The sequence below is a fragment of the Psychrobacter sp. H26 genome (assembly GCF_059073035.1).
Window position 1 is genome coordinate 807,401 of the sequence record NZ_JCACRW010000001.1, and the last position, 230,686, is coordinate 1,038,086.

179 protein-coding genes, 1 tRNA gene, 1 other RNA gene and 1 riboswitch (2 of these 182 cut by a window edge) are annotated in these 230,686 nt (G+C 43.7%); of the genes, 81 read left to right on the top strand and 100 right to left on the bottom strand.

Translation table 11 applies throughout. From position 1 onward, the window contains the following. Positions 1-201, top strand: the final stretch of a protein-coding gene (locus tag AC5JPT_RS03335; RefSeq protein WP_493857104.1) for an aspartate aminotransferase family protein. The gene continues 981 nt to the left of window position 1, outside the view; 201 of the gene's 1,182 nt are visible here — the last part of the coding sequence; its start codon lies off the left edge, out of view; the stop codon is at positions 199-201. Between the two features lie 104 nt (positions 202-305). Here the strand turns inward: AC5JPT_RS03335 and AC5JPT_RS03340 are convergent, their stop codons facing one another. The 5 genes from AC5JPT_RS03340 to AC5JPT_RS03360 all read right to left on the bottom strand — a co-directional run bounded on the left by AC5JPT_RS03340 (position 306) and on the right by AC5JPT_RS03360 (position 7,892). Then, positions 306-1,205 (bottom strand): LysR family transcriptional regulator, encoded by a 900-nt coding sequence (locus tag AC5JPT_RS03340; protein ID WP_493857105.1) that lies wholly within the window; start codon positions 1,203-1,205, stop codon positions 306-308. Positions 1,206-1,434: 229 nt separating this feature from the next. Beyond that, positions 1,435-3,552 carry a DNA polymerase III subunit gamma/tau gene (dnaX, locus tag AC5JPT_RS03345; protein ID WP_493857106.1) on the bottom strand — a complete coding sequence of 706 codons (2,118 nt, stop codon included), beginning with the start codon at positions 3,550-3,552 and terminating at the stop codon, positions 1,435-1,437. 158 nt (positions 3,553-3,710) lie between these two features. Beyond that, a complete protein-coding gene (gene lysS, locus AC5JPT_RS03350) occupies positions 3,711-5,246 on the bottom strand; it encodes a lysine--tRNA ligase (protein ID WP_443527089.1) in 1,536 nt (511 codons plus the stop codon). Positions 5,247-5,370: 124 nt separating this feature from the next. After that, positions 5,371-6,462: a peptide chain release factor 1 gene (prfA, locus tag AC5JPT_RS03355; RefSeq protein WP_443527088.1), complete on the bottom strand. Its 1,092-nt coding sequence runs from the start codon at positions 6,460-6,462 to the stop codon at positions 5,371-5,373. Positions 6,463-6,746: 284 nt separating this feature from the next. Then, on the bottom strand, positions 6,747-7,892 hold the full coding sequence (locus AC5JPT_RS03360) for a beta-ketoacyl-ACP synthase III (protein ID WP_443527087.1): 1,146 nt from the start codon (positions 7,890-7,892) through the stop codon (positions 6,747-6,749). Between the two features lie 275 nt (positions 7,893-8,167). Between AC5JPT_RS03360 and pnuC the strand changes: the two genes are divergently transcribed. The 3 genes from pnuC (at position 8,168) to AC5JPT_RS03375 (ending at position 10,059) form a co-directional block, all read left to right on the top strand. Continuing rightward, a complete protein-coding gene (pnuC, locus tag AC5JPT_RS03365) occupies positions 8,168-8,878 on the top strand; it encodes a nicotinamide riboside transporter PnuC (protein ID WP_493857107.1) in 711 nt (236 codons plus the stop codon). Continuing rightward, positions 8,829-9,425, top strand: coding sequence for an AAA family ATPase (locus tag AC5JPT_RS03370; RefSeq protein ID WP_493857108.1), 597 nt, complete (start codon positions 8,829-8,831; stop codon positions 9,423-9,425). Before pnuC ends, AC5JPT_RS03370 begins: the two co-directional genes overlap by 50 nt. A gap of 109 nt (positions 9,426-9,534) precedes the next feature. After that, positions 9,535-10,059 (top strand): TIGR00645 family protein, encoded by a 525-nt coding sequence (locus tag AC5JPT_RS03375; protein WP_319052285.1) that lies wholly within the window; start codon positions 9,535-9,537, stop codon positions 10,057-10,059. Positions 10,060-10,168: 109 nt separating this feature from the next. On the opposite strand, the gene AC5JPT_RS03380 is transcribed toward AC5JPT_RS03375, so the two are convergent. After that, on the bottom strand, positions 10,169-10,852 hold the full coding sequence (locus tag AC5JPT_RS03380; protein ID WP_443527084.1) for a DUF421 domain-containing protein: 684 nt from the start codon (positions 10,850-10,852) through the stop codon (positions 10,169-10,171). Between the two features lie 381 nt (positions 10,853-11,233). On the opposite strand from AC5JPT_RS03380, the gene AC5JPT_RS03385 reads away from it, so the two are divergent. Continuing rightward, the gene (locus AC5JPT_RS03385) at positions 11,234-12,160 is read left to right on the top strand and encodes a DMT family transporter (RefSeq protein ID WP_493857109.1); all 927 of its coding nucleotides are present in this window, start codon (positions 11,234-11,236) and stop codon (positions 12,158-12,160) included. Between the two features lie 176 nt (positions 12,161-12,336). On the opposite strand, the gene AC5JPT_RS03390 is transcribed toward AC5JPT_RS03385, so the two are convergent. After that, on the bottom strand, positions 12,337-12,750 hold the full coding sequence (locus tag AC5JPT_RS03390; RefSeq protein ID WP_443527081.1) for an organic hydroperoxide resistance protein: 414 nt from the start codon (positions 12,748-12,750) through the stop codon (positions 12,337-12,339). A gap of 166 nt (positions 12,751-12,916) precedes the next feature. Here AC5JPT_RS03390 and AC5JPT_RS03395 point away from each other — a divergent pair, with 166 nt between their 5' ends. After that, positions 12,917-13,768 carry an AraC family transcriptional regulator gene (locus AC5JPT_RS03395; protein ID WP_493857110.1) on the top strand — a complete coding sequence of 284 codons (852 nt, stop codon included), beginning with the start codon at positions 12,917-12,919 and terminating at the stop codon, positions 13,766-13,768. A gap of 249 nt (positions 13,769-14,017) precedes the next feature. After that, complete coding sequence (locus tag AC5JPT_RS03400) at positions 14,018-14,347, top strand: hypothetical protein (protein WP_319052290.1); 330 nt, start codon at positions 14,018-14,020, stop codon at positions 14,345-14,347. 80 nt (positions 14,348-14,427) lie between these two features. Here AC5JPT_RS03400 and hrpA read toward each other — a convergent pair whose 3' ends face one another. The 6 genes from hrpA to AC5JPT_RS03430 all read right to left on the bottom strand — a co-directional run bounded on the left by hrpA (position 14,428) and on the right by AC5JPT_RS03430 (position 23,401). After that, a complete protein-coding gene (gene hrpA / locus AC5JPT_RS03405) occupies positions 14,428-18,570 on the bottom strand; it encodes an ATP-dependent RNA helicase HrpA (RefSeq protein ID WP_493858420.1) in 4,143 nt (1,380 codons plus the stop codon). A gap of 303 nt (positions 18,571-18,873) precedes the next feature. Beyond that, complete coding sequence (locus AC5JPT_RS03410) at positions 18,874-19,203, bottom strand: hypothetical protein (RefSeq protein ID WP_493857111.1); 330 nt, start codon at positions 19,201-19,203, stop codon at positions 18,874-18,876. 1 nt (position 19,204) lies between these two features. Beyond that, positions 19,205-19,798: a DUF1543 domain-containing protein gene (locus tag AC5JPT_RS03415; RefSeq protein WP_493857112.1), complete on the bottom strand. Its 594-nt coding sequence runs from the start codon at positions 19,796-19,798 to the stop codon at positions 19,205-19,207. Positions 19,799-19,885: 87 nt separating this feature from the next. Next, positions 19,886-20,668, bottom strand: coding sequence for a metallophosphoesterase family protein (locus AC5JPT_RS03420; protein WP_493857113.1), 783 nt, complete (start codon positions 20,666-20,668; stop codon positions 19,886-19,888). Between the two features lie 4 nt (positions 20,669-20,672). Beyond that, entirely contained in the window at positions 20,673-21,686 is a 1,014-nt protein-coding gene (locus tag AC5JPT_RS03425; protein WP_493857114.1) for an alpha/beta fold hydrolase, read from the bottom strand. 293 nt (positions 21,687-21,979) lie between these two features. Further along, positions 21,980-23,401: an SLC13 family permease gene (locus AC5JPT_RS03430; protein ID WP_319052296.1), complete on the bottom strand. Its 1,422-nt coding sequence runs from the start codon at positions 23,399-23,401 to the stop codon at positions 21,980-21,982. Positions 23,402-23,786: 385 nt separating this feature from the next. Here AC5JPT_RS03430 and AC5JPT_RS03435 point away from each other — a divergent pair, with 385 nt between their 5' ends. Further along, positions 23,787-23,939, top strand: coding sequence for a hypothetical protein (locus AC5JPT_RS03435; protein ID WP_319052297.1), 153 nt, complete (start codon positions 23,787-23,789; stop codon positions 23,937-23,939). Positions 23,940-24,422: 483 nt separating this feature from the next. Here the strand turns inward: AC5JPT_RS03435 and AC5JPT_RS03440 are convergent, their stop codons facing one another. Beyond that, positions 24,423-25,232, bottom strand: coding sequence for an enoyl-ACP reductase FabI (locus AC5JPT_RS03440; protein WP_319052298.1), 810 nt, complete (start codon positions 25,230-25,232; stop codon positions 24,423-24,425). Positions 25,233-25,772: 540 nt separating this feature from the next. Between AC5JPT_RS03440 and folE the strand changes: the two genes are divergently transcribed. Next, complete coding sequence (folE, locus tag AC5JPT_RS03445; RefSeq protein ID WP_493857115.1) at positions 25,773-26,369, top strand: GTP cyclohydrolase I FolE; 597 nt, start codon at positions 25,773-25,775, stop codon at positions 26,367-26,369. Between the two features lie 117 nt (positions 26,370-26,486). On the opposite strand, the gene AC5JPT_RS03450 is transcribed toward folE, so the two are convergent. The 14 genes from AC5JPT_RS03450 to AC5JPT_RS03515 all read right to left on the bottom strand — a co-directional run bounded on the left by AC5JPT_RS03450 (position 26,487) and on the right by AC5JPT_RS03515 (position 46,300). Next, positions 26,487-28,565 (bottom strand): YadA-like family protein, encoded by a 2,079-nt coding sequence (locus AC5JPT_RS03450; protein ID WP_493857116.1) that lies wholly within the window; start codon positions 28,563-28,565, stop codon positions 26,487-26,489. A gap of 209 nt (positions 28,566-28,774) precedes the next feature. Beyond that, entirely contained in the window at positions 28,775-29,989 is a 1,215-nt protein-coding gene (gene msrB, locus AC5JPT_RS03455) for a peptide-methionine (R)-S-oxide reductase MsrB (protein WP_493857117.1), read from the bottom strand. Between the two features lie 317 nt (positions 29,990-30,306). Then, the gene (locus tag AC5JPT_RS03460; RefSeq protein WP_493857118.1) at positions 30,307-31,611 is read right to left on the bottom strand and encodes an iron-containing alcohol dehydrogenase; all 1,305 of its coding nucleotides are present in this window, start codon (positions 31,609-31,611) and stop codon (positions 30,307-30,309) included. A gap of 309 nt (positions 31,612-31,920) precedes the next feature. Then, positions 31,921-33,615, bottom strand: a complete 1,695-nt coding sequence (locus tag AC5JPT_RS03465; protein WP_493857119.1) for an ABC transporter ATP-binding protein — start codon at positions 33,613-33,615, stop codon at positions 31,921-31,923. Between the two features lies 1 nt (position 33,616). Beyond that, positions 33,617-34,729, bottom strand: a complete 1,113-nt coding sequence (locus tag AC5JPT_RS03470) for an ABC transporter permease (RefSeq protein ID WP_493857120.1) — start codon at positions 34,727-34,729, stop codon at positions 33,617-33,619. Then, positions 34,729-35,799, bottom strand: a complete 1,071-nt coding sequence (gene yejB / locus AC5JPT_RS03475; RefSeq protein WP_493843090.1) for a microcin C ABC transporter permease YejB — start codon at positions 35,797-35,799, stop codon at positions 34,729-34,731. The genes AC5JPT_RS03470 and yejB overlap by 1 nt, the downstream gene beginning before the upstream one ends. A 107-nt stretch (positions 35,800-35,906) precedes the next feature. Then, positions 35,907-36,686 (bottom strand): hydroxyacylglutathione hydrolase, encoded by a 780-nt coding sequence (gloB, locus tag AC5JPT_RS03480; protein WP_443527068.1) that lies wholly within the window; start codon positions 36,684-36,686, stop codon positions 35,907-35,909. Positions 36,687-36,838: 152 nt separating this feature from the next. Continuing rightward, the gene (locus AC5JPT_RS03485) at positions 36,839-38,671 is read right to left on the bottom strand and encodes an extracellular solute-binding protein (protein WP_493858421.1); all 1,833 of its coding nucleotides are present in this window, start codon (positions 38,669-38,671) and stop codon (positions 36,839-36,841) included. Positions 38,672-38,995: 324 nt separating this feature from the next. Then, positions 38,996-40,165, bottom strand: a complete 1,170-nt coding sequence (gene serC / locus AC5JPT_RS03490) for a 3-phosphoserine/phosphohydroxythreonine transaminase (RefSeq protein ID WP_493857121.1) — start codon at positions 40,163-40,165, stop codon at positions 38,996-38,998. A gap of 91 nt (positions 40,166-40,256) precedes the next feature. Then, positions 40,257-41,186 (bottom strand): DNA polymerase III subunit psi, encoded by a 930-nt coding sequence (locus AC5JPT_RS03495; RefSeq protein ID WP_493851904.1) that lies wholly within the window; start codon positions 41,184-41,186, stop codon positions 40,257-40,259. A 132-nt stretch (positions 41,187-41,318) separates the two neighbouring features. Beyond that, positions 41,319-44,285 carry a M48 family metalloprotease gene (locus AC5JPT_RS03500; RefSeq protein ID WP_493857122.1) on the bottom strand — a complete coding sequence of 989 codons (2,967 nt, stop codon included), beginning with the start codon at positions 44,283-44,285 and terminating at the stop codon, positions 41,319-41,321. Between the two features lie 40 nt (positions 44,286-44,325). Further along, positions 44,326-44,922, bottom strand: coding sequence for a LemA family protein (locus tag AC5JPT_RS03505; RefSeq protein ID WP_493857123.1), 597 nt, complete (start codon positions 44,920-44,922; stop codon positions 44,326-44,328). A 257-nt stretch (positions 44,923-45,179) separates the two neighbouring features. Continuing rightward, an RNA gene (gene ffs, locus AC5JPT_RS03510) (signal recognition particle sRNA small type) lies at positions 45,180-45,276 on the bottom strand. 76 nt (positions 45,277-45,352) lie between these two features. After that, positions 45,353-46,300: an SDR family oxidoreductase gene (locus AC5JPT_RS03515; protein WP_493857124.1), complete on the bottom strand. Its 948-nt coding sequence runs from the start codon at positions 46,298-46,300 to the stop codon at positions 45,353-45,355. A 162-nt stretch (positions 46,301-46,462) separates the two neighbouring features. Here AC5JPT_RS03515 and AC5JPT_RS03520 point away from each other — a divergent pair, with 162 nt between their 5' ends. Then, positions 46,463-47,365, top strand: a complete 903-nt coding sequence (locus AC5JPT_RS03520; RefSeq protein ID WP_493857125.1) for an AraC family transcriptional regulator — start codon at positions 46,463-46,465, stop codon at positions 47,363-47,365. A 286-nt stretch (positions 47,366-47,651) separates the two neighbouring features. Further along, positions 47,652-48,368, top strand: a complete 717-nt coding sequence (locus tag AC5JPT_RS03525; protein ID WP_493858422.1) for an SIMPL domain-containing protein — start codon at positions 47,652-47,654, stop codon at positions 48,366-48,368. 102 nt (positions 48,369-48,470) lie between these two features. Here AC5JPT_RS03525 and AC5JPT_RS03530 read toward each other — a convergent pair whose 3' ends face one another. Both AC5JPT_RS03530 and glnA read right to left on the bottom strand, forming a co-directional pair. Further along, positions 48,471-49,214 (bottom strand): DUF4124 domain-containing protein, encoded by a 744-nt coding sequence (locus tag AC5JPT_RS03530; RefSeq protein ID WP_493857126.1) that lies wholly within the window; start codon positions 49,212-49,214, stop codon positions 48,471-48,473. Positions 49,215-49,437: 223 nt separating this feature from the next. Beyond that, positions 49,438-50,847 carry a type I glutamate--ammonia ligase gene (glnA, locus tag AC5JPT_RS03535; RefSeq protein WP_319051963.1) on the bottom strand — a complete coding sequence of 470 codons (1,410 nt, stop codon included), beginning with the start codon at positions 50,845-50,847 and terminating at the stop codon, positions 49,438-49,440. Between the two features lie 824 nt (positions 50,848-51,671). On the opposite strand from glnA, the gene AC5JPT_RS03540 reads away from it, so the two are divergent. The 5 genes from AC5JPT_RS03540 (at position 51,672) to AC5JPT_RS03560 (ending at position 56,141) form a co-directional block, all read left to right on the top strand. Next, on the top strand, positions 51,672-52,295 hold the full coding sequence (locus AC5JPT_RS03540; protein ID WP_493857127.1) for an anthranilate synthase component II: 624 nt from the start codon (positions 51,672-51,674) through the stop codon (positions 52,293-52,295). 99 nt (positions 52,296-52,394) lie between these two features. Further along, on the top strand, positions 52,395-53,516 hold the full coding sequence (trpD, locus tag AC5JPT_RS03545) for an anthranilate phosphoribosyltransferase (RefSeq protein WP_493857128.1): 1,122 nt from the start codon (positions 52,395-52,397) through the stop codon (positions 53,514-53,516). A 71-nt stretch (positions 53,517-53,587) separates the two neighbouring features. Then, complete coding sequence (gene trpC / locus AC5JPT_RS03550; protein ID WP_493857129.1) at positions 53,588-54,469, top strand: indole-3-glycerol phosphate synthase TrpC; 882 nt, start codon at positions 53,588-53,590, stop codon at positions 54,467-54,469. A 103-nt stretch (positions 54,470-54,572) separates the two neighbouring features. Further along, entirely contained in the window at positions 54,573-55,304 is a 732-nt protein-coding gene (locus tag AC5JPT_RS03555) for a Smr/MutS family protein (protein WP_319051959.1), read from the top strand. Between the two features lie 204 nt (positions 55,305-55,508). Then, positions 55,509-56,141, top strand: a complete 633-nt coding sequence (locus AC5JPT_RS03560; RefSeq protein ID WP_493857130.1) for a DNA-3-methyladenine glycosylase family protein — start codon at positions 55,509-55,511, stop codon at positions 56,139-56,141. A gap of 70 nt (positions 56,142-56,211) precedes the next feature. Here AC5JPT_RS03560 and AC5JPT_RS03565 read toward each other — a convergent pair whose 3' ends face one another. Beyond that, positions 56,212-58,083: a mechanosensitive ion channel family protein gene (locus tag AC5JPT_RS03565; RefSeq protein WP_493858423.1), complete on the bottom strand. Its 1,872-nt coding sequence runs from the start codon at positions 58,081-58,083 to the stop codon at positions 56,212-56,214. 474 nt (positions 58,084-58,557) lie between these two features. Here AC5JPT_RS03565 and AC5JPT_RS03570 point away from each other — a divergent pair, with 474 nt between their 5' ends. The 10 genes from AC5JPT_RS03570 (at position 58,558) to AC5JPT_RS03615 (ending at position 75,266) form a co-directional block, all read left to right on the top strand. Continuing rightward, on the top strand, positions 58,558-60,459 hold the full coding sequence (locus AC5JPT_RS03570; protein WP_493857131.1) for a TonB-dependent receptor plug domain-containing protein: 1,902 nt from the start codon (positions 58,558-58,560) through the stop codon (positions 60,457-60,459). A 346-nt stretch (positions 60,460-60,805) separates the two neighbouring features. Further along, the gene (ahcY, locus tag AC5JPT_RS03575; RefSeq protein ID WP_493857132.1) at positions 60,806-62,230 is read left to right on the top strand and encodes an adenosylhomocysteinase; all 1,425 of its coding nucleotides are present in this window, start codon (positions 60,806-60,808) and stop codon (positions 62,228-62,230) included. Next, on the top strand, positions 62,214-63,095 hold the full coding sequence (locus tag AC5JPT_RS03580) for a methylenetetrahydrofolate reductase (RefSeq protein ID WP_493857133.1): 882 nt from the start codon (positions 62,214-62,216) through the stop codon (positions 63,093-63,095). Before ahcY ends, AC5JPT_RS03580 begins: the two co-directional genes overlap by 17 nt. Before the next feature lie 301 nt (positions 63,096-63,396). Then, a complete protein-coding gene (locus tag AC5JPT_RS03585) occupies positions 63,397-64,266 on the top strand; it encodes a 16S rRNA (uracil(1498)-N(3))-methyltransferase (protein ID WP_493857134.1) in 870 nt (289 codons plus the stop codon). A 155-nt stretch (positions 64,267-64,421) separates the two neighbouring features. Beyond that, positions 64,422-66,134 (top strand): putative bifunctional diguanylate cyclase/phosphodiesterase, encoded by a 1,713-nt coding sequence (locus AC5JPT_RS03590; RefSeq protein WP_493857135.1) that lies wholly within the window; start codon positions 64,422-64,424, stop codon positions 66,132-66,134. Between the two features lie 460 nt (positions 66,135-66,594). Continuing rightward, positions 66,595-68,388 (top strand): acyl-CoA dehydrogenase C-terminal domain-containing protein, encoded by a 1,794-nt coding sequence (locus AC5JPT_RS03595; protein WP_493843072.1) that lies wholly within the window; start codon positions 66,595-66,597, stop codon positions 68,386-68,388. 375 nt (positions 68,389-68,763) lie between these two features. Then, positions 68,764-70,548 (top strand): acyl-CoA dehydrogenase C-terminal domain-containing protein, encoded by a 1,785-nt coding sequence (locus tag AC5JPT_RS03600; protein ID WP_493857136.1) that lies wholly within the window; start codon positions 68,764-68,766, stop codon positions 70,546-70,548. A gap of 259 nt (positions 70,549-70,807) precedes the next feature. Beyond that, the gene (locus AC5JPT_RS03605) at positions 70,808-73,249 is read left to right on the top strand and encodes a site-specific recombinase (RefSeq protein ID WP_493857137.1); all 2,442 of its coding nucleotides are present in this window, start codon (positions 70,808-70,810) and stop codon (positions 73,247-73,249) included. Between the two features lie 499 nt (positions 73,250-73,748). Beyond that, positions 73,749-74,528 (top strand): transglutaminase-like domain-containing protein, encoded by a 780-nt coding sequence (locus AC5JPT_RS03610; RefSeq protein WP_493857138.1) that lies wholly within the window; start codon positions 73,749-73,751, stop codon positions 74,526-74,528. A gap of 294 nt (positions 74,529-74,822) precedes the next feature. Further along, the gene (locus AC5JPT_RS03615) at positions 74,823-75,266 is read left to right on the top strand and encodes a hypothetical protein (protein WP_493857139.1); all 444 of its coding nucleotides are present in this window, start codon (positions 74,823-74,825) and stop codon (positions 75,264-75,266) included. Positions 75,267-75,381: 115 nt separating this feature from the next. On the opposite strand, the gene AC5JPT_RS03620 is transcribed toward AC5JPT_RS03615, so the two are convergent. Further along, positions 75,382-76,209: a symmetrical bis(5'-nucleosyl)-tetraphosphatase gene (locus AC5JPT_RS03620; RefSeq protein ID WP_493857140.1), complete on the bottom strand. Its 828-nt coding sequence runs from the start codon at positions 76,207-76,209 to the stop codon at positions 75,382-75,384. A 76-nt stretch (positions 76,210-76,285) separates the two neighbouring features. Further along, on the bottom strand, positions 76,286-77,149 hold the full coding sequence (gene rsmA / locus AC5JPT_RS03625; protein WP_493857141.1) for a 16S rRNA (adenine(1518)-N(6)/adenine(1519)-N(6))-dimethyltransferase RsmA: 864 nt from the start codon (positions 77,147-77,149) through the stop codon (positions 76,286-76,288). 430 nt (positions 77,150-77,579) lie between these two features. On the opposite strand from rsmA, the gene AC5JPT_RS03630 reads away from it, so the two are divergent. Both AC5JPT_RS03630 and AC5JPT_RS03635 read left to right on the top strand, forming a co-directional pair. Beyond that, positions 77,580-77,888, top strand: coding sequence for an ArsR/SmtB family transcription factor (locus AC5JPT_RS03630; RefSeq protein WP_493857142.1), 309 nt, complete (start codon positions 77,580-77,582; stop codon positions 77,886-77,888). A 97-nt stretch (positions 77,889-77,985) separates the two neighbouring features. Further along, the gene (locus AC5JPT_RS03635) at positions 77,986-79,212 is read left to right on the top strand and encodes an NADH:flavin oxidoreductase/NADH oxidase family protein (protein WP_493857143.1); all 1,227 of its coding nucleotides are present in this window, start codon (positions 77,986-77,988) and stop codon (positions 79,210-79,212) included. 188 nt (positions 79,213-79,400) lie between these two features. Here AC5JPT_RS03635 and pdxA read toward each other — a convergent pair whose 3' ends face one another. Next, positions 79,401-80,483 (bottom strand): 4-hydroxythreonine-4-phosphate dehydrogenase PdxA, encoded by a 1,083-nt coding sequence (pdxA, locus tag AC5JPT_RS03640; RefSeq protein ID WP_493858424.1) that lies wholly within the window; start codon positions 80,481-80,483, stop codon positions 79,401-79,403. 297 nt (positions 80,484-80,780) lie between these two features. On the opposite strand from pdxA, the gene dnaB reads away from it, so the two are divergent. From dnaB to argF, 3 genes are all read left to right on the top strand, one after another. Further along, positions 80,781-82,184 (top strand): replicative DNA helicase, encoded by a 1,404-nt coding sequence (gene dnaB / locus AC5JPT_RS03645; protein ID WP_319051943.1) that lies wholly within the window; start codon positions 80,781-80,783, stop codon positions 82,182-82,184. Positions 82,185-82,375: 191 nt separating this feature from the next. After that, a complete protein-coding gene (gene alr / locus AC5JPT_RS03650) occupies positions 82,376-83,482 on the top strand; it encodes an alanine racemase (RefSeq protein ID WP_493857144.1) in 1,107 nt (368 codons plus the stop codon). Positions 83,483-83,695: 213 nt separating this feature from the next. After that, positions 83,696-84,619 (top strand): ornithine carbamoyltransferase, encoded by a 924-nt coding sequence (argF, locus tag AC5JPT_RS03655; RefSeq protein ID WP_493843063.1) that lies wholly within the window; start codon positions 83,696-83,698, stop codon positions 84,617-84,619. Positions 84,620-84,756: 137 nt separating this feature from the next. Here argF and rpiA read toward each other — a convergent pair whose 3' ends face one another. Continuing rightward, the gene (gene rpiA / locus AC5JPT_RS03660) at positions 84,757-85,416 is read right to left on the bottom strand and encodes a ribose-5-phosphate isomerase RpiA (protein ID WP_493857145.1); all 660 of its coding nucleotides are present in this window, start codon (positions 85,414-85,416) and stop codon (positions 84,757-84,759) included. 285 nt (positions 85,417-85,701) lie between these two features. Between rpiA and ilvA the strand changes: the two genes are divergently transcribed. The 7 genes from ilvA (at position 85,702) to AC5JPT_RS03695 (ending at position 92,023) form a co-directional block, all read left to right on the top strand. Beyond that, positions 85,702-87,255: a threonine ammonia-lyase, biosynthetic gene (gene ilvA / locus AC5JPT_RS03665; RefSeq protein ID WP_493857146.1), complete on the top strand. Its 1,554-nt coding sequence runs from the start codon at positions 85,702-85,704 to the stop codon at positions 87,253-87,255. A gap of 259 nt (positions 87,256-87,514) precedes the next feature. Continuing rightward, entirely contained in the window at positions 87,515-87,937 is a 423-nt protein-coding gene (locus tag AC5JPT_RS03670; protein WP_319051937.1) for an RNA-binding S4 domain-containing protein, read from the top strand. 205 nt (positions 87,938-88,142) lie between these two features. Further along, positions 88,143-88,640, top strand: coding sequence for a low molecular weight protein-tyrosine-phosphatase (locus AC5JPT_RS03675; RefSeq protein ID WP_443527147.1), 498 nt, complete (start codon positions 88,143-88,145; stop codon positions 88,638-88,640). A gap of 201 nt (positions 88,641-88,841) precedes the next feature. Continuing rightward, positions 88,842-89,882, top strand: coding sequence for a UDP-N-acetylmuramate dehydrogenase (murB, locus tag AC5JPT_RS03680; protein ID WP_493858425.1), 1,041 nt, complete (start codon positions 88,842-88,844; stop codon positions 89,880-89,882). Further along, a complete protein-coding gene (locus AC5JPT_RS03685) occupies positions 89,872-90,660 on the top strand; it encodes a YdcF family protein (protein ID WP_493857147.1) in 789 nt (262 codons plus the stop codon). The genes murB and AC5JPT_RS03685 overlap by 11 nt, the downstream gene beginning before the upstream one ends. Positions 90,661-90,785: 125 nt before the next feature. Beyond that, entirely contained in the window at positions 90,786-91,058 is a 273-nt protein-coding gene (gene ccoS, locus AC5JPT_RS03690) for a cbb3-type cytochrome oxidase assembly protein CcoS (RefSeq protein WP_493857148.1), read from the top strand. Positions 91,059-91,144: 86 nt separating this feature from the next. Continuing rightward, on the top strand, positions 91,145-92,023 hold the full coding sequence (locus AC5JPT_RS03695) for a sulfite exporter TauE/SafE family protein (RefSeq protein WP_493857149.1): 879 nt from the start codon (positions 91,145-91,147) through the stop codon (positions 92,021-92,023). 209 nt (positions 92,024-92,232) lie between these two features. Here the strand turns inward: AC5JPT_RS03695 and AC5JPT_RS03700 are convergent, their stop codons facing one another. Then, on the bottom strand, positions 92,233-93,387 hold the full coding sequence (locus AC5JPT_RS03700; protein ID WP_493857150.1) for a DEAD/DEAH box helicase: 1,155 nt from the start codon (positions 93,385-93,387) through the stop codon (positions 92,233-92,235). A 278-nt stretch (positions 93,388-93,665) separates the two neighbouring features. Continuing rightward, a complete protein-coding gene (locus AC5JPT_RS03705; RefSeq protein ID WP_057760416.1) occupies positions 93,666-93,881 on the bottom strand; it encodes a cold-shock protein in 216 nt (71 codons plus the stop codon). 406 nt (positions 93,882-94,287) lie between these two features. Here AC5JPT_RS03705 and aroQ point away from each other — a divergent pair, with 406 nt between their 5' ends. Beyond that, complete coding sequence (aroQ, locus tag AC5JPT_RS03710; protein ID WP_493857151.1) at positions 94,288-94,824, top strand: type II 3-dehydroquinate dehydratase; 537 nt, start codon at positions 94,288-94,290, stop codon at positions 94,822-94,824. Between the two features lie 139 nt (positions 94,825-94,963). Further along, a complete protein-coding gene (locus AC5JPT_RS03715; RefSeq protein ID WP_493843055.1) occupies positions 94,964-96,265 on the top strand; it encodes an ABC1 kinase family protein in 1,302 nt (433 codons plus the stop codon). A gap of 52 nt (positions 96,266-96,317) precedes the next feature. On the opposite strand, the gene AC5JPT_RS03720 is transcribed toward AC5JPT_RS03715, so the two are convergent. Continuing rightward, entirely contained in the window at positions 96,318-97,148 is an 831-nt protein-coding gene (locus AC5JPT_RS03720) for an ion transporter (RefSeq protein WP_319051928.1), read from the bottom strand. 317 nt (positions 97,149-97,465) lie between these two features. On the opposite strand from AC5JPT_RS03720, the gene AC5JPT_RS03725 reads away from it, so the two are divergent. Beyond that, positions 97,466-98,215 (top strand): YebC/PmpR family DNA-binding transcriptional regulator, encoded by a 750-nt coding sequence (locus AC5JPT_RS03725; protein WP_493857152.1) that lies wholly within the window; start codon positions 97,466-97,468, stop codon positions 98,213-98,215. Positions 98,216-98,289: 74 nt separating this feature from the next. On the opposite strand, the gene AC5JPT_RS03730 is transcribed toward AC5JPT_RS03725, so the two are convergent. Together AC5JPT_RS03730 and ftsY are read right to left on the bottom strand one after the other, a co-directional pair. Then, on the bottom strand, positions 98,290-98,862 hold the full coding sequence (locus AC5JPT_RS03730; RefSeq protein WP_493857153.1) for a methylated-DNA--[protein]-cysteine S-methyltransferase: 573 nt from the start codon (positions 98,860-98,862) through the stop codon (positions 98,290-98,292). A gap of 53 nt (positions 98,863-98,915) precedes the next feature. After that, the gene (gene ftsY / locus AC5JPT_RS03735) at positions 98,916-99,827 is read right to left on the bottom strand and encodes a signal recognition particle-docking protein FtsY (protein ID WP_319051979.1); all 912 of its coding nucleotides are present in this window, start codon (positions 99,825-99,827) and stop codon (positions 98,916-98,918) included. Between the two features lie 760 nt (positions 99,828-100,587). Here ftsY and AC5JPT_RS03740 point away from each other — a divergent pair. The 3 genes from AC5JPT_RS03740 (at position 100,588) to AC5JPT_RS03750 (ending at position 103,934) form a co-directional block, all read left to right on the top strand. After that, the gene (locus AC5JPT_RS03740) at positions 100,588-100,740 is read left to right on the top strand and encodes a hypothetical protein (protein ID WP_319051570.1); all 153 of its coding nucleotides are present in this window, start codon (positions 100,588-100,590) and stop codon (positions 100,738-100,740) included. 97 nt (positions 100,741-100,837) lie between these two features. Further along, the gene (locus tag AC5JPT_RS03745; protein ID WP_493857154.1) at positions 100,838-102,328 is read left to right on the top strand and encodes a M16 family metallopeptidase; all 1,491 of its coding nucleotides are present in this window, start codon (positions 100,838-100,840) and stop codon (positions 102,326-102,328) included. A 67-nt stretch (positions 102,329-102,395) separates the two neighbouring features. Continuing rightward, positions 102,396-103,934 (top strand): M16 family metallopeptidase, encoded by a 1,539-nt coding sequence (locus tag AC5JPT_RS03750; RefSeq protein ID WP_493857155.1) that lies wholly within the window; start codon positions 102,396-102,398, stop codon positions 103,932-103,934. Positions 103,935-104,052: 118 nt separating this feature from the next. Here the strand turns inward: AC5JPT_RS03750 and AC5JPT_RS03755 are convergent, their stop codons facing one another. Both AC5JPT_RS03755 and AC5JPT_RS03760 read right to left on the bottom strand, forming a co-directional pair. Beyond that, positions 104,053-104,640 (bottom strand): hypothetical protein, encoded by a 588-nt coding sequence (locus tag AC5JPT_RS03755; RefSeq protein ID WP_443527158.1) that lies wholly within the window; start codon positions 104,638-104,640, stop codon positions 104,053-104,055. Between the two features lie 239 nt (positions 104,641-104,879). Next, positions 104,880-105,863 (bottom strand): D-Ala-D-Ala carboxypeptidase family metallohydrolase, encoded by a 984-nt coding sequence (locus AC5JPT_RS03760; protein WP_493857156.1) that lies wholly within the window; start codon positions 105,861-105,863, stop codon positions 104,880-104,882. A gap of 265 nt (positions 105,864-106,128) precedes the next feature. Here AC5JPT_RS03760 and rodA point away from each other — a divergent pair, with 265 nt between their 5' ends. Together rodA and AC5JPT_RS03770 are read left to right on the top strand one after the other, a co-directional pair. Next, positions 106,129-107,271 (top strand): rod shape-determining protein RodA, encoded by a 1,143-nt coding sequence (rodA, locus tag AC5JPT_RS03765; RefSeq protein WP_493843048.1) that lies wholly within the window; start codon positions 106,129-106,131, stop codon positions 107,269-107,271. Positions 107,272-108,166: 895 nt separating this feature from the next. After that, a complete protein-coding gene (locus AC5JPT_RS03770) occupies positions 108,167-108,781 on the top strand; it encodes a septal ring lytic transglycosylase RlpA family protein (protein ID WP_319051564.1) in 615 nt (204 codons plus the stop codon). 143 nt (positions 108,782-108,924) lie between these two features. On the opposite strand, the gene radA is transcribed toward AC5JPT_RS03770, so the two are convergent. From radA to AC5JPT_RS03825, 11 genes are all read right to left on the bottom strand, one after another. After that, positions 108,925-110,361 (bottom strand): DNA repair protein RadA, encoded by a 1,437-nt coding sequence (radA, locus tag AC5JPT_RS03775; protein ID WP_443527161.1) that lies wholly within the window; start codon positions 110,359-110,361, stop codon positions 108,925-108,927. A gap of 266 nt (positions 110,362-110,627) precedes the next feature. Next, on the bottom strand, positions 110,628-111,407 hold the full coding sequence (gene lptB, locus AC5JPT_RS03780; RefSeq protein WP_493857157.1) for an LPS export ABC transporter ATP-binding protein: 780 nt from the start codon (positions 111,405-111,407) through the stop codon (positions 110,628-110,630). Positions 111,408-111,501: 94 nt separating this feature from the next. Next, a complete protein-coding gene (gene lptA / locus AC5JPT_RS03785; RefSeq protein WP_319051574.1) occupies positions 111,502-111,984 on the bottom strand; it encodes a lipopolysaccharide transport periplasmic protein LptA in 483 nt (160 codons plus the stop codon). Positions 111,985-112,145: 161 nt separating this feature from the next. After that, complete coding sequence (gene lptC / locus AC5JPT_RS03790) at positions 112,146-112,730, bottom strand: LPS export ABC transporter periplasmic protein LptC (RefSeq protein ID WP_443527163.1); 585 nt, start codon at positions 112,728-112,730, stop codon at positions 112,146-112,148. Beyond that, on the bottom strand, positions 112,727-113,293 hold the full coding sequence (locus AC5JPT_RS03795; protein ID WP_493857158.1) for a KdsC family phosphatase: 567 nt from the start codon (positions 113,291-113,293) through the stop codon (positions 112,727-112,729). Before AC5JPT_RS03795 ends, lptC begins: the two co-directional genes overlap by 4 nt. Before the next feature lie 69 nt (positions 113,294-113,362). Beyond that, positions 113,363-114,355: a KpsF/GutQ family sugar-phosphate isomerase gene (locus AC5JPT_RS03800; RefSeq protein ID WP_493843045.1), complete on the bottom strand. Its 993-nt coding sequence runs from the start codon at positions 114,353-114,355 to the stop codon at positions 113,363-113,365. Positions 114,356-114,578: 223 nt separating this feature from the next. Then, positions 114,579-115,103, bottom strand: coding sequence for an RNA chaperone Hfq (gene hfq / locus AC5JPT_RS03805; protein ID WP_443527165.1), 525 nt, complete (start codon positions 115,101-115,103; stop codon positions 114,579-114,581). A gap of 439 nt (positions 115,104-115,542) precedes the next feature. Then, positions 115,543-116,715 (bottom strand): tRNA (adenosine(37)-N6)-dimethylallyltransferase MiaA, encoded by a 1,173-nt coding sequence (gene miaA, locus AC5JPT_RS03810; RefSeq protein WP_493857159.1) that lies wholly within the window; start codon positions 116,713-116,715, stop codon positions 115,543-115,545. A 52-nt stretch (positions 116,716-116,767) separates the two neighbouring features. Beyond that, complete coding sequence (gene mutL / locus AC5JPT_RS03815) at positions 116,768-118,549, bottom strand: DNA mismatch repair endonuclease MutL (RefSeq protein ID WP_493857160.1); 1,782 nt, start codon at positions 118,547-118,549, stop codon at positions 116,768-116,770. A gap of 49 nt (positions 118,550-118,598) precedes the next feature. Next, complete coding sequence (gene tsaE, locus AC5JPT_RS03820) at positions 118,599-119,129, bottom strand: tRNA (adenosine(37)-N6)-threonylcarbamoyltransferase complex ATPase subunit type 1 TsaE (RefSeq protein WP_493857161.1); 531 nt, start codon at positions 119,127-119,129, stop codon at positions 118,599-118,601. Continuing rightward, on the bottom strand, positions 119,129-119,734 hold the full coding sequence (locus tag AC5JPT_RS03825; protein ID WP_319051554.1) for a 6-pyruvoyl trahydropterin synthase family protein: 606 nt from the start codon (positions 119,732-119,734) through the stop codon (positions 119,129-119,131). The genes tsaE and AC5JPT_RS03825 overlap by 1 nt, the downstream gene beginning before the upstream one ends. A 357-nt stretch (positions 119,735-120,091) precedes the next feature. On the opposite strand from AC5JPT_RS03825, the gene AC5JPT_RS03830 reads away from it, so the two are divergent. Further along, positions 120,092-120,214, top strand: a complete 123-nt coding sequence (locus tag AC5JPT_RS03830; RefSeq protein WP_021815223.1) for a hypothetical protein — start codon at positions 120,092-120,094, stop codon at positions 120,212-120,214. Positions 120,215-120,288: 74 nt separating this feature from the next. Here the strand turns inward: AC5JPT_RS03830 and AC5JPT_RS03835 are convergent, their stop codons facing one another. Both AC5JPT_RS03835 and AC5JPT_RS03840 read right to left on the bottom strand, forming a co-directional pair. Beyond that, positions 120,289-120,621 carry a YnfA family protein gene (locus AC5JPT_RS03835; protein ID WP_493857162.1) on the bottom strand — a complete coding sequence of 111 codons (333 nt, stop codon included), beginning with the start codon at positions 120,619-120,621 and terminating at the stop codon, positions 120,289-120,291. A gap of 6 nt (positions 120,622-120,627) precedes the next feature. Then, a complete protein-coding gene (locus tag AC5JPT_RS03840; RefSeq protein WP_493857163.1) occupies positions 120,628-121,440 on the bottom strand; it encodes a PhzF family phenazine biosynthesis protein in 813 nt (270 codons plus the stop codon). A gap of 350 nt (positions 121,441-121,790) precedes the next feature. Between AC5JPT_RS03840 and htpX the strand changes: the two genes are divergently transcribed. Beyond that, positions 121,791-122,705, top strand: coding sequence for a protease HtpX (gene htpX / locus AC5JPT_RS03845; protein WP_493857164.1), 915 nt, complete (start codon positions 121,791-121,793; stop codon positions 122,703-122,705). Positions 122,706-122,822: 117 nt separating this feature from the next. Here htpX and AC5JPT_RS03850 read toward each other — a convergent pair whose 3' ends face one another. From AC5JPT_RS03850 to AC5JPT_RS03860, 3 genes are all read right to left on the bottom strand, one after another. Continuing rightward, on the bottom strand, positions 122,823-123,617 hold the full coding sequence (locus AC5JPT_RS03850; protein WP_493857165.1) for a hypothetical protein: 795 nt from the start codon (positions 123,615-123,617) through the stop codon (positions 122,823-122,825). A gap of 233 nt (positions 123,618-123,850) precedes the next feature. Beyond that, on the bottom strand, positions 123,851-125,125 hold the full coding sequence (locus tag AC5JPT_RS03855) for a saccharopine dehydrogenase family protein (RefSeq protein ID WP_493857166.1): 1,275 nt from the start codon (positions 125,123-125,125) through the stop codon (positions 123,851-123,853). A gap of 298 nt (positions 125,126-125,423) precedes the next feature. Then, entirely contained in the window at positions 125,424-126,665 is a 1,242-nt protein-coding gene (locus AC5JPT_RS03860) for a carboxynorspermidine decarboxylase (RefSeq protein ID WP_493857167.1), read from the bottom strand. 99 nt (positions 126,666-126,764) lie between these two features. On the opposite strand from AC5JPT_RS03860, the gene AC5JPT_RS03865 reads away from it, so the two are divergent. Beyond that, positions 126,765-127,430 carry a DUF924 family protein gene (locus AC5JPT_RS03865; protein ID WP_493857168.1) on the top strand — a complete coding sequence of 222 codons (666 nt, stop codon included), beginning with the start codon at positions 126,765-126,767 and terminating at the stop codon, positions 127,428-127,430. Between the two features lie 145 nt (positions 127,431-127,575). On the opposite strand, the gene AC5JPT_RS03870 is transcribed toward AC5JPT_RS03865, so the two are convergent. The 3 genes from AC5JPT_RS03870 to lpxB form a co-directional block, all read right to left on the bottom strand. Continuing rightward, positions 127,576-128,823 carry a CAP domain-containing protein gene (locus AC5JPT_RS03870; RefSeq protein WP_493857169.1) on the bottom strand — a complete coding sequence of 416 codons (1,248 nt, stop codon included), beginning with the start codon at positions 128,821-128,823 and terminating at the stop codon, positions 127,576-127,578. 234 nt (positions 128,824-129,057) lie between these two features. Further along, complete coding sequence (gene rnhB / locus AC5JPT_RS03875) at positions 129,058-129,966, bottom strand: ribonuclease HII (protein ID WP_493857170.1); 909 nt, start codon at positions 129,964-129,966, stop codon at positions 129,058-129,060. Between the two features lie 19 nt (positions 129,967-129,985). Continuing rightward, positions 129,986-131,302, bottom strand: coding sequence for a lipid-A-disaccharide synthase (gene lpxB / locus AC5JPT_RS03880; protein ID WP_493857171.1), 1,317 nt, complete (start codon positions 131,300-131,302; stop codon positions 129,986-129,988). 509 nt (positions 131,303-131,811) lie between these two features. On the opposite strand from lpxB, the gene AC5JPT_RS03885 reads away from it, so the two are divergent. Beyond that, the gene (locus AC5JPT_RS03885; RefSeq protein WP_319051542.1) at positions 131,812-132,894 is read left to right on the top strand and encodes a 3-deoxy-7-phosphoheptulonate synthase; all 1,083 of its coding nucleotides are present in this window, start codon (positions 131,812-131,814) and stop codon (positions 132,892-132,894) included. A gap of 407 nt (positions 132,895-133,301) precedes the next feature. Here the strand turns inward: AC5JPT_RS03885 and pepN are convergent, their stop codons facing one another. After that, the gene (pepN, locus tag AC5JPT_RS03890; RefSeq protein WP_493858426.1) at positions 133,302-135,902 is read right to left on the bottom strand and encodes an aminopeptidase N; all 2,601 of its coding nucleotides are present in this window, start codon (positions 135,900-135,902) and stop codon (positions 133,302-133,304) included. A 536-nt stretch (positions 135,903-136,438) separates the two neighbouring features. Between pepN and AC5JPT_RS03895 the strand changes: the two genes are divergently transcribed. The 3 genes from AC5JPT_RS03895 (at position 136,439) to AC5JPT_RS03905 (ending at position 138,705) form a co-directional block, all read left to right on the top strand. Then, entirely contained in the window at positions 136,439-137,062 is a 624-nt protein-coding gene (locus AC5JPT_RS03895; RefSeq protein WP_493857172.1) for a DUF6231 family protein, read from the top strand. Positions 137,063-137,199: 137 nt separating this feature from the next. Beyond that, positions 137,200-137,718: a peptidoglycan-associated lipoprotein Pal gene (pal, locus tag AC5JPT_RS03900; protein ID WP_493857173.1), complete on the top strand. Its 519-nt coding sequence runs from the start codon at positions 137,200-137,202 to the stop codon at positions 137,716-137,718. Positions 137,719-138,150: 432 nt separating this feature from the next. Then, positions 138,151-138,705 (top strand): 4'-phosphopantetheinyl transferase family protein, encoded by a 555-nt coding sequence (locus AC5JPT_RS03905; RefSeq protein WP_493857174.1) that lies wholly within the window; start codon positions 138,151-138,153, stop codon positions 138,703-138,705. Positions 138,706-138,803: 98 nt separating this feature from the next. Here the strand turns inward: AC5JPT_RS03905 and AC5JPT_RS03910 are convergent, their stop codons facing one another. Then, positions 138,804-139,631: a hypothetical protein gene (locus AC5JPT_RS03910; protein WP_493857175.1), complete on the bottom strand. Its 828-nt coding sequence runs from the start codon at positions 139,629-139,631 to the stop codon at positions 138,804-138,806. A 593-nt stretch (positions 139,632-140,224) separates the two neighbouring features. Here AC5JPT_RS03910 and AC5JPT_RS03915 point away from each other — a divergent pair. After that, on the top strand, positions 140,225-140,983 hold the full coding sequence (locus AC5JPT_RS03915) for an IclR family transcriptional regulator (protein ID WP_493851950.1): 759 nt from the start codon (positions 140,225-140,227) through the stop codon (positions 140,981-140,983). A 177-nt stretch (positions 140,984-141,160) separates the two neighbouring features. Here the strand turns inward: AC5JPT_RS03915 and mmsB are convergent, their stop codons facing one another. From mmsB to AC5JPT_RS03955, 8 genes are all read right to left on the bottom strand, one after another. Next, positions 141,161-142,105, bottom strand: a complete 945-nt coding sequence (gene mmsB / locus AC5JPT_RS03920) for a 3-hydroxyisobutyrate dehydrogenase (RefSeq protein WP_493858427.1) — start codon at positions 142,103-142,105, stop codon at positions 141,161-141,163. Between the two features lie 222 nt (positions 142,106-142,327). Further along, on the bottom strand, positions 142,328-143,587 hold the full coding sequence (locus AC5JPT_RS03925; RefSeq protein ID WP_493857176.1) for an enoyl-CoA hydratase/isomerase family protein: 1,260 nt from the start codon (positions 143,585-143,587) through the stop codon (positions 142,328-142,330). Positions 143,588-143,658: 71 nt separating this feature from the next. After that, positions 143,659-144,441 carry an enoyl-CoA hydratase gene (locus AC5JPT_RS03930; RefSeq protein WP_493843025.1) on the bottom strand — a complete coding sequence of 261 codons (783 nt, stop codon included), beginning with the start codon at positions 144,439-144,441 and terminating at the stop codon, positions 143,659-143,661. A gap of 66 nt (positions 144,442-144,507) precedes the next feature. Next, positions 144,508-145,668 (bottom strand): acyl-CoA dehydrogenase family protein, encoded by a 1,161-nt coding sequence (locus AC5JPT_RS03935; RefSeq protein WP_493857177.1) that lies wholly within the window; start codon positions 145,666-145,668, stop codon positions 144,508-144,510. Between the two features lie 183 nt (positions 145,669-145,851). Then, a complete protein-coding gene (locus AC5JPT_RS03940) occupies positions 145,852-147,336 on the bottom strand; it encodes a CoA-acylating methylmalonate-semialdehyde dehydrogenase (protein WP_493857178.1) in 1,485 nt (494 codons plus the stop codon). A gap of 506 nt (positions 147,337-147,842) precedes the next feature. Continuing rightward, on the bottom strand, positions 147,843-149,864 hold the full coding sequence (locus tag AC5JPT_RS03945; RefSeq protein WP_493857179.1) for a propionate--CoA ligase: 2,022 nt from the start codon (positions 149,862-149,864) through the stop codon (positions 147,843-147,845). A gap of 302 nt (positions 149,865-150,166) precedes the next feature. Next, positions 150,167-151,837 carry a fatty acid--CoA ligase gene (locus AC5JPT_RS03950; protein WP_493857180.1) on the bottom strand — a complete coding sequence of 557 codons (1,671 nt, stop codon included), beginning with the start codon at positions 151,835-151,837 and terminating at the stop codon, positions 150,167-150,169. Between the two features lie 345 nt (positions 151,838-152,182). After that, the gene (locus AC5JPT_RS03955; RefSeq protein ID WP_493857181.1) at positions 152,183-153,412 is read right to left on the bottom strand and encodes an MFS transporter; all 1,230 of its coding nucleotides are present in this window, start codon (positions 153,410-153,412) and stop codon (positions 152,183-152,185) included. 571 nt (positions 153,413-153,983) lie between these two features. On the opposite strand from AC5JPT_RS03955, the gene AC5JPT_RS03960 reads away from it, so the two are divergent. Beyond that, positions 153,984-154,730 carry a hypothetical protein gene (locus AC5JPT_RS03960; RefSeq protein WP_493857182.1) on the top strand — a complete coding sequence of 249 codons (747 nt, stop codon included), beginning with the start codon at positions 153,984-153,986 and terminating at the stop codon, positions 154,728-154,730. Between the two features lie 170 nt (positions 154,731-154,900). Continuing rightward, on the top strand, positions 154,901-155,647 hold the full coding sequence (locus tag AC5JPT_RS03965) for a hypothetical protein (RefSeq protein WP_493857183.1): 747 nt from the start codon (positions 154,901-154,903) through the stop codon (positions 155,645-155,647). A gap of 134 nt (positions 155,648-155,781) precedes the next feature. On the opposite strand, the gene AC5JPT_RS03970 is transcribed toward AC5JPT_RS03965, so the two are convergent. After that, positions 155,782-156,219, bottom strand: a complete 438-nt coding sequence (locus tag AC5JPT_RS03970; protein WP_493857184.1) for a DUF3429 domain-containing protein — start codon at positions 156,217-156,219, stop codon at positions 155,782-155,784. A 72-nt stretch (positions 156,220-156,291) separates the two neighbouring features. Beyond that, entirely contained in the window at positions 156,292-157,644 is a 1,353-nt protein-coding gene (locus AC5JPT_RS03975) for a DASH family cryptochrome (protein WP_493857185.1), read from the bottom strand. Positions 157,645-158,005: 361 nt separating this feature from the next. Between AC5JPT_RS03975 and AC5JPT_RS03980 the strand changes: the two genes are divergently transcribed. After that, positions 158,006-158,251, top strand: a complete 246-nt coding sequence (locus AC5JPT_RS03980) for a hypothetical protein (RefSeq protein ID WP_443526955.1) — start codon at positions 158,006-158,008, stop codon at positions 158,249-158,251. A 148-nt stretch (positions 158,252-158,399) separates the two neighbouring features. On the opposite strand, the gene AC5JPT_RS03985 is transcribed toward AC5JPT_RS03980, so the two are convergent. Then, a complete protein-coding gene (locus tag AC5JPT_RS03985) occupies positions 158,400-159,878 on the bottom strand; it encodes an aldehyde dehydrogenase family protein (protein WP_493857186.1) in 1,479 nt (492 codons plus the stop codon). 289 nt (positions 159,879-160,167) lie between these two features. On the opposite strand from AC5JPT_RS03985, the gene AC5JPT_RS03990 reads away from it, so the two are divergent. The 7 genes from AC5JPT_RS03990 to AC5JPT_RS04020 all read left to right on the top strand — a co-directional run bounded on the left by AC5JPT_RS03990 (position 160,168) and on the right by AC5JPT_RS04020 (position 168,492). Next, entirely contained in the window at positions 160,168-160,773 is a 606-nt protein-coding gene (locus tag AC5JPT_RS03990) for a TetR/AcrR family transcriptional regulator (protein WP_493857187.1), read from the top strand. A 401-nt stretch (positions 160,774-161,174) separates the two neighbouring features. After that, positions 161,175-162,386 (top strand): iron-containing alcohol dehydrogenase, encoded by a 1,212-nt coding sequence (locus AC5JPT_RS03995; protein WP_493857188.1) that lies wholly within the window; start codon positions 161,175-161,177, stop codon positions 162,384-162,386. 134 nt (positions 162,387-162,520) lie between these two features. Beyond that, positions 162,521-163,570 (top strand): NADPH-dependent curcumin/dihydrocurcumin reductase, encoded by a 1,050-nt coding sequence (gene curA / locus AC5JPT_RS04000; RefSeq protein ID WP_493857189.1) that lies wholly within the window; start codon positions 162,521-162,523, stop codon positions 163,568-163,570. Between the two features lie 157 nt (positions 163,571-163,727). After that, a complete protein-coding gene (locus AC5JPT_RS04005; RefSeq protein ID WP_493857190.1) occupies positions 163,728-164,405 on the top strand; it encodes a type 1 glutamine amidotransferase domain-containing protein in 678 nt (225 codons plus the stop codon). Between the two features lie 44 nt (positions 164,406-164,449). Continuing rightward, entirely contained in the window at positions 164,450-165,079 is a 630-nt protein-coding gene (locus tag AC5JPT_RS04010; protein WP_493857191.1) for a glutathione S-transferase family protein, read from the top strand. A 409-nt stretch (positions 165,080-165,488) separates the two neighbouring features. Then, a complete protein-coding gene (locus AC5JPT_RS04015) occupies positions 165,489-167,177 on the top strand; it encodes an efflux MFS transporter permease (RefSeq protein WP_493857192.1) in 1,689 nt (562 codons plus the stop codon). A gap of 70 nt (positions 167,178-167,247) precedes the next feature. Then, positions 167,248-168,492, top strand: a complete 1,245-nt coding sequence (locus AC5JPT_RS04020) for an HlyD family secretion protein (protein ID WP_493857193.1) — start codon at positions 167,248-167,250, stop codon at positions 168,490-168,492. 130 nt (positions 168,493-168,622) lie between these two features. Here AC5JPT_RS04020 and pdxH read toward each other — a convergent pair whose 3' ends face one another. From pdxH to cysS, 5 genes are all read right to left on the bottom strand, one after another. Beyond that, positions 168,623-169,282 carry a pyridoxamine 5'-phosphate oxidase gene (gene pdxH / locus AC5JPT_RS04025; RefSeq protein WP_493858428.1) on the bottom strand — a complete coding sequence of 220 codons (660 nt, stop codon included), beginning with the start codon at positions 169,280-169,282 and terminating at the stop codon, positions 168,623-168,625. Between the two features lie 69 nt (positions 169,283-169,351). Further along, positions 169,352-170,719 carry a phosphoglucosamine mutase gene (gene glmM / locus AC5JPT_RS04030; protein WP_493857194.1) on the bottom strand — a complete coding sequence of 456 codons (1,368 nt, stop codon included), beginning with the start codon at positions 170,717-170,719 and terminating at the stop codon, positions 169,352-169,354. A 195-nt stretch (positions 170,720-170,914) separates the two neighbouring features. Next, on the bottom strand, positions 170,915-172,387 hold the full coding sequence (gene guaB, locus AC5JPT_RS04035) for an IMP dehydrogenase (RefSeq protein ID WP_319051514.1): 1,473 nt from the start codon (positions 172,385-172,387) through the stop codon (positions 170,915-170,917). A 268-nt stretch (positions 172,388-172,655) separates the two neighbouring features. Further along, positions 172,656-174,671, bottom strand: coding sequence for a mechanosensitive ion channel family protein (locus tag AC5JPT_RS04040; RefSeq protein ID WP_493857195.1), 2,016 nt, complete (start codon positions 174,669-174,671; stop codon positions 172,656-172,658). Between the two features lie 154 nt (positions 174,672-174,825). Then, on the bottom strand, positions 174,826-176,286 hold the full coding sequence (gene cysS, locus AC5JPT_RS04045; RefSeq protein WP_493857196.1) for a cysteine--tRNA ligase: 1,461 nt from the start codon (positions 176,284-176,286) through the stop codon (positions 174,826-174,828). A 225-nt stretch (positions 176,287-176,511) separates the two neighbouring features. Between cysS and AC5JPT_RS04050 the strand changes: the two genes are divergently transcribed. Then, on the top strand, positions 176,512-177,105 hold the full coding sequence (locus AC5JPT_RS04050; protein ID WP_493857197.1) for a cob(I)yrinic acid a,c-diamide adenosyltransferase: 594 nt from the start codon (positions 176,512-176,514) through the stop codon (positions 177,103-177,105). A gap of 175 nt (positions 177,106-177,280) precedes the next feature. On the opposite strand, the gene AC5JPT_RS04055 is transcribed toward AC5JPT_RS04050, so the two are convergent. Continuing rightward, entirely contained in the window at positions 177,281-178,228 is a 948-nt protein-coding gene (locus tag AC5JPT_RS04055; RefSeq protein WP_493857198.1) for a hypothetical protein, read from the bottom strand. Positions 178,229-178,573: 345 nt separating this feature from the next. On the opposite strand from AC5JPT_RS04055, the gene AC5JPT_RS04060 reads away from it, so the two are divergent. The 7 genes from AC5JPT_RS04060 (at position 178,574) to AC5JPT_RS04090 (ending at position 187,829) form a co-directional block, all read left to right on the top strand. Further along, positions 178,574-179,302: a glycerophosphodiester phosphodiesterase gene (locus AC5JPT_RS04060; RefSeq protein WP_493851971.1), complete on the top strand. Its 729-nt coding sequence runs from the start codon at positions 178,574-178,576 to the stop codon at positions 179,300-179,302. Between the two features lie 472 nt (positions 179,303-179,774). After that, entirely contained in the window at positions 179,775-180,953 is a 1,179-nt protein-coding gene (locus tag AC5JPT_RS04065) for an acyl-CoA desaturase (RefSeq protein WP_319051571.1), read from the top strand. Between the two features lie 348 nt (positions 180,954-181,301). After that, positions 181,302-182,768, top strand: coding sequence for a protein adenylyltransferase SelO (locus tag AC5JPT_RS04070; RefSeq protein ID WP_493857199.1), 1,467 nt, complete (start codon positions 181,302-181,304; stop codon positions 182,766-182,768). A 348-nt stretch (positions 182,769-183,116) separates the two neighbouring features. Continuing rightward, positions 183,117-185,435: an NADP-dependent malic enzyme gene (locus AC5JPT_RS04075; protein ID WP_493857200.1), complete on the top strand. Its 2,319-nt coding sequence runs from the start codon at positions 183,117-183,119 to the stop codon at positions 185,433-185,435. Positions 185,436-185,623: 188 nt separating this feature from the next. After that, positions 185,624-186,805, top strand: coding sequence for a tRNA nucleotidyltransferase (locus tag AC5JPT_RS04080; RefSeq protein WP_493857201.1), 1,182 nt, complete (start codon positions 185,624-185,626; stop codon positions 186,803-186,805). Positions 186,806-186,882: 77 nt separating this feature from the next. Then, entirely contained in the window at positions 186,883-187,659 is a 777-nt protein-coding gene (locus AC5JPT_RS04085) for a pteridine reductase (RefSeq protein ID WP_493857202.1), read from the top strand. Positions 187,660-187,752: 93 nt separating this feature from the next. Continuing rightward, a tRNA-Ile gene (locus AC5JPT_RS04090) sits at positions 187,753-187,829 on the top strand. Positions 187,830-188,405: 576 nt separating this feature from the next. Here AC5JPT_RS04090 and AC5JPT_RS04095 read toward each other — a convergent pair. The 14 genes from AC5JPT_RS04095 to AC5JPT_RS04160 all read right to left on the bottom strand — a co-directional run bounded on the left by AC5JPT_RS04095 (position 188,406) and on the right by AC5JPT_RS04160 (position 209,755). Further along, a complete protein-coding gene (locus AC5JPT_RS04095; protein ID WP_493851994.1) occupies positions 188,406-189,017 on the bottom strand; it encodes a manganese efflux pump MntP in 612 nt (203 codons plus the stop codon). After that, positions 188,988-189,156: riboswitch (yybP-ykoY riboswitch) on the bottom strand. Its footprint overlaps the gene before it by 30 nt. Positions 189,157-189,374: 218 nt before the next feature. Beyond that, complete coding sequence (locus AC5JPT_RS04100; protein WP_493857203.1) at positions 189,375-191,774, bottom strand: TonB-dependent receptor; 2,400 nt, start codon at positions 191,772-191,774, stop codon at positions 189,375-189,377. A gap of 194 nt (positions 191,775-191,968) precedes the next feature. Further along, complete coding sequence (locus AC5JPT_RS04105; protein ID WP_493857204.1) at positions 191,969-192,622, bottom strand: RraA family protein; 654 nt, start codon at positions 192,620-192,622, stop codon at positions 191,969-191,971. Positions 192,623-192,699: 77 nt separating this feature from the next. After that, positions 192,700-194,838, bottom strand: a complete 2,139-nt coding sequence (locus tag AC5JPT_RS04110; RefSeq protein ID WP_493857205.1) for an IucA/IucC family protein — start codon at positions 194,836-194,838, stop codon at positions 192,700-192,702. 4 nt (positions 194,839-194,842) lie between these two features. Beyond that, a complete protein-coding gene (locus AC5JPT_RS04115; RefSeq protein ID WP_493857206.1) occupies positions 194,843-196,801 on the bottom strand; it encodes an IucA/IucC family protein in 1,959 nt (652 codons plus the stop codon). 110 nt (positions 196,802-196,911) lie between these two features. Continuing rightward, on the bottom strand, positions 196,912-198,396 hold the full coding sequence (locus AC5JPT_RS04120) for an MFS transporter (protein WP_493857207.1): 1,485 nt from the start codon (positions 198,394-198,396) through the stop codon (positions 196,912-196,914). Further along, positions 198,396-198,998, bottom strand: a complete 603-nt coding sequence (locus tag AC5JPT_RS04125) for a GNAT family N-acetyltransferase (protein ID WP_443526932.1) — start codon at positions 198,996-198,998, stop codon at positions 198,396-198,398. The genes AC5JPT_RS04120 and AC5JPT_RS04125 overlap by 1 nt, the downstream gene beginning before the upstream one ends. Positions 198,999-199,078: 80 nt before the next feature. Further along, a complete protein-coding gene (locus AC5JPT_RS04130) occupies positions 199,079-200,473 on the bottom strand; it encodes a lysine N(6)-hydroxylase/L-ornithine N(5)-oxygenase family protein (protein WP_493857208.1) in 1,395 nt (464 codons plus the stop codon). 117 nt (positions 200,474-200,590) lie between these two features. After that, positions 200,591-202,399, bottom strand: coding sequence for an IucA/IucC family protein (locus AC5JPT_RS04135; RefSeq protein ID WP_493857209.1), 1,809 nt, complete (start codon positions 202,397-202,399; stop codon positions 200,591-200,593). A gap of 1 nt (position 202,400) precedes the next feature. Beyond that, positions 202,401-203,906, bottom strand: a complete 1,506-nt coding sequence (locus AC5JPT_RS04140; protein ID WP_493857210.1) for a pyridoxal phosphate-dependent decarboxylase family protein — start codon at positions 203,904-203,906, stop codon at positions 202,401-202,403. Positions 203,907-204,023: 117 nt separating this feature from the next. After that, positions 204,024-205,373: a diaminobutyrate--2-oxoglutarate transaminase family protein gene (locus AC5JPT_RS04145; protein WP_493857211.1), complete on the bottom strand. Its 1,350-nt coding sequence runs from the start codon at positions 205,371-205,373 to the stop codon at positions 204,024-204,026. A 358-nt stretch (positions 205,374-205,731) separates the two neighbouring features. Next, positions 205,732-207,900, bottom strand: a complete 2,169-nt coding sequence (fhuB, locus tag AC5JPT_RS04150; protein ID WP_493857212.1) for a Fe(3+)-hydroxamate ABC transporter permease FhuB — start codon at positions 207,898-207,900, stop codon at positions 205,732-205,734. Next, on the bottom strand, positions 207,897-208,838 hold the full coding sequence (locus AC5JPT_RS04155; protein ID WP_493857213.1) for an ABC transporter substrate-binding protein: 942 nt from the start codon (positions 208,836-208,838) through the stop codon (positions 207,897-207,899). Before AC5JPT_RS04155 ends, fhuB begins: the two co-directional genes overlap by 4 nt. A gap of 152 nt (positions 208,839-208,990) precedes the next feature. Further along, complete coding sequence (locus AC5JPT_RS04160) at positions 208,991-209,755, bottom strand: ABC transporter ATP-binding protein (protein ID WP_493852007.1); 765 nt, start codon at positions 209,753-209,755, stop codon at positions 208,991-208,993. A 172-nt stretch (positions 209,756-209,927) separates the two neighbouring features. Between AC5JPT_RS04160 and AC5JPT_RS04165 the strand changes: the two genes are divergently transcribed. Next, positions 209,928-211,193 carry a siderophore-interacting protein gene (locus AC5JPT_RS04165; RefSeq protein WP_493857214.1) on the top strand — a complete coding sequence of 422 codons (1,266 nt, stop codon included), beginning with the start codon at positions 209,928-209,930 and terminating at the stop codon, positions 211,191-211,193. 262 nt (positions 211,194-211,455) lie between these two features. Continuing rightward, positions 211,456-212,385: a haloalkane dehalogenase gene (locus AC5JPT_RS04170; protein ID WP_493857215.1), complete on the top strand. Its 930-nt coding sequence runs from the start codon at positions 211,456-211,458 to the stop codon at positions 212,383-212,385. 108 nt (positions 212,386-212,493) lie between these two features. Here the strand turns inward: AC5JPT_RS04170 and AC5JPT_RS04175 are convergent, their stop codons facing one another. Both AC5JPT_RS04175 and AC5JPT_RS04180 read right to left on the bottom strand, forming a co-directional pair. Then, positions 212,494-213,078: a TetR/AcrR family transcriptional regulator gene (locus AC5JPT_RS04175; protein ID WP_443526922.1), complete on the bottom strand. Its 585-nt coding sequence runs from the start codon at positions 213,076-213,078 to the stop codon at positions 212,494-212,496. Positions 213,079-213,200: 122 nt separating this feature from the next. Further along, entirely contained in the window at positions 213,201-213,881 is a 681-nt protein-coding gene (locus AC5JPT_RS04180; RefSeq protein WP_443526921.1) for a glutathione S-transferase family protein, read from the bottom strand. A 240-nt stretch (positions 213,882-214,121) separates the two neighbouring features. Here AC5JPT_RS04180 and AC5JPT_RS04185 point away from each other — a divergent pair, with 240 nt between their 5' ends. From AC5JPT_RS04185 to AC5JPT_RS04215, 7 genes are all read left to right on the top strand, one after another. Then, positions 214,122-214,412 carry a putative quinol monooxygenase gene (locus tag AC5JPT_RS04185; protein WP_493857216.1) on the top strand — a complete coding sequence of 97 codons (291 nt, stop codon included), beginning with the start codon at positions 214,122-214,124 and terminating at the stop codon, positions 214,410-214,412. A 506-nt stretch (positions 214,413-214,918) separates the two neighbouring features. Further along, positions 214,919-215,473 carry a carboxymuconolactone decarboxylase family protein gene (locus tag AC5JPT_RS04190; RefSeq protein WP_319051493.1) on the top strand — a complete coding sequence of 185 codons (555 nt, stop codon included), beginning with the start codon at positions 214,919-214,921 and terminating at the stop codon, positions 215,471-215,473. Between the two features lie 111 nt (positions 215,474-215,584). After that, the gene (locus AC5JPT_RS04195) at positions 215,585-216,238 is read left to right on the top strand and encodes a DsbA family oxidoreductase (RefSeq protein WP_493857217.1); all 654 of its coding nucleotides are present in this window, start codon (positions 215,585-215,587) and stop codon (positions 216,236-216,238) included. 81 nt (positions 216,239-216,319) lie between these two features. Then, entirely contained in the window at positions 216,320-217,219 is a 900-nt protein-coding gene (gene yghU / locus AC5JPT_RS04200) for a glutathione-dependent disulfide-bond oxidoreductase (protein ID WP_493857218.1), read from the top strand. 186 nt (positions 217,220-217,405) lie between these two features. Then, positions 217,406-217,948, top strand: a complete 543-nt coding sequence (locus tag AC5JPT_RS04205; RefSeq protein WP_493857219.1) for a peroxiredoxin-like family protein — start codon at positions 217,406-217,408, stop codon at positions 217,946-217,948. 246 nt (positions 217,949-218,194) lie between these two features. After that, on the top strand, positions 218,195-219,157 hold the full coding sequence (gene yihG, locus AC5JPT_RS04210) for a 1-acylglycerol-3-phosphate O-acyltransferase, YihG family (RefSeq protein ID WP_493857220.1): 963 nt from the start codon (positions 218,195-218,197) through the stop codon (positions 219,155-219,157). Positions 219,158-219,289: 132 nt separating this feature from the next. Beyond that, positions 219,290-220,114 carry a hypothetical protein gene (locus AC5JPT_RS04215; RefSeq protein ID WP_493857221.1) on the top strand — a complete coding sequence of 275 codons (825 nt, stop codon included), beginning with the start codon at positions 219,290-219,292 and terminating at the stop codon, positions 220,112-220,114. A gap of 111 nt (positions 220,115-220,225) precedes the next feature. Here the strand turns inward: AC5JPT_RS04215 and AC5JPT_RS04220 are convergent, their stop codons facing one another. From AC5JPT_RS04220 to AC5JPT_RS04235, 4 genes are all read right to left on the bottom strand, one after another. After that, entirely contained in the window at positions 220,226-221,395 is a 1,170-nt protein-coding gene (locus AC5JPT_RS04220; protein ID WP_319051487.1) for a beta-barrel domain-containing protein, read from the bottom strand. Positions 221,396-221,397: 2 nt separating this feature from the next. After that, on the bottom strand, positions 221,398-223,722 hold the full coding sequence (locus AC5JPT_RS04225; RefSeq protein ID WP_493857222.1) for a type I secretion system permease/ATPase: 2,325 nt from the start codon (positions 223,720-223,722) through the stop codon (positions 221,398-221,400). A 67-nt stretch (positions 223,723-223,789) separates the two neighbouring features. Next, complete coding sequence (locus AC5JPT_RS04230) at positions 223,790-225,331, bottom strand: TolC family protein (protein WP_493857223.1); 1,542 nt, start codon at positions 225,329-225,331, stop codon at positions 223,790-223,792. 570 nt (positions 225,332-225,901) lie between these two features. Beyond that, on the bottom strand, positions 225,902-230,686 hold the final stretch of the coding sequence (locus AC5JPT_RS04235) for an Ig-like domain-containing protein (RefSeq protein WP_493857224.1). Its footprint extends 5,466 nt past the window's final position; the window shows 4,785 of its 10,251 coding nt (coding positions 5,467-10,251); the start codon falls outside the window, past its right edge; its stop codon occupies positions 225,902-225,904.

Genomic DNA, 230,686 nt, shown 5'->3' on the forward strand with positions numbered 1-230,686 from the left:
GCTGGTATGATGATCGGTATTGCGCTACCAGAAGATATGGACTGTAGCCAGTTGGTAGATCGTGCGCGTGATGAGCAAAACCTAATCCTCAATGTAACGGGGGGTCATGTCGTCCGTTTGCTACCTCCACTTAATATGAGCCGTGATGAGAGCACACAAGTTGCTGAACGCTTGATTGACCTACTAAGACCCTCATTCTAAGGAATGCTTGAATATATATAATCAAAAAAGCCTATAGATATCATTATCTATAGGCTTTTTTCTAGCTATTTATTTGATAATACGACTGTCTAAAACAAACCGCTCTAATGTGCATGGAAATATTTTTTTAACACTTCTAGACAACGAGTGATTTTGGCAGGTTGTTGGTCACGGTTTAGAGTGACCGCATAGAGAACAAAGCTTGGCAGTTGATAGCCAGTTAACACTTCTACTAGCTCTCCACTCTCAAGCTCTTTTTTGATGTCCATTTCCATCATTCTAATCAAGCCATGACCTTCTTTTGCCAGAGTCGTGGCCATAAAGACGTTATTGGTATAAATACGCGAGTTCATTTTGATACGTGTTTTCTTACCAGTCTCTGTTTGAATCATATCAACCTGATTGGCCTCTTTCATAATTTCAATAGATATCAGTTGATGGTCGGCCAAGTCTTTTGGTGTATTGAGCTTAGGGTGGTGACGTAGATATTGAGGCGACGCTACGAGCAACTGACGTACATCGGTGAGCGGATGACTACTTAGGCTTGCATCATTGATCGATGGACTCATACGAATCGCAATATCGATACGCTCATCAATCATATCGATATAGTGATTGTCTGCCAGATAGGTGACACTAAGATCATCGTGTGCAGCCATCCATGTGGATAGCGCCGGCAGTATATGGTTTACACCAAGCTCAGGCGTCGTCGATATACGTAAACTGCCTGCAAGCTCATCACGCAACTGGTTGACTTTGATTCGACCTTGTTCAGCAGCATTGACCACATCTTTTGCAGACTCATAAAAGCTCTCACCCGCTTCTGTTAAGCTTAGCTTACGAGTTGAGCGGTGTAATAGTACAACACCTAGCTCATTCTCTAGTGAACGAATCTGCTGACTGACTGCACTGGTGGTAATACCAAGCTCACGAGCTGAGCCACTAAAAGAACCATGTCCGACCACACTGGCGAACACAGCCATACCGCGTAAATTATCCAACATATTCTCACCTAAACTTCATTTCAGTTTTTAATATAACTTAATCATTATAACGACTTTTGATTTATCTTATCGTTACTAAATATTTTCTCTTATATAAGAGCGCCCATTTGTGCTGCGGTAAAAACAAAAATATCAAGGCGATAGCGTATCATCACCTTGATATCTTATATAAAACCGTATTTAAAACATATTCATATTTGAAATAGTTTTAATAACCGTTTTTTAGAACTTAATACAGTTGGACCTTGCCCATTTTGCCCTCGCCCCGCTCCGTCAAATACTGCATCACTGGTGTGTTCAGCAATTTTGTCTCAGCAACCGTTTTTGCTTGCTCTAAGCGTTTTTGTTGACGACGCTCTGGTGTTTTATCATCACTTTGCATGATGCTATTATCGATTTTTAAATCAATCTGTGCCTGTGTGAATTGCTGTTGCAACTTTGCAGCCAGTTGCTGAAAAGTCGCTTGTAAATGCTTGCTGTCCACACTAGTCAAGAACGTTGCATTGCCATTACATTGACCTGTCATTGTGCCTTGACGAGCAAGTGCCAACTCATCTTGAGCTAACACTTCTGCTTCACGAGCAGTCTGCAGCCAGTAATCCCATTTTTCCGAGCTCCACTCCCCTGTCAACTCTTGGGGCGCACAGCGTAACAAAGAGCGCGGGTCTTCATCAGATGGTAATAGTAACTGAGAATTATTTGCGTCAGGCTCAACAACAGGTTCAGGCTCAACAACAGGTTCAGGCTCAACAACAGGTTCAGGCTCAACAACAGGTTCAGGCTCAACAACAGGTTCAGGCTCAACAACAGGTTCAGGCTCAACAACAGGTTCAGGCTCAACAACAGGTTCAGGCTCAACAACAGGTTCAGGCTCAACAACAGGTTCAGGCTCAACAACAGGTTCAGGCTCAACAACAGGTTCAGGCTCAACAACAGGTTCAGGCTCAACAACAGGTTCAGGCTCAACAACAGGTTCAGGCTCAGTACTGACAGCTGACTGTACTAAGTTGTACTCTTGGTCACTAATATACTCAGAGCGAAAATTCTCGTTATCATGAGTGCTACTTTGCTGCTCATCATAACTGTGCCCTTGATCATCAATCTCGTAAGGCTGTAATGGTTCTGATGCGCCATGCGTCATGGCATCCGAAGATGTTATTTCTGAAGACGACGTTGAATCAGGCGACTCTGTAACTGGTATGCTGGTAGTAGATACCTCACCATCATAGGTGTTACTTAGTACTTCATCGACCGGCAAAGGACGAAACGCTAGTAAGCGCAAAATGCACATCTCAAGCGCTTGCATAGGGGTACTAGCAAGCTTGACGCCTTCACGTGCTTGCACAACAATCTCATAGTACAGCTGCAAGACATCAGGACTGATATGCTGGGCGAGCCTACAAATATCTTTTGCTTGCGCCTCATTAACATTGAGAGCGACCTCAGGCAACAGCTGAGTCAATGCCAACTGATGTAGCAGCTCAGCCAACCCATCAAACATGCTGGTCGCATCTACCATCTGCGCGCGCATTTGCTCGATATGTGCGGCAACGGCTGATTTATCATGATTATAAATATCTGTGATCAAGCTGATGAGGTCAGCCGCATCAATGAGACCGAGCATGGCATTGACAGTCGCATCATCCAGTGACCCTTGACCAAAAGCAATCGCCTGATCTGTCAGTGACAAAGCATCGCGCACAGAGCCTTTGGCAGCGCTTGCTAATTGCCAAATGGCCGGCTGCGTGTAGTCAACCTGCTCTTTGGTCAAAATATTTGCCAAATGTTCGCTAAGTAATACCTGCGGTAGTGGGCGTAGCACAAACTGTAAGCAGCGCGAGATAATCGTAATCGGCAGTTTTTGTGGATCAGTCGTCGCCAGCAAGAACTTTACGTGTTCAGGTGGCTCTTCCAACGTTTTGAGAAGCGCATTGAAACTATGCGTCGACAGCATATGCACTTCATCAATCAGATAGACTTTATAACGCCCTTGGCTTGGCGCGTAAGGCACGTTGTCTAACAGCTCACGCGTGTCCTCGACCTTGGTACGGGAAGCTGCGTCAATCTCAATAAGATCAATAAAACGCCCCTGATCGATAGCGACGCAGTTGTCGCATACCCCGCACGGTGTGCTCGTAATACCAGTATCACAGTTCAAGCATTTAGATAAAATACGCGCAATCGTCGTCTTACCCACACCGCGCGTACCAGTAAATAAATAAGCATGATGCAGACGATTATAATCAATTGCATTAATCAGCGCCTGCGAGACATGCGTCTGCCCAATCAACTCATGAAAGTTCTTGGGTCGATATTTGCGAGCTAAAACTTGATATTGCTGCGACATAGCTATCCATTGTGCCAAGTGGTTAAAATTCTTATTTTAGATGCTGTTTTTCGATATTTATTATAGCAAAAAGCCAGCGCATTCGTCTGGCTTCTCACAAGTTTGATTATGACTGAGCCGCATTCAATAAGCGACTTTGGTTAACGACTAATTAAACATTAATCATTTTTGCGGCGCATATGCGGGAACAAGATCACATCACGGATACTGGCTGAGTCAGTAAACAGCATTACTAAGCGGTCGATACCAATACCTTCACCTGCTGTCGGCGGCAAACCGTATGACAATGCTTCGATGTACTCTTCGTCAAAATGCATGGCTTCGTCATCGCCTGCGTCTTTTTCGGCAACTTGACCACGGAAACGCTCGGCTTGGTCTGCTGGATCATTGAGCTCACTAAAACCATTAGCGAGCTCACGACCACCAACAAACAGCTCAAAACGATCAGTAATCTCAGGATTGTCATCACTACGGCGCGCGAGTGGTGAGGTCTCAGCTGGATACTCAGTAATAAAGGTTGGTTGACGCAGTTGATGCTCAGCCGTTTCTTCAAAAATAATCGTTTGTAGTTTACCCACACCAAACACATCTTTTACTTGCTGTTTCAGCGTCGTTGATGCGTACTCTGCTAGGTATTCACGATCATTGATACGTGCCATGTCGAAGTTTTCTGCATACTTTGCAATCGCATCAGACATAGATAGACGAGCAAATGGTGCTTTTAGGCTAATGGCCTCTTCTTGATAAGTCAGCTCTGTTGTGCCCAACACATCATTTGCTAACTGATTAAACATACGCTCAGTCAAATCCATCAGATCATGATAGTCAGCGTAGGCTTGATAAAACTCAATCATGGTAAATTCAGGGTTGTGACGGGTTGAGACCCCTTCATTACGGAAACTGCGGTTGATCTCAAATACACGCTCAAAGCCACCAACGACCAAGCGCTTGAGATAAAGCTCAGGCGCAATACGCAAATACAAAGGCATATCTAGAGCATTGTGGTGCGTCTCAAAAGGACGAGCTACCGCGCCACCTGGAATCGGATGCATCATTGGCGTTTCAACTTCCATAAAACGCTCATTCAGCATAAATTGACGAATACCGCTAACGATTTGACTGCGAATCATAAAGGTATCACGAGTGGTCTCGTTGGTCATCAAGTCAAGATGACGATTGCGATAGCGCGCTTCTACGTCAGCTAAACCATGGAATTTGTTTGGCATCGGACGTAGCGATTTGGTCAGTAACGTAATCTCTTCGATGTGCACATACAGATCACCCTTACCTGAACGACCGATATAGCCTGACACCCCAACGATGTCACCCAAATCTAGAGACTTAATGCTTGCACGCGTTTCTTCATCAAGCTCTTTACGTGCCACATATAGCTGAATACGACCTGACATATCTTGAATCACGATAAATGAGCCACGGTTGAGCATGACTCGACCTGCTACATTTACCTGTGTCTTTTCGCCATTCGCAGCTTTCTCTTCGATCTCTTGCTTTGACACACCATCAAAAGCGGCTTGTAAGTCTTGCGCATAATCAGTGCGTTTGAATGTATTCGGATACGGCTGTTTTCCTGAAGCACTGATATCGTCTAGCTTGGCTTGCAGTTGTGCGATTAGCTCGTTAGTATCTTCTACAGTTGGGGTTTGGTCTTGGTTCTGATTATTGTGCTTTGACATGACACTCTCAATATTATTAGATAATTAAATGGATAAACGAAAACAGAAATCAATACTTATTATTATAAAAGCAGGCACTATTATACAAGGGTATAATAGTGCCAATATTACATAGAATTGGCTACTATTCACCGCCGCCAATACTGGCCATCAAATCAGCCTGATGCTCACGCAACAACGCATCTAGAGTCTCATCCAAGTCGCCTTCCATAATAGAGTCGAGCTTGTATAAGGTCAGGTTGATACGGTGATCGGTCATGCGCCCTTGTGGAAAGTTATAAGTACGAATACGCTCTGAGCGGTCGCCACTACCGACCAAGTCACGACGTATGGAGTCCGCCACATCGACCTGTGCTTGTACTTTGGCTTGCTGGATTTTAGAGACTAGCATTTTCATAGCATGCGCACGGTTTTTGTGCTGGCTACGCTCTTGCTGACACTCTACCACGGTACCGGTTGGAATATGCGTCAAACGTACGGCTGAGTCAGTGGTGTTCACGTGCTGACCACCCGCCCCACTTGAGCGAAAAGTATCCATCTTGATATCAGCAGGATTGATATCAACGGTATCATCAATCTCAACCTCTGGCATGACGGCAACCGTACAAGCTGAGGTATGCACGCGACCTTGGCTCTCAGTTTCAGGAACACGCTGTACGCGGTGAGCACCCGATTCAAACTTTAGGCGACCATATACACTATTGCCAGATACACGAGTGATAATCTCTTTATAACCACCATGCTCACCTTCGTTTGCAGAGAGCACTTCTAGTGTCCAGCCTTGAGTCTGTGCGTATTTTTGGTACATGCGGAACAGATCACCAGAGAAGATCGCTGCCTCATCGCCGCCAGTCCCTGCACGAATCTCCAAGAATGCAGGTACTTTATCATTTGGATCTTTTGGTAGCATCATCACATTGAGGGCTTCTTCCATCTCTACGATGGTATCACGTGCCGTCTCAATTTCATCTTGCATCATCTCTTTCATGTCAGGATCTGTCGCATCGGCCAGCATTGCTTCTGCATCAGCCTGATCCGTTTCTGCACCTAGATAGTTCTGCCATAACGTCGTGATGTCCATCAAGTCGCTATGTTCGACAGACAATTCACGGAATTTATTATTATCACTAATGACACTAGGATCTGATAACAAGGCGGTGACCTCTTCATAACGGTCTACCATCTGGTCTAAACGCAGGCGTAAGGATTCTTTCATAAAAGGACTTTTATTTAAATGAGGGGAATAAGAGCGTGATTATAGCAAATTTTTTGGGTTAAATTAAAACCTCTGGTCATTCTTGTCGATATTCTCAGTAATCTTGATGTTATCTTTCTAAACATCTCTCTTTATATTTAGATGTCAGGACCTAATTTCAATGGCAAAAATGATAGCCAAAAAAATAGCCAAGAACATTCTTGGCTATTTTTTTGGCTAGTTGCTAGTTGCTTAGTACTAATTACTGGTCACTTAGTATTAAACCTTAGTAATAAACTAAGGTATTAAACTTTACGCACTAGTACTGACCCGATAGAGTAACCTGCACCGAATGAGCAGATAACACCCAGATCACCTGATGATAGATCATCTTTGTGGCGATGGAATACAATCATAGGGCTCGCTGAGCTGGTATTGGCAAATTCAGCAATCACACTTGGTGCAATTGATTTATCTGCATCTTTACCGACGACAGTACGTAAGATCAAATCCAACATATTGGCATTGGCTTGATGTAACCACATCATCTTAACATCAGATGTTGGGATATCATTTTCTTGCAAGTGCTCAGTGATAATTTCAGAAACTTTCGGGCAAACTTCACGGAATACTTTGCGACCGTTTTGCAAAAATAGCTTGTCAGTGACCGGTGCTTTGATATCTGGATACATCTCTGTCTGTGCCGCTAGGTATTCTGAGCGATCCATAAAGCCATATTCGTTTTTGATGTTGGTCGAAAACTGCGTAAATAGCTTAGAGTTTAGAATCTCGTACCCTTTTGGCGTATCGAGCTCTTCTACGATAGAGGCAGTCGCCACATCGCCAAAGATAAAGTGGCTGTCACGGTTACGCCAGTTTAGATGCGCTGAGGTAATCTCAACGTTGACCACAGCAATACGCTTGGCCAAACCTGAGATAATAGAGCCGTGGGCTTGTGATAGACCAAAAGTCGCCGCACTACACGCAACGTTCATATCGTATGCAAAACCACCAACCATGCCGATCTCATTCTGAATTTCGATAGCAACCGCAGGATAAGTACGCTGGAAGTTTGAGCAAGCAAGGATGATACCATCTAAGTCATTGGCTTCAAGTCCTGCATCAGCCAAAGCGTCTCTGAGCGCTGCTGCACCCATTTCAGCCATTACTGACAACTCTTCGCCCAAATTACGGTATGGAATAACTGGTGCCATGATTTCAGTATTTAAGATACCGTCTTTTTCCATCACATAACGTGATTTGATACCAGATACTTTTTCAATAAACGCGGCTGAAGAAGGCTCAAGTGCGGTCACAGTCTCTGCTGCTATCTCGTCAGCATGTTCGGTATTATAGTTTTCAACATACTGGTTGAATGACTCTACTAGCTCTTCGTTACTAATGCTATAAGGTGGGATATACAGGCCTGTGCCTGTGATACAAGTCGTCATGATAAGCTTCCTTGTCTACTACTATAGTGCTTGGAATAAGCATAAAAGTGAAAAAATAATAGCCATTCAAATTCAGTGAATAACTGTAAACTTAAAATCAGTGTGTTTATTATGCCTGAATATTATAATTTTTCTAATACTTTGTTACAAATAATCTGTTTCTTGCCATAAATAAGCAAAGACTGACTTCATTTCGTAATAGCTACGTTATAATTAGCGCCATTCTATTCTAAACAACCATACATATCGCTATACACTCATATCTAGGAATGCTAATGGTAGAACTTTTCAACTGGTTATTTGGTCAATACGCCGACTACTCTACAACGTTTATTGTGCTTGAATTGATTGCCGTTGTCTTTGGTGTAGCTAGTGTCTTACTTGCCAGCAAAACCAATATCCTTGTCTTTCCTATTGGATTGGTTAGCACTGCTATATTCGTGTACCTACTGTGGAAATGGCAATTGTTTGGCGATATGTTCATCAATGCTTACTATACGGTAATGAGCTTGTATGGCTGGATCAACTGGTCAAAGAACAAGAAAAACCAGTCTATTGAACACAAGCAATCAGACGCCAATCGCGTCCGTATTGAGCATTTGCACGCAAAGGATATTCCTATACTTACCGCTTTGGCAGCGGGAACGATAGCTTTTGTAGGATTGGTTTATTATTTCCGCCCAGTGATCAATAACGGTTTTAGCTTCGACGGTGCAGTACTTGGCATGCATCTATTTACTTGGGTCGACTATACTGACATGCTCACTACAGCTTTGTTTCTTATGGCGATGTGGCTCATGGCACGGCGCAAAATTGAGCATTGGATACTATGGATTATCGCGGATGCGATATCGGTACCGCTATACTTTTATAAAGGCTTCACTTTTACCGCACTACAGTATGTAGTCTTCACTCTCATCGCAATCTGGGCATATTATGAATGGCAACGGCGCTACCGCATACAACCTCGAGCAGCATACGCCTAAATCTGTCATTAACGTCGCTGTACTAGGCGCAGAAAGCACAGGTAAGACGACCCTATGTCGTGATTTGGCAGCGCATTTCGACAGTGTATGGGTATCAGAATACATGCGCACCTACTTACAAGCAAAATGGGATAATGAGCAGCTGACATGTACGTGGGAGGATCTACTGCCTATCGCACAAGGACAGATAAAACGGGAGAACACCTTAGCCAAACAAGTCGCCCAAACCCCTAATAAAAACCGTTACTTGTTTTGCGATACCAGCCTGTTTGAGCTGATGACTTATTCTTATTGGTACTATGGCGACTGCCCTACGGCCCTTGAGCAAGCAGCATTAGCCCATCATTACGATTTGATACTATTGACTGATGTAGATATACCGTGGGTCGCTGATGACTTACGTGACAGCCCGCACCAACGTGATGAGATAAATGCCTACTTTGCCAGTCAACTCAACAAGTATAAAAAGCCATTCCAGCGCGTTGGCGGGAATAGGGAGCAGCGCGTTCAGCAAGTAGTAGCGCAGCTTACTCACATAGATACATAGACACATAGAGTAGGCACTACGTGTCATGACTAAAAATTACACGACTAAAAACAGGTTGTATTTTACCCACCATTAATATCATTTGTTTTTTAAAACTTAAGAGATATCCATGCTAAAGAAGTTTGAGCTGTACTTAGAAAAAACAATATTCAACAGCCGCTGGATACTGGCACCTTTTTATCTGGGATTGGTACTAGGCATCGTTTTACTATTTGTTAAGTTTGTTCAAAAACTGTGGCATATGTTTGCCGATATACTTATAGCCTCCGAAGCCAGTGTGATTGTAGATATATTGATATTAGTTGATATCTCGTTAGTCGCCAGTTTATTACTCATCATTATATTTAGTGGCTACGAGATTTTTGTCTCAAAAATTGACACTGGCGCTCATGACGATCGTCCTAGCTGGATGGGGAAAGTAGATTTTTCTGGTTTAAAGCTCAAAGTCATCGGAGCTATCGTCGCGATCTCAGCAATCGATCTTCTGAAATCTTTTATGGATATCTCTAGCGGAATGAGTGAGCTCGATGCTGATAAGCTGATGTGGAAAGTGATCATTCACATGACCTTTGTATTGTCAGGCTTATTATTTGCTGTTATGGATAAAGTGGTCGGCGATACCAAAAAGCACTGATACTTAGAACACTTACAGGAGCAACTTAGTTTCTCAGTAATCTGGTTTCAAAGTCATAATCTATTGTGCTGTCTTACATCATGATATAGAAGACAGCACGGTATACTCATTATTTGACGATTTTGTTGTTTAATGCTTTAGCCCAGTTTCTACAATTGTCTTCGCATCGCGGGCAACAATGATCAGGGTCAGGTATCTTATTGACATAACCGCAATACATACAGGCATAGTAAGTATTTACCTCTGTTTCTTCGACTGCCTGATACTGCTTAGGGAACAACGGCATACCGTAATCTGTTTTTTCAGCGGTGTGCAATAAAATACTAAAATTGCCGTCAGCTTCGAGCAGACCAACACGAACTTGCCCTAAATGCTCAACCCCTTGCTGGCGCATCTCAGCAAAAAACTCATCATGTGACATCTCACCTTGCTTAATTTTATCAAGTACCAACATGCCATTTTCTACAATATAAAGTGATCTTCCCTCCAACAGGTCTTCAAAAGGCTGGAACTTCATCATCGCCCAGGTGCAAAACCTGTAGAGGGAGATGACCGTACCCATGATCAATACCGCCTGAATAATAGGCAGATCTTCGGTGAACATGGGATCGCCTGCAATAGAGCCTAGCGATAGAATAATGGTCAGCTCAAAGATAGAGAGCTGACGAACGCCGCGCTTGCCTGTGAATCGCAAGAACGTAATAATCAATACAAACATGACAGTGACACGTATTAAAATTTCAACGGCAAACAACCAAGTGGTGTCATGAATAAAAATACTTGCCCAATCCATACTACTGCTTCCTATTTATTTATCTGGTTTATTGTGTTTAATGGTTGTCTTGCTAATGGTTCATTTGATGCGAAATAGATTACCTCTATACTCCAAACCTTATCGTTAATACAACTATCGTTATTCTCATTTAACAAAGATTTTTTGTCACAAGTACGACAAAATATCTAACCTTATAAAACCACTGTCGCTCTAATTTTTATCTTTTTCATTATTACTTCTACTAATAAATAAGCTATCGTTATAGCGACATACCTAAGAAATCAAAGCTAGAAGTTAAAACCAAAAACTAGAAATCAAGACTATAGGCCAAAAATTAAGATAAAAACAAAACACAATGCTTGTCTATTTAGACACACTTACTCATTTTAGGAATCATCTTTGAAAGCCACTATTTATACCATCATTGCGTTAATTGCCTTTGCCGCAAACTCTCTTTTTTGCCGAATGGCATTGGCAGAGGGTTATATCGACGCTTGGAGCTTTACGATTATTCGCTTACTAAGTGCGGCTGTGTGCTTAGTTTTTATTATGGCGATTCACGCTTACCGTCTAAAGCGTCAATCTCGCACGACTGACAGCGCCGCCACTGATGCAATTTTGAATGATAAAGGCAGCTGGTTCAGTAGCATCAGCTTGGTTGTTTATGCATTGTGCTTCTCGATTGCCTATGTAGAGCTTGATACAGGCACTGGAGCATTGATTTTGTTTTCAGCAGTACAGCTTACGATGATTGGCTGGGGTATCTACCAAAAAGAGACGCTAAGTACATTGCAGTGGCTAGCATTTATCATTGCCGTAGCAGGGTTTGTCTATCTGATGCTGCCATCAGCCGCTATCCCCTCACCCTTGGCTGCATCACTGATGGCGATGAGCGGTGTAGCTTGGGGAGTATACAGCATACGCGGCAAATCGTGTGTCTCACCACTGCGAGCGACAGGATTTAACTTTGTACGAAGTTTGGTAGCCGTTCCCATATTACTGTTGGTGGGCATGATGTATTTGGACGATATGGGTTTATCGAATATTGAGATGCAAAGCATCACGAGTGAAGGAATACTGCTGGCCTGTGCCTCAGGAGCGATCGCTTCTGGTCTGGGTTACAGTATTTGGTATAGCGCGATGCCATTATTGAAGAATACACAAGCGGCTATTGTTCAGCTGTGTGTACCTGTGATTGCAGCGGTGCTAGGTGTGGTATTTTTGTCTGAGCAGCTCACTATGCCATTTATTATTGCAAGCGTCGTGATTTTGGGCGCCGTCTTAGTATTTATTTTGAATAAAAAAAGCCCCAACCTAGTAAGGTGAGTACTTATGATAATCTTTCACTAGCTTGGCTTGTGACAAAAGGTTCATGCTACTATTCTGTTCTACTAGATAGTATAAAACCGCCCCGATTTGTATAAATCGGGGCGGTTTTTATATGAGCTATTACTTTTGCCAAATGGCTACTATAGGCCAATTAGAGCCAACATAGAACACCGTTAGACAACAGTAACTTCTAAGCGAGTCTCAACGTTGCCGCGCGTTGCATTAGAGTATGGACATACCTGATGCGTGGCTTCAATCAGCTGCTGCGCCTGCGCTTCGTCGATACCTGACACTTCAACATACAACTCTACGTCCAAGTTGTAACTACCATCTGCTTTCATACCGATACCTACTTGCGCAGAAGTCTTCGAAGAGGTAATAGGCAGTTTCATATGCTGCGCAGTCATGCTCAAAGCGCTATCAAAACAAGCTGCATAACCCATAGCAAAAAGCTGTTCTGGGTTGACGCCTTCTTTGTCTTGCTCTTGAAAAGAAACCAAATCAAAACCCAATGAGCCATCGTCTAGCCCAGTATGACCAGAACGTCCACCAGTCGCTGTCGCGCGAGTTTTATAAAATATTTTCATAATCAATAACTCCTTGTTTCATATTATTAGAGATCGTGCTTACGCTGTTGCGATAAGACTATTATAGTGACGTCTGCTTATAGGCGTTAGAACAGACCTCTATAACTCTTGCCTAATCCTATAAATTTTCATACTATCAGGCAACAACCTAAAACAAGCAATGATGATGAATCAGACAACGATAGATCAACTACTCAGAGTACTACCCAAAAACAAAACCATCGAATCAGCCGTGGCAGGATTGTTCTTCTATTGTGCTGATAGGTCAAGCAAAGCTGTCAGCTATATACAAGAGCCAAGTATATGTATTGTCTTACAAGGCGAGCGAGAGATTTACTTAGGAGCAGACTGCCAAAGGTTTGATAATAGCAATCTGATGTTTTGCCCAGTCAATATCCCGCTTAGCATGCATATCAAACACGCTTCTATCGAAAACCCTGTCATTGTCTTATCCATGAAACTAGACCTAGCGATGATTAGAGATATTTTAGCGCGAATACCTGCTAACCAAACAATAGTAAGCGGTCACTCAGGCATAAAATGGCAGTTAGACGATACGATAATGGCGGCGTTTGAACGGTTGATAAACTTGCTTGATTATCCAAATGGTATTGGGTTTTTGGCATCTTTGATTCAGCAGGAGATATACTATCGCCTACTCTCAGCAGAACAAGGAATCAAGCTTAGGCAATTGGTCGTCGATGGCAGTCATACACATCGCATCGCCCAAGCTACTGACTGGATAAAGGCACATTTAAATCAACCTATCATGGTCGAGCACCTTGCCAGTCGATGCGGTATGAGCATCTCAGGGTTTCACCAGCACTTCAAGGAAATCACCCAATTAAGCCCATTGCAATATCAAAAAAACCTGCGGTTGATGGAGGCAAGGCGTCTGATTAAGAGGCACGGAGCACAAATATCACAGATCGCCATGCAAGTAGGTTATGAAAGCCCTAGCCAGTTTAGCCGAGAATATAAGCGACTGTTCGGTGTGAATCCGAGCAGTGATTTGTAGTTATTATTTTACTCTTTAACAGTATAAGTTTTTTCGCTTAGGCTATTTTATATCGTATCGTTCAAACCCCTTCTTCAGAAATGATCGTTTTTAAATTAAATAATTTATGGCGTATTTTAAATATATGGAAAAATTGTTTGACTTGCCTTTATATTCGTATTATAACATATAGTATATATTCAAATAAAAGAATATATAGACGTAGATAAATCTACGTTCATTAATAGATATGCTGGGGAGGAGATTGACATGATTCGTTTAAGCTACACTCTCAAATGCTGGGCACTAGGTATCACTTATTTTTCAGTGTTTTACTTCTTGGTTGTCATGAGTGACCCCGGCTTTAGTAAATATCTATACATGTTAGCCCTAAGCACACTACTCTTCCCCATTGCCAAACGTGCAGTGGATGTAATGACAGATTTTTTTACCCCAGATATCGAGCTATTTAATGGTTTACTCCCATCCATCCTGATCAATGTGGTGATTTGGATACTGACACCATTTATCGTGGCATTTACCGCCATTGCGTTTATGCTCTATAGCATGGGAGTACTGACAGAAAGAATCAGTCATTAACTACCAATAAAAAAGAGGGCTAGATTAGTAATGACTAATCTAGCCCTCTTTTTGGGTTTAATATATAAAGATACTCTATGCTAGCTTACCTTATCCCACATTTTGCTAAGACGTTTGGGTGATACCGCCATACGGGTTTTCATCGGCTGAGCAAATAGCTGGATCCGATACTCTTCCACCATCCAGCGATACTCACTGATGGCTTCCTTGTCCGCACGTCCTGCTAATCTTTCCATATGCAAGTCTAGCGCGTAGACACCATCAAGATCGGCGTCTAAATTGTGCTCTAAACGCTCAAGGCGAATCTCTAGCGCTTCAAGATAACGCGGATACTGTTGCCAATGGCTATAATCCATACGGTAAACAAAATTAGCCAAATGTAAATCTTCTAATTGATCTTCAATGTCATCGATAGACTCTCCAAATATCTCACGGTCTAACATCAGTAGCCCCTGGCGAATACGTTGCCAGCGCGTATAGACATTTTTGAGCGTTTTGATAACGCTTTGACCTGTCAATAAGAAATTACTCAGCACAACTTCGAGCGTCTGTGCATATTCTTCAGGGGTAAATGGTAGCTCCTCACTCAGACCCACTGCGATATCATCAGCGCTCTCTGGTAGGTTTTCGCTATGGTCAAACAGGACATAGTGCTCTTCGAGTGCGGCATCCAATGTGGTATCAATAACGATTGTTTTTAGTTTTTCCATATCACCCAGCGGTGCAAATGCCAGTTTGAATATTTTATCTACTTGACTGGTCAGCTGTTTTTTCTTCGCACCAAGCTTCCCTTTGATCAAGGTTAATACGCCGATACGATGCGCTTGTAGTGCTGCATTGACATCGGTGTACTGGTGAATGGATACTGCCTCTCCTGCCTCATCAGCAACGAGCGCAGCAAACTGCTTCATGACCACGCCTGCGCTATGATGGTTTTTGCTAAAGGCAAAATGTTCAGGGAAGTCAGTATGCGCACCTTGTTGCTCATTAACCGCTTGGCTAGTCTCGGAAGCATGGCGAATCTGCAACGTTTGCAGATCACGACCTTTTTCGATGATACGGTTTTTGTCATCAACCACACAGATTTGTGGTTGCAAATAACGATCAATCGTAGAGGGGCTAAAACTCTCCGGCGTCACAGACATAATACCGCGGCGATTGAGCGCTTGGCACAGTTGTTTTAATAACCCTTGTCCGCCTTGTTGCTGCAACTCGTCAAATAGCCTATCTGCGGTATCAGGTATCGGGACGATCTGGCGACGGATATCTTTTGGTAATGATTTGAGCAACTGTAGCACCAACTCATAGCGCCATCCTGGCACACCCCATAGCAATTCAATCGCATCGAGCTGTGGTAATGCGGCAAGCGGTACGCGTATGGTCACGCCATCATCATCGCTTGCTGGATCAAAGATATAACGCAGCGGCAGTTTTAGATCACCCAGCTTCCATACTTCTGGGAAGTCGCCCGTGGTTGGTGCTTGGCTAGTGAGTACATCCTCGTCAGTAAAAAACAGATACTTGTTGTCGTTTTTCTCTACCTCTGCCCGCCAGTCTTCAAATGTTTTGCGGCTGGCAACATACTCAGGAATCTTTTTGTCATAGAACTGATAGAGCGTTTCTTCATCAACCAATAAATCACGGCGACGTAGCTTGTCTTCGATGCGCTCAACATGAGCAACTTTGTCCATATTATGCTGCAAAAATGGCGCATTGCGACCGAAATTACCAGTCACAAGACCATCACGAATGAATATCTCTCGTGACTCGACCAAGTTTACTTGCTCGTAATTGGTGAGCTGCTTACTGATAATAATCAAGCCAAATAAACTAATCTGCGCGTACGCTTTGACTCGTCCTGTCTTTTTGGACCAATGCGGCTCAAAGTAATGATATTTGAGTAGGTCTCCTGCCGCCGAGGTAATCCATTCGGGTTCAATTTTGGCAACGGTACGCATAAACACTTGGGAGGTTTCGACCATCTCAAATGCCATAACCCAAGGCGGTATCTGTTTAAATACCGTACTGGCTGGGAATATCTTGGCTTTTTGCTGGCGCGCCGCCAAATACTCACCGCGACTTTCAGTTTTGTGCGCGATAATAGACAACAAACCTGTCAATAAGGCTCTATGCAAATTGGCATATTTGACAGCTTTTAACGCTTCGTCTTCGATCGCTGTTGGGTCATTCTTGGCAACATTTTTATCCGATATTTGTGAGTCATTGACATCGGTTAACTTAAGCTCAGTGACCATTTGTACCAATTGACGATGCGTCTGGTGCCATTCGCGTACACGCGGGAAACTTAGATAGTTCTTTTTTGCAAACTGCTTACGCTGATTACCGGACAGTTTATTGCCGTCTTCGTCCTTTTCAAACAGTGCCTTCCACAGACTTAGATAGAATAAAAAGTCAGAGTCGTCTTGACGAAATACCGCATGTTTTTGATCAGCTTGTGTGCGCTTATTGGCAGGACGCTCACGTGGATCTTGTACCGCAAGCGCTGCCACCACGATGAGCATCTCACGAATACAATCAAAGTCAGAACCAGCCACTAGCATACGTGCCAGCCTTGGATCGATTGGCATACGTGCCATTTTCTGACCTGTTGCTGTTAGGCGAAGATGATCGAGCCCTTTTTGACGCTTTGATGATTTGTTTTTATCTTGCGTAGTATCTTGTTTGGATGTGATGGCGCCCAGTTCATCAAGCAGCTTGTGACCATCAGTGACTAATCGACTATCAGGTGGCTCAATAAAATCAAAGTTGTCTACACTACCTAAACGTAGGTTTGCCATCTGCAATATCACAGAAGCTAGATTGGTACGTAAAATCTCAGGCTCAGTAAATTCAGGACGACCGCTAAAGTCCTCTTCAGAATAAAGACGAATACAAACCCCTGGCGCGACACGGCCACAACGACCTTTACGCTGGTTGGCTGCCGCTTGCGAAATTGCTTCAATCGGCAGACGTTGTACGCGTGAGCGATATGAGTAACGCGAAATACGCGCAAATCCCAAGTCGATTACATAGCGAATACCCGGTACTGTCAACGCCGTCTCAGCGACATTGGTCGCAATGACAATACGTCGACCTCGACCTGACGGCTGAAAGATACGCTGCTGTTCTTCATAGGTCTGCCGTGCAAACAGTGGCAACACTTCGGTATGACGTGGACCGTGGCGCTCAAGTACTTCTTGCGTTTCGCGAATCTCTGCCTCAGTCGCGGCAAATATCAGGATATCGGCTTGATCGGCATGACCTTTACTCTGCGCGTCGCTAAAACACTCCTCAACAGCGGCAACCACCGCACGCGGTAAATTCTCTTCAAAATCATCATAGCTGTCGTCTTCTGAGCTATTTACTGGCTCATCAGTCAGTGGACGATAGCGCACCTCTACTGGAAAGCTGCGTCCTTCCACATTGAAGATAGGCGCAGGGACTTGCCGTTTGAGCTTGGCATCATAACGGCTAAAGTATTCACTAAAACGCTTGGTATCGAGTGTTGCTGAGGTAATAATTACCTTTAAATCTGGACGTTTGGGTAGCATCTTTTTGAGATAACCCATGATAAAGTCGATATTTAAGCTACGCTCATGTGCTTCATCAATGATAATCGTATCGTATTTACTCAAAAAACGATCATGACCCAGCTCAGCGAGCAAAATACCATCAGTCATTAGCTTGACTACAGATTGCGCTGATCCTTGCTCGTTGAAGCGAATCTTGAAACTGACCGTATTGCCTAGCTGCTCTCCGAGCTCTTCTGCAATACGGTTTGCGACGCTACGCGCGGCCAAGCGTCTTGGCTGCGTGTGCCCTATCTGTCCAGTAATACCGCGTCCTGCCAGCATGGCAAGCTTAGGTAATTGCGTTGTTTTACCAGAACCTGTCTCACCCGCCACGATAATGACTTGATTGTCGATGATGGCTTGTACCAGATCTTCTGCACGTTGACTTACTGGCAGATCAAGATTTAACTTAGCGGGCAAATCGCTTGGAATACTGTCGATGCGGGCTTGTACTGCTGCTTGAGAGCGCGTTTTTATCTTATCGTATTGGGCACGCTTCTTAGTCAGCACATCGTCTTGATTGTTTTTTTGCTCAGAATCATGATTGGATTTTTTATTTTTAGACACGGCGGCACGCGTCAGCTCCCGTTCAAGACGGTTTAAATAGTAGCTGTCTTTAGCAAGTACAGGTAGGTCGGCTAATGGTTCCACCGCTCTTTTTGTATCTTCAATTTCATTTGTACTAGGAGTGCTTAAATTGTTTTTCTCGGAAGTATCTGGCATATTTGCTTAGGCTATTTATTATTAATAAGTGATTAGATTATGGAGGCAAATAGCAGGCGATTCAAGTGAGTCCTGTATTGATTACACACCTGAAATTCACACTATAACTATGCGCGATAGAACGCCTGTCTTAGCTGTGATAAAAGTATCGACGCACGTAGCTGAGATAGCATGGATATAAACATTAGATTGCACATACTTAAAGCCGCAGAGAAGGCTCAGCTAGTAACATTAATCACTATTGGGATAGGCTTTGGTATAAATAATCTGTTGACTGGCAGCAGCACCCTCAAAAAAGGCATGTATTTTTTGTAATGATAGTCTAGGAAAAGGCAGATGTAGCGACAGTATTAATTTTTCGAACCCCAACATCTCATTAGCCAACTCTCTCGCTACGTCAGGACAAATCTGCGGGTTTTCATAAAGGTTGTCAATTAGCCACGTCAATCGTGGAAATTTTGCGTTATTATGAATTTGATAAAGTATGGGCAGTAGGTCATCAGATATCTGGCAGCGCATTTTGCGAATTAGACCACTTTTGTAATACATATTTAGAGCCATATTATGATAACTTCCTTAGGTTCTTGATACTTAAGTATCCCACATACTCTTTATCTTCTCCAATCTCAATATTGTTCTTCCCTATCTCAACGATAGGCTCAATCAACAGCTGAACATTTGAGAGCAAATCATTTACGTTATAGATATCATCTATATCAACCTCAAACTTATCATCGATATGAGAGGCGGCATCGAGAAGTGAATCGATATCTGTAAAGGTGAACTGTTTATAAAAGTCGCTTTGCTTTGCTTGCTTAATGGCCTCGGCCTGACTGGTGGCGACAATAAGCAATTTATAATGAAACTCTTCGAAACTGCCCTGCTGATAGCCGCCCAAATTGATAAAGAACAGCTTTAAGTCAGCATCTTTGCCTACTTGCTTACCTGACTCAATCAGTTTAATCGTGTAACCATCAACCTTAGTAATCGCTCGATACGAGTCGATATGCCATTTGTTTTTGACCTCTGACCAATGCTGATTGATGTCTTCTATCAGCTCACTGACCTGATTGGCGACACCAAAAAACATGTCGTGCTGCTCTATCAGACGCCCTTTGGGACGACCACCAAGTTGAACCATATATAGAGTGAGCATGTAACACCGTCCTTATAATAATTTAATGGTAGATCATGGTTGGTGGCTTTAGTCATTTCGGCTAGCAATAATGCTGAGTCTTCCACACTACAATACTCGCCCAGTATTTAAAGCAAACGCCCAGTCTTCGCGTCCATTTTTGGAGGCCAGTGTAGCTGCTTTTTTATGATCATAAGCCACCTTGATATGCTCAGTTTGCCAACGTTTACCTTGTTGAGTATCAATGCATGTTATAAGAGAATAGTTAGCATAAGGTGAATAGGTCTGCATTTTATGGATGATAGGCAAATCATCTTCGTAAGCGGGGTAACCAACGCTACCACAATTAATAACTGTTTGACCTGATGATAATACTACTGTTCGCGGAATATGGGTATGACCACAGACAATGACCGCACTATCGACACCATCAAGCAGTGATGAAATAGAGGCATCATCACGTACTACTGGCTGCCCTGTTTTAATATCTTCTAGTAAATACGTCATGTCATCGGTTGGTGAGCCGTGGCATAGGTAGACATCCTTACTTAAATGATAATCGAACGGCAAAAACCGCATCCATTCAATCGCATCTTTAGATAATTCTGTGACAATAAAACTCAACGTTGAATTGCTAACAATTTCTGCTGTCGTTGCTTCATAAATCTGCCTATCCTGATTACCTCGTATGGTAATAATGTCTTCTTGATGTTCCATTAACAGCTCATAGGTAGCCTGAGGCGCTATTGGCCCATATAAAATATCACCAAGATTTACGATCTGATCAGCACCGCGTTGTTTGATATCAGCAAGCACTGCCTCCAAAGCAAAGACATTACTATGAATGTCTGAAATCGCAGCGATGGTTGTTGTTTTTATTATCTTGTTCATGTCTCTACTCATTCATCAAAAATTGCTTCACAACATCAACAGTTGCTATCGGATTTTCTTCATGCGGTACATGACCCAAATCATCAAACACCACAAGCTGACTGTTACGTATATCCCTGTGAAATAATGCCGCGTTTTCTACAGGTATGAGGTTATCTTTTGCACCCCATAATATCAATGTCGGTATATCCAACTGCTTGATTTGTTCTTGATGACTATCACTATCGGTTTCTTTTAGACGACGAGTCAAGGCTTGCCGATTGCCTTGGCGTAGTGTCAATTCATAGTATCTATCAACTAAGTCATCGTCGACCTTACTCTCATCTGCATACACGCTCACGACGCTTTTTTCGACGACACTTCTGGGCAAGATATAATTTAAAATAGGCGCTATTGCAGGATAGCCTGCAACCTTAAAGCCAATAGGAATATGTTTGGGTACTGCTGGATAACCCACTGAATCCACTAATATAAGCTGTTCTATGCGATCAGGATACAAGGCTGCGGTACGCCAAGCAATTTTACCGCCCAACGAATTGCCTGCTAGAATGACACGATCTATATCCAAGCTATCGAGCACTTGAATGACAAATTCAGCATAACGCTCACTGCTATATTGTATGCTTTGGTCAATATAAGGACCTGTTAGACCAAATCCTGGTAAATCCATACTCACAACACAGTATTGATCAGAAAGCGCCTCTGTCCAGCCACTCCACGTATGCAAGCTTGCTGATGTTCCATGCAACAAAACAATGGTGCTAGTAGAAGTGGTATCAGGAGAGGTATCAGCCCCTGCGTCTATTGATGCTGTTCTACGGTTTGCATGACATATACCGGATTGCGTCACATGTGCCTGCGTACCTTGTATGTCTATAAATTCACTATTAGGTAGCTGCCAATGCTTTAGCTCAGTGACAGTACGGTCTGGTGCCCAATACAATGCTATGAGTGCCACTAGCACAACAACTATAGCCAAGATAAGAAAGATCGTTATTTTTAATAAATACTGTGTCATGTGATCAAGTCCATTTAATAGTATGACATTAGGATATGCTGTTTTTTCTAAGTATTATTTTTAGGTATAGCCCTAGAAGTTGATTGACGATTGGTCGCGAGCAGCAGCGACAACAACTGACGTACATCATCATGTTTATCCAACTGCTACTCACTATGGGTATAAGAGCAAATTATAAGTAGTTTATTTTTATGAAGCATAACAAGTCATAAAAAAACCCGATGCTTAAGTCGGCCTTAAACATCGGGTTTGATTTCTCACCAGTACGTATGACTGGGTTTTTGACTACTTAACTATAGCAAGAAAAAATACGCCCAGAAGCCAATGATAACAGTCGCGATAATATTCAATATAATACCAGTGCGCACCATCTCTGTCTGCTTAATTAAACCAGTACCGAATACAATAGCATTTGGCGGCGTGGCAACTGGCAGCATAAAGGCGCACGACGCACCGATACCAATGACCAATACCAGCACTTCATGTGGCAAGCCCATTTGCTCTGCAATCGCTGCAAATACAGGTACTAGGAGCGCCGCCGATGCCGTATTGGAAGCAAACTCCGTCAAGAAAATAATGAATGCAGATACCGCTATCATAACAACCAACAGCGGTGCAGCAGACAGTGCACTTGCCACAGTCTCACCCAGCACCAATGACGCACCTGATACTTTTAAGATAGTCGATAGCGCAATACCGCCACCGAACAACATGAGCACACCCCAATCGGTATTGTCTGATACTTGCTTCCAAGACACCAGTCCTAAACTCACCACTGCCACCGCGGCTGCCAGTGCAATAATGGCATCCGTATCAGTAATATCGAAAGCGGCCCCAATTTTCTTAGAAAAAATCCAGCTCAGTGCCGTGATAATAAAGACAATAATAGTTGCGATACGTGGCTTATTCCAAGCAATGGGCTCATCTTCGGCGAGCACGACTTTGCGATTGAGATTGGGTTTTAAGAATACATACATGGCACCCAGTAATAGCGGTAGCAGTACCAGCATCATAGGGATACCAAACTTCATCCAATCAACAAATGCAATATCTAGCGCTTTTGCCGCAATTGCATTCGGCGGGGAGCCGACAATTGTACCCAGTCCACCAAGGCTGGCTGAGTAAGCAATACCTAACAATACAAAGACAAACGTTCCTCGGTCTTTTTCACGATCGACCTGTGTCAAAATACCTAAAGCTAGCGGTAGCATCATCGCTGCTGTAGCTGTGTTCGATATCCACATGGATAAGAACGCAGTCACACCAAATATCAAAAATACAGCGGTACTGAGCTTGCCACCGGACATCGATAAAATCTTGAGGGCTATTTTTTTGTCTAGCTGCTGTACGTGTAACGCGGCTGCCAATGCAAAGCCACCAAAAAACAGATAAATAGTGGGACTAGCAAAGCTCTGCAACCCAATCTCAGCATCGAAATCTGGTATACCAACCAATGCGCCTACTACGACTACTAGCAGCGCTGTAATAGTGACGTGCACAGCTTCTGTGAGCCATAACGCTCCAATAAAAAACAGTACGGCAAGACCCTTATTGGCATTGATATCGAATGGCAATACGTTATAGATGACCATTGCAATAATCGCCGCAATGGCGACAACGATCAACCCCTTACCCGTACCCTTTGGAAAACTATCGGTAAATAAATATTCATTGCCATCATTAGGCAGATGGCTGTCCAGTTTTTGCTCTGACATAAAATGTCCTTATTGAATCAAAGACGGTATAAAAAACCCAATATAAAGACGCATTTTTCTTACTAGCGACTCTCTTCTCATTACCTTAAATGCAAACTTTAATTAAGGTAAAAATCTCTACACATGCTACTAATATATATTTTTAATTATTATCTATATCTAATATAGATATGATTAAAGCGGTTACCTCTAGTAACGTATTCTGTCTAAAATTGGCACTAATGGTTGGTTACACATCGTCACTAAACAAGCGCATATTTTATATGTACAACGTAGCATCGGTCTTTCATACTAGATGAGTTAAACATTACCTACGTCATAACTGGTACAGGCTTGGCGTAAGTTTTCCTATTGGAAACCAAATAAAAATAAACTGGAGCACTTTATGACAGACTCAAATAAAACCGATGCAACGACTAAAATGGCACCAAAGGACATCAACCAAGATGGCTTAGCCAAAGAAGATCAGCAACGTACTGATGATTCTATGCTCGATATGATGCAAGGTATGCATGAACACGAAGATCACAAAGAGTAAGACAAAGAATAGTGTTTTAGGGCAGGCCAATTCTCAATATAGTCGCTTGCTTATGTAACACAAACAGTAAACATAATAAGCGTTTATCATTTTGATAAGCGCTTTTTTAATGTTGACCGTTTTTTAACAGAGATATAAAAACTGATTTTTGCACAGGCTTTGTTGTCCTACGACTGTGGTCAGAACGACCAGAGGATCACAGTCAACATTAGTAAATCACACCCTACTAGACTAGCACCAAAAAAACAATACCCGATAATAGTATAAGAATCCGATGCTACCTTAATAATAAGATGGTGCGGGAGTCAGTCGACAATACAACTGCGTGGCCTAGCGAACAACAATGATAGTATAAGCAAAAAAGACAACCTATCGGCTGTCTTTTTATATCACTGAACGAATTATTTTAACAACCGTTATGCATGCTAGTCACGCTGCTGAGTGAACAGACATGACTCTCACTCACAAACAGTGTGTAACCCATTACTTTGCTGGTTCATCAAGCATCATCAGCTGTTCGCTGATAGCAACGGTATTAAACCCTGCATCTACAAACATAATCTCGCCCGTGATACCAGATGCCCACGGCGATAGTAAGAATAATGCTGCATTACCTACTTCGGTCTGGGTGATATTGCGTTGCAGTGGTGCAATCTTTTCGCTGACATCAAGCATTTTGCGGAATGACTTGATACCGCTAGCCGCAAGCGTACGGATAGGACCAGCTGATATTGCATTCACACGAATACCTTCACCGCCCATAGACGTCGCTAAGTAACGCACGCTAGCTTCGAGACTGGCTTTTGCCATACCCATGACATTATAGTTTGGCAACACTGAAATACTGCCTTCGTAAGTCAAGGTCAACATAGAGCCATGGCGCATTGCTAACAACTCACGAGCGGCCTTTGCCAATGCAACAAAGCTATAGCTTGAGATATCATGCGCAATATGGCTGCCTTCACGTGTGGTAGCACTGACAAAATCGCCATCTAGCTGATCCATCGGCGCAAAACCAATCGCATGTACGACGCCATCGATACCATCACCCCAGTGGGCAGTCACTTGCTCAAAACAAGCAGCGATTGAGTCATCAGAAGCAACATCACACTCTAGCACCAAATCTGCTTCGAACTTTTCGGCAGCCATATCGACGCGTTTTTTAATTTTGTCGTTTGGATAAGTCAAAATCAAAGATGCACCTTCGCGGTGCAACGCTTCTGCGATAGCCCAAGCGATAGAGAGTTTACTTGCGATGCCAGTTACGACAAATCGTTGTCCTTGCAGTAGCATAAGATTTCCTTTTGAATCAATCGAGATGATTTAGAATAAGAATTTATTTAGAGTAATGAGAAGATTGAGACTACTAAATAGTACAAATGAAAAGATGAGTTATTATACACGAATTAATTTAAGTAAACAGTCGTAAACTGTATTTGATTCTTGTCTGTAGGTTCGCTAATACAACCAGCTAATCAAATAAAAATGCCTAACAACGATGTATTAATTCAAGCAATGCCAACAACGAACGCTGTTTGCAAGTCATTGAAGTGCATTTTAGCATTGGCGCCTCACAATAAAACGTGTGAACGTTAATATTTCGCTTATTGTTTGTCAAAATCCTACTTCAAATACTAACGCTGCACTGTTGCGATTAAGTACCAAACACTTCCTTATAGATTAAAGACTCAACCGCTCGCCACAGCAGTATGAAGTTCAGTAGATTTCGAGTATAATCACAGCCCTTCCCAGCTTGCACAATTTTTATAAGAGTCCTCACATGATAGGATTCAGCGTTAAGCTACACCCACATTTTGGATGGCTGCCAAACTTATGAGTAACACCCCAATAACAACTCCAGATTATAAAGAAAGTACCGAATCTTATCGCCAACTGATTGGATCGACTGGCGAGGACTTGGATCGTCCGGGTTTGCTAGATACGCCTGTACGTGCTGCAAAAGCTTTTGCTCACTTGACTCAAGGCTATCATCAAAGCATCGAAGAAGTGGTCAATGACGCTGTTTTTCCATCGACCAATCGTGAGCTGGTACTGGTGCAGAACATTGAGTTCTATTCATTGTGTGAGCATCATATGCTGCCGTTCCATGGTGTCGCTCATATCGGCTACCTACCTGATGGTCAGGTATTAGGGTTGTCAAAGTTTGCCCGTATTGTCGATATGTTTGCTCGCCGTCTACAAATACAAGAAAACCTGAGTGAGCAGATTGCACAAACTATCATGGATGTCACTGGCTGCCGCGGTGTGGCGGTCGTTATGGACGCATCACATATGTGCATGATGATGCGCGGCGTCAGCAAACAGCATTCGACTACGCGTAGTACTGCGATGCTTGGCGAGTACAGTCACAACATCCAAGCTCGTAACGAGTTTTTGGGCGCTGTCCCTAAGCGTCAGCCTGCTTTCTAAATGCTGTGAATGATTTCACCTATTATAAATAGCAAAAAGGACGCATTTAGCGTCCTTTTTATTTGGTTAAAGATTTAGGCTCAGACTATGACTACGACTAATCAATATAAAAGGTATTTATTGACCGAATATATAAGACACACCAACTCGTCCACCAAACCTTGAATCAGCAAAGCCAAATGCGCCACTAACTGACGTGCGACCATTATCTAGCATAGTAGCAGCACCAATAGCCACAGCACTCTCTCCCTCATAATGACCCATCCCGCCAAACACAGCGACGTTACCTGGTCTGAGATTGGGGATAGCTTGTTGTGTCGCTAAAGAAATCGCGACACCACTGTTTGCTGTTTTTTCTACATCATCAACTCGGCGGTTTACGTCATTAGAGTAGCTCTGAAAACGACTATTTAAAACGTCATACTGGTTGTCAGTATAAGTGTTGGCGTCATTTACTGCATTAAGCCTTGCTGTATCCAACTGCCTGAGGTTGACTGCATCTGTACTCTGTACCCCATCAGCCACATTGATTACTTGACGTTCATTGCCTACTGAGCCAACTGATACTGTATTATCACGGTTTGCTGTAGAGTCGCTTCCGAGAACAACTGCATTGTTTACTGACGTGCTGATGCTGTTTCCTAAGACGACTGTGTTATTACCAGTGACTGTATTATTATTGCCCAAGCTATAACTGCCTGTGCCACTTACTGTGCTTGGATCACCAATTGCACCAGAGTTTTTACCAGTTACCAAGTTACCTACACCAATACTAATAGATTGGCTCCCTTCAGCTACTGCACCATTACCTATTGCAATAGCATCTTTACCAGTGGCTTGGGCTGGTGTCGCTGTACTATTAGAAGTCTGTACAGCAACATTGATATTAGCATCCTTACCTGCCTCACCTTTAGCACCGGTCAAACCTTGAATACCTTGTTCGCCTTGGGCTCCCGTCTCACCTTTAGCACCGGTCAAACCTTGAATACCTTGTTCGCCTTGAGCGCCAGTAGCGCCAGTCAGACCTTGGATACCTTGTTCGCCTTGAGCGCCGGTTTCACCTTTAGCGCCTGTCAGACCTTGGATACCCTGTTCGCCTTGGGCTCCCATCTCACCTTTAGCACCGGTCAGACCTTGAATACCTTGTTCGCCTTGGGCTCCAGTTTCACCTTTAGCACCAGTCAGACCTTGGATACCTTGTTCGCCTTGAGCGCCAGTTTCACCTTTAGCGCCAGTCAGACCTTGGATACCCTGTTCGCCTTGAGCGCCAGTTTCACCTTTAGCGCCAGTCAGACCTTGAATACCTTGTTCGCCTTGAGCGCCAGTTTCACCTTTGGCACCGGTCAGACCTTGGATACCCTGTTCGCCTTGAGCGCCAGTAGCGCCAGTCAGACCTTGAATACCTTGTTCGCCTTGGGCGCCAGTAGCGCCAGTCAGACCTTGGATACCTTGTTCGCCTTGAGCGCCAGTTTCACCTTTAGCGCCAGTCAGACCTTGGATACCCTGTTCGCCTTGAGCGCCAGTTTCACCTTTGGCGCCAGTCAGACCTTGAATACCTTGTTCGCCTTGAGCGCCAGTTTCACCTTTGGCACCGGTCAGACCTTGGATACCCTGTTCGCCTTGAGCGCCAGTAGCGCCAGTCAGACCTTGAATACCTTGAATACCTTGTTCGCCTTGGGCTCCCGTCTCACCTTTGGCACCAGTCAGACCGATGTCGCCTTGGTCGCCTTTTGCACCAGTTAGTCCAGTATCACCTTTCACGCCCTGAGCACCAGTGTCGCCTTTGGCACCAGTCAGACCGATGTCGCCTTTTGCACCAGTCAGACCGATGTCGCCTTTGTCTCCTTTTGGACCTGTCTCGCCTTGTATGCCTTGTATGCCTTGTATGCCTTGTATGCCTTGAGCGCCCGTCAGACCAGTATCGCCCTTATCTCCTTTGTCACCCTTATCGCCCTTGGGTCCTGTCTCACCTTGTATGCCTTGACCACCATTTTCTACACAAAGTTCTGGAATACCAATTCTCAGACACTCTTCGTAGGTTGCAGCTAATGCAGATTCTACTGTTACACAGACGCCACTAATAGCTAACATACTGATTGCTAAATACGATGCCTTCTTACTTGTTTTATGACCTTCTTTATGAGTAGAAATATCTGTTGTTGCAGAAGCAACCGTACCTTGTGATTTTTTCAACATAGCTTGCGTCCTCTGAAGTGGTTTCGCGGTTTAATAGCAGTAGGATTGATTACAAAACTAACTAAAAGTATACATTTTAGCAATTATATTACACAAAACGTTTCAGAAGAACAAATATCAGTGACTGGATAGCAAAATCAATGCATAAAAAAAGCGCTCACTATGCCGTTTAAACACTAGTGAACGCTTTTGAATTTAATAAATAAGTACTAGCTGATTGGTCTGACTTCATCTATCCATTGACCGTAACCAGCGGCTTCCATATCTGCGAGTGGAATAAAGCGTAATGCTGCTGAGTTCATGCAATAGCGCTTACCTGTCGGTGCTGGACCATCATCGAATACATGACCGACGTGCGAGTCCGCATAGCGGCTACGAATCTCAGTACGTGTTGAAAATATACCGCGATCTTCTTTTTCAACGACCAAATCAGTATTTAATGGACGAGTAAAACTTGGCCAGCCCGTACCAGATTTGTATTTATCGCGTGAAGAGAACAATGGCTCACCAGATATCACATCGACATACAGTCCAGGTTCTTTATTGTCCCAATATTCATTGTCAAAGGCGCGCTCAGTACCATCTTTTTGAGTGACTTTATATTGAATATCAGTGAGCGATTTTTTTAACTCGTCTTGTGCTGGTTTTACAAAGGTATTTGGATTGAACCCTGTGCTGACTGTACTGCTAATCGTCTGACTAGATATCATTGGCTCTGCACTACTTGCAGTAGGCGCAAACTGGCTAAAATCTAGCTCATAGTCTTTACCGTATACGCTTTCAATAAACTGATAGCGACCAGAATTGAACGTGTAGGCTTTATAGCGTATCGGGTTCTTTTTGTAATAATCTTGATGATACTCTTCAGCAGGATAAAACGTGCTCGTAGGTACAATCTCAATCACGACTGGTTTTTCGTATATCCCAGAATCTTGCAATGCTTGCTTAGCAGATTCTGCTATTTGCTTTTCTTGAGCATTGTTATAAAAAATCGCTGGACGATACTGTGTACCACGATCGACATACTGTCCTTGATCGTCAGTTGGATCAGCAATTCTCCATAGTGCTTGCACTATACCGTTATACGTGATTTTCTTGGGATCATAGTATACTTGCGCCGCTTCTGTATGACCCGTACCCCCTGCCGATACTTCTTTGTAGGTTGGGTTTTCGGTATTGCCGCCCGTGTATCCAGATACCACTTCAACTACGCCTGGGATTTTTTCATAACCTGCTTCAACACACCAAAAACACCCGCCAGCTACTGTGGCTACTGCCAGTCCTGGAGTAGTCGGTGCATAGGGATTAGCGCCTGCTGTGTTTTTTACAGTGGTGCTGTTTTCAGTAGATGCACAGCCTGCATAAAGCGCACTGCTCGCAATGACAATCAGTCCCATAATTTTAGAGGGTGATATGCGATTCATAAAAATCTCCTAAACGTAATGTTATTTAACTATCCTAACGCCTATGTGTCACCATAACATTCCTGTATTGTTACATATTACAATTTATTAAGTTAATTTTTATCAAATTCGTATGAGTGGAAGATAAATTAAACAATGATATGATGATCATTCTGTATTTTGGTCAATACAGTATATAAACATTATGATCGATGTATAAAGAAAAATCAGATATTTAACAGATATTTTAGGCATGTTATTGTCTCAAACGTATTAAAAAAGCCTATCCTCAAAAGAAGAATAGGCTCTTTATTTATCATAAGCGTGTTAGTAAAAAACTATGACACCTTTTGGATGTCTTCTTTTGCTTCATTGTCACTTGCCTGCTTAATTTTCGTTAATATCTCTTTGATTTCAGATGCTGAGAGATACGTCGGTACCGCATAGGTATCGCTGACTTCTTTTGCAGCAGCTTTTGCAATGTCATCAAAATCACTGGTTTGCATACCACTAACGGTTGGGTCGATATTCAAGTCGGCAATCAACTCTCTGACTTGTGCAATGAGATGGTTTGCTATTTCACTATCACCATTGCCTGCTTGACCGTCTTGTACCATACCAGTTCTTTTTGCCAGTGCTGCCAGTCTCTTTTTACTTGCTTTGCGATTGACGTCAAGTACATAAGGCAACACGATGGCATTAGCGCGACCATGAGGAATGCTATAATAAGCGCCTAACTGATGCGCGATAGCATGAACATAACCCAAACCTGCTTTGTTAAAAGCGATTCCACCATAATGGGCAGCGATCCCCATCTCCTCTCTAGCCTTTAGATTTCCCCCATCTTTATACACCAGTGGCAGGTAATTCATGACAGATTTGACGGCAGAGGCGGCATAGTAGTCTGTCTCTACGCTTGCATTAGCGCTCATCCATGCTTCTAATGCATGTGTCAGTACATCAATGCCTGTATCTGCTGTGATATGGGCTGGCATTCCTTTCATGATAACAGGATCAATCGCTGCGGCGAGTGGCACCATTCTTGGATCGATAGACAGGGCTTTTTGGTGTGTTTTATCATCAGAGACGACTGCACCAAGTGTTGCTTCTGAACCAGTACCTGCCGTGGTAGGCACACAATATAGTGGCGCTGATGGCTTTCTTGCTTTAAGAATGCCGATTAGTTGTTGAGGCTTGCACTTGTTGCCTTGAGACATCGCGATCATTTTGGCAGCATCAATCACTGAACCACCGCCAATAGCTAAGACAGCATCGCAATTGGCATCTATAGACTGACGCAGTCCTTCTTCAACAACCTTGAAGGTTGGATCTGGCGTAATACCATCATAGACATGATAACGGATATTTTTTGCATCTAGATAGTCAGTAATCTTTGCAGGTATACCAAGCTTATTTAGCACGGCATCAGTGACGATAAACACATTGGTATTACCTTCATTTATGAGCATATCACACAGCTCGTCACAAGAAGACTCTCCAACAAACAACATCGGTCTTCTGATAGGTATCACATAAGAGACTGCTTTTAGTACTTTGGCACGTGTCTTAGCAACGGCCAAGTAACCAGCATGCTGGAGTCCTGTGCTATTGACCAGCTTGGTCATACTGTTTTGTTTTTTCATGGGTACAAAAATCCTTTTCAATGATGATTTTAACCGCGATAACAACTGTGTGACCAGTTGATGGTGTTTGAGTACTATTGGCAGAATAAATACTTATGCCTGTAACAAAAAGGCTCAGCTAGAACTTAGTTAAAATTTGGTTAGCGCTGGCGACTGTTTAGAATAATTGTACCACTGCGCTTTTTGGTATGTCGCTATTATTATGAACTGCTATGTCCTGATTGCTAACAGCACGTTGCTCCAGGCTACTACTCTAAAGTGCGATTTGGTATATTCGTCCAAAACTTAGTTTAATATAACGTTCTTAGCTTAAATTGTACTCGCTTTTAGTAACTGCTGTGCATATGGGTGCTGTGGGTTATTAAAAATATCTTCGGTATATCCTGACTCCACGCACATGCCTTGTTTCAGTACCATAATGTGCTGACATAGTGCGCGTACTACCTTTAGGTCATGGCTGATAAAGACGTAACTGACTTGCAGTTTTTCTTGAATTTCACGCAGTAGACTGACTACAGCGACTTGCGTGGTACTGTCTAGTGCAGAGGTAGGTTCGTCCAATATGAGTAGGCTTGGTTTCATGATGAGCGCGCGCGCCAATGCCACACGTTGACGCTGTCCACCAGATAGCTCATGTGGATAGCGCTGCGCAAAGGACAAAGGCAGATGTACTGTTGCTAGACTCTCCATCACTGCTTGCTGACGAGCACCTTTATCTACGCCCTGTACCAGCAGACCCTCTTCCACGATTTGCATGACCGTCATACGAGGGTTGATACTAGCAAACGGATCTTGAAACACCATCTGTATCTGCGAGCGGAACGTACGCAATGCACTCTTTGACAAAGCCGAGATATCTTGCCCATTGACCATTATCTGTCCATCGATACGTGCTTGATTACTGAGTAATTGACTGAGCGCGAGAGCAATGGTGGTTTTGCCAGAGCCAGACTCACCAACGATACCGAGTGCCTGTCCTTTTTGCAGGGTCATATCGACATTTTTGACCGCATCAAACCAGCGCTTGGTACTGCCGAATAGACTTTTTTCGATAGGGAACTGTACTTTGAGATCACTCACTTGTAGTACGTTCAAGCGTGTATCTGCGTTATCGTCTATCAGCGTTAATGCCTGACCGAAGTCTTGCTGAATGAGCGTACGAGTATAGTCTGCTGCGGGCTGCTCAAATACAGTAGCGGTATGACCCTGCTCTATCGTTTGACCTTGACGCATGACGATAATCTCGTCGCTGTAGCGCCTGACCAAATTCAGATCATGGCTGATTAGTATCATTGCCATATTATGTTGGCGTTTGAGATCATCCAATAGTGTCAAAACCTCATGCTGCAAGGTCACATCTAGTGCTGTGGTGGGTTCGTCAGCAATCAATATGTCAGGCTGCTGTGCTAGCGCCATAGCAATCATCACTCGTTGACGCTGACCACCTGAGAGTTCATGCGGATAGCGATTTAACTTATCAGCAGGATCGGTAATATTGACATCATTTAGCAGCGCGATACTGGTGTCACGCCATTGCTTTTTGGGTACACCGCTTAGACGTAGAGACTCCGCAATTTGCTTAGCGACTGTATGCAGCGGATTTAACGCTGTCATTGGTTCCTGAAATACCATACCGATACGCTGCCCACGAATAGGACGTAGAGCTGCGTTACGTGCTTTGTCATTCGCTATAGGTAATACAGACATACCTGAGGTGTTTGATGTGCTTGCCAGCTGAACGGTACCATCAATAGTCAAGCTCTCTGGTAGCAGGCCTAGGAGCGCTAGGCTGGCAATCGATTTGCCAGAGCCTGACTCACCAACGATCGCTAGAGTCTGCCCTTGTCGTAGCTCATAAGACAGCTTGTCTACTAGATTGACACCTGTAGCGGTTGTAATCATCAACTGATCTACGCTCAGTACGAGCTTGTCTTGCGTCTGATGAATGCCTTTATCTAGCGTCTTTAGTACGTTGCTTTTAGTAGCGATTACAGTATCAGTCATATCAAGAGCGCCTCGGATCAAATGCATCACGCAATGCTTCACCGACGAAGATGAGCAATGACAAAATAAAAGTCAGACTAAAAAACCCTGATAAGGCCAGCCAAGGGGCGTCAAGGTTGTTTTTCCCTTGCACCATAAGCTCCCCTAAAGATGGTGAACCAGGTGGCAACCCATAACCCAAAAAGTCCAGCGCGGTCAACGCAATGATATTGGCGGTTAAAATAAAAGGCAGCTGCGACAAGCTTGACGCGAGCGCATTGGGCAAAATGTGTCTGAGCATGATTTGACTATCAGAAACGCCCAAGTTGCGGGCGGCGCGTACATAGTCAAAGTTACGAGCGCGTAGGAACTCTGCCCGCACCAAACCCACCAGACCCATCCAGCCAAAGAGCAACATCATAGCAAACAGCATGCTGATACTGGGACTAAACAGACTCACTAAAATAATAATCATGAAGAGCTGCGGCATACCGCCCCATACTTCCATGAATCGCTGTCCTGCCAGATCCACCCAGCCACCATAGTAGCCTTGCACTGCACCTACGATAATACCAATCAAGGCACCAGCGAGGGTTAGCGCCAGACCAAACAATAACGACACTCGCAACCCATATAGTATCCGCGCCAGCACATCGCGCCCCATATCATCAGTACCTAGCCAGTTCTGCGCATTGGGCGCCGCGGGATAAGGCAGACCAAGCTCAACGTTGGGTGTCTGATCAGCAAACGGAATGGGCGGCATCACATAGTAACCTTGCTCATCGATTAGCGACTGCACTGCAGGGTCTTTGTAACTGGTCTCGGTCTCGAACACACCGCCAAAGGTTGTTTCAGGATAGGCTTTTAAAACAGGAAAATAATAGTCATCTTGATACTTCACTAGTAATGGTTTGTCATTAGCGATGACATTGGCCGCCATACAAATGACAAATATCACTGCAAAGACAAACAGCGATATCACGCCAAGCCGATTTTGGCGAAAGCGCGTGAGCCTTGCTTGCCAGATAGGATTTAAGCGCTGTTTCGTCGGTATAGACGGTTGCTCATGGATTTGCAATTTATCTGGTTCGCTATTACCAGTCTTACTCTTTAATGGAGATTGATTGCTTGACATTAGCGTCCCTCAAAATCGATGCGGGGATCGATCAAGTGATAGCTCAAATCACTAATCAACTGTAATAGCAGTCCCACCAACGTAAAGATAAACAGCGTACCAAATATCACTGGATAGTCGCGCTGCTGAATCGCTTCAAAACCTAGCAAGCCCAAGCCATCAAGTTTAAAAATAATCTCAATCAAAAAGTTACCCGCAAAGAAAATACCCACAATAGCAGCCGGAATACCTGCGATGATAATCAACATCGCGTTACGAAATACATGTCCGTATAGCACTTGACGCTCACCTAAGCCCTTAGCGCGAGCAGTCAATACATACTGTTTGCCCAGCTCTTCTAAAAAGCTAAATTTGGTCAGATACGTTAATCCTGCAAATCCGCCCACTGTGCTTGCTAGCAGTGGTAGTGCCAGATGCCAAAAATAGTCTTTAACCTTACCAAGCGCGCTTAACTGATCGAAATTCTCAGACGTCAATCCTTGTAGCGGGAAAATATTCCAGTAGCTCCCTCCTGCAAAAAACACCAGTAAGATCACGGCAAACACAAACACAGGTATCGCATGCCCAATAGCAAGCAGCATGGCAGTGGCTTTATCAATACCTGAACCATGGTGCATGGCTTTATACACACCCAGTGGAATGGCAATCATATAAATAAGCAGTGTACTCCATAGCCCAAGCGATATTGAGACTGGTAGCTTTTCTACAATAAGGTCAGTTACTGTTTGACCCTTAAAAAACGACTCACCAAAGTCCAATTGAGCATAGTTTTTTAGCATCAGCCAAAATCGCTCTGGTGCCGATTTATCAAAGCCATATTGGGCATTGATTGCAGCAACCATCTCCTCAGAGAGACCACGCGTACCTTGATAAGTACTGTCACTACCACCTGCGCTACCCGCACCGATATTACCACTGAGCGCGCTGTCTTTTGCGCCCTGTTCAATCAGCGCCAGCTGCTGCTCAACAGGACCTCCAGGTGCTGCTTGTACAATGACAAAGTTGGCAAGCAATATCAAAAATAGTGTCGGCAATATCAGTAGTAGTCTTTTTAAGATATAACGACCCATAATGGCGACTTCCTAGATGAGATAAAGAAAGATGGTAATAATGACAGCAGCGGGCTATGTTGTGTTGAGTATAAGCAAGAAAGCAGTCGCCGCATCAAAAACGCGCTCTAAAAGTTATTTTTTAGCTCGCGTAATGCCGCAAATACCGTTAAAGACTTCTCGTCATCGATATTCGTTTTGGACTCAACCCCAGCGATAACACTTGGCTCTTGCGTACGCAAAAACACATTGACCGCGCGCTCATGCTCTAATGTCACTGGTAGTGTTGGCACGCCGTGGGCAGTATTCGTCTCAGCTTGTGCGAGTGCTTGCTGCATTTGCTCATTGGCAGGCTCAATAGATAGCCCAAAGCGTAGATTACTAGCCGTATACTCGTGTGCAGGGTACAACAGCGTATCTTCAGACAGACCATTTAAGCGCTTAAAGCTATCATGCAATTGCTCAATGGTACCTGTAAATACACGACCGCAACCTGCACTAAATAGCGTGTCACCGCAAAAGCAATGTTTTTGCCCATCAATATCTAAGATATAAGCCATATGGCTAGCCGTATGCCCTGATACATCCCAGACCTGTGCTGAGCAGCCCCATGCACTTACTGTGCTACCATCTTTTATCGTTTGGTCTTCATCAACCCCATGCTCACTATGCGCAACCAGATGAGTCATAGGATACGACTCTTGTAGCGCTACAACGCCGCCGATATGATCATGATGATGGTGAGTGGTCCAAATCGAGGTCAGCTCCAGCTCATTTGTCTCCAAATAATCAATGACTGGTTCAGCTTGACCGGGATCAATGACGATTGCTTGTTTATTATTATCATTAATTAACGTCCAAATATAGTTATCATTGAATGCTTTAATAGGGTGAATACGGATACTCATGTTAAATCCTTACCAATAGTTATTTTTGTTGCTCGTTATTTTTGAGTTATTTAATATCGATTTTATTCCATAACCGAAGCCTGCACACCTGACCATCAGTTATTATAAGATCAGCGCTGTCAATAGACGCGGGATATTACTTTGAGCGCTGATTATTGCTTTAAATACTTATTGATGCGCCCTTCTGCTTCTTTATCAACCCACCAGTAGTCGATACCAACGGCATTGGTTGGCAAGGTTGCTGTATGGCGATATTGATCCCAATACGCCACATTGGTCCCAGACTTGCCATATAATGGCACGACATAATGACCCGCTCGCAGCAACCGATCTAGCACTTGCGTATACAGTACAATCTCATCGCGGTCTTTAGCACTACCAAGTGCAGCAACGACCTTATCGACGGCAGCATTTTTGATACCAGCGCTATTGTGATTGCCTGGCTCATCAGCGGCAGCGCTACCCCAAAACGCAGCCTGCTCAGCACCAGGAGATAGGCTTTGAGCGAACACGTCAACGACCATATCATAGTCAAATCGGCGCATACGCTCATAGTACTGCGGCCCGTCTACTTGACGCAAACTTGCGTCAAACCCCAAACGCTTTAGATTACGAATATAGGGCAATAATACACGGCCCATGGTCTCACCCGTCATCAGCATCTCGATCTGGGCGCGCTGACCATCAGGCTGATATAACTTCATATCGTCATAATAAAACCCAGCCGCCAGTAGTAACTGCCGCGCTTCTAACAATCCTGCACGATTAAAACCATTGCCGTCACTGGTAGGCAGCTGCCATTCGGCTACTGTTGCTTTGCGCTGAATAGGTTCAAGCTCAGACAATAGAGGCGTTAGTACCTGCATCTCTGCGTCAGACGGCGTGCCTGTTGCAGCAAGCTCCGACCCATGGAAAAAGCTCTGCAATCGCTCATACTGACCATGAAACAAAGTTTTATTCATCCATTCAAAGTCATAAGCGGCTGTTAAAGCCTGTCGAACCCTAATATCCTGAAAGATCGGTCGACGCATATTCATGACCAGCGCTTGCATCGGCACTGGGTTTTGACTGGTTATCGTTTCTTTTTTGATCAGTCCTGCTTTTACCGCTGGGAAGTTATAGCCACTTACCCAATTTGATGCTTTGTTTTCGGGGCGGAAGCGGTATTGACCAGATTTAAAACCCTCAAAAGCAATCTCATCACTTTGATAATAAACAAACTTAATCATGTCAAAATTATAGCGACCACGATTGACCATCAAATCACGGCCCCAGTAATTAGGGTCACGTAGATAACTGACTGAACGGCCTGCATCAACGCGCCCCAATTTATAAGGGCCACTGCCCATTAATGGCGTCAGGCTAATGGTCTCAAAATTTGCATCGATTGAGGATTTGGCAAAGATAGGAAACTGCCCGACTGTTAGTAATATCTCTTTGTTTTCAGTAGAGGCAAAGACGAACTTTACTTGCTGATTATCAATAATCTCAACGTCTTTAATATCTCCCAAGTAGCTACGGACATACACGGGACCCTTATTCAATAGCGCCTCAAAAGTCGCTTTGACATCATGACTGGTCACAGGTGATCCATCCCAAAAACGGGCTGCAGGATTAAGATGATAAATAATCCAGCTCGTATCATCTGGGTCATAGGTCACTTTGCTTGCCAGCTGCGGATACATGGTAAAAGCTTCATTCAGTGAACCCGTCATCAATGTATCGTACAGATAATCGGTACCGATCATTGCCACACCTGTGGTCATCCATTTGTTGGCACTGTTGAACGTGCCGCGGGCATCGAGAGAGAGCGTACCCCCTGATGGTGCTCTTGGATTGGCATAGGGCATGTAGGGTGCATTAATGTACTCGGTAGGGCTATTATGCCCAAGCGCTGTCTTTGTAATGGGCGCAGCGATACTGCTTGGTATCCAGCTGACAGTGACGGTTAGCAACGCAGCTTTTAGCAGAGTATATTTTATCATCATGATCTTCTAATCGACCTCTGTGCTAACCAATTTAAGTACAAAAAATGAAATACTGACGGCAAAATATCATCATCGCAAAATTTTATCATAACAAACTTAGGTTTTTTAACCTAATGGTTTGCCATGTTGCCCAGCATAGATGTCGCATTATCAATCATAAACATCTAAACTTATGCTAGTAAATAGACTCAAAAAAAAGGCGCAACCGTTATCAGTTGCGCCTACTTACTTATAAGTTTATGTACTTGCGTCCTTCGACATTGAGACATTGAGACATTGAGGTACGTATTAAGTTCTATAGCCACCTCTTGATCGACTCACCTAAGCATGCTTTTTTTCAAACGCGATCATAAAGTCAACCAACTGCTGTACCCACTCAAGCGGTACAGCGTTGTAAATACTAGCGCGCATACCACCCACATCACGATGGCCCTTTAGATTGAGTAGACCAGCTTTTTCTGACTCTTCTAAAAACATCTTATCCAGACTACTGTCCGCTAACGTAAACGGTACGTTCATGATAGAACGGTATTGAGGGTCTACTGGGTTGTTATAAAAGCTACTGTCATCAATTGTTTTGTAGAGTAGATCTGCCTTTTGCTGATTGATCTTACCGATAGCAGCGACGCCGCCCTGCTCTTCTAACCAATCAAATACCAATCCAGCCAAGTACCAAGAATACGTTGCTGGCGTGTTAGACATTGATTCTTTATCTGCTTGGTGCTCATAATTCAGTAGCATAGGGCACCACTCGCTAGCTTGCCCAAGTAAATCATCACGAATGATGACGATAACCAAACCTGCAGGACCAATGTTCTTTTGAGCGCCCGCGTAGATCATACCGAATTTGGACACATCGATAGGCTGTGACAAGATAGAGGATGACATATCAGCAATGATTGGCGCCTCTACTTGTGGCGGCTCAAATATCTGCAAACCATGAATGGTCTCGTTGGCACAGTAGTGAAAATAAGCAGCATCTTCACTTATGCGCCAGTCACTTTGAGGCGGTACGCTAGTAAAGTTGCCTTCTTTGCCAGTTGCAACCAAGTTAATCTCACCCAAACCGAGCGCTTCATAACGCTTAGCTTCTTTGATAGCCTTACCTGACCACGCACCTGTCGTCAAATAATCACCACGCCCGCCGTTCAATAGGTTTAATGGAATAGCAGAGAACTGCAAGCTGGCACCGCCTTGCAAAAACAGCACTTTATAGTTGTCTGGTATCTCCATAAGCGCGCGTAGCTTGGCTTCTGCTTTATCAGTGATTGCCATATACTCTTTGCTACGATGACTCACTTCCATGACCGATAGGCCACGTCCTTGCCAGTCAAGCAGTTCACTCTGTGCACGCTCTAATACTGCTGTTGGCATCGTCGCAGGTCCAGCACAGAAATTTGGTAAACGATGTGGCGAGGTACTGCCAGTTGGGCTAATAGAAGCAGTTGGATTGGTGGGCGCTGGGTTGGTATGCGTTGAGTTGATGGACATAATTACGATCCTAGGTGTAGGGAAATAAATAAGCTTATTTTATTTCGGTTTGTTGATAAAAAAGGTATAGCAGTATTAGTGTAGACGTATCTTACGAAGATATCTGTTCCCACAACTTTCGCTTAGCATCGCTGTCTGCAAGCATATCGTCTAATGTCGGTACGATAGTAAGATTGGGATGATAAAGACCGTCAGGTAGCGCCGTCAACGCAGCAACTTGTATCTCTTCGCGCAGGCCTATTCGAAAGATATAACCAGCAAGACTAGCATTAGCAAGCTCAGCTGTGTCCATACCAGCGCAAATGGGAAATGATGTCTCCTCATGAGTGAGTGATAGCGCTTGGGTAATATTTTGCCACAGCTTTTGGCTGTCACTACTGAGTGCTTGAATATCCACCAGTATCACCCAGTCACCGTAACGACCACCTTGCAAGTTGAATGGTGCTACCTTTTTTGAGCCAGCATCATTATTACTGCCTTGAGCAAATGAGTGCCGCGCTACAGGTTCGGTCGTCGACTGCTCTATTTCGTTGATGGCTAATCGGTCTGTCTCTATACTTGAGGTATCATCGTAACTCGAGGTATTATCATATTCCGACAGCGTATCAAAGCTATACGTGACAGGGTTTTGAACGCTGGCTTGTGGTACACCGTCATCTCGTCCATTAAAATCACTACTAATGTCGTTATCACTGCTGATATCGTCATAGCTTGTAATATCAGAACTTACGATATCAGAGCTATCAGTACCATAGTCCATCAGTGATGGATCTACTACGTCTATAGAACCAGCACTCGCTAACTCAGTGTTTTTTGACTCAGTATTTCTCGACTGGTCACTTGTTAACTCAATAGTAGGATGGTCAGTATTTGATTGATACTTTGGCGATGCCGCAATATCCTCTATAGTGATGGTCTTTGACTCAGGCTGCACCCACTGATCGATACCCATCATCGCTAATATTTGGCGTTGCTGCATACGGCGCTGCAATACACTCAGCGGGTCTTGGATATCACTCATACGACTCTACTGTCCTGATTATGTTATCTATATCATCTATAGATGGGTTTGTAATTTCGATGGCACTGATCGCACAAGCATAATGCTATCTATTAAGCGCGGATTATCAGGTAAGAAGTAATCCGACATGGGTCAAAAAAGCTCTCGAACACCCAGCCAGTATTCTGCCATCGCAAGCAAACAATCATACTCATCTTGGCTGATTATCGTATCGTGTAGCATCACAGTATGCAATGTACTTAGACACTGTCGATAGTCATTATGAGTAGGCCTGAGTGCATCAGTATCATTATAATCTATTTGACTGTCATACTGTTGTCTCTCTTGATCACTATCAGCATTCTGAGCACTTTTGGAGCTATTAATAGACTGTTTGGTGTTAACAGGAACGGCAGCAATAACTGCCAATAACTGTATACTATTTAAGTGTTGAGCAGTCAATAATAGCCATTGTAAATTTGCATCGGTAACTGTCGACAAATCAATATCAATCAAGCGCGCATGACGTCTCAAGTCAACAATATAATGCACCACACTCTCATCACCTTCACTCAATCGCGACCGAGCGTGCATTGAGATCATCTGACCTTTGGCATCTTTTGATAATCGATAAGCCAGTAACACTATAATCGATACCTCAGCTGTATTGAGACTTTCAAATACCTGTCCTGACGGATCTAGCTGCGTACATATGTCTTTTATACCAGAACTCAGTGTCTCTAGCTCCAAAGATGGCGCGTCTATATCGTATAAAACCTCAGACAGCATCGGTAGCAATTGCAGTAGATGTAGCGCTTGCCATAATGAAGATATTGGTGACTGCTGCTGCGCCAAAGCTGCCAAATCATTCCAAGAAGTCGAGCTTGAATAAATGATGTCCTTAACTGACTTTTTGTCAGATAAATGATGAGTGAGGCATTGGGTGACATCAGATGTAAATTGTTGGTTCAATAAACTTAATATCCCTTGCTGATAACGCAACAACATCGTACGGCAGTTTTCTTGTTGTTTATAGTACTGATAGCTATCATGACTATGATTATCATGACTCTTATGCTTTAATTTTCTGATAGAGCTCTCAGATAGATCATGTTGTCTTAGTTGCTTTAATGCAAGCTCAATCAAAGCGCTATCTAGACGTCGATCCACACTGGCAACTTGCGTCAATAGCTTAGTATCTACCCTATGTGATAAAAGCTGCTCATCGCTAGAGTTGTTAGTTTCCACCGCGCCAGCCGCGCTCCAAATATCTATCAAACTATAAAACACATTCGTTGATAGTGGTCGCCTTTGATGACAAAGCATAACTGCCTCAATCAATGCCAGCGCGCCTAGAGGATGATGGCTATGATCGATGATGTATTGCGGTAGTAATACCTTTTGCCTATCGCTGATTTCTACCAATGTATTTTTTGGTAAATCAACATCAGGTTTTGCTTGCCATGGCTTTAGCGTACTATCGTCATCTACAGATACAGCTTCTAATTGTAAGCGACCATCAATAATCTTGTCTGTCTCTTGAGTGAATTCAAGAGCTTCGTCTGCTTGATAACTGTTTCTATTTTTGTGACTATCAGAAATAGAGCGCTGTTCGCAAGAACTATCATTACAGTACCCCTTTATGGGCTCATCTATGCTCTCATATTCAGTGCTACTTTTTTGACTGAAACTTGAAGGTAATCGGCGTGAAGATTGATTTGTTACTTTTGTCTTTCTGCTTAGGCTATTTTGAGTAGTCACTGCCTCTGCTTCACCCCAGTTACCTATTCGGCGCTGCCTATATATTTCTTTAATTTTTTGTTGGTTGAGACGTTTTTCTGTCGCCACTTGTATGGCAAAGTCATGATAGGCATCTACATTAATAGCACTCATACGCTCGGTTAAGCTTGGATGAGTGGCAAACCATGATACGTCTCCCAAATCAGCACCACTACTGGCAAAGAAAAAATGACTGAGCCCATTGATATCAGCAATACCAGTCAAACGTGACCCAAGTGAGTCTTGGTGAATGGCTTTTAAGGTTTCTAAAATAGCAGGTGTACGCGTCAATTGTACGCTGGTTGCATCAGCGAGTAACTCGCGCTGACGGTTAAAGCTATGTTTAATCAGTTGAGCACTTGCCATGCTCGAAAAGCTCAGACCATGCAGCAGCAATGTCCACATACTGCGCGGTGCATGTCGATCAATCACTGGTCTATTTTGCACCCACCTAGACTGTTGCTTGGCGGATGACTGCTGTTGCTGCGACTGTGTCTGCCAGTACGTCACCCACTCACTGTGAGTGGTAAAACTGGCCGTTTGCGCTTCTGTACTGCGCGCAAGTACATCAACCTGCCTTTGTGATAGTAAATTTTGGGAGATAGTATCGTTATCAAAGTAACGATAATTAGAGATATGATTGGAGATCGGATCACTCCAGTCGTACAGTATCTGCAGACCTGCCAGCACTACCATTAGCTGTAGATTAAAATTGGCATCACCATGCAAAATATGACCATACTCATGACCAATGAGACCATATAACGCTTCATCAGATAGCTTATCTAGCGCACCTTGGGTAACGACAAGTACCATATCTTGACTGTGGCGACCAGCGACGAAACCATTGATACCTTGCTCATCGGGCAATACATATAGTATTGGTGTGCTCAGTCCCGACGCGATCGCTAGCTGCTGTGCTATTTCATAATAGCGACGATAGACTGGTGGAAAGTCACGCTCGTCACTTACTGCGATATGGCGCGCGCTATAACGAACCTTGTCTTCACTTTTATGTTGATGCGTCACCCCTTGACTGTGCTGCCAGGGTACCTGACTGTTATCAATGAACAATCTAACGCCCCCTACCCGCTGAGCAATAGCACGTCCACCCGCTCTCAAGCGCTGATACTCTAAAAAACTACCAACAAAAAAACTGCCTAGCGTCAGGATAATAACCAGTATCAATACCCAGCGGTATACACCGCCTGTAAATATCGTCAATAGTAGGCCCATGACAGCGAGCGCTACTGCAATATGAGCAAGCACAATTAAAAAAAACAGCCCATATAACAATAGACTGCGCCGCGTACGTATGCGCTGCTCACCAAAAAAATCCATGATCGTAGGCTACCTAGTATTTGCTAAATTTGTCGAAGCCTTAGCCCATATTGACGTTCGGTGCTTGACCAATGGCGTCTCTGTCTTCGAATACCAAAGGACTGAGCGGACGAAAGCCAAAGGTCGTACTGACAAGATTGTTAGGAAATACTTCTCGGTCATTGTTATAGAACATAACGCTGTCATTGTAATGCTGGCGAGCAAAACCGATTCGGTTTTCAGTATTGGTCAGCTCATCCATGAGCTCCTTGATCATCCTATCGGCTTTGAGCTCAGGATAGGCTTCCACAACTGCTGAAAACTGACTTAGCGCTTTAGACAGCATTCCTTCTGCTTTGGCAAACAGTGCCATATGCTCTAGTGAGTCTGGCTGATGTTTATTAGAATCTTGTAGGTCTTGAGCATGATTACGCGCGCTAATCACTCGTGTCAGCGTCTCTTCTTCGTGGCTCAAATAACGCTTGGCAGTTTCGACTAGGTTTGGAATCAGATCATGACGACGCTTTAATTGTACATCTATTTGAGCAAAGCCGTTCTTTGCTTGGTTACGTGCGCGTACCAATCTATTAAAAATGGATACCCCAAATACGACCATGAGCACCACAAACGCAATGAATAGCCAAACAAACATTTTCATAACCAAACCTCAAAGTGTCTAGAATATTAATAAAAGTTAATACATTGTATTTTAAATCATATTAACCAATGAAGCTTTTGAATTGAACAAGAAATTAAATAGCGCATTAAACCAAAGCTTGGATGAAATTTTAGACAAAAAAAAGCCCTTTGCAATGAAGGGCTGGACACATCGTAAAAGTATTTTAAATAAAAAGTATCTTTAATATAAAACGTTTTATCAATGTCAGTATCAAATTTTAGGCAAAAAAAAAGCGACTCCAAAAGCACATCCTCGGCACACATTATAACTATTACCGTTGCTACCTTCCGGTCCTGGCGGGATTCATAGAACAATGTTGCGAGGCTACCAATGGAGCCACCGGATGTAGATTATACAAGGATTTTTTTATTTTGCAACCCCTGCGGCCAAACTGGTTTTAATAAGTCGGTTATAGCTCCCACTCAAACGATGTTTTTTCTTCTGACACCGACCAAAGCTTGGTGGCTACCCTCTCGTCTAAAGCGACTTCATCTAGTGGACATGCCCCAACAGGCCCAACTGTTTGCGCTCGTTTTGTAGGTCCATAGAGTTTTTTCTGCCGAAGATCAGTTTGCGTGGCACACATCACCTCAGGCCACGACCCTTTCTCGGCAGACTGGGCAATAAATTTAGACAATACAGACCATAGCGCCTTGTTAAGAGCACTCGCTGTATCCTGCAACAGGTTTGTACGTGAGGCGCCAGGATGACAAACATAAACGTTGACCAGCTTACCTGCGCTTTCGATACGCCTTTGTAGCTCAAAAGCAAACATGACCTGTGCTAGTTTACTTTGGGCGTAGGCGTTCCAAGCAGTATAGTTGTGATCAAAATTCAAATCATCAAACTGAATGGTTTTTTTACCCATTTTATAGGCATTGCTACCTACTACCACGATACGCCCTTTGGATGATTCGATACGCTCAAAAAGCAAGCCACATAATAAGAAGTGTCCAAAATAATTGACACCCAACTGGCTTTCAAACCCATCGACTGTATGTTCTTGTTTGGCGACTTGTGCGATTGCAGCATTACATATTAGCGCATCAATGTTTGGAACGGTTTTTAGTAGCGTAGCAGCCGCTGCTCGCACACTATCAAGCTCCGCTAAGTCCATACGCACAAAACTCACTTTAGCCTCAGTGCCAAATTCCTGTTTCAAGGCTTGTATCGCGGCAGCTGATTTTTGCGCATTACGATTTAACATGACCACACTAGCGCCTTTACTTAGTAAAATTCGTGTGGCTTCAAAGCCCGCCCCCGAATTGGCGCCAGTGATCAGATAAGTTCTATCAACAAGAGAGCCAAGTAATTCAGGAGTCCAGCCTTTTGGTCCAAATGGATTGTTTGTAGTCATAATATAGTGTCCTATTCGTGATCTAGACGCATACTATAACTCTCAGCTATGGTGATAAATAGGCAACATACTCTCTAAAATATGCCTATTTGTATCATCGTATTGAGTACTGCACACACAGGTGCTAAATTGATACTGTGTTTTTAATCGGCGTACCTCTCAATGAGTAAAGAGCAAATTAAGCAGATTATCGAAAACCACGTTACAGAAGATGGTATGACAGAGACGGGGCTAAGGGGTGTGAAACTCTTCCGGATGACCACATCTGTGCGATGTGCACCAGCAGTATACGAGCCCTCCGTAATTGCTATTGTCAGTGGTGCAAAAGAAGCTATTTTAGATGGCAATCTTTATGTGTATGACAGTAGCCAGTATCTCTGCTGCTCTATGTCTATGCCAATAGAGGCAGGTACACCTGCCGCATCCCTTGATAACCCATTGATGGGCGTATATATCTCTTTAGATACCAAGGTAATGACCGAGCTTGCTATTGAAATACATAGTAATGCGACAGGCATCATACGTAAGCGACAGGACACTCCGCAGCCTTTGGGTCTGTCGCTTTCGCACTGGGATGATAGTTTCACTGAGGCATTACTACGGTTACTAACCCTAATAAATGACCCGGTTGATGCCTCAATACTTGCAGAAAGCCGTTTGCGAGAGCTTTACTATGCGTTTTTAAAGGGTGAGTCAGGCGCCTCAGTACAGCGTGCATTTGGTGTTGGTAACGAAATCGCTCAGTCTATCGAGTATCTGACAGCGCGGTTAGATGATGTGATTACTATTGACGCCATGGCCAAGCATGTAGGAATAAGCCGAGCAGTACTACATCGTAAGTTTAAGCAAGCCACCTCGATGTCTCCTATTCAGTTTGTAAAATCTATGCGTCTGAACACTGCCGCCATGCAGATAGCCACTGGTACAAACGTAAGCACAGCAGCAATGCAAGTAGGCTACGCCAGCTCGTCACAGTTTAGTCGAGAGTTTAAGCGTCTATATGGATGCTCTCCTAAACAATGGATCAACAACAATCAGCATTTAGATAGCATTTCTTATCCGTAGCTCGTAAAAAACGCTCAATCGCACTTAACACTTAACACTTAACACTATTAGTGCCCTAAAGAATAAAATTCTGCTAAAACTATCACGATTATATTAATGGTTTTATTTAATAACTGAGTAACGTAGCTCACAAAATTCTCACAGCAAATTAGATAGATTTTGCTATTTTAAGGAATGAAGTTGCACATATGTCAATATTTAGAACACAAAAGAGACAGCTTCTTGTATAAGAACGGATGGTAAAACATCCATATAAAGATCAATAAAATTAATTAAGGAGACAATGATGAAAAACACGTTACTCAATAAAGCAGCGCTAGCGTCTGGTACGGTTTGTCTAATGACGGCAATGATGGGAAGCGCCCATGCAGAACCAACAGGCTACGATCAACTGACCTTTCAGACAGAAATAAAAGAAGAAATCCAGAACGACGAAGTACGAGCCAGCTTGTACAAAAAGGCGCAGGCAACGGATGCCAAAATGCTAGCCACGACGCTCAATACCTCAATTAATAATGCCATGAAAATTGCCAAACGCTATCCTAGCGTTACTGTGACCACAGGACAACAACGTACCTATCCACGCTACGATAAAAACGACAAAATCATCGGTTGGACAGGTCAAGCAAATATAGATTTGAAAAGTACCGATTTTGCCGCTACTAGCCAACTTATTGCTGATCTACAAGCAACCTTGGTCATGGACAATTTGAACTTTGGTGTCTCAGATACCAAAAAAGATGCGCTAGAGCAAAAACTAATGACGGAAGCCTCCCGCGCGTTTCAACAGCAAGCTAAGAGCCTGACCCGTGCTTGGGACGCCCGTGGCTATCGTGTCATCAATGTTAATTTGAACACCGGTAGTAACTACCCACGTCCTATGTATAGCGCCATGAGCATGAAATCAGGCATGGCAGACGAGTCAGTACCAAGCCAAAGCTTTGAATCTGGTAACAGTACCATCTCAGTCACTGCTAACGGTACCATCGAGCTAACTAAATAAGTTAACTTACCTCTCAAATAATCAACTGACATTAAAAAAGGCAAGCATCATCGGTGGTGCTTGCCTTTTTATTTGGCGAATGATATCTATCTCAATTAGTCGTTACTGAGACTGAGCCACTTCCTGTTGACGCAGTTTCAACAGTACCTTTTGATACCAAGGCAAATTCTGATAAGCCAAGAGCTGCTGCGCAATTTTTTTATTGTTTTGTAGCGTCGTATTATTTTGGATGACGTATACCGTGCGTGTGACTTGCTTGATTACCTGACCGGTTTCGCTTTGTATGACAACTTTGATCGTATGAGCACCTGGCAGCACGTCTATAGTACCAATCGACGCGCTCAAACCTTGTGCTACTTCCTTATCATCTAGATAAATACGCACGCTGTCATCTGCTTGTAGCGCAGGATTAACCTGTACAGCGACATTGATACTTTGCGCTGGGCGACGGTAGGCTCTTTCTTCACTAGGTTCAGCAATCGCCAATTGATAGTTTACTGGTGCGTTGGTCTTAGTACTGGCAGCAGAGGCCGTAGGAGTAACTCTCGTTTGCGATACATTCGATGGCAGGCTATTTGCATCAGAGCTACCTGCCATGCTAGAGCTGGCTGACCTGCTTGTTTCATTGCCTGTCGTAATAGCAATTTGACTGACTTGTTTGCCAGCTTGCTGCTCATAATCCTGCGGTCGATCGGTAAAGGTGACTTGACCGGTTTGCTCATCAACCACTTTATAGATGGGTGCTGCATTGCTTAGTGGTGCGTAAAGACTTGCTATCGCAGCAATCGTCAATAGCCCTACTTTTATGTTGCCTCGTATAGAGTGTTGCGTTGATAACAAAGTCATGGTCAATCAGCCTAATTAGTGTCTGCTATTAATATAATGATATACCAACCATTATGCGATACTTTCGATGCAAAATCAGCAATGTTTGAGGCGTCTTTACTATTCATCTCAAATAGCATTATCTGATGTTAGTACATTCTTGTCTTAACGGCACAAAAAAACCAGCCAAGATATACTTGACTGGTTCTTTTTTGTTGAATTAACTCAACAGACTAATCCATGATTAGCAGCTGTAGTACATGTCAAACTCAACAGGATGCACAGTAACGTTCAAGCGTTGTACTTCTTCTTCTTTCAACGCAATGAAGGCTTCTAGCATATCTTTAGTGAAAACATCACCTTTTAATAAGAAGTCGTGATCATCTTTCAATGCTTGTAGTGCAACATCTAAACTCTCTGCAACCGTTGGGATTTGTGCTTCTTCTTCTGGTGGCAAGTCATACAAGTTCTTGTCAGCAGCCTCACCTGGATGCATTTTATTCTGAATACCGTCAAGACCTGCCATCAATAGCGCAGCAAATGCTAAGTATGGGTTAGCTGTTGGATCTGGGAAGCGAGCTTCGATACGTACCGCTTTTGGGCTACTTACATGTGGCACACGAATAGACGCTGAACGGTTAGACGCTGAGTAAGCAAGCTTAATAGGTGCTTCGTAATGTGGCACCAGACGCTTGTAACTGTTCGTTGATGGGTTGGTAATTGCGTTCAATGCACGAGCGTGCTTGATGATACCACCAACAAAGTACAATGCTGTCTCAGACAGACCGGCATATTCATCACCAGAGAACGTGTTTACGCCATCTTTTGAGATTGACATATGAACGTGCATACCTGAACCATTATCACCAACGATTGGTTTTGGCATAAAGGTCGCTGTTTTACCAAACTGGTGAGCAACGTTATGAACAACATACTTCAACTGCTGAACTTCATCCGCTTTACGTACCATCGTGTTGAATGCAACACCGATTTCAGACTGGCAAGAAGCAACTTCATGGTGATGAACTTCGACGCGGCCTTCGCCAACGATTTCTTCGATACGTTCACACATAACAGAGCGCATATCATGCGAGCTGTCGATTGGCGGTACTGGGAAGTAACCGCCCTTGACGCGTGGACGATGCGCCATGTTGCCCCACTCATACGACTCATTAGTCGACCATGCTGCTTCTTCAGCAGTGATCTTATGACTAACGCCAGACATGTCAACTGACCACTTAACATCATCAAATACGAAGAATTCAGGCTCAGGACCAAAATAAGCCGTGTCACCGATACCTGTAGACTTCAAATACTCTTCTGCGCGGCGAGCAATAGAACGTGGATCACGATCATAGCCTTGTAGCGTTGATGGCTCGATGATATCGCAAGTCACAACGACAGTAACTGCATCAAAGAACGGATCGATAAATGCCGTTTCTGGATCAGGACGCAAGATCATATCAGACGCTTCGATACCCTTCCAACCAGCGATAGATGAACCGTCAAACATTTTGCCATCTTCCATGACGTCTTCATCAACAGTAGATGCTGGGAAGCTGATGTGCTGCTCTTTGCCGCGTGTATCAGTAAAGCGAAAGTCAACCCATTTAGCATTAGAGGATTGAATAAGATCTAATAATTTGTTCGACATACATAATCTCCGTTGTGTTGGTCACGTTATTGCAATTTAAAATTATTGGTGCCATTTTCTTGTTAAAGTATTCCAAGTGTACTCTTTTTAATATCGAACAGCGCATTCGATATTATGCTCATTATCAGCACTATTTATCGTATTAGTCAAGACGCTGGTCTAAGACGTTTACTTAATTAGACCTGCTCTATCTTAACGGCCTAAAATACGCCAAGTCAATTCTAACGTCATTCTAGCAATATATAACTGATAATACTGAACGCTTCAGGCACTTATTGGCGATCACTGGCTAACGATTATTTGAGACCACTTTTTGTAATCATAGATAATCATAGCAGCGTCAATGCAAAGGCTGTGCCAGTTTATTGAATCGATTATCTAAAATCGACTCATACAAGTGCTTATTGTTAATAATTACAGTATCTTACAATAAAGCATAGTACTTGTCAGCAGTAATGTTTATTCGATTGCCTTGTATTTTGCTTTTACTTTAAGCACCAACAATAAACACAATGCACCAAATTAGTGCTGATAGTAGTCATAGTGATGCCACTGTTCTGTTGTGGTGCGTCATCAAAATATTAAGTTACGATTTTATTTGTAATGACTAACCCAAGTCGATCAGTATGATGAAAAACCTGTTTTAAAATGCGGTTGCCTAGTTTACAGGTGTCCTACATTTGATAGCAGAGAAAATAGTGGTAAGATAACGGCGGCGTCCAAAAGCCGAGAACATCATGGATTTTTGATGCTCTTTATCAATGTCTACCTCGTAGATACGCCCCATTCTGAGAAGTATAAAAAACCAATAATTTGGAACGCTCATGATTCTGATGATCGATAATTACGATAGTTTTACGTACAATATCGTACAGTACTTCGGTGAATTGCAGCAAGACATCACGGTTTGGCGTAATGATCAGGTCACTATTGAGCACATTCAGACCCTTGCCCCTACTGTGATCGTTATTGGCCCAGGTCCTTGTGACCCTGATCGCGCTGGTATTTCGCTAGAAGTGATTGAAGTATTCAAAGGAGTAATTCCTATACTTGGTATTTGCTTGGGACATCAGGCTATTGGGCAAGTATTTGGTGGACAAGTGGTCAAAGCTGGTGAAGTCATGCATGGGCGGTTATCTGCTGTGTATCATAACGACCAAGGTATATTCTCTGGACTACCCAACCCATCAAAAGTGACGCGTTATCATTCGCTCGTCATTGACAAGAGTAGCCTACCCAACTGTCTTGAGCTCACTGCATGGACACAGAGCAGTGATGGTAGTATCGGAGAAATCATGGGCATACGTCACAAGGAGTTTGCTGTAGAGGGCGTTCAGTTCCATCCTGAGTCGATATTGAGCGAAGCAGGTTATCAATTGCTCAATAACTTTTTACAGACTCATGGCTTGGCTATCCTAACATCCGATGAGCTACCACAAGTTGGTTAGATTTGACTAAAAGTCATATTGATAAAAAATACTGTTTGCATAAACTCATGCCAAATTTTACACAGATTCACATAAAAAATAATCATAAGCGAGATCATAATGAATACAACAAAAATAGAAGAAACGCACACGCCAGAGAGTATTGAAAAACTGTCTGATGCCCAAACGCATCAACTGCTAACCTCTGCGCTCGGTAGAATTTTTCAGCATATCGATCTAACCTTTGATGAGATGTATCAAGTAATGCTTATTATCATGCAAGGCAGATGTAGTGATGCCATGATGGGCGCTATCTTGACAGGTCTACGCATGAAGGGTGAATCGATTGATGAGATTACCGCATCAGCCAGTGCCATGCGTGCACTAGCCGCCAATATTGAACCAAAGAATTGCGATTATTTAGTTGATATCGTTGGTACTGGCGGTGATGGTGCCAATTTATTTAATGTCTCGACTGCATCAGCATTGGTGGTCGCGGCGGCTGGCGCGCAGGTTGCCAAACACGGTAATCGTGGCGTCTCGACCAAGTCTGGTAGCTCCGACTTGCTTGAGCAGGCAGGTATCAGTCTAGCGCTTAGTCCAGCACAAGCAAAAGACTGTATTGAGAACGAAGGTATTGGTTTTTTGTTTGCTCCCAATCATCACAGCGCCATGCGCTATGCTAATCCTGTACGCCGTGAGCTAAAAGCGCGCACGATCTTTAATATTTTGGGACCATTGACCAATCCAGCCGGTACGCCCAACCTAGTCATCGGTGTGTTTACCGCACAGTTGTGTGAGCCGATCGCAAAAGTAATGAAAAACCTAGGTGCGCGTCATGTCATGGTTGTCGGTGCAAAAGATGGTCTAGATGAGATCAGCCTGGCAACGTCAACCACAGTCGCTGAACTAAAAGATGGAGAAATCTCTGTTTATGAGATGATGCCAGAAGATGCAGGTATCGAATCCCAAACCCTGATCGGTCTCGATGTTGATTCTCCAGCGCAAAGTCTTGAGCTTATTCGCGCCGCTCTGTCTGGTAATGATACTCATGATCGCGCCGTCCTCAAAGCACGTGACATGATTGCGTTGAATGCAGGTGCGGCGATATATACTGCAGGCCTTGCCAGTAACTACCCTAATGGTGTCAGCCGAGCACAAAAAGTCATACAAAATGGTGATGCTTTACTTAAACTTGAATCTTTGGCTGCTTATACACAACAGCTCGTGGCTCAGGATTAGTTTACTGCCATTCATAAAACATAAACTTGTTCATTATTTTCTACTCAATTTAACGATATTCGGACACTCGTATGACCACAATTCACTCAGACATACCTTCGGTACTACAACGCATCGTCGCAACCAAAGTAGAAGAAGTAAAAGCAGCTCGTGAAGTACTGCCCCTTGAGGATTTACAAGCACAGGTCGCAGCGGATCATAAATCGCGTCGTGGATTTGCAGCTGCCTTGCGTGCCGTCAGCTCTACAAGCAATGGCGTTGGTATCATCGCTGAGATCAAAAAAGCCTCACCATCTAAAGGTGTCATCAATCATAACTTTACCCCTGCTCTATTTGCTCAGCAGTACGAGCAAGCAGGCGCCACCTGTCTGTCCGTGCTGACAGATCGTGATTACTTTCAGGGCGATGACATCTACCTGATTCAGGCGGCCAACACCTCAAGCCTGCCAATACTGCGCAAAGACTTTATGATTGATGCGTATCAGATATATCAATCTTACTTGCTGGGTGCTGACTGTATTCTGCTCATCATGGCCTGCCTAGACGATGCACAAGTGCAAGAGCTGCATGCGCTCAGTATCCAGCTTGGTATGGATGTATTGATAGAAGTACATACCCAATCCGAGCTTGAGCGAGCGCTAAAGCTGCCACGTTCAGAGCATAATATTTATGGTATCAATAACCGTGATTTGAATACATTTGATGTGGATTTACAAACCACGCTTGATCTAAAAAGCAGGTTGATCGAAGCACTTGCGACTGATAGTGATGCAGATAACGCTGATAAAAAACCGCTGATCGTAACCGAAAGCGGTATTCATAGTAGCGATGATATTCGTCTGATGCTTAGTAATGAAATTCAGCACTTTTTGATCGGTGAACAGTTTATGAAAACGGACCATCCTGGACAAGCGTTACAATCCTTACTTGCGGGCGTTACAGTAGACGAGTAAAGTAACTCACATATTCAAGCGGCGATAGCACCAAATAGTTTCTACAAAGCAGGCGTGCTATCAGCTAACCCAACATTCATTAATCAACGATACGTTAACTTTTATGTCAAACTCTCTGTTTTCAAAAGAAATGCAAGACCAGCTCAAAGAACTAAAAGGCCAATTGAGTAAAGGTCGTGATACCAATTCACCTGAAGGTGAGAACCAAAAACCAACTGAGCCTGTATCACTATTGACTCAAAAACAAGTAAAAAAAACCGTCAAACAGCTCGATAGCGAACATATCGATGATGATAAGGTGCTGTTCATGCAAGCCATGCACGGGGTGAATCAGTTAGAAGACAAGAACGTCCGCTCACCTGCTAGCACAACCAAAGCAGGCAAACCTGATGCAGCGACACTTTCAAAACGTGCAGCAGCTCAGGGTAGCGAAGCCAGTGATTTAGGTGCAGGATTGTCAGATATGCAAGCCCTACTGAATCCTGTTGCGGCTGAAGCTTATTTGTCCTATAAGCAGCCAACGCTCCAAAACAAAATTTTCGATCAGCTCAAAAAAGGTAAGTTGCGCTGGTACGATGCAGTAGATATTCATGGCTGTACGATAGAAGAAGCGCGCGATGCCATGACTAAGCTGCTAAGCCAAGCAAAACAAAGTAACGAGACCATGGTAAAAATCGTACATGGCAAAGGTAGTGAAGCAATTCTAAAAACCTGTATCAACGGGTGGTTGCGTCAATTGCCAGAAGTACTGGCCTTTTGCTCTGCACCGCCAAAAGACGGCGGTAATGGCGCTGTACTCGTATTGCTCAAGAAGCCAAAGGCAGACGGCGAATAGATTACTCGCTAACAATTGAGCGGTATTAAAAAAAGGACTACAACCAAGTAGTCCTTTTTTTGTCTGTAGCTTATATGTTTTTTTAATTGTTTAACGTTTAGCCCTCTGCCTACTAACGTTTAGCCACTTACCTACTGATATAACCCACCACTCTTTGCTATGATATCTGTCAAGACACCTACTCATTAGAAAAGCGATCTTACCATGAGCATACATACCATCGAAAACAGTCAAGAGCTACAGGAGAACATCACTGCGTTGATTGCTATTGAGCCAAAATTTTCCTCCGTCTATGAACAGGTAGGCACACCTAGTCTAAGACACAATGCAGGTGGGTTTGAGCAGTTGATGAGAGCGATGGTCGGTCAGCAATTATCTGTAGCGGCGGCGGCTAGTATATGGCAACGTTTGGTTGATGCAGAGTTAATAACGCCGCAGGCAATACATCAAGCGACGGACGAAGACCTAAAAGCTAAAGGACTATCTAAACAAAAAACTCGCTACGTCCGCTCATTAGTCGATCATGATATCGACTTTGCAGCATTGGAAACCTTACCAAATGAAGAGGTTATAACAACCTTGACAGCTGTGATAGGCATTGGCCGCTGGACTGCTGAGATGTACTTATTATTTTCTTTAAAGCGTGCAGATGTGTTTGCTGTTGATGATCTAGCCATCAAAGTTGGCGCCATGCATTTACTAGGATTAGCAGATCGACCAACACCTAAGCAACTCAAAAACCTTACTCAGCATTGGTCACCCTATCGCAGCGCTGCCAGCCTACTGCTTTGGTCATACTACGGCTCACTACGTAATAAAACCGCTGTGCCGTTGTAACAACTACTGTCATGAAACATGATGCTATTGAACACAACTCTGTTGAACTTCACACCTGTCGGCATAGCGCTTATGGTTGATTCCATATAGAGAGATTGAATTTGTTTTTTGTGTGTTTAAATTTACTTTTTCTAAGCATATGACTTTTATGTTTTAATGCTTTGAGTGCCCCTTTTCTGGTAACGGTTGCCATAGATGAATTGGGTTTTTTGGTATCGTTTCTGATGTTGTCATTACCTATATTGTCGTTAAGGCCAGTACTAGCATGATTGTCACTGCTGTCTGTGCTTACCGTTGTCTCATCACCATTACCGCTGCTATCATTTGATGTATCTTCTTCTATTGTTTCATCTACCGTACTGTCTATATGATGTTCAAGCTCAGCCTGATTGACGATCAGCTGCTGGGTGGGCAATGCATGCTCGACCTTGTATTTTGCCACTTGGTTCAATACCTCAACGAACAATACATTTTGCTTGTCATAGAAATCAACAACGTTATTGGCGTTAAGATATGCCTGTAGCTGAATCACGTAACAGTCTTGACGCAGCTCTGAAATATTGACTTGGTTCCACTCTTGGTTAGTCATCTCATGTTCTTTCAGAAAATTATCCAAATCTGTGACCATTTTGAATACCACATCGATATCAGCGTTACGTTTGAGATATAGCTTATGGTAAAACTGAAACATATCACGAGAGGTAAAGTTTTCAATTTGCATCGACGAAAAATCACCATTCGGTACGGTGACAATCGTCCGTGATAAGGTGCGTACGCGTGAGGAGCGAATACCAATATCAATAACGGTGCCTTCGTAAGTACCAAACTTACAATAATCACCGATACGTACGGGCGAATCCGCCACCACCACGACACTACCAACGAGGTTTTCAATAGTCTTTTGCGCACCAAGTGCTAAGGCTAAACCACCCACACCCAATGCAGCAATACCAGTCGTCAAGTCAAAGCCCAAATTGCCAAAAATAACGATGACCGCGAATATCAATAGTAACGCTTTGACTACTTTTCGCATCAGTCCCAATATCGAGACACGCTCAGTGTAGTTTTTCTTATAGCTTAGATTGACCGCTCGCGTAAATATGGCATCGATAACCCGCAGCAACAGCCAAGTGGTTGCCACCCATGAAGCAATATCAGTAAAGCGATTGACAGGCTCACGCAGCGTGACTGACACGCCAGCATAGACCATAACCTCTGACAATATCAGCGCCATGATAACGACAGCAAGTGGTAATATTACTTTGTTCGGTAATGGTAATGGCGTACCACGCACACGAGGATAAGTGATTCTTAATAAGTGATACAGTAGCCACACAGCAATATACGTGAGCACAAAACTACTCACAATCATCGTTAGCGCAGCGACCAAATCAGCCAACTGATAGCCAAAGAGTTTTTTGCCGTCAAGTGAGTCAAAGGTATAACGCGATACCAACGTCGGCTCAGTATTTTCTATGACTTCTGGTACGGAAGCGAGCGTTTCACTTGAGAACTGCCAGTACTGCTCGTTATCTTCGGATACTACCCTTTCTAGTAACAATGAAACATTTTTTTCACCGATACTGATCACACCCACATTTTCTTGGTTGGGTGGTAACTGGTCGGTGAGATTGCCACCAGGCAGATTACTAATCTGCAAATCAGGCTGGAACCGCCCTCCTGCATCTAATGCTTGCTTGAACTGACGCACAACGGTCGTTGGATTATCAGACTTAGATAGGTTTAGGTAGTTACTCGCCAGCAAATAATCGTTTTCGCCCAGCGCACTGATAAAACCTTGTACGGTATCACGCGGCGTATCGCGCCCAAATGAATCAGGTAATGGTCCACTTACCATCTCTTCACTACTGTCGCCACCTACCCCAAGCGCGCCTGCCTCAAGAGCAAAAGCCTTATTGGGTACGGCAATACTTACCATCATGACCAACAACAGCAAAACAGCTGTTAACGGTATCTTAATGATGGCGTTTAGTGAAAGAAACGCAGTAGTAGGCGGCAGATTATGCTTAGTAGACAAGACAAACCTCTTAGCTTTATAGGTGGCACGATGAAGAACATAGGATATCTGTACTATGATAACAATTATTTATAACAGCAGTGCTTTTGATTATGCGTTTTTGTTGTCATCTATGTGAATGAGCGGGCCTAATTTTTCATCTCTCTCCATAATCAAGAGGAAGTTACCTTTGATCAAAGGATCAACATCTCATCATGAATTCCACTCACGCTACCCTGAATAAATATTAAGTTAAAGTGGTTTATAAAATGCTAACTTTTATAGATAATGAGCGCAGCCTTACTTATATGCTTTTTTTTGTAACTTTTGATGCCCATCACATCAAAATAGTTACCTTTTATTTTTGCCATCCTTCATGGGATTACTCTGGAATTGATTATGTTTTCTTCACGTTCGTCATCGAATACCTATCTTCGTCTAAGTATCTTAAGTGCGCTTGGTTTACTTGCCGTAAATACTGCGATGGCAGCTACCATTCAAGATACGACTATCAGTGATAGTGACTTGCCACAGGTTGACCTTGATGAGATCGTCGTGACAGCGACGCGTACGCCTACCAAGACCAGTAACGTAATTGCTCAGACAAGAGTGATCGATAGTGAAGAGTTGCAGCGTTATCAGGGTCAAAGCGCACTTGATGTATTGAAACGCCAACCTGGTGTCAGCTATTACACCAACGGGGGACCTGGTACGGTCTCAAACTTTTATATGAGAGGTTACGATAACAAGCAAATCTTAGTATTGATTGATGGTATACGTTATAGCTCATTAAGTGCAGGTGGAGCAACTCTAAGCCTACTCCCTGCTGATCAAATTGAGCGTATAGAAGTAGTCTATGGGGCTTCTGGTTCTAGTATTTATGGCGCTGATGCAATGGGCGGTGTGATTCAAGTTTTTACTAAAGGCAGCAACGTTGAGCGTAGTGAGTTCTCAGTAACCGCAGGCATAGGCTCAAACGATGAATATCTATACGGTGCTAGCGCTCAGTTTACCAATGGTAAAGGCACTTCGGTCAGCTTATCTGCTAGCCACAATGAAACCGATGGTATCAACGTAACGCTACCTAATAATTTTGGGTACAATCCTGACGATGATGGCTTTGAGAGCGATAACTTTAGCATTGCCTTAAACCAACGTATCAATGAGCAATGGTCTGTAGGTGCTAGCGGGCTATATAGTAAGTCAACGACTGAGTTTGACAATGGGCTAGAAAATGATGCCTACTCTGATCAAGAAAACGGCTCAGCGCAAGCTTTTATTGATTGGCGTTATAGTCCTGGTTCTTCAGTGAAGTTACAGTATGGACACTCTATCGATAAGTCTGATACTCCGACATATAATAGTGTTTATGACACTAAACAAAACCAAGTTAGCTTAGTCGGTCAGCATCTATTGCCTGTAGGTCAAGGTATATACGGTGTAGAATATCTCAACCAAAGCCTTGATTCTAATCAATACAATATTGACGATCGTGATGTGACTAGCGCCTTTTTAGGCTACGTACTAGCCAACAACCAATTCGATGCGCAAGCTAATATACGTTTTGATGATAACTCTCAGTACGGTGACGAAACGACCTATAATTTAGGCGGTGCCTACCACCTCACGCCAAATCTACGCGCTGGTGCTAGCTATGCTAAAGGGTTCCGTGCACCAACGTTCAATGACTTATTTCCAGGTTTTGGTGGAGACCCCGACTTAAAGCCCGAAACGAGCAATAATTACGAAGCATTTATTGAATATGATACTTTGTTACAGTCTACACGTTTAACAGGCTACCGTAATAACGTTGATGATTTGCTCGCAAATGATGGTGTCCCTACTACCGATAATCCATTTGGTAGCATTAAAAATATTAACAAAGCAAAAATTGATGGTATCACCTTAACTTCAGATTGGACGATTGATAATTATCTGTTTGGTGGTAGTTACGATTACCAAAAAGCCAAGGATGACAGTGGCAACAGTAGTGATGGCAATTATCTACCCGTTCGTCCTAAGCATAAAGGTTTGATATATGCAGGTTACCGCTTAGAAAATGTAGATGTTCGCGCGGAATACGAATATATAGATGACTATTATTATAATATCTCTAACGCTGACTCACAGTTTGTTGATGGTTATGGTCTGCTTAATATCAGTGGCAACTATCAACTGAACTCAAACCTTTCATTGACAGCCCGTCTTAATAACATTACTAATAAGACCTATGTTATTGCTCCAAGTTATAACACTGACGGTACTAACTTTTTCACCTCTCTCACCTATAACTGGTACTAATGTTGGCTGAGTAGCATCAAAAAATATCTAAATATAAAAGGTCATCTACAGGTGGCCTTTTTTTATACCTATGAAAAACATACAGGTACTTATGCCATGACTGCCTATCATTTATCTCAGTCAATAGGTGACAATTAACCACTCATCTATTACAATAACGACCTCCGAGAGGTGTTGCGCCATAATAGTGATTTACTGCATTAATATTCTAAAGTTATGCAATCACAGGTTATGTTAGGCTCGGTTAACTGTTGAGTATCCATCGTTTTGGTCGCTCACAGCGCAAACAACGGCACCTGCGTTTTTATTCTTTTTATCATTCGTTAACCACTGATAGGAGCATATTATGGACGCAGTGTCTACTACACCATCTGCCCATACGATCGATCCCTCTTTCACTGACTATAAAGTCGCTGACATCAGCCTTGCTGATTACGGCCGCCGTGAAATCACTCTTGCTGAAGCCGAAATGCCTGCCCTAATGGGCTTGCGTCGTCGCTACGAAGCAGACCAGCCACTCAAAGGCGCGAAAATCGCTGGCTGTATCCACATGACTATCCAAACTGCCGTACTTATCGAGACACTTGTCGCGCTAGGTGCTGAAGTACGCTGGACCTCATGTAATATCTTTTCAACTCAAGACCATGCTGCTGCGGCTATCGCTGCTGCGGGTATCTCTGTTTATGCTTGGAAAGGCGAGACAGAAGAAGAGTACGAATGGTGCCTACGTCAGCAAGTACATGTTGGCGGCGAAGCGTCAGGTCAGCTTTGGGATGCCAACTTGATCTTGGATGATGGTGGTGATTTGACCGCTCTTATCCATGATGATTATGCTGAGCTTCTTGATAACATCCATGGTATCTCAGAGGAGACCACCACTGGTGTACATCGTCTGGTTGAAATGCTTGGCAACGGCACACTCAAAGTACCTGCCATCAACGTCAACGATGCAGTTACCAAGTCTAAAAATGATAACAAATACGGCTGCCGTCATAGCTTAAACGATGCTATTAAACGCGCTACCGACATGTTCCTTGCTGGTCGCCGCGCTTTGGTTATCGGTTACGGCGATGTAGGTAAAGGCTCTACGCAGAGCTTACGCCAAGAAGGCATGATCGTACGTGTCTCAGAAGTTGATCCAATCTGTGCTATGCAGGCATGTATGGACGGCTTTGAAGTATTATCACCATACATCGACGGTGACAACACTGGCGGCGCAGACAACATCAACAAACGCTTGCTTGAAGATACTGACATGATCGTCACGACCACTGGTAACTACCATGTTTGTGATCGTCATATGCTAGCAGCATTAAAACCTGGTGCTGTGGTATGTAACATCGGTCACTTTGATACCGAAATCGACACTCAGTTTATGCGTGATAACTGGCGCTGGGTTGAGATCAAACCACAAGTGCATCAAATCTTCCGCTCAGATGACGAAAACGATTATTTGATCTTGCTTGCTGAAGGTCGCCTAGTGAACCTAGGTAATGCTACTGGTCACCCATCACGCGTGATGGACGGCTCATTTGCCAACCAAGTACTGGCACAGATGTATTTGTTCGAAGAAAAATTTGCTGATCTGCCCACTGATGAGCGTTTTGACAACTTATACGTTAAAGTCTTACCGAAGAAGCTGGACGAAGAAGTAGCCGCTGCTATGGTTGCAGGTTTTAACGGTACCCTAACTAAGCTGACCCAAAAGCAAGCCGAATATCTAGGCGTACCTGTTGAAGGTCCATTCAAGCCTGATGCTTATAAATACTAAAAGGAGCCTGACTGTGAGTAAGCCTGCTTTCTCCTTTGAGTTCTTTCCTGCAAAAACCGAGCTGGGTCACGAAAAGCTTCTCAGAACTTATGATGAGTTGAATACGCTGTCACCAGCGTATTTTTCAGTGACCTACGGTGCTGGTGGTTCGACCCGCAACCGTACTTTAGATATCGTAAAAGCACTAAGCGCACGCGGAGATACCGAAATTGCGCCGCACATGTCTTGTATCGGCGATGACAAGTCTGAGATCGCTGAGTTGCTTGAGTTTTACAAAAGCTTAGGGATCAGACGTCTTGTCGCATTGCGTGGTGACTTACCATCAGGTCAGGTCGGTATGGGTGAACTCCCATTTGCAGTAGATTTGGTCAGATTTATCCGTGAGCATTCAGGTGATCACTTTCATATCGAAGTGGCTTCTTATCCTGAGATGCACCCACAAGCACACAGCTTTGAGTTCGATGTCGATAATCTGGTAAATAAATATCATGCTGGTGCCAATGCATCGATTACGCAGTTCTTTTATAATGCAGACAGCTATCTATATCTGCGTGACACACTAGAGAAACGCGGTATCGATACCGATGCACAGCCATTGGTGGCTGGTATTATGCCAATTACCAACTCTAGCAATCTGATACGCTTTGCTGATAGCTGCGGTGCTGATATTCCACGCTATGTACGTAAGCGCTTGGCCGACTTTGGTGACGACAACAAAGCCATCCGTGAGTTTGGGTTTGATGTGGTTTATCGCTTATGTGAACGCTTGATTGCCGAGGGTGTGCCAGCCATGCATTTTTATAGCATGAATAAAGTCGAGCCAAACAAACGCTTGGTTGAAGCACTAGGCTTAACTGCTGAGTAAGATTAACTGCTTAGTTGTTGATATTTATAAATAAATCTAATTGACTGATTGATAACTGGCGCTCTTAGGAGTGCCAGTTTTTTATTGGAAAATTTTGGGCTATTACCTTTCATATTTTATAAGATACACTTTATCTTAATTATTTTTTTATTTTTCCTTCACTGTGCGATAGTATTGTCTATATAACGAGTGGTTGCATTAAACAATAATTATCATAAAAGCCATGCCTTTAGGTGGCTCAAGTGATATTCTATGGACCCGATAATAAACGCTCCCAATCAAACAATAGGAATAAGACCTCGTGCGACGTTTTTTTTATACCATTGATAGTGACAACGCCGATGCCCCGCTACTGCCTAAATTGAGTGAACTGTCTCAGGGTAGCGATATTGAATTACCAGACAGCATCATCCATCACTGGTGCCGAGTTTTGCGTGCCAATGTCGGTGATCAGGGCATCCTGTTTGATGGGTTCGGTGGTGAGTATCAGGTACAGCTACAGACGATCAGTAAGAAGAAAGCAACTGCTACCTTACTCTCTCACTTTAACGATGACCGCACCGCACCTGTTATCAGTAAGATTGGGCTAGTAATGAGTCGCGGTGAACGTATGGATTACGCGATCCAAAAAGCAACAGAGCTTGGTGTAACTGCTATACAACTGCTCAGCAGCCATCATGGTGAAGTCAACTTAAAGCCTGCACAAGTTGAAAAAAAGCTGGCGCATTGGCAACAAGTAGCCATAGCAGCTTGTGAGCAATGCGGTCTCAATCGCCCGCCACTTATCCTGGCTCCATTGTCTATTCGTGACTGGCTAGCCCCTACTAAATTCCCAAACGATAAGACAGCGGTCAGCCCTATTGTCTCTACACTCAGTAAAGACAAGTACTATGAAGTACTAGAGAGCGCAGCAGATTTACGATTGCAAATGAGTGTACCGGCAGCAGGTCAACCTGCCAAACCAGAGATACTGGAAACTGTGCTTAAACAAGAATCACCATATATTGAACTATTGATTGGTCCTGAAGGTGGGCTTAGCGATGATGAGTGCCAAAAAGCAGAATCAGTAGGTTTCGCCCCTTGGCAAATCGGTACTCGAGTGTTGCGTACCGAGACCGTACCTGTCGTCGCTTTGACGACCTTACTCGCCTTGTATAGTTATAATAAATAATCAATAATGATAGTCATTATCTTTTAAGTCATGATTAAAGTACAACTTTTGTTTTATATTGTGTAGAATTAAAAGTGATCTTAGCTCAATTTTAGTCAGTTGAATCACAGTCTTTATTTGTTTCTATGAGTCATTATCTTTTGTGAGACATTATTATGAGCAATTTTGACCCTATCCCAGTATCGATTAAACAGCAATTAATGACCGAACTGTGTGAGCAGATAGACGATGCCATATTTATATTGGATGGCAATTTGCGTTATCTCACGGTTAATGCCAGTTATGAGCTCCTGATTGGTTACAAAGAATCATTTTTGGTCGGTCGTCCACTTGGTATTTACGCTGCTGAATTTTTGTCAGAAGAAGAGCAGCTTATTTTAAAAGATATAAAAAGCAATCTAAGCGAGACAGGGTTTCACGAGCTTGATTTTTCAATGGCTAATCGCTATGGACAGATGATTGACTGTCATGTGACCTATCGAAAAATCTCTGTTGAGGACGTGGTATATCATGTTGGCATGCTACGCGACATGTCTTCGGTTGTTAAAGATCAAAAACAAGTTGCGCACTTGCTCAACTACGATCAACTTACAGGATTACCTAACCGTAAGGTGTTTTTGAGCCAGACCAGCGATATTTTATTAGATACTTATCAAGAAGTGGTCATCGTACGTCTCAATATCGACCGTTATCGCAATCTGGCAAACTTATTAGGACCTGATGGTATCAACTCCTTAACAACCAGCTTTGTAGAACGCATTAAGCAACTCGAATTGGCACATTTACGGTGTTTATCTCACTTTGGTGGTGATGATTTTGCATTATTGTTTGAATGCAAAGACGGCAATATGGTACGCCATCAGTTAGATACACTGATGCAAATGTGCGAACTCCCTTTCCCTATGAATGACAGCGCCACAACGGACGCAAATATTTATTGCCATGTTTCAGTGGGCGTCAGTTATTTTCCTAAAAACGATGGTCAAGTGACAGGTTTACTAACGAAAGCAGAAAAAGCATTACAGTACGTCAAACAGCATGGCGGTGACGATATTCGCTGGTACGACAAGACCATTGAAGAGGCAACGGCAGGGAGTCTACAGTTAGAAGCCGAGCTTAGAGTGGCGACTACTGACGGTCAGTTCGTTCCCTACTATCAGCCAAAATTCTCGTTAGATACGGGTGCCATCACGGGTTTTGAAGCTTTGGTACGCTGGCAACATCCTACACGTGGTCTGCTAAAGCCCATACATTTTATTGACGCTATTCTCACGCACAAGCTATCATTTGAGCTGTTTTCACAGATGGCAAATCAAATTGCCAAACAGTTATCTGAGTGGCAGCAGCAAGGTTTTTGCCAACATATCTGTATCAATGCCGACGCAGCTGAATTTAGCCATCCTGACTTTTTTGATATGGTCAGTGGCCTGCTAGTACAGCATGATATTGCTGCCTGCCAGCTGCATATTGAAGTGACTGAGTCTTCCTTGATTCAGCGCCATGACAACGTTAGACAACAGCTCAATTCACTCAAAGAGCTGGGGGTTTGTCTTGCGCTAGACGACTTTGGCACTGGTTATGCGTCTTTGAGTTATTTACAAGAGTATCCATTTGACTTTATCAAAGTCGATAAGAGCTTTATATCCAATATTGAAACGGATCGTACCCAGCATGCGATTGTAAAAGCCATTTTAGATCTAGCCGTTGCTTTAGATATGCAAGTAGTGGCGGAAGGTATCGAAACTGAGCAGCAACGCGATGTGCTCCTAGACATGGGCTGCAAACAGGGGCAAGGTTATTGGTTCAGCAAACCCATCCCTGCTGATGTTGCCACTGAGATGCTGCTCAAACAATATACTACCGAATAATCATATAAATGTTCGTGTCTTAAGACCCTTTTAATTAGCAGTGTTTATTAAACACTGCTTTTTTATTTTATGCCCTATTATCATGGCGTTAATCCTGTCAGTAACGTTAGATTCCTATACGGTTATTACTGATGAGCATTGGTGCCTAACGTCGATTGCATAACTGATGCAAGGCGGGTTCATGACTTATCAGTGCTGTGACCAAACTTGTATAATCATCTATGAAAGCCTATCTTTTATAGTGAATTTGTTGGAGCGCATTTAATCTCTTATTGCCCCTAACAATCACTACTCTTTTTAACACTATTTTATGTGATCGACAGCCTGATTGACCTGCTTTGCTGTTTGTCACTTATTTAGATTTTCAGATTGGCTAGGTAAGAGCAACGCGCTAGAAAATAGTGCACCATATGCTTGCTATGAATGATCATCGACTACATTACAAAAAGGACAGGATACCATGCAATATAAAGCCCCTATTCGTGATATGAAATTTGTCATGCATGAGCTTCTAGATAGTACAACTCATTATCAAAATATTGATGATTATGCTCATATTGAAGCAGACATTGTAGATAGCTATCTAGAAACAGCTGCAAGCTTTGCTGAAAACGAGCTATCGCCATTGAACCAAAGCGGCGATGCTGAAGGCTGTCATTTCGAAAATGGCGTCGTGACCACACCAAAAGGCTTCAAAGAAGCCTATAAGCAGTATTGTGAGCTTGGCTTTACTTCATTGACAGCTGAAGAAGAGTTTGGTGGGCAAAATATGCCAATGTCACTAAACTCAGCAATCTCTGAGTTTATGGGCACTGCTAACTGGTCTTTTGGCATGTATCCTGGTCTGTCTGAAGGCTGTATGGCGACTCTAGAGCATCATGGTACTGATGAGCAAAAGCAAAAATACTTACCAAAGTTAATCTCAGGCGAATGGACTGGCGTCATGTGCTTGACTGAGCCTCAGTGTGGTTCAGATTTGAACCAAGTACGTACAAAAGCTGAGCCTAACGATGATGGCACTTACAACATCAAAGGTAGCAAGATCTGGATCTCAGCTGGTGAGCACGACATGTCTGAGAATATCATTCATATCGTTCTAGCTCGTCTGCCAAATGCGCCAGAAGGCACTAAAGGCTTGTCTTTATTTGTGGTCTCAAAATTCCACGTCAACGATGATGAGAGCTTAGGTGAGCGTAACGAAGTATCATGTGGTTCTATTGAGCACAAAATGGGTATCAAAGCCTCTGCGACTTGTGTCATGAACTATGATGGTGCAACTGGTTACTTGATTGGTGAAGAAAACCGTGGTTTGAACGCGATGTTTACATTCATGAACGTGGCACGTATCGGTACTGCCATTCAGGGGGTTACCGCAGCTCAGTTCGCTTTCCAAGGTGGCCTTGCGTTTGCCAATGATCGTTTAGCGTTTCGCTCTTTGAAGGGTGCTAAGGCTCCTGAAAAGCCAGCAGATCCTATTATTGTTCATCCTGCAGTTCGCGATATGTTATTGACTACCAAAGCATTTGCTGAAGGTGGCCGCGCACTTATCGGTTATATGTCTCAGTTTGCTGACATCGTTGCTAAAGGTAATGGCGATGAGCAAAAGTATGCCAATCAAATGCTATCTTTCCTAACGCCAATCGGTAAAGCGTTCTTGACTGAAACAGGTCTAGAAGCGGCAGGTCATGGTGTACAGGTCATGGGTGGTAGTGGCTTCTGTACTGAATATGGTCTAGAGCAGAACGTACGTGATACGACGATTGCTTGTATCTATGAAGGGACAACTCAGATCCAGTCACTTGATTTGATTGGCCGTAAAGTTCTAGGCTCACAAGGCAAGCTACTTGCAAACTTTGTAAAAGTCATTCAAACATTCTGTGAAGACAACAAAGAAAATGACGAGATGGGTCAGTTCATCCGCCCTCTTGCCAAGCACATTAAAGAATGGGGTGATTTGACAGCACGTGTCGGCATGCAAGCCACTGAAAACCCAGATGCTGTCGGCGGCGCGGCGGTCGATTATATGTACTTTAGTGGTTATGTGACCCTAGCTTACCTATGGGCGCGTATGGCACTGGTTGCTCAAACCGCTATTGCAAATGGCACTGGCGAAAAAGCGTTCTATGACGCGAAGATCAAAACGGCTCAGTTCTACTTCGCTAAATTATTGCCGCGTACCACGACCCATGTACAACGTATCGGTACTGGTGTTGAGCCATTCATGAGCATGGATGTTGAACAGTTTGCTTTTTAATTAGACATTAAGCACTACTGACACTGTATTTTATCGGCAACATACCACGGTATGTTGCCGATTTATTTTGTGCATATGCTTATAACTATATAAAAGATAGCCATCAAGAAGATGGTAGTCAGCATAATTATAATTATGACTGTAATCTATACTTGTTAATTAGATACTCTTGATACGTACTGATGGTTTTTAAGGCTTATTTAAACACTACAATAGCTGCCACTAACTTTTGGTGCACGCACTATTCACGAAGAAATACACTAGCATACAAGCTTATTTGTTAAACTTTGAGCATGAATCGCTAAGGTTATATCAAGAGAACAGTTGATAATCTTAACACCTCCAATTTTATTCATTTGAACCAAAGGAATGTTTATGGCTGTTTATAATGCCCCTCTTAATGACATGCGTTTTATTTTAAATGATGTATTTAAAGCGCCACAATTTTGGCAAAATAACGAAAACCTAGCTCATGTCGATATGGAAACTGTCGATATGATTTTAGAAGAAATGGGAAAACTGTCAAAGAATATTCTACTGCCTATCAACCGTAGCGGTGATGAAGAAGGCGCAACCTTTGAGGGTGACGGCGTTGTTACGACCCCAACAGGTTTCAAAGATGCCTACAAACAGTATGCTGAGTCAGGTTGGGTTGGGTTAAGTGGTAACGCTGAGTACGGCGGTCAAGGCTTTCCAAAAATGGTAACCATGCTTACTGAAGAAATGGTTTTCACGGCAAACCAATCGTTTGCCCTGTATCCAAACCTGACAGTTGGTGCGACGCTTTGCTTGAACGCTGCTGGTTCTGAAGAACAAAAACAGACTTATCTAGAAAAAATGTACAACGGTGAATGGTCAGGAACTATGTGTTTGACTGAGCCACATGCCGGTACAGATTTGGGTATTATCAAGACTAAAGCCGTTCCTAACGATGATGGTAGCTTTGGCATCTCTGGTACCAAAATCTTTATCACTGGTGGTGAGCATGATCTTACTGACAACATCATTCACCTGGTATTAGCAAAGACACCAAATGCGCCAGAAGGCTCAAAAGGTATCTCACTATTTGTCGTACCAAAGTTTTTGGTTAATGCTGATGGTAGCTTGGGCGAACGCAACACGCTAGCTGTAGGTTCTATCGAGCACAAAATGGGTATCAAAGCCTCTGCAACTTGTGTCATGAACTTCGATAATGCTAAAGGCTGGATGGTTGGTACAGAAAACACTGGTCTGTCTTCAATGTTTATTATGATGAACTACGAGCGCGTCACGATGGGCCTACAAGGCCTTGGTGGTTCTGAGCTTGCTTATCAGAATGCTGCTTTATATGCTAATGATCGCGGTCAAGGCCGTAGTGATACGCAGCTACAAAGCCCAGAAAAACCAGCCGATGCTATTATCCATCATGCAGACGTGCGCCGCATGCTATTGAATGCCAAAGTAAACAATGAAGCGTCACGTTGTTTTGCTATGTACGTTGCCAAAAATCTTGATGAAGAGAAATTTAGTACTGACCCTGAATCAGCAAAAGCGGCTTCTGCTCGTGTCGCTCTATTAACCCCTGTTGCCAAGGCGTTCTTAACTGATAAGGCATTAGAAGCAACCGTTGATTGTCAGCAAGTCTTTGGTGGTCATGGCTATATCCGCGAGTGGGGTATGGAGCAGATCGTTCGTGATACGCGTATTGCTCAGATTTATGAAGGGACTAACGGTATTCAGGCGCTTGACCTGTTGGGTCGTAAAGTTGCTCGTAACAATGGTAAGTATGTCACAAACTTCTTAGAAGAAATTCGTGACTTTGTGAACAACATGCAAGCAGATCACGCTATCAAGCAAGCTACTCTAGATGCAGCAGATACTATTGAAGAGCTAACCAAAACGGTTCTTAGCAATATTGGCGAACGCAAAAATGAAATCAACGGCTGTGCTGTTGACTACATGCATGCTTTTGGCTACCTAGCCTACTCTTACATGTTTGCGCTAATGGTCGAAGCTGCCAATGGTCAAGAAGGCGAGTTCTATACCAACAAAGCTAAGCTTGCTGACTATTTCGTTGGTCGTGTCCTACCACGTATCAGTGCTCACGCACAGATGGTTAAAGCTGGTAGTGATCCAATGATGAACTTTGATCTTGGCTATTTCGATGTTCCTGCGAGCTAAATGGTCACCTTGAATACTTTATAATTCTTTGATAAAAAGGACAGTCTCGTTACTGTCCTTTTTTTTGTCAAAATAAATCCTAACAAAATAATTCACTATCGATGCGTCGTTACGATTAAAATAACGCAAGACAAGGTGTCGCTACGCAAAATTAAAATCTCCTAAATCTAATAAAGCCATTGCTACTCATTATGTGATGCATAGTGTCAAAGTATCAAATAATAAAAGTAATAGAAACAACTACAATAAAGGGTGCGACGTGTCAGAATTAAAACGCATTTTACAACAGATTACTGCCCTAAGTGATGTACCTGATGCTGCGGTGCTCAAACGCTTAATCGATGAACTACGAGTCAGTGACAAAGAACCGGCTTTAGCGAACGAAAATATCCAATCCCTTATTGATATCTTGCATCAGCATCCAGAATACGGCGATGGTCTCTCTAGCTTTGTGTTAAAACTGATTATCCAATACCGTCAAATCGCGCTGTATACCGATACTGGTATCATGTCAGATCAAGGCTTCTTTAATAGTTTAAGACGATTGATTGGTCATCGTTTTTTGCCAATACTCCCCCAAGATGACTCTGTCGTTGAATTGATTGGTTATCTATTCGACAAGCGTACTGATGAGCGCTGGCTTGCCAATATTGAGGCAGAGAAATGGGATAAGCTGGTAGAGCTTATTAGAGTAGAAGAAAAGCACCTAGATTTGGTCGCCACGGCAAAAAACAGTATTTTAAACGCGATCATTATTTTGTCTTATCGTATTAGCGGACTTGGCTTGCATCCTGATCTGATGGACTCCTACCCGCAAATGCTCAACTACTCCGCTTCTTTTGTAGCTCAAAACCAAGAAGCCGTACTCTTTGTCAATCAATACAGACAAGCACATGAGCTCGACACTTTAACCGATATAACCCCTGAACATGCAGTTGATCCAGCGCCATTGTTAGTTATGATTGAGCAATGCGAAGATATTGTTGCCACTATCCGCAAGCGCATCTATAAGACAGGCATCTCCATTCGTCTGACCAATATGATGCTGCGTTTGGATCAAAGCTTACAGCGCATGCGTATTTTGACAGAGCTCGTCACAGACGATCACCAAAGACGAGATCGCGCCGTCATCGAGCTGATACAGACGCTGATCACCACTGCCAGACAGCGCTATAGTATTGGCTATTTGATTGATAATAATACCAAACTACTCTCACGTAAGGTCACCGAGAACGCCAGCCGCGTGGGTGAGCATTACATCAGTACCGACAAAGCTGGCTATCAAAAAATGTTCAAAAAAGCTTCTATTGGTGGCTTTTTCATTGCATTTATGGCCACCATCAAGATATTGGCTTACCATTTAGCACTCGCCCCTATGGGAAGGGCGTTTATCAATAGCATGATTTATGGTTTGGGCTTTGTATTTATTCATATCATTCGTGGCACAGTAGCGACAAAACAGCCCGCTATGACGGCTGCTGCTATCGCCTCTACGATATCTGAAGGCTCTGGAAAAAAATCTCATCAGCTAACCAAGCTATCAGAACTGGTCGTTGATATTTTGCGGACTCAGTTCGTTGCTATCATGGGTAACGTGATGTTGGCGGTGCCTGTGGCGCTTATTATTTCCTTTGCCTGGTTACAGTATACAGGCGCACCAATGATTGATTCAGAAAAAGCTGGTCACTTACTACACGATCTAGACCCGTTTCGCTCGTTAGCACTCCCTCACGCTGCCATCGCTGGTGTTTATCTGTTCTTATCTGGTCTCATTGCAGGATACTATGACAATCTAGCAGTGTATAACCATGTGGGTGCACGTATACAGCGTCATAGGTTCTTAAAATATATATTGCCTCAATCATGGCTCAAGCGTTTGGGCGGCTTTATAGAAGCCAATCTAGGCGCTATTATGGGCAACTTTTTATTCGGCGTATTCTTAGGTAGTACAGCAACCATCGGCTATATCTTCGGCTTACCTATTGATATTCGCCATATTGCTTTTGCCTCGGCCAACTTGGCACATGGACTTTTCAACATATCTGCTGATGAAATAAATTGGAGCCTCATTCTAATTTCTATACTTGGCGTAGCACTCATCGGTATGGTCAACCTCATAGTCAGCTTTTCACTGGCACTGTTTGTTGCCCTACGCTCTAAAGAAGTGCGGTTTTTTGAGTGGAGTCGCCTCACAAAACTGGTGTTCGGTCATATCATTAGCCACCCTTCTGACTTCTTTTGGCCACGTGATAAGCCGATGGACTATGCACGTATCGATAGCCAAGGGCACATGATATTTGACGACACCTCAGCACAAAAGAACGGAAAGGCAATACCAAGCAATTATGTGGTTCGCCGATTATCTGATGTCAGAATACTGCCTGAGTCTAAGCAAAATGAAGCTCAAAACTCGAAGACAAGTACAGACATATATTATGACAGTCAACCAGAAGGTGATCACACTCAGCCTCACAACTCTCCAAAAAAAGTCGTGGATCTAGATGATGGTTTGACTGATGAAGAGCTGAACAATGCTCCTTATACCGATGATATTCAGTATGATAAGACGACCAAAACAATAAGTGTCGTCAATAGCGATAACCTCGATGAAGAATATCATGCTGATCCTGATGACAAGCCGACTGGCGATGCCAAAACCCCCTTACCAAAACCGAAAAAACCACCGAAACTACCCAATTAGGGGGATAGCTTTGGTGGCTAGATACTTGGTAAATAGCTGGTTTTAAAACCATAGTGTTCATAACGTTCGTTATGAACACTATGGCAGTATTGAGTCAAGCACTAGTAGACACAAACAAGCCCAAAAATAGCAGTGGCATGGGACGTACGGGGCCGAGCTGGCAGCCTTTGATTAAGTGACACTTCGAGTATAGCGCTCGCTTTGCAACGATAAGTCCATAACTAATCAATTTTTGATGCGTTTCAGGTTTAATAAAGCCCGTCTGCATAGTGCTATAGTCATATCTTACCTTTTTAGATTGAAAAACGGTACTATGATAATTCAACTCTGTCAGGCATTGCTACCTGACTTAAGTACGCCAATCTCTGATATACAAAACAGTTCATCGCAAAATATTTCGGTTTCGATAGACCTGCGCGGCTTAGGTGTCGCCTCGTATCTATTAGAAATCCCACACTGTCCTTAGTCCACCAGACCAACACCCTTAGTGAGTTCAAACATGATCCTGAAACTTGATGTCAAACTTCATTATCGTCTATCCGAGCCGATGGACCTTTTACTTCAAATCGAAGCTGCCGATCTTGTCGATCAACAGGTGCGTTCGACTGAGATTTGGACATCAGACGTTGCACATTTTTCACGGGTCTCAGCCGATGATGGCATAGGAGAGCGGATCTGGATTCGCGCAGAAGGAGATTTTAGCTGTACTTACCTCGCAGAAATTGCAGTTGACCGTCCTGCCTTGGACATATCGGTACTGCCCCAAGTGCCTCTCCATCTTTTGCCCGGAGAGACGATCAGACATTTGATGCCATCTCGATATTGCCCATCAGATCAGTTCCAAGCCTTTGTGGATGCTGAGTTTGGCAATCTCGCTGGCGGTGCACGGATTGCGGCGATGCGCGATTGGATCGAATCGGCGTTTAGCTATGTGCCAGGATCAAGCCACGCTCAGACCACCGCACTTGACAGCTTTGTTCAGCGTCAGGGCGTCTGCCGCGACTTTGCGCATGTTCTTGTGACACTAGCGCGCGCGTCGTCGATACCAGCTAGGTTCGCAAGCGTTTATGCGCCCGATGTGACGCCACAGGACTTTCATGCCGTGGCGGAGGTCTATCTCGGAGGGAGCTGGCATCTTATTGATCCGACTGGTATGGCAGAAGCCGACACGATGGCCCGCATCGGTGTTGGTTCCGACGCGTCTAGCGTCGCGTTCCTAACGGCGTTCGGATCCATGGATTTTGTCAACCAATCAGTATCTGTGACCAGACAAGCTTAGGGGCCTGACCCTAGGCATGCCATGTGGCGTGTTCAAGAATAAGTAAAATCTGCTATAAGCGAGTAATTGCATCGGTGTATTGTTTGTTTCAAGACCAATGCCATTACTCATGTACGATAGAGACTTCACTAAAGTATCTTATGCTGCTGCCTTTTTGGAACTCATCCCTACTCAGTCTCTCAACCTATTCTCAAAGTCGTATATTTATTCAAAGAGCTATCGGTATCTAATCAGTGTGGTATATGGGTGTTGAGTTGCTGACCATATAACCACAGATGAATGGACAAAAAATTAATGTCTAGTATAGAAAAAAGACTGACCCAAGCAGATATTTTTTACCAAAATAATGAACCAGAGCTGGCTCTTGAGATCTTAAATGAAGTAATTACTGATAGTAATTCAACAGATAGCGAAATAGCTGAGGCTTTAAACCTCAAAGGAATAACCATAGAGCTTGCTCCATATCTTTCTGAAGATAAAGAAAACTACTCTGGACTTATTTATTTCCAAAAAGCTTTGGAATATATCCCTCACAACACTAGTATTCTATTTAATGTACTCAATTCATTTTCTTGTATAGACATGATGCAAGACTATACTCAAAAAAACAAAAGTGCTTTTATGTGCGCATACGATGTCTTGAATAATGACTTGTATGATTTTTTAAACGAAGAATCCAAAAGTGAATTGCATAAATTTTCTTCTAAATATCACGAATTTCAAAATGAATGCCTTTAGGGCACACACCAAAAGAGCCAGTTATTTAACCCTTTAAACGTATTAATGGACCGCTTAAAACACATCACTTACCTAGCCTTATATATCAAGATGTTTATAGCCCTCGGTACGAGCTTTAGCACCCTGCACCTGAAGTAAGAACCTGTCCATCACCCAGTCTATAAGCTAATAGATAATTACCCCAAACGCAGCCTCCATCAAGCGCGCGTGCATGTGGCAAATCAATCTCACCTTTTAGCGCCGCCCAATGACCAAACAGTATTTTACGCGTGCGCGGTACTTGCCACTCAAACCACGGCAAAAAGTCTTTTGGCATCGGCTCATCTAGTCCAGCGTTAAACTCAAACTCAAGCATCCCATCTTGCTTACACAGTCGCATACGAGTAAGGTAGTTAGCGATTGCACGCATCTTGGTAAAACCATTAATACCTGCATGCCACTCATCCGCTTGTTTGCTATAAAGATTGGGGAGTAATCGATCCAGCTGCTTTAGGCTGCCTTGTAGTTGTGCTTCTAGCTGCTTGGCATATCCTGCTGCTGCCTCAACAGTCCAATGTGGCGGGATACCTGCATGTACTAGCACGGTATGCTTATCTGGATAAGCCAACAACGGCTGCCGACGCAACCATTCAAGCAATTCATCACAGTCATCAGCGGCAAAGATCGGTGCTGTTTTGTCCTTGCTTTTGAGCTTCGCCGCACCGCGCCAAACAGCTATCAAATTAAGATCATGATTACCTAATACAGTGGCTGCTGCGCCTTGCTCACATAACGCTTTGACATCGCGTAATGTATTTAATGAGTCCTCGCCGCGCGCCACCAGATCACCCGCAAACCAAAGCTTATCTTGGTCAGGATCAAAATCTAGCGTCTCAAGCAACTGTAGATAAGCCGCATAGCAACCTTGCAAATCACCGATGACATACTGATGGCGAAAACTCATAATACCTCTATGATCTTTATGTGATGATAATTAGCAGTCTATTAACTTAAATCTTTAAAACTCAACCCTCTACCACTTAAACCTCTAAGTTGCGTGCCTGATTGCTTAGGTTCACAAAATCTGTAACGCTCAAGGTCTCAGGACGCGCCTGCGGATCAATACCACAAGCGTCAAAATCGCCTTCACTCAGTGTTGGCAGCAAGGTCGATTTTTTAAAGATAGCCCGTAGGGTTTTGCGGCGATGGTTAAAGGTCTCACGTACCACAATCGCAAAATGCTCTTCGTCCTCTGCTACTACGGGTTTGTTAATATGCGGCGTTAGTCGAAATACTGCACTGGTGACTTTTGGCGGTGGGTTAAAGGCACCACGCGGTACTGTTAACAAATAATCGGTATCACAATGATACTGCATGATGACAGACAAACGACCATAGGTTTTGCTGCCCACGTCTGCTGTGATACGCTCAACCACTTCTTTTTGTAGCATAAAATGCATATCTTGAATCACATCGGCATAGCTGAGCAAGTGAAATAAAATAGGTGTCGAGATGTTATATGGCAAATTACCTACTACGCGCAGCTTACCACGCTCTTCGCTATATAGCTCACGATAATCGACATGCATGGCATTGTCTTTGATGATCTCAAAATTTGGGTGACTGTTAGCCCCAATACGAATACGCAAGCTGTCTGCCAAGTCACGATCCAGCTCTACCACTGTCATCGCATCCACTTCTGCTAGCAAAGGCTCAGTCAACGCGCCCATACCTGGTCCAATCTCGATCAAATTGTCATCACGCTCGAGACGAATGCTTTCAACGATTTCACGAATCACACTGGTATCATGCAAGAAGTTTTGACCAAAGCGCTTACGCGGTTGGTGTTTGGCAGCCTTTAAGCTGTTAGAGATAGATTGAGCATCAAATGTAGAGTTGGACATAAAAGAGTCTTAATGTATAAAAGAGAAATGGGCTATGGCAGCAATGTGCTGGTATTATAATGGCGAATTATACCACAGCTCATAATTAGGGCGTGTTTTTGAGATATTTTATCTATAAACCATCTGAAATGTAGCACAATAAACATGGCGGCTTTTTATTCTCGAACCATCTAACATAAGACCCGTTATGGGAATAAGGGCGGTACCCTAGTGAGGACTTGAAACTTAGGCTGTGAGCTAATGATATCGGTATATTAAGTTATTTAGGTAGTTGCGGTGTACTTCATTGTGTACATACCGTGAGCTTTTGGATCATTATTTTTATTTATCATAAGCGCTGTTATAAGAGCAATCGTATATTTTGAACTTTCCAATACTTTAATAACTGTTCTACATTGACTTCTAATTACATATCGAGATATCATGGTTTATGAATATAGAAAATGTAATATCCGCTCTTAATAACCCCATGCGCCGTCAAATCCTTGAATGGTTAAAAGACAGGTCGAATTTTCCAGCCTCATTACCAGAGCACGCTGATTTAGACGGTGTGTGTGTGACATATATCCAAGAAAAAGCAGGATTATCACAATCAACCATCTCGAATTACATGGGTGTATTAAAAAAAGCAGGATTGGTCATTGCTGAACGTCATGGACAATGGACATTTTATCAACGTCATGAGGCCAATATAAGAATTTTTCTTAATGAGGTTGAGAAAGAGCTACTAGAAATCTAGTAAGCAGCCTTACTAAAATCAGAGGTGTTCTATCTTAAGACAGCGTAGCATTAACATAGAATATCGAGATATTTCAATATAACGATGGAGCGTATTAATGAAACAACCAACGACCAAAATTAACTCATCCAACCTAGTAGATACATTAGGTCAGTCACTTCAACTGCCTTGCGGGGTGGTGCTAAAAAACCGAATGGTAAAGGCTGCAATGTCAGATTCTCTCGGTGATGGGCAAGGTGATGCAACGGATGCTCAATCACGTCTTTATGAGCGTTGGGCGCAAGGCGGCGTAGCATTGTCATTGATTGGCGAAGTACAAGGTACTCCTCATTATCCTGAGAAGCCTGGCAATTTAGTACTAAACCCAAATTCAGATATCGAGGCATTACAGGATTTGGCACGCCGCGGATCTATCAATGGTGCTCATCTTTGGCCGCAGCTTGGACACGCAGGAGCGCTTTCATATTTGCCTATCAGTCAACCTAAAGGCCCTTCTGCCTTAGATCTTGCAGAGTTAAAATGCAAGGGGATGAGCATAGAAGATATCGAGGCGTTACCAGCTATGTATGCAAACGCAGCCATGATTGCTAAAGATGCAGGTTTTGGTGGTGTTCAAATACATGCAGGACATGGGTTTCTTCTAAGTCAGTTTTTATCTCCATTGTTCAATCGCCGCACCGATGGATACGGTGGATCTATAGAAGGAAGATTCCGTGTCGTATATGAGGTGATAGAAGCCGTTAGAGAGGCGGTGGGCGATGCATTCCCCATTGGTATTAAGATAAACTCAACCGATCAATTAGAAGGTGGCCTAACAGAAGAGGATGCTATGGGAATGATTGGTATCATTGATCAGACTTCTATCGATCTGATTGATATCAGCGGTGGCACTTATTTTCCAGGAGCGCCTGCAAGCTCAGACAGCAGCTCTGGTAGTGGGCCTTACTTCGTTAGTTTTGCACAACGTGCAAAACAGATAACCACTATTCCTATTATGGCGACAGGCGGTTTTAAAACGCGTCAGCAAGCTGTTGATGCTATTGCGAGTGGCGCGGTCGATATGGTCAGTATAGGTCGTGGTATGGCATTAAATCCAAATCTAGCCAATGACTGGTTAAATATTGAAGGTGGTGACTCAAAGTTTCCAAGATTCGCTACCAACCCTCCAGGCGGCGTCACTGCCTGGTATTCCATGCGACTAACAGCATTAGCAGAAGATAATGAGGATGCCTTCGATTTAGATCTAGAATCTGCTATGAGTGTTTATGATGCAAGAGATGAGGCTCGTTGCGATGAATGGCGTCAAGTATTTGGCGATGTTTAGAGTATACCCCAAGGGAACCAAAAAAACAGATCTCTTAATCAATTAACAGACCACTTAAAACAGACTGACATAATGGAACCACTTATATTAGGTCGTATTTGATTATTTATAAATAGGCATTGCTCACACCAAAATCATCCAGTACGACGTGAAAAACACCTATAATGCGATAGATCATAAAAAAGGTATCAGATAATAAGCGACTTATCCGCCATCTCATTCGCCATATTCAATGCTTGGTATAAGCTGGTCGCACTCGCCCCGCCCCGCCCTGCCAAATCTAGCGCCGTGCCATGATCGACAGAGGTGCGAATATAAGGCAATCCTAAGGTTAGATTAACCGTATCGCCAAAACCGTGCGATTTGAGTACGGGTAAACCCTGGTCATGATACATAGCGATGACCGCATCGCAATTGGCGAGATGCCTAGACGTGAATAGCGTATCCGCGGGCATTGCCTCTGATATATTGACACCTGCATCGATAAATTCTTGCAAGACTGGATTGATAATATCAATCTCTTCACTTCCCAAATGTCCACCCTCGCCTGCATGTGGGTTAAGACCGCATACCAAGATACGAGGCTGTGCAAGACCGAATTTCTCTCTCATATCATCGATGACGATTTGTACCGTTTGGCGCACATTGTCTGCCGTGATGGCAGCGGGTATATCTTTTAGTGCCAGATGGGTCGTGACAAGCGCCACTTTCATGGCTTGATTGGCAAGCATCATGACCACTTTGTCACAACCACTTTGCTGCATAAAAAACTCGGTATGACCGCTAAACATAGTGCCATCCAATAGCTTGATATCTGCATCTATGAGCGCTGATTTTTGCAAGGGACCTGTGATGATAGCGGCGACTGTTTCATTTACTGCTAGCTGATGAGCAATATCTAACTGCCTAGCCACCATTGCTGAATTGGCGATATTGATTTGTCCGCCCACAACTGATGCGACACAAGGAATATTAAGAATGATAAAAGCACTATCAGCATCTATATCCTGCTGTGGTATTTGCTTGACCGTATTCATATCAACATCATTTGCATTGACATCAATGGTTTGCCAAGTAGGTGCTTTTATCAGTACGCCAGCAGCAATAAGCTCATCTGCTCTTACTTGCATCGCGCTTGCATCGGCGATCACCCACATAGGGCGATCAAAATCTTGTAGCTTGCCCTCTGCCGCCAAACTCAATACGACATCCATGCCAATACCTGCAGGCTCACCAGTCGTGATTAATAATGGACGTTTTTCTGCTGTCATAGTCATAGCTTTATTTTCCATAAATTTTTGATTTTATTATATTTATCGTAAATGCTTTCAGTTTTTACGTCTAGGTACTGTGTATCACTTCTTACTTTACGCATAACAACCACTGTAGATTTAGTTGCTTACCCAGCCTAAAAAACCACATTATGTGTTAAACTTTCGCTTCTGATTGTAGCATTTGCAGGCAAATCTAAAACCATGTTTTAGTATTTCTAACGTAGAGAAATACTGTGCCTGTTTTGCACGCTCATCGACATCCTTTTTATACCCATTTTGACTCATTAGGCACTCATGGCAGAAAACGATAAAACCGACGACTTACTGAATCAGACACCGCCGCACAATATCGATATTGAAAAGGCATTGCTCGCGTCTTTGATGAGTATTGAAGAGGCGTATGACAAGATTGCCGATATCGTCACCAAAGATGACTTTTATGCGGGGCGACATCAATATATCTTTGATGCCGTTGCCCATCTGGCAGCGGTGAATGAGCCTTACGATACCGTTATGGTACACGACTGGTTAGAGGCGCAAAAGCTGCTCAAAGGCGCAGGTGGTGATAGCTATCTGGCCGATATTTTGAGCCAAAGTCCGGCGACGTTGTTCAACTTGACCGCTTACGCCCAGCGTGTGCGTGAGCTATCAACCCTGCGTCAGCTGATTACTACGGGTAATGACATGCTGACCCTGGCCTATAATCCAAAAGACCAAAGCGTCAGTGATATCTTGGATAATGTTGAGGGCAAGATATTTAGTATCAATGAGCAGCATAATAAGCGCGCTGAGCAGCGAGGTCCTGTCGGGATTACGTCTGTACTTACTAATGTCATTGACAAGATTCAGGAATTAAAATCCAACCCTGACGGTATGATTGGGTTGCAGACGCCATTTGCCGAGCTGAATAACAAAACTCAAGGCTTGCAAGCAGGCGATCTAATTATTGTCGCTGCGCGTCCGTCTATGGGTAAAACCACTTTTGCGATGAACTTGGCAGAAGGGATTTTGTTTAATGAAGACTTGCCCGTTGTGGTGTTTTCGATGGAGATGCCTGCCGAATCTATCGTGATGCGTCTGCTGTCCTCGTGGGGCGCGATCAACCAGACACATCTGCGTTCTGGACAAATGAATGAAGATGAATGGGCAAAGATGATGAACGCCATTCAGCATTTGCAATCAAAGCACTTATACATCGATGACAGTACTGCCCTGCCACCGTCTGAGATGCGCTCTCGCTGCCGACGTATCGCCAAAAACCATGACGGTCGCTTAGGTGCGATCGTAGTCGATTACCTGCAGCTCATGAAAGTACCTAGTCTAGATGGTAACCGTGTGGGCGAGATTTCTGAGATTTCTCGTAGTCTAAAGGCACTCGCACGTGAGCTTGAGTGCCCAGTGATTGCACTATCGCAGCTTAACCGCAGTCTAGAGAATCGTCCGAACAAGCGACCTATCATGTCGGATCTACGTGAATCTGGGGCGATTGAGCAGGATGCCGATTTGATTATGTTCATCTACCGTGATGAGGTTTATAATGAAAACTCAGACCACAAAGGTGTGGCCGAAATCATCATCGGTAAACAGCGTAACGGCCCTATTGGTACTATTCGCTTAGGCTTTGAAGGGCAATTTACGCGCTTTATTAATCTAACGCCAGAGTACTATCAAGGCGTTAGCTTTGAGAATGACGAGTAACCAGTCTTATAAATATCGAACTGATAATACTAAGCTTTGTGAATATTAAGGCGCAGTTGCAGTCTAACAAATAGTGTTTAATATTTAGTGTTTAATATCTAGTGTTCAACAACATGGCCAGTGCCGCATCAGCCCAATTGATGCAGCACTGGCTTTATCACTTCATAATTCTACTTACAAAGAAGACGATTATGCGCACCATCACGATAAAACCAAAAGCCATCACTCATAACCTTAACGAAGTAAAAAAGCGAGCACCGCAGTCTAAAGTATTGGCCATGGTCAAATCCAACGCGTATGGTCATGGTGTGGCGGCTGTCTTACCAGCACTACAGCAAGCGGATGGCGTTGGGGTAGCAACTTTGACTGAAGCACTAGAAGTCAGACAGCTAGGCTGGAACAAAACAATCGGTCTAGTAGAAGGCGCCTTTAGCGCTGATGAATGGCAGCAAGCGATTGAGCATGATATTAGCTGCGTGATTCACCACGGGCCACAGCTGGAATGGGCACTACGAAATGTCCCGCCAGCCAACAGTGCAACCAGCGTAGTTTGGCTAAAATATAATACTGGCATGAATCGCCTAGGTTTTAATGCTGAGGGCGTACTGTCTGCAGCAAAGCGTCTATATGAGGCAGGATATCAGCTGATACTGGCCACGCATTTTGCCAACGCTGATGATCATGATCATCCATTAAATGCCATGCAAATTGAGCGTTTCTCAAGCGTGCTAGCGACTCTAAAAGACACCATTAGTCCAGATATCCAAGGCTCATTGTGCAATTCTGCTGGCATCGTCAACTTCTCAGAGCACCACTATGACTGGGTCCGTCCCGGTATTATCCTATATGGTAGCTCGCCTGTGACAGATAAGAGTGCGCAGACTTTAGATTTGCAGCCAGCAATGGATTTCAGTGCGCAAATCATGGCACTACAGACGGTCTGTGCCAATGATGCTATCGGCTATGGCAGCCACTGGCAAGCGCAGCAAGACACCCGAACGGCACTCGTTAGTGTCGGTTACGGGGACGGCTATCCACGTGTGGTCAATGACGACGCTTATGTCATAGTCATCGATGCCAATAGCAATCAGAGCTACCGCTGTCCTGTAGTTGGGCGTGTAGCAATGGATATGATTGTCGTAGACGTCAGCAAAACACCAGAAAGTCTGGCTTTGGACAGTACCGTTACCCTCTGGGGCGATACGCCACGTGTCGATGAGGTCGCAGGACATGCTGGTACGATTAGCTATGAGCTGCTATGCCGCCTAAGCATACGCCCGAATCGTATACAGGCATAATGATCAGAACATGCTTGAGTTTGATCATTTTTTGGCTTACCGAATCATTTTTAGTCTAGCTTGCAGGCTATTTAATCTTGGTAAAATTGCACGTTTACATTGAAAGTAAATACGCTATACTAAAAGTTTGTTGTCAACCCAGTATATGCCCTGACGCGATACTATTGAACCCTGATGACGTTTCACTGACTGCGATCGACTGCTAGGATTACTATGAGTTTGCGCCATTTTTTAACTTTATCTGATTTAACCAAACAAGAACTAGAAAACCTGATCAAACGTGCAAGCGAATTGCGTAAGATGCAACATGCAGGCGAGATATATCAGCCTTTTGTTGGTCGTACGCTTGGTATGATCTTCGAAAAATCTTCTACCCGCACCCGTATTTCTTTTGAAACGGGTATGGGGCAATTTGGCGGTAACGCTATATTTTTGTCACCCAATGATACTCAGCTCGGTCGCGGCGAGCCACTAGAAGACTCCGCTCGCGTGATTTCTAGCATGGTTGATATCATTATGATTCGTACCTTTGGTCACGAAAAAGTAGAAACCTTTGCTGAATATTCAAGCGTACCTATTATCAATGCATTGACCGATGACTACCATCCTTGTCAATTGCTCGCTGATATGCAGACGTATTATGAACATCGCGGCAGTATCGAAAACAAAATCGTCACTTGGGTCGGTGATGGCAACAATATGTGCTCATCATTCATGCAAGCGGCTAACCAGTTTGGTTTTGAGCTGCGCGTGGCAGCACCTTATGGATTTGAACCTGATCCAAAGCTTATGGAGCGTTTCTCACACTGCGTTAGTTTGGTAGAAAACGTCCAAGATGCGGCAAAAGACTCTAACCTCATTGTCACCGATGTATGGGCAAGTATGGGGCAAGAGTCAGAACAAAACACCCGTGCACGTCGTTTCGCCCCTTATCAAGTGACGCCGTCTCTACTGGACAAAGCCGACCCTGAAGTGGTGTTTATGCATTGCTTGCCCGCCCATCGCGGCGAAGAGATTTCACACGACATGCTAAACGATCCGCGCTCTGTCGTCTGGGATGAGGCCGAAAACCGTCTACATGCGCAAAAAGCATTGATGGAGTTCTTGTTAAAAGACAAAATCAAACTAACTGCCTAGCTTAGGCCAGCCTGTAAAAAGCTAGTAAGGTAAATGATAAGATAAGTTATTAATACGTTCAAAAATAAAAAAGCCGTCCAGATTTGGACGGCTTTTTTATTTGGATAAAGGCTTGAGATTATATTCTTAAGACTGTATTAGCGTGTAAGTGTCGTCACGCCATTTGCCCCAGCTTTTAATAGCACATCCGCTTGATTGGCCGCAAAGATACCATTACAAACCACACCTACGATATTATTCAGCTCTTTTTCTAGCGCGATTGGATTACTGACATCCAAGTCATACGTGTCTAAGATAACGTTGCCATAATCGGTGACAAAGTCTTCACGATATACAGGCTCACCGCCCAATTTGGCTAATTGACGTGCGACATAAGAGCGAGCTTGTGGCAGTACTTCAATCGGTACTGGAAACGCGCGACCTAAGATCTCAACGCTTTTGCTCTCATCGACCATACACACAAACTTGTTAGACGCTGCCGCGACGATCTTTTCACGCGTCAGCGCACCGCCACCACCTTTGATAAGTTGCAAATGCTCATTGACTTCATCAGCGCCATCGATATAAATATCTAACGTACCAGCGAAGTTCAAATCGACGATGTCGATACCAAGCGCACGCAGCTTATCTTCTGTTACCTGTGAGCTGGCAACCGCGCCAGCAAGCTTTAGTTGCGGTAATAACTCAATCAAACAGTTGACCGTACTCCCTGTCCCTACCCCAAGTATCATATCGTCTTCAATATAGCTTAGGGCAGCGCGGGCCGCGGCTTGCTTTTGTGCTTGCTGATCACTCATCATAAATCCTTGGAAAATAAACGTATGGTCTTAAAAGAAGTAAAATGCGCGGCTATTATAACCGATGCTATTAACGGATGTTAGCGCAATCCTAATTCTAATGTATTGTCGTGCATTTTAGTCATGTGGTTTGATCATAGCTTACAGATGTTGATCACACAGCTCTACGTCATACCTATTCAGGCATGAAACCCTAAGAAAACTGTAATTGAGTCTTGCAAGATACTCAAAATCAGCATAGGCTAATCTATTTCATTTTTATATTCATTCTGTTTAGGGATTACTATGCTGTCACACTGGGTACGAGCCATACTACAAGCCACCGTCTATGACGTTGCTATTCAAACACCACTTGAAACGGCACCCAAGCTGACCCAACGTTTTACCAACGACATTCGTTTCAAACGTGAAGATTTGCAGCCCGTTAAATCATTCAAATTACGTGGTGCTTACAACCGTATTAGTCAATTAAGCGACGAGCAAAAAGCGCGCGGCGTCATCTGTGCTTCAGCAGGCAACCATGCACAAGGCGTGGCTTACTCTGCACGTAAACTGTCGCTAAACAATATCATTGTTATGCCAACCACTACCCCTGATATCAAAGTAGATGCCGTCAGAGCACTGGGCGGCAATGTGGACCTGCATGGTGATAGCTTCGATCAGGCAAACCGTTATGCGATTGATCGCGCTGAGCGTGAAGGACTCACCTTTATACCGCCTTATGATGATGAGTTGGTAATCGCAGGACAAGGCACTATCGGTCTTGAGCTGACCCAGCAGTGGCGCAATATGGATTATGTATTTGTTGCCGTCGGTGGTGGCGGTCTGATCTCAGGTGTTGCCGCATTTTTGGGAGAAGTGGCGCCGCACGTCAAAGTCATCGCAGTAGAGGCCGAACAGTCAGCGTGCCTAAAAGCAGCACTGGAAACAGGTGAGCGCGTCAAACTTGAGCAAGTCGGATTATTCGTTGATGGTGTGGCAGTCGCACAGATTGGTGAGTTGCCTTTTGACGTTGTGCGTACGCAAAAGAGCGATAACTCAGGTCCCATCGTTGAACCTGAAGTCATCACTTGTACCAATGATGAAGTCTGCGCCGCTGTCAAAGACATCTTTGAAGAAAATCGCAGCATCGTTGAACCTGCTGGCGCATTGTCAGTGGCGGGTATGAAAAAATATATCGAAGCCCATAACATCCAAGACAAAAACTGCGTCGGTATCATTTGCGGCGCCAATATGAATTTTGACCGTCTACGTTATATTGCTGAACGTACTGAGATTGGTGAGAAAAAGGAAGCTATCTTTGGGGTCACTATTCCTGAAACAACGGGTGCTTTCTTAAACTTCTGCCGCAGCCTACATGGTCGCAATATCACTGAGTTTAACTACCGTGCTGACAGCAAAAAATCACCAGACTCTATGGAACCTGCCTCTATATTTGTTGGTATTGCGCTAAAAGAGGGCGAAAAAGAGCGTCAAACCATCAGTGGCCAGCTGGAAAATGATGGTTATATCGCTCATGATCTGACCGATGATGATATTGCCAAGTCACATATTCGTCACTTGATTGGTGGTCATGCCAAGGTCGAAAACGAACAATTACTACAAGTAATATTTCCAGAACGACCGGGTGCACTGCTTACTTTCTTAGAAAAACTGGGTGATGACTTCAATATCACGCTTTTCCATTATCGCAATCATGGTGCTGCTGAAGGTCGTGTATTGGTCGGACTGCAAGCATCCGAGGGTAACTCACGCCAGCTACAAGATGCTCTCTTGGATATTGGTTACGACTGTACGACGGTCAATGACAACATTGGCTATCAACTATTCTTGAGATAATGCGTTCATGAAGTGACCCTCTAAGATTACTTTCCTCAAATGATTTACAAAAAGCGACCTTTCATATGATTGGTCGCTTTTTGCATTGTGATATTTAATCCTGAGTATCGTAATCATAGTTATAACCATAACCATAACCATAAAAATCAATTTTACAAAAACCAAAGTCATAAATGCCCATTTGCAAATATCAAAGTTGCCCTAATATTATTTGTATAAAGACATAAATCGATATAAAAACGAATGCAAAAGGATGATTATGAAGAAAAACCCCGATACTAACAGTCAAGCACTGGTCAAAATTCGTCTGGACAAATGGCTGTGGGCAGCAAGGTTTTATCGTACCCGCACGCTTGCCAAGCAAGCTATTGAGAGCGGACGTGTTCACTACGGTGGTAGTCGCGTAAAAACCAGCAAAGAGATTTCGGTGGGCGATGAGCTAACCATTCGCCAAGGTTCAGCGACCGCTATGACCGAAAAGACAGTTGTCGTCGAGGCGCTATCTGCACAGCGCGGTAACGCTAGCGCAGCTGAGGTACTCTATTCGGAGACCAAGGAGAGCGAGACGCGGCGCGCCTATTATGCTGAGCAGCGTAAACTTGCCAACCTCGCTCGCCCTGATAACAAACCCAATAAAAAAGAACGCCGTGATTTACAACGCTTTAAAAACAATCAGGAGTGATATACGGTCACACCCATATTAGCTGCTCCCATAAACATAGACATACAGCCATTCTTTAATGACGCTATTGTCTAGTCTCTACCCTTGCCATTCAAGGTATTAAGCGTTACGCTAGTAGCTGATTTAATCAATGACATGCTAATAAAAGTCGCATTAATAATGCTAGACTCTTATAGCATGTTTTTTTGTTATAGAAGGTCATATTATGCTGATGAAAGCCTGTACTCCCTCTTCCATACTACTGGTTTGTTTGGGAAATATTTGTCGTTCACCCACCGCTGAGGAAGTTTTTCGTCAGCAAGCGGCCATTGCTGGGTTATCGATAAAAATAGACTCAGCAGGCACCAGTGACTCACATGTCGGTGATACGCCCGATGCACGTTCACAGCGCCATGCCAAATCTCATGGCTATAAAATCAATAAATTAGTGGCTCGCCAAGTTAGTGCCACTGACTTTCGAGATTTTGAGTTAATTTTGGCAATGGACTCACAGAATTTGGCTGACTTGCAAGCTATTAAAGACGGTATCACAGAGACAACGGACGACTTGGCCAAATTAGCACTATTCAGCGAAGAAGATCCTACCTATTGTGGCAGCGATGTGCCAGATCCTTATAAAGGGGAAAGTGATGACTTCGAAGAAGTAATCGAGCGCATCGAATCAAGCGCACAAGCTTGGATCGAGAGTTGGAAAGCCTGCTAGTCATAAAGTCTGTATTTCTACGACTTTTGCATGCGCTATCCTTTATAATGAACAGTTTGTCATTTGTTATTTATTTGCCATATAGGCTATGTTATGACCCAAGCTCTACGCCTTGATCTCGACGCTCAAACCACGACCACAACTGATTGCGCAGTGAGCGTACTGTCCAATCGTTCAGTTGATTTGTCTCATAGCAATACAATGGCACTGGCATGCGCGGCTGATTTTGCAGTGACGTTGACAGATGAGGCGCAGCTTGATGACTTTATGGCATCTGGTACCGAGGCTACGGCAGATGAGCGCTCAATATTCGTGTTATCTGGCGGTAGTAATGTTTTATTACCAGCATCGCTAAATGCGGTGGTCTTGCGACCAAATATGCGCGGTATTCATGTGTCTGCTCAAACCGAGCATTATGTAGATATTGAGGTAATGGCTGGGGAAAACTGGCATGATCTAGTTGTATATACGGTCAATCAGGGCTGGTATGGGCTAGAAAACCTTGCATTGATACCAGGTCTGACTGGTGCTGCACCAGTACAGAACATCGGTGCTTATGGGGTGCAATTAGAAGACCGCTTACAGTATGTACGTGCGTATCATTTACCCAGCAAAACGTGGCACAATCTATCGACTGCCGACTGCGATTTTGGCTACCGTGACAGTATTTTTAAGCGTGCGCCAAATACGTGGCTGATTAGTCGTGTGGGTTTTAGACTACATACCGACCCAACCAATATTCTAGCCAGCTATGGCGACGTCCAAACCGTAGCGCAGCGCTATGCCGAGCAGCAAGATCGCAATCAGCCCACTCCTATTGACGTGATGCAAGCGATTATCGAGATTCGGCAACAGAAACTGCCAGACCCTAAACAGCTGCCCAATTGTGGTAGTTTTTTTCAGAATCCTATCATTGATCAAAACCAATTTATAGCACTGCAAGCAACCTATCCTGCTATCGTTGGTTATCCGATGCCCGATGCTATGGTCAAAGTTGCCGCAGGCTGGCTCATTGAGCAAGCAGGTCTAAAAGGTGGCGGTATCGCGCCTGTTTTTACTCATAAGCAGCAAGCACTTGTACTTACCAATCATGCCCCTTACCATGCAACGCAAGCAGATGTGGCCGCCGCCCAGCACTATATCGCTGATGTTGTATATGAGAAGTTTGCTATTCAGCTGTCACGTGAGCCTGTTTGGGTAAATATCGATGGCTCGATTGGACACGCTGAGCATGTGGTCTAAACAATCATGGTCTAAGCGCTTATGGCGAAACTATTTACGTTCAGCTGAACGAATGCTCAAGCTGTTTCGCATCATTAACATTACTTTTATACTAGGCTCGACGTCTATTATTCTAGTATTGATTAGTTTGTTCACTCCCCTATTTTCGCAAGCGGTTGTTTACGTCTTTGCACTGCTACCCTTACCCAAAATACCGCCTATTGCTACAAGCTCACCGCCTACTGCTTATCTGGTGCTAGGTGGCGGCTTGACCAATGACAATAACAATCAAATCATCCTCAATCGCTATAGTCTGAATCGTGCGCGCACTGCTGCAGGCGCTTATCACGACCTTCCTTTACCTATTGTACTCAGCGGTGCCGAAGCGCCTTGGCTCGGGCAGTGGCTGATTGAACACGGTATCGATGGGCTAATAAGTGAAAACGCCAGTATGAATACTTGTGAAAATGCACGCTTTACGGCCAAACGAATTCCGCTACACCACGTTTATCTTATTACCGATAGCTATCATATGGCACGTGCCCGCAGACAGTTCGCGTTAAATGGTATCAATAGCACACCGCTGAGCGCGCCATTACCCGTTAGGCGTGACTGGATGAAACCTGCACAAAACCTGACTCATTCACGGCGCGCAGTCTATGAAGTCGCCGCCTACCTGCGTGATGTGATACGGCCACAGATGGACTGTCGCCTCGCCGATGATGTGACTTCTCAGCAGTTGATGACGCCAAGAGGTCGTCCAAAAAAGGAGTCTGATGAAATCGAGCCTGATGAATAAGCCTCAACACGGTCATATTGCTGACTTACTATTATCTAAGAGCTTGCCCCAATCACTACGGATCATCCCATACTTCTGAGATGGGTGTATAATAATACAAGACACTGCTATTTAAGAGATTTGCCATGCTCAGTATATTTTTATTAATTCCGCTAAGTCTTATGCTGTTTGTGGTTGCTATTTGGGCAGTGCGTTATGCGGTAAAATCAAATCAGTTTGAAGATTTGGACAACGCCTCACAGCGTATCATATTAGATGACCGTCAAGAGCGCAGACAAACTCTGCATGCTCATGATCGCTCAACGCAGCCTCAGTCATCTGAGGAACCAATAGCATTAGATGACAATGTTGACACAGACGGGGTTCATTCTAATAGAGATACAAGCCCAAAAAACTAACCTCTATCCATACATTATGAGGATCTTTTGTTAGACAATAATCGTGCCTGTAGACACAGGATGTACAACTTTTAGGAGAGGTATCCATGACCACAGCTTTACTTGTTGCAGCCTTGCTAATGGGGTTTTTTGGCTCACCGCATTGTTTGGGAATGTGTGGCGGCCTTGTGACAGCATTCGGCCTTTCTATGAAAGATGTTAGCCCTATCAAGCGCCGCGCTTTGGTTGCCACCTATCATCTTGGACGCTTGACCAGTTATGCATTGCTGGGTTTGGTCGCAGGCTTTATCGGTATTACCTTATTAGAGCCTCTTATGAAAGGCAATAGCATGCCGCGCATCTTATTAGGTATGATACTCGTTTTTGTCGGTGCGACCATGCTAGGCGCACCATTTTTGACCAAGCTTGAACGTTTTGGTATGCGTTTTTGGCAGTACTTAAGCCCGCTTCGTCAAAAGGTATTTCCACTCAATACATTTCCGCGAGCACTCATTGCTGGTCTGCTATGGGGATTTTTGCCTTGCGGTTTAGTGTATGGTGCTCTACTGATTGCTGTGGTCGCTCACAATCCACTAAGCGGAGCGGCATTAATGTTCGTGTTCGGCTTAGGGACCATACCGATGCTGGTGGCAACGCATGAAACCGTCGGCTGGTTACGTGACAAGATTGGGCGTTTTCGTCTAAGACAGCTAAACGGCGCGATAATGGTGCTCTCAGGGTTAGCAGTGGCTGTCGTCCCTATCGCTATGACAAGTATGCATGGCGGACACGGAGGTAGTCATGCACAAATGGATCATGGTAGCCACTCTAGTATGATGTCTGAGACAGACATCCATGACATGAGTCAAATGGAGCACGACATGTCTAATATGGATCACAGTATGCATGATATGGATATGGAGCACGATACAGACATGGGTCATACTATGGGTGATGACACTGCGTCTATGCATCATGCCCATTGATTTTACATCTGTATCAGAATGATATTTAATTGCATTATTTGCATAAATAGCCATTAGTCGTTATGTAAAAGCAATCGCATAAAAAGCCCTCGATATCTGCGTGATATCGAGGGCTTTTATTTTGCATGAGGCTTGTTTTTCATTAGGTTTATTTCTAACGCTACTTGTTTTTAATGATAATGATCTAAGTAGTTTTCAGCTCATAGCAACTATTCTTGCCACTGTTCAAGCGAAAATTTAGTCTCTAAATGCTTCTCTAGTGCTGGTATGTTAAACGCATCATCTTCGCTAACAAAGCTGATACTAATACCAGTTTGTCCAGCACGGCCAGTACGACCAATACGATGTACGTAATCATCTGGCTGATCAGGTAAGGTATAGTTGACCACATGACTGACATCATCCACATGTATACCGCGTCCTGCAACATCCGTTGCTACTAGAATAGAAGCATGACCATCCTTAAAACGCTGCAAATATTTCTCACGTTTTTGCTGAATCACATCGCCTGACAACATAACAATCTTATGGTCTTGACGCAGTTTGTGATAAAGACGCTTAACTTGGTCTTTACGATTGGCAAACACAATGACTTTTTCAACAGTTTTATCACTGATAATACGCTTTAGAGCTTCTAACTTCTGGTCTTCTGTCAATAAGTAAAAATGCTGATCAACCAACTCGCTGGTCTTGTGCTCTGGTTCGATTTCAACGAACTGTGGCTCATGTAACCAGCGATAGGCTAAGTTCATGACATCTTGGTTAAACGTGGCAGAAAACAGTAAGCTTTGACGATCAGTATTAGCCGGCATACGGCCTACTAGGCGTTTGATATCAGGAATAAAACCCATATCTAGCATACGGTCTGCTTCATCTAGTACCAACACCTCTACTCGGTCAAGATAGACCATACCTTTATTGGCAAGATCAATCAGACGACCTGGCGTTGCTACCAAAATGTCAACGTATTGACGCTCAAGCTCATGCTGCTGAGTTTCGTAGTTCGTACCGCCCATAATACAAACACTATGCAGTGACGTGTACTTGGTCAATGCTATACAGTCATCAAATATTTGCTGAGCAAGCTCACGTGTCGGCGCCATAACCACTGCACGTGGCTCACCCAAATAGCGCTCTTCATCGGTAGTAAAGGGACGCTTGAGTAACGCCTCCATAATGGTAAGCAGAAATGTTGCTGTCTTACCTGTACCCGTCTGTGCCTGTCCGATAGCGTCTTGATTTGCTAGTGTATGCGGTAGGATTTTTGCTTGGATAGGGGTTAGTTCCGTAAAACCCAAATCACTTACTGCACGCAAAGTCGCGACTGAAAGTGGCAAATCAGTAAACGTTGTAAAATTACTCAAAAAAATATCCTTTTAAATTAGTTGCTTGTACTTTATCAATCACAAATCAGCTCACAATAAAGCTTCATACTGACATAAGTGTGACCAATAGCAGTCGCAACATTATATCTATAGATGGCCGCTAGACATACGGGTACAAAAAAAGCCAAGCCCAATACCTGACCTACCAAATATGCTGCTGTTAACTCAACATGGGTAAGACAAGATGGGCTTGACTCAGTAGTATATCAGTAGTTCGTACAGACATTATAACTAAACCGCTTTAATGTCTGGATAGATTACTCTTCTATCTTTCTGACTTCTTCAGCTTGAAGGCCTTTATCACCTTCTACCACACTGAACTCAACTTTTTCGCCATCCTTCAAAGAACGATAACCATCACCCTGAATCGCGCGGAAATGGACAAAAATATCTTCTCCGCTGTCACGTTGAATGAAACCAAAGCCTTTTGAGTCATTAAACCACTTAACGATACCTTGCTCACGAGCTGACATAATATTACTTCCTAAAAAAGTCCGCTTAGCCCCAAATTCCTTTGCAACATTGCATATAAACGGGGTCTAAGATTATGAAATCAAAAACTTAAGAGTACTGCTCTCACTACAGTCATCTTTGTATTGCTTGTACAAAAAACAGTTTGTTTGAACAACCTATCCTTTGTACTCATGACTGTAACAAACTTGCAATGTTTATTGCATAAAAAATATCATAGCACGGGTTTTTAGCAACATAAAGACTTTTAACACGCTTTTTAATACCTAATCTAATTTTTTATATAATTTTTTTATAACCCGTTCAGCAAGCTGTTATGATAAATAGATAGCGTCAATCAGCTTATTACGTAGAAACTTTCCCATTACAATAGATCATTCACATTTTTCGATAGCGACAGAGAGTATTATGACGTCCTCCTCTTCATCTCTTGAATCTCAAAAAACGGCTCACCAAGATACTAACCGGACCCTTACCCGTAGACTGCTATTGGTTAATGGTGTCAATTTAAACTTACTGGGCAAGCGTGAACCTGAGATTTATGGTTATATGACATTAGCAGATATCGAGCAACGCCTGGTTGAGCGGGCAGCCAAATATGGTGTTACGCTGGTGTGCATACAGTCAAATCATGAAGGCGATCTGGTGGATCAGATCCAACATCATGGCTTACTCACAGACAAAACTGACCAAGTCGATGCAGTGATTATCAATCCTGCTGCATTTACCCACACTTCTGTAGCCCTACGTGATGCGCTATTAGCCACACAAAAACCATTTATAGAAGTGCATTTGTCAAACGTGCATGCGCGTGAGCCTTTTAGGCATCATTCTTATTTGAATGATGTTGCTGTGGGTGTGATTTGTGGTTTGGGTCATATGGGCTATGATATGGCACTCGACTATTGGCTACGCACTATTTATGCAGATCAGATAAACACTTAATGTGCTGCTCGTTGTTTATCGATCTCTTTATGTATACTGTCAATCTCTTCTTATCTTTCACACAGTAGTCAAACAGTAATTGTCTGATGAAAATAATAGAATTACAGCTGAGCACACAACCCACTATATGGTGATATGAATGGCAAAAACGTCCGGAAAGCGCTTTATGAAACTCGCTGGTATGACAGCAAGCATCGCCGGTAAAGCCGCTAAAAACTCATTTAAGCACCTCTCAAGCGATGAAGAAAAGCGACTGCAAGCTCGTTCAGACTTGATGCAAGATGTGGGTGTTCAGATTGCCGAAACTTTAGGTGAGATGAAAGGTGCGGTGATGAAAGTAGGACAGATTGCCTCACAATACAAAGATGTGTTTCCACCTGAGGTTGCCACTGCTCTAGAAAAGCTCCAAAAAGATGCCCCGCCAATGCCCTATGCGCAGATACGTGCGCAAGTCGAGCGTGAACTCAACGCGCCTATGCCAGAGTTATTCAGTGAGTTTGACGAGACGCCATTTGCCGCAGCATCTATCGGACAAGTGCATAAGGCCGTTTTGAGCTCTGGTCAAAGAGTGGTGGTCAAAGTCCAGTATCCTGATGTTGATGAAAACTGTGATAGTGATCTCAAACAAGTTCGCATGGCGCTAAAAATTGCCGGCGTACTCAATATGAGCAAGCAATTACAAGAGCAGCTTTTTAATGAGATTCGCCAAAGCCTACACGATGAGCTTGACTACGTTAAGGAAGCGCATAACTTACGTGTGTTTGGTGCTTTTCATGCAGACGATGAAGGACTTATCATTCCTAAGGTTATCAGTAGCCATTCTTCCAGACGTATTTTGACTTTGACAGAAGAGATGGGAGAAACACTGACGGTTGCCGCAACGTGGGACAATGATATAAAACAAAAAATAGCCGAGCGTTTGTTTCACTTTACCGCAGGACAGCTATTTGGCTTGTACCGCATGCATTGTGACCCACATCCAGGTAACTTCGCCTTTCGTCATGACGGTAGCGTAGTTGCCTATGATTTTGGCGGTATTCGTAGCTATAGCGATAGCGAAGTCCAACTGTTCCGTCGTTTCGCAAGACATGCTATTAAAGGCGATGTGACCGCACTCGAGCAAGACCTTGTCGCTCTAGATATTCGCCGTGAAGATGACAAAAACATCCCCGGTGAGTTCTATGAAAAATGGCTATCGATTGGCCTAAAACCTTTATCCATTAGCCCTTATCAAGAAGGTGCCTTTGATTTTGGCAGCAGTCAGATACATCATGATGCTATTGCCCAAATGCGCACGTCATTGAAATACTTTGGACAGTTTCAGCCTTCCGCTACAACGATGATGTTGGATCGTACCATATCAGGACAGTATTGGAACTTGGTCAATCTAGATGTCGAAATCGACCTATCACCACTCGTTGACGAATACATTGAAGCCTAATGAATCGTCTAACGGTTGCTATACAACTGGTTGCTAGCTACAAAATTGCTCACTAAATATGTAACGCATGACCACAGCGATCGCAAAAGTCTGCGCCTACGGCATGTCCAAATTTACCGCAGTTGGGGCAAGTCACTGGATTAAGCTGTGGACGCATATTACGAGCAAGCTCAGAGGTAAAGATACCTGTCGGTACCGCAATAATCGAATAACCTGTGATCATGACCATGGTTGCGATTGCCTGCCCTAGCGGTGTCTTGGGCGACATATCACCATACCCAACTGTCGTCATCGTGACGACCGCCCAGTAGATAGACAGTGGGATACTGGTGAACCCATTCTCAGGCCCTTCTACCACGTAAATAATGGAACCAAAGATAGTCACAAGCAGTACAAGTGATAAGAAAAATACCGTGATTTTCTGTTGACTGGTCCTTAGTGCAGAGGCCAAAAAACCAGCCTGTTGCATGTAGGCTTTGAGCTTGAGTACACGGAATATACGTAAAATACGCAATACTCGTATCACCAGTAGATACTGTACGCCCACAAACATCAAACTCAAATAACTCGGCAGTACAGACAGTAAATCCACTATACCAAAGAAGCTAAAAGCATAACGTAAGCGGTTGGGTGCTGAGAACAGTCTTAGCACATACTCAATGGTAAACAGAATAGTAAAAAACCACTCTGCATAAAAAAACAAGGTGCCATATTGCAAGCGCATATACAGCACACTATCAAGCATGACAACAGCAACACTGGCCAAAATCGCAATCAGCAAAACAATATCAAAAAGCTTACCCGAGCGGGTATCTGTCCCTTCGATGATGATATGTATGCGGTTACGCAAGTGTGTCAGAGCTTCGGCAGTGGGTTGCTTCATAGAATCAGTACTTTATAAAATCAATGGCTTGATAGCACTCAATGATTTAAAATGTGATGGATAAGGGCAAGTTGGTCAAGACGGCTAAAACTGGTTTATAATATCGCTCACTTATCATAGTGAGTACAATCTATAAGTTGCCACAGTGTAGCAAAAAAGCACCTTTAACAACATACAAATCGTTAACGTGCCAGTAGCGCTACTACCTCAAGCAGACAAAGTAATGATAGTATGGAATCAGACAATCACATACTAAAGAGTGCAACTATAATTCTTTTTACCCACAAAAAATAATACGTAGAATCTAAGGATGTTATATGGCAGGCCATTCAAAATGGGCAAATATTAAACACCGCAAAGCCCGTCAGGATGCAGTAAGAGGCAAGATATTTACCAAAGTTATCCGTGAAATCGTCTCAGCAGCCAAACAAGGTGATCCTGATCCTGATAAAAACCCACGCTTGCGTGCCGTTATCGAAAAAGCCCTATCGGTCAACATGACTCGTGACACGATCAACCGTGCTGTCGACCGTGGTACAGGCGGCGGCGATAACGAAAATATGGAAGAAGTCAGCTACGAAGGCTACGGTGTTGGCGGTGTGGCGGTACTTGTCGAAACCATGACTGACAACCTCAATCGTACGGTAAGTGAAGTCCGTCACGCTTTTACCAAATGTGATGGCAACCTTGGTACATCAGGTTCAGTGGCTTACCTGTTTACCAAACGCGGTGAGATCACTTTCAATGATGTGAGCTTAGAGGATGAGGTGATGCTAGTAGCACTAGATGCTGGCGCCGTTGATATCGAAAACGATGGTGAGAGTTTGCTTGTCATTACCGAATGGGAAAGTTTCGGTAAAGTCCAAGATGCTCTAAATGCAGCAGGCCTGGTCTCTGATAATGCTGAGGTGACTATGTCGCCATCTACTACGGCTGAGATCGATAATATCGATGATGCTGAAAAGATCATAAAAATGATTGATATGTTAGAAGATGCGGATGATGTGCAAGAAGTTTATACTAATGTGAATTTCTCTGCTGATGTCATGGCGCAACTTGAGGCATAATCTGATTAGCAGTTTAAAAAAAGGGCTAAATACTGATGTGTTTGGCCCTTTTTCTATGGAAAAAATAAATAAAACTATTTTTTATACCATGCATCTTCAAGCGCTAGCAAATATTCCTTTTTATCCAGCCCGCCTGTATAGCCACCAAGCTTGCCATCGCTCGCAATGACACGATGACAAGGGACAATAATACTAAAAGGATTCTTACCATTAGCCTGCGCGACCGCACGGAATCCCTTTGGACTGTTGACACGCTGTGCGAGTGTGGCATAGCTAATGGTTTCGCCATACCCAATACCTTGCAGTGCCTGCCATACTCTTTGCTGAAACTCAGTACCCATAGAAAAATCCAAAGGCAAATCCAGCGTCTTACGCTTACCAGCAGCGTAATCTTTGAGTTGGAAAATCGTTTCTATTAACAACGCTTGAGCAGGTTCACTCATGCTTAGGCTATTACTATCTATAAAGGTGAAATCTTCATCTGACATACCGTAATACTTTTTGATTTTAGGGACAGATTTTGAGCTATGCCATGAGTTACCTGCCAGCAGCCAGTTGGCTTCAACGAGCACAGGCTTACCATTCTCATTGACACGAGCAATCAGTGTGAATCGATGCAACCCAACAGTTGCTGTGGTAACTATCATGGCGTCTACCTCCCTATTCTTTTAAAAATAATTTACCAATTAAACTGGCTATCTTATTCTTTATCGTCGGTCTCAAACAAAGCGGCGACAAATTGTTTTGGACTAAAGGCGCGCAAATCATCAATAGACTCACCCACACCAATGTAGCGGATAGGCACATCTGTCGTCTCAGCGATATTGAATACTACGCCCCCTTTAGCAGTGCCGTCCAGTTTGGTAATAGTAATACCCGTCAGAGGTACAACCTTGTTGAATAACTCAACTTGATTGATGGCGTTCTGACCCGTACCAGCATCGAGTACGATCATACCTTCATGCGGTGCGCTTGGATCAGCCTTACGCATCACGCGTACGACCTTCTCTAATTCTGCCATCAAATGTGTCTTATTCTGTAGACGACCAGCTGTATCGGCTATAAGGACATCGATATTTTTGGCTTTGGCAGATTGCATGGCATCAAAGATGACAGAAGCACTATCAGAGCCATGCCCTTGCGCAACGACTGGGATATCATTACGCTCACCCCAAATTTGCAGCTGCTCGGTGGCTGCTGCACGGAACGTATCACCTGCTGCTAGCATGACTGACTTACCTTCACCTTGTAAACGCTTGGCAAGTTTACCAATGGTTGTTGTCTTACCCACACCATTAACGCCAACCACTAAAATAACAAATGGTTTTTTGCTGGTATCAATGACCAATGGCTCAACTTTAGGCGTCAAAATATCAACCAGTTCGCTTTGCAGGGCTTTATATAACGAGTGTGCATAGATCAGATCACCACGAGCAGTCTGCTCGGTGAGACTCTTAATAATACGGTTGGTCGCGTTGACGCCGATATCAGCAACTAGCAACTGATCTTCGACCTCTTCTAACAGCTCATCATCGATCTCTTTACCACCGATAAGAATACTGACCATCCCTTCGGCCAAGTTTTTACGCGACTTACTGAGTCCCGTTTTCATACGGTTAAACCAGCTGCCTTTTTTCTTATTCTCTTGCGGCTCTACTGGTTCTTCTACTGGCTCTTTTGGACTATCAGTTTGTATACTGCTGCTGTTAGTTGGACTCACGCTTGGCGTGTCTCCCAACTGCTCTTGCAATGGCATGGTGGGTACGGTTGACACGGTATCAGAGTTGTTTGCAACATCTGTCTCTGTGACACTCGAAAAGCTTTCAGAATCTCCTTTAGGTACGTTATGCTCTTCAGTCATAATGATTGGCGTGGCCAAAGCAATATTTTCTTCTGCATCGTTATTTGAGATGTCTTGGATTGTCGTACTGTCCTCGAGTACAGCTGCGCGCTCAGAATCATCAACGATGGGCACCGATTGCACCGGTAGACTGGGTAAGGTAATATCATCGTCATCTAAGTCATCAAGACCATCATCTAAGTTAATGACTACGCGGTTGTTATTGTTTGGGTTATTCATAATTTTGCCCTAAAAGTTATCATTATCAGTTATTTGTTCATTGTAGATAAATTTATATGTCTTTATACGCTTATGAGCGACGTGACAATGAGTTTCAGCCTATTTTAGCATAATTAAAGTCGTGCTCAGCCCTTACTATAATAGACTATCATTAAAATATATCGGCTTTAAAAGTGGATAAAAATTTCTAGAAAGTTTTGCTTAAGGTTTGGACACAAAATTCTGACTTGTAACTGGCTAGACTTCGCCTACTCTACCAAGACTATCAACGACTCTTTATTAGGAAATGCTCATGTCTCTACTCTCTAAGCACTACAAAAGCATCATCAATATCAGTGCGGCTATTTTGTTAACGACAACGGTATTGTCTGTGGCAGGCTGCAGCACCACGCAAGAGTTCAGACCCACAGCTAGTGTCATGGTAGGCACTCAAACCTCTTTATGACGTCCATTATCACTATGACTCCTTAGCACTACGATCCATTATTACTATAACTGTCGTCATTCTCTTTAGTCATCATTTTATATAAGTAGACCATACCATGCCATTGCCTTTACCACTACCGATCAGCCCATTACGTATTGCTTGTGCCTTGGCGATAGCAGCGTCACTGACCGCCTGTCAGACCAGTACGATATCTGCTAGCTCTACAACTACTGCTACTAACTCAGTCGCAGCAATCGGTACAGGGCAACCTAATTCAGACGCAAGTAGAGAGTCAGCACCATCTGCACTGGCAATGGACATGTCAGGTCGACATGAGTATCAGTTAGAAAACGGTCTGAAAGTAGTTATAAAAGAAGATCACCGTGCCCCAGTCGCTATGACACAAATCTGGTATCGAGTAGGCTCGGCAGATGAGCCAACTGATAAGGGCGGTATCTCACACGTGCTTGAGCATATGATGTTCAAAGGAACCACCGACGTATCAAGTGACGATTATGAACGGTTGATTGCCAAATTTGGTGGTGTCAACAATGCCTTTACCAGCTATGACTATACGGGGTACTACGAGCTGTTTCCTGCTAACCGCATGCCTTTGGCTTTAGAGCTTGAAGCAGATCGCATGAAAAATCTGACTTTCGATGATAAAGAGTTTGCCAAAGAGCATCAAGTCGTTATGGAGGAGCGCCGTCAACGTACTGATGATAATCCACTTGCCAAAGCTTACGAGTCATTTCGCCTGCTAGCACTACCTGACAGTCCGAAAGGTGAGTCTGTCATTGGACCGATGAGTGAGCTTGAGTCAATCAAACTCTCTGATTTAACAGACTGGTACAAGACATGGTATGCACCCAACAATGCCACTTTGGTCATCGTTGGTGACGTACAACCACAAGATGTGCTCGCGCAAGTCAAACGCTATTTTGGCACGCTTGCACCAAGCGACGTACCTAAACGTAATGCTGTCACTCAAAAGGGCTTTCGAGGGTATCAAAAAGTAGAGTCTGAGCAGGCCGTCCAAGTGCCTGTTCTCTTAATGGGTTACAACGTGCCTAGTTTGGTGACGGCAGGCGCAAATGACGAAAAACAGGCCTATGCCCTCTCCCTTGCTCAAGACGTACTCGACGGTGGTCTATCTGCACGCTTAGAGAGCCGACTGATACGTGAGCAAGGTCTGCTAACTACCGTTGGCACTTCTTATGACTTACTCGATCGCGGCGATGGACTGTTCTTAATTCAGGCAACACCGCGCGAAGGTGTCAGCTTAGAGCAAGCGCAGCAAGCCATAACGTCAGAAATAGAAAAGCTCAAAACAGATCCCATTGCTGCCGACGAAATCAGCCGTGCTAAGACTAATACGGTCACAGGCTTGATTTATGCGCAAGATAGCATGGAGGGACAGGCACGTATGATAGGCTCGCTACAGTCTATTGGTTTAGATGATAGATTGCTTGCCAAGCTGCCAACCAAACTCGATAGTATCAGTGTAGATGACATTCAGGCTGCCAGTAAAAAATACTTGGTTAAGAACAACCTTACGGTGATGCATATCGTGCCACCCAAAGAAAAGCAAAACCAAGCAAAGTAACGGCTGCCTATCATCAAGCGCCTAATAAAAATGACGATAAAAACGTATTTTTAATAAGAAGAACATCATGATTCAGAATAAGTATGACTCTCAAGTAAGACAGAAAATATCAAGTGCTAGCTCATTGAAAAAATGGTCATATCTTAGCAGCAGCCTCGTACTTGCTTTGGGTATATTGACTACTACCGCTCAAGCTGAGACAACAGGTGCTGAAGATTACCGCGCACCTGCTGCCGTCGATGCCAGTGCGCCTATTGCGGCACTGTCTAAGCTGACTAGTATTGATAACGCCGAACCTCTAAAAGTCACCGTGCCAACAATCCAACAATTTAAAACTAAGGCTGGCGTCCCTGTAAAATTCGTAAAAACCACCGCCTTGCCAATCGTCGATATAGACCTGCGCTTTAACGCTGGTAGTGCGCGTGACGGTAGCATCAACAAAGATGGTTTTGGCATCGCCAACATGACAGCGACAATGCTTGAGCAAGGCACTACAAGTCTAGATGAAAACGCATTCACGCGAGCCGTTGAAACTTTAGGCATCAATTTGAGCAGTAGCGCGTACAAAGACATGTTTATTGTTTCACTACGTAGCTTATCTGATGACGAGCATCTGCTACCTGCTGTTGACTTAATGACGCAGATGGTGAGTGAACCTACGTTTAATGATGATGTTCTAGCACGCAACAAGGCACGACTACTGGTTGGTTTACAGCAGCAAAAACAAGACCCTAACAGCCTTGCAAGCATTGCTTTTAATAATGCATTGTATGGCAACCATCCTTATGCGCACCCCTCGGTAGGCACACTCGAAAGCGTGCCTACCATCCAAAAGCAGCAGTTATTAGACTTCAAAAATCGGTATTTAGTGACAGCAAATGCTTCTATCGCTATGACGGGCAATTTGACATTAGTCCAAGCGAAACGTCTGGCTGAAGAGATCACCACCAAGCTACCTACAGGACAGGCCGCAGCAGAATTACCTGAACCCACACCCCTTACTACAGCGCAGCATATACACATCCCATTCCCAAGTACCCAAACCACTGTCCTAATGGGTCAACTGGGTAGTAAACGTGCAACCGATGCTGTGGCGCAGCAGCAGCAAACCAATTTTGCAGTTGGTAATGAGATCATGGCAGGTAGTGATTTTAATGCGCGATTAATGACTGAGGTTAGACAAAACTTGGGTTATACCTATGGTATTTCAGGTTCAATGAGTCCGATGCTAGCACGAGGCCCTTATCAGATTGGGTTTTCGACGCGCAACGATAAGGCGCGCGCAGCGATCGATGCAAGCTTAGGAGTTATTAATAAGACACTAGAAAAAGGTGTCACGCATGATGAGATGCGCTTGACAACAGATAACTTAAAAAATAGTTTTCCAATGGGCTTTGCAAGCAATGCAGGTATTAACGGCTTGTTAGGAATGATGAATTTTTATCAATTGCCAAATAATTATTTGGCTGATTATACCAATCGTATTGATCAGGTCACGCTTGTAGAAGTGAATAAAACCATGCGTGATACGCTAAAGCCTGATGATTTTTTGATTGTAACTGTGGGACAAGATGACCCTTGGAAAGATAAACCAGTGAACAAATAGATTATTTAGGAACATATACAAATAAATCACGTCAGCTATGAAGGACAGGAAACACATCCCTCATAGCTGACGTTTCAAGACTCAAAACACTGCGATACAAATCTCATGATAGACGCTACTATAAATACGCGTTATCAGAAATGGTCATTGCAACATCATAACTGAGGTCTTTGGGCTTATGGGTTGCTCCGTTATAGCTCAATCGAATGATATGCTTGTCATAAGACGTTACCTGGTAATCTCCATTAGCAAAGTTATGCAGCGATGGAACTATCAGTAATGCCTCGATTTGACGACTGTTAGTTGCTACTGAAATACTTTGACCATCTCGCGGGTATAGAAAATAGTCGCAATAGTCGTTTACCATGACTTCTGCAAGGCGCTCAATGACCTGACTGCCATGCCCTTCTTCTATTAGCTTCGGACAGACATCAGAGCGTTTTGATGCCAAACGTGCATAAGAGTTTTTAATACCGTCTTCAATATTTTTAGAGTTTTTTTCAATATTATTACGGCTGATTGTATTCTTATCTGTGACCGATGAGCGGCTGTCAGAATGCGTTTGTGGGCTGCAGGCACTAACAAGTAATGCGGATAAAAATGCCGTACCTACTAACGCGCCATACATATATCTTGAACGAAAAAAGCCTTGGTTCTTATTATTTGACTGACTGTACTGTTTAAGTGTCGCGCGCTGCTTTGTCATAAACCCTGCTTGTGATAACGTAATCTTCTTCCTTGAAGAGCGACAAGGATACAAAGATAGGTAAGAAAAGTACTATCATTAAAGCATAAACCATAAATACCAAACAAATTTTCAGTGAACTTATGCGTCTAGCTTATCGTTCTATATCTACTTTTATCCTAGAACTTATCAGCGCTATATTATAACGTCTCTATCTACTTTTACCATGTAAATCTAGGTTTTTATCTGCTAATTATTTGCTAGTAACGGCAAGAAGAGTTGCTACTTGCATGGTTGAAGCCCCATTTACGATAACCATCTGTGTCGAGATGGATGGCACCTGTAGAATACAACCCTAGACCGAAGTTATAGGCTTGACCTTGATATTGCCAAAATTGACATAATCCATCTTGCATAGTACTAAGACGCCATAGATTATCTTCATACTCTGGCACCCAAACATCTATCGCACTAGCATTCATATGTTTACTACCATCTGCACCGCCTGCACAGTCATTGAGACCAGGACTGCGGTATACCGAACGTATCTCAGTGCTCGGTGGCAATATCCCTTGGTTTTTTAATTCGCTATATAGATGTAGTGTCGGTACGATATTCGACCACAGCTCTTGCGGTGGCAATTGATAGGGCTCATAACCGCATTTCTGCCAGCTACGCGCTGTGGTCAGTAACTGAGACAATGGCGGTACATTTCGCGCCCCTACGCGCGAGCTCAGATAGCTTTGGTACTCTGCCACCTGCCTAGCACGGTAACTGTTACTATTGAGCCATGCATTGAAATCCATGCTGGTAAAGTCGTTATAAGCGCTATTATAAGTATTGCTTGCTGTGCTATAGCTATTATTACTGTAGGTTGTATTGTAGATGGGCTGGCGGCGGTTGATACTGACGCGTTTGCTTTCTTCGATAGATATGCTGGCATCAATATTGAAATCACGCTGCTTTTGTGCAATCAAGCTTTGCATACTATCGCCACCTGATGAGTTTCCCCCATTCGACTTAGTCTCATTCAACATAGTCACGCCGGGACGCTGGTTGGCAACATTATTAGAGTGCGTGATATAGGCATTACTACTGTCACTATTACTCTGACGCACTACGATACGGCGCTCACTATTATCACTTATAATAGCGGCATGTACATTGACACTGCTTGCAAAGACAATTAGTGCCATAATAGACTGGCTAAACTGCCTACGGTTATGGTTGTTTGATTTTATCATTGCAGGAATCTACCGCTAAAAACGTTTTATCGATACTATCAAATTTTCAGCAAGCAGGCTAAACTATCGCCTCTAATCTGAGGCATGCTATTCGTAATTAACACTTATCCTCATAATCTTTATAATTATGTGACTTTATTGCCTAGATGTTAAAAATCGACTCACTGTTTTTTCTATAGTTTCTACTAAAATAGATAAACCACAGTCTTATCAGACATTTTAGACGACGTCTCCCTCTTACCTAATTGCTAGTCAAACTCTGCCTATGTCTTCTAATCCTCAATACCGTTTTTCACGTCAAAGCCATCACCTAGGTCAGGGTCATGCACCGACGCTGTGGCAGCGTATTCATATCGATCCGTGGCTGACCTTGTTATTGCTAACGGTTTGTTGTATTGGCTTGACGATTTTGTATAGCGCGGCCAGTCAGGATGTGGGTATGGTCATACGCCAGATGGTGAGTTACGGTGTGGCTTTCATAGTCATGTTTATTATGGCTCAGATACCGCCCAGTCTCTATCGTACCTTCACGCCTGTATTTTATGTACTAGGACTTATACTATTGGTGCTAGTAGATGTCATCGGTGAGGTGCGTATGGGTGCCCAGCGATGGATCAGAATACCTGGATTTGGCAGTGTGCAACCCTCAGAATTCATGAAACTTGGTATGCCTATGATGTGTGCTTGGTTTTTATCAAAACGTGATCTGCCACCCTCAGCATCCAGTATTGCCATTACCTTGGCGCTCATTATCGTTCCTGTACTATTGATCGCAAAAGAACCGGACCTTGGAACATCACTATTGGTAGCAGCAAGCGGTATCTTTGTGCTGTTCTTAGCGGGGCTGTCTTGGCGCCTTATTTCTGCTGCGGTTGTTTTGGCGATACCCTTTATTGCGTTTGCATGGAATTTTTTATTGCATGATTATCAGCGTACGCGAGTATTGACCCTACTCAATCCTGAGGCTGACGTACAAGGCGCCGGATGGAATATCATTCAGTCAAAGACCGCTATTGGTTCAGGTGGTCTTACGGGAAAAGGCTACTTAGAAGGCACACAGTCACATTTGCATTTTTTACCAGAGGGACATACTGACTTTATTATCGCTGCCTTCTCTGAAGAGTTCGGTCTGATGGGCGTCATGCTACTCATGTTTATTTACTCTTGCCTACTAACACGCGCCCTTTATATTGCGCTAACTCACCCTGACGTCTACAGCAGGCTATTAGCAGGTGCTATCGCCATGTCTTTTTTCGTATACATATTCGTCAATGTCGGTATGGTTGGCGGTATTTTACCTGTCGTTGGTGTCCCTCTACCTTTTATTAGTTATGGTGGTACTGCTATTGTGACTTTGATGGCAGGATTTGGTTTGCTCATGTCCATTCATACGCACAAGTCTGGCTAACCAGTGGTAGCTATCAATTTAATACTTTATAAATCAATATCTTATATGGTATAAACCAGCACTCAACCCTTGAAATATCCATACAGGCATACCATATAACCATTTATATTCTGTACATTCCATCTCTGTACTCTACTACAAAAAGTCCTAGTATATTGATAGCTTCACGGTCGTTAATATTTTGTTACTTTTAATAAATAGGACATAATTTGTGCTCAGAATACTCTATATTCGACTCCGTATGCTATATAAGCTGTTGTTATTTAATTACTTATGAGATAGGTTAGCAAGCAGGTATTTTTCCAACATTATTTGATTATAAACCAAGGCTAAAATATTTTATTCCTTGTTTTTTATAAAAAATTGCGTTAACCTCATTTACTGTACTTCGATACATAACCAGTACATAGCTACTAACAAACTTTGCATTTAATTATATTTTAGTTGTAGCTCGGCCGTATAGTTGTCATCTTGTCGATTTGAGGCTTTCAAATACACTACTTAATTAACGGTTTAACAACAAAGCATCACGTAATCATATTTAAACCCTTCATTAATTTAGCGCTTTTAGAAAGTTGGTATATCAGACATTTTGTAGATACGACGTATAGTGATATTTACTTTTAGAGCTAGACATAAGTATTTAATAAATATCACTAACTATCATTTGAGCATGACCTAGGTAACATCGATAATTTTTACCGTTACTTATGATCATAAAATGAAAATTACCATACATAAAAACCTATAAGGGTCTTATCATTAATCGTCAGTGAGCTGACACATTAATACGAAGACTTCAGAAAATGAGTTACGGTCAGCATGATTTGACATCATCATTTTCGATCTAAAAAATTTAGAGCTAGGTTTTAATGTATAAGCTATAGAGGTATTTATGAATAAGCGTTTATCTGGTTTACTTACTATGTCAGCAGTTTTATTCGCTGGATCTGCAGTTGCTACAAATGTAAATGCTGTAGAAGCTAAAACCTCCCTTGCAATGATTACGCAAGATAACGCCTCCCATATCGATCGTGTACTTGGTGAGCTTAGCCGTCAACATGATGGTGCATCAAGTCTGGTCAAATCAGCACGTCAGCCTACCTCATTAGCGCTTAGCAGCTCTCTATTGGCTAGCGATACGACCCAAGTTACCAATGACGAAGACGTATTAGAACGTCTGACAGCAGTCGCTTCTAATTCAGTGAGCAAGTTCAAGCAAACAGGCCTAGCTTCTTGGTATGGTCGTAAGTTTCATGGTCGCAAAACAGCCAGTGGTGAAACCTTCGATATGAATGCGCTAACAGCAGCGCATCGCTCACTGCCATTGAACTGTTATGTCAAGGTTACTAACAAAACCAATGGCAAAAGCGTTGTCGTAAAAGTTAATGATCGTGGTCCATTCCATGGCAACCGTGTATTAGACTTATCTTACGGTGCTGCCAAAAAACTCGGTATTACGAGTAAAGGTGTGGGCAATGTCGCGATTGAGCGCGTTTCAGGACCTTAGTTTCGAGCCAATGATCTAGCTACCTAGCTGAATCAGCCCTATACAAATTAGACAGATAAAAGCGCCTAGTTCATCATGAGCTGGGCGCTTTTTTGTGATGGGTTATCATCGTGTATAAAGCCAATTATTCTTCTTAATATTGGCTATAATTCAAACGCGCTTTCGATAGCATCGTCAAGACGCTCAACCGCAATCACATTGATTCCTTTGAACTGCGGCGCACCTTTAGCAGGCGCATTGGCTTTTGGAATAATCGCATGCTTGAATCCATGTTTCATCGCTTCTTTCAAACGTTCCTGACCATTAGGTACTGGGCGGATTTCACCAGAGAGACCCACTTCACCAAACACTGCTAATGACGAGGGTAACGGTTTTTCTTTAATACTTGAGGCGCATGCTAATAGCACCGCTAAGTCAGACCCTGTCTCTATAACTTTGACACCGCCCACAACATTGACATAGACATCTTGTCCACTAGTATGAATCCCGCCATGACGATGCATAACCGCTAATAGCATCGACAAACGCTGAAAGTCTAATCCTAATGCCATCCGTCTAGGTGAGCCTTGAGAGTCATCAACCAATGCCTGTACTTCTACTAGTAAAGGCCTTGTACCTTCACGGCTAACCATGACCACAGATCCGGCAACAGGCTTATCATAACGGCTTAAAAATATAGCTGATGGATTGGCAACTTCTTTTAACCCCATATCAGTCATACCAAAAATCCCTAGCTCATTTACAGCGCCAAAGCGGTTTTTGACCGCTCGAATCATTCGAAAGCGTGAGTCAGACTGACCTTCAAAGTACAGTACCGTATCAACCATATGCTCAAGCACACGTGGACCTGCTAACGTACCTTCTTTAGTTACGTGACCGACTAAAAATAGCGCGGTGCCTGTTTGTTTTGCGTAGCGTGTCAAGATAGCAGCAGACTCTCTAATCTGGCTAACACCGCCTGGTGCTGAGTTGATGGCATCGGTATAGATAGTCTGAATAGAGTCAATGATAGCGATGGCTGGCTGCTCTTGAGTCAAAGCGGCACAAATGGTTTCCACGTTGGTCTCTGCCAATACGCGAAGCCTATCAGCAGGTAGGTCTAGGCGCTTAGCGCGCATAGCCACCTGTGCAAGTGACTCCTCACCTGTGACGTATAGTGCACTCCCTGCTAGTGATTCAGCACGCGCCATATTGGTTGCTGTTTGCAACAATATAGTTGACTTACCAATACCAGGATCGCCACCGATCAGCACAACAGAACCAGCTACTAACCCGCCGCCAAGCACTCGATCAAACTCACTGATACCTGTTGGCAAGCGCGTATCTAACGTGACGCTTACTGCATTAAGCGGCATGACTGCGCTATGAGTACCTGAGTAGTTACCAGCTGCTGCACCCGTATTACGAGGTGTGGCTCGACTCGGCGTAGACTTAGCACTACTCTTATTATGATGCGGCATGCTGACATTTGGGGCTTCAACCAAACTATTCCATTCGCCGCAATCTGTACACTGCCCTGCCCATTTGCCAAAATGCGCACCGCACTCCTGACAGACATAACTACTTTTATTTTTTGCCATAAATAATAAGCCTTATTCAGGTGGTTAATCGAGAATAATCAATGAAGTAACGAGATGTTTTTATAAGCGTTAAAGAGATAAAATACGCAGCCATTGACGTTATCGGCTGTGTTTTATAGGTGAGGTAATGTTCAACGTATAAGTATTATGGTTGCTATTATAGCTATAGGAGAGGTGTTCGCTGCTGGCCTTGTGGGTCAATTCACAATACTAAAGCCAACAGTCTGTATAAATATAAGTATGAGAAAAAATATTAGGTTTTTAGACTATACTTGGAAGTCTTTACCTAAGTAGACAGATTTTACCAAATCATTATCCAATACCTCAGATGATGTTCCTTCAGCGATGATCGCACCCTCCGAAACGATATAAGCTTTTTCACAGATGGCCAATGTATCACGAACATTATGGTCAGTGATCAAAACACCGATACCACGGTTTTTCAGTGTTAAGATAACGTCTTTGATATCACCGACAGAAATAGGGTCTACACCTGCAAACGGCTCATCCAATAAGATAAACTTAGGATCAGCTGCCAGTGCACGAGCAATCTCACAGCGGCGACGCTCACCGCCTGATACGCTCATCCCCAGCGATGTACGTACATGTTCTAAATGGAACTCACCAATCAGTTTTTCAAGCTCCTGCTGCTGCTCAGCTTTACTTAACGCTGTACGAGTTTGCAGGATGGCTAATATGTTGTCTTCGATAGAGAGCTTGCGAAATATCGATGCTTCTTGAGGCAAATATCCAATGCCAGCACGAGCACGCTCATGCATAGCATATTTGGATAAGTCCATTTTCCCTAGAGTGACGCGGCCCTTATCCATATTGACCAATCCGACTACCATATAAAAACTGGTGGTTTTACCTGCCCCATTGGGACCTAATAGCCCGACAACTTGGCCCTGCTCAACAGAAAACGAGACGTCTTTAACGACCCAGCGCTTACCATAACGTTTGCCTAAGTTTTGCATCGTCAATCGAGCGACAGGTGCCGTACTGGTATTTAATGCTGAAGGGTTTGTATTTTTATTATCGCTCATAGCTCACTCTTACTTTCACAAAATTCAAGCACTGCCAAAGCCAAAGCCTTGTTTAGCTGCTTATATTTTAATCTTACGACTATATTGGCGTAGACTAGCGTACACCGCTTTGGCTAGTATTGTTGTTAGGCGGGAACACGAGCTCTACTCGTTGATTACCACCAGCAGTTGCTTCCACATCACCAGCTTTTAAGCTATAACGAATTACATTACCAGCAAAACTTGCCCCATTCTGTACCAGCTTAGCATTTCCCGTTAGCGTGATGATGCCGGATACTGCATTGTAATCAATCTTATTGGCTTGACCTTTAGCCAGTCCTTTTTCTTGCGTGACCACTTGCTGCATAGTGGCTGGACGACCTGTTGCTACCGCTGAGTTGATACTACGTTGCTGAGAGAGATTGACAGTGATGTTATCAGCAGTCATCTTAAATGTACCCTGAGTAATGATGACATTACCTGAATAACTGGTGACACCAGTACGCTCGCTATAAGTAGCCTTATCCGCTAGCAATTTTATTTGTTGATTGGCATCTGATGGCAATGCATGACTATATAACGGTAGCGCTAATAGCATAACTACTGGCACGGTACGTAAGTTGTGTAAGCAGCGTGATGATGCACGTAAAGCAGGCAAAAATTTAGATTTCATATAATGGCTCATTTCATAATTCGTGATAGAAATTGCAAACGTCATGCTAGCTGCTATTTTCACATAATGGATAAAAAGGTTATGGGTTAAAACAATGCTTTATCTTGACGATCAGCTGGCATAAAAGCGACCGCGACTTGACCAAATTCATACTCACCTGTTTCAAGATTGGCTGTCATACTAGACGCTTCAAAGCGGTTCATGCCTTGTTCGATTTGGACGGGTTCTTCACTGTAGACTTGACCTGACTTTGTATTGCCTTTTAGCGTAGTCCCTGTCACTTTTATCGGCTCGATATCGGATGCGTCTTTATTCCCTTCGCTCACCAATGTAAAACCACCTGACAGGCTCAACTCCCCTGTCTGTTGACTGATAGCAGCAGTGCCCGCTTGAATACGATAACGCTGTTCTGTTGATGGCTCCCAATTCATCGTGATACCTGACATCTCATCTTGATCGGTTTCAGGATTATGAGTTAAAGACTCAGCAGTAAGCTCATACTCAGTTTCGCCTTCATCATTCGTTTGGACTGCTTTGATGTCAGTGGCTTCATAATCGACATCTGTCGTTTCAATATTGACTGGCGGCGTTACATCGCCCTGCTGCTGAAAAAACCAACCAGCAATGCCTGCAATGATTAATGCTAGTACAATTAAAACACGTGTATTCACGACTGTTTATCCTGAGTTTGAGCTTCATCAAGCGTATAGCTCGCGACAAAGTCTTGATAATGTCCATGTCCTTTTAAGATAAGGTCACATATCTCACGTACTGCGCCAGTACCACCCGCTCTAGTGGTTACCATATCGCTACGCTTGATAACTTCTGCATGCGCGTTTGGCACTGTTGCAGCAAATCCCACCGTCTGCATCGCTTTGATATCTGGTAAATCATCACCCATATAAGCACAGTCGTCAGCAGTAATGTTAAGTTCAGGATCTAGAGACGATAGCAACTCGTTCAACGCAATGAGCTTGTCATCACGTCCTTGTACCACATGGTTAACACCCATCTCTGCAGCTCGTTTATTTACCATCGCACTACTACGACCAGTAATAATAGCGGTCAAAATACCATAACGCGCGAGAGACTTAACACCTACGCCATCATGCACCGAAAATGCTTTGGTCTCGATACCATTAGCATCATAGATGATTTGACCGTTGGATAAAATCCCATCGACATCCATAACCAATAGCTTTACTTGTCCAGCTTTTTTTATTAAGTCTTGCATTGTTTTTCTCATCCTGACGGCTGTGTTACTGAGTATTTTATCTTATCGCATCATCAACGATCGATAATATTATTTAACACCAGCTTGTAATAAATCATGTACGGTAATAATTGCTTCTAGATGGTCTTCATCATCGATAATCAGTAATTGACTGATACCGTTTTCATTCATGACGCTCAAAGCATCCGATGCACGCATGCTCTTGTTAGCACGGCGTGGATTGCTCACCATCACTTTATGCATAGGTGTTTGTAGATCAATGCCTTTTTCTAAGCCGCGGCGTAAATCACCATCAGTGAATACGCCAACAACTTTATCACTATCATCAGTCACTACTGTCATGCCTAAGCGTCCAGCAGACATTGTAAATAGCGCTTGCTGTAATGGTGCTTGCTGATCGATTAGCGGTAGGTCTTCTGATTTGGTATGCATCAAGTCTGCGACACGCGTTAATAACTGACGACCCAAGGCACCAGCTGGATGAGATAGTGCAAAGTCCTCAGACGTGAAATTTCGCGCATGTACCAAAGCCACCGCTAGAGCATCGCCAAGTGCTAAGGTAGCGGTCGTGCTCGACGTAGGTGCAAGATTAAGTGGGCAAGCTTCTTGTGACTGACCCAGCGTCAGCACAATATCAGCGGCGCGTGGTAGCATACCGCGCTTATCACGACTGATGCTGATTAGGGGTATATTAAGGTGTTTGACCACTGGCAAAAGCATTTTGATCTCATCAGACTCACCAGAGTTTGAAATAGCAAGCAGCACATCACCTTTTACGAGCATACCCAAATCGCCATGTCCAGCTTCACCAGGATGCATGAAAAAAGAAGGCGTACCAGTCGATGCAAAAGTCGCTGCTATTTTACGTCCAATCAATCCTGACTTACCCATGCCAGTGACTACAACGCGACCCTGACAAGCCAAAATAATATCGCATGCTTGCGCAAACCTATCATCGATCTGCTCTGTCAGTAACGCCAATGCGGATATCTCGGTATTGATCGCTTCGATAGCAGTAGTAATGAATTGCTCATGGGTCAAATTATTTTTAGTATCACTCATGAATCTGCTCTATTTTTATAGTGAATCAATATAGTATTTTACTATACTCTGTTTCATATTAATAATGGTCTACAAGATTTATAATACTGTCACAGTCTAATAGACTTCCTAACAGCCATGAACCTGTTTATATAAAAAAAACCCACTATCGTAGCAGGTCTTCAATGGATACATCATAGCTTGATAGTGTATTTTATGCAGCACACTAAGATCATATAACTATTTAGCTGTTGCTGTCATTTGATCCATCATCTGGCTTGTTTTCAAAGCCTGTATTGTCTGTTGATGCATCAAAGCCGCGATCCTGACCAAAGCCGCCGCGCTCAAAACCGCGTTCCTGACCTTGACCAAAGCTACCACGTTCAAATCCACGTTCTTGACCTTGGCTAAAACCACCGCGGTTGAACCCACTACGGTTAGAGGCAAAACCGCGTTCGTCAAACCCACCAGCAGAATTGCTACCACGTTCAAACCCACCGCCTTGATAGCCAGCTGGTGCCGCGCTTTGAGGTTGTGTAGTAGAGCCTGTCGTCGTACTGCTACGTGGATTGCGTGCAGGTACAACTGTTGAGATCGCGTGTTTGTATACCATTTGGCTGACAGTGTTTTTTAGAAGTACAACATACTGATCGAATGATTCAATTTGACCTTGCAGCTTAATGCCATTGACCAAAAAAATAGAGACAGGAATGCGATCTTTGCGCAGTGAGTTCAAGAATGGATCTTGTAAAGTTTGTCCTTTTGACATGAAATCTCTCCTAAATATTATATAGTTATGTTTTGGATGCCAATTATTCTAAGTGTCAATTTAATTATAATGGCTAAAAGGTAGATACAATGGTATTTTTTCTTTGTAAAACGTATCTAAATCAATATTGGTTGCTCTTAAGTGATTCCACTTTATCGCGAATACATTGTTATTGTAAATAAGTAAGTAACTACTTGTTTCATTAATTATTTTTATCTACAAAAGTCAATTATTACTGGTTTGTGGCGTAGAAATTCGGCATAGAAACATCGTCTCTTGCTTCATTTTCAGCCAATTTAAAGTATAACAGCTATCTATGCGAGTTTTTGAAACTAATTGTGATTACTTTCTTATACATACGCGGTATTCGTTATAGCGGCAACTTGTATATATGATGACGCCTACACAACAAATTAATGTTCAAAAAGTTTATATATAGTTATTTGTATAGATAATCTCTCGCTTGCGCCATTGTGGCAAATGTTTGTAATACCATATTACTACCAACAGGTTCGGTAGTGGGGTCAAAATCTACCACGTTATCTAACGAAGCGCTAGGCAACTGCATGACTTTTCGTAACCATGTGTACTGACGCTTGGCCAGCTGCCTCGTAGCATATAATGCCTTATTTTGCATTTCCTGACAAGCAAGTGCCTCAGCCTCGTGACTTGTTGGCATTGACTGAGCAGTTGATTGCATCATGCCATATTGCGATTTGTTTTCTCTGGTTAGACTATCATTCACTTCAAAAGCGTCATAAAACTGAGCTTTATCTAAGTGCGGTTTATCAAATATCTCATGATCAATGCGAACCAAATACTCTAATACTTGTCGATAGCCGACGCAGCGCATCGACGGCATGTTAGGTGTCAACGAATATTTCTCAAGTAAGCCAATAACCTCAGTTACTAGCCCATCATTCCACATAATATCTAGACGTTGTTCAATACGTGCGTGCAGCCATGGACGGTCAGGCATAACCGATAACGCATACCACTGCTGAGCTGGATTATGTGCCAGCGCTTGTTTTGGTTGACGCTGCCACTCACTTATCGGCTTATGTGTCTGCAAATAGACTTCAATCGCGCGGGTAATACGCTGGGTGTCAGTAGCGTTCAAACGCTCATAACTTATCGGGTCGATGTTACCCAGATAGTCATACAGTGCCGAAATCCCCTCTTGCTGGCGCCATTGTTCGACGCGCGCACGTACACTATCATCACTATCAGGCACTGGAGATAACCCATCGAGTAATGCCATGTAATACATCATTGTACCACCTACCAACAGCGGTATCTTTTTGCGCTCATGACACTCATCAATAAGGCATGCCACATCAGTAACGAATTCAGCAACGCTGTAGCTTTGTGTAGGGTCAATGATGTCAACTAAATGATGAGGATAGCGTGCCAGCTCAGCCGCTGTTGGCTTGGCCGTACCAATGTTCATGTCACGATATATGAGTGCTGAGTCTACCGAAATCAGCTCATAACGCCCCGTATCGTATAGCTCATATGCCAATGCTGTTTTGCCGCTAGCGGTTGGTGCCATTAGACACACTACACTGTTATCCGGCAAGTTTTGAGATACGTTATCAGACGAGGAATGCATGGCGTTGCCTTTAGTCAAGTGAGGGTGGCAAAAGTGAAGCTCAGTTTAACAGCTATGATTTTGAAGATAACATCAACGCTACTAGACGGCTGCTGTCTATGACTTTGAGCGAACTATTTTTTAGTATCTCAGTGAGATCGGTCTCAAATATTATAGAGTCCTGTGCAGACATTTGAGAGTTGATCTCACTGAGTTGTTGATTGATATCGCTAGCACTGTTTGGCATTTGATTTTGATTAAATGCTTTGCTATCGAATAATTGCGATTCAAATAATTGATTCACCTTGGACTGCCAGTCTTTGACACTTACTAATAGACATTGACCTTGGTTGTAAAATAGCAACCAAGGCAATGTATTGTCATCTATGTTCGAGTTAATAGACGTAGCGGTTACCACGTTACCCAAACCAGTCACGATATCTAAGCAAACTGGTAATGAAAATGCGCGCAGTTTCATTTCAGCAGAATAATGTGGAGCGTCACTATTATTTTGATCTGTTGAATCACTAATGTGAGAATGTGTTGATTTTTGAGAGGATGTTTCTATTGGGTTTGATCTTGTTGGATCTGACTGATAGGACTGCCTAACAGACTGTACTTGCGGGCGACGTCTGTGAGTATCTGTAGGCTGCGTACTCGATGTGAACATTTCAGACGAGCGACCTGTAAGTGAGCCACCCATCAAAGCATTACCATCTGGTAGCTCTGAGCAAACCTCTTCAGCAGTATCAACCATCGGCGTAGATGTGGTCTTGACCGTCTCAATCGTTTTCAACTGAGTGCGGATCGTATGGCTCAAATGCGCCATGATGTTGTTAAGTGGGCTTATTTTGATACGCTGTTTCGATGGATGAACATTGATATTTAACCACTGGGTTGGTAATTCAAAATAAAGCGCGTAACCCACACCTGCCAGCTGGGCACTCTGAGCCAGTTGACGCATCTGGTTACTAATCAAGGCCTCTTTTACCAATCTCCCATTCACATAGATCAGCTTCGGTAAGGCCGTTTGCTCATGATGCATCGGCCACAGCCAACCGCTAATCGAGACTTGGCTTGTCACCATATTATCGTACGCTATGGGCTGTTGTATAAGGCTCGATAAATCTATCGATATGTTGAGTGCATCATCCGTCAGCGCCATACCAGTGGCTTGCTCTAGACGCGATAGTGGCAAACGTTTATTGTCACTACTACTGTGGGTGCTTGCAGAGAGCGATAGCCGTTTTTTATTATCATGACATAGTGTTAAGGCAACATCAGCTCGTGCTAGTGCAACTTCGCGAACAATCGTCTCGATATGACCAAACTCAGTCGCAATAGATTTCAGGTTACCACGGCGTGCAGGCACATTAAAGTATAGATCTTTTACTACAATGGTTGTACCACGATTATGCACGATTGGCATCAGTTTTGGCGTATCATCCAGCACACCAGCGACCTGTAATTGACGACCAATGCCACTATCATCATGGCTGCTCGTCAAACTTAAACGAGAGACAGCAGCCATCGCTGCTAACGCTTCGCCGCGGAAACCCAGCGTCGTGATACCGTGCAAGTTGGCAACATCAGCGACTTTGCTGGTAGCATGACGCGTGATAGCCATGACCATATCGTCAGGATATATACCTGTACCATTATCTACCACTTCTATCGTACCCATACCACCTTGTGTGATGCGCACGTCAATATTGGTGGCACCTGCATCAATGGCATTCTCAAGCAGCTCTTTGACTACTGCGGCTGGACGCGTCACGACCTCACCTGCTGCTAGTTGGTTAATGAGCAGCGGTGATAGTTTTTTGATACGGGTATAGGAGTAGCTATCTGGCATTATTGACTGTCATGTGTTGGAAAGTTTCGAGCGTATTGGCAAGCATTGCTTAGATTTTCAAGTTTGTTAAGTCTATACCTTGTGCTTGTCCTGTGTTCGATAATCGCAGTATCACTTGGCGGGCATCATTATCGGTATCATCGCTTTCGTCTTGAGTCATATCGATATATAAAGCTGGCAATGGTAGATAGCCATCAGCACGGCTTGCCCATTCGATAATAACGAGCGCTTCAGGCTCATCTAGATATTCATCAAACCCAATAAAAGAAAGCTCTTCTGGGTCTTGAAGACGATATAGGTCTGCATGATACACAGGCTTGGTTGTACCGTTATTTTGCTCAACACTATAAGGCTCAACCAACGTGTAGGTGGGACTTTTTACCGCACCGGTATGACCAAGCGCCTGTAACCAATAGCGAGTTAAGGTGGTTTTGCCAGCGCCCAAGTCCCCTGCCAGCCATACACCACCCGCTAGTGGCAATGCTGCTAATTGCTTAGCCAATGACTGGGTATCTTGCTCAGAGTTCAGTATCAGCGTTCGCACAGTGCAACTATTTTTGATTGATTGGTCGTTATGCATTAGTCTGAACCTGCCTGTACTTGCATCGTCACCGTTGGATTAGTAAAGCTTTCACCGCGAATCAGCTTGGCATACAGATCAGAGTCAGTCCATTCAGTACGAACTTGCTCACTAAATTCAAAGTCCTCTAAGACCAGCTTACCCATTTGCTCGTTTGTCACATCGTCAGCGAAACACTGCGCGTACCCTGTCGCCGTCTCATGAGCAATCACTGAATAAACACTAACATCTGCTTCGCCATTTTGCATTTGCGTCTGGCGCAGTATTTCTTGCGCCCAGAAAAATATCACACGTGAGAACTGTTCTGCCGATGGAGATACTGGCAGACTTATCCAGCGCGCGCTGAATTTTTTACACGCTGCAACATACTCAGGATCGTCTTTGTTCCAAAAACAAATCGCATGGTCAAAGCTGTCGATAATGTCTTTGATCGAAGATTTTAGCAGCCCAAAGTCATAAACCATTTGCCCGTGATCTAAACGATTAGCCTCTAAAATCAGCTCAATCTGATAGCTGTGACCATGAATTGAGTGCTTGCAACGCTCAGAGCTACAGTTGCGAACGATATGAGCATTTTCAAATTTAAACAGTTTACGTATACGCATAATAGGGTGACCAAAACAGTGAGCACAATGGTGCTAAATGTTAATAAATAAGAGTTTGCCGCGTTTATGCATCGGCTTTTAGCCATTATAGCAAATCGCTATGTATCCGTAAGTAAGCACTTATAAATACCATGATTGATTGAACAAATTAGCTGTAATATGATTTAGCTAACACAATGATTTTGCTAAAGAAAGTAAAAGGAATAAATCGTAGGCGAATTGTGCGAGTGCTATCTATTACTAATACTTAAGCCTATACTCGATTTAGTAAGCGACTATGTTAGTCGTCACCATACTTACCTTAAGTCAGCTCAATTAGCTTAGCGGGTTGTATGCGTTATCTACAAAGGAATTACCATGAGTAAAGGTCAAGACAGTAAAAAGAATGTCAAAAAGAAGCCGCTTCTGACAGCAAAAGAAAAGAAAGCGGCGAAACAAGCGAAGAAAGACGACAATGGTAGTATTTTAGGCAAACATTAATATTTCTCGTATCAATATGCCGATCTGACCTAATGGTTTGATTGGTATTTTTTTGAATTGGTCACTCGTTTTCGTTAGGCATTACGCGGCGCAAACATAATAATCGCCATGCCAAGTAGCGCGACCACAGCACCTATTATGTCCCATGAAGTCGGACGAATACCATCGACAGCCCATAACCATAGTATTGCCATAAAAATATATACACCGCCATAGGCTGCATAAACCCTACCTGCAGCGGTCGGATGTAATGACAGCAGCCAAACAAATGCGACTAAACTCAGCGCGCCAGGTATTAGCAGCCAGATTGACTTACCTTCTCGCAGCCACAGATAAGGCAAATAACACCCTGCAATCTCAGCCAATGCGGTCAGCGCAAACAGCCCAACGGTTTTTAGTTCTGTCAAAGCTACCTACTCCTCAACGGTGATAAATCCAGTAAGATAAGGTACGGCATTGCCAGAAATGAGTACTCTATCCCCTACCACAGTACAGTCAAGCGCGCCGCCTCGGCTAGATGCTTGATAGGCAATCAATTCGCTTTTGCCCAAACGCTCTGCCCACAAAGGTGCAAGCCCAGTATGAGCCGAACCAGTCACTGGGTCTTCGTCACCGCCATTTGCTGGCCAAAAGTATCTAGAGACAAAATCATAATCATGATACTTTTGTGAGGTTGCCTCACAAGTTACCACCACATCATAAGGTGCTAGCTGCTTCAATTTGTCATTATCACGCACAACATTCAATACGTCGGATTCAGAGTCATAGATAACAAAATACGCTTGAGTATTGCGATAGACTTCAGTAGGCACAATAGAAAGCCCTGCCAATAAGCTATCAGGAATCTCATCAATTTTTTCAGGCATTGTATTGGGAAAATCCATTTGTATCTTGCCTGATTCTGTTTGGACAATGGTAAGTATACCAACTGCTTTGGCTGAAAATTGAATAACCTTTACGTTCGGATTTTTCTTAAACAGCACGTAAGCAGAAGCTAAGGTCGCATGACCACAGAAGTCAATTTCAGTCAGTGGTGAAAACCAACGAATATGATAGACACCGTTATCATCAGTAACGATAAAAGCGGTCTCAGACAAATTATTTTCGGACGCAATAGACTGCATCAAAGTATCATCTAACCATTCATCTATCACAATAACCGCAGCGGAATTACCTTTGAACAAAGTATTAGTAAAGGCGTCAATAATATTTATTTTTAGTTGCATAGGATGTTCTCATTTTTATTATTTTTTAGAGATTAATCTTGGTCATCATTATCTTCGGATAAATCAAAATAAGAAATAGTTGACCAAAACTTAATACTTAGATCGATAGGCAACACTTTCGGTGACGTTGTACTGTAGCTAACCAGTATTGGTAACGAGCTAATATACCTAGCTCGCTAACTGTCTCGAAAAACCTCGCTATAGTTGGGACAACATAATTATTTTAGCACTTTGACAATATTGAAATAGTATGACAGATAAAACCACAGTAAACTCTATCGTAGCAAACAAACCTTTTAGATAACTATCTACCGAGGTCATACAGATAATACATATAGGAAGTCAGCCTCATGATGCGCATTGGATTGTTCTTGTTAACCAACTTGGCCGTGATCGTAGTTTTTAGCATTGTGTTTGGGATACTGTCCAGGTTTTTTGGGATTGGCGGTGTATACACGGCAGGTGGGCTAAACTATGTCAGTCTTGCTGTTATGTGCGGTATCTACGGTATGGTTGGCTCGATGGTGTCACTCTTTATATCAAAGTGGATGGCTAAAAAATCTACGGGTACAGTAGTCATAGAATCGCCACGCACCGCTACTGAACAGTGGCTAGTCGATACAGTAGCAAAACAAGCGCAAGCCGTAAATATCGGTATGCCTGAGGTTGGTATTTTTAATAATTCGCAGCCAAACGCGTTTGCAACTGGCTGGAATAAGAATAAAGCACTAGTAGCAGTGTCGTCTGGTCTACTACAAAATATGAATAAAGATGAAGTCGAGGCCGTATTGGCGCATGAGATTGGCCATGTGGCTAATGGCGATATGGTAACCCTTGCGCTCATTCAAGGCGTGGTCAATGCGTTTGTGATGTTCTTTGCGCGCATTATCGGTAGCTTCGTGGATCGTACTGTTTTTAAAAACACCAGTGATCGCCCCGGTATCGGTTACTTTATCACCAGTATTGTGATGGATATTTTGCTTGGATTTTTGGCGTCTGCCATCGTGATGTGGTTCTCACGCTTACGTGAATTCCGTGCAGATCAAATGGGCGCAAAGCTTGCTAGCCGCGAAAAAATGATTAGTGCGCTTGATGCACTGCGTCCTTCTGCACAGCGAGCAGATCAAATGCCTGAGAGTATGAAAGCGTTTGCGATCTCATCAGGACAAACGCAAGGCTTTAGTATTGCCAATCTATTCCGCTCACATCCAACGCTAGATGACCGTATTGCGGCGTTGAGAGAATATAATCCTAGTCAAGACTAACTTGGGTTACTGTTTTATGATGTACTCTGAGTATAATTTATAGTTCAATTTAATGGTATATAAGTTATGCTTACTATAACGTTTATCTAGTGCATAAATGTACCCTACTCTTTGAACCTATTTCTTTCTCCACTCACGCGTTCCACTAATATTAGACATTACATCATTAAAATCAAAATTGGGATCTATATTGGGTGAGCGTTCACCTGATTTTTGATCATAAATATAGCTAACACAATCACATCTATCATCTATTTCACCACAATCAATACATTCAGAGTCAAAGAAATCAATCATTCTATCAACAGCATCGTATGGTTCATATTCATAGAGAAAATTACCATAACCAAAACTACCATGTATTCTACCATTAATAAAATCATCTACGTCGTTATGCGTTTTTATATTACAATCGAAAATTTTCGCAATAGGTCTCATAACTACTCGGCAATAATCAAAGCTATATAGTTGAGACTTAAAAAATACCTTTCCATCATGAGCAGATAAGTTATGGAAATTCAAATCACCATACATTTTTATTAAATCAGCATACCTTTTTTGTTCTAATTCAACATGCTTGAACGAGTTGTTAACAGCATCTAACAATTTGAACTTATTATTTATATGAGAACATCCGTCTACATGATATTTTTCATCAAATTTAGATATGAAATCCTTTCTTTGGATGACACTTGAATGGTCTGATGATTTAGTAACTTTTTTGGCAATAAAAACCATGTAGTCTATCGCATGAGATAATATCGTATTAAAAGAAAAAGCGTGGTGAAGTAAGACTTGGTTTTGACTCAATAACGCAAAGAATTCTTCAGATGCTGGAATCAGCACGTCATTTATATAAGAAAGAAGATATCTAGCATCACTTTCTTCTGATACTCCTCTATAAACTTCCATTTTTTCCCTTAAATATTAGCCTTAGGTTGCTCCCAAAGCGCCGAGAAAGTATATATAGTTGTGAATTTATTAACTCGCTTGTAAGCGTGCAAATCAAAACTTACTTAATATATATCTAACCACAACAGATAGTAGCAAGAACGCAATGTCACCGCTAGCCCTCTTTATTCGTATAACCAGACACAAAAAAGCCTATCTATAGAAGACAGGCTTTTCTAAATAACATTTGCTAATTAGATATCAAACTCTAGCGCTCTATCACCTTCGCTATCTTTGATACGCGTTGGTAGACCAATCTTGTTGAGTAGATTAATAAATGGCTTGGCATCTAACTCTTCGACGTTGACCATCTTGCCTGCATCCCATTCGCCAGTTGCAACTAGCATGGCTGCCGCAACAGGGGGTACGCCTGCGGTATATGAGATACCTTGGCTACCCACTTCGTTGTAAGCATCTTTATGATCTGAGACGTTATAAATGAACACTTCAGTCTCAACGCCATTGATTTTGCCTTTAACCTTGTCACCAATACAAGTGTTACCTGTATAGTTTGGCGCCAGCGAGCTTGGATCTGGTAGTACGGCTTTTACAACTTTTAACGGTACTACTTCTTGACCTTCAGCCGTCATTACTGGCTGCTCAGACAGTAGTCCTAGGCTCTGTAGCACGGTGAATACGTTGATATAGTGCTCACCAAAACCCATCCAGAAACGGATGTTTGGTACATCTAAATTAGCTGACAATGAATGCACTTCATCATGACCACTCAGATAACTGTTCTGCACGCCTACAACTGGCAAATCATCCGTACGTTTAACTTCAAACATCTTGTTAGACTGCCATTTGCTGTCTTGCCAAGAGTAAACGGTACCTGTGAACTCACGGAAGTTGATCTCTGGATCAAAGTTAGTCGCAAAGTATTTGCCATGGCTACCCGCATTGATATCGATGATATCAATATCAGTCACTGAACCTGCATCCATCATGTCGTAGCCAAGACGCGCATAAGCGTTGACCATACCAGGATCAAACCCTGCACCTAAAATAGCAGTGATATTGTTGTCTGCACAGCGCTGTTTGCGTTGCCACTCGTAGTTATTGTACCACGGCGGTGTCTCACAAATCTTACGTGGATCTTCATGAATCGCCGTATCTATATATGCCGTGCCTGTTTCGATACAAGCTTCTAGAACGGTCATATTGATAAATGCCGAGCCAACATTGATGAGTATTTGTATTTTTGTGTCTTGTATCAGCTGCACAAGTGCTTGGCTGTCCATCGCATCGACCTGATGCGTATGCAAGACTGCAGCTTGTTTAAAGCTGTCTTTTTCTTTTACGCTCTGCGCGATGGCATCGCATTTGTCTTTGGTACGTGAGGCGATATGGATCTCGCCGAGTACATCATTGTGCATCGCACATTTATGCGCGACCACTTGAGCGACACCGCCTGCTCCGATGATGAGTACGTCTTTTTTGTTAGATGTGGCTTGTTGGTTTGTGTTCAATGAACAATCCTCCTTTGTGTCCCTGTCGATACCGTTGATCGCGGCTATGCAAAACAGAAACGAGTGAATGATATGCGTGAATTAAAAAGGAAGACCGAGGAAAACCCACGCACCCGTCGGGCAAATACCACTCCAGTATTTGCCCGAGGCGATTATAACAATTTTTATTCCCTTATCGGTAAAAAATATGCATAAAAAGCAGAGATACTAAAATACTCACTAATGCAAACTAAGTCTTTGTTTTTTAATACTTAAAAATATCACAAACCGACAATAGCATTGTTTAAAAAACTAACTCCTAAGACAGGCTGGCTTTGTAGTCTTGGTAATCAAACTCACGCTGGATATCGATACGACCGTCCAAACGACGAATCACAATTGCAGGCATGTTGACCCCATTGAACCAGTTTTTCTTCACCATCGTATAGCCTGCGGCATTGCCAAAGGCAATCTCATCCCCTATCTGTAAGTTACTTGGTAATGCATACTCACCAAAGATATCGCCTGCCAAGCAAGAACGACCATAGATAATCGTATGGTCTGCTGACTCTGCATTAGCTTCAGACGGTGCAGCTTCCGCTGGATTACCAATAGGTGCGATGTCAGCAGTAGCATTATTGATCGCAGCAATCGGTGCTGACTCACGGTAAATCAGTAAATCAAGCATATGTGCTTCGATAGAGGCATCAACGACGGCTAAGTTTTTTTGATTATGCATCGTATCTAGGACAGTAGTGACCAACGTACCCGCACCATGGATACTTGCTTCACCCGGCTCAAGATAGACTTGCACGCCATACGTCTCGCTAAATGCTTTTAATCTGTCAGCGAGCTTTTCTAGTGGATAATCAGGCGCGATAAAGTGAATGCCACCGCCCAAGCTCACCCACTCAAGCTGTGCTAATACATCACCGAATCTGTTTTCAATATCAGCCAAACTCTCACTAAAAGCGTCAAAGCTGTCGTTTTCGCAATTGTTATGAATCATAACACCAGTGATATCACTAAGCACTGCTGCAATTTTGACTTTGTCATGCTCACCAAGGCGGCTAAATGGACGCGCAGGGTCAGCAATCAAAAACGATGAGTTGCTGGTCTTAGGATTTAGTCGTAAACCGACTGGAATACTTTGCGCCGCTGCTTGGTCTTTAAAAGCATTGAGCTGAGAGATTGAGTTAAAGATAATCTTGTCAGCGTATCTCAATACTTCTGGCAGTTCATCTGCACTATAGGCAACGCTATAGGCATGTGTTTCTTTTTTATCTTGGCTACCCGCCTCGGTATTATTACCAAAGGTTTCATATCCCAACCTGACTTCATTGAGCGACGATGAGGTCGTACCATGCAGATAAGGCTGCATCACATCGAACACGCCCCATGTAGCAAAACATTTCAACGCTAGTAATGCCTTGGCTCCAGACAACTCACACAGACGCGCGATGATTTTCATATTGGCGACGATGGCCGCTTCATCGAGCACATAATATGGGGTTGGTGGTAGTGTTGTGTTGGTAGAATTTTCTAGATTTTTTGCATTCATAATAGATTACCTAATAGACACTCTGCTGTTGGTATCTTGACAGACAGATATAAATATTTGCGCTATAGTAGACTAAATTCATCATAATTAGAATATCTTATGGCACTCTCAACCGATTATTCCACCTCTGCCAGCCGATCTCATTCTTCTCAACTAGACCCAAAAGACATAGATTTGACTCATCTCGATCCTGAGGCACGTGCAGTGTTGGATTTTTGGTTTAATGAAGACAATGAAGCCTGTTGGTTTGAACAAAACGATCATTTTGATAAACAAATAGCGGATAAGTTCAGTAGTACTTGGCAGGCAGCTGTGCAAGGTGAATGCGTCACTTGGCGTATCGCGGAGTCTTCACTGGATGGTAATAGCTCGGTTACGGCGCTGGCAGGACGATTAGCAGAGATTATCGTGTTGGATCAGTTTTCACGCAACCTATACCGCGGTCAAGCGAACGCTTTTGCTCAAGACGGTATGGCAATAGTACTGGCACAAGAAGCGGTTCAGCAGCCCTACTTTGATACGCTGCCGATGCAGTGGCGCAGATTCATCATCATTCCATTTATGCATTCTGAATCAGCACTGGTTCATGACCGTTATCTGCCGCTATTTCAGCAGTTGAATGATCCAACCACATTGGACTTTGAGTATCGCCACAAAGAAATTATTGATCAATTTGGGCGCTATCCGCATCGTAACGAGGCGTTAGGACGCGACTCAACCAATGATGAAAAAGCCTTTTTGCAACAGCCAGACTCCTCGTTCTAAAGTCAAAACTGCTAATGATTAGTTGTATAACACGCTCAATGATAGTCAAAGGTGTTTTACAAAATAAGGGCTGAACCAGTTATCTGTTTCAGCCCTTATTCTACCCTATCGTCTCAATAGCCGAACTGGTGTTTTAGTTTACCTACTAATAATTTACTTGACCTGTGGTAAACGTAAATGATTGGGTTTCAGAAGCTTGGTTGTCAACCAATATATCAAAGCTCACTTGATACTTTGTATTACCATAAAGACCACATTGTTGACTCTGGTCCGCACGACGCTTAACTTCACAGCTTTTGAGTGCATCGGTCAACGGTAATATAAAAGCTTCGTTCTCTGGTAGCTCGTAGTTGGTATTGCTGTACGGATCATTGTCAAAATCAATCAACTGAATCGGTACATCAGTATTACGCTGAGTATCACGGAACTTGATGTTACTGACTTTGATTTTATCTGCTGATGGCATACTCACATAAACAGGCTGTCCGATAGGATCAGTACGCAAATTGCGACCAGTTCCTCTAACAGGGTTTGGCGACTCATTATATAGCGCAGTTACTGTACCAGTCACCCCTTCGCATGGATAAGTAAAGACACCTGATACGGACCTATTTCTTGTCGCTCTTGTCGCTGAGGCATGGCTTACTAAGACATAGCCTTGATTAAGGGTTGGATTTTTGGCATTAGGTTTGTAAGTAACCATCCCTGTGCCGATCAGACTCGACGTTGGCAGCATCAAAGAACGCAGATGATACGGTGCGGCTAGCAATGACTTTGCCATTGAGGTTGCCACCATATCTACACTCAAGAAATTACCTGCTGAGCTGTAATAGACAGATTGAGCGATATTTTCTGTCGCACCATATTGTGCATTACTGTAGTTTGCATTTAACAATCTATCTGAGAAGTCTAGGCCACCAAAGAATGGATTGTTGTCGCCTGTGACGCTAGCAATATCACTGATTTCATTTTCGACATGGGCATTGAAGGTGGTTGGTGTGCTATTAGCAAATACATATTTGATATAGTTTGCATGCTGAATCGCAATATCGTCCAGTTTTGTATCACCAGAGAGACCACTTAGACCACAGCTGGTTCTGGCCAGACTAAATTGATTATTAGCACTTAATGCTGCTCGTGCGTTGTTGTCTACGGGTTCCTTATTTGTATTGTCTGGTACATCTCCGGCTGACTCTTCCTCTTCATCGGGCGACGCTGTAATAGGTACTGAAGTAATTGGTTCTGATACGATATCTTCTTGTGTTTCACTCGGTGGATCATTAGGTACAGAGCTGCTATCGGAGTCTCCACCGCCGCCGCCACCACAAGCCGTTAAAAACACTGTTAAAAATAGTACTGAAGCGAGGCTTTTTTGAGGGATATGAGCTGTCATCTTTTATCCTATAAAATAGTTATGTATATAAATCATAGTGGAAATAAAAAATTAAACCAAAGCTTAGTTATTGATTTTACAGGTTTTTATATTGGTATGAATATATTGTAATATACTTTATGGACTTTTGCTCGTTATTTTTAAAAAACAGTCTATTAATTCATAATATATGTCGCTTGATTGTTATGGGATTTCGGTACATTCGTGATGATTAAAATGCTCGCTGTTCTGCATTTATCTACTTTCTAACGACTTTCGTACTGGTGCAAAACTACGTCTATGTGCTGATAGCACACCGTATCTGTCAATTGCTTCCATGTGCGCGCGCGTCGGGTAGCCCTTGTGTTTGGCAATACCATACTCTGGATATTGCGCATCAAGGCTGTACATGGTCTCATCACGGCTCACCTTTGCTAATATACTGGCGGCGGCAATACTCGTATGGCGCGCATCACCCTTCACCCACGCTTGGCAATCAACGCCAGATAGCGTCATATCTAATTCGTCAAATATAGCGGAGTTCAGATCAGGGCAACGATTGCCATCGAACAGCACCTCAATCTTTACGTTATTAGGCAATGCGTCTTCAGCGACTGTGGCCGCTAAAATACTTTTAAAAACTATTGTTAATAACGTCTCCGTACACAGCCGCATACCAAGCATGGTTGCCTGCAATATATTTACCTGATCGATGACTGCTGCTGGTATGTCAGCGATGACATACCCTGTGGCATGCTGTTTGACAAGCGGATAAAGGATATCTCGCTTTTTTTCACTCAATTTTTTTGAATCTGTTAGAGTCGATAGTGGTGTGTCTTTTAGCGGCTGTGCTTCGATTAGTCCTGACCACAACGGGGGCAGTATTGCGGCGGCAACATTGACGCTACCCAGTAATGGTCCACGCCCTGCTTCATCAACACCAATTTGTAGTACTGTCTGCTTAGCTTCTTTATTACTGGTGAAATATTGAGTGAGTAGTTCCGAAATATTCATCTGCCCATATAAATGTATGGGTGCTACCAGTTGAATATACTGACCTTTAACATCGATATTCTCGATCTTGATATCAACTGTCTGAATTGAGTTTTCTATATTGTGTTGATCCGTACTATGTTGATCTGTACTGTGCTGAATAGGCATCATGTTAAAAAGTCTTTCTTGTTTAGGTAGGATTGATCGTCTTAGTATTTTGCATAAACCACTGCTCAATCATACTATTTGCTGGTTCATGGTTACTTTGCTGCTGTAATGACTGTTTTGTCGCTAGTAAACCCTTTAGTTGTTCGGCATAGGCACGTGGCTGCAGTAGACGCATCACGGTACGGCAAATATTGTCACCGCTTGCCTGCTCTTGTATAAGCTCAGGCACAATTGGCGCACCAGCAAGTATATTCGGCAATGCCACATAAGGCACCTTTACCAAACGTTTGGCAATCTGATAGGTCAGCTTATTTAATTGATACACCACCACCATCGGTCGTTCAAGCAGCATCGCCTCCAACGTTGCTGTTCCAGATGCTAGCATCACAATATCTGAAGCTGCCATGGCCTGCTGGCTAAATTCTGGTTGGGTGTCGTCATAAACGACCACAATAGCTTCTCGTAGCTGCTCTGAGCGTTGATCTATAACCTCTTGGACAATATACTGATGGTTTTGATCCACTGTCGGAATGATAAAGCACAGCTTAGGATCTAGCAGTATTAACTTTTGAATACCATCAAGCATTAAAGGCAAAATAGCCGTAATCTCACCGCGCCGAGAACCTGGCATCACACAAACAAGCTGACTCACATCATCAAACCGTTCAATAAAAAACTGCTGTAATCCATCATTGTGCCAAACGAGCTCGCTGCGGCGCTGATTGATTGGTGTGTCTATCAATGTCTGATCGATAGTTCGTAGCAGTGGATGACCCACGCAGATCGCCGGATGGTTATGACGCTCGTAAACTGGTAGCTCAAATGGAAACAAGCACAACACCAGATTGGTTGCTGCTTTGATATTGTGGATACGTGACTCACGCCACGCCCAAATAGAAGGGCTGACATACTGTACACAGAATACGCCTTGCGGCTTGAGCTTTTTGGATACCCGTAGATTGAAGTCTGGCGCATCGATACCAACAAACCAATCAATACTAGCCACATCAAACGCACTCAGTAGCTCGCGGCGCGCTTTGAGCAAATCTGGTAGCTGTGACATGACTTCCACCAGTCCCATCACCGCAAGACGCTCTAATGGAAAAATACTCTGCAGCCCTTGCGCTTGCATTTTGGGACCACCAACACCAACCCAGACGATATCATCACGTAGATTGTTCATCTGCTGCATGAAATCTGCACCCAAGCTATCTCCAGACACTTCGCCTGCCACGATACCTATGACTAGCGGTGCAAGGCGTCTGTTCGGTCTTTGAGAGTCCGCCTCTGTCTGGCTGACTAAATCAGTATGTGAATGAGACGTAGCAGAATCTGTCATGACAAGCTCTCAGTATTAAAGAATAAAAATAAACCGCTATTATAAAATATAACGCCACAAATCAGTGATAAGTATTCACAGATGATGTGCAAGTCTGTCTACCATATCTTTAAAGTAACATTTTAGCCACCTACCGCTGATGTCGCTATCATACGTGACGATGATAAAAATAGCTAAACTCGCACGTGAAACCCAATTTATAGAACCTAAGCTATGAGACTCAAGTTCTGAAACCTAAGCTATAAAATCTGAGTATCGACCGTATAAATTTTGATTAGTCATTATTAGCAGATAGAAAAAATAAATCCCAAACGTGCATTTGCAGTTTTAAATACAATGCTAAGACGTATCTCATTTTGGAAAACACACCCTAAATGCATGGAAGTATAACTAAGTTTTAGATTCCTCATTCCAGTTATCAGTCAATTAACTGCCTGACTACCCTTGTCAACCAAACATTTTGTCCGCATAATGAATATTCCTATAAATCAGCTAGACGATATATAACCATGACAACATCAGTTACCCATAATGCAGATATTGACGACGTGAATATTGAAAAATTTATTCCTTTGATTACGCCCGCTGAGCTAAAAACTGAGCTACCTCTATCAGATGAAGCCTATAAAACCGTCCTAAACGGTCGAAACACTATCCAAAACATCTTGGACGGCAAAGACAAGCGATTGTTTGTGGTCATTGGACCTTGCTCTATCCATGATATCAAGGCGGCACATGAATATGCTGATCGCTTAGCCGTATTGGCAAAAGAGATCGAAGACAGCGTATTTGTAGTCATGCGTGTCTATTTTGAGAAGCCTCGTACCACGGTCGGCTGGAAAGGGATGATTAACGATCCCGATATGAACGATAGCTTTGATATCGAAAAAGGATTGCGCACCGCACGTAAGCTACTGCTTGATCTGAATGAAAAAGGGCTTCCTTGCGCCACTGAAGCACTTGATCCAAACACCCCGCAGTACATGCAGGATTTGATCAGCTGGTCGGCAATTGGCGCCCGTACTACCGAAAGCCAAACACACCGTGAGATGAGCTCGGGCCTATCTTGTCCAGTGGGCTTCAAAAACGGTACTGATGGTGGTATGACGGTTGCTGTCAACGCGATGCAAGCCGTTAAAGAAGGTCATAGCTTCTTAGGTCTGTCTTCAGATGGTAAAGTCTCTATCATCAAATCGAAAGGTAACCCTTACGCACATGTGGTACTACGCGGTGGTAACGGTAAACCTAACTATGATGAAACTGCAGTTGCTCAAGTTGAGAACGAGCTGGCCAAAGGCAAAACCAACAGTAAGATCATGATTGACTCGAGCCATGCCAACTCAGGTAAAGATCCGTACCTACAGCCGATGGTCATCAACAACGTTGCTGAGCAGATTCAAAACGGCAATAAGTCAATTATCGGTATGATGATCGAAAGTCATCTAAAAGGCGGTAATCAAAAGCTAACTGCTGACTTGAGTCAGCTTGAGTATGGCAAATCTATCACTGATGGTTGCCTAGATTGGGACAGCACGGTTACCGCATTGCGTAGCTTACATGACATGGTAAAAGACGTCCTACCAAACCGCTAATCGGTTTTAAGAATAACCTACTGTCTAGCAAAAACTATTTGGTAAAAACAAAAAGCCCGTTTGGCACTAATAATTAAGTGCCAAACGGGCTTTCTTTATGACATGCTATTTTGAAACTCTAACACTTAATGAGCAATGAAAAATAACTAGAGCGTGTTCCTATTTTAAAAATGGTGATGAAAATGAGATAAATCGCAGACAAACAAGGAAAATAGCGCAGATAATATCGAGATATTGACCAGCTATTTGACGCCGTGTGGCAAGATTTAGCCATTTTTAGCCCATTTAGTTATAAACATTTTAATTAGGGACATGCCCTATAGTTCTCAATCAAACAAAGCCAACCCCATTTCAGGATTGGCTTTGTTTTTATATCATGGTTTGTATGATTTCTTCACAGTCTATGATCAGTCATCTGCCGCGCCCAGTACACTGTCTAGACTCTCAGTCACATGTTTAGATGATACATTCTTTTGTAGGTCTAGTAGCTGTTCATGTGCCATTTGACGATGCGGCTCAGCCAATGTATTCCAACGTGCTAGTACTTGTAGCAAACGCGATGCCAATACAGGGTTGGCGTCATCTAACTGTTTGATAACATCGGTATACATTTTTAGACCTTCTGCCGTCCATAGTACTGTTGGTTGCGAGCTAAAGGCACTAATGACTGAACGAACGCGGTTAGGTGTATTCCAATCAAAATCTGTATGTGTAAGTAGCGACTTGACCACGTCAGGCGTCACACTGTCAGCAGCGGCTTGCACGCTAAACCACAAGTCGATAACCAGATCGTTTTCTTGAAAACGCTGGTAGAAATCAGCGAGATAATGATCTGCATGTGCCAATTGATGATTGACCATTGCCTTGAGTGCACCAAAGCGCTCAGTCATACAGCTGGCATGATCGTATTGTTGCTGCGCCCAGTCTGCTGAACCGTCAACATTAGCAGTCAGTCCCATATCAAGTACAACGTTACGCAAAGCTCGGATACCACGAGATTTAGCACTGTCTTCATAAGACTGCATTGGCAGATTATTATACAAGACTGCCCACTGGTCTTTGAGTCTGTCTGCTACTTGTTGATATAGTCCATCACGCTGCTCTTTGACTAACACTGGATTGTAATCCTTAGAGATAGCAGAAGCCAGCTCCTGTGCTGAGGGAATATCAAGTAGCCTTGCCGCCAACATTTCATCATCAGCTGCCAAGACAGGCAACGACTGCTCCAATGCCTCTAGATACACATCAGGGCTACTCTTTTCGCCTTTTCCTTGCAGCAAAATACGATTGACTAGCATCTGAGTCACTTGCCAGCGATTGAACCCATTGGTTTCATGCTTGAGCAAAAATGCTAAGTCTTCATCTTGATAATCATAATTGAGCTGTACTGGTGCGCTAAAATCACGCAACAAAGAAACCACTGGCTCGCTTGTCATATTATCAAACACAAAGGTTTGCGTTGCTTGGTCAAGTAGCAGCATACGCTCAGCAACAATACTGCCAGACTCTTTGTCAAACAGTGCCGTTGCTACAGGTATCGGCAGTGGTTTTGGCGCATCAAATCCACTAACATGACGTGTCTGCTGGTTCAAAGTGATGGTCAGCGTCTGCGCGGTACTATCATAGGTTTGATGACCCGATAATACTGGCGTACCAGGTTGGCGGTACCAATCGATGAAGTCTTCGACTTTTTCGTTAGTGATGCTAAGTGCGGACAAAAAGTCTTCAACGGTCACGGCCTGCCCATCATAACGGCGGAAATACTCGTCTGTCCCTGTACGAAAATCGTCTGGTCCTAATGTGTTTGCGATCATACGTACAATTTCAGCACCTTTTTCGTAGACAGTCGTTGTATAAAAATTATTGATCTCAACGAAGCTCTCTGGACGTACCGGATGGGCTAATGGGCCTGCATCCTCAGCAAACTGATGTGCGCGCAGTGTGGCTACATCATCGATACGCTGCACAGCACTTGACTGCTGATCCGCTGAAAATGACTGATCACGGTAGACCGTAAAGCCTTCCTTTAAACACAACTGAAACCAGTCACGGCAAGTGATTCGGTTACCTGTCCAGTTATGGAAATACTCATGGGCGATGATAGCTTTCACACTAAAGCTACGTGCGTCGGTGGTGGTTTCAGGACTAGATAACACACAAGCCGTGTTAAAGATATTAAGTCCCTTATTCTCCATTGCACCCATGTTGAACTGACTGACGGCAACGATCATATAGCGGTCTAAATCATAGGCGCGCCCATAATTAACCTCATCCCACTTCATAGAGTCTTTTAGCGCTTGCATACCAACATCACATTTATCGATATCGGCAGATTTTGCATACACTTCTAGTAAGACTTCTCGACCTTCACTCGTCGTATAAGAATCTGTCAGTACATCCAAATCAGCGATGACACAAGCAAACAAATAACTTGGCTTGTTGGTGGGATCCTGCCAGATTGCATAATGACGCTCTGGCGCATCAGTGACCTCGCCTGCTTCAACTAAGTTGCCATTGGCCAATAGGGTTGGATAGCGCTTATCTGCCTCCAATCGAGTGGTAAATATCGCCAGTACGTCAGGACGATCAGGATAAAAAGTAATCTTGCGAAAGCCTTCTGGTTCGCATTGGGTCACGAACATGGTGTCATCACCGCTACCCGCCATATACAGACCTTCTAGCGCGGTATTGGTCTGCGGGCAGATACGCACCTGAATATCTAAGGTAACCTGATTAGGGGCATCATGAATCATCAGCTTACCGTCTTCTTGGCTGTAGTGATCAGTTGTTAGCTCGTTACCATTCATAATAAGGGCTAATAGCTCTAACGACTCACCAAATAAAACAAGATCTCCTATGGTCTGGCGCGTCATTTCAAGTGTACTGTTTACTAGTGCATGGTCTTCAAATAGCTTAATGTCTAGATGAACCGTCTCAACATCGAAACTTGGCTTCTGATAATCTTTTAAGTTAATTTTGCTAGGCGCATGCGGTGGTACATCAGGCATATCAGGATTGATAATTTGAGCATCAGTTTCAGCAGTGGACATATGATTTCCTATTATTAATGATATAGATGGTTGATATTAATACTGTTGTTATTGCTTTTTTTAAAATACGTATCGCATTCAAGCTCACACTGTCGTAGCTGCCTGACGTTTATAAACAGTCATTTACGATCTGTTATTTATAAACAATCTTGTTTATATTAGGCTTATACTTAAGTTGATGGCATGCATTGCTTAATATTGCTTATTCACGAGGGACTGTCACCCTATTATTGCTAGTCTGACTATTTTTACTAGCCTGATAGCTAGATTGACCTAAACCCTTAAATTTCAAGTGTAGACCTTGAGATAACTGAGTTATCATTTACAGATAATACGCGCCTTTTCTGTGCAGCTATGCTTACTCGCATAATTCATAGCGAGCGTTGATCTAAAAATCAAATAAACAAATGGACGCGAGTTATCAATTGGATAATGTCGCTTAAAATGATTTAATAAGCACACCAATGACCCACCTCCAATAAACGGCCCATGATATGACAACACATACTGCCAAAACCTCAAAGATCACTCTACCTTTGCTTAGAGACTATGTCGATGCCCTTATGCCATCACTTGGTAGCTCACGTGACACCTCAATGAATAAGCAGGCACAAACGACGGGGGGTCAGACTGATGATACCACTGAGCTGTTATGGGTTGTACATGACAAAACAGAATTATCAGCGCTGCAAACACAGCTAAAGACTTTACCCGATAACAGCAATGTGCCAGTCCAATCGTGGCATATATCGACTTTATCAGAACTTACCAAACAGCATCTACCTAAGCGTTATGAGCTTGCCTGTTTTTGGCTACCTACCCTGTCCCATGAGACATTACAACAATATATTCCTGCGCTCATGCGCTATCGTGATCTATATGCAGCACATCTACTGGTTGCTCTTGATAGCTCGATAGATCTAAAACCTTATGGATTTACACCGTTTGATATTTTAAGCGAGCCATCCTTGGATGCTAATCAAGTTGAATCAATCACCTCATCCACAGTATCAGCGACACTTTGGCAGTTCAATTTATATGATTATAAAAAACTACCAAACTGGCTCAATGCTGACTACTGGGCAAATCCAGAGAATTGGGGCAAGCATCGCTGGTGATATGGGTTCTGTCTATGGTTATTTACAGTAAAAATACTTACATAAATTAACAGTTAGTATATGATAGGAGAGATTGCTCAAGCTTTATGGTAAGCAGTTTAAAAAAACAAATTCAATTAAAATTTCAGGAGCTCGTCATGTCAATCAGTTTTTCTAAGATCGCTGTTCTTGCTGTGCTATCAAGCGCTGTGGCACTAACCACAGGTTGTGCTACTAAACGCTCTACCTCTGAAGTTGTGGTAGCTCCGCTAGGTATTCCAGGTGGCCAAGTTGGCTATAATGGTGCCGTTATTGTTGATAACTCAAACGCCGTAATTACTGGTGCAGAAAACTTACAAGCAGTGGTTTATTTCGCCTTTGATAGTAGCGAAATCACTGCACAAGCAGCAAGTGTCCTTAACCAGCATGTGAGTCTACTAAACTCAAATCCAGCGGCTGGTGTTGTGATCGCAGGTCATACCGATGAGCGCGGTAGCCGTGAATACAACATAGCCCTAGGTGAGCGCCGTGCACAAGCAGCACGTAACTATCTTGCTGCTCAAGGGGTCACTGCCAACAACATCCGTGTTATCAGCTATGGTGAAGAACGCCCTGCTGCTGCCGGCAATACTGAAGACGCCTATGCCCAAAACCGCCGTGCTGAGCTGTCTTACTAAGAATAGTTAAACTATTAGATCCTTAAAAAAGCCCAGTAATATACTATTGCTGGGCTTTTTTATATTTTATTATAAGCGCTATGGGTACCTGCAACTCATGGGCACGACAGTTGTTTAAAGAACGGCCTACCTTGAATTAGCGTCAAGTAATTTGATATCTGAAAAACCTTACATTTTGACTGAAATCCTTAACGATTAATTATGATAATACCAGCCTCAAACATAACTCACATTCAATATACTCAGCTCGGTCATGACATATGGTGCGTGACTGCCAAGGTGAGCGAGTCATTAGCTTGTCTGAATATAAACAGCACGCTGTACGCGTCAGTTCGGTCGTTATCATCTGGGTCATTATGTACAGACCTTACTAATCTGAGTGATTGTAAATGGCATTATGTATCTCTACAAAAACCCATGTCGAAACGTAGCATGGCTCGTAGACAGCGTGAGCAGCAGCGTCAAGGCGTCAGGCACCTTCTACAAAACCTACTTAAGAAACTAGACATCGAAGACACCTTAGACGAGTCGAGCTTCCCTTATCGACTTATAAACAGTAAATATTACGTATGTTTTAGTCATACAGGTGCCCATAATAAAAATCATAGCAATAGCAATAAGACGTCACCGAGTCAAATAGCTCTAGTCATCAGTCACCATCGTCCTGCTGGAATCGACATAGAGCACAATAACGTGGCTTGGCACGTCGCACAACGTTTCTATTCCGATAACGAGATTGCTGTTTTGCAGACATTACCAACAAACAAACGTGACCCTATTACTAAGTTACTGTGGCAAATAAAGGAAAGCTTTATAAAAGTTCACCAGTACACATTAGCACAAGGTTTAGGGATGGATTGTTCTGAGCTCTTACCTGATTTAATTGACGGCATGGGGGAAGATACCTCTACTAATGAGACTCGTATCAGTCATTCTATTTACCAGATTACAATATTAAAATCTCAGCAAACCGTCATAGTTTTTTGAGAATATGGCACCCTATTCGAAACAAAAAAACGACCCTAAAAAGGGTCGTTTTTTTGTACTTCGATTCTTCTCACGACAGCATCTAGGCTGCGATTGGATTAGAAACGGTAAGTTGCACCAAGTTTAACGATTGGTAACCACTCTAAGTAGTCTTCGTTCTGAAGCTCAGCATTGGCAGCAGCGGCAGCTTCAGTAGCAATAGCATTAGTATTACTAGCAGTTACTTTAGAATTTACATCACCTAAATATGCAGCGCCTAGTTCACCAAATACACCGAAGTTGTTAGTGATGTTAGGACGGAAGCCTACGGTTAGGTAAGGAGCAAGTTCGTTACGATGTTTAACACTACCTTTTAGAGTACCAACTGCATCAGCATCATAATCTACGTCATTGATTCTATAGTTACCGTCTTTAGAATTGGCGTTAATGTTGATTTCGTTGTCAGGTACGATAACACCAGCACCCATAGTAAACCAGTTCGCCATTGGGCGTACTTGAACGCCTAGGTATGGGTTGCTGAAGTCAGAATCAACATCATACTCGATATCGTCTACGTCAAAATCACCACCGAACAAGTCAGCAACATCGCCACCAGCCCAACCAGCTTGTAATTCAACTTTTTCGTTAACGCTAAAGCCAACGTTAGCACCGTAACCCAAAGAACCAACCTCAGCGCTTACAGAAGCTGGGTTTGTAACAGTGTTGAATAAAGTTTTGGTAGTACCAACAACAGCACCAGTAGTGTTGCGTAAAATACCAGCATCAGAATTGTATGCATAAGAAGGCTCTGCTGCTTGATAAGCAACTGGCTGAGCTTCGTACACAACTGCATCATTATCGTCAACAACAATTACTGGCTCAGCAGCTAGTGCCGCAGTAGATGCTAGAACAGCGGCAGAGATTGCCGTTAGTTTAATCAGTTTCATAATTATTCTCCTAAAGTGTGAAATAACTCGCCCATAAAAAACGATAGTTATGCTTTTTTTAAACCATCATTTTGTTGAGGAGATTAAAACAATTTTGGCTGTAAAAGTCACCCCCAAGGGTGCGCTTTTTATTTGCCGTTATGTAAAGATTGCATAGGTACTGTAATAATTGCTACACCAACCTGCAAAACTTCGAATTCCTGTTACACAACGCTCTCAAAGTAACCAAACAGTGTAGACATGAGTGTCGGCGGGATTAATGTTCATGTAAAGGTATTACAAAATATTTCACTATAATGACTGAGTATAATGTGCAGCTCAATATCAGTTATATAGCTTATTACTACAGAGTGTTGCAGCTTGTGATTGGACGTATCTTATGTTGCTTGTACAAATAAATTGTAAATATAGGAAATAATGATACGAATGCTATTATTTAGTATCACTAAACCTTGTCTAGGCTTTATATTGTGCTAAATTAGAGGTAAGAAGAAACTTTTTCTAAGACGTCTTTTTTTATTACCCTTTGTTCTACTTATGAAAGCGTTGTGCGCTTCTATACTTTGATCTTTTATTAATACTGAGCCTTTTATATGCCTAAAGTATCGTCAATTACCCGTGTACTAGAGATCATAGAAGCTGTCTCTTACGCTTCTAAGCCTCTGTCTCCACTCGAGTTGTCACAAGAACTGGATATCCCCAAACCAACCATTCACCGTCTGATTCAAAACTTGGTCGATGACGGTTTTTTGACTGTTGATATCGGTGGTGGGATTATCCCTGGTAAGCGGGTACGCAATCTGAGTGTTGAGCTTTGGCAACAGCGATTGTTCTTCAATGAGCGCCAGATGATTTTGCAAAAACTGGTTGACGAAATTAAAGAAACTTGTGGTATTGGCGTTCCATATCATATGGACATGATCTATACCAATCGCGCGCAAACAACCCTGCCCTTGCAGATATACCTTCCTGTAGGAGCCAAGTCGCCCATGTGGTGTACAGCGACAGGTAAGCTATACCTCAGTCAATTATCTATTACCAGCCGTATGAAGATACTACAAGGATTACCACTAGATAAATTCACTAAAAATACCATTACTGATATTGATGCCTTGAACGCTGAGCTTGATCGTATCGCTGATACTGGCATCGGTATCGATAACGAGGAGTTTATTTCTGAAATGGTAGCAGTAGCAGTGCCTATATTAGACAAGAAGTCACGTTATCTGGCCTCACTGTACCTGCATGCACCGACGATACGCGTGTCCCTCGATGAATTACTGACTTATGTACCTCGGCTACAGCAAGCCGCGCAGGATATCCAAGCCCTCGTGTATGACCTACAGAGCTGATATCGCGCTTATCATGCACCAAAAAGCGCCGCGCTATAGTCCCTAGCGCGGCGCTTTTCTGTTTTATCTGATATCTAACAAGTATCTATTGGCACATCACAAGTGTCTATTGATAAGCACCACCTATTAATAAGCAACAGCTATTAGCAACATTACTAATAGTCCCTATATCAGTATTTAAGACAACAGCGAGATATCATGACGCCCCATAATACTGGAAAAGTCTTTGTCGCCATTCTCTAGAGTGTGTGATGCATACAACTCCGTTGCTTTTGCACCCATCGGCGTGTCTACATGAGTGTCTTGAGCGGTTTGCATGGCAAGATTCAAATCTTTTTGCATGAGCTTACTCATAAATCCGCCTTGGTAACCATTACTAGATGGGACATTTTTCATGACCTGTGGATACGGGTTATAAACCTCTAATGTCCAGTTACGACCTGAGCTCTGTAGCATAATATCCGACAAAACTTTAGGGTCTAGACCATTCTTCACTCCTAGGTTAATAGTCTCTGCTGTCCCTGCCATCAAAATACCTAGCAGCATATTATTACAAATTTTCGCAACTTGTCCTGCGCCATGCGTACCCGCATGAAAGATGTTTTTACCCATAACGGCAAGTATCGGCTCAGCACGAGCGAATGCCTCAGCGTTACCGCCAACAATAAAGGTCAAACTACCAGCAATCGCGCCGCCCGTCCCACCAGACACGGGCGCATCCAAAAACTCAACACCCAGTTTACTCGCAGCGTCTGCCACGGTTCTGGCATCAGCAGCTGCTATCGTACTACTATCAATCACTAGCGTACCTTTATTCAGCTCTGCAAGTAGACCACTGGAACCGTTGTCGCCTAAGTACACCGAATGCACGTGCTGCCCTGCAGGCAACATACTAATGACAACTTGAGCATTACTCACAGCCTCTTTAGGATTCTGCGCGACACTAGCACCTGCTTGCTGCAGGCGCTTGGTAGCAGCATCAGACAAATCAAACACAGAAAGTGTATAACCTGCCTTTAGTAAGTTCTCTGCCATGGGAGCACCCATATTACCAAGTCCTATAAAAGCAACGTTTGGTTTAGAGGTGTCATTATCTATTGTACTTGTATCCTTTGTACCCATCTCATCACTCCTTGATGATTGCGTAGGCATTGCTACCTACTTATATTGCGTTAATAATGGTTGATATGATTACTATTTGCGACTCACTGTATCTTATGAACCAGCGAGCCCTATTGTCTTAACTGACATAGATTGTTTGAAATAACATGGTTATTGAGAGTCGGTGGCGCTCCCTGTTGGTGAATATTCTAGACCTTATGACCCTTCTAGCTACGTTTGAGCTTATCGCACAAGCTGACTGGCTAAAGCAGTGGCATCCAACCAGCCTTCTAAAGGATGCTGACCTTTAGGATAAGGGTTATCAAAGTGCTGATCAATATATGCCTGCCCTTCTACACTGAGACAGTCTGCTAGTGAGCGTGACCATTGTGGATTCTTATCCTTGTCAATCAGTAATGCCCGCACGCCTTCCTTAAAATCAGGATTAGCCGCACAATGTACCGCGATATTGGTCTCTAGATACAAAACCTGCTCTATCGATAAATCGGCAACTTTATGATATAGCGCATGAGTCAATGCTGCTGTCACTGGGCAACCATGACGATAGGTGGCAACTGCTCGCTGTGTCCAGCTGTCTTCTGCAAAATCTTTGCTCAGCTGTACGAGCGCTTCATCGTTTTGTAGTAGTGCGTCGATATCAGCCAAGCCACCGCTGTTCATGAGTTGCTGAATAGGCTGCCAGTACGTCGCCAGCTTGCTATCAGGTAGATCCGCTGCAGGTAGTGCTGCAAGTGCACGGCTAACAATACTATGAGCACTGTCATTATGGAACTTGTCCATATTGCTCGTACTGTCTGATGTTTGCCAATTACTTCGTTTTAGACGCTGCATGATAGCGTCATAGTCATGACTGGCAACAGCATACTCCGCTAGATTCGCTAATAACGCATCACTGCCATTGCACATCGCGCCTGTCAATCCTAAAAATAAACCTGTCTTGGCAGGCATACGCTGCAAAAACCAACTACCAGAGGCATCAGGAAACAACCCAATTGTCACTTCAGGCATAGCAAAACGGGTACACTCAGTCACCACACGATGACTACAACCTGCCATTAATCCCATGCCGCCACCCATAATGATGCCGTCGCCCCAAAGTATTAATGGCTTTGAATAAAAGTGCATTTGACGATAGAGACGATACTCATGACTGAAAAACTCAGTCGCATAAGGATTGGGCACTGGCGCATCGGTAGACATACTATCATACAGCTTACGAATATCACCGCCCGCACAAAACGCCTTGTCCCCTGCACCTCTCAATATCAACGCCACTATCTGGTTATCAACTTGCCACTGCACTAACTGCTCTGATAGCAGCTGACACATATCAACGCTGAGCGCATTGAGCGATTTGGGTGTATTGAGCGTCATTACCCCAATGAGGTGACCACAATCTGTCGGTTCAGTATTGAATAATACAGAGGCCTCTTGCTTGGTATTGATCGAAGGCTTTTGGGTATCGTCGGTAGCTGCTGTCATAAAAGTGACCTACAAAGTTAAAAAATTAAATAATGTCATAAACATTATGACCCAAGCATTTTAAGCAATGCTTATTTATTTTGCCAACTGGGTTTGCGTTTTTCTAAGAATGCTTGTACACCTTCGCGCTGATCCATCGTGTCAAACAACTTCACAAAAGCTTCGCGCTCATGAATAAGGTTTTGGGCAGGCGGGGTATCTCTGGCTGCTTGAATAAGTCCTTTAGAATAACTGACAGCAACAGGCGATTGCTTTGCGGCTTTTTTGGCCAAGTCTTGAGCGGCTAGTAGCCCTGCACCTGTTTCAGTGACCTCCTCCACCAAGCCAATACGTAATGCCGTCTCTGCATCAACGCGTTCGCCGCACAGTATCATGCGCTTTGCCCAACCCTCTCCGACGAGCCAAGGTAGGTTTTGTGTCCCACCTGCACATGGCAGTAGACCTACGCCCGTCTCCGGTAGTGCCATCTGTGCATGCGCTTCTGCAATACGAATGTCACATGCGAGCGCACACTCAAGTCCACCGCCCATCGCATAGCCGTTGATCACCGCAATGCTGACACCGCGATAAGCAGACAATGCTTCAAACGCCTCACCAAATGCAATCGCCATGCTTATCGCACGGCCTTTATCACCGTCCGAGAAGTTATTGAGATCTGCGCCCGCTGAAAAAAACTTTTCACCATCGCCATGCACGATTAACGCGTAGATATCGTCATTGGCATTGAGATCGGTGATGAGTTGTTTGAGCGCATGCAAACTGTCCATTGTCCACGTATGCGCAGGAGGGTTGTTCAATGTCAACGTGGCAGTATTACCATCAATTGATAGGTTTAGATTGGTATAATCTGTCATAAAACATCCTTGTTTTAGTCAAGCGAAAAAGTATGATATCGTCACAATAATAACCATAACAGCCTATTAGCGCAGTTGGCTTAGCGCCTCGTCTTGTAAGACCTGACGTGAAATAATTACTCGCATAATCTCATTGGTACCTTCTAATATTTGATGCACGCGTAAATCTCGCACGTGACGCTCAAGTGGATATTCATTTAGATAGCCATAACCGCCATGTAATTGAAGGGCTGTGTTGGCAACATCAAAACATAGATCCGTAGAGAGACGCTTCGCCATTGCACAGTAGGTAGAAGCTTGCCCATCATTACTATCGACTTTATCAGCCGCTAAATAGAGCATTTGACGCGCAGCGGTAGTCTGGGTCAGCATGTCGGCAAGCTTAAACTGTACGGACTGTAAGCTAGCAATCGGGCTGCCAAACTGGCTGCGCTCTTGTACGTAACTGGTTGCTGTTTCTAATGCAGATTGTGCCGTACCCACAGCGCAGATACCGATATTGATACGACCACCATCCAGTCCCTTCATCGCAATACGAAAACCCTGACCTTCTTCCCCTATCAGATTCTCTACTGGGACTTTGACATCTTTAAAACTAATCGTCCGCGTCGGCTGGGCTTTCCAGCCCATTTTTTGCTCGTTTTTGCCATATTCGATACCAGCGCTATTGGCATCTACGACGAACGCTGAAACGCCTTTTGGACCTGCCGCGCCAGTACGCGCCATAACTACCAATACATCGGTTGATCCTGCGCCAGAAATAAAGGTTTTTTCGCCATTCAGTACGTAGTGATCACCTTGCTTATCCGCCTTGGTGCGTAATGATGCGGCATCAGATCCTGCATTTGGCTCTGTCAAGCAGTAACTACCAAGCCACTCGCCACTGACCATATTGGGCAAATATTTTTTGCATAACGGATCGCTGCCATACTCGCCAATCATCCATGCTGCCATATTATGGATACTCATGTAGGCTGCCACAGAGGTATCACCCCACGACAGCTCTTCAAATACCATTGCGGAGTCGAGTCTTGGTAATCCCAAACCGTCGTATTCTGGATTGGTATAAAGCCCCAAAAACCCAAGCTCACCAGATTTTTTGATGACATCTATTGGGAAGTGCGAGTTGCGGTCCCATTCAGCAGCATTTGGCTTGAGCTCTTTTTGCGCAAACTGACGGGCCGTTTGGCGAAAGGCAATCTGGTCATCGGTTAATGCAAAATCCATAGGGTTATCCTTGTTCTTATAGATCAAATAGAAAGTCTGTTTGATGCACCCTTTGATAGAGTGCGAGTAAGACATTTGATAAGGCATGCACGCCTTACAATAGCGGTATAACGATAATAAAATTGCGACCAATAGTATCGCAAGTAGCATCAACGTTATACCGCAAATATAGTCAATTAGTTATTATATTGAAATCGTTGTATTGACACCGCGGCTCGCTTCATCATCGAACCAACGTGCAGTGACGGTTTTGGTCTGAGTATAGAACTGCACCGCTTGCTTACCATAAGGGCCTAAATCGCCCAGTTTGCTGGCACGCGAACCTGAGAAGGAGAACATTGGTAGTGGCACAGGAATCGGTAAGTTGATACCGATCTGACCGACTTGAATGTCTTGTTGGAATTTGTGCGCAGCCGCACCTGACTGGGTGAATATCGCCGTGCCATTGCCATGCGGATTGGCGTTCAGTAGTGCAATCGCTTCATCTAAGCTATCAGCGCGCATGATGCAAAGTACGGGTCCAAAGATTTCTTGTCGATAAATTTGCATATCACTTGTGACATTGTCAAAGATAGTTGGCCCAACAAAGTTACCGTTCTCAAATCCTTCAACGCTAATGCCGCGACCATCCAGAATTAAGTCTGCACCCTCTTCTACCCCAGTCCCGATCAAATGCTCGACACGGGCTCTTGCGGCAGGCGAAATCAGTGGTCCTAGGTCTTTGTCGTTTTTGCCAGCTGAAACGATTAAGTTTTCTGCCTTGGCTTTAATATCATCGATCCATTCTCCAGCAGCGCCTACTAACACGACAACTGAGAGTGCCATACAGCGCTGACCAGCGGCACCAAATGCCGCGCCTGCTAGCTGATTGAGCGTTTGCTCTTTATTAGCATCAGGCAGAATAACGCCATGGTTTTTTGCACCCATCATACACTGTGCACGCTTACCTGATTGGCTGGCACGTTCATAGACGTGTTTACCAACGCTAGTAGAACCCACAAAAGAAACGGCTTTAATATCTGGGTGGTCACAGATGGCGTCGACAGTTGCTTTGCCGCCATGTACCACGTTCAGCACACCTTCTGGTACGCCTGCTTCAATTGCTAGCTCAACCAAACGCATAGTCACCATCGGATCTTGCTCAGACGGTTTGAGGATGAACGTATTACCCGTGGCAATCGCCATTGGGAACATCCATAGCGGAATCATCGCAGGAAAGTTAAACGGCGTAATACCAGCGCAAACGCCGAGCGGCTGCCAGATGCTATAAGTGTCAACACCTGATGCGACGTTTTCTACAAAGTCGCCGATTTGCAAATTGGCAATACCAGCGGCATGCTCGACCACTTCTAAGCCGCGGAACACATCGCCGCGTGCATCAGCAATCGTCTTGCCTTGCTCTGCGGTCAATATTTCTGCTAGCTCATCCATATGCTCACGAATAAGTGCTTGATAGGTCAAGAAAATACGAGCGCGTGTGGTGATTGGTGTTTTGCGCCATGTCTCAAACGCGGTTTGGGCGGCTGCAACGGCTTGATTAATCTCATCATTGGTGGTTTGCGGGACTTTTGCGATGACTTCTTGGGTCGCAGGATCGGTAATATCAATCCATTCATCGGTATTTGACTGTGTGAACTGACCGTTGATGAGCTGTTGAACGTGGTGCATAAGATATCCTTATCTTTTTTGCGAGACTACCGTGTGACGGCACCTGAGTATTCACTGGTGAATGAAACGCGATGAGCGTTTATCTATAAAACATCATTAAAATTCTAAATTTTAAAATGATTTATTTTGTATCGTTATTGACTATAGCAATAAATCATTTTTAGGGTCAAGCGCTTTATCAACATTTTCATTAAGTTTGTTTTGTCAAAATGCGATGAGTAAACAGATTGCTATAAGAAAACAGCAGAAACAAAAAAGCCCATGAGGTTTCATGAGCTTTTGAATGGTTGGGGCGTGTCCCTAATTCAAACGTTTATTACTAAATGTGCCAAAAATGGCTAAACCTTTGACAAACGGCGTCAAATAGCTGGTCAATATCTCGATATTGTATGCACTATTTTCCTTGTTTGCCTTCGATTTATCTCATTTTTATCACCATTTTTAAAATAGGGACACGCCCTAGTCTAATTTTGATAGGCAGTAGGCAACTTATTAATCGTTTATGATTAATAGTCTTTCATTGATTGCTTAATCGCATCGATAGCGGCTGGGTTATCGAGGGTCGACATATCTCCTGTAGGCTTATCTTCAGCCAATGCACGAATAGATCGGCGTAGGATTTTGCCAGAGCGAGTCTTTGGCAGTGCTTGCGGGAAATAAATAGCCGCTGGCCTTGCAATACCGCCCAAAGATTTGACCACCGCACCGATGACTTGCTGCTCAATACGGAAGCGGTTTTCGGTCGTTTCGACTTGCGTCTGATCTTTTAGCACACAGAATGCGATGGGCAGCTCTCCTTTTAACTCATCTTGAATGCCTACTACAGCACACTCTGCCATATCTGGATGCATACTGATGGCTTCTTCGATCTCTTGCGTCCCTATCCGATGACCTGCGACGTTGATCACATCATCAGTACGCCCCAATATATAAAAGTAACCATCTTCATCTGTCACGGCATAGTCTGATGTAGAATACTGCTGCCCATCAAACAAACCAAAGTAGCTACTGATAAAGCGATTGTCATTACGCCACACCGTAGTCAGACAACCAGGCGGCAGTGGCGCTTTGATTGCAAGCAAGCCTTTTTCTCCCGCTTTGCAGGGGTCACCAGTCTCTTCATTGATCACCTGCGCCTCATAGCCATACATAGGATAGCCAGGTGATCCTTGCTTATGCGGTTTATGATCAAATTTTGGTGTGTGACTCAAGATGGGCCAACCAGACTCTGTCTGCCAATAGTGATCTAAGATCGGCACGCCTAAATGCTGGGTCAGCCAGCCGGCCGTTGACTCATCAAGTGGTTCACCTGCTAAAAAGAACGATTTGACACTAGAGACATCATAGCGGGTCATCCAGCTCTCGTCTTGTTTTTTAAGCATACGCACGCCCGTGGGCGCTGTAAACAAAATATTGACTTTGTTGGCCTCAACGATACGCCACCAAATACCAGGATTCGGTGAGTGTGGTAGGCCCTCGTACATGACACTCGTCATGCCTGCTAGCAGTGGCGCATAAATTGTATAAGAGTGCCCAACTGCCCAGCCAATATCCGATATTGCCCAAAACGTCTCACCTGCCTTACCATCATAGACATAATCCATCGAAGTAGTCAGTGCGACCGCATGACCGCCAGTATCACGCTGCACGCCTTTGGGAGTACCTGTCGTACCAGAGGTATAGAGCAGATAAGACGGCGTATTTGACTCAAGCCAGACGGGCTCCACAACTGCATGCGCCTCGCAGCTGTGACGTCGTTCGGTCGCATAATCGACGTCAACATTTCTCGGCTCAAAGGGTAGGATACCGCGATTGACCACTACTACATGCTCAGGCTTAGTTATTGCTTGCTCGACGCCCTGATTGACAAGGTTTTTATAATTAATAACCTTACCATCACGCAGACCTGCATCTACCGTAATGACCATTTTTGCTTCAGCATCATCCATGCGGATAGCCAAGTTATGGGCTGCAAACCCACCGAAAACGACTGAATGTATTGCGCCAATACGAGCACAAGCCAGCATGGCATATGCCGCTTCTAGAATCATCGGCATATAAATGATGACGCGATCACCCTTACCAATCCCATGGCGCTGTAGGACATCAGCAAAATAATTAACTTCTTTATATAGGTCGTTATACGTCAGACGACGCTTGGTATAGTCTGTATAAAATTCGACGTTGTTGCCCAGATCTTTAAACGAATTAACGACTGCTGGAAAGGTCTCTATCAATTCTTGATTGATTTCTGATGATACCCAGACAAACGCGTCTTGCTCGGCACGATCCGCCAGATGACGATCTACGCAGTTATAACAAAGATTGGTCTCACCGCCGACAAACCATTTAGCAAATGGTAGATTACTGTCATCGAGAATTTGCTCAGGCTCTTTGTGCCAGTAGATGCGCTTTGCTTGCTGCGCCCAGAAATCCTCTCGTTCGATAATAGAGTCGTGATAGATATCAGCAAATGTAGGCATGTCTGCTGTGTGAGTAGAGGCTGGGTGTTGGGCGTGGTCACTCATAATAGCTGTCCTTAGCATAAACGAGAAATGAGGCAATGTTATTTTATCATCGAAACGCTAGCAAGTCGTCATCGCATTAGGAGCGCTATCTGCACGTCCGACTCTACGAGTCTTACACGGTTCCGATTATAGTAGACAATGTCTGGATAAGTACTGGTCATCCTTGCCAGAATTAAAAAACCGATACATTACGTATCGGTTTAAAATGTAGCAGAGCCTATTGCAAAGGTCAACTATTAAGCGTGTAACGTGCACTACATTTTGACAAATACAAATGTTGAATGTTCAACTGATAGATATGATTATACCTGTGTCTGGTTGGCATATATCTCACGCATGACCTTTTTGTCATGTTTACCTACTGATGTTTTTGGCAGCTCATCTACAAACTTAAACTGACTTGGTACGCCATATTTAGGAATGATACCGCGCTCTACTGCTTTCTCTGCGATGGCTTTGATATCGTCAGCGCTAGTATCTTGTGCAGTAGGCTTTAGGACAACCAATGCTAGTGGACGCTCGCCCCACTGCTCGTCACGCACCCCTATCACCGACACGTCAGCTACTGAAGGGTGCAGTGATAGAATCGTCTCAATCTCAAGCGATGATATCCACTCACCACCAGACTTGATCACATCTTTTAGGCGATCTGTAATTTTGATATAACCATCAGGACGTATGTAGGCAATGTCCTGAGTGTGCATATAGCCACTTTCCCACAACTCTTTACCAGCATCGTCGTTTTTGAGATAGCTTTGGGTCAACCAAGGCGCTCGTAGTACCAGCTCACCTGTGTTGTCTTGTCCTTTGCCAACTGATTTATTGCCTTCACCCCAAACCTGAGCATCTACCATAAGTACAGGCTTACCTGTCATACAGCGACGAGCAATGTCTTCTTCTTCGCTCATTTCAGGCTCATCAAGACTAAACTCAGTCAAACTGATAAGTGGCGCGGTTTCTGACATACCGTAGCCTGTATAGACTTCGATACCCTGAGCCATTGCTGTTTTTGCCAACCCTTCAGTCAACCTTGAACCACCAATGATCATTTTTAAACCATTGAAGCTAACATCACGATCTTGGGCTTCTTTGAGTACCATTTGCAGGATGGTAGGGACGCAGTGAGTGATGCTGACTTTTTCGTTGATGATTAAGTCCATCAATGTATCAGGTGCATAACGCCCTGGATAGACTTGCTTTAGACCGACCATCGTCGCTGTAAATGGGAAACCCCATGCATGGACATGGAACATCGGTGTCATCGGCATATAGACGTCACCGTAGCTGACACCTTGTTTGTTGGGGAGCATACCTAGAGTGGCAGCCTCTGCTAGGCTATGCAATACCAATTGGCGATGACTAAAGAAAACCCCTTTTGGGTCCCCTGTTGTACCAGAAGTATAAAAAGTCGTCGCGATGGTATTTTCATCAAAATCTGGGAAATCAAACTCCCTGTTAGCAGCGTCTAGTAGGGCTTCATACTCGCCTGTGACACGGCTTTGGTTGTCACCAAAGACACCTTCAGCCGTTACTCCATTATCATCGAGCCAAATGATGTGCTCGATACTAGAGTTTTCAAATTGATAGTCTTTGACCAGTGGCGCAAACTCAGAGTTGAGCATCAGCACTTTGGGCTTGGCATGGTTAATGGTGTACAGAACTTTTTCTGGGGAGAGACGAATATTGACCGTTTGTAGGATGTACTCTGACATCGGTACCGCAAAGTAAGACTCAAGATAGCGATGACTGTCCCAGTCCATAACCGCAACCACGTCACCTGCGTCGAGATTTAGGTTTGCCAATACATTAGCCAATCGATTGATACGTTCAAACAGATCTTTATATGTGAAGCGCTTTTTGTCCGCGTAAATAATTTCTTGTTCTTGCGATACTGTTTTTGCACGGTTTAGTAGCTGCTTGACCAGTAATGGATAATCATAGGCAGATGGCGCGCTGTGATAAATATTTGACATAGATCTGACTTCCTTGTTTGTTGTATTTATAGGTTATATAGTCAGAGAACTGCTAAATAGCTACGACGTTATCCTCCCTAGACGTACTATTTGTACAATCTGCAGTCGGCTGCCTTGTACCTGTTTTAGACCTCTTTGACTATACACAGTAATGATAAGTAGTAAAAATACTCATGTGGAATGTTTTGCCCAACCATTCTCATTTCTTAATGAGTTTTTATAATGAACGACAACCTTATTAGGTTAATAACATCGTTATAGATAGTAAGAAAAAAGCAGCGCCATGTAAAGCGGGCTTACATTAAGTAGCATAATGGGCAAATACATAATGTAGAGATCAGTCAGCTACTTTGACTGCACCGTAGTTTTGACCATCCCAACGCTGGCTATTATCAATGCCAATATTTGTACGATGACTAATAGCCCTACGGTCATAGACCACTGCCCGCGTGCATAAGCCATACCGCACAACCACGCGCCGAGTGTGCCGCCTGAGTAGTAACCCAGATAATATAAACCCGATGCCAGTGACCGTCCTTTTTTAACATTGACAGCGATATAGCTGATGGTCGCTGACTGGGTAATAAACACGCCAGATGACATAATGGCAAGTCCTATAACCACGCCCCACAATGGTGTCACCAACGTTAACAACACCCCGACCATCGAGATAACAATCGCCACTCGTACGGTACGCGCTGAACCGAATCGACGTAATAGTGACGTAGACAACGGTGTAATAATGACCCCAAGTAAGTACACCGCAAAAATATTCGCAAGTGCACCAGTCGTCAGCTGATATGGCTCATCTGTCAGATGTAAATTAATAAAAGTAAAACAACCGACCAGTGAAAATAAAACGCAAGCACCCAGTAAACAAGAGGTGACCACGTAGCGATTGGTGACGTGCTCCCCTAGTGTTTGTATCGCTGAGCGAAAATTGGGATTGGGTACAAAATGACGAGACGACGGCAGCATCTTACCGACCCATACCGCACCCAGTAGCGTTATCGCTGTCATGACATAGTAACCATGACGCCAACCGATCAACTCATGCAAATGCCCTAGCAAAAACCGGCCCATAAAACCGCCGAACACTGACCCTGAGACATAAAACGACATCAGCTCGGTGACTGCGCGTCCCTCGAACTCCTCACCAATATAGGCAATCGTCACCACTGTAATACCTGGTACGGACAGCCCCTGCATAAAACGCCATAAACCTACCCAGCCGATGCTGGAGCTTTGGGCGATCAAGAATGTCGGTATGGCTAAGAATAGCAACGCACCAACCACAAATGATTTGCGACCGACAGCATCTGAGAGCATACCCAAAAACGGTGACATGATGGCAATTGCCAGTACCGTAGCGCCAACGATCATGCCAGCTTGTACTTCAGTCGCAGCAAAATCCACCATCATGACGGGGAGTACCGCTTGGATAGAATATATCTGTAAAAAAGCGAACATACCTATCAAACCAATCGTAAGCTTCAAAACCCACGACACTGAATGACTGAATGAAGGCGATGATTTTGTGGCAATGCTTTGGGATTTATCTGTAGGATTATTCACAAGAGAGCTGACTATATTGGTTATGCTATGACAGTAGATCGAGCGTGTCATTAGCTTAAATGGTAGGAAAATATAACGCGAATTTATGACATCGACTTTTTATAGCTATAGCGTAGACATGAAGCCGTAGAGGATAAATAGCTATCATAATAATAAGAGAGGCATGTTAGCACATCAATTAATATACTCAGGTTTAAATGTGTTATTGGCAATTGATAGTGCTCTTGACTTAGATTAAAAATTTAGGTTTAGATCATTATGGAGACGCTTGCCCTTATTAGACAAAACTCTATTTACTGATTGAAAGTGAGAGATGGTTTTTGCAACAAGCTCAATAACTACAGTAACTTTTAGCTATCAGACAACAGCTATAATCGCTGATTGTAGACTGATGGGCAGTTTTCGTTTGCTGAGATGACATTTGGATAACAACTCTATTTCATTTTTACACATCTACATTGCTTATATCTTTTCTTGTACAGACATTATTTACCAAACCATTAATAATCGCATAGTGTTATATATAAATAAGTAAAATTATTGAACAAATGAACAGTAAAGGAGAACATCGATGAATGATGAAATTTATGATTTAGGTGCAGGGTTTTGGAGTATTCGAGGATCATTTATAAAAAATGGCATTATCGATATTGGTGTTCAATGTTCTCTAATAAAGCGACCATCAGGACGATTTATTTTTTTGGATAGTTACACGTTAACGGGAGATTTACGTCAACAAGTCATGGCACTGACCAATGAAGGTAGAGATGTCGAAGCCGTCCTCAACGTCCATCCATTTCATACGGTACACTGTGCCCAAATGGCAAAAGATTTTCCGCAAGCGACATTTTATGGCAGTAGCAGACATCCGCAACAAGTCCCTGAAGTGAGCTGGGCAAATGATTTGGTAGAAAGTGACGCGGTCGCTGAGCATTATCCTGAGCTTCAATTTTCCATACCTAAAGGTATTCACTATATTGCGCCTGATGAAAACGTCCATGCAAGCTCATTGCTGGTATATCATCCTGCTAGCCAGAGCATCTATGTCGATGATACTTTTGAGATACCACCGTCAAAGCTATTCAATGCAGTACAGCCCAATCTTGGCTTGCACCCAACCACCAAAAAAGCACTCAAAGAAGAACCAAACGCGGGCAAGCACTATTGCGATTGGGCAGTAGGTCTGGCACACGAGTGGCGTAATGTTCGTCATTTTTGCGGCGCACACTCAGGACTGATGGTATTTGAGGAAGGTCAATTTGAAGCAGCGCTCTTGTCAGTCATTGATAACACTCGCAATGAGCTTGAGAATCAATGATGCTAAAGAGGTCTATGTTTGAAAGGTACAATATCTAAAAGCATAATTTTTAGAAGTTAGAATTTTTATAATCTGCTATGTCTATAAACGATTACGGTAAAATCTAAAGAACAAAAATTGAAAATCATTGTGATTTTTTGAGTCAACATATTGAATAAGGAGAATTATAAATGTCAGAACAAATTCATGATTTAGGGGCAGGATTTTGGAACATACGCGGGTCATTCCGTATTGGCGGTGTGGTGAACATTGGTACCCATTGCTCACTTGTCAAACTGTCTTCGGGACGCTTTATATTTTTAGACAGCTACGCTTTAACAGGTGACGTTCGAGACGAAGTCATGGCGCTGACCAACAATGGACAAGATATCGAAGCTGTCCTCAATGTCCACCCCTTCCATACGGTGCATTGCGCCCAAATGGCAAAAGACTTTCCGCAAGCAACATTCTATGGTAGCAGCCGTCACCGCAAAAAAGTGCCAGAAGTGCGTTGGGCGGATGATCTAGTAGAAAGTGACGCGGTCGCCGATCGCTATCCAGAGCTCAAGTTTTCGATGTCAGAAGGTATCGCCTATATCTCCTCAAACGAGATGATTCATGCAGGATCGCTACTGGCCTATCATACTGCTAGCCAAAGCTTGCATGTTGACGATACATTTATGAGTCCACCAATGAAGCTACTAGAGGCTGTATTACCTGAGCTTATACTACACCCTACCACCAAAAAAGCCCTGAAAAATGAGCCAAACTCGGGCAAGCACTATTGTGACTGGGCAGAAGCGCTAGCACATGAATGGCGCGACGTTCGTAATTTCTGTGCGGCACATTCTTACCTTGTACAATTTAAAGAAGGTGGATTTGAAAAAGCATTGGTCAAAGCCATCAAAAAGGCTCGACCCAAGTTAGAAACAGCCTAGACTTGTGTATCGACGAACGTAGTCTGTGTACATAGATTTTATCAATACAAAGGAGGCTACCATATTAGTAGCCCCCTTTTCGTGTATCTTGCTCAATATCGTAGAGTGAATCTTTTAGTACTATATCGCATAACTTATAGCTGCAGAGCGGCTACGATTAGAGATACTATTACTATTCCTGTGACATAGGTTCGCACTTTAAAATAATTCTGAGTAATGATACGCGCTTGATTGAGGCCATAATCAATCACCCACATACTGGCAAAACTAGCTGCTAATAACCAAATAAAACTGACCGTAGATAGTATTAAAAACCCGAACCATAAGACAAGCGCTATCATATTGCTTAAAAAGGGTAATTTAATAGCCCATCTATCATTATCAGCTAAGCTCAGATGATTACCCCAATGCGCGCCTGCCATAAACGAAGCAATCACCAAGCCATATATACTCAGCACCTCAGTCGTCTTTCCCAATACCAGTATCGTATCACTATCTATAGCCAGTAAAAGTGCGCAGGCGATAAAGGGTATAGCGCCTGCAAAAGTGAGATAAGGACTTGGTTTTTTCATGGTCTAAACCTATTTTGATGGTATGGTTAGTCTATTCAAAGCTGTAGCCTGCACATCCGCAATGTTTAGCAATTATTCATCGCTCTTTTTAATATTGCCTTGCCAGTGGCGAATAAACGCACCTTCTGGATCGTATTGCTGAGTTTGCTTTTTAAGATTGAACTGTCGGGACCCTCTTGGATCAGCACCCACACCTGCCAAATACTGCCAATTACCCCAATTGCTGCCAACATCATAATCAATGAGGTGTTGCTCAAAGTAAGCTGCCCCGTAACGCCAGTCAAGACCCAGCTCATGGATAAAACAGCTTGCGACCAGTTGCCGTCCGCGGTTCGACATATATCCCGTGGTGTTCAACTGATTCATGCACGCATTCACGATCGGATATTGTGTTTGACCCCGCGTCCATTGTGATAGACGTTCTTCATCTAGCTGAGTTTCTGGCGAGTGCTGACCGATACCTGTGAACCAAAATAGCTTTTGCTGATGCGTCATTGCATACCAATAGAAATACTCGCGCCACAGCAGCTCAAACCATATCCAATAGGTAGAGCCATTGGCGATAATGTCACGCTCATAACGGCGCAGACGATTTAATACCGTATTTACAGAAAGTGAACCATTGGCAAGCCACGCAGAGAGTTTGGTAGACTGTATCCAGTTATCAAGCGCATTTCGCGTGGTCTTATACGTACTTGGTGCCTCAGAATCAAAATAACGCTCCAAATGTTTGAGACCGTTTGTCTCCCCGCCTCTAAAACTATCGACCTCTTGCAAGTCGCATTGATGCGCGTCACAAAAATACTCACTCTTGTCAGCCATACTCTCAGGCATTGGCGCCAGTGACTCTGGCGTTGGAGAAATAGCCGCGTCTTCTTCTGCATGCAATAAATCATGATCGCTTTCAATTTTCTTACGAAATTGGGTGAAGCTCTTGGGTAACTGATCTAGCGGTAACTCATCGAATAACATGGCCGTTGTCTGGACATGCCAGCGTATCTGCGGATGTTTATCCTGTAGTAAAGCATATACTTGGTTCTGATAATAATCAGAGGTTTTACTGACACAGATATCCGTTACTTGTTGGACTTCAATCAGCTCTTGCAACTGCGTAAGCGTATCTGTCACTACAGCGTCTTTTTTTAGATACAGCAATCTATTACCAAGCTGCTTCAGTGAGGCATTCAAATCAGCCAAGCTTTCTTGCAAAAACTGCTCGCGAGCACTACCCATAGTGTCATAATGATAAGCGGGATCACTGTTTTTATCATTCAACCCCTCCGCCAATGACGATGCATAGACAAGCAGTAATTTTCCATTGCTAGATAGGTTAGCTGCTGTCGACAATGTCGCATTGTCCGCTACTCGCAAATCATTATGAAATAAGACCAATGTGACATTTTTATCGGATGGCTGATGTGACATACCTAAACCTCGTGCTATGTATTTTAATTATGATATTTAAGATTTTAGAGTAGCTTGCATAGACAGTTCAATGTAACTTGAGTATAGAAAAGGCAAGTGAGTACGCTATAGACATGGTCAAATCATGCAAACAAGTAGATATGAAAGCAAGCAAACATGGAAACAAACAGGCGACATATTTTTTGAAGCAATAATATAAATTCACTATCTTTTATCAGCATCAAACAGTGAGGCAAGATAGTGACTCTACTTAGCATATATCAGATGTTGATTAGGTAAGATGTCATACCCTAAATATCACTTATAACCATTGACTCTCAAGAGCCTGGCTGCTTAAATAACTTACCTCTAGGAGAATACAATGACTAAAGAAAATACAGCTGAAGAGAATAAATCAGACGAAAAACGCAAACTTATCAATCGGTTTTTGATGAAACTCACAAAAGATCAGCCTCAAATGTATTACGCCACAACCTCTGAGATATCTCGGAGTATTCATACCATGATAAAGGAGCATACCAACCGCTTGTCAGTAGAAGAGCAAGCACTGGTAAGACGCATGTCCATCGAAGAGATTGAGGGATTATTAGGTTTTCATGCTAGATAAATGACTAAGGCATATCCTCATTTTAAAAATCGTGGTACGCCCGAGCTGGCTCTCACATGTATTGTTCTCAGTTGATTGCTGAACGCCATAAAAAAAGACCGCTATCAAAGCGGTCTTTTTTGTTACCAATTGTTCTAATGTAACACTACTAGAATGGATACTGACGTGGTTCATTTTGCATTGAGATCCAATGCGTTCTAGTGAACTCTTCAAGCACCCACTCGCCATTAAAACGACCGATACCTGAGTTTTTCTCACCCCCGAATGGTGTATTGCTTTCATCATTGACTGAGATATCGTTGATATGAGTCATACCCGCTCGAATACCGCGAGCGAAGCGCAGACCCTTTTGCATATCGGCTGTGAATACCGCGCTAGACAATCCATACATAGAGTCATTGGCAATCGACAATGCATCTTCTTCGTCCTTGGCACGGATGATACCTACTAATGGTCCAAACACTTCATTACATGACAAGTCCATCTCTCGCGTGACTTCGGTAAAGACATGCGGCGGTACGACTTGACCTTCAATCTCGCCACTCAATGCCATTTTAGCGCCTTCTTCTTGTGCTTGAGCGATTTTATCCTTAAGTGATTTGAGTTGTTTTTCATTGATGATTGGACCGACAGCAGTGTCTGGCTTGTTTGGATCGCCTACATTTAGTGTTTTGACATGAGCCAAGAACCGCTCTACAAAATCATCATATATCTCGTCTTCTACAATCACTCTATTGATCGCAATACAGATTTGACCTTGGTGCAAGAATTTACCAAAGACAGCCGCTTTAACAGCTTGCTCGATATCCGCATCTTTTAATACCACGAACGGGCTGTTACCACCCAGTTCAAGCGCGACTTGCTTGATATACTCGCCGCCATTTGCCAGCTCACCGATATGCTTACCTACTGATGTCGACCCTGTAAATGACACTAGGCTTGGCGCTTTGTGCTCAACGATGGCATCGCCTATTTCGCTACCTGAACCAACCACAACATTTAACAAGCCTTTTGGCAGACCTGCTTCTTCAAACACTTTTGCAAGTAATAGACCACCTGTTACTGGCGTGTCACTAGCAGGCTTTAATACGACAGCGTTACCCAGTGCAAGAGCTGGTGCAATCGAGCGCTGGGTCAAATGTAGTGGAAAGTTCCATGGACTAATAACCGCCACGATACCGATAGGCTCGCGGTAAATGAAGTTTTCTTTGCCAGGGGTATTCGATGGACGAATCTCGCCATGGACACGATTAGGGAAAGTCGCTGCTTCAAGCGTGATCGCGCGTGTAGCACCGAACTCAACCATCGCTTTGATACGAGTACTACCTGACTCTTTGATCAACCAATCGACGATTTCTTCTTGGCGCTGATCTAATATGTTGACCACTTTATACAGCACAGCAGAACGCTCTGCAGGTGTCTGCTTAGCCCACGCTTCTTGAGCTTGGGTTGCAGCATCATACGCTTCGTTCAGCTGATCTTTGGTCGCTTGTTGAATCTCTACGAGCGTATCGCCGTTATAGGGATTTGTATTGGTATTAATGCTATCATCTTTACCTTTTTGCCATTCACCTGCGATGAATTGCAAATGAAAGTCATTGTAGGCATTGGTATCGTTCGTTGACATAATAATCCTTATTTTACTTTGTTATGTGACACATTTATCTTCAATATCTAAAATAGTGTATTAGCAATGGGCTATCTGTTTAGTGACTGGTAAGAATAAAAGCCACCTTGCTAGACGACTGGTCTAATGCTACCATAGCTCTTAATAAAACGAGACAACTTTGTCAGTAAATATTGTTGATGAAACGTAACCACTACAGCTAAATATTATTAGAATATGCCGACAATATGACGCTCAATGAAGCCTGACTACTCTATTTGTACTACTATCAAGGGAGACTATCCTATCTATGTCTACTGTTACGGACACGACTACAACACCAGATACCAAGGCGCACTTACTGACTACTGGCTACCAACTGATAGCTAAGAAAGGCTTTACAGCTGTTGGCTTAAAGCAAATTTTGGACACAGCAGGTGTTCCTAAAGGATCTTTCTATCATTATTTCGCTTCTAAAGAAGCGTTTGGTGAAGCTATTATCGGTCACTATTTTAGCCTATACAAAGCGCGCTTAGATGTTATTGACGCTCAGAGCGTTACTGCTCAGCAGAAACTGTATGACTACTTTCAGAATTGGTACGACACGCAGCAAAATGGCTGCGACCACGAGAGATGCTTGGTAGTCAAGTTAAGTGCAGAAGTTGCTGATATGTCAGAGACCATGCGCAAAGCACTTGATACAGGTTATCAGCAAACTACCCTTTGGCTTACCGAGCAGATCAAGGCTGGATGGATAGATGGCTCAGTACCTCGTCTAGATAATATCTCAGCTGAGAGTATGGCCAAGCGCTGGTATTTTGCCTGGCTTGGAGCAAGCTTGATGGCCAAAATCAGTCAAACAAACACGCCTTTGGCTGAAATCTGGCAAATGACGACGACTCAGATGGGTCGATAGATACTTAGATCAATAGGTTCTTAAGCTAATATTTTTCATACACTCTTACAATAAGCTATCTTCGGATAGCTTTTATTTGTTGTAAGTTTTCAGATAAGTCATCTTTAATTAATTCGTCTTTAATATGGATAGCATGCCGGATAAGCGTTCAACTGCCATACTGTTCATATTCAGTCATCTATCCTCCCATGTATAACAATTTATTCTTGATGCTTTTGTCCCTCTTACTGTCTCAGACCAAAATTTTTTATACGACAGTTTTGTAAACATTACTAGACGACTGGTCTAATTGGTGTACAATGCGCATAAATATTCAGAGTATATGCGTATAAGCATTGCTCGCCACTCATTGTTTGATATCAAACATTTAATAGAACCATTTCATTAACATTAGGAATTTTATGAACAACTTTCAATATTACAATCCAGTACGTATCGTCTTTGGCGAAGGTCAAATCGAACAGTTATCAGACCTAGTACCTACTGATGCCCGCGTTCTGATTACTTACGGTGGCGGTTCAGCGCAGCGCACCGGTACATTAGATGAAGTAAAAGATGCCTTGGCAGTAAGTGGCAACCGCACTGTTTTTGAATTCGGTGGTATCGAAGCCAATCCAGAGTTCACAACGCTCTTGAAAGCTGCTGATATGGTCAATGAACACAACATTGACTTCCTATTAGCAGTTGGCGGTGGTTCAGTCATCGATGGTAGCAAATTCGTTGCACTCGTCTCATCACTCACTGAGGAAGACGGTACTGTCTCACGCGACCAAGCTTGGGATGCGCTGACTGGGTATTGCAAAAACATCGACTCAGCTGTGGACTTAGGCGCAGTATTGACGATCCCAGCAACGGGCTCTGAGATGAACTCAGGCGGCGTGATCAACTATAGCGAGCGTCAAGCAAAACTACCATTTGGTAACCCACTTGCCTTTCCTAAGTTTTCAATCTTAGATCCAATCAAAACACTTACCTTACCTGAGCGTCAGGTTATGAACGGTGTTGCTGATGCATTTGTCCATGTGATGGAACAGTATTTGACTTATCCAGTAAATGCAAAAGTTCAAGATGCCTTTGCTGAAAGCTTGCTAAAGATCCTTATCGATGAAGGTCTAGTGGTTAAGCAAGATTCAGACAACTTAGAAACACGTAAAAACATTATGTGGACAGCGACTATGGCACTGAACGGTCTAATCGGTACAGGCGTACCTCAAGACTGGACAACGCATATGGTTGGTCATGAACTGACGTCATTGCATGCTATCGATCATGCACGTACGCTAACCATCGTCTTGCCATCAGTAATGCGTGAGCTAAAAGAAAGCAAAAAAGAAAAGCTACTTCAGTATGCACGCAATGTATGGAACATCACTGATACCGATCAGGATGATGACACCATCATCGAGACCGCTATTGTCTACACTGAAAACTTCTTCCGCGAGCTTGGCTTGCCAGTTAGCCTAGAAGACGTTGATTTGACTGAGTCAGCAATTGACCCAATCATCAAACAGCTCGAAGCCCATAACATGATCAAGCTTGGTGAACATGGCAAAAACGACTTAGATGTATCACGTCGTATCTTGGAGCGTGCTGTAACTAGCAAAGCCTCGTAGTCAGAAACATTATCATATTAATAAAAAATACATATCGTTATGCTATCTATAGTAGTAGCTATTCCATGCTAAATAGCTACTACATTTAACACCACTATTATAATCACAATGAATAACTATAAAGGAGTCCTATCATGAGCTTCGACAAACAACAAAATCAAGAAGTAAACCGTCAAATCAAACTTGCCAGCCGCCCTAATGGTGAACCAACCGCTGATAACTTTGATATGGCAACCAGCGATATTCCAACGCCAAACGAAAATGAGATGCTACTACGCACGGTATACCTATCATTAGATCCGTATATGCGTGGACGCATGAGTGATGCAAAAAGCTACGCTGATCCTTTAGCAGTCGGCGATGTCATCATGGGCGGTACTGTCGCTCAGGTCGTCGAGTCCAATATCGATGGGTTTGATGTCGGTGATTTGTTGGTATCAAACTCAGGCTGGCAAGACTATAGCGTCAGTGATGGCGAAGGTGTCCTGAAATTGGACAAAAACATGTCAAACCCTTCTTATGGTTTGGGCGTATTAGGTATGCCTGGATTCACAGGTTACATGGGTTTGACTGATATTGGTAAACCACAAAAAGGCGAAACCTTAGTGGTCGCAGCAGCTACTGGCCCTGTCGGTGCAACGGTTGGTCAAGTTGGTAACCAATATGGTCTACGTACTATCGGTGTGGCAGGCGGCAAAGAAAAATGTGATTTTGCGGTCAATGAGCTTGGTTTTGATGTCTGCATCGACCATAGAGCTGACGACTTTGCTGAGCAACTAAAAGCTGCCTGTCCAGATGGCATCGACATCTATTACGAAAGCGTTGGCGGTCAAGTATTAGATGCTGTTCTACCGTTGCTAAACGATCATGCGCGTATTCCTGTATGTGGTCTCGTATCACAGTACAACGCAACCGAATTACCTGATGGTAAAGACCGCTTAGGCATGCTGATGGGTCTTATCTTAAGCCAGCGTTTAACGGTCAGAGGTTTTATTATCTTTGAAGAGTATGGCGATCACTTCCCAGAGTTCTTAGAAACCATGAGTAAATGGGTAGAATCAGGCGATGTCAAAACCAAAGAATATATCGCTGATGGTTTAGACGATGCACCCAATGCTTTCGTCGATATGCTAAATGGCGACAACTTTGGCAAAACAGTTGTCAAAGTAGCTGACGTTAAGTAGCTACTGATAGTTGTCAATCGTTGTTAATAACTACTTAACAACATAACTAGCTAAGATCACTACTGAAAATTACGTTTGAAGCAGGAATAATACTAACAGTCATTTAATGACTACGACTCAACTGCTCACTCACAATAGACAATAAATAAGGAAAACTATGAACATTTTAATGGTACTAACTTCTCATGACCGTCTAGGCGATACTGGTAAAAAAACAGGGTTTTGGTTAGAAGAATTTGCAGCCCCTTACTATGCATTTTTAGATGCTGGCGTCAACGTGACCCTAGCCTCTCCTGCTGGCGGTCAACCACCACTAGATCCTAGTAGTGATACCGAAGACACGCAGACCAAAGACACTACTCGTTTCAAAGAAGACAAAGATGCGCAGGAGCATTTGGCTAATACCAAAAAACTTGCTGACATGAAAGCGGAAGATTTCGATTCAGTTTTCTACCCTGGCGGTCACGGCCCATTATGGGATTTGGCAGTAGACCAAAACTCTATCAATCTGATTGAGACTTTTGTTAAGCAAGATAAGCCTGTCGCGTTTGTTTGTCATTCTCCTGCAGCACTAAAAAACGTCAAAGTTGACGGCGAGTACTTAGTAAAAGGCAAAACAGTCACTGGCTTTACCAACTCAGAAGAAGATGCCGTTGGCCTAACAGACGTAGTACCGTTCCTAGTAGAAGATGCACTTAAAGCTAATGGCGGTAACTACGAAAAAGCGGCTGATTGGGAATCGTTTGTCGTTGAAGATGGTTTGTTGATTACTGGTCAAAACCCAGCATCGTCAGAAGAAGCGGCTACGCGCCTTGTTGCCAAGTTAAAAGGTTAAGACTCAGAAACCAATAAATCACACCATGCACTAAGGTCGATATTATGATTCGCTTACATCATCTCAATCAATCACGTTCATTGCGTACGCTTTGGCTCTTAGAAGAGCTAGGTGTGCCTTACGAAGTTGTTAGTCACCAACGTGATGCCAAAACTCATTTGGCACCAGACTCGCTAAAAGCTGTGCATCCACTCGGTAAATCTCCGGTTATCGAGATGGATGGGCAAGTCTATGCTGAGTCAGGTGCGATCACTGAGTTACTGATTGAGAGATTTGCACCAGAGCGTCTACGCCCCGCAACTGGTAGCTCTTATTATGGCTACTATTTACAGTGGATCGACTTTGCTGAGAGCTCACTCATGTTGCCATTGATGCTAGAGCTATTTACCAAAAAAGCAGGCATCGATGACAATGAGTTTTTGAATGGTTATATTGAGACAGAAAAGACAAGATTGTTCAAATATTTGGACACATCGGTTGAAGGCAAATCCTTTATCGTCGGTGATAAGCTCAGCGGTGCTGACTTTATGCTGTCATTTGATTTGATTATTTTGGCCAAGCGTCAAAAGCTTGACGCTTATCCTCATATCAAACAATACGCTGAAGCGCTTGCCAGTCTGGATAGCTATCAGCGCGCTATGCAGTTAGAAGCAAAGTATGACGAGTCTATCTAGACTTTTGTTTTAATTACTGCATATCAATCGTATGATGTACATAAGCAGCTCTTTATAGAGCTGTTTTTTGTGCGTACTCTATTTTGTGCTTGTAGTGGTAGCGACAGTATAAGAATAACGACAGTGCAGTGATAAAGGAAGTAAAACTCGCTTTGGTATGTAAGAGATTGAGAGTTAGGCGTACACAACCGACACCACGTTGCCACGTGGCTTATAATTTACGTGCACATGACAGAAGCTCCGCCGAACTCGTGATAAAATCTTTTTAGCGATTATTGAGTTACCCCTCATACTCCCTCAGTCAATCGACTGACCTTTGACGTTTAAAACACCAATGACACTGTCCTGACTCCCCGTCTGGAATTTGTCCTATGTTGCTTCATTTCTTTATACAGATTGTGGTCCGCCCATGACTAACGAATACCAGTTTAAGCCCCATGAAAAACCACTCATGGTAGGCTCTCCAGCCAATCCTGATCACCCTACCCGCCGCAAAGTATTTTATCTACTGATTGGAATATTTATTGGTCTCACAGCCAGCTTCCAAAATGGTCTACTTGTTGCAAACCTCTCTCAAATACAGGGCGAGATGGGATTAGCGCCTATTGAAGGAGGCTGGATATCTGTGAGTTACAACATGACCAACGCTTGTATTACTGTCCTGCTGTACAAGATCCGTCAGCAATTTGGCATGTCACTTTTTAGTAAGATCACTTTATTCTTCCTACTGGCTGCCACAAGTCTGCAATGGCTGATTAGTAGCCACTTGCTAGATACGCCTAGTATTAGAATCGAGCCCTATTATCTAGAGATTGTCGCAAGGGGACTTAGCGGCATGGTGGCCAGTGGCATGACCATATTGGGATTATTCTATTGCCTACAAGGCATGCCAACCGTCAAACGGACTAGTGGCTTGATACTAGGGTTTGGCTTGGTGCAGCTTGGTATTCCTTTATCACGTATTATCTCGCCCTACCTTGCCATTGATGGTCAGCTTGAAAACTTATTCTTATTCCAACTTGGTTTGGCATTGATTTGTTTTGGGCTAATTAACCTTCTGGAGCTACCACCAGGTAATATCGAAAAGGTATTTGAGAAACTTGATTTTTTAAGCTTTGCCTTTTTTGCCAGTGGTTTGGCTGCGTTGGCTGTCGTACTGGTACAAGGTCGAATATTATGGTGGACGACGCCTTGGCTCATTTATCCGCTTATCATTGCTATCGTTGGGATTAGCATTGCACTATGGATTGAGACCCATCGCAAAAACCCAATGTTACAAGTCCGCTGGATGCGTAGCCGTAATATTATCGCCTTTATGGTGACAGGTGCTGTCATGCGGATTTTACTGTCTGAACAGACTGTCGGCGCCGCAGGATTACTTGCTACGCTAGGCTACGGCGGTGATCAGCTGATTACCTTTTATATCGTCATATTGGCCGCCAGTGTATTGGCTTTAGTCATTAGTATTTTTAGTACCAATCCAATGGATTTACGCCGGCCTGTCATTTTTGCGGTAGCATTGATAGCGTTGGGTTCTTGGATGGATGTTGGTGTGTCTATCAATTCAGCACCTTATATGTTTTATCTCAGCCAGTTTTTAATTGCCTTTGCCGCCGTATATTTTATGGGGCCTTTGGTTTTTGAAGGGTTTTTGCGCGCTATTGCCAGTGGTCCTGCCTATATTATTAGTTTTTCCGTGATTTTCGGTATTTCCCAAACCATTGGCGGCTTGGCAGGTGCAGCAGCTATTCAAGCGTTTACTACCATTCGTACGCAAGCACACTACTCAGATATGGTCAGCTCACTTAATTTGAGCGATCCTGCTTTTAGCGCTCAAATAGCGAGTACTCGTAATATGCTATCAAGTCAGACCACTGATGCTGCCCAAGCAAATGCTGGTGCAGCAAGCCAAGTGCTACAAGGTATTCAGCGCCAAGCAGCAGTTGCAGCGTATAGCGATCTGTTCTTTTTGATGGCCAGTCTTGCCACTGCTGTTACGATTATTTTACTGCTCAATTATATTTACAACCGTTACCATAAACGCAACCCGCTGGCTAAAGAGCTCGCTGTCATTGCAAAAATGCGTGAAACCAAATAACTCGATTTGTTGTGTCAACAGTCACGTTCAAAACTGCTTGGTGTTTTTATTAAAAATTTAGGAGCGCGTCATGAGCCAAAACAAACCAGATGAGCTTAACCAAACCCCTCAAGCGTCTACTGCTGCACCAGCGACAGACACACGTACAGAGTCGCCTCCTACTCAAGCACAGACGTCTGCAAATACAACGCAAACAACAGAAAGTTCTGATGCTTCAGATAGCAATCAGACACCCATGCCAACCGAAGAGCCAATTACAGACACAACTGGATGGTCCCCTAAGAAAAAGTCCTATCTGAATTTAGCGTTTTTGATCGTGCTGATTGTCATAGGTGTGGCATTGATATTGTATGCGTGGAAGTTCCCCCCATTTACACCTACCACGCAACAGACCAATAATGCTTTTGTCAAAGGTCAGACAACCATTATCAGCCCACAAGTTTCTGGTTATGTCACTCAAGTGGCAGTGGAAGATTTTGCTAATGTGAAGGCAGGTGATTTACTGATAAAAATAGATGACCGAACGTTTCAGCAGCAGCTCGAACAAGCCCAAGCCAACACTGAAGTCGCTGTCACTAACCGCGCTACTAATGATCAAGATACACAATCGAGTCAAGCACAGATTGAAGCACGTAGAGCGGATGTATACAGTGCCAAAATCAATGTAGAGAGTGCTCGCGAAGACGTCAATCGCTACCAAGGTTTAGATGCTATTGGCGCTGTATCAAAAGCAGAAGTGGCTCATATCAAAGCACAACTCGCTCAAGCACAGGCAAGTTTGCAACAAGCAGAAGCAAACCTACAATCTGCGCAAGAAAGCCGGGCAAAAACCAGTGGCAGTCGACCTTCATTGGATGCGAACATCAAAAATGCGGAAGCAGGCGTCAAGCAAGCAAAAATTAATCTAGACAATACTATTATTACAGCACCTGAAGCGGGTCAGCTCAGCCAAGTCAGTGTTAAAGAAGGTCAGTACGTTAGCGCAGGCACTCAGCTCATGTATATCGTACCAGAGGGTATTTGGATTATTGCAAACTTCAAAGAAACTCAGATTGCCAGTATGGCAGTTGGTAAGCCTGCAACTATTCATGTCGATGCGCTTGGCGGTACCAGATTTACGGGGCGCGTAAGCAACATCTCGCCAGCGACTGGTAGTGAGTTTAGTGCAGGTGCGGCCAATCCTGCAACAGGCAACTATATCAAAGTGGCTCAGCGCATCCCTGTACGAATAGACTTAGACCAAAATCAGCCTGAACTTGCACGGTTGCGTCCTGGGATGTCAGTCTCCGTTGATGTCGATACCAAGGTGAAATAAAAAGTTAAATAAAAAATAATACAGAATAAGCTAAATAATTAACATAAAAAAGCCACTCTAAACCCAGTTCCCTTGGTATCTAGAGTGGCTTTTTTAGTTGTTTATGATCTGTAGCTTGCAACCATAACCACTATGGTAGTAAACGCTTGGTAGTCCAGCTTACTTCATGTCCATCATGACTACTCTCTTTCGTATACATAATTCGATCATGCATGCGATTGGCGCGGCCTTGCCAAAACTCAATATTCTCAACCGTAATCTCATACCCACCCCAAAACGCTGGCGTCGGTACCGTAGTATTGGTTGGATGTTTTTCTTGAAGTTGTTCAAACGTTTGCTCCATGACCTCACGATTGGCAACTTCACCACTTTGCGGTTGACTGACCCACGCACCTACTTGGCTATCGTGCGGGCGTTTTTGAAAGTAGCTCGCAGATTTATCAGCATCAATCTTAGCGATGCTACCACTGATACGAATCTGACGCTCGAGCTCGTGCCAAAAAAACAGCACTTCTGCATTCGGGTTTTCTGCAATATCCTGTCCCTTAGCGCTTTCGTAATTGGTATAAAAGACAATCCCGGTATCGGTAATCTCGCGCAGTAAGACAATACGTACGCTAGGCTTGTTATCTGCGCCGCATGTCGCTAGGCTCATTGCATAAGGCTCTTGGACTTTCTGTGCGAGCGCCTCATCCATCCATCCCTTAAAAAGCTCAAATGGTGATGCTGGTACTGACTGTTGATCAAGCTCGCCTTTCTCGTATGAGAGGCGTTGGTCGGTAAAATCCATGCTCATGGTCATTCCCCATTATAGAATTATGATGTTATTATTTTGGTGACTCTCAGCCCAGTACTGGTTTTAACCCAATATTGACCTGATCTGATCAGCCAAATCATTTGCCATTACGTCACATTCTATTTCGTCATCTGACTCGACCATGACTCGAATCATAGGTTCAGTACCTGATTGGCGAATGAGTAGACGGCCACGGCCTTCTAAGGTTGCTTGAGCTTTGTCAAAAGCAGCAACCAGTTCTTCATACTGAAATGGGTCTTGCATCTGAGACAGTCGCACATTGACTAGCTTTTGCGGCAGTACCTCAAAACCCTCAACAAGCTCACTTAGAGCACGTCCTCGTGCCTGCATCACCGCCAATACTTGCAAACCTGCGATGATGGCGTCCCCTGTTCTGCTCTTATCTAGACATAAAATATGACCAGATGGCTCGCCGCCCAATATCCAGCCATTGGCTTCCAAGTCCTGCATTACATAGCGATCGCCTACTTTTGCACGGGTAAACTCAATGTTTGCCGCTTTTAGCGCCAACTCTAACCCCATGTTACTCATAAGCGTACCAACGACACCTTTAACTTTGTTTGTCGCTTGGGTTGCAAGCACATACAAAATACCATCACCATCGATTAGATTACCCATCTCATCGACCATCACAATACGGTCACCATCCCCATCTAATGCGATACCGACATCTGCTTCATGCTTGAGTACTGCTTTTTGTAGGCCTTCAGGATGCGTAGAACCACAATCAGCATTGATATTGATACCATCAGGTGTGTTATTAATAGCGATAACAGTGGCGCCCAGCTCACGCATCACTCTAGGCGCTACGCTATAACCTGCCCCATTGGCACAATCAACCACGATGGTTAAATGACTAAGGTCATATTGATAAGGGAAGCTGCCTTTACAGAACTCGATATATCGACCTTTTGCATCATTGATGCGATTGTTTTTACCCAGCTGCGAAGGATCGATGATAGGCATAGTGACATCATTACCATTAGCGCTACTCATAATGGCTGTCAGCTTGTCATTGATAGACGCTTGCATCTCATCACTGATTTTTTTACCGTTACCAGAAAAGAATTTGATGCCATTGTCATAATAAGGATTATGTGAGGCTGAAATAACAACGCCAGCATAAGCATTGAAGCTGCGAGTTAAATGGGCGATAGCAGGCGTCGGTAGTGGACCGAGCATATGAACGTCAACACCAGCCGCATTGAACCCTGCCTGCAATGCGCCTTCAATAACATAACCTGAGAGACGAGTATCTTTTCCAATGACCACACTTGGTTTGCGCGCAGGGTTTTCATTATTTTCTATGAGAACCAGTCCCGTGACATAACCCAGCTTTAGGATAAAATCAGGTGTAATAGGCAACTCGCCAAATTTTCCACGGATACCATCAGTACCAAAATAACTCATTATGTCTCTTCCTCAAGTCCAAAATAAAAGGCCTAACGTATATGTAGGCAAAATCATTATTGTAATAATCTGTTTTGTATTTTACAAAAAAAACAGCCAACAATAATAAAGCATTGTTGGCTGTTTGTATCTCAAGACCACTGTAGCCCTTAAACTGGGCTGGTTTTGAGACCGTATAGGACTATAGAGTAGCGTTTAGCTTACTCGGTAGTTCGGCGCTTCTTTAGTAATCTGCACATCATGAACATGTGACTCTTTCATGCCTGCTGAGGTTACTTTGATAAACTGTGGATTGGTACGCATATCTTCGATAGTCGCTGAGCCCGTATAACCCATAGATGAGCGCAGACCACCAACCAATTGATTGACAATACCAGCAACTGGACCTTTATAAGGAACACGGCCTTCGATGCCTTCTGGTACTAGCTTCTCTACGCCATCTTTGGCGTCTTGAAAATAACGGTCTGATGAGCCGTTTGATCCTGACATCGCGCCCAAGCTACCCATACCGCGGTAAGCTTTATAATAACGACCTTGGAACAGCTCAACTTCGCCCGGCGCCTCTTCAGTACCTGCCATGAGCGACCCAACCATGATGCATGATGCACCAGCAGCGATGGCTTTTGCCATATCGCCTGAATAGCGGATACCACCGTCGGCAATCAGTGGGATGCTGTCTTTCAGTGCACTAGCGACGTTATCAATAGCAGAGATCTGCGGTACGCCAATACCAGCAATAATTCGCGTGGTACAGATAGAACCAGGACCGATACCAACTTTTACGGCATCAGCGCCTGCATCACGTAAGGCTATTGCTGCTTCACCAGTTGCAATGTTGCCGCCGATAACTTGAACGTGCGGATAGTTCTTTTTGATCCATGATACTTTATCGATCACACCTTTTGAGTGACCATGTGCTGTATCAACAACGATCACGTCGACGTCAGCTGCGATCAATGCTTCGACACGTGCTTGTGTGTCTGCACCAGTACCAACCGCTGCACCCACACGCAGACGACCTTGGTCATCTTTGCACGCATTTGGGTTGTTTTCAGCTTTGGCAAAGTCATTGACCGTAATCAAACCACGCAAACGGAAGTTATCATCAATCACGATAACTTTTTCGATGCGGTGTTCGTGGAGTAATCTTTTGATGTTTTCGTTACTTTCGCCTTCTTGTACCGTTACCAGCTGCTCTTTTGGCGTCATGATCTGGCTAACTGGTAGCGAGAGGTTGGTTTCAAAGCGCCAGTCTCTGTGAGTGACGATACCCACAACATTATCTGTGCCTTTTTCGACGACAGGGACACCTGAGATATTATTATCTTGTGTCAAGCGCAGTAGTTCACCAATCGTCATCTCTGGATGTACAGTGATAGGATCGACAACGGTACCCGCTTCAAATTTTTTAACACGGCGTACTTGTGTAGCTTGCTTTTCAATATCCATGCTCTTGTGCAAGATACCCATGCCACCAAGCTGTGCCATTGTAATCGCCATTTCAGACTCAGTCACGGTATCCATCGCCGCAGAGATAAGCGGAAGATTAAGCGTGATGTTTTTGGTCAAACGAGTAGAAAGATCAGCAGTCTTTGGCAGAACTTCCGAATAGGCTGGCAATAGTAAAACGTCATCAAAGGTTAAGGCTTCATCGACAATTCGCAACATACAGACCCCTAGTGGTGGTTATTTTGATGGGTAGGAATTCATGGCTTAACATATCAGTCGTTGCAGCTGCCTGCGCAGTGTCGACTCATCGCTAACCACTCAGTTATCCTATAAAAATAACGCCATATTATAACAAATAAGCACCTCTCTGACATAGTCTATTTGTCAGATTATTTTACATAAATGAGTCTTTGTATACTGATAGACAAACTGTGCAGCATTTGTCTGTCAATAAGCACTTTATACCCTCGATGAGTTTTTTCTAAAGCTACTCACCTGATTTTAAGGTAAAACGCTCTGTCGGTAGGTACGCGTTTTGCTGCTCATATAAGTAACCAAGCATTTTCTCTCGTACTTCACAAGCAAGCGTCCATGCCTCTATAGGACCTACTCCTGCAACTGCGCCGCGCAACTGAACGGTGTTCTCTGTCACATCAACGACAAATATTTCAGGCTCAGTATCTCCATCCCAGAGCTCATTTTCTTTGGTCACTGATATAAAGTGCTGACGAATGGCATCAATATCTGCGCCATAATCGATGTATAAGAATACCGGACAAGTCTGATGCACTTCGGTATGGGACCAATTCTCTACCTTTTCGGTGATTAGCTCACGCATTGGCACGATCAATCGACGCTCATCCCAGGTTTTGAGTACTGCATAAGTGTAACGCAAGTCTTCAACGGTACTAAAATTACCTTCCATGATCACACTATCACCAATTCGTACAGGCTGCGTCACCGCTACCTGTACCCCAGCGATGATATTGCCTAGTATAGGCTGTGCAGCGATACCAAGCACCACGCCCGCAATACCAGCCGAGGTCAGTAATGTTTTGCCAAGCCCTTCCATATTGGCAAATTCACTCAGACCTATCCAAATACTCCCCAATACCATGACAAATATAAAGACGCGCCGAAATATCGATACATAGGTGCGACGACGACGAACTTTGTCAAAGTGCTCCTCTGCCAAGTTTTCGATCTGTAAGTCTTGATAGCGATTTGCAAAAAAATTGATAACACGTATACCAAGCCACATGGCACTCAGTACCAGTCCAGTCCAAATTAGAGGGCGGATGGAGGATGCGACGGCATCTAGATAAGGAAATCCACCAGATACTAAGGTAAAAACGAGTGAAAAACTGATGGTAAATGTCAATGGTACTGTTAACTTGTTGACCAAGTCAGTCACACCATTAGCACTATTGGTGTACTTGTTATATTTCTCCTCATCGACATATCGATTGATGAGCTTTCCTGTGCCTTTACTCAGTAACCACCCTAAACCCATGGTCAATAAGAAAAAGAGCACTAGCGATAAAAACTCCCATAGCGCAATCCCAAAAAACTGTAATTTTAGCCAAATAGGTAGATAGCGCTCAAACTCTGCTGGATGATACTGTTCATACAGATTTTCGATATTGCCAACGGTTTGCGCAGAGAACACCCATGTTGGCGCTTGATCTTCTACTCGTACCCGCTCCAAATGAATGGGCACTCGGCGCTCTCGATATTCAATATAGCCAAGTTGAATCGAGCGCCTAGGAATACCCATGACGCTGCTACCATTGCCAAGCGGCGGCTCAATCAAACCATCGGGGCGATCTGGCATATCATCGAACACATATAGCTCTTTTTGAGTGAGCAGATAATCCAGTTGCTTGGTCAGATCAAGCGCACGGCTGCGCTGATCTTGCTCATCAATCAAATTCATGTTGAGTGCGTAAGCTGCCAAGTCATACTGCTGCTTCATTACTGCCGACTGGAAAAACTCCAAGGTTGCGAGTGGTGTCGCCAGATTGGGCGGCTTGTCTAGAGGTGGTAGTCCTTCATTGATGGTGTTGAGCAAATAGTAATTTGCGTTATATTCACCCGTGAGTCCAGTATCGCCTTGCAATGTACCCGCTTGCTGTACTGCGCTACGCTCTGTCGGGTCAAATATCTCTTCGCTGATATCGGAGAGATTGACGCTAGTACTTTTGACCGTGTTTACCTGTTGGACAGCATATTCCGCTAGATTGTCCGGCTTACTAATTTCTTGCGAATGATTCTGTTCACTGCCGCTTGTTTCAGCATTAGTGTCTGCTGCATTGGCAGGTATATGAAGGGCACTGATGGCTATAATAAAAAAACCTAATATAGTTTTTAGTGCATGATGGTGAGTACTAGGGCGCTCTGTATTGTGCCGATCTATATTGCGGTGCTCTATATGTCGACTCCTATGGCTTACAGCCGGTGCAGCAACATGAGCATCAACGGTAGTATTTTTTAGAGTAGTCATATTTCAAAGCCAGTAGTCTAAAATGGAAGTGAGTATAAAAGTTGCATTTGATATGCTTTAACCTAATGTAGTGTACAAAAAAAAGCCAGCACAGCGCTGACTTAATTTACAACTATATTCTCACTATTTAAATTATAAATGGTAACTGCTCAATTTAGGCACGGCGCCACGTCGTCCCAGCGCGACTGTCTTCAAGCTCAATGCCAGCATCTTTTAACTGCTCACGAATCTCATCAGCACGTGCAAAATTTTTGCCCGCTTTGGCATCTGCACGTTCGATGATTAGCCCATCAATAGTCGCATCACTCAGACCACCTTCTACCTGATCACCAATCACCGCTTGCAAAAACTGCTGCACTGGCTGTTGCAGGATATTCAATACCTGCGCTAGTGTTTTTAATTGCTGCGCTAACTGCCATGCTGTGTCTATGTCTTCCGCTTTGATGGCTTTGTTGATATCGCGGGCGAGACCAAACAAGACGCTGATTGCCGTCGAGCTATTGAAGTCATCATTCATTGCTTTGATAAAGTGTTGACCCGCGTCACTACCGTATGCGCTAGCAACCAAACCTGCATCTACTACGATTGGTTGTTCTTTTCGTTGTTCAGCCAATTTCAATGCGTTGTATAGCCTGCTTAGGCTATTGTGTGCTTCATCCAAAGCACTATCAGAGAAATTGACTTGGCTACGGTAATGACTAGACAACAAAAAGAACCTTACCGTCTCTGGTAGGTACTTTGCCATCACATCACGAATGGTAAAGAAGTTGCCTAATGATTTAGACATCTTTTCGCCATCAACATTGATAAAACCAACATGCATCCAGTTGCGTGCATATTCGCAGCCAGTTGCTGCCTCAGACTGCGCGATCTCGTTTTCATGATGCGGGAATTGCAAATCATGGCCACCACCATGAATATCAAAAGTATTACCTAAGCATTTAGTCGACATAGCCGAGCATTCAATATGCCACCCTGGGCGCCCCTGTCCCCAAGGTGAAGCCCACTGCGGCTCGTCAGGCTTGGCAGCTTTCCACAGTACAAAATCAAACGGGTTGCGCTTATCGTTTTCGACATCTACTCGCGATCCTGCCTGCATATCGTCGAGATTACGCTTCGATAGTTTGCCATAGTCTGCAAAACTATCAACCGCATAATAGACATCGCCATTATCACCCGCATACGCATAGTCGCTAGTGACGAGCGTCTCAATCATTTGCTGCATGTCATCGATATGATCAGTTGCGCGTGGCTCAGCATCTGGCATCTCGCAACCGAGCGCCGTCGCATCTTCATGCATTGCCGTAATAAAACGCTGCGTTAATACGCCAATCTCTTCACCATTCTCAGCCGCGCGCGCGATGATTTTGTCGTCGATATCGGTAATGTTACGCACATAGTTCACGTCGTAACCCAGTTGTGCCAACCAACGCACCGCCATATCAAACCCGACCATCACACGAGCATGTCCGATATGACAATAGTCATAGACAGTCATGCCACACACATACATACCCACCTGCCCTGCTTTGAGCGGTTCAAACTGACGTTTGCCGCCAGTCAGTGAGTCATAAATGGACAGCTGAGACATCGCATCTGTAAGTGGTGTGGTCATAGTAAGAGAACCTTTTAGCATAAATAAAATAGAAAAATTAAAGATATCGGCTGCAGCGAACAAATTCAGCCATAGCGATAGTATGATTATAATTGTCAAAAATTAACTACGGTCAATACCGAAATATAAAACGTAACCCATTATCTTAGCGAAAACAGGCGTAAAATACTACAATGAGCAAGCAACTACCACCCTTCAATGATAAAAACCACTAAGGATGTAAAGATGGGCAATCGCTTGAGCAAAATATATACACGTACTGGAGATGACGGCAGCACTGGTATGGCTGATGGCAGTCGCCTCAGCAAAGCTGACAACCTGTTCAGCGTTATGGGTGATATCGATGAGCTCAACTCACACATCGGTCTGGTACGCGCACAATTACAACAAAATAAAGACCAGTCCATTAGCGAAGACTTCTCCCAGTCCCTAGTCATTATCCAGCACTTATTATTCAATATCGGCGGTGAGCTTGCTATGCCAGAGTACGAAGGTGTCAGTACCATGCATATCGAATGGCTCGAGCAAAAAATCGATACGATGAATAGCACGTTACCACCGCTAAAAGATTTTATTTTGCCGACAGGTTCTGTACTGGTGAGCCAACTGCATGTGGCACGTAGTGTCTGTCGCCGAGCTGAGCGCCAAGCAGTATTATTAAAAGAGCAGCGCCCGTCTGCTATACGCAACACTGCCATTAGCTTTATCAATCGCCTATCGGATTGGCTATTCGTCGCCGCGCGCTTCTGTACGGATCCAGAACAAGTCTCTGAAGTGCTGTGGGACAGTAAAGTGTTGCAGCATTTTTCTGAAAATTAATGAAAACCACTGAAAATCATTAGCCATCACTAATAAATTAGACCGACCCTCAGGTTAGTATTTGAATACTCACAAAAAACCCCGAAACAATAATGTTTCGGGGTTTTTTTACTCAACGATAGTTATTAACTACCTGTTGTAAACTACTGATAAAATTAGGGATAAATCAGACTGCTTAGTACGTAGCGCTCTCGTCTTCGATAATGACCATGTCGATGGTTTCATCTTTAGGCACTACTTTTGGCGTCGTTGGTGTTACTGGTTTGTTCGTCTCAGTAGGAGCGGCAGGCTGATTGTTTTCTGTTGAGCTGTTTTGGCTGCTAGTAGGGTTGTTGATGGTCGGCGGCGTGGCAGGCTGAGTCGGACGGATCGGCTCAACGGGCGTTACCGTTCTTGGCTGCTGACGAGCGGGCGCTGGCTGCGTGTTCTGTGCAGGTGCAGGACGTTCAGCAGCGCGCTGGGCACGTTGCTCGTCCATAGCAGTTTTTAATACAGACCCTGCCATTACATCTGCAACGACCGTAAGTAACGCCGGCTGTCCAGCAATACGAGTGCGGACTTGCCCGCCTTGTGTACCGACAACATAAGTAAAGGCATCATCGACGAGCATATTATTATTGATACGAATATTATCTTGCGCTAAGCGTGACTGTAGGCTTGGCTGATTATTGGCTGCTTGTATCTGACTGGCTTGGTACAAATCTTCGCTTGGCAGCGTCATGCTGACACTTGCTTGGCAAGTTGTCATGCCATTATCGTTGGTTTGTTGCAAGATAGCTGCGTTCTGCACATCGATGACGATACCATTGGTCTTATCACTGACAATACCGCTTGCTAAACTGATCTCAGCATCATTTGCGTAGTTGGTAGCCAACGCTTGCGCCTGTTGGTTGAGCGTATTTCTGAGCGCAGTTTTGAGGCGATCTTGTACCATTGGGTCATCACAACTGACTGCAGGAGCAACTGCCGCATCGGTAGCCGCTGGCTCTTGTTCTGTCATTTCTGCCGCATCGTCAGTCTCTTCCACCTCTGAGCGATCACAACCGGCAAGCGCCAAACTACATACCAACCCAATTCCAGCTACTTTATGCCACTTGCTCAAACTTACATTTGCTACGCTCATAGTTACTTTACTCCCAATTTACTGGTTCTTACCGCCACTGATGGACAGTGTTTAACACTCAAACGACAGCGTGATTTTATAGACCAATCACGTTGTCGCGTTGAAAACCACATCATTATACGGTGTTTGGTTGAAATGGTCATTAGTGTAGCCCATGGACATACAAATAGCGCCCCTCATTGTGTGTAAAACCTGTGTTTTGTTGCAAAAACATAACAAATGCCAACGTTGTTTTTCGCTACAGATAATAGATGCAACCAGTATTAGTCATATCAAAGATTTTGTTAGACGCTGCTACTATGACGATATATGATGACTCGTAAGATCCATCAGTAGTCATTTGATATGGTAAATTTTAAAAATACGCGTCTGTTGGGCCATCGAGGCGCACGTGGTGAAAGTTTAGAAAACACGTTTTCAGGTTTTGAGTACTCTCAAAACCTGAAAACAAAGGGCTTGGCAGGGGTTGAGTTTGATATACAACTGAACGCTGATGGTCACTTAATTGTGTTTCATGACGATGATTTGGAGCGAATGTGTGGCCAACAGTCACGTGTGGATCAATTGGGTCTAACAGAGATTCAATGCCGATTGCAGTTTGGTCAGCCCATCATGACTTTGGCGAATATTGCAACGGTGCTTAGCGGGTTTAGTGTGATTGAGCTTGAGATTAAAACTCATAACCGAACCAACTATGCAGTATTGGTTGAAGCACTGGCGCGAGAGCTCATCAACACTACCTTTGCAAACTTACCTATTGTGCTAACGAGCTTTGATATGGAGCTGCATAATCGGTTGCAACGTCATAAGTTATTGTCTCATGTGCCGCGGGGGCTCCTTATTCGCACCCCAGAGGCCTTAGCAAGAGCGACCAATACCGCGTTACAACTTGGCTGTATTCAACTGGGGGTTTACTACCCGCTCTTGACCCACGCCATCATTAAGCACAGCCATCGCTATGGTCTGCCCGTAAGCGCTTGGACAGTCAATGACATCAATACTATCGAGCAGCTCATAAAATGGGATACTGATGTTATTATCACTGACTTTCCTAGTCATCTATTGCTGCCTTAAAAAGTCTGTTTATTATTTCTAAACCTTCGTTGGTGGTTTTTAATAACCTATACAGCCAATACATATCTTGCGTGTTAGTTACACTTCTCCTTCATGCCTGATAAGTCACTCTTATTTTTGGACAATACCGTCTATAATCCATACAAGTTATTGTTATTTAGCAATATTTTTATAGTGTATAAGTGTTCACTTTATCTGTTTTTTCAGGTACTATGGGGACTTAAATTAATACCGTTAGGGATATTATATGATTGCAAAAAAAGCACTTGGCTTACCGCTTAAAGGCTTACGTTTCGCTATCAAATCTGGTGATACGCTTGTAAAGACTGCCAGCACTCAAGTAACGCGTTTTAAAACTCGTTTTGATGAGAAAAAAGCGCAAATGGCTTTGGATGAGCAGCCTGTTGCAAAGCGCAATTATGCTAAAGATTCTGAGCAAAATGATGCTATGACAAAAGAGCAAAGCATCGACATGCGCGAGTTTGAATTTACAAAAGCACCGATCAATTGGATTCCGGCGACTATTTTGGTAGCGACACCCATTGCCGCTGCTATCATTACGCCATGGTACTTATTTACTCATGACGTGAGTGCACCTGTATGGGGTGTGTTTGGTGCCTTTATGGTATGGACTGGCATGAGTATCACAGCGGGTTACCATCGTTTGCTTGCGCACCGTGCTTACAAAGCGCATCCAATTGTCAGAAACTTTTTATTGCTAGGTTCTACTTTAGCAGTACAGGGCTCTGCGTTTGACTGGGTCTCAGGTCACCGTGTCCACCATCGTCATGTTGATGATCGCTTGGATGATCCGTATTCAGCGAAGCGCGGATTTTGGTTCAGTCATATTGGCTGGATGCTACGTAACTACCCGAGCGGCAAGTTTGATTATAAAAACATCCCTGACTTGACCAAAGACAGAGTGCTACAGATTCAGCACAAATACTATGGTCTGTGGGTCGTGGCTATGAATGTCGGCATGGTTGCCGCTGTTGGTTGGCTACTGGGTGATGTTTGGGGCACATTGGTCATCGCAGGCTTACTGCGCTTAGTACTGACGCATCACTTTACGTTCTTTATTAACTCGTTATGCCATATGCTGGGCACTCGTCCTTATACAGATACCAATACGGCCCGTGATAATTTCTTCTTGGCTATCTTTACGTGGGGTGAGGGTTATCACAACTATCATCACTTCTTCCAATACGATTATCGTAATGGCGTGAAATGGTGGCAGTATGATCCAACCAAATGGTTGATTGCTGGTTTATCAAAGATTGGTCTGACTTCTGATCTGCGTACCGTGGATGATACGACGATCAAGCATGCTGAAGTTCAAATGCAGTTTAAAACGGCGCAACAGCAAATTGAGACAGCGACCGTAAGCGGTATTGATCTACCTCATGCGATGAAGAGCTTTCAAGATCGCATTAAGTTTGAATACGACGCTTTCACGCAAACCGTTGAAGAATGGCAAGCACTAAAAGCAAAAACAATCGAGCTTAAAAAGACAGAATTTGCTGATCGTTTGCACGAAGCTGATGATAAATTGAAACATGATTATGCCAAGATTGAGCAAAAAATCCTTGAACATAACAGCAATCTCAAAACAGCATTTCGTTCTATTGGTGTTAGTCAAAAGGCAGCTTAAAGTTTAGCCAATCAATCACCAAGTGATTGGTACTGAACTGGTACTGACTGATTATTAGTAATGGCACGGTTTCTCCTTCCCCCTATCTTCATAGCTAGGGGGATTTTTTTGTCTGTGATTTATACTTTTTATTTAATGCGCTCCCAAGAGCATAGATGACAGAATGCAATAAGGTGATTAAGTGCAACCGCTCTATCCTGCTAGCTAAGTACTGTATAGACTAAGAATGCTAAATAAGGTTAGTTTTTAGGACAGAGATTACAAGAGATGGACAGAGTGCAACGATGACATATGAGAGCTATGTTATAGTAAAACCCTCACTTTTATATTTTAATGGAAACGGCCTGTATGCGTTATCAAAATACCTATGCCAACCTCGACACACGCCTTCATCATGAGCAGCCGCCGACACCACTCGACAATCCACGTGCTGGACACTTCAATACACAAGTGGCACAGCAATTGGGCTGGGCAGAGAATGACGAGCTGATGACTCACTGGGTGGATATTTTAGGTGGTCAATACGTGCCAGCTGATTTTAAACCATTAGCCATGGCCTATGCAGGTCATCAGTTTGGACAATGGGCAGGGCAATTGGGTGATGGGCGCGGTTTACTCATGGCTCAGGTTCTGGATAATGACGGACAATCACAAGACTTACACCTCAAAGGAGCAGGACTGACTCCCTACTCGCGCATGGGAGATGGACGTGCAGTACTGCGCAGTACCATTCGAGAGTATCTATGTGGTCATGCATTGACCCAGATTGGTATCTCTTCTTCTAATGCTCTGGGGTTTGTGGTCTCTGATACGCGAGTACGCCGTGAGCGTATCGAAGCAGGTGCCGCGTTGATGCGAGTCGCTGATAGCCATATCCGTCTTGGTCATGTTGAATGGATCGCAAGCTTTGCGCCTGACTTACTTGGTGAGTTTACGGACTATATGATTGATACTTACTATCCAGAGTGCCGGGATAGCGAGACGCCTGTACTGGCGTTTTTGACTGCCGTCGTTGAGCGTACGGCGCGTATGATTGCTGATTGGCAACTGATTGGCTTTGCGCATGGCGTGATGAATACAGACAACTTGTCTATCACGGGTAGCACCTTGGATTTTGGGCCTTTCGGGTTCATGGAGCGCTTCAATCCAGCTTGGATCAACAATCACTCTGATCACACGGGTCGCTACGCCTACCAGAACCAGCCTGCTATCGGACATTGGAATCTGAATGTTTGGCTGCCACACTTTATGCGCTTAGAGGGGGTGACTCGTGAGACGCTTGCTGACTGCCTAGGTCCTTACGAATCAACCTTTATGCAGCATTACCAACAAGGCCTGTGCCGCAAGCTTGGGTTACCACACCAACGCGAAAGCCTAGGTTTGGCCTTTGAATGGTTAACACTACTAGAAGATAACTTACTCGACTATACCAATAGCTTTCGCGCTCTACTCGGTCTAATCGCACCAAATGATCATCCATATGAGCAAGACCTACTAGCTAAAATGACCACTGAATTGAGCGCTGATGCGCAGCAGGTCTGGCAGGACTGGTCGATGCGTTATCTGGCACATATCGAGCAGCTACCAGTTGAGCAAGCCATCAACGATATGGAGACCAATAACCCAGTGTACGTACTGCGCAACAGCATGGCGCAGCGGGCTATTACTGCCGCAGAACAAGGGCAATTTGAAGAAGTTGATCGAGTCTTCCGCTTATTAAGCAATCCTTATGACGTTCAGGATATTGCGTCCGATTTAGATACTAATGCACCTGCGCCTGACACGCCGCAGATGCCTATCAGTTGTTCATCTTAGTGGATACATATACTGTAATATTTTGAAACATTATAAAATTATGGTTGATATTAGACTATATTTTTTGGCATTATCAACCAGCTAAATAACGAATATCATTTTATTATATTATTCACACAATTCACCGCTGTTGACTAGGCAGTGAATTGCCAATAGTGCTAGAATGACTATTTTTGCTAGATTGCTTTTTTGACTTGATCTTTGATCACCGATCATGATGCCTATGGTCGCTAGTCGTCTAATGTCTTTGTACCCTCTAATTATTATCTTATAGTAATTTTTGAGGGTTAGACGTTATGTTCATCACCATTTAATTTATTCCAATTTATTCCAACCATGGCAATTATTATGAATGACGATACCACTTCGAATACGGATAACCTCAGTACAGAAAAAGAGCAGTTTGAACAAGCTGCCTTACATTACCATGAGTTTCCACGCCCAGGTAAAATATCAGTAACCCCTACTAAGCAGTTGGCTAACCAACGCGATTTAGCACTTGCCTACTCTCCAGGTGTCGCTGTACCGTGTCTTGAGATCCAAAAGGATCCAAAGCTTGCCTCTAAATATACGGCACGTAACAACTTAGTTGGTGTCATTACTAATGGTACTGCTGTACTCGGTTTGGGTAATATCGGTCCATTGGCATCAAAACCAGTTATGGAAGGTAAAGGCGTTTTATTCAAAAAATTCGCAGGTATCGATGTTTTTGATATTGAAATCGATCAAAACGATCCAGACAAGTTTATTGAAGCGGTTGCTTCACTTGAGCCTACATTTGGTGGTATCAACTTAGAAGATATCAAAGCACCAGAATGTTTCAAAATTGAACGTGTACTACGTGAACGCATGAACATTCCTGTGTTCCATGATGACCAACATGGTACTTCAATTATTGTTGCCGCAGCAATGCTGAACGCTTTGCTAATCACTGGCAAAAAAATCGAAGACATCAAAGTAGTCTGTTCAGGCGCAGGTGCTGCTGCTATTTCTTGCCTAGATATCATTTGTGCGCTTGGCGTTAATAAAAACAATATCTTGGTGTCAGATTCTCGCGGTATTATTAGTACTAGCCGTGAAAACCTTGACGAAACCAAACAACGCTACGCTCGTGACACGACAGCTACTGCTATCGAAGAAGTCATGGACGATGTTGATATGTTCCTTGGACTATCCATGCCAGGCACCTTATCAGAAGATATGGTTCGCCGTATGGCAAAAGACCCTATCGTCTTTGCACTTGCCAACCCAACACCTGAAATCATGCCTGAGCTAGCGCACGCTGTGCGTCCAGATGTGATCATGGCGACCGGACGCTCAGATTATCCAAACCAAGTAAACAACGCGTTGTGCTTCCCGTACATTTTCCGCGGTGCATTGGATGTTGGTGCAACTACCGTTAACGAAGAGATGAAAGTAGCCTGTGTAAAAGCAATTGCTGCGATGGCACACGTTGAAGCAACACCAACCACCAACGTCAGAAATATCGAGACCATGAAAAGCTTTGGTCGCGAATACCTGATCCCAGGACCTCTAGAGCCAAACTTAATCATTGAAATTGCCTCTGCTGTTGCCAAAGCAGCGATGGATTCAGGGGTCGCGACACTGCCTATCGAAGATATGAAAGCCTATCGCCAGCGTCTGTCTGAGTTTGTTTACAACTCAGCGTTTGTGATGAAGCCTATCTTTGCGCGTGCTAAATCTGCGCCAAAACGTATCGTATACTGTGAGGGTGAAGACAACAACATCCTATTAGCCGTACAGGTCGTTGTCGATGAAGGACTGGCTCAACCTATCTTGGTTGGTCGTCCAGCGGTCATCTCAGCCAATATCGAAAAACTTGGTCTGCGTCTAAAAGATGGTGTAAACATCACTATCGTTAATCAAGATGATGATCCACGCTATAAAGACTACTGGCAGGGCTACTACGAGAAGAACAAACGTCGCGGTGTAAGCATTGAACTTGCCCGTCGTGATGTGCGCCGTAAAACCACTCTGATCGGCTCTTTGTTGGTTGACAATGGTGACGCTGATGGCATGGTATGTGGTACATTCAGTGATTATCAGATGCACTTAGAATATGTCAAAAACGTCATTGGTAAAAAAGAAGGCGTGAATGATTTCTATGCGATGAATGCGGTATTGATGCAAGATCGTAATATATTTATTGCTGACACCTATGTCCATGAAGACCCAACCGCTGAGCAGTTGGCTGAAATGACGGTATTGGCAGCAGATCAGTTACACCGCTTCGGTATCACGCCACGCGTTGCGCTAGTGTCTCATTCTAACTTTGGTGCCTCAAACCGCACCAGCGCTGTCAAAATGCGTAAGGTTCATGAGCTGCTGACTGACATGAATGTAGACTTTGAATTTGAAGGCGAAATGCAGGGTGATTCAGCGTTGAATGAGAATATTCGTCTGAACGATATGCCATCAAGCCCACTAAAAGGTGCTGCAAACTTACTTATTTTGCCAACCCTTGATGCCTCAAACATTGCCTTTAATCTACTCAAAACAGCAACAGGCAGTGCGTCTATTGGTCCTATTTTATTAGGTACTAATAAGCCAGTACATATTTTGACGCCATCAGCTACTGCACGTGGCATCGTCAACATGACTGCATTGACTGTGACTGAAGCGCAAGACCTAGAAAACGAAAAATAGTCGTATACTGTACTTAGTTACCATACATTGCACTTAGTACAAATACATTATTAGAAAGGGCTCTGTCATTTATTGGCAGGGCTCTTTTGTTATAATAAAACCAGTCAGTGCTCGTTCATAGCATTGACTGGTTTTATTATGGTTCGCTATTGAACTGATGATTTACAGTGCAATACAAAGAGGCTTTTATGCAAATCTACCTTGTCGGCGGTGCGGTACGTGATCAACTGCTAAAGCATCCCATCAAAGATAAAGACTTCGTTGTTGTTGGCGCTACTGCCGCAGAGATGCTTGATGCTGGATTTCAGCAAGTAGGTGCTGACTTCCCTGTTTTTTTGCACCCTCGCAGTCATGAGGAATATGCGCTAGCCCGCACGGAGCGCAAACAAGGCTCAGGCTACAAAGGCTTTAGCGTACATGCCAGTCCCGATGTCACCTTAAAAGAAGACCTGCAACGTCGTGACCTAACCATCAATGCCATGGCTATCGAGGTCACTAGTCTCACGGATGACACCCCTATCAGCGGCAACGTCATCGATTACTATGGTGGATTGGAAGACTTAGACAATAAAATCTTACGTCACGTGTCTAGTGCTTTTAGCGAAGATCCATTACGAGTATTAAGAACGGCTCGATTCTATGGACGTTATTACGATTTAGGGTTTATTATCGCGGATGATACTTTAACGCTGATGCATCACTTAGTGAGTTCAGGAGAGCTTGCTCACTTGAGTGCAGAACGCATTTGGCAAGAATCGAGTCGCGCCACCATGCAACTATCACCGCAAGTATACTGGCAGCAGTTGTTTGATATTGGCGGACTCATAGAGCATTTTGCCCCACTACATGATGCTTGGGAAGACACTTGTATACGAGAGACGGTTCAGACTGCCTTGTATTTTGCAGGTCAAATGCGCTTAAACTTATCACAGCGTTGGACGCTATTGATGATAAGCCTTGCCCCTTCACTATTTAAGAGCGAAAACTCTGAATCTGACTTTAACGTATCAACTGCTACAAAAAGCATTAATAGTATCGGTAACACAGCCAAAGTACCCAAAACACATACTCAGTTCGCTACCCTATTTGCGCAGCAAGCCAATAAACTATGCACAATAAACAGTCTAAGCGCTGCTGACAAGATTGACCTATTGCAAACATGCGGCGCTCACAAGGAGCCAGATAAACTATCGCAATTACTTGTGTGTAGTCATGTCTTACAACTGGCCATACAACATCGTCAAATGATGCTAGCGCTAAATAGCTTTCATGCTATCGGTATGACTGACATTGCCTCAGACCTTAAAGGCCCCGCTATTGGGGCAGCCTTACGCCAAAGTAGGATTGATCACTTACAGGCACACGGCTAATATTAGAACGCACTCAAAACAGTATTCTCAGTATTCTCATTATGAACAAAGAACCTAATGCATTTCAGCGAACAAGCATGAGTACTCAAACACCTGTTATGCTGGTAACGGGTAGCGCCAAGCGTATTGGTGCAGCGATTATTAGAGCAGCACACAGCCAAGGCTACTGCGTCATTATTCATTGTCATCGTAGCGAGACAGCAGCGAACCGTTTAGCAGCTCAACTCAACGATATGCGTGATAATAGTGCCATCGTTATCGTTGCTGATCTGGCAGTAGTCAATGATGACACGGCATTGAACCAATTTGTCCAAAATGTCATGTCCGCCTTTGGACAGCTTGATGTCCTGGTACACAATGCGTCAAGATTCTATCCTAGTCCACTTGGTGGCATCAATCATGCGCAATGGGATGAGCTGTTTTTGACCAATGCTAAGGCACCTTTATTATTGAGCCAAACGCTACTGCCCTATCTCAAACACCAGCAAGGCTGCATTATCAGCTTATTGGATATTCATGCGAAGGATAAACCGTTTGCCAATTATACAGTCTACAATATGGCAAAGGCTGCCCATCGAATGATGGTGCAATCGCTAGCACTAGAGCTCGCACCAGATATACGCGTCAATGGTGTCGCACCTGGTGTGAATATCTTACCTGATCCTAATGGCGACCAAGCCCTCGATCTCACACAGCAACAAGAGATTATTGACTCAATTCCTATGCAAAGAATAGGCAAGCCTGAAGATATTGCGCATAGTGTGCTGTACTTGATACAGGCACATTATGTCACTGGCGAGATTATCACTGTGGATGGTGGGCGTAGCCTCACGATGGCTGGTAGTGGTTTTTAACTAAGACCATCACTTATAAATAATTTCTCGATTTCTTCTTATCTTTTACTTGAAAAATTAAAAAATTCAGGTATCATTGTGCGTCTAACGTTAGGGCCCATAGCTCAGTTGGTTAGAGCAGAGGACTCATAATCCTTTGGTCGTAGGTTCAAGTCCTACTGGGCCCACCACATTTAAGTATTAATAAAAAAGACCTTCAAGAGATTGAAGGTCTTTTTTATTGTCTGCTGTTTTTTGTTGGCATACCAGAACTCTATGTATAAGCGTAAGCACAAACACTTGAGTCAGGCCTCTTCGCTAGCAACGACTAATTGTTGATAGGCAATTGCTGATTCGATGCCAGGGATATATACTCTTATAAGAGAATGTATCTATAAGGGAGATTAAATTGTTTATTAATCATAGCAAGTGCCCGAAATGCGATACCAAACTAAAGCGCTCTGATTGGCGCTGTAAACACTGCGGTCACCAGAATTTGACGAACTGGAAGTTAACGTTACCTATGTGGGGCATAGGCATTTTTATCGTCATGGTGACCATACTGTTTATCATCAACAACTTTTGTGGTGCTGAGTTTTTCAGGCCTTTTACCAATAGCTATAGCGTGATGTGTTAGTTTTAGACCCAAAAAAAGCCTAACCATTGATTCAGACAAGCTTTTTAAGGTCAGCAAGCGCTCTGCTCCTGCAAGTCAGTAATAGATTGATATCATCACTATCTGTCCGCAGTTGGCAGTTTTTATGTGGTTATTGAAGATGGCTTAATAAGATCCACGTGCCGATAGCGATCAGCATAAAACCACCAAACACTTCGGCTCTATGACCGATTAGTGAGCCTAATATCCTGCCTAACATCACGCCCAGCGTGACCATTACCGTGGTGGCTAAGCCGATGAGACCTGCCGCTAAGAAAATATTGACCTCTATAAATGCCAAGCTCACACCGACAGCCATCGCATCGATACTGGTACCAAATGCCGTTATAGCAAGTTTAAAGAACGAATGTCTACGCGGTGCTTCTATTGATTCGTTACTTGGCTTAAAGCCCTCATACAGCATATGCATACCGAGAGCAGCAAGAATAACAAAGGCGACCCAGTGATCCCATGCTTCAATGAAAGCAGTGTCTACAAAAGAGGTGGCAGAACGACCGATAAGCCAGCCAATGATAGGTGTGATGGCTTCAATAGTGCCAAAGATAACACCCATTCTCAGAGCTTCGGTAAAACGAGGATTTTTTAGATTTGCGCCTTTACCAATTGCCACAGAAAAGGCATCAGTAGACATAGAAAAAGCAAGTAAAAGAAGAGCAATAGGGTTCATTTGAGTATCTCTGGTCGAGTATAGAGTCCACGACATAGCCACACCCTCGACCTGCAGTGTAGATATATCGATGGTCTCGCCAACCGAGAGGTGTTCGTACCATGGCATGTGGCCAAGTATGTTGATACGGACGCTTTCGTAGAACGAAAACAGGCTACTCCCCAAAGAACGCTTAGACTACCATCTATACGCTATAAGTCAATCATAAAATATCAACCTAGCAAGTGTTTGACCTGATATGGTTAAAAACATATAGCGCTAGTAAATACTTACTGGCTACATACACCTATTAAAGCGCTATCAACATTTGATTTTTTATACTAAAAAACCTTTCATACTAAAAATTAGCACGAAAGGTTTCTAATATTGATACTTCTTGGACAATATTACTGTTTAGTAATCAACGGTATAGCTCAAACCATAAGTCGTACCTGAGGCAGGTAGGCGGTTCAAATCACCAAAGGTCGTTTGATGATAGACTGTTAAATAGTCTTTATTGAGCAAATTATAAACGCCATAGTCTACTCGGCCGACTGGCATTTTTACTTGTCCCAATACATCGAGAGTCATGTAACCTGTAACTGGCAATGCACTAGAGTCAGGATCTTGCTGTTGGTCTTTAAAAGCTTCATCATCACCGCCAATTGCTAATGCTTGCAGGCGAATATTGCTTCCTTCATCAAACTGGTACTGGGCAAATGCGGTACCTTTGAGCGGGGTTAGACGTACGGCATCCAATTCTAGCCAGTCGCCATCTTTATCATACTGACCACGGGTATAGGCCACACTACCGCCCACTTGCCACTTATCATTGATATCATGACTAAGCGAGCCCTCTACCCCATAGACACGCTCATCGGTATCGACAACTTCTACGGTATAGCTGTCAGTAAAGCGCACGACTTTGTCTGATTCGTTATAGAATCCACTCAAGCGTGCTGCTGTATCACCATGTTTGCCTTGCCAGCCAAACTCGTAGTTGTTGATCGCAATCGGTTGTACGTTGTCTGAGTTGACCACAAAGCCTGCACGCACATCACGCAGCGCGCGTTGTATATCTGCTGTCGTAAACCCTTGTGAAAAATTGGCAAATACTTGATCATTTGGGGTTATTTGATAGCTGGTACCAAGGTTGAACAAGGTTTTGTCATGGTCGGTACTGCCTTTTTCTACGTCGCCTGCTTGATACTCAATGCCATAAGCTGCGCTTGTCGCACTGATAGCAGAACTATTAAAATACTCTTCAAGCAGCTGTTCATAGATGGGCGTAAAGGTATCAGTCTCAGATTTGAGCTTTTGGTAACGTACGCCAGCACTGGTATGCCATTTGTCAGTTATATCTACGTCTGCATTGACAAAAGCGCCCCATTTATCGATGGTCGTATCTGGTCCACCGTTATAAGTAAGCCCATTCGTTTGAGCACTTAAGCCATTACTAGCAAGGAACGTATTTAGGTCTTGACCGTAGTAAGTTTGCGCACTATTTTCGCGTTCGAAATCAGCACCGTAGCTAAACAGTGTCTTTTTTCCTGCAATTTCCGTTTCGGTTTGCATGGCTGCTCGCAAACCCATTACTTCAATATCAGCTTCTGACTGAGTGACAAATGTTGCAGCACCTGCCAGTTTCTTCAATGTGTCTTCATCAGTTAGCCCATTGGCTTGCCATACCTCAGTCGCTTGGTCTCCTGCGGTTTTACCAGAAGGGTAAAAACGGCCTTTTTCATCTCGGTAGTAACCCGTCAAGCTTAAGCTAGACCCTGATCCCACAAAATCATCATCACTATAATTTAAATTTATCGAGCTTTTTTCGGTATAAGGCTCATTTTCTACATTGGCACCATCAATGGCTTCTAAAGACGGGCTGGCACCAAATAATACTGCCAAGCCATCACCGTAGTCTGGGCCATAGTCAGTATCTTGCTTATCTTTGTAATAAGTCGCTGCAAGATCAAGACGTTGGGTATCCGTTAGCTCTATACCTAGGCTACCATTCACACTCAGCGATTCAGTATCTTGTTGATCCGTTTGGTTCACATCTGGACTGATACGATCGCCATGGCTATCGAATTTGCCGCCTTTGCTATCATAGTCGACGTCTAGGCGACCATACATCCGCTCACCGCCATATCCTAACGTCTGCCCCACATGATAACCCAATGAGTCAGACTCAAAATCACGACTGCTACTGACACCCACTCTGGTCTGTCTGATAGGACCGTAACCTACGAGAGATTTGGTCACAAGATTAATCAAACCACCTGCTGCACCAGCACCGTAGATACTGGTAGCGCCCGAGAGTACCTCTACTCGCTCAAGCTGCGCAGGATCAATACTGTTTAACTCGCGTGAAAGACTGCGTGAGCTGCTCAGAGGTACACCATTTAGCAGAAACTGCACAGGACGACCGTGCATAGTGGTGCCATAATTACTGGTTGAGCCACTACTAGCACCTAGACTTGGAATCAGCTGTGCCAAAATATCACCAGTCGTACGGTCGCCTGTTGCCTGCACCTGAATCTCGTTTTCGGTGATTACTTGGGTGACTGATGGCATCTCACTGATTTTTTGTGCCAGTGCCGTACCTGTTCTCGCTTTAGCCGTAACATTGATAGTGTCTAAAGTCACATTAGGTGTCTCATCTGACGATAAATTTGATGCTGAATTTGACGTCAGTTCTGTTGAAATCTGCGTATCTAATACGGTATCCGCTTCATTGGTATTGGTTTGAGCATATAACTGTTGGCTGATGCAGAGGGTAAGAACAGATAGAGCGACTTGATGATGGCTTTTCATGATTGTTTCACTTAGATTATTTCAATGAGTTGATAGATAAATAGTGGTATGAGTCATATTTAGCTAATATTACTGCATGTACTAACTTTGTGAATGATATTCTAAATGATAATCATTTTTATTTCCATATGTATTTTTACATTACTAGCGGGTGAAGATTATAGCTATCGTAAGTTTAACTGTACAACTTCCCGTTAGGAATTTGATGAGCTATTGAACAGTTTATCTAACTCATCGTTACTATATGCCTCAAAAAATAGTTGGAACTTTACCTCATCCTCTCTATGCTTCTTTTGGAAATCTGGTAATAGCTGCTGTGCGACATTAATGGGCAACACGAAGACCCCGTCATTGTCCATAATGGCGATATCGCCTGAATGAATCGTCGTGGTCTGCTCACCAAAATGATAGGCAATATCGGATGCTAGCGTGCCTTTTATATGATCGCTTTTAAATGTGGTCACAGCACTGATACCTTGTGCAAATACAGGAAATCCCAATTGTTGAATTTGTACCGAGTCCGTTGCCTGTCCAATGACAATGACGGCGGATAGCTTCTCATAGATAGCGGCGCAAGTGCGCAGTGCTCCCCAACATGCCTTGATACCTAATATTTGAGCATCAATACATAACACATCATTAGGCGCTGCTTGAATCAATGCCTGGTTAATCACATCCGTGTTGTCCGAGGTTAGTTGGACTGTTAACACTCGGCCGACTATGGTAGCCGTGCAGGGACTGAGTGCTTTGATATCTGGTAAATACCCTTCCTCAGTCAGATGACCAATAGTTGAAGTACCTATCTCTTTATAGCTATCTATAAGGTCGTGAATATCGATTTCAGTCATAATGTTCTCACTATCGCACTTTTTAGCTTTTTTGTTTCTCGATAACTTTTATCGCATTGTTAATTTCTAAGTAGCTATTAGTTAGTTAAATGGGTTCGTTGGCTAGCTGATTTTTTAACACGCCTGAACGGGTTGATCGTTTTGCTTTCTCCAGCTGGCATACTGCCATGAGGATCAGAACCACGGGCAATAACGGGCAATAGCAATGTTTTATGCGGGTAATGTGAATTGTTCAGTAGCTCGTCACGAAGTATCTGACGTTGATCGTCATCAAAATCGATAGTCACCAAGGATTCCTCAATACTGGTCATTACCTCGTGCCACAGCGTCTCTTCATTGATATGATAGTGCTCAACCAATGACTCGATAATCGCTCGAATATTGACTAGCAATCCTAGCGACTGTAGATAAAATATCAGCGCTTGCGGCGTCTCTCGATATAAGCGGTTTTTAAAATCTGGTGGGCTTAAATACTCAGGATTTGCTATTTGATGACGTGCCAGCCATGGTAGATGAATGCGTACGGAGTCATGGTCACGCAATAACAGACTGGTAAAATGATTGTATTTTAATACGATAACAATATTTTGCCCGTGCATCTCAGGCGCAAATCCTAGGCGTAGACAGCGCAGTATCGTACCCAAAAACACGTCACAAAGATTTTTAAAACACGCTATGACAGCGGGTCTTTTATTCTGTGGCGCGCCTTCTTGAAAGCTGTCTTGAGCACTATTCTGGTTAATACTATGAATGCCCTCCTGAACAATGCCATCAAAAATGTGATGACTAACACCTTGCTGATATACCAACATACCCAAGCTTGCCATAGGAAACAGTCGAATCGAATCGTCAAACAGATCTGCTGGTAGTTGGCGTAGCATCGCGCCTAGATGCGTGGGCTTTTCTTGATAAAAGTAAGGATTTATAGCGCTTTTATCATGCAAATGAGACGGAGACATATAGCCCCACCATAGACGTTCATCCCATAACTGTAACTGTGCTGATAGTACAGAGTCTAACGTTCTTGCCTGCATCAATATGGCTTGGTTTTTTTCACCATTGATTAGCTTGAGGGCTGGCAAGTAGCGCTTTGAGTTCAGTGCATACACACCTATAGGCAGCTTAATGCTATTTGGCGTATTAGTATCAATCAGCATACTACGCATGGACGAGCTGGCATAAGTGATGAGCGCATCAAAAGTCAGGGTGACAACTGTACCATTGGCAAGATCGTCGGCATACATGTCATCAACCACATGAGTCATTTGCCAAGGGTGTACAGGCATCGCAATGTGCGTATCCGCTATTCCTTTGTCATCTAGCTCTCGCATCAAACTCTGCTGCTGCGTAGTGTCCAAAAGATAAGACGCTGGATTTTGTATTGTCATGTCTTGAACATGCTCTGCCACCATGACATGGCTTTTGGCAATGGCGACCCATACCAGCGTGATAGGCTGATTAAACTCTGCCATATAGCGTTTGTATTCTGTTGCCGTAAAGCCCAATTTACCTTTTGCCAGTGGATGAAACGGACGATCCATCAGTGAGGCCCACTGCTCCGCTGCAATCAAGGTTTGATGCCAATGCGGATACTGACAAACTGCCGTTGTGATGTTTGCTGCTACGGATTGTTGCTGAGCTATAAAAGAAGCCTCTAAGCTCTCTTTTAGCTTTAAGGCACCGACGTCAGATAAGCTGGTACTGTCCATCATTGATAAAAAAGTATCTAGCAAGTGCTGTGCTAAGCTTACTGGCTCTAGCCAAGCATTTTCTACATAATGGTTGTTATTGAGATTGCTATCAACAGTGTTATTGATATTGCCCTTAAGGTTATGTATGACAGGCAGACAAGATTTAGACAATCGCCACGGTGATGCGTAAGCAGGCTCTACCAATAGTAATAACTGTCTATCTTGGTCAACCTGCATCACCATTAATGGGTTATCTTGGTCAAAAAAATCTTGATATTGCTGTGGTAGCGACGCTAAAATTTGATGCGCGTGTTGAGCTTGAGACGCTTGTGACGTCTGATGATTTGCCAAGTACTCAGTAGTGGTTGTCACTTGAATAAGGCGCTCCTCCACCCATTGCTCTAATAGAAAACACTCTACTAAATGGCTAATCAACGACCATTGAATAACCTCGATATTTGGCTCAGGGTTTGCATCAAGGGAGCTTTTTTTCACAGGGATTTGCACAGGGAATAATGTATGCATCGTTTTACCCCTGACTCTTAAACAATGGGTTATTGATATATTTAATCGGGAATGCTTTATCTCCGAACAATCGGCGCTTAGCCAATGACTCAATGCGCGTTTGTTCAGCGAATACATCAAACAAGTCAAACCGTACTTGATGCTCTGGATGAGAGCTTTGATAGTCGGTCACGCAGTCAGCAACCTGCTGCCAAAATGCAACTTCAGAATAGTGATAATGCGTCTGCATAAAAATCGCAATGTCTGACAACGCCACAAAAAACAAGCAAGCAACCGTCATATCCCGAATACCGTCGGTATCTTCGGTCTCGATGAATGAGCCTCTATTTAAGGCAGCATGAGCAGGTGGCAAGCTACAAAAATCTGGACGCAAGTGTTGTTGGGTTAAGTGCTCAGGTGAATAACGAACCCCATCATGCAAATCTTTTAATAATATATTTATGGGATAGCCATCTTCATGTACCAAGACGATGTTTTGCGCATGGCATTCTAGTGCCACACCATAACCAAATAAGATATGTAATAAAGGGGTGATAGTGACCTTAATTAACTGCGTAATCCATGTTTCTACACCATATTTGTCAAGCCAAGGTGCTATCAAATGTGAGCCATCAGCATTGACATAGCTGACACCATTGAGCGGAAATGCTGTTTGACCTTTTGATAGATATTGGTTCACGTTTTCTCGCCAAATCGCAGCTAGCCCGCCATACATATTTGGATGCTGATAGCCGCGCGCACGTAGCGCCTCATGGTCTAGACTAACGCCAACGGTCTCACCTAAAAACGCAATAGGTAATGCTTGGGCGGTCTTGTCACCTGCAATCAGTTGGTTTAACCACGTAGTGACAACAGCGGCATTCATCACGGTATGCTTTGCCAATATTCGCGTGCTTGAGGTATTAATCAGATGCATACTTAGCTTTAGGTAGGCTTTATCATTAATAGTGTCATTGCTACCATTGTCATCGCCATTTCCAAGCATCGTCAATGAGCGAATAGACTGCTGAGCACGGTACTGATGACCTGCATCACCCAAATAGATAACCTCTTGCGTGGCAAGTAATGGTTGTAATGCTTGAATCAAGGTGTTTTGCCATTGCCAAGGGTGCGCAGGTATCAGGCAATAGTTATTAGCCGTCTCGTCTACTTCATTACTAGCTGTACCTTCGTCTTGCTTATTTTTGGTTGTAAATACTTCTGTGAGTTTGGCATTGAGGGCAGAAAATTCATCCGCACCTATATAATCTTTTACCCATTCATTTACAGCGATACCAGTAGTGGTATTGCTCACCATTAGCTCTTTTTTGACCGCCAACCATACTACGCCGATGTTTTGATCAAACTCTGGGCCATAGTCATAGTTATCTTGCAAATCAAAACCAATACGAGACTTAAAACACGGATGATAAGGATGCCCTGCCGTCAAATAGCCTTCGAGTTGCTCGTAAGTTAGCGTATCAATAGGCACAGGCATATTGGAAGCCAGTATCTGAGATTGTGTTTCGTTCACTAAGGTATGGCGCAGCTCTTTGATAAAGCTGTCTTTGAGCTCTGCACCTTCAATATTGAGCAAGATATCACTAATCACATGCTCAAGCATGGCGTCTTGGGCAACACCGTTAACCACTCGCTGTACATTCAGCTCATTCAAACGAATGATGTCAAAACTGTAATGAACATAACCTTGTGCGGTATAACTGACATCATCACCTACTTTGATAACAAAATTCAGCAGCGTCTCATTATCAGCACTGTCATGAGCGTTGTTCGCACTTTCAAATTCAAAATCAATAATATTTTCATACAACAATGCCTGTAGCAATTGCTTGATCACTCGTTGCTCAGCGCGTGCCATAATTTTAGAATCGACAGGCACTTGCCACGGTTTAGTCGCACAAGTAACGTCAGTACTATGATGGCTATTATTGTTTTTCGTAGAGTTTGCTAGATTATTGGTCATAGATATAAGCTTCCTGTCTAAAAATTGAATCAAATAAAATTATAAATTTAAAGCGAATGATAATTATTTACATTAATAAGTTAAAGTAAACCCCGATACGAAGTATTTATTTATGGGGATCGTGGTAATTTGCACGCTGAAGGAATCGTGAGCAATAAAAGCACCGCGATTACTACCAATATTTCTTGGATCGCGCTCGCCATACCTTGGCTACTGCCTGCTGCTAATAACTGCGCACCTCGACTGTCTATATAAATGGTGGACAGCGTGATAAATATGGTAGAGATGATGCGGCGACTGATATTATTAAGTGCGGCACCTTCAGTGACTGATTCTTTGGGTAAGCTACTAAAACCAACCGTCGTGGTCGGCAGATACGCCAAACCCACTCCAATACCGCGCATACTCATAATCAGCATGAGCAGCCAAAGCGTTGGCTGATACAAGCACCATGCCAGCATCAAGGTAGATAGAGCGCTAATCCCAATGCCCACGATGCCAATCCCTCTGGCACCTTGCTTATCTACCTTCTTGCCAGCGTAATGCGTGGTGATACTGGCTATGAGCGTCGCGACCATCAGAACAATACCTGTCCATAACGCACTTTCGCCCATCACATCTTGTATCAACACGGGCAATAGCAAGAGACACAGCATCAAACCGACTGTTTGGCTAATGCTAATGATATTGCTGTGCAAATAGGTTTTATTGTTAAACAAGCGCACGTTTAATAACGGGTGACGCTGACGACGCTCATATGCCCACCAAACCATTGCAGATAGTAAAAATCCGACAGACAATAAACCCAATGTGGCTATCTTTAATAAGCCGTCACTGCTGAGTAACCCACCAGTAAAATCTATTTTCAGCGTGCTCAGCCACACCATCATGGACAATAGCCAAATGAGCAAACTGACAAACCCGATAGTATCGAAAGGGCTTTTTTTATCATTTGAGCGTATGTCAGGAATTAGGCGCCATACCATCGCCATGACTGCCGCACTGAGTGGCAAGGTAATGGCAAACAGTGTCCACCACGCAAACTGCTCAACCAAATAAGCCCCTACCAAAGGGCCAAACGCCAACGACATCATAATAACAATGCCCCATAGCGCCATTACTCTGCCATGCTGCTGCTTCGGATAAATCTGATACAGCATACCAATAGATAGTGGAATGATCAGACCACCACTCAGCCCTTGTATGGCTCTGGCAATGATAACAAAGCTCATACTAGATGCCAGCATGCCAATGGCTGAGCCCAGCATAAACCCAAAAATTGCCGCCAAATAAACATGCTTAAAAGGGTACTTTTTGTTTAAATAGCCACTCAGCATCAGCCCCACACTCATGGCCAATACATACGCATTTAGCACCCAGCCGCCCATCACAATATCGACATCAAACACCGACATAAAAACAGGAATTGCTGGATTGAGCGCACTATTACTAAAACTCACCACCGTACCGCCGAGTAGTAATGTCAGTAATACCTGCTGCACCTTTTTATCGTTCAAGCCATGACTGCTACTCTTAGAGGCTTCGTTTATAGGCGACTCATTGGTAAATACCCTATTTATAGGAGCGTCGCTCATTAAGCCGTAGTACCGTAGAAATTCAGATAACCTCTAGATTCCAAAAACTCATCGCGATTGCAGAAATACAATGAGGCGGTCTTTTCTGGCATCTCAATCAGACGTTGTACGCGATAAGCGAAGCTATCAGCAATCCACTGATATACCTCAACCTTACTATCCGGCTCGACTACAATTTTCTTGGCTTCAGTATGCTCAAATATAAACTTGCTGATCATCATACCCGTTGGTTTTAAATAGCCTTTGCCAACCACCGCTGGATCCCCAAGTAAAATATGCCAACCCATATCCGTCTCTTTGGCTTTGTAATACTGAGACAAGCGATCACGAGCCGTTTCATAAATCTCTGTATAGCCAATCGGCTTATCATCACAAAGTATGAGGTAGAGACGCTGATGATCATCGGCCAGCATTTTTTCAAAATGGGTTTTTAATTGCGGCATTGGGAGATGAAGCTGCCACTGATCAACCACATGCTCGGCATGCATCCATTTATACAGCAATGGCATATCATCTGGGTATTTGACAGGTCTCAACGCAAACGTCTTTTGATAAGCCTCAATGCTAAAAGTGTCGGGCAGGTTTTGGGTGATGGTCGGCATGACTTACTCCTAGTTATTATTTTGCTATGTGGTTAGTGTTCTTTAATACCGTTTCTGTTAAATATAAGTTTTATAAAACACTACGTGCCAAATTTTTGAAACACTTTTAAGGCATCAGTGTCGTAAGTCTGCTCACCTGTCAACTGATTGATGATGCACCCTGCTCGATAAGCACCCAGCCCCAAGTCTGGTGACCCAACGCCATGGGTATGCACTTCCTGGTTTTGCACAAAAATCTTGCCATTAGTCACAATATCTTTTTGATGCGTCAGCACATATTTCAGTACATAGTCTCTATCAATGACTGGCTGATCAAACTCATCGTGTGCGATAGCAGGCAGTAGCGTATTTAAGCACTCAGGCAGACCGTAACGATAGCCTGTACCAGCAATCACACAATCATACTCAGCAGTAAAATCTTGATTCTGTTCACGCTGTCTAACCACCAGTTTTATAATATCTGTCGGCTCTTGCTCTTCTAGCATTGTTGTCAGAGTTGACTCAATTACTTCACAGTTGGACAGCAACGTCGAATGCAGATCTTGATTGGTAATACTGCGCTCATAGAGACGATGATAAATATCGCGTATGGTTTCAAATCCCATGCCTTTATAGAGTAGGTCTTGCTTGGCAGTGACTTGGGGCTTGGTTGCTGAGTCTAAATGATAAAAATAATCTGTATAAGCCGGGCTAAAATGCTCTAAACCTAATGGGGAGTATTCCATGGGGAAAAACCCTGCCGAGCGAGTCATCCAATCTAGCTGAAACTTAGGGTCGTCATTAGTACTATCATCGCCATCAAACTGTTGATCAAACAGCGTTCGATATACCTCTGCTGAAGACTGCCCAGACCCCAACACTAACACTTTGGTCAGTTTGCTTTCAGTCTTGGTGCTATTCACATCAAGGCTACTCGCATTGAGGCTGTCCAAATCAAAATTGTCTGCAAAATGAGCGGTGTGCATACAGCGGTTAGGCGCTTGTTTGGCAATGTCTTGCAACGATGGTGGTAGCGTGGCCTGTGTGCCCGTTCCTATGACTAAGTTTTTAGCATGATAGGTGTTTTGCGTGCCTTGCTCACAGACGGTCACTAAAAACCCATCATTATTGTCGTCAAACGCCACGTCGATCACTGCCGCATCAAAATTCAGACTATCTAGCTGCTCTGCTACCCATTGGCAATAGTGGTTATACTCTTTACGATAAATTTTAAACTCTTCTAAAAAGTAAAACTTAAGCAATCGCTGCTGAGTATGCAGATAATTCAAAAAAGAATACGGACTGGTTGGGTCTATCAATGTCACCAAATCTGCCATAAAAGGCACTTGCAGCGTGGTGCTCGGCAATATCATGCCTTTATGCCAATTAAACTCAGCCTTTTGCTCAAAAAACTTGGCGGTTACGTCGGTCTTTGTCAGTAATGCCGCCAGACTCAAGTTAAACGGCCCTACGCCAATCCCAATAATATCTAACACGGTCGCCCCTTAGTGATTTGGTAGTAGTGCTTTGATAGTTACGTTAATTCTGGTGTTCGTTTCTATCGAACCCCAACTTATATCGTGTGCTTATCTTTGCCGTCACAATATGCTTTACTACATCACCATGGGGTTTGGGATGTCGACATAAATAGACTGGGTCTCAACAGGTGCGGTCAGCTCATCGAGCGCATAGAGTCTGGTGAGTAGATTGCCCTTGAACGGCAATGTAGGGCTGCGCAATAGCAAGTCAAATAACGGACGATGTGGGTATTGTTGCTCTAATGCCATTAAACATTCTTTAAACGTCGTGATTAATGCATCCTCACTCACAAGCTGAGTACGAGCAATGGCAGTGATTAAGCCAAATATACTGTTACCAACTAAATAATAGGCAAAGCGTGAGTCGGCAAAGTCTTCTGGAATGACACACTCTCCTTCGCTAATCAGCTCTGGATAAGCATCAATGAGCGGCGTGGCATACTCAGCAATATAGCCAAAGCCTTGATTGTCTCTGGCCCAAAACTTAGTAGGATAACCGCCTTTTAGCTCGATGAGACTGTTCTGCTGATGTACCTCAAACCCGATACCATGCTGATAATACATATGAATAAGCGGTATAAAACCAACTTGTAAATAAGTGTCAAACCACTGGACAGCCACCTGTTCTAAAGACTCATCTGTCCGTTTATGGATAGACTTAAACAGTGTCTCTAAGCGATTGGTGAGACGAGTAGGATGGTCTTGGCTTAAGCTGGCAAGATTGGTGACTTGCGTATCCTCTGTGAAAGGGTTGTCACGTAAGATACAGATGGTTCCATCAATGATTTTTCCATCCACACGTAAGGCAATCCAAGCAGGGTCATTCAATACCGCAACCGTAGGGTACTCGGTTTTGAGCTGAGTACCATAGTCGCTACGCCAGATTCGGCAGGCATGCATACCGCGCTTACATTCTTTGGGCAGGTTAATCCGCACCGAATTGGTAATCGCCACAGACAACGACAGTTTAAACATCCAAGGCGCATCGAAGGCCGCTAACGTGCGTACTGATGTAGTCGGATGCAGATACCAACCAAGCTCACCCAAGTCAAACAACTGACCACTCTCTAACAGCTTTTGGTACCAAGGTTGCTGCTGCAAAAACCTTGCTTGCCAAGGGTGCAATGGCAACAGCTTATAGTCAGGATTCTCAGCCACAAGTTGCTGTTGATAGCCACTCATATCAGTTTGTAATTTAGATTTGAGCGCTGTGGTAATGCTATCCCCATCTACGAATTCTTCTGCAATGCAACTGGGGTGCACTAGCCAATAATGCAGCTGGGTTTTGCTACTGGTCTCGGGCGCATACTTCGCCCACTCATCACCATAAAATCCTGCGCGGCCTTTGGGTGTGGGGTGCATAGCATGACCGTAAATAAGGTTTTGTTCGGTTTGAATAAAGTCTTGCTGATAGTCAACGATGTCATCAATCTCATCATTACGATGCTCTAAGATAGTCTGCAGCCCCTCATAACTCTCAATCCAGCGCTTTAATACGCCATTGGCATCTAGCGTCGCTTTATCTTTATAACGATGCACAATATCTTCAATAATCAAAGATGCCAAACTCATAGCAGAGGACTTTGTCCATTGGCTATTTTGTAATGAGACATCCGTTTGATTGTTTGATAGCTGCTTATTTAATATAAGCGGCATGTCTGCCAAACGATGCTGACCTAATTGACTCACTCTATCAATAGGTACAACCATTACCGTGTTTAAAGGCGCTAGCTTTAGAACTAATAGTGGCTTATTCTGTGAGGCCTGCTTTTGTATATCGTCTTGCTGCGCTAAGGCAATAATATCGCCGCGCCCAGTCTCAAAACAGTAAGCATTGATTAGATTTTGTAGTGTGAGTCGATCAAGCGTTCTATGCTGCATCATATTATTTTTTCCCATCAGCTTTTAGTCTTTCAGAATTAAGTCGGTTAAAACCAGCAATATCCATCTGCTCAATGATGTCTGCAATATCATTGATTTGGGTATTGGGATTTAGAATGGTGAATTTAAGGCAAAGGTGCTGCTCAAACTGGGTGGTGGCCACATTGGCAATATTATTGACCAATAATTCTTGCGCAATGTGACGATTAAGCTGTGCGAGTTGGTCATCAGACAGCGCGGTATCTTTGGGTGTAAAGTAAAACAAAACACTGCTGATAACAGGCTTATGTACCAGTACAAAATTTTCATTTGCATCAATCAGCTGTGCCGCTTGCTTGGCAGTATCCAGACAGTTATCAATCAAGGCTGCATAGTCATCTGTTCCTAGTAAGTCTAGCGCCATCCACAGCTTTAAGGCATCGAATCGGCGTGTGGTCTGTAAAGAGTACGTCACCAAGTTTGGGATATTGTCTTGTTCATCATCAGCAGAGTTTAGATACTCACTATGATGGCGAATGCTCTCGAAATTCCGATTGTCTCGTAAAAGAAAAGCGCCGCAGCTAATCGGCAAGAAGAAATGTTTGTGAAAATCTAAGGTAATAGAGTCAGCCTGATTCAGACCATTAATCAAGTGTCGATAGCGCTGTGATAATAGTAATGCCCCACCCCATGCTGCATCGACATGTAGCCATATCTGTGCATCACGGCAGATCTTGCCAATAGCCATTAGAGGATCAATCGCACCCAAATCGGTGGTGCCAGCCGTTGCAATGATGGCCATCACATTGTCCGCACCTAGCTGATTTATCTGATGTTGTAAGTCAGACATCAGCATGGCACCTGATGCATCAGTCGCTACTTTAATGACGGAACGTTGACCTAGACCTAGTAGCGCCGCATTTTTTTCAATAGAAAAGTGCGCCTGGGCTGAGCACAGGATTTTGCCACTTCGCTGACCGATCAGGCCGTCTTTTTGCACATCAACGCCCTTAGCCTTATAGAATCGATTGCGTGCCAGCAGTAAACCCATCAGATTACTTTGCGTACCACCACTGGTAAAGACACCACCAGCGTTATGGCCTATCTGTTCATCAAAGAGAGCACCAGAGATGTCACCAAACTGACAACGTTGACGTAACCAGTGTATTAAGTCTTTTTCGATATAAGTCGCTGCTGGACTTTGATTCCATGAGTCCATACTTTGGTTAGTGGCCGCGATAATCATCTCAGCAATCTGTCCGATGACTAGTGTGGGTGGATGCAAGTGGGCTAAGCAATTCGCATTGGCCGTCGACACACAACTGGGTAAAAAATTACTTTGAATATCAGCGAGTATCGTGTCGATGTCTCGGCCTTGCTGACGGATGCTAAAGGCATTGGTTGCTTGCACTTGTTGCGGTGTGCCGCCCAAATATATGTTGTTGTCGTCTAGCCACTGTTTGATGACAGCGCTGGTTTTTTGCATATGCGTGACATATTGCTCACTGGTTTGCTGGTTTAATAAATGCAAAATGTCCTCACTTGTTTATTCTACGATGGTATAAATCGCAAATAAGTGACTTATTATGAGAGTCGTTATCAGAGTTTTTTTTATAAAAGTGTGAATCATGCTAAGGTGCTGGCAAGACTATTGATTGTCTTCTAGCGCCATATCAAGCCTTTGCAAGACTTGCTGCAGCTCATCTTTGGTTATATTGAGTGGCGGTAATAACCGCAGTACTGTGCCACCACGCCCGCCCTTTTCAATCACCAATCCATGTTTAAAACACGCTTGTTGGATTTTGGCAGCCACCTCACTGTCTGCTGGATAACTACCGTCATTTTGCTTAGGCAGGTTTGGATTAACGATTTCTATGCCAATCATGAGACCACGCCCTCTGACTTGACCTATTTTTGGGTAGCGCTGTTGGCGTATTTTTAGCTGCGCCATAAACCACGCGCCTATTTCTAAAACATAATCCGTAACGTTGTTGTCTTTTAAGTAATTGAGAGTGGCAAGGCCAGTCGCCATCGCCAATTGATTGCCTCTAAACGTGCCAGAATGATTGCCTGCCTGCCATACATCGTATTGTTTTTTGATACCCAATACCGCAAGTGGTAGCCCACCACCGATTGCCTTTGACATCACAATCATATCGGGATCGATATCCGCATGTTGATAAGCGAACCAACGTCCTGTACGGCAAAACCCTGTTTGTACTTCATCGATAATCAGCATGATGCCCAGCTCTTTTGTCACTCGGCGCACATGCTTCAGCCATTCTATTGGCGCAGGATTGACACCACCTTCCCCTTGTATGATTTCTAAAATGACTGCGGCAGGTTTCACCACACCGCTTTCTACATCTTTTAGGAAATTTTCAAAGTAGCGCATATGGGCGTGGATGCTTTGCTCAAAAGGCAAGCCAAATGCGCAGCGATACATATTAGGATAAGGCAAAAACTGTACCGAGCTCATCAAGCCTTCGATACCTTGTTTAGGTGCTAAGTTCCCTGTCACCGCCAGCGCACCATGCGTCATGCCATGATAGCCACCGCTGAAACTGACAACACCTGAACGACCCGTGACTTGCTTGGCCAATTTAATAGCCGCTTCTACCGCATCAGCACCCGTCGGTCCGCAAAACTGCAAGCAATACTCATCGCTATTGGTCGCGAGTAACTTGTACATGAATTCGCTAAATTTGTCTTTTAACGGCGTGGTGATATCCAATGTATGCATCGGTAAATTGCTTTCTAATAGATCTTTGATACTTTCTATGACCACAGGATGATTGTGCCCAAGTGCCAGCGTGCCCGCGCCTGATAGGCAATCTATATATTCATTGCCTTCCACATCGGTAATCCAAGCACCTTTAGCTGATTGGATCGCAAATGGCAGCTTACGTGGATAACTACGAACCTTCGATTCAAATTGTTCTTGACGATTTAAGTAGCATTCATTATCAAGTGATTCGTCTAATAAGATCGTGTCCATAGCTTCAGCCTTGTTGTTGTCAGTCGTCTTGGATAAACATTAGAAAGTAAGTTGTGACGCTTACTTCTTAAAATACTGCTCATTTATTTTGAATGATAATGTAAATGATAATCATTATTATTAATGAAGCGTAGTATCTACTACCAATAACTTACTGTCAACCCAGTTTTAAAATTTTTCGGTAAATGAGCACGATAAAAAGAGCTGTTAGCACGAAGTTAAGAATGATGAATTTAAAGATGAAGAAAACTATCAAAAACCGTTGACCGATCAGTGACGCACAGCTACTGAGCACAAATAGTTCCAGACTATCTGTGCTCACTTATATTGTTGGTTAATAGCTGTCTAAAGACAGCTGTTATCTATTGGCTGAGGCTGGCACCTTACGAATGAGCCATAAGAAATAACCACCACCGATGATCGCTGCAACCGTACCTGCAGGTAGCTCATAAGGAAAAATAACATAACGCCCGATCCAATCCGCTATTACCATAACAATTGCCCCTAACAGTGCCGCTAGTGGTAACTGCCTTTCAAGCTTCACAGCGCCCAGTGAAGTCGCTAAGTGAGGTACCATTAAACCAATAAAGCTCAATGGCCCAACGGCAAGCGTACTAGCCGTGCTAAGCGCCGCTACTAACACCAATAGCGATAGCGTCACAGGTGTCACTGCCACACCCAAGTTACGAGCGACTCCTGCACCTAAGCCAAGGACACGCAAGGGTTTAACAATCAACACGCTCAGTACCAATAAGATAATCGCGATACCAATGAGATACCATACCGTACTGGGCTGGGCGCTATAGGTCGTGCCCGATAGCCAGCTGAGCATCGCCTCTAAACGCGGGTCGCCTGAGAGCTTGACCATATGCATCACCCCATCCATCATGGCGGCAATGCCGATACCGACCAGTAATAGATAACCTGAACTGACTCTACGTGCCAACCAAATAACCAGCAACAACACCGCCATCGCACCGGACAGACCTGATATCAATAACGTCCCTGCTCCTGCAGACAGCCCTAAACTTGGCAATAATAAAAACCCTAAAATCACCCCAAGTGCGGCACCTGAACTGACACCCAACACCTCAGGACTGGCCATAGGGTTACGCGTTAGAGTTTGTAGCAACACCCCTGCGACTGCCAGCATCAACCCTGTTGCCGCAGCGCTCAAGCTACGAGGCAGACGATATTGCTGCGTGAGCGCCCAGTCTGTACTGAGACCCCAACCGTTGATATCTTGCACAAATAAACAAGCAGCTACAATGACAGCGATCACACCAAAACCCCATTGCCAAAATATAATGCTTGTATTTTGGCCAGTGGTCATAGGTGTCACTGTCTCTATCCGCGCGCGGCGCTGACGCAAAATCAGCCAAATAATAAGCGGCGCTCCCAAAATACCAGTCATCGCACCCGCTGGAATTTGCATATCCAATATCGGTTCAAGCAACAAAGCAACGTTGCTGGTCAATAGCAATAGCAACGCACCAAGTCCAAATGCGGTTGTCAAACGCTTACCAATAGAGGAAATACCTAGCGCATTGACCAAACTTGCGGCGCCAAGCCCAATAAAACCAATCAAACCAACTTCGCTAATAACCAGTGCCGTCACCACCGCCACGACAAGTACCACCAGAGCTCGAATACCATTGATAGGTACGCCCAAACGTCTCGCTTGCGAGTCATCCAAACTCATCAGGGTTAGCGGTTTTAACAAAGGCAAGCATACTAACATCGCTAGGACAGCCGTTGTTATCAGCGCATAACTCGTATCCCAGCTGCTTTGAGCCAAAAACCCAGCAGCCCACGACAACATACCATTACTGCGCTCCGCAAAGAACAATACCAGTACATTGGCCACTGCGGCGAGCAAAATATTGACCACCAAACCTGCCAGTATCAAAATAAGGGGATTAAATCGACTAGGTGCTGATAGGGCGAATACCAAGCCCATACTGATGACAGCCCCCACAAAGGCCACATAAAGTCCACCATAAATCGCCAGACTGGGTAAAAATAGAGTGACGATAAGCATGGCTAACTGTGCACCCACTCCCACACCTAACGTGGTGTCTGATGCTAGAGGGTTCTTGACCAGCTGCTGTAATAAAATACTAACAACACCCAGTAACCCACCTGCTAAGAGCGCAACCACACTGGTGGCGACTAAGTGGAGCTGTGTCGCCATACTGGCAATATCCAGTTGCAAACTTGGCAAAAACAGCTCGCTGATTGGACGCGTCCAATCTCGATCTAGTAGTGCCCAACCACTCCATCCTGATAAAGCTATCAGTCCAATAAAGGTCACCCACAGTCGCCATGGTATATTGCTCGATGACGTCACATCAGGTTTTGGTCGATTTGGTAGCTGCGGCGATGCGTGTTTTGATGAGGTCGACGCGGATAGCGATGATGGCGAATTCGCAACCGTTTCCGTTTGAGAAAGTGATGTCATAGCATGAACACTGTCAACGTTATTATCGATGTTACTATTGATATGATTCGTGGTATTGGCGCTCATAGTGTTGCCCCGCCTTTTAGTGAAACTTCCGACAGGTTATGTGCCAAACTGACTAGTGACGACATGCCCCCATAAATCCATACTGGCGGTAGCTCCGCCATACAGCGATCAGCTCCGTAACCTAAACGCTGCCACACCAAACTGTCTTTGATCTCAGCTTTGGTTATCGGACTAAGCGGATCTATGATAAGTAAGCAAGTCTCGTCGTCTAACTGAGCCAAATCTCCCATTCTTATAGGGACAAATCCCCATTGATTACCCTCCCCTAAGACTACAAGTTCTTTATTCATTTTGTCTAATGCCACTTTGAATAGACTGTTATCCACATACATACGCATGTTGTTGGCATCGGCAAACTGTACAACAGCGAACTTTTCTGCTTTTGGATAACGCTTCTGGAACTGCTGACTGGCAAGCTGTATCTCTTTTTTACTCTGTAAGATATAGTCTTCAGCCATTTTGGTATTATCAATAAGTACGCCAAGCTCCCGCGTCGGTTCGGTATAATCAGCCCATGTTGCTATCTCGCCTTTCGCTGCAAACATCACTGATTCAGCTGGGACATCGCCATATAGGTTGCGAGCATGCTCATAAAAATAGTTATCTATGACCATATCAACTGGTAGCTGCGCGACTAGCTCAGCATTGGGTTGATAGCGAATGCCTAAATCTGTTATAGACGCTGGTAGCTTAGGACTACCAACCCATCTATCCCACACTCTGACGTCACCTGTCGCAATCGGTGCATGTCCCATAGCGGTCAATGTCGCCGCATTACCCCAGTCGGGGGAGACAATATTGAGCCTGTCACTGGGGTTATTTTGTGACTTGTTACGTTGTGGCTCATTTTTCTGAAATTTAAAGTGATCTTCAGAGTGAGTCTCATCAAGTTGGGTAATGCTTTTTTCGGATGCTGAGTGACTACAAGCACTCAACATTAGGATTACTGCTATGGAGACTACAAATGCTAATGGCTTAACTAACATCAACATGACTATCAAGCGTTTGAAGAATGGATACTGATAATGAACACAAAGCATAAAGGCGTATCTTTTTGGACGAGTGAGAAAAGAAGAGAGGTAATGCGATATTAAGCGACAGCGACGAGCTGTCCTGTTATAGGATGACTGAGCAGCTGCATATCGACATTGAAAATATCGTGTAATACAGTAGGTTGCATGGTGCTTGCGATATCGCCGCTGTGGCACACTTTTCCGTTTTTTAGGGCGATAATGCGATCCGCATACTGCGCGGCCAAATTGATGTCGTGAATGATAATCACCACACTCAAGCCTTGCTCATCTACCAAGCGACGAATAAGCTGAATGACCTCAATTTGATAGTGCATATCAAGAGCAGCAAGCGGTTCATCGAGTAATAAGTAGCGAGTATCTTGAGCTAGGCACATGGCAAGCCAAGCACGAGCGCGCTCACCACCTGATAGTGTTGCCGTAATACGATCCGCGAATGCCTCTGTTTGGGTAACCTTTAGCGCTTGCTCGACTTTATCTCTATCAGTCTGAGTTGGCTTTTGTAGCCATTTTTGATGTGGATAACGCCCCAACATCACCAGCTCACGAACAGTGAATCCAGCAGCGTCAGGCAGTTGCTGTGGCAGATATGCCATTTGCCGTGCCAGCTCTTTACTGCCGTAATCGCTAATATTGGTCTCATCTAATGTGATCGTACCCCCACTACTCGTCATCTCTCCTGCCAGTGCCTTGATCAGTGTCGACTTGCCTGACCCATTATGCCCAACTAGCGCCACCAACTGCTTGGGGTCAATCTCACAACTCACATTGTCTAGTAAAGTATTGTCTTGACGTCTGATAGTCAGTTGGTTTGCACGTAACATATAGGTACTCGTTGTTGGTCAAAATTGGTAAAAGTAAGGGGCAGTCGCAATCGCTCTCTCAAAACGAAAACGACAATTAAGATGATTTTACTCGTAAATGATAATAAAAACAATTATCATTAACCAATTGAATGTTTAACTTCCTATTCCATAATTTCTGATGAGTATCAATATGGCCAATATCCTTTTATCTTCTGAACGTAATAGTTATGGTACAGACAGACCATATACCCGCTTAAACGCCCCTGAATTAAAAGACATCATCAGTCATATTAATGAAGAACACATAGATGAGCTGTTAGGGTTTTTACAGGCATTTACCTCTATATCCACCGCTGAATTAAGTAATATAGAGGTACGATTGACGACGGTTTACGCTGAAGGTATCGACATACAAGTGCAACCAAAAAACGTAGATTATCACTCGATTATGGCTCAAAACCAGTTTGAGCAGAGTCAGACTTTTTTTATCGCTTTTGCCGACTCCATTACGCATCCTGATGAGCTGCAAGTTCAATATATTGCGCTCAAACAAAAAGCCGATAAAAAATTGGGCAAAAAAACAATCAAACTGACCAAGCAAGTATTTGATGTACAAGACAGTTATAGAGTCAGCAAAAATATGCTGCGCCTCCAGTTAAGCATGCCCATACCCAGCAACGCCAGTAAAGTCGAACGCCCCGCCTCAGTACCTACAAACGAAGCCGGCTACGCTTACTTATTTGATTTGGATCACAACGCGCTGACTCAGGAGGCAACAGCTGACACTACTGATAGTAGTGAAGAAAACAATCTACGCCCTGCTCGATCTCATTGTTATTACACTTTGAGAAAAGCGTGGCAAACGTCTACAGATATGCTGGCTTTGGTCGATGTGTTTTTGCATGGGGATACGCCAGGCGGTAGTTGGGCTCAGTCGCTACAATCAGGTGACACCGTGGTGACCAAAAGAGAATTTCCCGAAAAAACTGAGCATTTGCGTGACGGACAGGCGTTACTGATTGCGGATGAAACGTCTATGCCGACGGTCGCTCGTCTACTGGAGCTATGGAAAAACCCTAAACCACCATTGGTTATTTGTGTGACGCAGGATATAGCCGATCAATGTTATTTTGATGCTGTAAAAATGCGTAGCAGCCTTGATGGTATTGATAACGACAACAGTGACACTGATAGTGATTGCAATACTGAAAGCCGCAAGGACAATCACTTTACCGTATTACCTATAGTGACCAATCAAGCAAACTCGGGAGCAGAATTGGCTACTCTGATTGACAGTCAGTTAGGGGGTTATTTGACTCATAATCCTCTACAGATCGATAAAGTTTGGGGGGCATTAGAAGCGAATACTGCCAAAGCATTGCGCCCACTATTAAAAGACCGACTGGCGCTCAGTCGTGCCGATGTCGTGGTTAAGGTATATTGGCGTCACGATTAGTTTAGCCCTATAAGATAAAGCGCAAAGCCCACTCTATACATAGTTAAGCTTACTGACGCATCCACTATTAGTGTTTGCAGCAACGAATGCTTGTAGGGTATAGTTTTCATTTTGAACGTTTAATCAATATAGTGTATAGGCAGACAGTTTTATCACTGATATTGTAGATGATAGTCGAATAGCACGCAGATGCTCATTGCTAATAGACTGTCTAACTTCTGTGCAAGAACGCACGGTTATTTATTCAATTCAAGGACGACATATGAAAACCCTTAGAACCCCTGACGACCGTTTTACTAATCTACCCGATTATGATTTTGCCCCAAACTATCTGATGGTCGATGACACCGAGGGCGGTGAGCTGCGCGTACATTACCTCGATGAAGGCCCAAGAGATGCTGATCCTGTACTACTACTGCACGGGGAGCCTTCTTGGAGTTATCTGTATCGCAAGGTCATTCCGCTACTGACGGCTGCAGGGCATCGTGTCATTGCGCCAGACCTCCCTGGTTTTGGTCGATCGGACAAGCCTGCATCGCGTACTGACTACACTTACCAAAGACATGTCGACTGGATGCAATCTGTACTTGATCAGCTAGATTTAAATAATATTACGTTATTTTGCCAAGACTGGGGTGGTCTGATCGGTCTACGATTAGTAGCAGAGCATCCAGATAGGTTTGCTCGAGTAGCTGCTGGCAATACCATGCTCCCAACTGGTGATCATGATCCTGGTGAAGGGTTTCGTAAATGGCAACAGTTCTCACAAGATACGCCTCAGTTCAATGCAGGAGGTACAATCAAAAGCGGTACCACGACAACGCTATCGCAAGCGGTGATTGATGCCTACGATGCGCCTTTCCCTGATGAGTCATACAAAGAAGGCGCTAGGCAGTTCCCATTACTGGTGCCGACTACGCCAGATGACCCTGCTTCGGAAAAAAACCGTGCCGCATGGGCCAAACTTAGTAAATGGAAAAAGCCTTTTATTACGCTGTTCAGTGATTCTGACCCAGTGACTGGCGGTGGCGATCGTATTTTGCAAAAACTCATCCCTGGTACGAATGGTCAGCAGCATACAACTATCGTTAATGGTGGGCATTTTCTACAAGAAGATCAAGGTGAAAGGTTGGCTGAGCTGCTTCTCAAATTTATTCGTGATAATCCTGATAAATCTAAACCTTCTCAATAAGCAATTGAGTCATGACGCCATATAGGCACCATCAATAAAAAGCACCCTTACTACCATTATGGCAATAAGGGTGCTGTTGTTAGAAAATATCTTTTTTGTATTGTATTTTTACACTATATTTTTGAAAATATCATCGATGTACCTTTCGACCGCAGCATCGTCGCTAGTCACTTGAGCATAAGTTCTCAGACCTATGATCTGAATCTGAAGATAGCGTGCCAATTCAGTCGATTCTTTTTCTGCACTGATTTCACCGCTCTCAATAGCTTGCTCAAACCAAGTGGCAAATGAGGTCTCTATTCCTTCTAAAATCCCTGTCGCGTGAGCCAGTAGCTCTGGGCTATCATTCTGAGTCAGTTCGGCGACCGTTTTTACGATCATACACATACCACTTGGTGCTGTTGCCTTATTACACACGATCACAGTGTGAATAAAGTGTCTTAGTCCACCAAGCACCGTATCTTTTTGTGCCATACAATTGGCCAGTCTTTTTGCGCCTTCTGCTGCATAGCGATTTAATGACTCTATAAATAGCTTGTCTTTGCTACCAAAAGCTGCATAGATACTGCCAGGATGCATGTTGACGACGTCTTGTAAGTTGCGCATCGACGTTGCATGATAGCCCTTTTCCCAATAGAGATTTTTGGCTTTTTCGATCACATCCTCACGATTGAATTTTATCGGAGCACTCATAATTTTCACCTTAATAGCTTTGCCTTAAAACCTATTTTAAGGCAAAGTTTGTAGAATCAACCTTAGTTCTTGGTTTTAATCACTTTTTATATTATAAGGCTTATTGACCGCTTTTGCTTTGATTAACTGTTTTTATCAAAATTTTGTGGATAAAGTGCGCGTGCCGCAACGTCATCAAAGTCAGTCTTAAAATCAATACCTTTAGGGATATCGCGGGCTTTTTGTACCGCAGGACGGGCATCAATGTTCGCAAACCAACGCTTTAGATTAGGATAGTTGTCCAATCCTGCATCGCCTAGTACGACCGCTGCCTTATCAATCCAGCCCCATGCAGAGATATCCGCAATTGTGTATTCATCTCCAACCAGATATTCGCGATCTTGTAAATGCGTGTCTAGCACTTCGTAATGACGCTCAGCTTCACGAAGATAGCGATTGATGGCATAAGCGATTTTTTCTGGTGCTTTGTGTCTAAAGTGAACCGATTGACCAGAAAAAGGACCCAGTCCTGATGCAATGAACATAAGCCATGACAGCATCTCGCTACGGTCTTCTGGCTTGCCTGCCAATTGTCCTGTCTTTTCCGACAAGTACATCAAGATAGCAGTAGAGTCAAATACACGCTTGCCATCATCTTCGAGCGCTGGAGTTTTACCATTTGGATTGATGGCACGGTACTCAGGCGTATGCTGCTCACCTTTTAGAGTATCAACAGCAACGAGCTCGTATGGCAAACCTGTCTCTTCAAGAAACAGTGCCACTTTCATTGGGTTTGGGGTTTGATGAAAATAAAACTTAAGCATAATCTTATCCTATTGGGAGATAGTCGTTTGATGACTATAAAAGGCAGTAGAAAAAACATAAAAAATAGTAGAGAGAACAAAAATAGGCGTCATGATTTGAAGCGTTTTCTTATTGTCTGGCAAACACTATAGCCATAAATGAACGTTCGTTCAAGTAGCAATATATGTTGATATGATAAATTATGTACCCATACAATCCACTCTAACTGTCTCACCAACTCATAATAAAAAGGATTAAACATGTCTACATTAACGATTATTGCTCATATAACGGCAAAAGATAATAGCGTTGCTCTTGTCAAATCTGAACTTGAGAAACTGATACCCATAACACGTGATGAGGAAGGATGTATTCGTTATGATCTGTTCCAAGATAACGACAGCCCTGCTCATTTTATGTTCCATGAAAGTTGGGCAACGCGTGAATTATGGCGGGTTCATATGGAAAACCAGCATCTAAAAGATTTTTCAGCAGCGACTGAGGACGCCGTCGAGTCGTTTGTTCTGCACGAGATGACTGAGGTTCGTTAACTTCCTCTCCAAAGCTCATACTCACTCGATAAGTGTCAACGTCAACATAAAGAAATAGAAAAAGGATAACAGTCTGCTCCCTTTTTCTATTTCTACTCCTATTCTTTGGTACATATTTACTCTAGCACTGTCATGGTGCGGCAATGACTTAATTATCTCTCTTTGTCAGTGCTGCTTATGACCCGCCAATACGCTTTTATCACTTTATAAACGTACTCACTTACACAGTGTTACTTCATTAAGATATTGATATTATTATCATAATTACTACAGATCGTAGAAATGTAATTTGGTCATTACAATTTAGTTGAACGATTACTCAAATAATTATTGAGCGATTGCTCAATATCATTTATAGTAGTCTCTATTGCTTCGCTTACTAAGCAAAATTATCAACTTTGAGTAATCATTCAAAATAATGATCGATATCAAATCAACGATTACTTTTAGGCTATCTTAAAACCCTAAAATACGTTAAGTTTAAACCGACTACTAGGAATTATATTATGACCGAATTTACACTACACGATAAAGACAGCGCGCCACAAGAAAGCAAAGCGTTGCTTGATACCTCTATCAATGCTTTTGGTATGATCCCAAACCTACATGCTGTCATGGCTGAAGCACCAGGTTTACTAGAAGGATATCAGCGTCTTCATGAGCTTTTCTTGAACAGTAGCTTTGATGATGAAGAAACCACTGTCGTATGGCAAACTATCAACGTCGAGCATGCCTGCCATTATTGTGTTCCTGCTCACACTGGTATCGCCAAAAGCATGAAAGTAGATGATGCTATTACTGATGCGCTACGTGATGAGACTCCACTACCAACCGCACGTCTAGAAGCACTGCGTGATTTTACACTTTCTGTTGTACGTGGTCGTGGTAATGTAGACGATAGCGCCGTTCAAGCGTTCTTGGATGCAGGTTATACCAAACGTCAAATTCTAGAAATTATTCTAGGTGCAGCTCAAAAAGTCATGAGCAACTACACAAACCATCTGGCTGATACACCTGTAGACAAACCATTCCAAAAGTTTGAGTGGCATAAAGCTGTTTAATAGCAGCACCAGCCTAGCGCTGACACCGTCAATTTGATGTTTTCATACTGTTGTTCGAAACATCTTCGGGCAGCAGTTTTTCATTTTAATATATCGCTAATGAGAGATGATATGGAACATTTAGAGAAACCCTTACAAATAGACATCGTGTCAGACGTTGTATGCCCTTGGTGTGCCATTGGCTACAGTCAACTGGCTGAGGCATTAAAGCAAACCAACACCCCTCATGAGATTCACTGGCATCCCTTTGAGCTCAACCCCAACACACCAGCTGAAGGACGGAACTACCGTGAGCATATCATGGGAAAATACGGTACAACTGCTGAGGATGTTAAAGAAAGCCGAGCTAGAATGACAGCCGCAGGCGCGGAAGTTGGCTTTAACTTTCAGTTCACAGATGACTTTCGCACCTATAATACTTTCAATACCCATCAGCTACTACATTGGGCCGATGAGCAAGGGCGTATGCACGATTTAAAGCAAGCGTTGTTTGTCGCACACTTCGTCGATAATCGAAACGTAGGTGACAGTACAGTACTTGCAGGTATTGCAGCAGATATTGGACTGGATCGAGCTGAGGCACTTGCGGTTATCGAAGATCAACGCTTTGCTAATGTGGTACGTGAATCGGTACAGCATTCAAGACAGCAAGGCATTCAAAGTGTGCCATCGGTTATATTTAATGGTCGCCATCTGGTAAGCGGTGCTCAAGGCGTCGAGAATTATAAAGATATTTTAAAGCAATTGGCAGATATGCCAGACTAAAAAATTGCCTTACCTGACTCATTACTTGTATCACGTCTTATCTATAATATTGAGCACATTAACCTAGAAGGTACCATAATTATGTCAAGTTCTAATCATTACGAACCGCCTAGTATTTGGACATGGGATGCCGAAAGTGGCGGCAAATGGGCGAGCGTCAACCGCCCTATCGCAGGTCCAACCCACGAAGGCGAATTGCCTCGTGGTAAGCACCCTCTACAAATTTATTCGATAGGTACGCCCAATGGGCAAAAAGTCACTATTATGGCAGAAGAGCTACTGGCTTTGGGCGTTGTAGAAGCTGAGTATGATGCGCATCTGATCGAAATCGGTGAGGGAGACCAGTTCTCATCAGGGTTCGTTGATGTCAATCCAAATTCAAAAATCCCAGCTTTGTTTGATACCGATACCGGTAGCCGAGTATTTGAAAGTGGTTCTATCTTGTTTTATCTGGCCGAAAAGTTTGGAAAATTACTTCCAAAAGACGCAGCGGCACGCACAGAAGTGATGAACTGGCTGTTTTGGTTACAGGGCTCTGCCCCCTATCTTGGCGGCGGTTTTGGGCATTTCTATTTTTATGCACCAGAGAAGTTTGAGTATCCTATCAATCGCTTTACGATGGAAGTCAAACGTCAATTAGATGTGTTAGATCGAGAGCTGGCAAAAAATCGCTACCTAGGTGGCGATGAATACACAATTGCGGACATTGCCACTTGGCCTTGGTATGGCAATCTGATACTTGGAGAAGCCTACGAGGCAGGTGAGTTCTTACAAGTTGAGAGCTATAAAAACGTGCGCCGATGGGCCAAAGAAATTCTTGATCGCCCTGCTGTACAGCGCGGTCGCAAAGTAAATCGCACTTGGGGTGAGCCCTCCCAGCAGCTTCATGAGCGTCATGATGCTTCAGATTTTGACTTAAAGACTCAAGACAAGCTGATCGCTGATAGTGCTGATGCAAATAGCGGCACTTATATAGATTAAATATTATTTTTTAGAAATGAGTGTTCATCATTTTTACTCTCGATGTTGATACCGTTAGGTACGTTTATGACGTGGTGTTGTAACGTACTGTAATAAACCAACATCTCATCCATAGTGATTGTTAAAGTAGGCAATGAATACACTCACTCATAGCACACCATCATAAAAAATCAAAAGGATAAAAACATGACAGACAATTATGCTCAAAAAATCAAAGCTGGCGCTACTTTCCCTGAAATGAAAGTACAAGTACTCAATGGAGAGCTGACAGAACTTGGCAAACCTGAGAATGGTCATGACTGGAAATTGGTGGTTGTATACCGCGGTAAACACTGCCCTATCTGCACTAAGTATCTCAATACATTAGAGACTGTGCTACCATCATTTTATGACAACGGCGTCGATGTGATTGCTGTATCTGGCGATAGTAAAGAGCAGCTAGAAGCTCATTTAGAAGACTTAGATATTAGCTTCCCTATCGCTTATGGGTTAACTGTCGAGCAAATGAATACGCTAGGACTTTATATCTCTGATCCACGTTCAGCGAAAGAGACAGATCATCCATTTGCAGAACCTGCTGTGTTTGTAGTGAACGGTGAAGGCAATATACAAATTGTTGACATCTCAAATGCACCTTTTTCTAGACCTGATCTTGAAGCGCTTGCAAATGGTTTAGTATTTGTCAGAAAACCAGAAAACAACTATCCTATTCGCGGCATGCATGTCTAATCAGTCCTACTCTATATAGACGAAAAAATATAGGCAACAGCTTCTAAAGAGCGTATCAAGGTCATTCCTTGGTACGCTCTTTTTACGTTAGAAATGAAATTTTTTGCCAAAGACGCTATTTATTATTTGTTGTTAACACTCGTACACTGAGATTTATTTCTGCTAAAATTGATAACAACACTACCAATATCTTATCATTCAAATACTATTAACATCTCATCATCTGTATGAGCAAAAGGATCTACTATGCGATTGAAATCAATCGTCCAAAAGCTACACGAACGCGCCCCAATCTTGGGCAAAGCGGCATCTCTAACGACGGCAACAGGTGTCATTACTTTTAATAGTATGTTGGCAGGCCCGCCGGTATGGATCATGGGTGCAGCCAAGGCCATTACTGGAGCAGCTGTCGCTGACAAAGCTGTCATCGATGTCACTAATTATTGGATCAATAGCAACAATGCCGTCATCGATAATGTATTACCGCGCAAAGATTGGCGCATCAGCTTACCTGATGACGTACATACAGATGGTAAATACTTACTGGTCAGCAACCATCAGTCGTGGGTCGATACCAGTATCGTGCAATATATCAGTGAAAAGCGGTTACCATTGACGCGTTTTTTTACCAAGTTTGAACTTATATATATTCCCGTGATTGGTCAGGCTTTTTACTTTCTAGACTTTCCGATGATGCGTCGACATTCTAAAGAAGCCATCGCCAAAAACCCTGCGTTAAAGGGTAAAGATATTGAAGAAGCAAAACGCGCCTGCGCCTTACTAAAAGACAAGCCCTTTACGCTACTGAACTATCTAGAAGGCACCCGCTTTACGCCTAGCAAACGGGACAAACAAAACTCGCCTTATAAGCATCTACTAAAGCCGCGTGCTGGTGGATTGTCACTTGCTTTGAGTGCTTTGGGCTCAGAGATCGACGGCATGCTAGACATGACGATTGTCTATCCTGATGGCGTACCCACCTATAGTGACCTATGGAAAGGTAACATCAAACGTCTAGGCGTCGATGTCCGCCATATCGAGATACCAGAAGATCTATTTACGGCGATCAAAAACGGCGGTTACGAAACAGATGAAGCGATAAAAGCACAGATGTTTGATTGGGTTGAACAGGTATGGCACAAAAAAGATCAGCTTATTACAGAAATGCTGGCTGAATTTGAAACCAAAGACGCCATGCAAGATGCTTAAGCTAAAAACATTCTAGACTAAAATACTGCTAGGTTAAAAACAGAATAAACGCTCTATACCAATAATCTTTATTATTTGATAACCTCAAAGTAATCAGTGCAGGTACTAATATAAGATAGGTAGCGCTATATAATGATGAAATTTCGTGAAAAATGGTTTTGGGCATTAGCTCTTGCGGTACTGGTGCATGTGGGCGTTTTTCTCGTTTTTTATTTCAATGCCAATCATGCTGATACGGCAGAAATGGCTGACAGTAGTATGAATAAAGATCAGCCAGTCGCTATCAGCAATACACCCTCAGCGCCTAATGATAAAATCTATACCACCACTGTCACCAGCACTAAAACGTTGGATAACGAAGGTAGCGGTACCGATAGTCGCGATAAGGTAGTAAACGTTGATATAGTAGAAAATGACGGCGTTGAGAATAGTAACGCTTCAAAAAATACTGCAAGTAACAGCAAACCTATCACCACCGCAGATAATGAAGAACCCAACTCACCTGAGGTATCTAATAGCAAGGCTAACGTTGCCAAACAATCTACCACTGCTAAACAGTCTATTACTACCACCGTAGAAGCACCGCAAAGAATCAGGCTTCCTGCCCAAAGAGAACAAACCCAAAGAAACCAACCTTTAGAAAACCAAGTAGACAACACTCCTCAATCTATACCCGCAAATTCTGAAAATAATATGGAGCAAGCAAAAAATAATGCAGGGTTACTAGATCGGGATATCCCCACACAAAAGAGCAATGTAAAAGTAGATAAAGACTATCTCTCAGCAAAATCTGAAGTGGAAGGAATTAATGATCAGTTGAGCGCAGCCATCAACGAAGTCAAGAAGCGCAATCAACAAAAAATCGATGAGCGGCAGCAATTTAGAAATGAGGCGAATGCTCAAAATAGCCAGATACCCATCGAGCAGCCTAATCAAAACAGTAGAGGCTTTGAGTAACCATATGGTGAATACTTGAGACATCTAAGCGGTTACGTTCACATATAAAAACCCCTAGCGATTAACTAGGGGTTTTTGTATTGTTGTTAGTCATGATTTTATATAAATGAATTAGCGCTCACCTAGACCTTCCGATAATGTCTTGGTAATTGGCTTGGTGAGATATGACAATACGGTCCGTTCCATGGCTTTGATATCAACAGAAGCGGTCATACCCGGCTTGATAACAATTTCATCACCGCGACCCTTAAACTCCGCTCCATTGATCACAATAAGTACGCGGTAGTAAGGCTCTTCTCCTTTAGGGGTTTGCTCCATCAGGGTATCTGGGCTGATGTAGTTGACAGTTCCTTCCATCGCACCAAAGATAGAGTAATCATAGGCATCGAGCTTAACCGTAGCTTCTTGACCTTCTTTAACATAAGCAATATCGGCAGGGCTGACCTTAGCATCAATGACCAAATCACTACTGGTCGGCAGGATTTGCATAATGACTTCACCTGGCTTGACGACACCGCCAATAGTGGTCACGTTAATATTTTTTATTTTACCTTCTGTTGGTGCCATTAGCCGCTTCTCTTCTAGCACTTGTGCCCGATCTCGTAACTGTTCAAGCTCGGTATCCAGCTCTTCTTGAGCTTTGGTCATTTCAGCCTGTGCTTCTTCGAAGTATTTATTACGCTTATTATTTATTTGCGCTTCAATATCAGCCACTTGGCGACTCAGCTTGATAACATCGGCCTGACTGACATCGCCATACTCTAGCAATGGCTCATTCATACGTAGCTCTTGACGTGCCAGCACCAGCATTTTTTCAAGAGAAGAGACCTCTTCATTGATAGCTTGACGACGTCTATCGTATAGTGCTCTTTGGTTTTGGACATACTCAGGATACTGTTGAACCCCTTCAGGGAACACTAATGGCTTCTCAAAAATCTCAGCATTTAATCTTGCAAGCTTAGCCGTTAATGCTGCTGTTTTGGATGCAGAGTTATCAACAGCAGCTTTGGCGCGCTCCTCTTCTAGAACGACCAGTAACTGACCTGCCTTGACGTCTTCGCCTTCTGAGACAGCCAACTGTGTCAACACGCCGCCTTCTGATGCTTGAATTTCTTGGGTTCGAGCACTAGCGATGACGGTTGCTTGAGCACGCGTAACTTGATCAATCTTGGCAAATGATGCCCAAACTATCAAACAGATAATACCAACGAGTGCAATCCAAATACTCAATCTTGAACGATTAACCTTGGGCTTGGTGGGTGTGTACTTATACTCTGACATGCCTACTTCCCTTGATCATCTGTTGAGTTTTTGATTTTAGTCGATTTTATACTGATATTTCTAACTCTAGATGCTGCAGGTTTGGTGTTATCAGCATGCTCTGATGATGGTTGATTGGTTTTGTGAATAATTTTGTCTTTTTGCTGTACGGTTGTCTTGTTTCTCGCTTGGTCGTTTTTTCGAAGCTCATCGAGTACCGCCTGTTTTGGACCGTCAATAATAATACGCTGGTTGTCCATAATAATGAGTCGGTCAACCAAATCTAGCAAGGCGGTTTTGTGAGTGGCGACGATAAATGTCTGCCCCTGTGTCAACTCCTGACGCAGGACCTGCAGGCAACGCTGTTCTTGTCGATTATCCATAGACGCAGTCGGTTCATCCAACAAGAACACATCAGGCTTGGTCAATAATAAGCGCGTAAATGCAACCAGTTGTTTTTGTCCACCTGATAACCCTTTACCGCCTTCACTAATCGGCAAATCCAAACCGCTTGAGTGACTCGATACCAAATTGATGAGCCCTGTCCTATTTAACGTGTCTTGTAGAATGTCATCATTGGGTGCAGCCATACCGATTAGCAGGTTTTCGCGCAGCGTACCCTGAAACAGTCGATGGTCTTGTTGCAAATAGCCCAAGCGTTCACTGAGGGTCTCTCGGCTGATTTGATGGATATCAAGACCGTCTAACAGCACACGCCCTTGAGTCGGCGCATACAGCCCTGCCAGTACTTTGAGCAAGGTAGATTTACCTGAACCGATAGGTCCAAGTATCGCGATACGTTCTCCTGGCTTGATAGAGAGCTGCGGAATGCTAATGGCTGGACGGTCGTTGTCTTTATAGTTGAATGCCAAATCATCACACTGATAAGCGCCTTTGATATGTGTGGGTGACAATGGGTAGGCAACGCCTTGATTGTCCTGCTCTAAGGCAAATAGACTCTCAATATTCAACTTGGCAGCTTTGGCATGAGCATACTGCACCAGTAAGTTGGGTATAGACATAACAGGCGCTAGCACTCTACCACCTAGGATCGAACAAGCAATCAATCCACCCATCGTCATGTCGCCTTGCATCACTACAAACGAGCCAACAATCACGATACCCACATAGCTGGCTTGCTGCAGCATCTGCGTGAAGTACGTTAAATTGTCATTAGCATGCTTCATATCCAAATCGTTTTTGATAGTGACGTTCATCACATCAAGCCAACGCGAGAGGAACTTCCAACTGCCCGCCCCCGCTTTTATGGTCTCAACACCTTCTACTGCTTCAACCAACAGTCCTGTTTTATAATAAGAGGCGGTCGCACCTTCTGACGCAATGGCATCAATGCGTTTACGCGCAACCAGCCCCATCGTAATCGCGATTACTGCGGCCACCACTGGCACAACAGCCACTAGCGGCGATCCGATAAAAGCGATCAAACTGATAAAGATAATGGTCATTGGCAAGTCGACCAAACCGAACAGCGTGCTTGCCGTAAAAAAGCTGCGTACTTGCTCATAGCCGCGTAGCTGTGCTGCCATAGAGCCAACCGACCCTGGCATCTGATCGATACGTACTTTCAACAATCGTTGGAATACTTCTCTAGATAAATACTGATCAAGACCGACCACTACTTTATCCATGATTCTCGATCGTGAGAATTTCATAAATGCTTCAAAGACAATGACTAAAAACACACCACTCGCCAAAATGATGAGGGTGTATTCGCTACGAGTCGGTATGACCCGATCATACACCTGCATCGAAAATAAAGAGACGGCTAATGCCAGCATATTGATCAAAAAGGTTGCAATAACAGCTTCAGCTAGAATGCCTTTATAGTTGCCCAAGTCAGACTTTAGTAAGTCAGAAAATGACGCTTTACGCTGCTTAACATGATCTTCTTTTAAACGAATCCGTAATACCAAAGCTAGCTCATCGACACGGGTATGTACCTGCTTGTCCGCTTGTCTAAAGTTCCAGCTTTTTTGCGGCGTCTGACCGTCGATGACGCCCCATCCCAAATCTGATCGATATGCCAATAGAGGCAAAAAGGCCGCGTCAGGCTGCTCTAATATCTCAGGGGTATCAGTAATACCAATCCCTTGTAACACAGCAATGACACCGCCCAGCTCATGAATACTTTGACCTTGCCTGTCCGATTGCTCACTATGGCGCTTGACGACATCATGCAGACGAATATTGTCTACCGGATAGCCTTGCTGACCAAGTAAGTGCTTGATAGCCTCGGTCAGCGTTTCAGTCAGATCAACGTGCTCTGTGTGCTGCAACTCATTGTGACCAACAGACTGAGATGATGTCTTTTGTAATTGTGCACTCATATGAATCACTTATTTAATATTTTAGATGGTTGCGTATGCAAGATATAACGTGCGCTTAAATGGCTACCTAACGGTTTGTTATATTTCTTTGTTCCGTTATCGGCGTGATGCTGTAGTCATCATTCAGCATGAGATACTCGCCATCATTTAGTCCCTGCTCAGCAGTTGCCGGCAAACTAATCTCAATATACTCTTCTTCTACATCGTTTCTGCCATAACCAAACTCACGACTGGCGCTGCTTTTGTCTTGCTTATTGAACCACTGTTTTACAGAATCTACGGGATTGAACAAAGTCACAGGCTGACGGTTGTGAGAAAACTGCTGCCACTGCATGATACCAAAGTCTACTTGAAGACTATAAAATGCGCCCAACATCTCTGCTCGGGTCTGCACCAGCTGTACTTGATAATCATTGTGCTCACGTACGGCGTTAAGTACCTCAAGCCATGACTTACGACCTGCGATAAACTGTCTGCGATAAGAGTTAACCACAATCTGAGCGCCAGCTACAGCAGCCACCAGTGAGGTCTCTCTGTCTTTTGCGCTGACGAACTGCTGATACTGTACTTGAATATTTTCTATCACGTTACGCCGCGATGCTTCTTGGTTTTGCACCAAACTGTTGACTTCTGCCTGTGATGCTCGTGCTAGTGCAAAGTTGGAAAACCCCGCACCTGGTTCATAGGTTAGCCCCAAAGAAAACTGCCCATCATTTTCATTATCTTCATGGTAATAAGCTTGCTCGTACTGAGCATAGACCGTTGGGTAGCGCGCCGCTTGTTGTGACTCAACCCCTTGCTTAGCAGATTCGATTTGATAGTGCTCTTTTACAACAGTAGGATTGTAGAATCCTGCCCTATCAAAAGCCATTCTCTCAAAATCAACAGATTGACGCTTGGCCTGCTCGACCAATACTTTGATATTCGGTATGCTCGTCACGCTCATTTGAGACAACGGCTGACCAATAATTTGCTCGAGCCGAGCAGCGGCAATACGTTGCTGCTCAACTGCTGCTTGATAAGACGTCTGCTCTTGCAAAATCCGGTTCGTCACTAGGTCAAGCTCAATACGGGCTGATACACCCTGACCAACACGGCGCTGCATCATAGCCTCAAAATCACCAAGCTCTTCTAGATTCTCAACATGGACACTTTGTGTGGCGACAGCTTGTATATAGCTCTGCCAAGCACCGATCGTCGTTTTGGCCACCGAGTTTTGCTGCTCATAGATATATTCTACAGCGGCTTTGTCATCAAATATGGCTTGGTTCACATCTGCTGTGAGTTTACCACCCGTCCATAGAGGCTGACGAAGAGTGACCTGTGAGACAAAGTCATTGTCTCTGTCATAGCCCGAGCTAACGCTTGGTGTCGGTAAAAGGTTTAATTTAGCTGCGTTGATACCTTCAGTCGTTGCTTGTTGACTGGCGCGGGCTGATCCTACCAGCGGATGAGTTTGAATCGCTTGCGCGACCAGACTGTTGATTTGAAAATCCTCTACTGCTGCTTGGGCCGTCATGGTAAAACACATGCTCGTTATTAGAACAGTCATAAGATGATGCACTGCATGACGGCTGGTTAACTGTTTTATATTTGGCGATTTTTTCATATTAGTTTTCAATGAACGCTCTTATTGATATGCTCTTGAAGAAGTATACAACATCTATGCACTAAACCTTACTAGACCTTAGTCTATAAGGCAACAATTCATATGCGATATCAGATGAAACTTTCTGAGCTTTCCATACATATATAAAGCTAAGTCATACCTGGTTCTTTTTACTTAAACTTACCTTTTTCATTGAGTTCACTTTGCTCACTTAAGATAAGTACCACCTATTTTTGTTGATAGTAAACAATCCCTGATAAATCACGCTCTACATCATCGATTGACTCTCTAAGCGAATGCTGACGAATAAAAATCTGTACAAGATCGTTTGCAGTACTTTATAAAACATAGCAATTTTTGGAAAGAAATAACTATTCATCAATCAGATAGCTCTCTGTTCGTCCATGTCTTAATTATGCCTTATGGTTTTTTACTTTCTTATTTAAAAACCAGGCTATTATATTTATTGCCTAATATACTTTACTCTATCTCAAAAATATCTATAAAAACGTCGTAAAAAACGCCTCCATTTTGGAAGCGTTCTGTGCATTAAAATAAGATCAGCCAGTCTTAGATAATATTGACGATATCAGTATCAATATGAACCTGTGTATCATTAGATGACTGCCATACGTTATACATCTCACCTTCTGAGGTAGTCTGTCCAGTATTGGTCCAACTATCACCTTCTAGATTAACTGTATCATCGTTATCACCTTTGACATAAATAGTAGCATCAACGTCTTTATCTGCTATATTTAAAGTATTCGCACCAATACCGCTAATATCAATGATATCAGGCTGCATCATGTCAGAGAGGCTAATGATTTGACCTGAACCCTCAAAGCTTAGAGTATCGATCCCTTCGCTCGAAGTGGTTAGTAGCGTATCAGGTAATTCTATAGTGTCATCGATGGCAAGTGTGAAACTTTCATCTAACGATATGCTCCGTGCAGCAAACGTTCCACTATTGGTACTGTAATCGAGCGTAATATCCAGATTTGCAGTAGAAGACTCACCATTCTCTGCAGTGATCGTATACTCAAAGCTATCTACATCACCATAAGTGCCTGTAAATGTCGCGTCAGCAACATAATTATAACTACCGTCTGGATTGATAGTAAGTGTGCCATATATACCATCAATGGCACTACCATCAACCTCGACAGGCAAACCATCTACTAATGAGACAACGGTACCAGAAGTAATCGTATCTGCACCATCAGAACCTATGTCAGTAATAACATTTCCACCTATGAAAGCACTGACTGTATCAGGCGGCGTATAGTTGGTAATGACATCAGAGGTGGTACGAATAGTAAGGCTACTTAATAATGAAGCATCTAAAAGTCCGCTACTGTTACCTAGCGTCACATAATATGTGCCACCATCTTGAAACTCTGGTAAAACTAGATCATCTGCGCTCCACCTAGCGGGCAAGACACCTGAACCCTGAAGCCAATTCTCCTGCGTAAAGGTTAGCGTAGCCTCAGAGCTGTCTTCTTCTACTCGATAGACTAAAAGATCAAAATCATTATCTCCAAGAGCCAAGAGATCAAAAAGCCCACCTAGACTCAGTGTAGCAGACCCACTGCCATCAACGGTTACTTGGCGAGTGGTATTGTCAGCCACAGTGAAAGACAGCGCGTTATCAACGCTCAGTAAATCTACGTTAATGGTATCTGCGAGCACGCCGATATTGAGAAGCCCTCCCACTTCAGTACTTTGTAAAGGTGCATTGGTGGTAGATGACTCAAAACCTATATCTAATGTCACCTCATTATCGAACGCTATTGGTACAGTCGTGTCAACAGTGATAGTAGCAGTCGCGTCGGTGCCCGTATTTCCAGCAGGGTCTGTTGCGGTAGCACTCAATTGCTCAGCGCCCTCACCCATTGCCCTTACTTCTGCCTCATCGACATTGATACTCCAGTCACCAGCTGCGTTGACAATAGCCGTACCTAAGATATTGTTTGAGCCGTCAGTCAACGTAATTGTGTCGCCTGAAACCCCCGTACCTGTTACAGCAAAACTTGCTGCGGCTTCGGTACCATTAACGATGTTGTCACCAGCGATAGGCTCATCAATCGTTGGAGCATCTGGTGGCGTCGTATCAACGATTGCATCAAGACTAATCACCAGCTCTGCTGTATCACTAATAACGCCATCAGAAACTGTATAAGTGAATGTCTCTGATTGACCGTTTGACGCAAAATCACCATTCGCCGTATATGTATAATCACCAGTTTCATCAATAACCAAGACACCATACTGACCTTGTATCGTAAACACCGTGATACCATTGACGACCTCGGTGGCAGGTTGTGACTGAGTATCATTGCTATCAATATCAGTTAGTACTGTATCCACCGTTACCGTATCTTCACCTGCCTCACCTAAACTTGATGTATCAGGGTCAATCACATTACCAGTAATGACAGTATCATCAGCATAGTCGAACTCAGTTACTGTCGCTGTAATATCTGTGGTTTCGAGTAGGGTTAAGGTATTGCTAAGAAGCACAGCAGTAATATCATCAAGTAATGGATCTAAAACACCTAGTCCTAATACATTATCTTCCAGTATATCTACTACAGCATCGAGACCTAAACCTTCATCCCCAGCCGCAGTTAATGCAATATTGAGAAGACCATTAACAGTACCTCCTAAAACTGGACCTAATGCATTATCGATTGTGGTAAAAACAACTTCTTGATTATCAGGACCCAGTACAACTCCTGCTTCACCTAATTCTGCTAAGGTAAGACCATTGACTAAAGCTCCTAAAGCACTTTCATCATTTCTCACCACAATAGTATAGTTATCTGGTTCTAAACCAGAAACTGTCGCAGTCAATGTATCGTTGCCAGTTAATCCCAATAACTCGATTCCAATAACATTACCTACCAATGGCTCACTACCAGTAGTGCCAACGTAAACAAGCTCATTGTTGCTATTATAAACCTCTATATTAATTGCATCCGCTACTGTCACTAATGCCGTCTGACTAACTTCGATACTGACTGTACCATTTGTACCTGCACTCACAGTAAAGCCAAGACTGCTATCAGCACCACCAGTACCTTCAGCGGCCCCCAGAACATCTAAATCAGATTCACTGATCGGGTCATAGTACGTAACTTGCAACGCTCCTAAATCAAGATCATCTAGATCATCACGGGCAGTAAAGGTCGTGTTAAGATCAAATTCGACAGCAGCACTCGGAGCACTGACATTTTCGTTTGCATCTGTCACCGTAGCAACCACCGTATAGGTACCATTATCACTGATACCATCAATGCCATTTGGAATCGTGATTTCAGCGATACCATCTCCATCATTGACATCAAGGTCAGCTGCGGTCACTTCATATTCCACGGTAATAGGGTTACCAGCATCAGGCGTCACTGTTAAGGTCACTGTGTCACCTGCAACGGTGCCAGTTGGTAGGGTTACTTGAGTTTGAATACCATCTGCAAACTCTTCTGCATTGACACCATCAAGTGCTTCAGGAATTAATACCGCAGGCGCCGTAGTATCACCAACTGTAGCACTGTCGGTACCTGTCGAACCAGTGTTACCCGCCTGATCAGTCACATTTGCGGTAACTGTTAGTACTACCCCTTGTGATGGAACTGCAACCGCAAAGTTATACCCGTTGTCTAGCATATCTTGAGTAATCAAAGTCGCCATACCATCGACCGTTACAATGTCATCAACCTCAGCGTTGTCTGGTAAGATCACAGTAACCTCAACCAATCCATCGTCGTTTAAGTCAAAGCCGTTAACTAAATCATCACCATTACCAATGATCACAGTTGGTTGACCTGGCGCTGTGGTGTCAACGGTAAAGCTCACCGCGTTACTAGGCGCACTCACGTTACCAGCCGCGTCGGTTACGGTGGCAGTCACACTATACTCACCATCGGCAGTGATGCCATCGTCTGCATCATTTGCAATGGTCACGTCAACAATACCGTTACCAAGATTTGCATCAAGGTCATCTTCAGTCACTTCGTACTCAACGGTGATCGGATCACCACCATCAGGGGTTACTGTTAAGGTTACTGTGTCGCCTGCAACGGTGCCAGATGGCAGGGTTACTTGGGTTTGAACACCATCTGCAAACTCTGCGGCATTGACCCCATCATCCGCTTCATCATCAATGACCACGACTGGTGCTGCGATAGCGGCATCTGCTTCGCCGCCAGGCGCCACGGTATCTACCGTTATGGTGGTCGCAGGAGACGCGGCACTCACGTTACCGGCGGCATCTGTAATGGTGTAGCTGATGTCATAGGTGTCATCAGCAAGTGGGGTGTTTGGTGTTAGGGTGTTCCCCACTAAGGTGGCTGGTACGGCCTCGCCATCGACCAACAATGTCGGTGTGCCGTTAGCCAATTCACCATCTGGTATGACCACACCTGGGGTGTTGTCGTTGGTGATGCCGTCATCAGGGATGGTTTCGGCAGGGTCAAGCAAATCGCCATTGCCATCTACGTTGTCGGTGATGACTGGCGCTGCAAGCGGTGTGTCAGGCGCTGTGGTGTCAACGGTAAAGCTCACCGCGTTACTAGGCGCACTCACGTTACCAGCCGCGTCGGTTACGGTGGCAGTCACACTATACTCACCATCGGCAGTGATGCCATCGTCTGCATCATTTGCAATGGTCACGTCAGCAATACCGTTACCACCGTTGGCATCGAGGTCATCTTCAGTCACTTCGTACTCAACGGTGATCGGATCACCACCATCAGGGGTTACTGTTAAGGTTACTGTGTCGCCTGCAACGGTGCCAGATGGCAGGGTTACTTGGGTTTGAACACCATCTGCAAACTCTGCGGCATTGACCCCATCATCTGCTTCGTCGTCAATGACCACGACTGGTGCTGCGATAGCGGCATCTGCTTCGCCGCCAGGCGCCACGGTATCTACCGTTATGGTGGTCGCAGGAGACGCGGCACTCACGTTACCGGCGGCATCTGTAATGGTGTAGCTGATGTCATAGGTGTCATCAGCAAGTGGGGTGTTTGGTGTTAGGGTGTTCCCCACTAAGGTGGCTGGTACGGCCTCGCCATCGACCAACAATGTCGGTGTGCCGTTAGCCAATTCACCATCTGGTATGACCACACCTGGGGTGTTGTCGTTGGTGATGCCGTCATCAGGGATGGTTTCGGCAGGGTCAAGCAAATCGCCATTGCCATCTACGTTGTCGGTGATGACTGGCGCTGCAAGCGGTGTGTCAGGCGCTGTGGTGTCAACGGTAAAGCTCACCGCGTTACTAGGCGCACTCACGTTACCAGCCGCGTCGGTTACGGTGGCAGTCACACTATACTCACCATCGGCAGTGATGCC

Excerpts from the sequence above, each read along its gene's own strand:
- AC5JPT_RS03340 (WP_493857105.1), bottom strand. The coding sequence starts at position 1,205 with ATGTTGGATAATTTACGCGGTATGGCTGTGTTCGCCAGTGTGGTCGGA.
- dnaX (WP_493857106.1), bottom strand. The coding sequence starts at position 3,552 with ATGTCGCAGCAATATCAAGTTTTAGCTCGCAAATATCGACCCAAGAAC.
- lysS (WP_443527089.1), bottom strand. The coding sequence starts at position 5,246 with ATGTCAAAGCACAATAATCAGAACCAAGACCAAACCCCAACTGTAGAA.
- prfA (WP_443527088.1), bottom strand. The coding sequence starts at position 6,462 with ATGAAAGAATCCTTACGCCTGCGTTTAGACCAGATGGTAGACCGTTAT.
- AC5JPT_RS03360 (WP_443527087.1), bottom strand. The coding sequence starts at position 7,892 with ATGACGACTTGTATCACAGGCACAGGCCTGTATATCCCACCTTATAGC.
- pnuC (WP_493857107.1), top strand. The coding sequence starts at position 8,168 with ATGGTAGAACTTTTCAACTGGTTATTTGGTCAATACGCCGACTACTCT.
- AC5JPT_RS03370 (WP_493857108.1), top strand. The coding sequence starts at position 8,829 with ATGAATGGCAACGGCGCTACCGCATACAACCTCGAGCAGCATACGCCT.
- AC5JPT_RS03375 (WP_319052285.1), top strand. The coding sequence starts at position 9,535 with ATGCTAAAGAAGTTTGAGCTGTACTTAGAAAAAACAATATTCAACAGC.
- AC5JPT_RS03380 (WP_443527084.1), bottom strand. The coding sequence starts at position 10,852 with ATGGATTGGGCAAGTATTTTTATTCATGACACCACTTGGTTGTTTGCC.
- AC5JPT_RS03390 (WP_443527081.1), bottom strand. The coding sequence starts at position 12,750 with ATGAAAATATTTTATAAAACTCGCGCGACAGCGACTGGTGGACGTTCT.
- AC5JPT_RS03395 (WP_493857110.1), top strand. The coding sequence starts at position 12,917 with ATGAATCAGACAACGATAGATCAACTACTCAGAGTACTACCCAAAAAC.
- AC5JPT_RS03400 (WP_319052290.1), top strand. The coding sequence starts at position 14,018 with ATGATTCGTTTAAGCTACACTCTCAAATGCTGGGCACTAGGTATCACT.
- AC5JPT_RS03410 (WP_493857111.1), bottom strand. The coding sequence starts at position 19,203 with ATGGCTCTAAATATGTATTACAAAAGTGGTCTAATTCGCAAAATGCGC.
- AC5JPT_RS03415 (WP_493857112.1), bottom strand. The coding sequence starts at position 19,798 with ATGCTCACTCTATATATGGTTCAACTTGGTGGTCGTCCCAAAGGGCGT.
- AC5JPT_RS03420 (WP_493857113.1), bottom strand. The coding sequence starts at position 20,668 with ATGAACAAGATAATAAAAACAACAACCATCGCTGCGATTTCAGACATT.
- AC5JPT_RS03425 (WP_493857114.1), bottom strand. The coding sequence starts at position 21,686 with ATGACACAGTATTTATTAAAAATAACGATCTTTCTTATCTTGGCTATA.
- AC5JPT_RS03430 (WP_319052296.1), bottom strand. The coding sequence starts at position 23,401 with ATGTCAGAGCAAAAACTGGACAGCCATCTGCCTAATGATGGCAATGAA.
- AC5JPT_RS03435 (WP_319052297.1), top strand. The coding sequence starts at position 23,787 with ATGACAGACTCAAATAAAACCGATGCAACGACTAAAATGGCACCAAAG.
- AC5JPT_RS03440 (WP_319052298.1), bottom strand. The coding sequence starts at position 25,232 with ATGCTACTGCAAGGACAACGATTTGTCGTAACTGGCATCGCAAGTAAA.
- folE (WP_493857115.1), top strand. The coding sequence starts at position 25,773 with ATGAGTAACACCCCAATAACAACTCCAGATTATAAAGAAAGTACCGAA.
- AC5JPT_RS03450 (WP_493857116.1), bottom strand. The coding sequence starts at position 28,565 with ATGTTGAAAAAATCACAAGGTACGGTTGCTTCTGCAACAACAGATATT.
- msrB (WP_493857117.1), bottom strand. The coding sequence starts at position 29,989 with ATGAATCGCATATCACCCTCTAAAATTATGGGACTGATTGTCATTGCG.
- AC5JPT_RS03460 (WP_493857118.1), bottom strand. The coding sequence starts at position 31,611 with ATGAAAAAACAAAACAGTATGACCAAGCTGGTCAATAGCACAGGACTC.
- AC5JPT_RS03465 (WP_493857119.1), bottom strand. The coding sequence starts at position 33,615 with ATGACTGATACTGTAATCGCTACTAAAAGCAACGTACTAAAGACGCTA.
- AC5JPT_RS03470 (WP_493857120.1), bottom strand. The coding sequence starts at position 34,729 with ATGTCAAGCAATCAATCTCCATTAAAGAGTAAGACTGGTAATAGCGAA.
- yejB (WP_493843090.1), bottom strand. The coding sequence starts at position 35,799 with ATGGGTCGTTATATCTTAAAAAGACTACTACTGATATTGCCGACACTA.
- gloB (WP_443527068.1), bottom strand. The coding sequence starts at position 36,686 with ATGAGTATCCGTATTCACCCTATTAAAGCATTCAATGATAACTATATT.
- AC5JPT_RS03485 (WP_493858421.1), bottom strand. The coding sequence starts at position 38,671 with ATGATAAAATATACTCTGCTAAAAGCTGCGTTGCTAACCGTCACTGTC.
- serC (WP_493857121.1), bottom strand. The coding sequence starts at position 40,165 with ATGTCCATCAACTCAACGCATACCAACCCAGCGCCCACCAATCCAACT.
- AC5JPT_RS03495 (WP_493851904.1), bottom strand. The coding sequence starts at position 41,186 with ATGAGTGATATCCAAGACCCGCTGAGTGTATTGCAGCGCCGTATGCAG.
- AC5JPT_RS03500 (WP_493857122.1), bottom strand. The coding sequence starts at position 44,285 with ATGGATTTTTTTGGTGAGCAGCGCATACGTACGCGGCGCAGTCTATTG.
- AC5JPT_RS03505 (WP_493857123.1), bottom strand. The coding sequence starts at position 44,922 with ATGAAAATGTTTGTTTGGCTATTCATTGCGTTTGTGGTGCTCATGGTC.
- AC5JPT_RS03515 (WP_493857124.1), bottom strand. The coding sequence starts at position 46,300 with ATGACTACAAACAATCCATTTGGACCAAAAGGCTGGACTCCTGAATTA.
- AC5JPT_RS03520 (WP_493857125.1), top strand. The coding sequence starts at position 46,463 with ATGAGTAAAGAGCAAATTAAGCAGATTATCGAAAACCACGTTACAGAA.
- AC5JPT_RS03525 (WP_493858422.1), top strand. The coding sequence starts at position 47,652 with ATGAAAAACACGTTACTCAATAAAGCAGCGCTAGCGTCTGGTACGGTT.
- AC5JPT_RS03530 (WP_493857126.1), bottom strand. The coding sequence starts at position 49,214 with ATGACTTTGTTATCAACGCAACACTCTATACGAGGCAACATAAAAGTA.
- glnA (WP_319051963.1), bottom strand. The coding sequence starts at position 50,847 with ATGTCGAACAAATTATTAGATCTTATTCAATCCTCTAATGCTAAATGG.
- AC5JPT_RS03540 (WP_493857127.1), top strand. The coding sequence starts at position 51,672 with ATGATTCTGATGATCGATAATTACGATAGTTTTACGTACAATATCGTA.
- trpD (WP_493857128.1), top strand. The coding sequence starts at position 52,395 with ATGAATACAACAAAAATAGAAGAAACGCACACGCCAGAGAGTATTGAA.
- trpC (WP_493857129.1), top strand. The coding sequence starts at position 53,588 with ATGACCACAATTCACTCAGACATACCTTCGGTACTACAACGCATCGTC.
- AC5JPT_RS03555 (WP_319051959.1), top strand. The coding sequence starts at position 54,573 with ATGTCAAACTCTCTGTTTTCAAAAGAAATGCAAGACCAGCTCAAAGAA.
- AC5JPT_RS03560 (WP_493857130.1), top strand. The coding sequence starts at position 55,509 with ATGAGCATACATACCATCGAAAACAGTCAAGAGCTACAGGAGAACATC.
- AC5JPT_RS03565 (WP_493858423.1), bottom strand. The coding sequence starts at position 58,083 with ATGATGGTAAGTATTGCCGTACCCAATAAGGCTTTTGCTCTTGAGGCA.
- AC5JPT_RS03570 (WP_493857131.1), top strand. The coding sequence starts at position 58,558 with ATGTTTTCTTCACGTTCGTCATCGAATACCTATCTTCGTCTAAGTATC.
- ahcY (WP_493857132.1), top strand. The coding sequence starts at position 60,806 with ATGGACGCAGTGTCTACTACACCATCTGCCCATACGATCGATCCCTCT.
- AC5JPT_RS03580 (WP_493857133.1), top strand. The coding sequence starts at position 62,214 with ATGCTTATAAATACTAAAAGGAGCCTGACTGTGAGTAAGCCTGCTTTC.
- AC5JPT_RS03590 (WP_493857135.1), top strand. The coding sequence starts at position 64,422 with ATGAGCAATTTTGACCCTATCCCAGTATCGATTAAACAGCAATTAATG.
- AC5JPT_RS03595 (WP_493843072.1), top strand. The coding sequence starts at position 66,595 with ATGCAATATAAAGCCCCTATTCGTGATATGAAATTTGTCATGCATGAG.
- AC5JPT_RS03600 (WP_493857136.1), top strand. The coding sequence starts at position 68,764 with ATGGCTGTTTATAATGCCCCTCTTAATGACATGCGTTTTATTTTAAAT.
- AC5JPT_RS03610 (WP_493857138.1), top strand. The coding sequence starts at position 73,749 with ATGATCCTGAAACTTGATGTCAAACTTCATTATCGTCTATCCGAGCCG.
- AC5JPT_RS03615 (WP_493857139.1), top strand. The coding sequence starts at position 74,823 with ATGTCTAGTATAGAAAAAAGACTGACCCAAGCAGATATTTTTTACCAA.
- AC5JPT_RS03620 (WP_493857140.1), bottom strand. The coding sequence starts at position 76,209 with ATGAGTTTTCGCCATCAGTATGTCATCGGTGATTTGCAAGGTTGCTAT.
- rsmA (WP_493857141.1), bottom strand. The coding sequence starts at position 77,149 with ATGTCCAACTCTACATTTGATGCTCAATCTATCTCTAACAGCTTAAAG.
- AC5JPT_RS03630 (WP_493857142.1), top strand. The coding sequence starts at position 77,580 with ATGAATATAGAAAATGTAATATCCGCTCTTAATAACCCCATGCGCCGT.
- AC5JPT_RS03635 (WP_493857143.1), top strand. The coding sequence starts at position 77,986 with ATGAAACAACCAACGACCAAAATTAACTCATCCAACCTAGTAGATACA.
- pdxA (WP_493858424.1), bottom strand. The coding sequence starts at position 80,483 with ATGACAGCAGAAAAACGTCCATTATTAATCACGACTGGTGAGCCTGCA.
- dnaB (WP_319051943.1), top strand. The coding sequence starts at position 80,781 with ATGGCAGAAAACGATAAAACCGACGACTTACTGAATCAGACACCGCCG.
- alr (WP_493857144.1), top strand. The coding sequence starts at position 82,376 with ATGCGCACCATCACGATAAAACCAAAAGCCATCACTCATAACCTTAAC.
- argF (WP_493843063.1), top strand. The coding sequence starts at position 83,696 with ATGAGTTTGCGCCATTTTTTAACTTTATCTGATTTAACCAAACAAGAA.
- rpiA (WP_493857145.1), bottom strand. The coding sequence starts at position 85,416 with ATGAGTGATCAGCAAGCACAAAAGCAAGCCGCGGCCCGCGCTGCCCTA.
- ilvA (WP_493857146.1), top strand. The coding sequence starts at position 85,702 with ATGCTGTCACACTGGGTACGAGCCATACTACAAGCCACCGTCTATGAC.
- AC5JPT_RS03670 (WP_319051937.1), top strand. The coding sequence starts at position 87,515 with ATGAAGAAAAACCCCGATACTAACAGTCAAGCACTGGTCAAAATTCGT.
- AC5JPT_RS03675 (WP_443527147.1), top strand. The coding sequence starts at position 88,143 with ATGCTGATGAAAGCCTGTACTCCCTCTTCCATACTACTGGTTTGTTTG.
- murB (WP_493858425.1), top strand. The coding sequence starts at position 88,842 with ATGGCACTGGCATGCGCGGCTGATTTTGCAGTGACGTTGACAGATGAG.
- AC5JPT_RS03685 (WP_493857147.1), top strand. The coding sequence starts at position 89,872 with ATGTGGTCTAAACAATCATGGTCTAAGCGCTTATGGCGAAACTATTTA.
- ccoS (WP_493857148.1), top strand. The coding sequence starts at position 90,786 with ATGCTCAGTATATTTTTATTAATTCCGCTAAGTCTTATGCTGTTTGTG.
- AC5JPT_RS03695 (WP_493857149.1), top strand. The coding sequence starts at position 91,145 with ATGACCACAGCTTTACTTGTTGCAGCCTTGCTAATGGGGTTTTTTGGC.
- AC5JPT_RS03705 (WP_057760416.1), bottom strand. The coding sequence starts at position 93,881 with ATGTCAGCTCGTGAGCAAGGTATCGTTAAGTGGTTTAATGACTCAAAA.
- aroQ (WP_493857151.1), top strand. The coding sequence starts at position 94,288 with ATGACGTCCTCCTCTTCATCTCTTGAATCTCAAAAAACGGCTCACCAA.
- AC5JPT_RS03715 (WP_493843055.1), top strand. The coding sequence starts at position 94,964 with ATGGCAAAAACGTCCGGAAAGCGCTTTATGAAACTCGCTGGTATGACA.
- AC5JPT_RS03720 (WP_319051928.1), bottom strand. The coding sequence starts at position 97,148 with ATGAAGCAACCCACTGCCGAAGCTCTGACACACTTGCGTAACCGCATA.
- AC5JPT_RS03725 (WP_493857152.1), top strand. The coding sequence starts at position 97,466 with ATGGCAGGCCATTCAAAATGGGCAAATATTAAACACCGCAAAGCCCGT.
- AC5JPT_RS03730 (WP_493857153.1), bottom strand. The coding sequence starts at position 98,862 with ATGATAGTTACCACAGCAACTGTTGGGTTGCATCGATTCACACTGATT.
- ftsY (WP_319051979.1), bottom strand. The coding sequence starts at position 99,827 with ATGAAAACGGGACTCAGTAAGTCGCGTAAAAACTTGGCCGAAGGGATG.
- AC5JPT_RS03740 (WP_319051570.1), top strand. The coding sequence starts at position 100,588 with ATGTCTCTACTCTCTAAGCACTACAAAAGCATCATCAATATCAGTGCG.
- AC5JPT_RS03745 (WP_493857154.1), top strand. The coding sequence starts at position 100,838 with ATGCCATTGCCTTTACCACTACCGATCAGCCCATTACGTATTGCTTGT.
- AC5JPT_RS03750 (WP_493857155.1), top strand. The coding sequence starts at position 102,396 with ATGATTCAGAATAAGTATGACTCTCAAGTAAGACAGAAAATATCAAGT.
- AC5JPT_RS03755 (WP_443527158.1), bottom strand. The coding sequence starts at position 104,640 with ATGACAAAGCAGCGCGCGACACTTAAACAGTACAGTCAGTCAAATAAT.
- AC5JPT_RS03760 (WP_493857156.1), bottom strand. The coding sequence starts at position 105,863 with ATGATAAAATCAAACAACCATAACCGTAGGCAGTTTAGCCAGTCTATT.
- rodA (WP_493843048.1), top strand. The coding sequence starts at position 106,129 with ATGTCTTCTAATCCTCAATACCGTTTTTCACGTCAAAGCCATCACCTA.
- AC5JPT_RS03770 (WP_319051564.1), top strand. The coding sequence starts at position 108,167 with ATGAATAAGCGTTTATCTGGTTTACTTACTATGTCAGCAGTTTTATTC.
- radA (WP_443527161.1), bottom strand. The coding sequence starts at position 110,361 with ATGGCAAAAAATAAAAGTAGTTATGTCTGTCAGGAGTGCGGTGCGCAT.
- lptB (WP_493857157.1), bottom strand. The coding sequence starts at position 111,407 with ATGAGCGATAATAAAAATACAAACCCTTCAGCATTAAATACCAGTACG.
- lptA (WP_319051574.1), bottom strand. The coding sequence starts at position 111,984 with ATGCTATTAGCGCTACCGTTATATAGTCATGCATTGCCATCAGATGCC.
- AC5JPT_RS03795 (WP_493857158.1), bottom strand. The coding sequence starts at position 113,293 with ATGCAAGACTTAATAAAAAAAGCTGGACAAGTAAAGCTATTGGTTATG.
- AC5JPT_RS03800 (WP_493843045.1), bottom strand. The coding sequence starts at position 114,355 with ATGAGTGATACTAAAAATAATTTGACCCATGAGCAATTCATTACTACT.
- hfq (WP_443527165.1), bottom strand. The coding sequence starts at position 115,103 with ATGTCAAAAGGACAAACTTTACAAGATCCATTCTTGAACTCACTGCGC.
- miaA (WP_493857159.1), bottom strand. The coding sequence starts at position 116,715 with ATGCATTCCTCGTCTGATAACGTATCTCAAAACTTGCCGGATAACAGT.
- mutL (WP_493857160.1), bottom strand. The coding sequence starts at position 118,549 with ATGCCAGATAGCTACTCCTATACCCGTATCAAAAAACTATCACCGCTG.
- tsaE (WP_493857161.1), bottom strand. The coding sequence starts at position 119,129 with ATGCATAACGACCAATCAATCAAAAATAGTTGCACTGTGCGAACGCTG.
- AC5JPT_RS03825 (WP_319051554.1), bottom strand. The coding sequence starts at position 119,734 with ATGCGTATACGTAAACTGTTTAAATTTGAAAATGCTCATATCGTTCGC.
- AC5JPT_RS03830 (WP_021815223.1), top strand. The coding sequence starts at position 120,092 with ATGAGTAAAGGTCAAGACAGTAAAAAGAATGTCAAAAAGAAGCCGCTT.
- AC5JPT_RS03840 (WP_493857163.1), bottom strand. The coding sequence starts at position 121,440 with ATGCAACTAAAAATAAATATTATTGACGCCTTTACTAATACTTTGTTC.
- htpX (WP_493857164.1), top strand. The coding sequence starts at position 121,791 with ATGATGCGCATTGGATTGTTCTTGTTAACCAACTTGGCCGTGATCGTA.
- AC5JPT_RS03850 (WP_493857165.1), bottom strand. The coding sequence starts at position 123,617 with ATGGAAGTTTATAGAGGAGTATCAGAAGAAAGTGATGCTAGATATCTT.
- AC5JPT_RS03860 (WP_493857167.1), bottom strand. The coding sequence starts at position 126,665 with ATGAATGCAAAAAATCTAGAAAATTCTACCAACACAACACTACCACCA.
- AC5JPT_RS03865 (WP_493857168.1), top strand. The coding sequence starts at position 126,765 with ATGGCACTCTCAACCGATTATTCCACCTCTGCCAGCCGATCTCATTCT.
- AC5JPT_RS03870 (WP_493857169.1), bottom strand. The coding sequence starts at position 128,823 with ATGACAGCTCATATCCCTCAAAAAAGCCTCGCTTCAGTACTATTTTTA.
- rnhB (WP_493857170.1), bottom strand. The coding sequence starts at position 129,966 with ATGATGCCTATTCAGCACAGTACAGATCAACATAGTACGGATCAACAC.
- lpxB (WP_493857171.1), bottom strand. The coding sequence starts at position 131,302 with ATGACAGATTCTGCTACGTCTCATTCACATACTGATTTAGTCAGCCAG.
- AC5JPT_RS03885 (WP_319051542.1), top strand. The coding sequence starts at position 131,812 with ATGACAACATCAGTTACCCATAATGCAGATATTGACGACGTGAATATT.
- pepN (WP_493858426.1), bottom strand. The coding sequence starts at position 135,902 with ATGCCTGATGTACCACCGCATGCGCCTAGCAAAATTAACTTAAAAGAT.
- AC5JPT_RS03895 (WP_493857172.1), top strand. The coding sequence starts at position 136,439 with ATGACAACACATACTGCCAAAACCTCAAAGATCACTCTACCTTTGCTT.
- pal (WP_493857173.1), top strand. The coding sequence starts at position 137,200 with ATGTCAATCAGTTTTTCTAAGATCGCTGTTCTTGCTGTGCTATCAAGC.
- AC5JPT_RS03905 (WP_493857174.1), top strand. The coding sequence starts at position 138,151 with ATGGCTCGTAGACAGCGTGAGCAGCAGCGTCAAGGCGTCAGGCACCTT.
- AC5JPT_RS03910 (WP_493857175.1), bottom strand. The coding sequence starts at position 139,631 with ATGAAACTGATTAAACTAACGGCAATCTCTGCCGCTGTTCTAGCATCT.
- AC5JPT_RS03915 (WP_493851950.1), top strand. The coding sequence starts at position 140,225 with ATGCCTAAAGTATCGTCAATTACCCGTGTACTAGAGATCATAGAAGCT.
- mmsB (WP_493858427.1), bottom strand. The coding sequence starts at position 142,105 with ATGGGTACAAAGGATACAAGTACAATAGATAATGACACCTCTAAACCA.
- AC5JPT_RS03925 (WP_493857176.1), bottom strand. The coding sequence starts at position 143,587 with ATGACAGCAGCTACCGACGATACCCAAAAGCCTTCGATCAATACCAAG.
- AC5JPT_RS03930 (WP_493843025.1), bottom strand. The coding sequence starts at position 144,441 with ATGACAGATTATACCAATCTAAACCTATCAATTGATGGTAATACTGCC.
- AC5JPT_RS03935 (WP_493857177.1), bottom strand. The coding sequence starts at position 145,668 with ATGGATTTTGCATTAACCGATGACCAGATTGCCTTTCGCCAAACGGCC.
- AC5JPT_RS03940 (WP_493857178.1), bottom strand. The coding sequence starts at position 147,336 with ATGCACCACGTTCAACAGCTCATCAACGGTCAGTTCACACAGTCAAAT.
- AC5JPT_RS03945 (WP_493857179.1), bottom strand. The coding sequence starts at position 149,864 with ATGAGTGACCACGCCCAACACCCAGCCTCTACTCACACAGCAGACATG.
- AC5JPT_RS03950 (WP_493857180.1), bottom strand. The coding sequence starts at position 151,837 with ATGTCAAATATTTATCACAGCGCGCCATCTGCCTATGATTATCCATTA.
- AC5JPT_RS03960 (WP_493857182.1), top strand. The coding sequence starts at position 153,984 with ATGAATGATGAAATTTATGATTTAGGTGCAGGGTTTTGGAGTATTCGA.
- AC5JPT_RS03965 (WP_493857183.1), top strand. The coding sequence starts at position 154,901 with ATGTCAGAACAAATTCATGATTTAGGGGCAGGATTTTGGAACATACGC.
- AC5JPT_RS03970 (WP_493857184.1), bottom strand. The coding sequence starts at position 156,219 with ATGAAAAAACCAAGTCCTTATCTCACTTTTGCAGGCGCTATACCCTTT.
- AC5JPT_RS03975 (WP_493857185.1), bottom strand. The coding sequence starts at position 157,644 with ATGTCACATCAGCCATCCGATAAAAATGTCACATTGGTCTTATTTCAT.
- AC5JPT_RS03980 (WP_443526955.1), top strand. The coding sequence starts at position 158,006 with ATGACTAAAGAAAATACAGCTGAAGAGAATAAATCAGACGAAAAACGC.
- AC5JPT_RS03985 (WP_493857186.1), bottom strand. The coding sequence starts at position 159,878 with ATGTCAACGAACGATACCAATGCCTACAATGACTTTCATTTGCAATTC.
- AC5JPT_RS03990 (WP_493857187.1), top strand. The coding sequence starts at position 160,168 with ATGTCTACTGTTACGGACACGACTACAACACCAGATACCAAGGCGCAC.
- AC5JPT_RS03995 (WP_493857188.1), top strand. The coding sequence starts at position 161,175 with ATGAACAACTTTCAATATTACAATCCAGTACGTATCGTCTTTGGCGAA.
- curA (WP_493857189.1), top strand. The coding sequence starts at position 162,521 with ATGAGCTTCGACAAACAACAAAATCAAGAAGTAAACCGTCAAATCAAA.
- AC5JPT_RS04005 (WP_493857190.1), top strand. The coding sequence starts at position 163,728 with ATGAACATTTTAATGGTACTAACTTCTCATGACCGTCTAGGCGATACT.
- AC5JPT_RS04010 (WP_493857191.1), top strand. The coding sequence starts at position 164,450 with ATGATTCGCTTACATCATCTCAATCAATCACGTTCATTGCGTACGCTT.
- AC5JPT_RS04015 (WP_493857192.1), top strand. The coding sequence starts at position 165,489 with ATGACTAACGAATACCAGTTTAAGCCCCATGAAAAACCACTCATGGTA.
- AC5JPT_RS04020 (WP_493857193.1), top strand. The coding sequence starts at position 167,248 with ATGAGCCAAAACAAACCAGATGAGCTTAACCAAACCCCTCAAGCGTCT.
- pdxH (WP_493858428.1), bottom strand. The coding sequence starts at position 169,282 with ATGGATTTTACCGACCAACGCCTCTCATACGAGAAAGGCGAGCTTGAT.
- glmM (WP_493857194.1), bottom strand. The coding sequence starts at position 170,719 with ATGAGTTATTTTGGTACTGATGGTATCCGTGGAAAATTTGGCGAGTTG.
- guaB (WP_319051514.1), bottom strand. The coding sequence starts at position 172,387 with ATGTTGCGAATTGTCGATGAAGCCTTAACCTTTGATGACGTTTTACTA.
- AC5JPT_RS04040 (WP_493857195.1), bottom strand. The coding sequence starts at position 174,671 with ATGACTACTCTAAAAAATACTACCGTTGATGCTCATGTTGCTGCACCG.
- cysS (WP_493857196.1), bottom strand. The coding sequence starts at position 176,286 with ATGACCACACCACTTACAGATGCGATGTCTCAGCTGTCCATTTATGAC.
- AC5JPT_RS04050 (WP_493857197.1), top strand. The coding sequence starts at position 176,512 with ATGGGCAATCGCTTGAGCAAAATATATACACGTACTGGAGATGACGGC.
- AC5JPT_RS04055 (WP_493857198.1), bottom strand. The coding sequence starts at position 178,228 with ATGAGCGTAGCAAATGTAAGTTTGAGCAAGTGGCATAAAGTAGCTGGA.
- AC5JPT_RS04060 (WP_493851971.1), top strand. The coding sequence starts at position 178,574 with ATGGTAAATTTTAAAAATACGCGTCTGTTGGGCCATCGAGGCGCACGT.
- AC5JPT_RS04065 (WP_319051571.1), top strand. The coding sequence starts at position 179,775 with ATGCGCGAGTTTGAATTTACAAAAGCACCGATCAATTGGATTCCGGCG.
- AC5JPT_RS04070 (WP_493857199.1), top strand. The coding sequence starts at position 181,302 with ATGCGTTATCAAAATACCTATGCCAACCTCGACACACGCCTTCATCAT.
- AC5JPT_RS04075 (WP_493857200.1), top strand. The coding sequence starts at position 183,117 with ATGAATGACGATACCACTTCGAATACGGATAACCTCAGTACAGAAAAA.
- AC5JPT_RS04080 (WP_493857201.1), top strand. The coding sequence starts at position 185,624 with ATGCAAATCTACCTTGTCGGCGGTGCGGTACGTGATCAACTGCTAAAG.
- AC5JPT_RS04085 (WP_493857202.1), top strand. The coding sequence starts at position 186,883 with ATGAGTACTCAAACACCTGTTATGCTGGTAACGGGTAGCGCCAAGCGT.
- AC5JPT_RS04095 (WP_493851994.1), bottom strand. The coding sequence starts at position 189,017 with ATGTCGTGGACTCTATACTCGACCAGAGATACTCAAATGAACCCTATT.
- AC5JPT_RS04100 (WP_493857203.1), bottom strand. The coding sequence starts at position 191,774 with ATGAAAAGCCATCATCAAGTCGCTCTATCTGTTCTTACCCTCTGCATC.
- AC5JPT_RS04105 (WP_493857204.1), bottom strand. The coding sequence starts at position 192,622 with ATGACTGAAATCGATATTCACGACCTTATAGATAGCTATAAAGAGATA.
- AC5JPT_RS04110 (WP_493857205.1), bottom strand. The coding sequence starts at position 194,838 with ATGCATACATTATTCCCTGTGCAAATCCCTGTGAAAAAAAGCTCCCTT.
- AC5JPT_RS04115 (WP_493857206.1), bottom strand. The coding sequence starts at position 196,801 with ATGACCAATAATCTAGCAAACTCTACGAAAAACAATAATAGCCATCAT.
- AC5JPT_RS04120 (WP_493857207.1), bottom strand. The coding sequence starts at position 198,396 with ATGAGCGACGCTCCTATAAATAGGGTATTTACCAATGAGTCGCCTATA.
- AC5JPT_RS04125 (WP_443526932.1), bottom strand. The coding sequence starts at position 198,998 with ATGCCGACCATCACCCAAAACCTGCCCGACACTTTTAGCATTGAGGCT.
- AC5JPT_RS04135 (WP_493857209.1), bottom strand. The coding sequence starts at position 202,399 with ATGATGCAGCATAGAACGCTTGATCGACTCACACTACAAAATCTAATC.
- AC5JPT_RS04145 (WP_493857211.1), bottom strand. The coding sequence starts at position 205,373 with ATGGACACGATCTTATTAGACGAATCACTTGATAATGAATGCTACTTA.
- fhuB (WP_493857212.1), bottom strand. The coding sequence starts at position 207,900 with ATGAGCGCCAATACCACGAATCATATCAATAGTAACATCGATAATAAC.
- AC5JPT_RS04155 (WP_493857213.1), bottom strand. The coding sequence starts at position 208,838 with ATGTTGAGTGCTTGTAGTCACTCAGCATCCGAAAAAAGCATTACCCAA.
- AC5JPT_RS04160 (WP_493852007.1), bottom strand. The coding sequence starts at position 209,755 with ATGTTACGTGCAAACCAACTGACTATCAGACGTCAAGACAATACTTTA.
- AC5JPT_RS04165 (WP_493857214.1), top strand. The coding sequence starts at position 209,928 with ATGGCCAATATCCTTTTATCTTCTGAACGTAATAGTTATGGTACAGAC.
- AC5JPT_RS04170 (WP_493857215.1), top strand. The coding sequence starts at position 211,456 with ATGAAAACCCTTAGAACCCCTGACGACCGTTTTACTAATCTACCCGAT.
- AC5JPT_RS04175 (WP_443526922.1), bottom strand. The coding sequence starts at position 213,078 with ATGAGTGCTCCGATAAAATTCAATCGTGAGGATGTGATCGAAAAAGCC.
- AC5JPT_RS04180 (WP_443526921.1), bottom strand. The coding sequence starts at position 213,881 with ATGCTTAAGTTTTATTTTCATCAAACCCCAAACCCAATGAAAGTGGCA.
- AC5JPT_RS04185 (WP_493857216.1), top strand. The coding sequence starts at position 214,122 with ATGTCTACATTAACGATTATTGCTCATATAACGGCAAAAGATAATAGC.
- AC5JPT_RS04190 (WP_319051493.1), top strand. The coding sequence starts at position 214,919 with ATGACCGAATTTACACTACACGATAAAGACAGCGCGCCACAAGAAAGC.
- AC5JPT_RS04195 (WP_493857217.1), top strand. The coding sequence starts at position 215,585 with ATGGAACATTTAGAGAAACCCTTACAAATAGACATCGTGTCAGACGTT.
- yghU (WP_493857218.1), top strand. The coding sequence starts at position 216,320 with ATGTCAAGTTCTAATCATTACGAACCGCCTAGTATTTGGACATGGGAT.
- AC5JPT_RS04205 (WP_493857219.1), top strand. The coding sequence starts at position 217,406 with ATGACAGACAATTATGCTCAAAAAATCAAAGCTGGCGCTACTTTCCCT.
- yihG (WP_493857220.1), top strand. The coding sequence starts at position 218,195 with ATGCGATTGAAATCAATCGTCCAAAAGCTACACGAACGCGCCCCAATC.
- AC5JPT_RS04215 (WP_493857221.1), top strand. The coding sequence starts at position 219,290 with ATGATGAAATTTCGTGAAAAATGGTTTTGGGCATTAGCTCTTGCGGTA.
- AC5JPT_RS04220 (WP_319051487.1), bottom strand. The coding sequence starts at position 221,395 with ATGTCAGAGTATAAGTACACACCCACCAAGCCCAAGGTTAATCGTTCA.
- AC5JPT_RS04225 (WP_493857222.1), bottom strand. The coding sequence starts at position 223,722 with ATGAGTGCACAATTACAAAAGACATCATCTCAGTCTGTTGGTCACAAT.
- AC5JPT_RS04230 (WP_493857223.1), bottom strand. The coding sequence starts at position 225,331 with ATGAAAAAATCGCCAAATATAAAACAGTTAACCAGCCGTCATGCAGTG.